Annotated in this window: 152 protein-coding genes, 1 tRNA gene and 1 pseudogene (1 of these 154 running past the window's edge); 84 read left to right on the forward strand and 70 right to left on the reverse strand. The window is 51.8% G+C overall.

The features are described 5' to 3' along the window. Positions 1 to 1,300, reverse strand: the 5' portion of a protein-coding gene (gene porW, locus EFA69_RS04170) for a type IX secretion system periplasmic lipoprotein PorW/SprE (protein WP_123131822.1). It extends 1,259 nt beyond the left edge of the window; 1,300 of the gene's 2,559 nt are visible here — the first part of the coding sequence; it begins with the start codon at positions 1,298 to 1,300; its stop codon lies beyond the left edge, outside the window. A 336-nt stretch (positions 1,301 to 1,636) separates the two neighbouring features. On the opposite strand from porW, the gene EFA69_RS04175 reads away from it, so the two are divergent. From EFA69_RS04175 to EFA69_RS04225, 11 genes are all read left to right on the forward strand, one after another. Continuing rightward, positions 1,637 to 1,873 carry an AtpZ/AtpI family protein gene (locus tag EFA69_RS04175; protein ID WP_123131823.1) on the forward strand — a complete coding sequence of 79 codons (237 nt, stop codon included), beginning with the start codon at positions 1,637 to 1,639 and terminating at the stop codon, positions 1,871 to 1,873. Positions 1,874 to 1,896: 23 nt separating this feature from the next. After that, positions 1,897 to 2,262: a hypothetical protein gene (locus EFA69_RS20400; protein WP_123131824.1), complete on the forward strand. Its 366-nt coding sequence runs from the start codon at positions 1,897 to 1,899 to the stop codon at positions 2,260 to 2,262. 43 nt (positions 2,263 to 2,305) lie between these two features. Continuing rightward, complete coding sequence (gene atpB, locus EFA69_RS04185; RefSeq protein WP_123131825.1) at positions 2,306 to 3,352, forward strand: F0F1 ATP synthase subunit A; 1,047 nt, start codon at positions 2,306 to 2,308, stop codon at positions 3,350 to 3,352. 35 nt (positions 3,353 to 3,387) lie between these two features. Further along, positions 3,388 to 3,642 (forward strand): ATP synthase F0 subunit C, encoded by a 255-nt coding sequence (atpE, locus tag EFA69_RS04190; RefSeq protein ID WP_123131826.1) that lies wholly within the window; start codon positions 3,388 to 3,390, stop codon positions 3,640 to 3,642. A gap of 118 nt (positions 3,643 to 3,760) precedes the next feature. Further along, on the forward strand, positions 3,761 to 4,255 hold the full coding sequence (locus EFA69_RS04195) for a F0F1 ATP synthase subunit B (protein WP_123131827.1): 495 nt from the start codon (positions 3,761 to 3,763) through the stop codon (positions 4,253 to 4,255). A 70-nt stretch (positions 4,256 to 4,325) separates the two neighbouring features. Beyond that, positions 4,326 to 4,883, forward strand: a complete 558-nt coding sequence (gene atpH / locus EFA69_RS04200) for an ATP synthase F1 subunit delta (RefSeq protein WP_123131828.1) — start codon at positions 4,326 to 4,328, stop codon at positions 4,881 to 4,883. Positions 4,884 to 4,885: 2 nt separating this feature from the next. Next, entirely contained in the window at positions 4,886 to 6,466 is a 1,581-nt protein-coding gene (gene atpA / locus EFA69_RS04205; protein WP_123131829.1) for a F0F1 ATP synthase subunit alpha, read from the forward strand. 70 nt (positions 6,467 to 6,536) lie between these two features. Further along, entirely contained in the window at positions 6,537 to 7,427 is an 891-nt protein-coding gene (gene atpG / locus EFA69_RS04210; RefSeq protein ID WP_123131830.1) for an ATP synthase F1 subunit gamma, read from the forward strand. A gap of 228 nt (positions 7,428 to 7,655) precedes the next feature. Beyond that, positions 7,656 to 9,296: an alkaline phosphatase PafA gene (pafA, locus tag EFA69_RS04215; RefSeq protein WP_123131831.1), complete on the forward strand. Its 1,641-nt coding sequence runs from the start codon at positions 7,656 to 7,658 to the stop codon at positions 9,294 to 9,296. Between the two features lie 35 nt (positions 9,297 to 9,331). Then, positions 9,332 to 9,895: an inorganic diphosphatase gene (locus tag EFA69_RS04220; protein WP_123131832.1), complete on the forward strand. Its 564-nt coding sequence runs from the start codon at positions 9,332 to 9,334 to the stop codon at positions 9,893 to 9,895. 179 nt (positions 9,896 to 10,074) lie between these two features. Continuing rightward, positions 10,075 to 10,923, forward strand: coding sequence for a UbiA family prenyltransferase (locus tag EFA69_RS04225; RefSeq protein ID WP_123131833.1), 849 nt, complete (start codon positions 10,075 to 10,077; stop codon positions 10,921 to 10,923). 84 nt (positions 10,924 to 11,007) lie between these two features. Here EFA69_RS04225 and EFA69_RS04230 read toward each other — a convergent pair whose 3' ends face one another. Next, positions 11,008 to 12,516: an NAD(P)H-hydrate dehydratase gene (locus EFA69_RS04230; protein WP_123131834.1), complete on the reverse strand. Its 1,509-nt coding sequence runs from the start codon at positions 12,514 to 12,516 to the stop codon at positions 11,008 to 11,010. Positions 12,517 to 12,582: 66 nt separating this feature from the next. Next, positions 12,583 to 13,359 carry a phosphatase PAP2 family protein gene (locus EFA69_RS04235; RefSeq protein WP_123131835.1) on the reverse strand — a complete coding sequence of 259 codons (777 nt, stop codon included), beginning with the start codon at positions 13,357 to 13,359 and terminating at the stop codon, positions 12,583 to 12,585. A 377-nt stretch (positions 13,360 to 13,736) separates the two neighbouring features. Between EFA69_RS04235 and EFA69_RS04245 the strand changes: the two genes are divergently transcribed. Both EFA69_RS04245 and sdaAA read left to right on the forward strand, forming a co-directional pair. Then, on the forward strand, positions 13,737 to 15,155 hold the full coding sequence (locus tag EFA69_RS04245; RefSeq protein ID WP_123131837.1) for a thioredoxin-like domain-containing protein: 1,419 nt from the start codon (positions 13,737 to 13,739) through the stop codon (positions 15,153 to 15,155). 287 nt (positions 15,156 to 15,442) lie between these two features. Then, the gene (sdaAA, locus tag EFA69_RS04250) at positions 15,443 to 16,348 is read left to right on the forward strand and encodes an L-serine ammonia-lyase, iron-sulfur-dependent, subunit alpha (protein WP_123131838.1); all 906 of its coding nucleotides are present in this window, start codon (positions 15,443 to 15,445) and stop codon (positions 16,346 to 16,348) included. A 197-nt stretch (positions 16,349 to 16,545) separates the two neighbouring features. Here the strand turns inward: sdaAA and EFA69_RS04255 are convergent, their stop codons facing one another. After that, positions 16,546 to 17,079 carry a hypothetical protein gene (locus EFA69_RS04255; RefSeq protein WP_123131839.1) on the reverse strand — a complete coding sequence of 178 codons (534 nt, stop codon included), beginning with the start codon at positions 17,077 to 17,079 and terminating at the stop codon, positions 16,546 to 16,548. Between the two features lie 90 nt (positions 17,080 to 17,169). Beyond that, positions 17,170 to 18,366 (reverse strand): cation:proton antiporter domain-containing protein, encoded by a 1,197-nt coding sequence (locus EFA69_RS04260; RefSeq protein ID WP_123131840.1) that lies wholly within the window; start codon positions 18,364 to 18,366, stop codon positions 17,170 to 17,172. Between the two features lie 271 nt (positions 18,367 to 18,637). Between EFA69_RS04260 and EFA69_RS04265 the strand changes: the two genes are divergently transcribed. After that, on the forward strand, positions 18,638 to 19,378 hold the full coding sequence (locus EFA69_RS04265; RefSeq protein ID WP_123131841.1) for a hypothetical protein: 741 nt from the start codon (positions 18,638 to 18,640) through the stop codon (positions 19,376 to 19,378). A 74-nt stretch (positions 19,379 to 19,452) separates the two neighbouring features. Here EFA69_RS04265 and EFA69_RS04270 read toward each other — a convergent pair whose 3' ends face one another. Both EFA69_RS04270 and EFA69_RS04275 read right to left on the reverse strand, forming a co-directional pair. Then, positions 19,453 to 20,205: a glycerophosphodiester phosphodiesterase gene (locus EFA69_RS04270; RefSeq protein WP_183906691.1), complete on the reverse strand. Its 753-nt coding sequence runs from the start codon at positions 20,203 to 20,205 to the stop codon at positions 19,453 to 19,455. A gap of 224 nt (positions 20,206 to 20,429) precedes the next feature. Next, positions 20,430 to 20,894, reverse strand: coding sequence for an Lrp/AsnC ligand binding domain-containing protein (locus tag EFA69_RS04275; RefSeq protein WP_123131843.1), 465 nt, complete (start codon positions 20,892 to 20,894; stop codon positions 20,430 to 20,432). Positions 20,895 to 21,473: 579 nt separating this feature from the next. On the opposite strand from EFA69_RS04275, the gene serA reads away from it, so the two are divergent. From serA to EFA69_RS04290, 3 genes are all read left to right on the forward strand, one after another. Then, positions 21,474 to 23,366 (forward strand): phosphoglycerate dehydrogenase, encoded by a 1,893-nt coding sequence (gene serA, locus EFA69_RS04280; protein WP_123131844.1) that lies wholly within the window; start codon positions 21,474 to 21,476, stop codon positions 23,364 to 23,366. A gap of 128 nt (positions 23,367 to 23,494) precedes the next feature. Beyond that, on the forward strand, positions 23,495 to 24,571 hold the full coding sequence (locus EFA69_RS04285; RefSeq protein WP_123131845.1) for an aminotransferase class V-fold PLP-dependent enzyme: 1,077 nt from the start codon (positions 23,495 to 23,497) through the stop codon (positions 24,569 to 24,571). 124 nt (positions 24,572 to 24,695) lie between these two features. Further along, entirely contained in the window at positions 24,696 to 24,911 is a 216-nt protein-coding gene (locus EFA69_RS04290) for a hypothetical protein (RefSeq protein WP_148041256.1), read from the forward strand. A 112-nt stretch (positions 24,912 to 25,023) separates the two neighbouring features. Here the strand turns inward: EFA69_RS04290 and EFA69_RS04295 are convergent, their stop codons facing one another. The 5 genes and pseudogenes from EFA69_RS04295 to EFA69_RS04315 form a co-directional block, all read right to left on the reverse strand. Further along, positions 25,024 to 26,406, reverse strand: coding sequence for a LutB/LldF family L-lactate oxidation iron-sulfur protein (locus EFA69_RS04295; protein WP_123131847.1), 1,383 nt, complete (start codon positions 26,404 to 26,406; stop codon positions 25,024 to 25,026). 255 nt (positions 26,407 to 26,661) lie between these two features. Continuing rightward, a pseudogene (locus tag EFA69_RS04300) lies at positions 26,662 to 27,741 on the reverse strand (thioredoxin family protein); the annotation flags it as partial. Positions 27,742 to 28,130: 389 nt separating this feature from the next. Beyond that, the gene (locus EFA69_RS04305; protein WP_123131849.1) at positions 28,131 to 29,786 is read right to left on the reverse strand and encodes a M28 family peptidase; all 1,656 of its coding nucleotides are present in this window, start codon (positions 29,784 to 29,786) and stop codon (positions 28,131 to 28,133) included. Positions 29,787 to 29,905: 119 nt separating this feature from the next. Next, positions 29,906 to 30,397 carry a 2-C-methyl-D-erythritol 2,4-cyclodiphosphate synthase gene (gene ispF, locus EFA69_RS04310; RefSeq protein ID WP_123131850.1) on the reverse strand — a complete coding sequence of 164 codons (492 nt, stop codon included), beginning with the start codon at positions 30,395 to 30,397 and terminating at the stop codon, positions 29,906 to 29,908. A 49-nt stretch (positions 30,398 to 30,446) separates the two neighbouring features. After that, complete coding sequence (locus EFA69_RS04315) at positions 30,447 to 31,730, reverse strand: M16 family metallopeptidase (protein WP_123131851.1); 1,284 nt, start codon at positions 31,728 to 31,730, stop codon at positions 30,447 to 30,449. A gap of 208 nt (positions 31,731 to 31,938) precedes the next feature. Between EFA69_RS04315 and EFA69_RS04320 the strand changes: the two genes are divergently transcribed. The 4 genes from EFA69_RS04320 to ytxJ all read left to right on the forward strand — a co-directional run bounded on the left by EFA69_RS04320 (position 31,939) and on the right by ytxJ (position 35,013). Then, positions 31,939 to 33,918 (forward strand): alpha-ketoacid dehydrogenase subunit alpha/beta, encoded by a 1,980-nt coding sequence (locus EFA69_RS04320; protein WP_123131852.1) that lies wholly within the window; start codon positions 31,939 to 31,941, stop codon positions 33,916 to 33,918. A gap of 102 nt (positions 33,919 to 34,020) precedes the next feature. Continuing rightward, positions 34,021 to 34,311 carry a hypothetical protein gene (locus tag EFA69_RS04325; RefSeq protein ID WP_123131853.1) on the forward strand — a complete coding sequence of 97 codons (291 nt, stop codon included), beginning with the start codon at positions 34,021 to 34,023 and terminating at the stop codon, positions 34,309 to 34,311. Then, a complete protein-coding gene (locus EFA69_RS04330) occupies positions 34,308 to 34,643 on the forward strand; it encodes a hypothetical protein (RefSeq protein ID WP_123131854.1) in 336 nt (111 codons plus the stop codon). The genes EFA69_RS04325 and EFA69_RS04330 overlap by 4 nt, the downstream gene beginning before the upstream one ends. A 31-nt stretch (positions 34,644 to 34,674) precedes the next feature. Beyond that, positions 34,675 to 35,013, forward strand: a complete 339-nt coding sequence (ytxJ, locus tag EFA69_RS04335; RefSeq protein WP_123131855.1) for a bacillithiol system redox-active protein YtxJ — start codon at positions 34,675 to 34,677, stop codon at positions 35,011 to 35,013. 107 nt (positions 35,014 to 35,120) lie between these two features. On the opposite strand, the gene EFA69_RS04340 is transcribed toward ytxJ, so the two are convergent. Beyond that, positions 35,121 to 35,528 carry an OsmC family protein gene (locus EFA69_RS04340; RefSeq protein WP_123131856.1) on the reverse strand — a complete coding sequence of 136 codons (408 nt, stop codon included), beginning with the start codon at positions 35,526 to 35,528 and terminating at the stop codon, positions 35,121 to 35,123. 71 nt (positions 35,529 to 35,599) lie between these two features. Between EFA69_RS04340 and EFA69_RS04345 the strand changes: the two genes are divergently transcribed. The 5 genes from EFA69_RS04345 to EFA69_RS20650 all read left to right on the forward strand — a co-directional run bounded on the left by EFA69_RS04345 (position 35,600) and on the right by EFA69_RS20650 (position 42,939). After that, the gene (locus EFA69_RS04345) at positions 35,600 to 36,367 is read left to right on the forward strand and encodes a hypothetical protein (RefSeq protein ID WP_245964492.1); all 768 of its coding nucleotides are present in this window, start codon (positions 35,600 to 35,602) and stop codon (positions 36,365 to 36,367) included. Positions 36,368 to 36,436: 69 nt separating this feature from the next. Further along, the gene (gene lipA, locus EFA69_RS04350; RefSeq protein WP_123131991.1) at positions 36,437 to 37,321 is read left to right on the forward strand and encodes a lipoyl synthase; all 885 of its coding nucleotides are present in this window, start codon (positions 36,437 to 36,439) and stop codon (positions 37,319 to 37,321) included. A 447-nt stretch (positions 37,322 to 37,768) separates the two neighbouring features. Further along, entirely contained in the window at positions 37,769 to 39,952 is a 2,184-nt protein-coding gene (locus EFA69_RS04355) for an ice-binding family protein (RefSeq protein WP_123131857.1), read from the forward strand. Between the two features lie 32 nt (positions 39,953 to 39,984). After that, a complete protein-coding gene (locus tag EFA69_RS04360; protein ID WP_123131858.1) occupies positions 39,985 to 40,938 on the forward strand; it encodes a PorP/SprF family type IX secretion system membrane protein in 954 nt (317 codons plus the stop codon). A gap of 18 nt (positions 40,939 to 40,956) precedes the next feature. Continuing rightward, positions 40,957 to 42,939, forward strand: coding sequence for an OmpA family protein (locus EFA69_RS20650; protein ID WP_123131859.1), 1,983 nt, complete (start codon positions 40,957 to 40,959; stop codon positions 42,937 to 42,939). Between the two features lie 378 nt (positions 42,940 to 43,317). Here EFA69_RS20650 and EFA69_RS04370 read toward each other — a convergent pair whose 3' ends face one another. Then, positions 43,318 to 43,941 carry a DUF4136 domain-containing protein gene (locus tag EFA69_RS04370; protein ID WP_123131860.1) on the reverse strand — a complete coding sequence of 208 codons (624 nt, stop codon included), beginning with the start codon at positions 43,939 to 43,941 and terminating at the stop codon, positions 43,318 to 43,320. A gap of 292 nt (positions 43,942 to 44,233) precedes the next feature. Continuing rightward, positions 44,234 to 47,149: an aminomethyl-transferring glycine dehydrogenase gene (gene gcvP, locus EFA69_RS04375; protein ID WP_123131861.1), complete on the reverse strand. Its 2,916-nt coding sequence runs from the start codon at positions 47,147 to 47,149 to the stop codon at positions 44,234 to 44,236. Between the two features lie 201 nt (positions 47,150 to 47,350). Here gcvP and EFA69_RS04380 point away from each other — a divergent pair, with 201 nt between their 5' ends. Then, positions 47,351 to 48,580, forward strand: coding sequence for an NAD(P)-dependent oxidoreductase (locus EFA69_RS04380; protein WP_123131862.1), 1,230 nt, complete (start codon positions 47,351 to 47,353; stop codon positions 48,578 to 48,580). An 18-nt stretch (positions 48,581 to 48,598) separates the two neighbouring features. On the opposite strand, the gene EFA69_RS04385 is transcribed toward EFA69_RS04380, so the two are convergent. Further along, positions 48,599 to 48,931, reverse strand: coding sequence for a hypothetical protein (locus tag EFA69_RS04385; protein WP_123131863.1), 333 nt, complete (start codon positions 48,929 to 48,931; stop codon positions 48,599 to 48,601). Positions 48,932 to 49,241: 310 nt separating this feature from the next. Continuing rightward, on the reverse strand, positions 49,242 to 49,463 hold the full coding sequence (locus EFA69_RS04390; protein ID WP_123131864.1) for a hypothetical protein: 222 nt from the start codon (positions 49,461 to 49,463) through the stop codon (positions 49,242 to 49,244). Positions 49,464 to 49,988: 525 nt separating this feature from the next. On the opposite strand from EFA69_RS04390, the gene EFA69_RS04395 reads away from it, so the two are divergent. Continuing rightward, positions 49,989 to 50,861: a manganese catalase family protein gene (locus EFA69_RS04395; RefSeq protein WP_123131865.1), complete on the forward strand. Its 873-nt coding sequence runs from the start codon at positions 49,989 to 49,991 to the stop codon at positions 50,859 to 50,861. A 49-nt stretch (positions 50,862 to 50,910) separates the two neighbouring features. Here EFA69_RS04395 and EFA69_RS04400 read toward each other — a convergent pair whose 3' ends face one another. The 3 genes from EFA69_RS04400 to EFA69_RS04415 form a co-directional block, all read right to left on the reverse strand. Beyond that, positions 50,911 to 51,297, reverse strand: a complete 387-nt coding sequence (locus tag EFA69_RS04400; RefSeq protein WP_123131866.1) for a DUF6960 family protein — start codon at positions 51,295 to 51,297, stop codon at positions 50,911 to 50,913. Between the two features lie 38 nt (positions 51,298 to 51,335). After that, positions 51,336 to 52,484: a ribonuclease D gene (locus EFA69_RS04405; RefSeq protein WP_123131867.1), complete on the reverse strand. Its 1,149-nt coding sequence runs from the start codon at positions 52,482 to 52,484 to the stop codon at positions 51,336 to 51,338. Between the two features lie 219 nt (positions 52,485 to 52,703). Continuing rightward, positions 52,704 to 53,414 (reverse strand): SIMPL domain-containing protein, encoded by a 711-nt coding sequence (locus EFA69_RS04415; protein ID WP_123131869.1) that lies wholly within the window; start codon positions 53,412 to 53,414, stop codon positions 52,704 to 52,706. Between the two features lie 157 nt (positions 53,415 to 53,571). Between EFA69_RS04415 and EFA69_RS04420 the strand changes: the two genes are divergently transcribed. The 3 genes from EFA69_RS04420 to EFA69_RS04430 all read left to right on the forward strand — a co-directional run bounded on the left by EFA69_RS04420 (position 53,572) and on the right by EFA69_RS04430 (position 55,757). Then, the gene (locus EFA69_RS04420; protein WP_123131870.1) at positions 53,572 to 54,582 is read left to right on the forward strand and encodes a hypothetical protein; all 1,011 of its coding nucleotides are present in this window, start codon (positions 53,572 to 53,574) and stop codon (positions 54,580 to 54,582) included. A 300-nt stretch (positions 54,583 to 54,882) separates the two neighbouring features. Continuing rightward, positions 54,883 to 55,074: a hypothetical protein gene (locus EFA69_RS04425; protein ID WP_123131871.1), complete on the forward strand. Its 192-nt coding sequence runs from the start codon at positions 54,883 to 54,885 to the stop codon at positions 55,072 to 55,074. Between the two features lie 26 nt (positions 55,075 to 55,100). Beyond that, complete coding sequence (locus tag EFA69_RS04430; protein ID WP_123131872.1) at positions 55,101 to 55,757, forward strand: PRC-barrel domain-containing protein; 657 nt, start codon at positions 55,101 to 55,103, stop codon at positions 55,755 to 55,757. Positions 55,758 to 55,877: 120 nt separating this feature from the next. Here the strand turns inward: EFA69_RS04430 and EFA69_RS04435 are convergent, their stop codons facing one another. Then, positions 55,878 to 56,975 carry an MBL fold metallo-hydrolase gene (locus tag EFA69_RS04435; protein WP_245964493.1) on the reverse strand — a complete coding sequence of 366 codons (1,098 nt, stop codon included), beginning with the start codon at positions 56,973 to 56,975 and terminating at the stop codon, positions 55,878 to 55,880. Positions 56,976 to 56,993: 18 nt separating this feature from the next. Continuing rightward, positions 56,994 to 57,239: a hypothetical protein gene (locus tag EFA69_RS04440; protein WP_148041257.1), complete on the reverse strand. Its 246-nt coding sequence runs from the start codon at positions 57,237 to 57,239 to the stop codon at positions 56,994 to 56,996. Between the two features lie 257 nt (positions 57,240 to 57,496). On the opposite strand from EFA69_RS04440, the gene EFA69_RS04445 reads away from it, so the two are divergent. Then, positions 57,497 to 57,757 (forward strand): hypothetical protein, encoded by a 261-nt coding sequence (locus EFA69_RS04445; RefSeq protein WP_123131874.1) that lies wholly within the window; start codon positions 57,497 to 57,499, stop codon positions 57,755 to 57,757. Positions 57,758 to 57,845: 88 nt separating this feature from the next. Here EFA69_RS04445 and EFA69_RS04450 read toward each other — a convergent pair whose 3' ends face one another. Beyond that, a complete protein-coding gene (locus tag EFA69_RS04450; protein ID WP_183906692.1) occupies positions 57,846 to 61,400 on the reverse strand; it encodes a BamA/TamA family outer membrane protein in 3,555 nt (1,184 codons plus the stop codon). Between the two features lie 267 nt (positions 61,401 to 61,667). Here EFA69_RS04450 and EFA69_RS04455 point away from each other — a divergent pair, with 267 nt between their 5' ends. Then, on the forward strand, positions 61,668 to 62,225 hold the full coding sequence (locus EFA69_RS04455; RefSeq protein ID WP_148041258.1) for a hypothetical protein: 558 nt from the start codon (positions 61,668 to 61,670) through the stop codon (positions 62,223 to 62,225). Positions 62,226 to 62,411: 186 nt separating this feature from the next. Here the strand turns inward: EFA69_RS04455 and EFA69_RS04460 are convergent, their stop codons facing one another. The 3 genes from EFA69_RS04460 to EFA69_RS04470 all read right to left on the reverse strand — a co-directional run bounded on the left by EFA69_RS04460 (position 62,412) and on the right by EFA69_RS04470 (position 63,793). Further along, positions 62,412 to 62,891: a very short patch repair endonuclease gene (locus tag EFA69_RS04460; protein WP_123131993.1), complete on the reverse strand. Its 480-nt coding sequence runs from the start codon at positions 62,889 to 62,891 to the stop codon at positions 62,412 to 62,414. Between the two features lie 233 nt (positions 62,892 to 63,124). Then, a complete protein-coding gene (locus tag EFA69_RS04465; protein WP_123131877.1) occupies positions 63,125 to 63,394 on the reverse strand; it encodes a hypothetical protein in 270 nt (89 codons plus the stop codon). Positions 63,395 to 63,520: 126 nt separating this feature from the next. Then, the gene (locus EFA69_RS04470; protein WP_148041259.1) at positions 63,521 to 63,793 is read right to left on the reverse strand and encodes a hypothetical protein; all 273 of its coding nucleotides are present in this window, start codon (positions 63,791 to 63,793) and stop codon (positions 63,521 to 63,523) included. Positions 63,794 to 63,986: 193 nt separating this feature from the next. Here EFA69_RS04470 and EFA69_RS04475 point away from each other — a divergent pair, with 193 nt between their 5' ends. The 4 genes from EFA69_RS04475 (at position 63,987) to lpdA (ending at position 72,454) form a co-directional block, all read left to right on the forward strand. Next, positions 63,987 to 65,603, forward strand: a complete 1,617-nt coding sequence (locus EFA69_RS04475) for a hypothetical protein (RefSeq protein ID WP_148041260.1) — start codon at positions 63,987 to 63,989, stop codon at positions 65,601 to 65,603. A gap of 680 nt (positions 65,604 to 66,283) precedes the next feature. Further along, positions 66,284 to 69,043, forward strand: coding sequence for a 2-oxoglutarate dehydrogenase E1 component (locus tag EFA69_RS04480; protein ID WP_123131880.1), 2,760 nt, complete (start codon positions 66,284 to 66,286; stop codon positions 69,041 to 69,043). 86 nt (positions 69,044 to 69,129) lie between these two features. After that, positions 69,130 to 70,758, forward strand: coding sequence for a 2-oxoglutarate dehydrogenase complex dihydrolipoyllysine-residue succinyltransferase (gene odhB, locus EFA69_RS04485; protein WP_123131881.1), 1,629 nt, complete (start codon positions 69,130 to 69,132; stop codon positions 70,756 to 70,758). A 292-nt stretch (positions 70,759 to 71,050) separates the two neighbouring features. Then, positions 71,051 to 72,454, forward strand: a complete 1,404-nt coding sequence (gene lpdA, locus EFA69_RS04490; RefSeq protein ID WP_123131882.1) for a dihydrolipoyl dehydrogenase — start codon at positions 71,051 to 71,053, stop codon at positions 72,452 to 72,454. A 104-nt stretch (positions 72,455 to 72,558) separates the two neighbouring features. Here lpdA and EFA69_RS04495 read toward each other — a convergent pair whose 3' ends face one another. Both EFA69_RS04495 and EFA69_RS04500 read right to left on the reverse strand, forming a co-directional pair. Beyond that, positions 72,559 to 74,058: an OmpP1/FadL family transporter gene (locus EFA69_RS04495; protein ID WP_148041261.1), complete on the reverse strand. Its 1,500-nt coding sequence runs from the start codon at positions 74,056 to 74,058 to the stop codon at positions 72,559 to 72,561. Positions 74,059 to 74,079: 21 nt separating this feature from the next. Then, positions 74,080 to 75,177 (reverse strand): hypothetical protein, encoded by a 1,098-nt coding sequence (locus tag EFA69_RS04500; protein WP_148041262.1) that lies wholly within the window; start codon positions 75,175 to 75,177, stop codon positions 74,080 to 74,082. A 205-nt stretch (positions 75,178 to 75,382) separates the two neighbouring features. Here EFA69_RS04500 and proS point away from each other — a divergent pair, with 205 nt between their 5' ends. The 3 genes from proS (at position 75,383) to EFA69_RS04515 (ending at position 79,064) form a co-directional block, all read left to right on the forward strand. Beyond that, positions 75,383 to 76,861 (forward strand): proline--tRNA ligase, encoded by a 1,479-nt coding sequence (gene proS, locus EFA69_RS04505; protein WP_123131885.1) that lies wholly within the window; start codon positions 75,383 to 75,385, stop codon positions 76,859 to 76,861. A gap of 412 nt (positions 76,862 to 77,273) precedes the next feature. Further along, on the forward strand, positions 77,274 to 77,855 hold the full coding sequence (locus EFA69_RS04510; protein ID WP_123131886.1) for an LOG family protein: 582 nt from the start codon (positions 77,274 to 77,276) through the stop codon (positions 77,853 to 77,855). Positions 77,856 to 78,017: 162 nt separating this feature from the next. Continuing rightward, a complete protein-coding gene (locus tag EFA69_RS04515; RefSeq protein ID WP_123131887.1) occupies positions 78,018 to 79,064 on the forward strand; it encodes a S41 family peptidase in 1,047 nt (348 codons plus the stop codon). Between the two features lie 99 nt (positions 79,065 to 79,163). On the opposite strand, the gene hemH is transcribed toward EFA69_RS04515, so the two are convergent. Beyond that, positions 79,164 to 80,192 carry a ferrochelatase gene (hemH, locus tag EFA69_RS04520; RefSeq protein ID WP_123131888.1) on the reverse strand — a complete coding sequence of 343 codons (1,029 nt, stop codon included), beginning with the start codon at positions 80,190 to 80,192 and terminating at the stop codon, positions 79,164 to 79,166. Between the two features lie 415 nt (positions 80,193 to 80,607). Between hemH and era the strand changes: the two genes are divergently transcribed. From era to EFA69_RS04540, 5 genes are all read left to right on the forward strand, one after another. Further along, complete coding sequence (gene era, locus EFA69_RS04525; protein WP_123131889.1) at positions 80,608 to 81,498, forward strand: GTPase Era; 891 nt, start codon at positions 80,608 to 80,610, stop codon at positions 81,496 to 81,498. 178 nt (positions 81,499 to 81,676) lie between these two features. Beyond that, the gene (der, locus tag EFA69_RS04530) at positions 81,677 to 82,990 is read left to right on the forward strand and encodes a ribosome biogenesis GTPase Der (RefSeq protein WP_123131890.1); all 1,314 of its coding nucleotides are present in this window, start codon (positions 81,677 to 81,679) and stop codon (positions 82,988 to 82,990) included. 103 nt (positions 82,991 to 83,093) lie between these two features. Further along, entirely contained in the window at positions 83,094 to 83,255 is a 162-nt protein-coding gene (locus EFA69_RS20225; RefSeq protein WP_221175667.1) for a hypothetical protein, read from the forward strand. A gap of 229 nt (positions 83,256 to 83,484) precedes the next feature. Next, positions 83,485 to 83,688 carry a hypothetical protein gene (locus EFA69_RS04535; RefSeq protein ID WP_123131891.1) on the forward strand — a complete coding sequence of 68 codons (204 nt, stop codon included), beginning with the start codon at positions 83,485 to 83,487 and terminating at the stop codon, positions 83,686 to 83,688. A gap of 61 nt (positions 83,689 to 83,749) precedes the next feature. Continuing rightward, complete coding sequence (locus EFA69_RS04540) at positions 83,750 to 83,950, forward strand: YtxH domain-containing protein (RefSeq protein ID WP_123131892.1); 201 nt, start codon at positions 83,750 to 83,752, stop codon at positions 83,948 to 83,950. A gap of 139 nt (positions 83,951 to 84,089) precedes the next feature. Here EFA69_RS04540 and EFA69_RS04545 read toward each other — a convergent pair whose 3' ends face one another. From EFA69_RS04545 to EFA69_RS04565, 5 genes are all read right to left on the reverse strand, one after another. Next, positions 84,090 to 84,659, reverse strand: coding sequence for a hypothetical protein (locus EFA69_RS04545; protein ID WP_123131893.1), 570 nt, complete (start codon positions 84,657 to 84,659; stop codon positions 84,090 to 84,092). Positions 84,660 to 84,812: 153 nt separating this feature from the next. Further along, positions 84,813 to 85,619, reverse strand: coding sequence for an N-acetylmuramic acid 6-phosphate etherase (gene murQ, locus EFA69_RS04550; RefSeq protein WP_123131894.1), 807 nt, complete (start codon positions 85,617 to 85,619; stop codon positions 84,813 to 84,815). Further along, positions 85,616 to 86,467 (reverse strand): N-acetylglucosamine kinase, encoded by an 852-nt coding sequence (locus EFA69_RS04555; RefSeq protein WP_123131895.1) that lies wholly within the window; start codon positions 86,465 to 86,467, stop codon positions 85,616 to 85,618. The genes murQ and EFA69_RS04555 overlap by 4 nt, the downstream gene beginning before the upstream one ends. A 53-nt stretch (positions 86,468 to 86,520) precedes the next feature. Next, entirely contained in the window at positions 86,521 to 86,751 is a 231-nt protein-coding gene (locus EFA69_RS04560) for a cytochrome b5 domain-containing protein (protein WP_123131896.1), read from the reverse strand. Positions 86,752 to 86,894: 143 nt separating this feature from the next. Then, a complete protein-coding gene (locus EFA69_RS04565; protein WP_123131897.1) occupies positions 86,895 to 88,043 on the reverse strand; it encodes a formimidoylglutamase in 1,149 nt (382 codons plus the stop codon). Between the two features lie 154 nt (positions 88,044 to 88,197). Between EFA69_RS04565 and EFA69_RS04570 the strand changes: the two genes are divergently transcribed. The 9 genes from EFA69_RS04570 to EFA69_RS04615 all read left to right on the forward strand — a co-directional run bounded on the left by EFA69_RS04570 (position 88,198) and on the right by EFA69_RS04615 (position 102,195). Next, complete coding sequence (locus EFA69_RS04570; protein ID WP_123131898.1) at positions 88,198 to 89,964, forward strand: AMP-dependent synthetase/ligase; 1,767 nt, start codon at positions 88,198 to 88,200, stop codon at positions 89,962 to 89,964. Between the two features lie 460 nt (positions 89,965 to 90,424). Continuing rightward, on the forward strand, positions 90,425 to 90,859 hold the full coding sequence (locus tag EFA69_RS04575; RefSeq protein ID WP_123131899.1) for a MarR family winged helix-turn-helix transcriptional regulator: 435 nt from the start codon (positions 90,425 to 90,427) through the stop codon (positions 90,857 to 90,859). A gap of 116 nt (positions 90,860 to 90,975) precedes the next feature. After that, positions 90,976 to 93,378 (forward strand): 3-hydroxyacyl-CoA dehydrogenase/enoyl-CoA hydratase family protein, encoded by a 2,403-nt coding sequence (locus tag EFA69_RS04580; protein ID WP_123131900.1) that lies wholly within the window; start codon positions 90,976 to 90,978, stop codon positions 93,376 to 93,378. A 121-nt stretch (positions 93,379 to 93,499) separates the two neighbouring features. Continuing rightward, entirely contained in the window at positions 93,500 to 94,678 is a 1,179-nt protein-coding gene (locus tag EFA69_RS04590) for an acetyl-CoA C-acyltransferase (protein WP_123131901.1), read from the forward strand. 50 nt (positions 94,679 to 94,728) lie between these two features. Then, complete coding sequence (locus EFA69_RS04595; protein WP_123131902.1) at positions 94,729 to 95,091, forward strand: four helix bundle protein; 363 nt, start codon at positions 94,729 to 94,731, stop codon at positions 95,089 to 95,091. Between the two features lie 55 nt (positions 95,092 to 95,146). Then, positions 95,147 to 96,943 carry an acyl-CoA dehydrogenase family protein gene (locus tag EFA69_RS04600; RefSeq protein ID WP_123131903.1) on the forward strand — a complete coding sequence of 599 codons (1,797 nt, stop codon included), beginning with the start codon at positions 95,147 to 95,149 and terminating at the stop codon, positions 96,941 to 96,943. 259 nt (positions 96,944 to 97,202) lie between these two features. Next, the gene (locus tag EFA69_RS04605) at positions 97,203 to 100,292 is read left to right on the forward strand and encodes a SusC/RagA family TonB-linked outer membrane protein (RefSeq protein WP_123131904.1); all 3,090 of its coding nucleotides are present in this window, start codon (positions 97,203 to 97,205) and stop codon (positions 100,290 to 100,292) included. Between the two features lie 4 nt (positions 100,293 to 100,296). Beyond that, the gene (locus EFA69_RS04610) at positions 100,297 to 101,724 is read left to right on the forward strand and encodes a SusD/RagB family nutrient-binding outer membrane lipoprotein (RefSeq protein ID WP_183906694.1); all 1,428 of its coding nucleotides are present in this window, start codon (positions 100,297 to 100,299) and stop codon (positions 101,722 to 101,724) included. Positions 101,725 to 101,739: 15 nt separating this feature from the next. After that, positions 101,740 to 102,195 carry a hypothetical protein gene (locus EFA69_RS04615; RefSeq protein ID WP_148041263.1) on the forward strand — a complete coding sequence of 152 codons (456 nt, stop codon included), beginning with the start codon at positions 101,740 to 101,742 and terminating at the stop codon, positions 102,193 to 102,195. Between the two features lie 98 nt (positions 102,196 to 102,293). On the opposite strand, the gene EFA69_RS04620 is transcribed toward EFA69_RS04615, so the two are convergent. Then, positions 102,294 to 102,890: an LURP-one-related/scramblase family protein gene (locus EFA69_RS04620; protein ID WP_123131907.1), complete on the reverse strand. Its 597-nt coding sequence runs from the start codon at positions 102,888 to 102,890 to the stop codon at positions 102,294 to 102,296. Between the two features lie 175 nt (positions 102,891 to 103,065). Then, a complete protein-coding gene (locus EFA69_RS04625; RefSeq protein WP_148041264.1) occupies positions 103,066 to 104,460 on the reverse strand; it encodes a hypothetical protein in 1,395 nt (464 codons plus the stop codon). A gap of 499 nt (positions 104,461 to 104,959) precedes the next feature. Between EFA69_RS04625 and EFA69_RS04630 the strand changes: the two genes are divergently transcribed. After that, complete coding sequence (locus EFA69_RS04630) at positions 104,960 to 105,190, forward strand: hypothetical protein (RefSeq protein WP_123131909.1); 231 nt, start codon at positions 104,960 to 104,962, stop codon at positions 105,188 to 105,190. A gap of 36 nt (positions 105,191 to 105,226) precedes the next feature. Here the strand turns inward: EFA69_RS04630 and recG are convergent, their stop codons facing one another. From recG to mutY, 8 genes are all read right to left on the reverse strand, one after another. Further along, positions 105,227 to 107,323 (reverse strand): ATP-dependent DNA helicase RecG, encoded by a 2,097-nt coding sequence (gene recG, locus EFA69_RS04635; RefSeq protein ID WP_123131910.1) that lies wholly within the window; start codon positions 107,321 to 107,323, stop codon positions 105,227 to 105,229. Positions 107,324 to 107,513: 190 nt separating this feature from the next. Then, on the reverse strand, positions 107,514 to 107,921 hold the full coding sequence (gene uraH, locus EFA69_RS04640) for a hydroxyisourate hydrolase (RefSeq protein WP_123131911.1): 408 nt from the start codon (positions 107,919 to 107,921) through the stop codon (positions 107,514 to 107,516). Between the two features lie 65 nt (positions 107,922 to 107,986). Next, positions 107,987 to 108,556 carry a Crp/Fnr family transcriptional regulator gene (locus EFA69_RS04645; protein ID WP_123131912.1) on the reverse strand — a complete coding sequence of 190 codons (570 nt, stop codon included), beginning with the start codon at positions 108,554 to 108,556 and terminating at the stop codon, positions 107,987 to 107,989. Positions 108,557 to 108,670: 114 nt separating this feature from the next. Then, entirely contained in the window at positions 108,671 to 109,990 is a 1,320-nt protein-coding gene (locus EFA69_RS04650; RefSeq protein WP_123131913.1) for a metallophosphoesterase, read from the reverse strand. 132 nt (positions 109,991 to 110,122) lie between these two features. Next, positions 110,123 to 110,722, reverse strand: a complete 600-nt coding sequence (gene gldD, locus EFA69_RS04655; protein WP_123131914.1) for a gliding motility lipoprotein GldD — start codon at positions 110,720 to 110,722, stop codon at positions 110,123 to 110,125. After that, a complete protein-coding gene (locus tag EFA69_RS04660) occupies positions 110,709 to 111,824 on the reverse strand; it encodes a transporter associated domain-containing protein (RefSeq protein ID WP_123131915.1) in 1,116 nt (371 codons plus the stop codon). Before EFA69_RS04660 ends, gldD begins: the two co-directional genes overlap by 14 nt. Positions 111,825 to 112,093: 269 nt before the next feature. Further along, complete coding sequence (locus tag EFA69_RS04665; RefSeq protein WP_123131916.1) at positions 112,094 to 112,573, reverse strand: single-stranded DNA-binding protein; 480 nt, start codon at positions 112,571 to 112,573, stop codon at positions 112,094 to 112,096. Positions 112,574 to 112,619: 46 nt separating this feature from the next. Then, complete coding sequence (gene mutY / locus EFA69_RS04670) at positions 112,620 to 113,696, reverse strand: A/G-specific adenine glycosylase (RefSeq protein ID WP_123131917.1); 1,077 nt, start codon at positions 113,694 to 113,696, stop codon at positions 112,620 to 112,622. Between the two features lie 190 nt (positions 113,697 to 113,886). Here mutY and EFA69_RS04675 point away from each other — a divergent pair, with 190 nt between their 5' ends. The 3 genes from EFA69_RS04675 (at position 113,887) to EFA69_RS04685 (ending at position 116,969) form a co-directional block, all read left to right on the forward strand. Further along, positions 113,887 to 114,192, forward strand: a complete 306-nt coding sequence (locus EFA69_RS04675; protein ID WP_048922421.1) for an HU family DNA-binding protein — start codon at positions 113,887 to 113,889, stop codon at positions 114,190 to 114,192. A 61-nt stretch (positions 114,193 to 114,253) separates the two neighbouring features. Beyond that, positions 114,254 to 115,147: a tetratricopeptide repeat protein gene (locus tag EFA69_RS04680; protein WP_123131918.1), complete on the forward strand. Its 894-nt coding sequence runs from the start codon at positions 114,254 to 114,256 to the stop codon at positions 115,145 to 115,147. 217 nt (positions 115,148 to 115,364) lie between these two features. Beyond that, positions 115,365 to 116,969 carry an Rne/Rng family ribonuclease gene (locus EFA69_RS04685; RefSeq protein WP_123131919.1) on the forward strand — a complete coding sequence of 535 codons (1,605 nt, stop codon included), beginning with the start codon at positions 115,365 to 115,367 and terminating at the stop codon, positions 116,967 to 116,969. 115 nt (positions 116,970 to 117,084) lie between these two features. Here the strand turns inward: EFA69_RS04685 and EFA69_RS04690 are convergent, their stop codons facing one another. Then, a complete protein-coding gene (locus EFA69_RS04690; RefSeq protein WP_123131920.1) occupies positions 117,085 to 117,798 on the reverse strand; it encodes a porin family protein in 714 nt (237 codons plus the stop codon). 58 nt (positions 117,799 to 117,856) lie between these two features. Here EFA69_RS04690 and gldB point away from each other — a divergent pair, with 58 nt between their 5' ends. Both gldB and EFA69_RS04700 read left to right on the forward strand, forming a co-directional pair. Further along, complete coding sequence (gldB, locus tag EFA69_RS04695; RefSeq protein ID WP_245964494.1) at positions 117,857 to 118,852, forward strand: gliding motility lipoprotein GldB; 996 nt, start codon at positions 117,857 to 117,859, stop codon at positions 118,850 to 118,852. Between the two features lie 156 nt (positions 118,853 to 119,008). Continuing rightward, a complete protein-coding gene (locus EFA69_RS04700; RefSeq protein ID WP_123131921.1) occupies positions 119,009 to 120,214 on the forward strand; it encodes a glycosyltransferase family 4 protein in 1,206 nt (401 codons plus the stop codon). Positions 120,215 to 120,343: 129 nt separating this feature from the next. Here the strand turns inward: EFA69_RS04700 and EFA69_RS04705 are convergent, their stop codons facing one another. The 6 genes from EFA69_RS04705 to EFA69_RS04730 all read right to left on the reverse strand — a co-directional run bounded on the left by EFA69_RS04705 (position 120,344) and on the right by EFA69_RS04730 (position 124,585). Next, positions 120,344 to 121,009, reverse strand: a complete 666-nt coding sequence (locus EFA69_RS04705; RefSeq protein WP_123131922.1) for a porin family protein — start codon at positions 121,007 to 121,009, stop codon at positions 120,344 to 120,346. Positions 121,010 to 121,214: 205 nt separating this feature from the next. Continuing rightward, positions 121,215 to 121,892, reverse strand: a complete 678-nt coding sequence (gene nth, locus EFA69_RS04710) for an endonuclease III (protein ID WP_123131923.1) — start codon at positions 121,890 to 121,892, stop codon at positions 121,215 to 121,217. A gap of 18 nt (positions 121,893 to 121,910) precedes the next feature. Further along, the gene (locus EFA69_RS04715) at positions 121,911 to 122,141 is read right to left on the reverse strand and encodes a hypothetical protein (protein WP_123131924.1); all 231 of its coding nucleotides are present in this window, start codon (positions 122,139 to 122,141) and stop codon (positions 121,911 to 121,913) included. After that, positions 122,116 to 122,715, reverse strand: a complete 600-nt coding sequence (locus EFA69_RS04720; protein WP_123131925.1) for an RNA polymerase sigma factor — start codon at positions 122,713 to 122,715, stop codon at positions 122,116 to 122,118. Before EFA69_RS04720 ends, EFA69_RS04715 begins: the two co-directional genes overlap by 26 nt. A 326-nt stretch (positions 122,716 to 123,041) precedes the next feature. Beyond that, the gene (locus EFA69_RS04725) at positions 123,042 to 123,929 is read right to left on the reverse strand and encodes a YitT family protein (RefSeq protein WP_245964495.1); all 888 of its coding nucleotides are present in this window, start codon (positions 123,927 to 123,929) and stop codon (positions 123,042 to 123,044) included. Between the two features lie 23 nt (positions 123,930 to 123,952). Continuing rightward, on the reverse strand, positions 123,953 to 124,585 hold the full coding sequence (locus tag EFA69_RS04730) for a DUF6799 domain-containing protein (RefSeq protein ID WP_123131926.1): 633 nt from the start codon (positions 124,583 to 124,585) through the stop codon (positions 123,953 to 123,955). Positions 124,586 to 124,758: 173 nt separating this feature from the next. Here EFA69_RS04730 and EFA69_RS04735 point away from each other — a divergent pair, with 173 nt between their 5' ends. Then, positions 124,759 to 125,151 (forward strand): YidH family protein, encoded by a 393-nt coding sequence (locus EFA69_RS04735; RefSeq protein WP_221175668.1) that lies wholly within the window; start codon positions 124,759 to 124,761, stop codon positions 125,149 to 125,151. A 257-nt stretch (positions 125,152 to 125,408) separates the two neighbouring features. Here the strand turns inward: EFA69_RS04735 and EFA69_RS04740 are convergent, their stop codons facing one another. Both EFA69_RS04740 and EFA69_RS04745 read right to left on the reverse strand, forming a co-directional pair. Beyond that, a complete protein-coding gene (locus EFA69_RS04740) occupies positions 125,409 to 125,804 on the reverse strand; it encodes a group III truncated hemoglobin (protein ID WP_123131927.1) in 396 nt (131 codons plus the stop codon). 186 nt (positions 125,805 to 125,990) lie between these two features. Continuing rightward, positions 125,991 to 126,425 (reverse strand): hypothetical protein, encoded by a 435-nt coding sequence (locus EFA69_RS04745; protein WP_123131928.1) that lies wholly within the window; start codon positions 126,423 to 126,425, stop codon positions 125,991 to 125,993. Between the two features lie 186 nt (positions 126,426 to 126,611). Between EFA69_RS04745 and EFA69_RS04750 the strand changes: the two genes are divergently transcribed. Further along, on the forward strand, positions 126,612 to 127,871 hold the full coding sequence (locus EFA69_RS04750; RefSeq protein WP_245964496.1) for an MFS transporter: 1,260 nt from the start codon (positions 126,612 to 126,614) through the stop codon (positions 127,869 to 127,871). A gap of 515 nt (positions 127,872 to 128,386) precedes the next feature. On the opposite strand, the gene EFA69_RS04755 is transcribed toward EFA69_RS04750, so the two are convergent. The 4 genes from EFA69_RS04755 to EFA69_RS04770 form a co-directional block, all read right to left on the reverse strand. Next, complete coding sequence (locus tag EFA69_RS04755) at positions 128,387 to 129,550, reverse strand: efflux RND transporter periplasmic adaptor subunit (protein WP_123131929.1); 1,164 nt, start codon at positions 129,548 to 129,550, stop codon at positions 128,387 to 128,389. Between the two features lies 1 nt (position 129,551). Next, positions 129,552 to 133,922 (reverse strand): CusA/CzcA family heavy metal efflux RND transporter, encoded by a 4,371-nt coding sequence (locus tag EFA69_RS04760; protein WP_123131930.1) that lies wholly within the window; start codon positions 133,920 to 133,922, stop codon positions 129,552 to 129,554. Positions 133,923 to 134,352: 430 nt separating this feature from the next. Next, positions 134,353 to 134,736, reverse strand: a complete 384-nt coding sequence (locus EFA69_RS04765) for a hypothetical protein (RefSeq protein WP_123131931.1) — start codon at positions 134,734 to 134,736, stop codon at positions 134,353 to 134,355. Between the two features lie 652 nt (positions 134,737 to 135,388). Beyond that, on the reverse strand, positions 135,389 to 135,526 hold the full coding sequence (locus EFA69_RS04770) for a 30S ribosomal protein THX (RefSeq protein ID WP_123131998.1): 138 nt from the start codon (positions 135,524 to 135,526) through the stop codon (positions 135,389 to 135,391). A 277-nt stretch (positions 135,527 to 135,803) separates the two neighbouring features. On the opposite strand from EFA69_RS04770, the gene uvrA reads away from it, so the two are divergent. Then, positions 135,804 to 138,623, forward strand: a complete 2,820-nt coding sequence (uvrA, locus tag EFA69_RS04775) for an excinuclease ABC subunit UvrA (protein ID WP_123131932.1) — start codon at positions 135,804 to 135,806, stop codon at positions 138,621 to 138,623. A 339-nt stretch (positions 138,624 to 138,962) separates the two neighbouring features. On the opposite strand, the gene EFA69_RS04780 is transcribed toward uvrA, so the two are convergent. Beyond that, positions 138,963 to 139,154, reverse strand: a complete 192-nt coding sequence (locus EFA69_RS04780; RefSeq protein ID WP_148041265.1) for a hypothetical protein — start codon at positions 139,152 to 139,154, stop codon at positions 138,963 to 138,965. A 45-nt stretch (positions 139,155 to 139,199) separates the two neighbouring features. On the opposite strand from EFA69_RS04780, the gene EFA69_RS04785 reads away from it, so the two are divergent. From EFA69_RS04785 to EFA69_RS04815, 7 genes are all read left to right on the forward strand, one after another. Then, entirely contained in the window at positions 139,200 to 139,865 is a 666-nt protein-coding gene (locus tag EFA69_RS04785; RefSeq protein ID WP_123131934.1) for a carotenoid biosynthesis protein, read from the forward strand. Next, a complete protein-coding gene (locus tag EFA69_RS04790; RefSeq protein WP_123131935.1) occupies positions 139,855 to 141,006 on the forward strand; it encodes a lycopene cyclase family protein in 1,152 nt (383 codons plus the stop codon). Before EFA69_RS04785 ends, EFA69_RS04790 begins: the two co-directional genes overlap by 11 nt. A 150-nt stretch (positions 141,007 to 141,156) precedes the next feature. Next, the gene (gene tpiA / locus EFA69_RS04795; RefSeq protein ID WP_123131936.1) at positions 141,157 to 141,921 is read left to right on the forward strand and encodes a triose-phosphate isomerase; all 765 of its coding nucleotides are present in this window, start codon (positions 141,157 to 141,159) and stop codon (positions 141,919 to 141,921) included. A gap of 103 nt (positions 141,922 to 142,024) precedes the next feature. After that, positions 142,025 to 143,020, forward strand: a complete 996-nt coding sequence (gene prmA / locus EFA69_RS04800; protein WP_317125617.1) for a 50S ribosomal protein L11 methyltransferase — start codon at positions 142,025 to 142,027, stop codon at positions 143,018 to 143,020. 58 nt (positions 143,021 to 143,078) lie between these two features. Beyond that, entirely contained in the window at positions 143,079 to 148,043 is a 4,965-nt protein-coding gene (locus EFA69_RS04805) for a hypothetical protein (RefSeq protein WP_148041266.1), read from the forward strand. Positions 148,044 to 148,256: 213 nt separating this feature from the next. Beyond that, a complete protein-coding gene (plsY, locus tag EFA69_RS04810) occupies positions 148,257 to 148,898 on the forward strand; it encodes a glycerol-3-phosphate 1-O-acyltransferase PlsY (RefSeq protein ID WP_123131939.1) in 642 nt (213 codons plus the stop codon). Between the two features lie 154 nt (positions 148,899 to 149,052). Beyond that, positions 149,053 to 150,423 carry a dipeptidase gene (locus tag EFA69_RS04815; protein WP_123131940.1) on the forward strand — a complete coding sequence of 457 codons (1,371 nt, stop codon included), beginning with the start codon at positions 149,053 to 149,055 and terminating at the stop codon, positions 150,421 to 150,423. Positions 150,424 to 150,521: 98 nt separating this feature from the next. Here EFA69_RS04815 and EFA69_RS04820 read toward each other — a convergent pair whose 3' ends face one another. The 8 genes from EFA69_RS04820 to EFA69_RS04855 all read right to left on the reverse strand — a co-directional run bounded on the left by EFA69_RS04820 (position 150,522) and on the right by EFA69_RS04855 (position 159,812). Continuing rightward, positions 150,522 to 151,172, reverse strand: coding sequence for a porin family protein (locus tag EFA69_RS04820; RefSeq protein WP_123131941.1), 651 nt, complete (start codon positions 151,170 to 151,172; stop codon positions 150,522 to 150,524). Between the two features lie 197 nt (positions 151,173 to 151,369). Then, complete coding sequence (locus tag EFA69_RS04825; RefSeq protein ID WP_123131942.1) at positions 151,370 to 152,032, reverse strand: porin family protein; 663 nt, start codon at positions 152,030 to 152,032, stop codon at positions 151,370 to 151,372. 421 nt (positions 152,033 to 152,453) lie between these two features. Further along, complete coding sequence (locus EFA69_RS04830; protein WP_123131943.1) at positions 152,454 to 153,992, reverse strand: YifB family Mg chelatase-like AAA ATPase; 1,539 nt, start codon at positions 153,990 to 153,992, stop codon at positions 152,454 to 152,456. A 153-nt stretch (positions 153,993 to 154,145) separates the two neighbouring features. After that, entirely contained in the window at positions 154,146 to 154,805 is a 660-nt protein-coding gene (locus EFA69_RS04835) for a hypothetical protein (protein WP_148041267.1), read from the reverse strand. Positions 154,806 to 154,870: 65 nt separating this feature from the next. Then, positions 154,871 to 155,455: a D-sedoheptulose 7-phosphate isomerase gene (lpcA, locus tag EFA69_RS04840; protein ID WP_123131945.1), complete on the reverse strand. Its 585-nt coding sequence runs from the start codon at positions 155,453 to 155,455 to the stop codon at positions 154,871 to 154,873. A 3-nt stretch (positions 155,456 to 155,458) separates the two neighbouring features. Continuing rightward, the gene (locus tag EFA69_RS04845) at positions 155,459 to 155,953 is read right to left on the reverse strand and encodes a hypothetical protein (protein ID WP_123131946.1); all 495 of its coding nucleotides are present in this window, start codon (positions 155,951 to 155,953) and stop codon (positions 155,459 to 155,461) included. Between the two features lie 159 nt (positions 155,954 to 156,112). Then, positions 156,113 to 157,942: an ABC transporter ATP-binding protein gene (locus EFA69_RS04850; RefSeq protein WP_123131947.1), complete on the reverse strand. Its 1,830-nt coding sequence runs from the start codon at positions 157,940 to 157,942 to the stop codon at positions 156,113 to 156,115. 169 nt (positions 157,943 to 158,111) lie between these two features. Further along, positions 158,112 to 159,812 (reverse strand): hypothetical protein, encoded by a 1,701-nt coding sequence (locus tag EFA69_RS04855; protein WP_123131948.1) that lies wholly within the window; start codon positions 159,810 to 159,812, stop codon positions 158,112 to 158,114. Positions 159,813 to 160,034: 222 nt separating this feature from the next. On the opposite strand from EFA69_RS04855, the gene EFA69_RS04860 reads away from it, so the two are divergent. The 3 genes from EFA69_RS04860 to EFA69_RS04870 all read left to right on the forward strand — a co-directional run bounded on the left by EFA69_RS04860 (position 160,035) and on the right by EFA69_RS04870 (position 162,230). Further along, entirely contained in the window at positions 160,035 to 160,997 is a 963-nt protein-coding gene (locus EFA69_RS04860) for a GNAT family N-acetyltransferase (protein ID WP_123131949.1), read from the forward strand. Continuing rightward, on the forward strand, positions 160,952 to 161,605 hold the full coding sequence (upp, locus tag EFA69_RS04865) for a uracil phosphoribosyltransferase (protein ID WP_123131950.1): 654 nt from the start codon (positions 160,952 to 160,954) through the stop codon (positions 161,603 to 161,605). Before EFA69_RS04860 ends, upp begins: the two co-directional genes overlap by 46 nt. 271 nt (positions 161,606 to 161,876) lie before the next feature. Beyond that, positions 161,877 to 162,230, forward strand: a complete 354-nt coding sequence (locus tag EFA69_RS04870) for a hypothetical protein (RefSeq protein WP_245964497.1) — start codon at positions 161,877 to 161,879, stop codon at positions 162,228 to 162,230. Positions 162,231 to 162,344: 114 nt separating this feature from the next. Here the strand turns inward: EFA69_RS04870 and EFA69_RS04875 are convergent, their stop codons facing one another. Then, positions 162,345 to 163,805, reverse strand: coding sequence for a DEAD/DEAH box helicase (locus EFA69_RS04875; protein WP_123131951.1), 1,461 nt, complete (start codon positions 163,803 to 163,805; stop codon positions 162,345 to 162,347). Between the two features lie 531 nt (positions 163,806 to 164,336). Here EFA69_RS04875 and EFA69_RS04885 point away from each other — a divergent pair. The 4 genes from EFA69_RS04885 (at position 164,337) to EFA69_RS04900 (ending at position 167,665) form a co-directional block, all read left to right on the forward strand. After that, complete coding sequence (locus EFA69_RS04885) at positions 164,337 to 165,674, forward strand: dihydroorotase (RefSeq protein ID WP_123132000.1); 1,338 nt, start codon at positions 164,337 to 164,339, stop codon at positions 165,672 to 165,674. A 45-nt stretch (positions 165,675 to 165,719) separates the two neighbouring features. Further along, on the forward strand, positions 165,720 to 166,334 hold the full coding sequence (locus EFA69_RS04890) for a hypothetical protein (protein ID WP_123131953.1): 615 nt from the start codon (positions 165,720 to 165,722) through the stop codon (positions 166,332 to 166,334). Between the two features lie 133 nt (positions 166,335 to 166,467). After that, positions 166,468 to 166,544 (forward strand) — tRNA-His (locus EFA69_RS04895). Positions 166,545 to 166,741: 197 nt separating this feature from the next. Then, positions 166,742 to 167,665: a PfkB family carbohydrate kinase gene (locus EFA69_RS04900; protein WP_123131954.1), complete on the forward strand. Its 924-nt coding sequence runs from the start codon at positions 166,742 to 166,744 to the stop codon at positions 167,663 to 167,665. Positions 167,666 to 167,756: 91 nt separating this feature from the next. Here EFA69_RS04900 and EFA69_RS04905 read toward each other — a convergent pair whose 3' ends face one another. Beyond that, complete coding sequence (locus EFA69_RS04905; RefSeq protein ID WP_123131955.1) at positions 167,757 to 168,134, reverse strand: STAS/SEC14 domain-containing protein; 378 nt, start codon at positions 168,132 to 168,134, stop codon at positions 167,757 to 167,759. Positions 168,135 to 168,289: 155 nt separating this feature from the next. Here EFA69_RS04905 and EFA69_RS04910 point away from each other — a divergent pair, with 155 nt between their 5' ends. Beyond that, the gene (locus tag EFA69_RS04910; RefSeq protein WP_123131956.1) at positions 168,290 to 168,604 is read left to right on the forward strand and encodes a hypothetical protein; all 315 of its coding nucleotides are present in this window, start codon (positions 168,290 to 168,292) and stop codon (positions 168,602 to 168,604) included. Between the two features lie 66 nt (positions 168,605 to 168,670). After that, entirely contained in the window at positions 168,671 to 168,949 is a 279-nt protein-coding gene (locus tag EFA69_RS04915; protein ID WP_123131957.1) for a hypothetical protein, read from the forward strand. Positions 168,950 to 169,109: 160 nt separating this feature from the next. On the opposite strand, the gene EFA69_RS04920 is transcribed toward EFA69_RS04915, so the two are convergent. Both EFA69_RS04920 and EFA69_RS04925 read right to left on the reverse strand, forming a co-directional pair. Next, complete coding sequence (locus EFA69_RS04920; RefSeq protein WP_245964498.1) at positions 169,110 to 169,928, reverse strand: serine hydrolase; 819 nt, start codon at positions 169,926 to 169,928, stop codon at positions 169,110 to 169,112. Between the two features lie 192 nt (positions 169,929 to 170,120). After that, positions 170,121 to 171,845 carry a M61 family metallopeptidase gene (locus EFA69_RS04925; RefSeq protein WP_123131959.1) on the reverse strand — a complete coding sequence of 575 codons (1,725 nt, stop codon included), beginning with the start codon at positions 171,843 to 171,845 and terminating at the stop codon, positions 170,121 to 170,123. A gap of 244 nt (positions 171,846 to 172,089) precedes the next feature. Between EFA69_RS04925 and rpmH the strand changes: the two genes are divergently transcribed. From rpmH to EFA69_RS04950, 5 genes are all read left to right on the forward strand, one after another. Further along, on the forward strand, positions 172,090 to 172,248 hold the full coding sequence (gene rpmH, locus EFA69_RS04930) for a 50S ribosomal protein L34 (protein ID WP_074988011.1): 159 nt from the start codon (positions 172,090 to 172,092) through the stop codon (positions 172,246 to 172,248). Positions 172,249 to 172,283: 35 nt separating this feature from the next. Continuing rightward, positions 172,284 to 172,691 carry a ribonuclease P protein component gene (gene rnpA / locus EFA69_RS04935; RefSeq protein ID WP_123131960.1) on the forward strand — a complete coding sequence of 136 codons (408 nt, stop codon included), beginning with the start codon at positions 172,284 to 172,286 and terminating at the stop codon, positions 172,689 to 172,691. A 36-nt stretch (positions 172,692 to 172,727) separates the two neighbouring features. Next, a complete protein-coding gene (locus tag EFA69_RS04940; protein ID WP_123131961.1) occupies positions 172,728 to 174,386 on the forward strand; it encodes a S41 family peptidase in 1,659 nt (552 codons plus the stop codon). 221 nt (positions 174,387 to 174,607) lie between these two features. Then, the gene (gene tsaB, locus EFA69_RS04945) at positions 174,608 to 175,297 is read left to right on the forward strand and encodes a tRNA (adenosine(37)-N6)-threonylcarbamoyltransferase complex dimerization subunit type 1 TsaB (RefSeq protein ID WP_123131962.1); all 690 of its coding nucleotides are present in this window, start codon (positions 174,608 to 174,610) and stop codon (positions 175,295 to 175,297) included. Between the two features lie 7 nt (positions 175,298 to 175,304). Then, complete coding sequence (locus EFA69_RS04950) at positions 175,305 to 175,829, forward strand: DUF2480 family protein (RefSeq protein WP_123131963.1); 525 nt, start codon at positions 175,305 to 175,307, stop codon at positions 175,827 to 175,829. The last annotated feature ends 102 nt before the right edge of the window (positions 175,830 to 175,931 follow it).

Genomic DNA, 175,931 nt, shown 5'->3' on the forward strand with positions numbered 1-175,931 from the left:
GCAAAGTTCCGGTACGGGTAGGGACAGGGCTTTTTGCCGCATTGGCCGCTGCGAGTGCCGCAGCTTCCGCTTGTTCATTTTCCCGAGTAATTTGCTCGGCTACGCGTTGAGCCCGTTCAGCCGTGCTTAGTTGCCCCAAAGCCTGTAAGCTGTCTTCAGACCGAATGATCTCCAACTGCTGCGTGAAAGCTGTCAGAACGGTTCGCCTATCGGCCAGTTCCTCGTAGCCTAACGTGGTGGGCGGCAAGAATTGCAGGGTGCTGTCATAGTAGGCCTGTGCCAGACCATACTGTTGCAGGTTCTCATAGTAAATCTGCCCCGTTAGCAGATAAGAATAGGCCCGTTGCGCACGGTTGGTGGTAGAGGCCGCGGTAGATTGCCTGAGCAGTTTCAGGGCCTCTGGGTAAGCCTTCTGCCTCAGTTCCAGTTTGGCCAGGTCGTAATAGATTTTGTCCAGGTACTCGGTGTTCTTTTCGTCGCGGGCCATCTTCTGGAGAAAGTTTTCCACCTTTTCTTTGTCGGTGGCGTCCTTCAGTTCCGTTACCTGCGCCATGTTCAGGTTTGAGTAGAAGCCTAATTCGTAGGGCGGACGTTTTTTCAGCACTTTCGCAAACTGCTCATAGGCTTTGGCATCTTGATTAGTGGCCTGGTAAAGCTGCCCCAGAATAAACCGCAGACGGGCTTCCTGATCACGTTTGCGAGCAAAGGGAATAGCTTTCTCCAGATTCTCCATCATGAGGGGCAGGTTGTTCTGGATGCTGGCCAGCTGAGCGCGCGTCAAGAGCAGTTCCCGGCCGTTGGCCTCGTTCATGCGCTCTTTCCTGAACTGCTCAGAGAGGGAGATGACATTGTCGTAGTCTTTCTGCCGAAGCGAGAGCCGCATCATCCAGATCATGGCCTCATGGCGGGCATGGCGGTCTGTGCTGGTGGTCTGCACGAAGCGGAAGGTTTTAAACGCTTCGGCGTCCTCGCCCTGGTAATAGCGCGCTTTGCCAATGAGCACGTAGCAGTCATCAATCCATTTAGACTTTGGGTGCCGCACAATAGGGAAAGAAGCTCTTTTGATAATTTCCTCCAGGTCTGGGGCCAGGGTTTTCAGGACGGTAGTGTCTGCGGCCGGCAAAACCTCCAAGATGCGGTTATAGTCATTGGTCTGGGCTGCCTCCAAGCGAGCTTCCACCTCCTGCATTTTTTTATAGGCCAGAAAGTACCCATTGAACCGCGCGTTGAGGTTGCGGTATGCCTTGCCCAGGGGTTTGTCTGAAGAACAGCCCGCCACCGTGGCCAGGAGAAATAGCAAAAGAAAAAGACGTATTGGCTTCAACGTAAAGTCAAATGATGAGTAAGGTATAAAGCAATTAGCCGTTTAGCGGCCGATTTTCAAAAAGTAGCCCCTAAACGCACCCTTTTGCGTATAGGGCAAGGAGCGCAGAAGCTAAGCAAATTTACGCTTTTTATATTCATGCTCCGCACTGCGGCAAAAGGCTGATAAACAGGTAAACGAACTAAATTAGAATTTGTGCGCACCTAATCCGTTTAGAGCCTCTTTTTCTGAAAACAACGTAAAAACAGAGAAAATCTTTCTGCGGAAGCTGAGCCTATGATTAGTACCTTTGTAACCGCAGAGTAAACGCCTATGGAACCTGACAAACCATCTACGCCACCTGAAAAGGAGAATGAGATAAAGCCCTATCTCAAGTATTCCGGTTTGGCGTTCCAGATGATTGCCGTGATGGCGGTGGCGGCAATAGGCGGGCGCAAATTGGATGCGTATTTCCAGAACAGCACCCCGTGGTGGACCTTGAGTCTGCTCATCATAGCCGTGTTTGCCACCATGTACTCTGTGATTGTGTCACTAACGCGTAAGAATTAAGGCTTGTGAGTTTTATTAGAGGCATGGTCCTCATTACTGGTTTGCTGGTGTTTCTGGTGTCTGGCGTTGTTTTGCTCACCGGAGATAAGTTGATACATTCCTATATCTGGTACATGCTGGGATTCTTCGTCTTTATGACCGGTTTTGCCCACTATGTGTCGCATTTAGGTGTAAAGCAGGATGTAGAGAATTTACATGTCTATTTTTATGCCTCTATGGGCGTGCGCATGGTCTTCTCTATAATAGCAATTTTTGTATACAGGTATTTTCATGAGGAACAGGTGATGCAATTCGTATTCAACTTTTTCGCACTTTATTTTATCTATACCGGATTTGAAATCTACTCTTTGTTGAGTAACTTGCGCCGAAATTCAAAAAAGCAAATCTGAGGAAGCACGTTACGTTTACTCTGTTTCTTTTAAATCACTCTGAATGAAAAAGATACTCGTTTTCCTTCTTTCTGTACTTACTTTTTCAGCCCAGGCGGCAGAATCTGCCGAGGGTGGTGAATTTAGTCCGGGAGAGATGATTACCCATCACATTGGGGATGATTATGTGTGGGAGTTTGCCCACGGTGTGGTGTTGCCTCTGCCAGTTATATTATATGGAGAAAATGGGTTGGATATTTTCTCTTCCTCTAATTTCTATGATGAGCATGGTGGGCTTCGTCCTTACAAAGGCTATGTAGCAGAGCATGGGCATATCTACTATGCCAATGAAGAAGGCGAGCCGCGGATGGTGCAAGGCGAGGACGGTGAACTGAAGGCGGTAGGTCCTATGGATTTCTCCATTACCAAGAACGTGGCTTCTATGTTCCTGAGCGTGATCTTGTTGTTTGCGGTATTCTTAACCATAGCGGGCCGTTACAAGAAGACAAGGGGTCGGGCTCCTTACGGTGTTCAGTCGTTCTTTGAGCCGATTATTATTTTTATTAGAGACGAGATTGGAAAGGCGAACATTGGGCCTAAGTATGAACGTTACATGCCGTATTTACTAACCATCTTCTTCTTTATCTGGTTTAACAACCTGCTGGGCTTGATGCCTGGCGGTGCTAACCTCACCGGTAACATTGCCGTGACCCTGGTGCTTGCCCTGCTTACCTTGTTGATCACTGTATTCAGCGGAAACAAAAGCTACTGGGGGCACATCTTTGCCACGCCAGGGGTGCCAAGATGGTTGGCTCCTATTATGATCCCGGTGGAATTGATTGGTATTCTTACCAAGCCTTTCTCCTTGATGGTGCGTCTTTTTGCAAACATCACCGCCGGGCATATTATTATCCTGAGCTTGTTTAGCTTGATCTTTATCTTCAAAAGCGTTGCCATTGGGCCGGTGAGTGTGGCGTTTGCTACGTTCATGAACTTCTTGGAGCTGTTTGTGGCGCTATTGCAGGCTTACATCTTTACACTGTTGTCTGCCATGTATTTTGGCGGTGCTGTAGAAGAGCATGAGCACCATGATGAGGCGCATGCCCATTAATTAAGGAACTTTTTTAACTATATATATCTACTACTATGTTAGCATTATTGCTTGAATTAACATTAGGCACAGGTTACGCAATCTTCGGTGCTGGTATCGGTGCAGGCTTAGTTGCTCTTGGTGCTGGTTTGGGTATCGGTAGAATCGGTGGCTCTGCCATGGAATCTATCGCCAGACAACCAGAGGCTGGTGGCCGTATCCAGACTGCCATGATCATTGCTTCGGCTCTGATTGAAGGTGTTGCCCTGTTCGGGGTGGTTGTTTGCCTTCTGATTTCATTCATTCGTTAAGAATGTCTGTTACATCTCCCGTCCAGACGATTGGTCTGGACGGTGAGATGTAATGCGTAGTAAGTAGAACGTATAAGTTACGGAAGGTAATCCCTTCATACATTAACCTGATAATACAATGGAATTAGTAACCCCAGCCTTAGGATTACTTTTCTGGCAAGTAGTCACCTTCCTTGTGGTGCTTTTCTTGTTATCTAAATTTGCTTGGAAGCCTATCATGGGTGCTTTGCGTGAGCGCGAAGAGTCTATTGACTCTGCTTTGACCATGGCTGAGAAAGCAAAATTAGAGATGCAGTCTCTGAAAGCAGACAATGAGCGTTTGTTGAATGAGGCCCGTGCAGAGCGTGAGCGTATTCTCAAAGAAGCGACAGATGCCGCTAACCACTTAGTGGAAAGCGCCCGTGCCAAAGCTTCTGAAGAAGGTGCCCGTATGGTTGAGCAAGCGCGTCTTTCAATTGAAAACGAGAAGAAAGCAGCGCTTACAGAAGTGAAGAACTTAGCCGCTACGTTGTCTATTGACATTGCTGAAAAGCTGATTAGACGTGAGTTGCAGGATGAGCAAGCGCAACGTGCTTTGGTACAGAGCTATCTGCAAGACGCACAGCTTAGCTAAAACCGGAACCGGCGAGATACTTCCCGCCCATAAAAGGAAGTGAATCGTTTAAACCACGCAAGAGAAAGAAATGTCAGAAGAAAGAGTTGCCTCCAGATACGCGAAGTCTCTGCTTGAACTTTCCCAGGAGAAAGGCTCATTAGAGAAGGTGTATGAAGATATGCGCCTCTTCTCTAAAACCTTAGAGGATAGCCGTGACTTACGCCTGGTGTTGCGCAACCCGATTATTAAACATGATAAAAAGCTTGCCATCCTTACTGCTCTCTTTGGCGGTAAAATGAGCGAGCTAACTAATGCCTTCTTCAAGATTGTTACCCAGAAGAACCGTGAGGAGATTCTGGAGTCTGTGGCAACGGAGTTCGTGAAACAGTACAACCAACTGAAAGGCATTCAAAAAGCAACGGTGACTACTGCCGTTCCGCTCACCCCAGAACTACGGGCTACTTTCCAGCAAATGGTAATAGACCGTACCGGCAAAACGGTTGAGTTGAAAGAAGTAGTAGACCCAGCCGTAATAGGCGGGTATGTATTGCGCATAGGTGACCAGCAGATAGACAATACTGTGAGAACCAACGTGCAGAAACTGAAAAATAAGTTTAAAGAGAATCCATACATTACTAAACTATAATCATGGCAGAAGTTAGACCTGATGAAGTATCAGCGATTTTAAGAGAACAGCTGTCAAACTTCAGAACAGAAGCTGAACTGGAAGAAGTTGGTACGGTTCTGCAAGTAGGTGACGGTGTTGCTCGTATCTACGGCTTATCTAAGGCACAGTCTGGTGAGTTGTTAGAATTCGAAAATGGTCTGCAAGCCCTTGTCCTCAACCTTGAGGAAGACAATGTGGGTGCGGTATTGTTGGGTGAATGGAGCAATATCAAAGAAGGCGATACAGTTAAGAAAACAAATAAAATCGCCTCCGTTCGCGTAGGTGATGGCATGGTAGGCCGTGTGGTGAACACACTTGGTCAGCCAATCGACGGCAAAGGCCCATTAGTGGGTGAGCTGTACGAAATGCCAATTGAAAGAAAAGCACCAGGCGTTATTTTCCGTCAGCCGGTAAATGAGCCTATGCAAACAGGTATCAAGGCGATTGACTCCATGATTCCGATTGGCCGTGGCCAGCGTGAGTTGATCATCGGTGACCGCCAGACCGGTAAAACCGCTGTCGCCATTGATACCATCATCAACCAAGGTGAGTTCTTTGATCGTGGCGAGCCTGTTTTCTGTATCTACGTAGCCATTGGCCAGAAAGCCTCTACGGTAGCACAGATTGTGAACGCTCTGGAAGCCGGTGGCGCAATGCGTTATACTGTGGTAGTAGCCGCTCCGGCTGCTGACCCAGCTCCTATGCAGTTCTACGCTCCGTTTACTGGTGCCGCTATTGGTGAGTTCTTCCGTGATACCGGACGTCCAGCCCTGGTAGTGTATGATGACTTGTCTAAACAAGCTGTGGCATACCGTGAAGTGTCTCTGTTGCTTCGTCGTCCTCCAGGACGTGAGGCTTATCCAGGTGACGTATTCTACCTGCACTCCCGCTTATTAGAGCGTGCCGCCAAAATTAACGCTTCTGATGAGATCGCTCGTAACATGAACGACTTGCCAGATTCTATCAAGCATCTGGTGAAAGGCGGTGGGTCTTTGACTGCTCTTCCAATCATTGAGACGCAGGCTGGTGACGTTTCTGCCTATATCCCTACCAACGTGATTTCTATCACAGATGGTCAGATCTTCTTGGAAACCAACCTCTTCAACTCTGGTATCCGTCCGGCTATCAACGTAGGTATTTCGGTATCTCGCGTGGGTGGTTCTGCTCAGATCAAGTCAATGAAGAAAGTAGCCGGTACCTTGAAACTGGATCAGGCGCAGTTCCGTGAATTGGAAGCCTTCGCTAAATTCGGTTCTGACCTGGATGCCGCTACCAAATTGACCATTGAGCGTGGCCGCAGAAACCTGGAAGTATTAAAGCAGCCACAGTTCTCTCCGGTTGCCGTAGAAGACCAGGTAGCTATGATCTACTGCTGTACCAATGGTCTGATTGACGATGTTCCGGTAAACCAAGTTCGTCAGTTTGAGAAAGATTTCACCATGACCCTGAATGCCCAGCACCGTCCGGTATTGGATGCCTTGAGAGCTGGTAAAATTGATGATACTGTGACCGACACGTTGAAGCAAGTTGCTCGCGAGCTCACAGCTAGATATCGTAAATAATCATTAACAGAAGAAAAGTAGGGGCCTGTACCCTACTTTTCTTTCTCTGTTCATATTTGACTAACTATTAATGGCTAGTTTAAAAGAAGTACGCAACCGGATCGTTTCTGTAGGATCTACGCAACAGATCACCAAAGCCATGAAGATGGTGGCGGCGGCAAAACTGCGTAGAGCTCAGGATAATATCCTGCGCATGCGTCCGTATGCCCAGCGCCTGAACAGTATTTTAACTAATCTATCCAGCGTAAGCGGAGAGGCCGGTTCCAATGTATATGCACAGAAACGTGATGTACAGCGGGTGCTGATTATTGCCGTAACCTCAGACCGTGGTTTGTGTGGCGCCTTTAACAGTAACGTGATGAAGGCAGTTAACAACCTAATCAATGAGCGCTACGCCGCCCAGGGAGCCGCCGGGAACGTAGAGATCATGGCTATCGGGAAGAAAGGGCACGAGTATTTCAACAAGCGCAGTTTCCCAATGGCCGGTGACTATACGTCTGTTTTCGGGAATCTCTCCTTTGAAACCGTACGCATAGCCGCTGAGCAAGCCATGGAAGGTTTCCGCACGGGGTTATACGATCAGGTAGATATTATCTACAATGAGTTCAAGAACGTAGCCACCCAGATCATTCGGACGGAGCAGTTCCTGCCCATTCAGGAGAACCCACAGGAAGAGGCAGCAGCTAACGTAGCCTTAGACTATATCTTTGAACCTTCCAAAGAAGAGATCATAGAGCAGTTAATTCCTAAGTCTCTGAAGATTCAGGTTTACAAAGCCGTTCTGGAGTCTAACGCTTCTGAACATGGTGCGCGTATGACCGCCATGGACAAAGCCACAGATAATGCCGGTGAACTGCTGAAACAGTTGAAGCTGACGTATAACCGAACCAGGCAGGCCGCTATCACCACTGAGATCTTAGAGATTGTGGGTGGTGCTGAGGCGCTTGCAGCCGGAAGATAATAAGAAGACATACCTCTTTGAGCAGCGCCCATTGCAAAATGGGCGCTTTGCTTTTATAGGTGTTAGGTTATCTTATGATTAATTTTGGTTCGAAAACACATCAAACCAGAAGACTTAGCTCACTGTCTGATATATTTACGTTTTGGGGCTCTTTTTGGAAAAACAGGCTCTAAACGCAAATACCGGAAACCAAAACCAATGACAAACAAAAACACCCGATTTTGGGTAATGTGCCTGGCGCTTCTTTTTGCCTGCTGCCCAGCCTTTGCCCAAAAAAAGAAGTCGAAGAAAGGAATGCCAGACGTTCCTAAGTTGGTGATCGGGATTGTGGTAGATCAAATGCGCTATGACTACCTGTACCGTTACTGGGACAAATACTCCAACAATGGTTTCAAACGATTGATAGGAGAAGGCTTCAACTTCAGGAACAACCATTACAACTATGTTCCTACCTACACGGCACCCGGTCACGCGTCTATCTATACCGGGACTACCCCATCGGTGCACGGCATAGTAGGAAACGACTGGTACAACCGCAGCATCGGCCGGAACGTGTATTGCGCCGAGGATACCTCAGTGAAGACCGTAGGAAGTACCAGCAAGGCGGGAGAGATGTCACCGGCAAATTTGCTGGCCACTACCATCACAGATGAACTGAAACTGGCCACCAATCAAAGAAGCAAAGTCATAGGCTTAAGCTTGAAAGACAGAGGAGCCATCTTGCCCGCCGGGCATGTGGCCAATGCCGCTTATTGGTTTGATGGGAGCAATGGCAACATGATCAGCAGCACCTATTATATGCAGGAACTTCCGGCATGGGTACAAGCCTTCAATAATCGCAGGCTGGCAGATCAATACCTGAGCCAGCAATGGAACACGCTGCTGCCTATAGTGCAATACACAGAAAGTACTCAGGATGACCAGCCTTTTGAAGGTACTTTCTCAGGCGAGGCCAAACCCGTTTTCCCGCACAACATTCCGGCGTACCGGGGAAAGACATTTGATCTGCTGCGTTCTATCCCGGCGGGGAACACGTACACCAAAGAATTCGCGATTGAAGCAATAAAAGCGGAGAACCTGGGCAAAGGAGCCGTCACAGATTTTCTGGCCATCAGTTTCTCCACCCCAGACTATATTGGGCACCAATACGGCCCAGATGCCATTGAAGTAGAAGATAATTACCTGCGCCTGGACCAGGAAATGGCAGATTTGCTTAAGTTTATTGACGGTTACTTGGGGAAAGAGAATGTGCTCATTTTCCTTACCGCCGACCACGGCGGTGCGCATAACCCAACTTACTTGCAGCAACTGCGTATTCCGGCTGGTACTATCAACAACAGTGTCATCACAGATTCGCTGAAGAAGCACCTGAACCAAAGGTTTGGGAAAGCGGAATGGGTGATCAAATCCACGAACCAGCAGGTTTACCTGAACCATGGAGTAATAGAAAGTAAAAAGGCGAACCTGGTGGAAGTTCAGGAAGAATGCGCCCGTTTCCTCCAGCGGTTCCCGGGGGTATACAGAACCATGACCACCGATGCCCTTCTCCGGACACATTGGGAAAAAGGGATGGGTATGTTCATGGAAAAAGGATACATGTCGCTCCGCTCCGGTGATGTACTGGTGGCGCTGCAACCGGGTTGGTATGACAACTACGGCCGCGCCGAGGTGAAAGGAACCAGCCACGGCAGCTCCTGGAGCTATGACACCCACGTGCCGCTGCTGTGGTACGGGTGGCAGATACCGGCCGGAGAGTCATCAGTGAGAACAGAAATTGTAGACATAGCCCCCAGCCTGGCCACTTGGCTGCGCATTCAGGAGCCAAATGGCACCACGGGGCGCTCTTTAGCGGAGCATGTGCAGAAATAATACCCATTTGAGAAGATAGAATAGAAATAAGTAAGATGTTAGAAACTACCAAAAACGCAAGTAACCCTTGGCATGATGTGCATTATGGCGAGGGTGCCCCCCAGATTGTAACGGGCATCATTGAGATTCCTAAGGGTTCCAAGGCGAAATATGAATTAGATAAAGACAGCGGTCTTCTTAAACTGGATCGGGTTTTATTTTCGGCAGTACATTACCCGGCTAACTACGGCTTCATTCCGCAGACTTACTGCGATGACAAAGATCCTCTGGACATATTGGTGCTTTGCTCTATTGATGTGGCCCCTATGTGCCTTATTGATGCCAAAGTAATTGGCGTAATGCAGATGATTGACAACAATGAGGAAGATGACAAAATCATTGCCGTAGCCGCCAATGATATGTCTGTAAAGCACATCAATGACATTTCTGAGTTGCCTCCGCACACGTTGTTGGAGATCCAACGCTTCTTTGAAGACTACAAGAAACTGGAGAACAAAGAAGTGATTGTGGAGAACTTCCTGGGCCGTGAAGACGCTTACAGAATCATTGAGCAGAGCATTGAGCTATACAATACCACTTTCAAAGGAACCAACAGCTAAAAGAGAGCAACACCTTTAGTTGAAAAGCGCTGTTTTCCGTAGAGGAAAAACAGCGCTTTTTTTTGATCACTCCGCGTGCGAATTACTTCTATACATATACAAAAAAGTGTTGCAGCTCTGTGGCGGCAAACGTACTTTGCCGCAGAAATGGCATTAGAGGCCGTTTACGTAGAAGAACCATGAAGTTCCCCCTGAGAATCCTGAATTTTATTCTGTACAGCAACATCTTCATCTCCATCTGTGCAGCGGTGCTGGTGTGGGAAACGTATATGTTGAGCGGGATTCCCATATCCTTACGCCTTGGGGGCATCGTGTTCTTCGCTACACTATTTGTGTACAACGCAGACAGCCTGCTGCCCTACAAGTTCAACCAGGAAGTAGCCGTTTCGCCGCGCACCCAATGGATCAGGAATAACAGGCTGGAGCTGATTTTCATTGCCATAGGCAGCGCCATGTGCGTCATCTACCTGTACTGGACTGCCCTGTTTGACCTAAGCTTCTGGTTTCTGCTGCATCTGATAGTAGTGGCCGGCTTGTATTCCATTGCCGTGGTGCCTGAGGGCGACCGGTACATTCCCCTGCGGGACATTCCCTTCCTGAAAGTATTCCTGATTGCCTATGTGTGGTCTGCCGTAACGGTGCAGCTCCCGCTCATGGAAGTAGACCGTGATCTGTTTTCCGGCAACAATCTGATTCTGTTCGTGCGTCGCTTTCTGTTTATCTTCTCCCTCACACTGGTGTTTGATATAAGGGATGTGCACAAAGACAAACTGACCAATACCGTTACCTTCCCTACCAAGTGGGGAGTAAAGAACACTAAATGGCTGGCGCTGTTTACCCTCGTCCTGTTTGCCATTCTGTTGCCCTCCGGAACCGCGCCGCACATGCGGCTGGCTTTAGGCTTGGCCGGAGTGGGGGCCGCCACGGTAGTCTGGTACGCCCATGAATACCGCTCCCAATACTACTTCCTCATCTTAGCCGATGGCATGATGCTGATGCAGTTTCTCTTGGTTTGGCTGCTTAAATAAGCTAATCAACTCTTTCTAGGGAGGTGCGTTTAGGGGCTGTTTTTTCAAAAAGAGCCCCTAAACGCACTTGTACTGCAAAGGGAATTATTCTGACGCTTTTCTGAAAGCCGCTCCCAGATACTTGTAAAGATCAGAGGCGATGAGGGAGATTTGCCCCTCTGCCTGTGCCGCCAGGTTACCGGCTAAACCGTGCAGGTAAACACCCAACTGACAAGCCTCCAAAGCACTATACCCCTGTGCCCGTAGCCCCGTGAGAATGCCAGTCAGTACATCGCCGGTACCGCCGGTGGCCATGCCGGGGTTACCGGTGGTATTGAAGTAAAACTCGCCGGCTGGAGTACCAATACAGGTGTGCGCCCCTTTTAAGACCACGTAGCACTGGTACTGGGCGCAGAACTCCTTCAGGAGTTGCAGGCGGTGGAAATCATCTGTGGCGGGGCCGGTAAGGCGCTCAAATTCTTTGGGGTGCGGCGTGAGAATACTGTGGGGGGGCAGGTGTTGGCGCAGCAATCGGTCGGTGGCCACCAGGTTCAGGGCATCGGCGTCCAGCACCAACGGAGGAGTTACTTGCTGAAATAGCCTTTCCAGCGCCAGCTGTGACGCTTCGGCCTGGCCCAGACCAGGGCCTATGCCTACACACTGGTATTTGGTCAGATCCTCCGGGAAACGGGTGAGGTGGTGCGCGTGGTCATCGGTGAGTACCATGGCCTCTGGCAGGGCGGTCTGCAGAATAGTGTACCCTATGTGGGGCACCTGCACAGTCAATAAACCCAAACCCGCCCGCAAGGCCGCGTGTCCAGACATGGTAATGGCGCCCATTTTCCCGTAGCTTCCGCCTACCAGTAACGCGTGGCCAAAGGTGCCTTTGTGGGAGAACTTCTGCCGGGGGCGCAGCAGGGATTTGATGTGTTGAGGCACTAACAGGTGGTACGGCGAGTCTGTCTGTTCCAGAAACGTTGGATGCAGGCCAATGGGCAGCACGTGCCACTCGCCCGCGTACGCACCTGAAGCCGGGAGCAGAAACGCCATCTTGGGGCGCTCAAACGTAAGGGTGACGGCTGCCTGCACCACCGCACTCTGGGCCGGCGTGGGCGCATCTGCGAACAAGCCCGAGGGAATGTCTATGGAAATAACGGGGGCCGGCTGCCGGTTCAGGAAAGCAACCGCTTGGGCGTAGATACCTTCCAGCGGTCTGGAGAGGCCAGAGCCAAACAAACTGTCTAAGGCAATGCTTCCTTTCGGCAAAGCCGCGGGCAGGTCTTCTTCCGTCTGCACCCGCACTACCGGAATGGCCTGGGGCAACCGCTCCAGGTTCTGCGTGAAATCAGAAGATTTGTTTTGGGAGGCTTCTAGCAGATACACCCACACGTCGTAACCGTCTTGGTGCAGCAGGCGGGCCGCCGCCAGACCGTCGCCACCGTTATTGCCGGGGCCGCAGAAAATATGGAAAGGAATCTGGGCTGTGTATTTCTGCTTCAGCCAGTGCACCAGCGCCCCAGCCGCCCGCTCCATGAGGTCCAGTGAGGTGATAGGCTCGTGGGCAATGGTATAGGCATCGGCGGACCGGGTTTGGCTGGCGCTAAGAATCTTCATGTGCGTTTAGGGGCTGTTTTTCTGAAATTAAGCGTAAACTACCGCTATGCAATCCCTCACCAGGTGTTAGAATTGCAGCGCCATGCCCATGCCCAACTGCCCATTGGGGAGCACGGTAGGCGCAATGCTGGCATTGAGGCCTTTGTTGCGCATGATGCGGTCATGCACAAAGTAGACGGTGTTCACAGAGAGCAGGCCAAGACCCGCGCCAGCCAGCACATCAGACATCCAGTGTTCATTGTTGAGGACCCGCATCACGCCCGTGGCCGAGGCGATGGTGTAGCTGCCCACGCTGATCCATTTGCTTTTGCCCCGGAACTCTTTGTCTACAATGGCGGCAATGGTGAAGGCGTAAGACGTGTGCCCCGAAGGGAATGCCCGGGGTTTGCCGTTGGGGCGCTCTACCCCCGTCAGGATTTTGGTGGGATACGTAAGGGCGGTGGTCACCAACCCAGAAACCAGCAACAGGCCCGTCTGCCTTTTTATGTCATGCTTGTTCTGCGAGGAGAACAGGTTAAACCCATACAAGCCCGCAATGGGCACAAAGAACAGATAATCATCCACCACCGTGCTGAAGTTGGGAAAAGCCCTGCGGGCGTCTCGGCTGGCGTCATAGCTGCTGTAAAAGCCGTTGCCTCTAATGGTGTAAATACCAGCCGCCACCAGTACTGCAGACGGTAGCACCGCCCGTTTGAGGTAGTGTTTGGTCTTGGGCTTCTCCTCCGCGGGAATTACCTGTACGGCCTGGGCAACGGTGGTGTCAACCACTGGGGTTTGGGCAACCACGCCTACAGACAGCGAGAGCCACAGGAAAGACGTGGTCAGAATGGTCTTGATAGTCAAAGTGCGTAGAGGTTTATGTGATAGACAATCATTTAAAGGTGGTACACAAATTGGTGGCTGTGGGCGTTTAGAGGCTCTTTTTGGAAAAACAGGCGCTAAACGCCCACAGGCCGCGGCAGAACCTAAAACTGCCAATTGGGGAATTGTACGCGCAGAAGTTTCCCAAGTTGGCGTGGGAAGTTACAACGTAAAGTAATACGCCAATCTTCCCCTTGGTCATCTGGCCGCAGGTGCCACGGCCGTTTAGGGGCTGTTTTTCCAAAAATAGCCCCTAAACAGCCCGCAGATAAATTCTTTCTCTCAAAAGAAACTGTAACTTTTTACGGCCAAATAAGTTTTTGCAGGGTTATATACCTTTACGTAAGCTTCTAACCGCCATGCTCACCGGCCGCGTCAATGCCCCTGAAATAAACACCCGCCACGGTTGGCTCAACACCGACCGCGGGTACACCCTCAAAGACTTCCGGGGGAAGATTGTGCTGCTCGATTTCTGGACCTTCGGGTGTATCAACTGCCAGCACATTCTGCCAGACCTGAAGCGGCTGGAGCAGGAGTATGCCCAGGAACTGGTGGTCATTGGCGTACACTCCGCCAAATTCACCGCCGAAAAACAGCAGAACGCCATCCGGCAGGCCATCCTCAAGTTCGGGATTGATCACCCGGTGGTCAATGATGCTGATTTTGAGGTCTGGAAACAGTACGCCGTCAATGCCTGGCCCACCGTGGTGCTCATAGACCCAGACGGCAAAGTGATTGGGCAGAAACCCGGCGAAGGCATCTATGATATCATCAAGCCGCACCTGGATGAACTGATCCAGACCTTCGGGGATAAACTGAACCGAGGTTCTTTCCCGTTCAAGCGGGAGCTGCCCGCCAGCGCCACCACGCTCAGTTTTCCCTCCAAACTGATCTCGGCCCCAGACGGGCACCTTTTCCTCTCTGACAGCGGCCACAACCGAATTTTAAAGATAGACACCACCGGCCAGGTGCTGGACGTGATAGGCAGCGGGCAGCAAGGCTTCACAGACGGTCCCGCAACGGAGGCAACTTTCCATGAGCCGCACGGGCTGGCGCTGCACGGTTCCGCTCTGTACGTAGCCGATGCCAAGAACAACGCCCTCCGGAAGGTGGATCTGGATACCAAGCAGGTAAGCACCGTGGCCGGAACCGGAGAGCTGAGCTACTATTTCTTCCATGAGGAGATAGGCGTGCCGGTGAACCCCAACAGCCCCTGGGACCTGGCCCTGGACGGAAACCAGCTCTACATTGCCAGCGCCGGAAACCACCAGATCCTGCGCATGGATTTGCAGACCCAGCGCGTGTACCGCTTTGCCGGCACCGGCCGCGAAGCCCTCGCCGACGGCTCCCTCGCTGAAGCCGCCTTTAACCAGCCCAGCGGCCTTGCCCTGGTAGACCGCACGCTGTACGTGGCAGACCCCGAAGCCAGTGCCATCAGGGCCGTTGACTTAGACAAAGCCTCTGTCACTACTCTCATTGGGCAGGGCCTCTTTGAGTTCGGTGATGAAGACGGTGATTTTGAGGAAGCATATCTGCAACACTGCATGGGCATCGCCGCCCACGGCGGAAACCTCTATATAGCCGACACCTACAACGGCAAGATAAAGGTCATGGACCTGGCCAGGGAACGGGTTAAGACGCTTGTGGCCGGGCTGGAAGAACCCAACGGACTGCTGTTCCACCAGGGGCTCCTCTGGCTTACCAACACCAACGCCCATGAACTCTGGAAAGTAAACCTGGAGACCGGCGAACGGGAGATTGTGCCGGTGCGTCTGTAGAACGTTTCCCTGGCACTGCCACTGCGTTCTTTAAGGTAAACGTAATTTCCTCTATAGCAATCACAAGGTGTACAGGTGCGTTTAGGGGCTGTTTTTCCTGAATTGAGGTCAAAAAAGGCATGAGAACTAATGTTAGCTTTTTTCGCTTCTCTATAGGAGGAAGATACCACTAATGATGTTTCTTTCCTGTATTTTTAAAGGCTATAGAATTAGCTTTGGCACGTAATAGAATGAGTACAGCGTTGCAGAAGAAGTGCGCGTTTTGTAGACCTAGAGGAAGATAAGAGATGGCTTTATTATTCAATGATTTCGCAAGCTGGGAGCGGCATTGCAGGGCCACGGGTGAATCGTTGTACCAGGCGGTACTGCAATATGAGATAGAACAGAAAGGCCGCACGGAGGAAGAAATCTGGAACGGTCTGCAACGGGCCTATGAGGTCATGCGCGATGCCGTGAAAACTGGCCTCACCCAAGACATGACCTCGCGCTCTGGCATGGTGAACAACGGGGCCAAGAAAGTAGCGGCGGCGCCGGTAACGGTGTTGTCGGCGGAGTTTCAGCAGTTGGTGAGTCGTGCGTTGGGGGCCAAAGAGGTGAATTCCTGCATGGGCCGCGTAGTGGCTGCACCTACCGCGGGAGCTTCCGGTATCTTGCCCGGCATCCTGACCACTATCCAGGACCTGCACCACTTAGATGACCGTAAAATCCATGAGGGTTTGCTGGTGGCCGCCGGTATTGCGCTCATCATTGAGACCAACGCATCTTTGGCGGGGGCCGTGGGCGGTTGCCAGGCCGAAACCGGCAGTGCCGCCGCCATGGGAGCCGGCGCTATTGTCTATTGCCTGGGCGGAACCGTGGAGCAGACTTTTGCGGCGGTGGCCATTACCATCCAGTGCATGCTGGGCCTCATCTGTGATCCCGTGGCCGGTCTGGTGGAAGTGCCGTGTATTGTGCGCAATGCCAGTGCGGCGGCCATCGCGTTTTCCAGCGCCCAGATTGCCATTGCCGGGGTTAACCCTGTGATTCCGGTAGACCAATGCGTGATGGCGCTGGGCGAGGTGGGCCAGAGCATGGAAACCAAGTACAAAGAAACCGCTCTGGGCGGATTGGCCAACACTCCCAAAGGGCGCGAGATAGAAAACCTGGTGCTGGTGCAGGACGTGGAGATTCTACCAGACGAGGACCCACAGTAGCTAAGGGCTGAAATCAAAGAAAGCCGTTTAGAGCCTGTTTTTCGAAAAACGGCCTCTAAACGGCTTTTTGTCTGTGGGGCTATTTCTCCTTGGCACCAACCTCCAATTTTCTGCGTGCGTGCGTGGCGCCTAGGGACTTCCTGAAAGATTATAAGAAGATCAGGCACATGGCCCGGAGAAGACTTTTATTTCTGGTTCTACTTCTTCACCGTCACAATATTCAGGAACTGCTCGTTTTCATCCCACCCTAACCGGATGGGGTGGGTGCTGTCCAGTTTGATGACTTCTACCTTGGCTATATAATTGACATCGGCTAAAAAACGTTTTTCGTTGACGAGGTTCTTGTTCACCAGCACGCGCAACTTCCGTTGTTGGGCCGGCACCTTGAACCGGTCCAGTACATCATTCAGCTTCAGGAGAGGCCGCTTGTGCGTTAGTTCAATCACTGCTACCCCATTCTTGGCTTTGGGCCCCATGCCAGCCAGCATGGTAGAATCTTTATACACCTGTAGCACCTTAATTTCTTTCGTGTCTACCAGCAAAGAAGCATAGTCGGTTTCCTGGTTGCCCAGCAGCAGGAGCGGCTCCTGAGAGGGAATAGTGCCTAAGACATATCTGGTGATGGGTCTCCGGTCATCCAACACGGGTAGATAATCACTGGGTGCATATTGGCACCAGCCACTGGCAGCGTAGAAGATGCCCAGTCCCGTAATCAAGAGCACTTTTTTCATAAGAATAAAGTTATGCAATATTGAATGTATCTGATAACGGGTTTAACTGTTTTATAGTCTTAGAGTTATTAATATCCTGTAGTTGCGGCATCAGTAGTTGGGGATGTCTTTTACGTCATTGCGGGTGAGCAGCAGGCCCAGCATCATGAGCAGGCTGGAGAGCAGCACCACAAAGAAGAGCACACTTTCATTCATGCCCACAATGTCATACCGCGCCGGAATGCTGTAAAAGAGCAGAATGGTAATGAGGCCGCGCGGGGCAATGAACAGCTCCGGAATAAGAGGGACGCGCGCCACGTACTGCAGGTACAGGTAACGCACCAGCAGAATAATGCTGAAGATGGTGAAGCCCAACACCCAGACATCCAGCTGGTAAAGCTCCTGCAGGTTAATAGAAAACCCGAACAGCAGGAAGAAGAACGTCCTGATCACGAAGGCACTTTCGCCGTTAATCTGCTTCAGCTGCACAATCTCAGACTGTAAAGAGGTTAAGCTGATGAACTTGCCCAGCCGGTCTTTGATAAACAGCGCCGCATTGTTGAGCATGAGCCCGAAACAGAGCACCATGAGCAGCGAAGACAGGTGCAGTTTCTTGCCCACCGCGTACAGCAGAATGAGAATGGCAATAATGAGGAAGAACTTGATGTGGCTCCTGATCTTGTCCACGAAGAACAGCAGAATAAGGCAGCAGACAATGGAGATGAGGAAAATGCTGACCAGATCAACCGCCAGCGTCACAAAGGAGCCAATGCCCACCGTCTCATTCTGCACCGCAAAGTTGAAAGCGATAATGCCAATAATATCTGAGAAGGTAGCCTCGTAGACAATAAACTCCTTCTTCTCCGGCGTGAGGTTAGACACACTGGGAATGGCAATGGCGCTACTGATTACGGCCAACGGAATGGCGTTCACAAGGGCCACATTGTACGGCACATGTAGCCAGAAATTCACGAACCAGCCAATAAGACCGGCGGTAATGAGCAGCGTTAGCGTGGCCGTGAGCAAAGTCTTCCTGATAAGGGGCAGCTTTTCGCGTTTCAGTTCCAGGTCCAGCGTACCCTCCAGTACAATCAGGATCAACCCAATAATCCCGAACAGTTCCAGAATATTGCGCAGGCCGGGCAAGGTTACGTTGAAGTACTTGGCTAGTAGTTGCAGCAGGATTCCGGTGGTAAGCAGCAAGATCACTGAGGGAATCTTTGACCGTTTGGCCACTACATCAAACAGGTATGAAAGGATGATGAGGCTGCTGAGGATAATGAGAAAGGTATAGGCATCTAAGATCATGGGTCAGAAATAAAGACAGGAATTGATACGGGAACAAGTCCCGCAAGACTAAAAAAGCGGGTATCGCCCCTTCTGTTTTAAACAAAAGAACAAGACCAACTAGGGGTACATCTGGTTTCTGCGGTCTTACTCCATATCTAATATAGGATAAGTTCAGAAACCAGCCAAAGGTTTTGCCGGAGGTACCCAAAAGTTACGGCAACCGCTTTGGCTGTTCCTGCCCGATAGTACGTCTAAATCTACAGTCCTGCGCTGCTTATTTCTATTGTCTATGTTCCGTTTTCAGACATTCTTTTCCTGCGCCGCCGCCTTGCTAGTAGGAGTAACGGCTTGTTCTGTGCCAGATATGAACGTGAGCGAAGGCCTGCGCCAGGAGACTACGGCTATGCCCGTGGTTGGCCGCTCGGCCTTCAGGCTCTCTCTGGGCAGTGAGAAAGGCTTCGGGTTTGGGGCCTACCGGCTGCATGACATCAAAAGAGGCTGGACCCGCCGCACAGGCACTAGCCCAGAGAGCCTCCTGCAGGTGTCTGAGGCGTACCAGAAGTACAGCTTCGGGCTTACAGACACGGTGCGGCAGAAAACAGTGTTGGTGCAGGCTGCCGCCATGCTGAATTCCGTTGCCGCTGAGGCGGGCGGCTGGTCTGTGAATCTTGACAAGCAGCGTGAATTCCTGAAAGTGGCGTTCCAGACCCCTGAAAGCGGAACCTGGGAATTGTCGTTGGCAGATCCCGGAAACTATACGGAACGGGTGAACTTCAGGGGGGAACTGAGCAACGGAACACACGAGATAGAGGTGCAGCCGCTGTATAAATGGGAGGGAAAGGCGCTGCCGTCTGGCACGGCGCTAGGGTATGAGTTCTCCCAAAACGGCTATGTGCTGGCTTCTGTGCAAACCGTCAACAACGGCAAAGTCTGGCTGAAAAATACCCTTAGCCCAGATTTGCAGTTGGTCTTGGCCAGTGCCTGCGGTTCTTTGCTGCTTTACAACCAACTAGCGGCGGAAGGTCAATAAACGCTTGCGGAATGGAGGTGGGTTAATGAATTGCGTTTAGGGGCTCTTTTTCCCAAAAGAGCCCCTAAACGCAATTACTCCGCTCTGGTAACTAGCTCAGGGTGGTTGGTCATGACGCCGTCTGCCCCTAATTCAAAGAGTTTTTTGATGTTCTTGGGCGAGTCTTCGGTCCAGATAAAGGTTTTGAAACCTTGGTTGTGCAATGACTTGATCAGCGCCTTAGAGGCGAAGTACCGATGGATGTTGATAGCGGTGGCCTCTGAGTAGCGCTCAAAATTCCCGAACTTAAGCTCATGGTCAATGTAAATGGGCAGCAACGGTATTTTGCCCACCATGAGCTTGTGCGTGGAAATCACGAAGTCTGTCTGCCAGATACGCTCCAGAATGGGGTCATGGAAAGACTGAAGCACGCACCATTCCTCGGCGCGGTGTTCCCTGATGAGCCGGAGCGTGTTCTCCTCCAGACCCTGGTAATAATTGTCTTCGCCTTTCTTTAGCTCAATGAGGAGTTTCTTTTTGCCTTTCACGGCGCGCAGCACCTGCGCTAAGGTAGGAATGCGCTCGCCGGCAAAGGAAGAATCATGTTTTGCGCCTGCGTCCAGCTTTTTCAGTTCGGCCAGCGTAAGATCGGCCACGCGGCCGGTGCCGTTGGTGGTGCGGTCCACGGTGGGGTCATGGATGACCACTACCTGTCCGTCTTTACTCTGGTGAACGTCTACCTCTATGTAATCGGCGGTGGTTTCCAGGGCTTTTTTTACGGCAGCCAACGTGTTTTCTGGAGCTAACCCAGAGGCGCCGCGGTGGGCCACCAGACTTACCTTGCGCAACTGTTTTTTGAGGACAATTGCCTGCTCAGAGGAGCCGGAACTGCCGCACGCGGAAACAAAGAAAAATAAGAGGCTAAGCAGAAGTGCCTGCCTTGCCCACTTCAGAACCCAATTGAGATCAGATCTTTTGCGCATAAATCTGCTGGCCTTTCAAGAGACTTCAGCATTGAAAGATACTACAGTTTTCTGTTCTGCCCAATAAGTCATGCCAGCGGTTGCGGTTCTCACAGAATATCTACCTGGCGGGTAATGCTTTCTTCCAGTGAAATGAACGTTTCTGTGCGTTCCACACCTTCAATAGGCTGAATTTTCTCGTTCAGGACTTCGCGCAGGTGCAGGGTGTCGCGGCAGATGATCTTGGCAAACATGCTCCACTGGCCGGTGGTGTAGTGCATCTCCACAATCTCTGGTACCTGCCGCATCTGGGCCACGGCTGTCTGGTAGGCGGAGCCTTTCTCCAGGTAAATGCCAATGAAGGCGCAGATGTCATATCCTACGGCGTTGGGGTTAATGAACAGGTGCGATCCTTTGATCACGCCCAGATCCTCCAACTTTTTCATGCGCACGTGTACGGTGCCCCCAGAAACTTGTAACTCCTTCGCAATGTCTGTGTAGGCTCTGGTGGCATCTACCATAAGCATGGAAAGAATTCTTCTGTCAAGATTATCAATTTCTGAAACTTGGGCCATTTTATAGGTCGGTTTTTGTCAATTCTACAACGAAAATTATCTCTTTTTAGAGATGTGCTAAGTTACGAAAAAATATATTATTAAATTATTATTTTATATGTAGATTTAATGGCTTAATGATAAGTATTATATAAAAATATTAACATATTTGTAAACGATTTCAATGCCAACCGATTTCATAGCGGCACAGGAGCTAATTTACTGGCCGTAACGCTCAGTTGCAACAGCTTCTGGCCCAGGCTGCGTGAAAGCGCCTTCGCCCATTGGTATGGCTTGCAGGTTCTGCTAAAGTTGTTTTACATAGATTTCAGAAGTAAGATAGTGCATTTTTTACGGGTGAGTATTCCATTAAGTTCGTACGGCTGCCTCTTGGGCAGGGAAGAAGTAGTCTGCACGTGTCTTGCCCCACTTTTTAGTCCAAGCCGTTTAGGGGCGCTTTTTTCAAAAATAGCCCCTAAACGTTTTTCATTTAAACATATCCTCCCCAATATTGGGACGCCGTTCCTGGTGGGGCGGTTCAACGGAAATTCAGAAGCCTGGCAGAGGCAGTTTGCCAGGCATAGTTAAACCCTTCTTCCAATGAGTACGCACAAGCATTTCATCATTGACTTTGACAGTACCTTTACCAAGGTAGAAGCCTTGGACGAACTTTGCGCCATTTGCATTCCAGACCCGGCCCGCCGGCAGAAAGTGCTCGCAGAGATTCAGCGCATCACAGATCTTGGCATGGAGGGCGAAATTCCGTTGGTAGATTCCCTTGACCAGCGACTGGCCCTGCTGCACGCCAACCGTGACCACATTACTACGCTCATAGAGCACCTGCGCGGACAGATTTCAGAGTCTTTTAAGCATAACAAAGCTTTCTTTGAGGCTTTCAAAGACGACATCTACATTATCTCCAATGGCTTTAAGGAGTTCATTGTGCCCATTGTGCGGGAGTTGGGCGTAAAGCCGGAGAATGTCTTCGCCAATAGCTTTGTGTATGATGAAGCCGGTAATATCATTGGATTTGACCGCGCCAATGTGCTCACCCAGAATCAGGGCAAAGCCAAACAGATCAAATCTCTGAATCTGCCCGGCGAGGTCTACGTCATTGGTGACGGCTACACCGACTATGAAATCAAAGAAGCCGGCATCGCCGATAAGTTCTATGCCTTTACTGAGAATGTTAGCCGCGACAGCGTAGTGGGCAAGGCAGACCACGTAACGCCTAGCTTAGATGAATTCCTGTACGTGAACAAACTGCCCAGCGCACTGTCTTATCCTAAGAACCGAATCAAGGTACTGGTGCTGGAGGGAATCCATGAGCAGGCCATCAATCTGTTTAAGCAGGAAGGGTATCAGGTAGAGGTAGTGGCCGGTGCCCTGGAAGAGGAGGAACTGTGTGAGCGCCTGCATGACGTGTCTATTCTCTGCATCAGGTCTAAGACTCAGGTAACGGCAAAGGCGCTGGAGCATGCGCCCCGGCTTATGGCGGTGGGCGCCTTCTGTATTGGCACCAATCAGATAGACCTGCAGACCTGTACTGAGCGCGGTATCATTGTGTTCAACGCCCCTTACAGCAATACCCGCAGCGTGGTGGAAATGGCCATTGGCGAAATCATCATGCTTTCGCGCGGATTGGTGGAGAAAAGCAACCGCCTGCACCAAGGCGAGTGGGACAAGTCAGCGAAGGGTTCCAATGAAATCCGAGGCAAAAAACTGGGGATCATTGGCTACGGCAACATCGGGTCGCAGCTCTCTGTCCTGGCCGAGGGATTAGGCATGGAGGTATACTTCTATGATGTGGTAGACAAACTGGCTCTGGGAAATGCCAAAGTCTGCCATTCTTTGAATGAATTGCTGGCTCTTGCAGATATTGTGACGCTTCACGTAGACGGCCGCGCGGATAACAAGAACTTGATTGGTGCGCAGGAATTTGAGCTGATGAAGCCTGGGGTGGTATTCCTGAATCTCTCCCGAGGTCATATTGTAGACATTGAGGCGCTGGCCCAGAACATTAAGAGCGGCAAAATAAGAGGGTGCGCGGTAGATGTGTTCCCGTATGAGCCCAAAAACAACCAGGAGCAGTTTGAATCAGCGCTGCGCGGGTTGCCTAATACTTTGTTGAGTCCGCACGTGGGGGGTAGCACCGAGGAGGCGCAGGAAAACATTGCCCAGTACGTGCCGTCCAAGATGATAGACTATATCAACACCGGGGGCTCTTACAACAGCGTGAATTTCCCTAACCTGCAGCTGCCGGCTTTGCGCAATGCACACCGCCTTATCCACATTCACCGCAACGTGCCGGGCATTCTGGCTAAAATCAATAATGCTTTAGCGGAGAACCAGATCAACATTCTGGGGCAGTACCTGAAGACCAACGAGCACATTGGGTACGTGATCACAGACGTAGACACCAAATATGACCGCTCTGTGATCAAACACCTGAAGCAGATCCCGGATACCATCAAATCCCGGACATTGTACTAGTATCATGTAGCACGTATCAAGTACTATCATGCTGAGAACCTGTTTTGGGCCCGTTTTTATGAAAATAGGCTTAAAACAGGTTCTTTTCTTCACTTCATCCCTAACTCAATCATCTACTCATTATAAAAATGGCTCCTGTTTACTTTACTCCCGGCCCGGCACAACTTTACCCCACCGTAGCGGGGCATTTACAGAATGCGTTAGACAAACAAGTATTTTCCCAGTCGCACCGGAGTCAGGCCTTCAAAGATCTGTACCGGCGCGCCGATGAGGGGCTGCGGGCGTTGTTCGGCTTGCCGCAAGACTATGCCATTTACTTCACGGGTTCTGCCACCGAGATCTGGGAGCGAAGCCTGCAAAGCCTGACGGCGCAGCACACGTACCACTTGGTGAACGGTTCTTTCTCCAAAAAATACCTGGACCACGCCAAATGGCTGGGCCGGGACGCTCAGGCACTCCAGGTTCCCTTCGGGCAGGGGTTTAGTCTGGATACCGTTAAAGTGCCGGCAGAGGTTGAACTACTGGCCATTACCCAGAATGAAACCAGTTCCGGGGTATGCATGCCCGTCGCCGATATCCATGCTCTGCGGGAAAAATATGTAGCACCGCTCATCTCTGTAGACATGGTGTCTGGGGCGCCGTATGCGGCCCTTGATTTCTCGCAAGTAGACATGGCGTTCTTCTCGGTGCAGAAAGGCTTTGGTTTGCCCGCCGGCCTGGGGGTGTGGCTGGTGAATGAGCGCTGCCGTGCAAAAGCCGCTACTTTGGAGGGTAAGCAGTATACCGGCGGGCATTACAGCATTGCCTCTTTGCAAGACCAGTACCAGCAGTTCCAGACGCCGTGCACCCCCAATGTGCTGGATATTTACCTGCTCACGCACGTGGTGGAAGATATGCTGCAGAAAGGGGTTGCCCAAATACGGAAAGAGACAGAGACCAAGGCGGCTAAGGTGTATTCTTTTCTGGAAGAAAGCGCACTGTTTGCGCCGTTTGTACAGGAAAAAGCCCACCGTTCCCCTACGGTTATAGTAGCTGATGTGCTGGAAAAACCAGCGGTGGAGGTGATTTCAATGCTAAAAGCGAAGGGCTTGGTAGTGGGCTCTGGTTACGGGGCATTCAAAGAAAAACAAATCAGGATCGCCAATTTTCCGGCGGTTTCTGAGCAGCAGATAGATGTTTTGGTGGAGGCTTTAAGGCTTTTATAAGGCCATTTAAAGCTATAATTACATGGTTTTGTAAGTTTGGTCAAAAATAAGTTTGAATAATTAAACTTTTGCTCGTATAATTGTGTACTTGTAGTATATTATATAACTTATTTAATTTGCCTCCATGAAAAAATATCTACTTACCTTAGTGCTTGTTGCATTTGCCATCTCATTCTCCCCGTTTGCAACTGCCGCCGAGACAGCCCTTGTGAAGGAAGAACTTCCTTTCTTCAAGAAAAAGAAAAAAGGTGTTAGCTCCCGCTATAAGCATATTAAGCGGAATAAGAAGAGCTATGCTAAAAGACATAAGAGCAACAACAAGAAGAAGTCATTCTTCTAGGATTTGCTAGAAGTAACCGTTGCCCTTATTAAACCAAACCAAGACAAACAAACTTAAGCTTTGCCTTCCAGGCAAACAAAAAGGCCTTCTGCATGCAGAAGGCCTTTTTGTTTTATCCATTCTTCCGTTGTTTTCTCCACATTTCATTGAAAGACTGCGGGGCGGCTTGCAAAGGCTCACGGCGTACGCTCCAGGTTTCCTTCTGCACATAGCGGAGCACAAAGTTTTTGACAGAGGCCGGTGCCAGGTTCAGCAACTTCCGGTTCTGCATGCCTTTGTTCCAGAATTTGAAGGCCATTTTCTCGTTCTTGTCTACTATGCCTGACTCTACGCTTTGTTTGCGGTTGAGCAAAAGCAGGTTGTGCAGATTAATCTTAACTGGGCAAACGCTGGTGCAGGCGCCGCACAGCGAGCTGGCGTAGCTCAGGTGTTTGTTTTCCTCAAAGCCAGCCAGGTGGGGCGTAATCACAGAGCCAATGGGGCCGCTGTAAGTAGTCTCATAGGTGTGGCCGCCAATATTTTTATACACCGGGCACACGTTGAGGCAGGCGCCGCATCTAATGCAGTTCAAGGCTTCGCGCTGCTCTGGTTGGGCCAGCAGGTTGGTGCGGCCATTGTCCAGTAGCACCACGTACATTTCCTCGGGGCCGTCTTTCTCGGTGGGCTGGCGTGGTCCGGTTAAGATGGTGTTGTAGATGGTCACGTTCTGGCCGGTACCGCTGGTGCTGAGCAAAGGCCAGAACAGGTCCAGGTCCAGCATAGACGGAATCAGTTTCTCAATGCCCACAATGGCGATGTGCGTCTTAGGGAAGGTGGTAGACAGCCGGGCGTTGCCTTCGTTCTCAGTGACGGCTATTCCGCCAATATCGGCGACCAGGAAGTTGGCGCCGCTGATGCCTACCTCGGCCTGGGTGTACTTTTCTCTGAGCAGTTTGCGGGCGGTAAGGACCAGTTGTTGGGCGTCATCGGTGAGCGGAATGCCCAGTTTCTGGTGGAACAGCTCTGAAATGTCTTTCTTAGACATGTGCATGGCCGGAGTGACAATATGGTAAGGGCGCTGACCGGCTAGCTGCACAATGTATTCGCCCAGATCGGTTTCTACCGTCTCAATTCCGTTTTTCTCCAGGAAATCATTCAGATGGATTTCCTCGGTGCTCATAGACTTGGACTTCACCACTGATTTGGCCCGCTTGCGCTTCATGATGGCCCCAATCTCCCGCAGGGCTTCCTCGGCGTTCTGCGCCCAGATAACTTTGCCGCCGCGCTTGGTGAAGTTGTTCTCAAACTCCACCAGATACTTGTCCAGGTTGTTGATGACCTGCGTCTTGAGGAAAGAGGCGCGTTCCCGGGCTAGTTCATGGTGCTCGTAGGCCGCCATGCCATTCTGTACCGCCGCATTGTATTTGCCAATGTTGAACCTGATTTTCTTGCGGTGCTCCAGGTCAAAGGCTTTATTTTCTGCGTCCAGCAGAAACTGTTTCAGTTTAGTGCTCAAGTGTGTTCTCCTGTATAGGTGAGAAAGCTCTATTTGATCAATCTACAGATAAATAGAGTTTCCGCAAAATTAACGAACCTTTGGTGCAAATAGGCATGGTGCATGCAAACGCAGGCCAAGATTAAAGCTTGGCCTGCACGCTTTTCCTCTTTGAACAGGCTCTTTTATGCACTTCTAACGGAAAACAGGCCGGCACTGTGCGTTTAGAGGGTCTTTTTCTGAAAACAGGGCCAAAACAGCTTTGCGTAAAAGTGGTTATTTCTGGGCTTCCAGCCTAGTGAGAAGGTTTTTGGCCTCGCTAGAGTCTTTGTTCTGCTGTGCCGCCACGGTAACGGCTTCTTTGGCTGTTTGCAGGGCTAGGGCCTTGTTGCCGGTCTTTTGCAGGAGTTGCGCATACAGATATAGGTTCCCGTAGTTTCTATGTAAGGTAATCACCTGCTGTATGATCTGCGTGCCAAGGGTGAGGGCTTCTTTGTCCTCGGCAAAGGCATTCAGGTACGCGGCGCTTTCATACAAGGTGCGCCAGTCATTCCCCGCCAGGGCTTGGCTGTACTGTAAAGTCGCTTTTGCGTAAGGAAGCCAGTCTTGGCGCCCGGCATAAAAGTAAATAGTAGCCAGCGCCGATAGTCTGCTGGTGTCTTTGAAATGGGCCGCAATGGCTTGCTTTACCTCCTTTAGGAGAAGTACGTCATTTTCTGCCCCGGCGCGTTGGGCGGTGTTCGTGATGATCCGATTCGCTTTATGTGCCACTTCTTCTTCCTTGAACAAAGGGGAGAACTGGCGCTGGTGCTGAAGAAAATACTTGGTGGATGGGGAGTGGAAACCCAGGTATTTGGAGAAGAGGTAGCGTACGTTTTCTTCAGAGGTTAACTGTTGCGGGGTTTGGGTGGCCAGGTACTCAGAGACTACGGTTTCCTCTGGACTATTGGCTTGGCGAACCTGACCTAAGGCATTGCTGTAGTGGAAGAGCAAGGAAGGAGATCGGTCGCCGTTATCATATTTCCTTTTGAGCGAAAACAGCGCCTTGTTAGGATTGAAGGCGTTCTTGCCGTCTAAGATAAACTCTTCGGCGGATTTGCCGCCGCCGCTTTGGTGCAGCGGTTTTGCGTCTTTGTCAAAGTATAGATAGGTAGGGAAACCGGTAATGGCGTACTTCTTCGCCAGGGCCTCGCCTTCGGCATCATCTTCTATGTTGATCTTGTAGTTTACAAACGTAGCGTTGTAGAAGCGGGCCACTTCCTCCGTAGGAAAAACATCTTTTTCCATTTTCTTGCAAAACTGGCAACCTGGCGCTGACACATAGAGGAAAACGGCTTTCCGCTCTTGCTTGGCCTTGGCAAGTACCTTCTCCTATGAGGAGGAAGCAAGAAAGGCAATGCCTGCCTTCTGCTGCGCTTTCACCTGAAACAGACCACAGATGAGCAGAAGAAATACTATGCTAATTCCTGAATAGATTCTTTTATAAAATTTAAACATGCTTTAAGCTATAGATTGCCACTGCTCTATAGTAAGCTGCAATGGCGGTGGTTATTGTTTACTGTCTTTTTGGTTAAGATACAGAAAATCTTCTAAATCAGGATTGTGCGGGAGAAAAAGCCTAAACTAAACAAAAAAGGAGAGGCTACGGCCTCTCCTTTTTTGTTTAGTAGTCCTGAGTCTAGAGTCCTGAGTCAAGAGTTGTTTTTAACTCAGCACTCAGAACTCAGGACTGAAATAAGCGGAGCTTATTTCTTATTGCTGTCTACCTTGATGCGCTCTGTGCGGTTGGCTAGTTCCCAGGCGGTGTAGAACACCAGGCGGGTAACTTTCTCAGCAGACGGGAAGTTTATTTTCTCCACGTCATCGGTAGGTTGGTGGTAGTCTTCGTGCACGCCGTTGAAGTAGAACGCGATTGGAATGTTGTGCTTCGCGAAGTTGTAGTGGTCTGAACGGTAGTAGAAACGGTTAGGGTCGTTGGGGTCGTTGAAGGTGTAGTCCAGATCCAGGTTGGTGTAGGTCTTGTTCGCGGTCTCAGAGATGGCGTGCAGCTCAGAAGAAAGCTTGTCAGAACCAATCACGTAGATGTAATCAGGCTTGCCTTCGTGCTCCTTGTCATGACGCCCGATCATGTCAATGTTCAGGTCAGCCACGGTGTTCTCCAGCGGGAAAATAGGATGATCTGTGTAGTATTCAGAGCCTAACAGGCCTTTTTCCTCGCCGGTTACGGTCAGGAACAGGATGCTGCGGCGCGGGCCGTGTCCATTTTTCTTGGCTTGGGCAAAGGCCTGGGCCAGCTCCAATACGGCTACCGTGCCGGAACCATCGTCATTGGCGCCATTGTACACCACGCCGTTCTGGATGCCTTCGTGGTCATAGTGCGCACTGATCACAATCAGTTGGTCTTTCAGGTCAGTGCCCTCAATGTAGCCCATCACGTTCTCAGTGGGCAGCGGCTGCTTGTTGCGCGCGGCCTTGATTTTAACGTTGGTAGCCGCTTTGTAAGGCGATGCCACCGCTTTGCCCGCTTTGGCTACAGACGCACCATAAGCAGCAAACTGCTCGGGCTTGGTGTTCAACAGCGCTGCCGCCATGGACGGCGACACGTAAATGTTAGCTGCTCTGGGCTGGGCGGCAGTGGTGCCAAACCCAATAGAAGGACGGCTTAACATGCCGGCGTAGCGGGCAGTCATTTTCTGGAACTCGGCATCAGAGGTACCCATCACCACTAACACGCTTTTGGCGCCTTTTTTAGTAGCGGCGGCGGCTTTGGTGCGGGCATCCTGTGACCAGGTGCTCATTTTGTCTGTGCCGCTGATGAGGTACTTGCCATCGGCTTTCTTAGGTTCCCCGGCCAATACTACCACGGCTTTGCCGGTTACGTCCAGGTTGGTGTAGTCTGAGTAAGCGGGATCGTCAATGCCGTAGCCGGCAAATACCACCTGGGTGGTTTCCTCATTCTGGTACGGCGAGGCACCCAGCACGAAAAAGTCTTTGCCCATGGTGAATTTCTTGGAACCCACGGTCACGTAGCCTTCGCCCCAGCTGCTTTTCTCCAGGTCAAATGTCTGGTAGTAAGGGTTGGAGCCGGTTTTCACCGGGCCGGGAACGCCATTGGCTTTGAAGTGATTGGCAATGTATTCGGCGGCCATTTTCTGGCCGCGTGCGCCGGTCTCACGTCCTTCCAAGGAATCTGAGGCCAGAACGCGCAGGTATTTCTCCAGATCTGCGGCGGTAATGGTGTTGGCGTATTGGGTGGGGTTGCCGGCGTTTGCCCCGGCAGTGGCGGGAGTGCCGCTACCCGTGGAAGCTCCGCCCGCGTTGGAGGCCGAAGGCGTTTGGGACGTTGAGCAAGCCGACAGGAAAGCGGCGGCCAAGCCCAGCGTGTAAAGGTGCTTTTTCATGAAAATGGTTTGTTGTTCAGTATGAGACGTTAATGCTAGCTAATTTTGGCCTAACTAACAAATGATAGCTGTTTTTGCCCTCTTTTTGGAAAAAGAGCCGCTAAACGCAAAAGCTTAGCTTAAGCGGTTGGCCGGTAGATGAGCACGGTGGCAAATGCCGCCACGCCCTCCTTCTTGCCCACAAAACCCAGGTGCTCCGTGGTGGTGGCTTTGATGGAGATTTCTTCCTCAGAGATGCCCATTACTTCGGCCAGGCAGGTTTTCATGGCCGGGATGTGCGGGTTTACTTTGGGTTCCTGCAGGCAGATGGTGCTGTCAATATTGCCCACTTTGTAGCCTTTGCCGCGCAGGAGTTCTAGGACCGCGCGCAGCAGGATCTTGCTGTCTATACCCTTGTACTTAGGGTCTTTGTCTGAGAAATGGAACCCGATGTCGCGCAGGTTGGCCGCGCCCAGCAGGGCGTCACAGATCACGTGGATGAGCACGTCTGCGTCTGAGTGGCCCAATGCACCGTGGGTATGGGGAATTTTGATGCCGCCCAGCCAGAAATCCAATCCTTCCTGCAACTGGTGCACGTCATAGCCGAAGCCGGTTCTTATGTGTAAACTCATAGGTGAGGGTGTGTTTAGGGGCCAATTTCGGAAAAACGGCCCCTAAACGCTATTCTTCTTCTAAAACTTCTTCCAGTTCCTCCTGCGCCTCGTTGCCGGGGGCTGCCTTGTAGAACAGCGTGGAGCAATTGTCTGGCCGAAGGATCTCCTGGGCTTGGCGGTAAATGTCTTCTGAGGTGACGGCCTGTACCAGCGCCCCTTCTTCGTTCACGTGGTTGGGGTTGCCCATCAGTTTCCCGAAGGCCAGGTTCATGGCCCGGTTCAGGAGTTCTATCTCTGAGAAGACAATGGAGGTCTCGGCCTGGTTTTTCACTTTCTGGAGTTCTTCCTCACTGATGTGCTCCGCGCGGATTTTCTCCACAATGGCCTCCACGGCGGCGTTGGCCACCTGTATGTCTACGCCGGTGTTCAGCTTGCCCTGGATGACCAGCAGGCCCGGTTCCATGGAGCCGGTCGCAAACGCCGAGATGGAGTTGAACAGCTTCTGCTCTTTCACCAGCTCATGGTGCAGTCTGGAGGAATCGCCGCGGCCCAGCACATCGGCCAGTAAATCCCCGGCGTAATACTCTGGGCTGGTGCGGCCGGGCATGTGGTAAGCTTTGTACAACGCAGACAGGGGCACCGGTGCTTCCACCTCCTGAAAACGCGCCTGGGTCTGGCGGGGCTCCGCGGGCAGATTGCGCTCATATTTCACCCCGCCGGGGATGGGCCCGAACCATTTCTGGGTAAGTTCCTGGGCGCGCTCAAAAGTGATATTGCCGGCGATGACCAGAATGGCGTTGGCCGGGGAGTAGTGTTTCTTGAAGAAAGCCCGCACATCATCCATCACTGCGTTTTCAATGTGACTTACTTCTTTGCCAATGGTAGCCCATTTGTAGGGGTGTACATGGTAGGCCAGCGGCCGGAGCTTGAGCCAGACATCGCCGTAGGGCTGGTTCAGGTAATTCTGCTTGAACTCCTCTACCACCACTTTGCGCTGTACCTCCAGCCCGTTTTCACTGAACGCCAGATCCAGCATGCGGTCAGACTCCAGCCAAAATCCCGTTTCAATGTTCTGGGCGGGCACCGTGAGGTAGTAGTTGGTGAGGTCAGGTGAGGTGAAAGCGTTATTCTCGCCACCGGCCTGCTGCAGGGGCGCGTCATAGTTGGGGATGTTCACGGAGCCGCTGAACATGAGGTGTTCAAACAGGTGGGCAAACCCGGTATGTTGTTCGTCTTCATCGCGTGAGCCAACGTTGTAGAGCACGTTCAGGACCGCCAGGGGCGTAGTAGGGTCTTCGTGCACCAGGCAGCGCAGGCCGTTCTCCAGCGTGAATTCTTTGTAGTGGATCATAGGTAACAATAAGTGAGACTGCTCTTTGTAGAGCGTGGTATTCTAACGCGGCCGGGCAAGCGGTGTTACAGTCTGCCGGTGGCGTTTCCGTTTAGGGGCTCTTTTTTAGAAAACAGCCCCTAAACGGCAAAAGTAAAAATAAGTAGCCTAGTATTTCACCCCTTCATTGATTGCTGTAAATTTACGATTCGCAGAAACCGCGAATGCCATGAAATTCAACCGAAAAGACTATACAGACGACGATCTGCTGCATTTGTACCGGGGTATCTTAAAACCTCGCATGATTGAAGAGAAAATGCTGATTCTGCTGCGGCAGGGCAAGGTGAGCAAGTGGTTCTCCGGCATTGGGCAGGAGGCAATCTCGGTGGGCTCTACCCTGGCGCTGGACGAAGATGAATACATTCTGCCGCTGCACCGCAACCTGGGGGTGTTCACGTGCCGGAATGTGCCATTGGACCGCCTGTTTGCTCAGTTCCAGGGCAAGAGAACCGGTTTCACCAAAGGGCGTGACAGGTCTTTCCACTTCGGGAGCAACGAGCACCACATTGTGGGCATGATCTCGCACCTGGGCCCGCAGCTGGCCGTAGCCGATGGCATTGCCCTGGCGGAGTTGCTGGACAATCGTGAGAAAGTGGCCCTGGTCTACAGCGGCGACGGCGGCGCCAGCGAAGGTGATTTCCATGAGGCCCTGAACGTGGCCGCCGTGTGGAGCCTGCCGGTCATTTTCATGATTGAGAACAACGGCTACGGCTTATCTACGCCCAGCAATGAGCAGTTCAAGTGCCAGTACTTCATTGACAAAGGCCCGGCCTACGGCATAGATGCCCTGCAGATAGACGGGAACAATGTGCTGGAGGTGTATGACACCGTTCGGCAGGCGGCCTACAGCATCAGGAAGAACCCACGCCCCATGCTCATAGAAGCCATGACCTTTAGAATGCGCGGGCACGAAGAGGCTTCCGGTACCAAATACGTGCCACAGGAGCTGTTTGAGCGCTGGAGCAAGAAAGACCCGGTAGAGAACTTTGAGAAATACCTGCTGGATGAGAAAGTGCTCACGCCTAAATCACTCGCGGCCATCAGGGAAGAGATAAGGGAAGAGATTGAGCGCGGGCTGGAGACCGCCCACGCCACGCCCATGCCTACCCCAGACCCCAAGGAAGAGCTCGCAGATATGTACCAGCCGTTCATCCAGACGGTGATTAAGCCCCGCGACAGCGCCCGCTCAGAGCGCCGCTTTGTAGACGCAGTGTCAGACGCCTTGCGCCAAAGCCTGGAGCGCTACCCAGAGCTGGTGATTATGGGGCAAGACATCGCCGAATACGGTGGGGTATTTAAGGTAACCGAAGGGTTTGTGGAGAAGTTCGGGAAGGAGCGCATCCGCAACACGCCCCTGTGCGAGTCTGCCATCCTGGGCGTGGGGCTGGGGATGTCTATTCGGAAGAAGAAGTCTGTGGTGGAAATGCAGTTCGCCGATTTTGTGAGTGCCGGTTTTAGCCAGATTGTGAATAACCTGGCCAAGAGCCACTACCGCTGGGGCCAGAACGCCGATGTGGTGGTGCGTATGCCCACAGGTGCGGGCGCGGCGGCCGGTCCGTTCCACTCCCAGAGCAACGAAGCCTGGTTTTTCCATACGCCCGGCCTCAAAATTGTGTATCCGTCTACCCCCTATGATGCCAAGGGTTTGCTCAACGCCGCCATTGAAGACCCTAACCCGGTCATGTACTTTGAACACAAGCTGTTGTACCGGTCGCTCACAGAAGCCATCCCAGATGATTACTACACTATTGAGATAGGCCGGGCCCGGCTGGTGCAGGAAGGCACAGACTTCTCCATCGTGACCTACGGGATGGGCGTGCACTGGGCGAAACAGCTCCTGAACACCATGCCAGACGTAAGCGCCGATATTCTAGACCTACGTTCGCTCTTACCTTGGGATAAAGAAGCCGTAGGGCAGACGGTGGCCAAAACCGGCCGCGTGATTGTGCTGCACGAAGACACCCTTACCGGTGGTATAGGTGCCGAAATTGCCGCCTGGATCTCAGAGAACTGCTTTACCCAGCTAGATGGGCCGGTGGTGCGGGTAGGAAGCCTGGACACAGCCGTGCCTTTCGCGCCGCCGCTGGAGCAGGAGTTCTTGCCCGTGAAACGGTTGCGGGAAAAGGTGGAGGCTTTGCTAAATTTCTAAAACACTCTACTTTCTGTTTAGGGGCCGTTTTTCTAAAAACGGCCCCTAAACAGAAAGTAGGCAGCCCTGTTGGCTGAAATACGTATACCTTAACAGATGAGGATGATGAAGTTACAGTTCTTGGTTCCCATGGCCCTGGCCACTGGAATACTAGTAGGTGGTTGCAGCGCCAACAGGATTGCCTGCCCAGATGTTACAGGTAAAAAGAAAATCCCTTTGGTAAGTCTGTTCAAGAAAAACGAGCCCACCCCAGAAGATCAGGCCAATGAAGGCCGCGATATTGGCGGCCGGAACATGGAGTATGACAAAAATGGCTTATTGACCAAGAAGAAGGTGAAAGTTCCTGCCCCAAAACGGAAAAGGAGCCTTTTGGAGAAAGTGGGGCTAAAATGAAACAGACATTACGCTTTCTTCCCATGCTGGTAGGTTTGGCATTGGTTTTATTGACGGTAGAACCAGTTGCTGCCCAAACGGAATTTGTATCCCGTAAACAGCACAAGCGGGAAGTACGGAACAGCATCAAGGCCGCCAAAAAGGTGGAGACGGATTTTAATGAATCGCACCTTAACATAAGTGCGTACAATCTACGGGATGGCGAAAGCGGCCGTAAGCTGAAAAAGCAGAAAAAGAAAAACGCGATGCCCATCAGTGAAGATGGAACGGCCGTAACCAAACCTAAGCTTTTCCCTAAAAGGAACGTGCAAGCCAAGGCTAAAAAGAAATAAAGAGTTCAGAAACAATTATCCAGCAGAAACTATGCAGTGGCACCCTATAACGAACGCAGAGCAGATAGAGCAGATTAAAGAAGAGTCTAAAGAACGGCCGGTGGTCATCTTCAAGCATAGCACCCAGTGCTCCATTAGCGCCACCGCCAAGAGCCGGCTGGAGCGCCAGTGGGATGATGCAGGGCTGAATGCGGTAAAACCTTATTATCTGGACCTGTTAAGCTACCGCCCGGTCTCCAATGAAATTGCCCAATCCTTTAATGTGCGGCATGAGTCGCCTCAGTTATTGCTCATCAAAGACGGGCAATGCCAGTACCATGGCTCTCACTTAGGCATCAATCTACAGGAAGTGAAGAAAATCGCTTCTTAAGAGACAAGATATAAAAAATCCCGCTGTAGGTACTTTGTCTTAAAATAGAGTACCTATAGCGGGATTTTTTATATCTAAACAATTATTTATTACGTTATATATCAGCACTAAACGTAATAAAAAGACACCGCTTGGGTAATGTCTGGATGAAGACTAAGGGCAACAGGGCAAGTGCGGGCCGCGTTTTCAAGCATGGCTTTTTCCTTGTCTGTGAAAATTCTGGCCGGCATCATGATCTCTAGCCCTATTTCAGAGATGCGGCGTGGTTCAGCGGCCATTTTTTTGGTGATGGACATGCTCATTCCGGTTAAGTCTATGGCGTTGCGCTCCGCCACAATGCCCATGATGGTCATCATGCAACTGCCCAGGGCACTGCAAACTAAGTCTGTGGGAGAGTATGCCTCACCACGGCCATTATTGTCTACTGGGGCGTCTGTCACGATGGTATTGCCCGAGGCCAAGTGCGTTCCCGAGGTGCGTAACTGGCCAGAATATGTTAGTGTCATTGAACTCATTGCCTTATAATTAAGATTTGCAGGTGCCTGTAAAGTTATTTACTTTTAAACAAAACTTAGCCTTTTGCTCTGTGCGCAAATTTCTATCTGTACTTGTTTGTATTTACGGACTATCAGTTGGTCTAGCTTCTGCCCAATCTGCTGAAGAAGAGGAAAGCTATTCCCGTGAATTTACCTATGGGCTCAATTTTAACTCCAATGGTGGGTTATTAGGCGGTGCCATGATCAAACAGGTGTACCACATGGGAGGTAAATGGTACCAATTCTGGGCGTTGGAAGGCGTAGAAGTAAAGCATCCAAAGGAAAGCCGTGTTCAGAATTATAATACAGGGGCTTCTTATATAAATGGAAAGAGTAATTATCTGTTTGTGCTCCGGCCACAGTACGGGCGTGAATATACTTTTTTTCGGAAAGCTGCTGAGTCTGGGGTACAGGTAAACGGATTAGTGGCAGCTGGTCCCTCTATTGGAATTATGGCTCCGTACTTTATTGAATATGACAGAAGCAACTACATTGAGCAGCAAGGTGCCTTGTATTTAGTTGGGCCACTCATCATTAATACAGAGCAGTATGATCCTAATGTACATACAAATAATTTTTTCATTGTAGGTGCACCAGGTGTGTTCAAAGGCTTGAGCGAACCAAGCTTTAGAGTAGGGGCTAACTTGAAAGCGGGTTTAAGCTTTGAGTATGGCCGCTATATGGAGAGCGTGACGGGTATAGAGGTAGGGATGTTGGTAGAAGCCTTTGCCGGCGACATGACGCTAATGCCCAATGCTTCCAACCGTAATGCCTTCTTTTCGGTTTACCTGACTTTATATTACGGTCGCCGCCGTTGAACGATCCTGTCCCTTTGGCTGTTTTTTGCCTATCCGCTCCTCACTTAGTACCTTTGTACCATGGATCAATTGATTGCGTTGCCGGTTATTCAACCAGCTGAAGCTCAAACTAAAACCCGTAAGCCAGACTGGCTGCGTGTGAAATTGCCAGTAGGCAAGGAATACGCTAAAGTCAGACAACTGGTAGATACTTATAAATTACATACCATCTGCGAAAGCGGGAATTGCCCTAACATGGGGGAGTGCTGGGGTGCCGGTACTGCTACTTTCATGATTCTGGGCAATGTATGTACCCGTTCCTGTTCTTTCTGTGCCGTGGCTACCGGTCGGCCTAATGAGTATGATCTGGATGAACCCCGCCGCGTAGCGGAAGCCATACAGCTCATGGGCGTGAAACATGCGGTAATTACTTCGGTAAACCGTGATGAGTTGAAAGACAGAGGCGCCAGCATTTGGCACGAGACTATTGTTCAGATCAAAAAGCTTTCTCCTCAGACTACCATTGAAACCCTCATTCCAGATGTGAAAGCAAACTGGGAGGCATTAGAAGTGATGATCTCTGCCGGGCAGGAAGTAGTTTCCCATAACGTGGAAACAGTGAAGAGCCTTTACCGGCAGGTGCGGCCACAGGCCAAGTATGACCGCAGTCTGGAGCAAATCAGACGCATCAAAGAGTATGGTAAGCGCACCAAAACGGGAATCATGCTGGGTTTGGGCGAAACAAAAGATGAGGTCTACGAAGCCATGGATAACTTAGCCGCCAATGGTTTAGATATCCTTACCTTGGGTCAATACCTGCAACCTACCAAAATGCACCTGGAAGTGGCGGAGTTTATTCATCCAGATTTGTTCGCCCACTATAGAGAAGAAGGGTTGCGCCGCGGATTGAAGTATGTAGAATCTGGGCCATTGGTGAGATCTTCCTACCACGCAGAACGCCACGTACACGTATAGGTTTAACCAAAAATACTACTGCTTTAAAACACGAAGCCCCGCCAAATTATTGGCGGGGCTTCGTGTTTTAAAGCAGTAGTATTTTTCTGGGGAAATGAAAAGAATGCGGAAGAGTTGATGCAGATAGGAATTAGATGAAGGGTAAATTAGCCAGAGGTAGCTTGATAAAGTATATAATACAATGGGCTGGGTGTTTCTTGTTGAATGGAAATCAATAGCTTAAGTATTTATACCATAGCTTAGGGTTTATACTTATGCCATGTTTGCTGGCTCAAGTTGCACAATTGATATTGGCTCTTTCTGTAAAATAAGAGAAGAGTAAGCAAACGCTCTTAATTGCATCTTTTTAACATAGCTGAACTTTTGTGGAAAAGAGAAGTACATGCAGGAGTTCTATCTATATATATGAATATCCAATAGTCCCAACATTACTTCCCTTTCTACTTCATGAATAAAATTTTACAACTATTGACAGCGCTTCTTGCTGTTACATTCTCTTCCTATGCCCAAAGTCAAACACCTCCTTCCTTAGGGGCGGCCCGTGAGTTTGCTGTATTGGGTACCAATGCTGTAACCAGTATTGGCAGTAGCGTTTTATACGGAGATTTAGGCACCTCTCCCGGTACTCTCATCACAGGTTTCCCTACCGGTAAAGTAGTGGGGAAAGTGGAAAGTGGCACCACAGTGGCAGCCAATGCCAAAACTGACATAGTGCGGGTGTACAATGAACTAGGGCAATTCTCTGCTACCCAGAATCTGACAGGTAAAACGTTAGGAGCAGGTTTCTCCTCCAGCAACGCGGCCGTAAGAGGTACCACTTTGAACCGAGGCGTCTATAAGTTTGACGGTGATGCCCGTATAAGTGGACGATTGAAGTTTGACGGACAGAATAATCCCAATTCTGTATTTGTGGTTCAGGTTAACGGCAATTTGATCATAGAAGAAGGGTCTGTTATCAATGTATTTAACGCCAGCGCCAATAATGTCTTCTTTCAGGTTACCGGTAATATTCAGATTGGTGCCGGAGGAATGACGGGTACTCCCTCTAACCTGAGCGGTAACTTTCTGGTACGGAACAATGCGGTATTAAGCTTAGGCACCAGTTTGGTAGGCCGTATTCTTTCCACAACCGGTGACGTAACCCTCAGCAATAATAATATTTCTTTGCCTGAGCCTATCACTTCCGGGAGCGGTAATGATGATGGAGATGTGGAGGAGAACGCAACCCTAGAGATTTCAAAAACGGCAAATAGTTCTACCGTCACTTTAGGAGATAATGTGGTATACACCATTAGAGTAACCAATAGAGGGCCAGAAGATGCCAGCAGTGTAACGGTAGAAGACAAGTTGCCGGCCGGCTTAACGTTGGTGCCACCGGCAGAGGCTGACAGAGGCACATATAACGCCACCACTGGCATCTGGACCATTGGGGCCTTGCCAGCCAACCAGACCGCCACTCTACGCATTACAGCTAAAACCACTGCCCTTGGGGAAATAACCAACGTGGCTGTCATTGGTGGGGGAGGTAGCTCCAGTGACGTAACCATTTGTGTGCGTCCCGCCAGACCAAATGTGGTAGGAGTAGGGGAAGTGTGCGCTAATGGTTCTGCTAGCTACACCGTGAGCAATGTGTCTACCGGAGTAACACGTCTAGCCATTGAGGTGCCTGCTAACAGCGGGCTGAGCGTAGAGTCGCAAACGCTGTCGGGCTTTACCGTCAAAGCGGGCGCTACAACTGCCCCAGGGACTTATACTATTACCGTAATTGCCGTTGTGCCGGGCAATTGCCAGAACAGTCGGGCTTTCCCGGTTGAACTGGTAGTGGGAGCCACGCCTACAGTACCGGTTATTGCAGCGCCACAAGTTAGTGCATTGTGTTCGGGTACTACATACCAGTACCGTGTGGAGCAGCCAGTTGCGGGGATTACCTACACCTGGAGTGTTACCGGAACGGGCTGGGAAGTGATAGGTGCGGCCACCGGTACCCAAGTACAGGTGAAAGCCGGTACCGGAACAGGTAAAGTAACAGTGGTAGCCACTAACGCCTGTGGAACCGCCACCGCTTCTACGCAGGAGGTAACACCGGGTGCTGCACCTGCTATGCCGGTTGTCATAGACAACAGCGGGCCATGTACTGGCTTAACTTATTCAATCTCTAATCCAACTGCTGGTTTGGTGTACACTTGGACCGCGCCCGCAGGCTTCACCTTTGCAGACAACAGTACAACCGCCACCGGTACTAGCGTGACCCTGAAATCTAGCAACGCAAACGCGACAGGAACTCTAACGGTAACAGCTGGCAATACAGTTGGCGCCGCTTGCCCAAGCAGTGCCGCCTCTGTAGAAGTAAACGCTTCGGCGGCGGGTAGTGAGATAGTAATCCCTACCGTGTTCAGCCCTAACGGCGACAATATCAATGACACTTGGGTAATCAAAAACCTCCTCAACTTCCCAGACAATGACCTGGCGCTCTACAACCGTTGGGGCAACGAGATCTACAAAACCAAAGGCTATAAGAACGACTGGCGCGCTACAGGCCTGGAAGAAGGTACCTATGTGTATGTGCTGCGCGTGAGAGGCTGCGATGGCAAAGAGCAGGTGTTCAGAGGAATGGTACAGGTAGTTCGCTAAGGCAGGTTTTAATACCCTAATCTCAAGTAGAAATGAAAAGAATTTTAATCATACTCACGGCGGTGCTGTTCACGGGCAGCGCCTGGGCACAGCATAGAGCCCAATTCTCCCAATATATCTTTAACCAGCTAGTGATTAACCCCGCCTATGCGGGCAGCAAAGAAACACTTACCCTCAATGCGTTCCACCGCACTCAATGGGCAGGGTTAGACGGTGCGCCTAATACCCAAACCTTCAGCATAGACGGGTTAACCAGAAACAAACGGCTAGGGTTAGGCTTCCATGCCTCCCGCGATGAAATCTTTGCTCAGAACCGCAAGAACATTGAGGTAGACGCCGCCGTGAAACTGCCGGTGAGTGAGACCGGAGTTTTGTCCTTGGGTTTGGCGGCAGGTGTATCCCATTTTGCGGTAGACGGTAAGAAGTTGATCACCGGTAATGATATGGAAGACCCCGCCGTGGTAGCGGCCCAGAAAGAAACCACCTGGAGCCCCAGTCTCAAAGCGGGTATTTTCTTCCATACAGAGCGTTTCTACGCCGGTGTTTCGGTTACAGATCTGATTGGTATTGACAAAGACATCAATTATGATCCGGAGCGGCACTACTTCCTGAACGTGGGATATGTGGCAGACATCAGCCATAACATAAAGGTGAAGCCCAGCATCATGCTCAAAGAGAATTTTGACGGCCCTACCAACGTAGATTTCAATGTTTTCTTCCTGTTTGGTGAGCGCATTTGGTTAGGGGGCAGCTACCGCACCGCCATGAACATCTTCAAGAATGATTTCGAAGGCAAGGGATTAAGCTCCAAAGATGCACTGGTGGCCATGGCCGAGCTGTATGTGACCAAGCGGCTGCGGGTGGGCTATGCCCATGATTTCACCTTGCATGGCAACCTGAATGATTTGAGTACCCATGAAATATCTGTTGGCTACAGCTTCCTTAAAAAGGAACAGACCAAAATGGTAACCCCCCGGTATTTCTAATTTTAACCAGACGCTTTTATGTTGAAAATATACAGATCAGTTTTACTTTCTCTTCTTGCTGGCGGGTTGGCTTTCACGGGCTGCCAGACCACGCACAAAGCAGATCGGCTTTACGAGAATTATGATTACGCACTGGCCATTGAGGAATACCAGGAGGTGTTCGCAAAGAAGGAACCTGGCTTGGAAGGGGCTCAACGGTTGGCAGATGCCTACCGCCTGACGGGACGTACCGCGGAGGCGGAGCAATGGTACGCCAAAGTGGTGGCCATGCCCGAGGCCGATCCCATCAACACGTACTATTATGCGGAGGCGCTCCGGAGCAACGGCAAGTATTTTGAGGCCAAAACTCAGTACCAGAACTATGCCATGAAGGTTCCCGCCGAGGCCGCCAAAGCCAATGCCAAAGCCCAGGCTTCTGACGCCGCCCTCAAACTGTTGGAAGAGCCGCCTACGGCTATTGTGGTCAATGAGGTACAGATCAACTCAGGTAACGCAGACTTTAGCCCTACCGTGTATGACAACGGCATCCTGTTTACCTCAGACCGGGGCGGCAGTACGAACGGAAAAGATTCTGAGGCAGGCACCTACGGTTGGACCGGCCGGCCATACCTGCAGATCTTCTATGCCCAGCGCAACCAGGACAGTACCTGGCAAATGCCTACCCTGGCCAGCGCTACCCTCAACTCCGCGTACCATGACGGACCGGCGGTGCTGGATTCAGCCAACACCACGTTGTTTTTCACCCGCACCAAAATGGTGAAGAAAAAGCAGGAGAACGTGAACACAGACCCTACCAGCTGGGTGCAGAAACCGCTTTCCAACAACTACGTCAACCGACTGGAAATTTTCACCGCCCGCCGCGAGGGTTCTACCTGGGCAGACGTGAAGCCTTTCGCTCATAATAAAGTGGAGGAATACAGCGTGGGGCATCCGGCGCTGTCACCAGACGGACAGGTGTTGTATTTTGTGTCTGATAAACCCGGCGGCCTGGGCGAGACGGATATCTATTATTCAGAACTTCAGCCAGACGGTTCCTGGGGGCAACCCGTTAATGCGGGAAGCACCATCAATACCGCGGGAAAAGAGATGTTCCCGGCGTTTGACCAGGCCGGTAACCTTTACTTCTCCTCAGACACCCATCCGGGGTTTGGTGGTTTAGATGTGTTCAAGGCCAAAGGAAACCGAGCCAATTGGAGCAGACCCGAAAACCTTCGGGCACCCGTGAACTCACCCAAAGACGATTTCGGGATGGTGTTCATGCGGGGAGCAGCCAACGCGCAGGTGGGGTACCTGTCTTCTAACCGCGACAGCAACAACGGCACAGATGACATCTACTCCTTCAAACTGTTGAGCAACGCCATCCTGCACGTGACCACGTTGGAGCGGGTGCAGGTAAAGGGTAAACGCAGCATTAACCAACCGTTAGCCGATGTCCGGCTGAAGCTCACGCCTCAGAACACCCAGGATTCTACCGTCGCTTTCTCTGACCGCAACGGCGAATACAAATTTGGGGTGATGAAAGGCAACAGCTATGACCTGATTGGGGAGAAGTTCGGGTACCTGACTCAGTCTGCCCTGGTGGCCATAGACACCGTGAAACTAGCCGACACTACCCGTGTAACGCTCATCTTTGACAAGAGCCAGAAAGAGCAGAGCATAGCGCTGGAGAACATCTACTATGACCTTGACAAATGGAACATCAGGCCAGATGCCGCTACTGAGTTAGACAAGCTGGTGAGAACCCTCAAAGACAACCCCAGCATCAAGATTGAGCTGAGCGCCCACACAGACAGCCGCGAAGGCCACGGCTACAATCAGGTACTTTCTGAGCGCAGAGCCCAGTCTGCGGTAGAGTATTTGGTAAGCAAAGGAATTGCGCGTAACCGACTCACCTGGCGCGGCTACGGGGAGACCATGCTGAAGAACCGCTGCGCCGATGGCGTAGAATGCACCGAAGACGAACACCAATTAAATAGAAGAACAGAATTCAAGATTAAATAAATTTCCATGAAGGGGGAGAGAGCCACTGCTGAAGTGGCTCTCTTTGTTTTAGGGCAGTTTTAGGAAAAAGAGCCCCTAAACGCACTGCATGTGTCCAAAGTCAAACACCTGATTAAAAGCGAAAGAAGCTCAACATATCTGTTTCCTCTGCTTTAGCTGTCACCTATAGCCAACAACAGAAAAGAGCTTAATCAAACAATGACTCTTAATTGAAAATGCGTTTAGCGGCTCTTTTTCCAAAAACGGCCGCTAAACGCATTTCTTATAAAAGAGTAAGTTTGGGAGCAAGCTCTCACCGTAAGCTAACCATGAGATGATAGCCATAAAAAAAGCCTTTTGCGTAAGCAAAAGGCTTTAGATGATTAGGGTTTCCTGAGATTACCGGCGGGCAGTAGCTCTTTCCTCCGCCTGAGGCGGGAATTTAGCTAGTATGCTGGAAACAATGGCCTGTACTTTTTCATCGGTCAGGGAGCGTTCAGTGGCGGCGGTGGCATTGGTTCCGCGCCAGATCAACTCATTAGACTTCGCATCTACCACATCCAGAAGAAGAGTGCCTTCCTGGTAATCTTGCACCGTGCTGGCGTTGTAGAGGCGGTTGTACGTGTAGGCATAGCGGTAGCCGTACCAATAACCATACCCAATAGACGGTATGCTCATAAAATTGGGGTGCAGGCGCTGCTGGTTATCTATGGTGAAATCATAGGCCAGTAACATGTCTGGTTTCTCAGACGCGGCGGCTTTGGTGAAGCCCCGGCGCTGCATCTCGGCTTCCACCGCGTTCTTCACCCGTTTGTCTAAAAAGGTGGTGTATCTGCGGTTGGTAGAGTCTTTGGCTATCGGCTGGTCCTGGTACCAGCGCCAGGTTTTGTAAGCCTGAAAATTAGTGGATTTGTCAAAGTCTGTGACTACGTTGTAAGTGGTTGCGCAACCGGTAAAACCTATCACCAACAGCCCCATCATTACCCCCGTCACCAACTTCGCTATTCTGCTGAAGGATTTCATGGATTTTTACAGTTTTAGTAAATAAATATTCATCAAAGAACAATCGCCCGTGTTAAGGCTTACAGCTTCTATACGAAAGAAATGAGAGGCAGGCTTGATACGCAGGAGATGTTCTTTGGGAAGTTATTGTGCAAAAACTATGCCCATTTGATAGGTGAAGCACCCCTTCTGGAAGAATATGTTCAGAAAAGTGAAGTGCGTTTAGCGGCTGTTTTTTCAAAATAGGAGCTAAAACAAAAACCGCCTGCGGAAGCTCCACAGGCGGTTTTTGATAGCAAAGCAAGGTTTGGCCTTAAACGGCTTTCATCTCCTCGCCCTGTTCATTATAGGCTTCAATAGGGGCGCAGCTGCACACCAGATTGCGGTCACCGTAGGCACTGTCAATACGGCTAACGGTTGGCCAGAATTTGGCAGTGCGGGTGTTGGCGGTTGGGTACACGGCTCTCTCGCGGGTGTACGGGAAAGTCCAGTTTTCCATCAGAGCCACATGGGCTGGGTGCGGGGCGTTCTTGAGTAGGTTGTTTTTCTGATCTGCCTTGCCTTCCTCAACCTCCCGGATTTCCTCCCGAATAGAGATCATGGCATTACAGAAGCGGTCCAGCTCTTCTTTGCTCTCGCTCTCAGTGGGCTCTACCATCAAGGTACCTGCTACCGGGAAAGACACAGTTGGCGCGTGGAAACCGTAATCCATCAAACGCTTGGCAATGTCTTCTACCTCTACACCTGCTTTCTTGAAGGAACGGCAATCCAGGATCATCTCATGGGCGCAGCGTCCTTTAGAGCCTACGTACAGCACAGGGTAATGCTCTTCCAGGCGGGCTTTGATGTAGTTGGCGTTCAGGATGGCCATTTTAGTGGCTTCGGTCAAACCTTCGCCGCCCATCATGGCAATGTACGCATAGGAGATAGGCAGAATGCTGGCGCTGCCCCAAGGAGCCGCAGATACCGCGTTAATGGCTTCTGGGCGCTCCAGGTCTACTACCGCGTGACCGGGGAGGTAAGGCGCCAGATCAGCTACTACGCCAATAGGCCCAACGCCTGGTCCACCACCACCGTGCGGAATACAGAAGGTTTTGTGCAGGTTCAAGTGGCACACATCGGCGCCAATATTGGCCGGCGAGGTCAAGCCTACCTGAGCGTTCATGTTGGCACCGTCCATGTACACACGGCCGCCGTTTTCATGGATGATCTGGCAGATCTCAATAATGCTTTCTTCATACACGCCGTGGGTAGACGGGTACGTCACCATTAAGCAGGATAGTTCGTTTTTGTACTGTTCAGCTTTAGCGCGAAGATCAGCTACGTCAATATTGCCGCGCTCATCGCATTTCACAATCACTACCTTCATGCCAGCCATTACCGCAGAGGCAGGGTTGGTGCCGTGCGCCGAGGACGGAATCAAAGAGATGTTACGGTGATGGTCGCCGCGGGCTTCATGGTAGGCTCTGATCACCATTAAACCGGCGTACTCACCTTGCGCTCCAGAGTTAGGCTGCAAAGAAACAGCGGCAAAACCAGTCACTTCACATAACCAGGCCTCCAGATCATTGAAGATTTGGGCATAGCCTTTGGCTTGGTCTGCCGGCGCGAATGGGTGGAGTGAACCAATCTCTGGCCAGGTCACCGGAATCATCTCGGCGGTGGCGTTCAGTTTCATGGTGCAGGAACCCAACGGAATCATGCCATGCGTCAATGAAAAGTCCTTGTTCTCCAGGTACTTCATGTAACGAAGGATTTCGCTTTCTGAGTGGTACTTGTTAAAGACTTCGTGTTGCAGGTACGGTGAGGTGCGGATCAATGCTTCTGGCCACGTGATCTCCGTCTCGGCCGGAATCTCTTCCAGGTCCAGCGTGGCTTCCGCTTTGCCGGCTACTTTGGCAAAAACTGCTAAAATGGCTTTCACATCGTCCAGGTCAGTGTTCTGGTTCAGGGAAATGCCAATGTTGTTGTCCCCGAAGTAGCGGAAGTTGATCTGCGCCGCCTCAGCCTCCTGACGGATGGCTTGCTGCAGTTCAGCACTCTCTACCCGCAGTTGCAGGGTGTCAAAATAGTTTTCGTTCAGTTGCTCAAAACCTAAGCGCTCCAGACCTTTGGCCAGAATCTGCGTGAGGCTATGGATGTTGAGGCCAATGTATTTCAGGCGGCGTGGTCCGTGGTAAACGGCGTACATACCGGCCATAACCGCTAACAATACCTGTGCAGTACAGATATTGGACGTAGCTTTCTCGCGGCGGATGTGCTGCTCACGTGTTTGCAGAGCCATGCGGTAAGCTTTCTGCCCAAACGCATCCTGCGAAAGACCAATGATACGGCCCGGAATAGAACGCTTGTACTCATCTTTGGTGGCGAAGTAACCGGCGTGCGGTCCGCCATAACCCATGGGTACGCCAAAACGCTGCGAAGAACCTACCACTACGTCGGCACCCATTTCACCAGGTGATTTCAATAAGGTTAAGCTCAGCAAATCAGCGGCCACGGCTACCGGAATATCTTGCCCATGTGCCTGGGAGATGAAGTCAGTGTAGTCAAACACTTCTCCGTCGGCGGCAGGGTATTGTACCAGGGCACCAAACAGGGTGTCATCCTGCAGATTGGCCTCGCGGTGATCGCCAATAACTAATTCAATGCCCAGTGGCGTGGCACGGGAAAGTAACACATCAATGGTTTGCGGCAATACCTGCTCAGATACAAAGTAGCGGCTGGCATTTTTACGGGCTCCTTTGCGCAGGGAGTACTGGAGGTTCATGGCCTCGGCGGCGGCGGTGGCCTCGTCCAGCAAAGAGGCATTGGCGATGGCCATGCCAGTGAGATCAATGATGAGGGTCTGGTAGTTGATGAGGGCTTCCAGACGTCCTTGGGCAATCTCAGCCTGGTAAGGGGTATAGGCCGTGTACCAACCTGGGTTCTCCAGAATATTGCGCTGGATCACCGGCGGCAGAATGGTGTCATGGTATCCTAAACCAATGTAAGATTTGTATAATTTGTTCTGCTTGGCAATCTGGGAGAACTTCCGCAGGAAATCGCGCTCAGTAAGCGAGGCAGGCAAATTCAAAGGCTTCTTTAAGCGAATGGCTGGGGGAACAGTCTCGTCTATGAGTTGATCTAGCGAGGCGGCTCCAATTGTCTGCAGCATTTCCTGCATCTGTTCTTTTACGGGGCCGTTGTGGCGCTCCTTGAAGATATCGGCAGGCTTGGTTTTAAAGATCATTTATCGCTGGAATTTAGGTAGATAAGTTTCTTTTGTCCTGTAACAAACGTTTGGTGCAAATGATTTAACAAAAGTAAAGGTTAATATTAACTAATGACAGAGAGCGTCAATAAATTGCGAAAAAGGCATACGTCCTATTCAGTTTTGCTTTACTTTAGGAAAAACAGCCTCTAAACGGAATTAAGCCCCAGACTTACCTCTATGAAAAAGCTAAAAATTGGTGTGCTGCGCGAAGGAAAGGTGCCGGTAGATAAGCGCGTGCCGCTTACCCCCAAAAAATGCCAGGAAGTGCTACAGGTGTACCCAGAAATAGAGCTAGTGGTGCAGCCCAGCCCCATCAGGTGTTTCTCAGACGCAGAATACCAGGAGTTGGGCATTCCTTTAGCAGAAGACTTGAGTGACTGTGATGTGCTGTTTGGGGTGAAGGAGGTGCCCATAGACCAGCTAATTCCCAAGAAGACGTACTTTTTCTTTTCGCATACGGTGAAGAAGCAGCCTCATAACCAGAAGTTGCTGCAAGCCATCTTGGAGAAGAAAATTACCATGGTTGACTATGAGACCATCACCAATGCCCAAGGTGAGCGGGAGGTGGCTTTCGGGCGGTGGGCCGGGATTGTGGGGGCGTACAACGGGCTGCTCACCTATGGCCGTAAGTGGAACCTTTACCACCTCAAGCCAGCCCACCAGTGCCAGGACATGGAAGACATGCTGGAGGAGTTCTTTAAGGTGAAGACGTTGCCAAACATCAAAATTGCCGTAACCGGCGGCGGAAGGGTAACCCAGGGGGCATTGGAAGTTCTTGCCAGAATGGGCCTGAAGCAGGTGAGTGTGTTTGACTACTTATATAAAGAGTTTGCGGAGCCGGTGTTTACCCAGTTGCGCTCTTCCCATTACCATGTGCGGCCAGATGTAGAAGTGTGGGACTCCCATGACTTCTACCAGAACCCGCACCTGTATAAATCTACCTTCCATAAATTCTCCAAAGTAACTGATCTGCTCATGGCCTGCGCCTACTGGAACCCGTCTGCGCCGGTCTTGTTCACGCAAGAAGACATGCAGCGGCCAGATTTTAAGATCAACACCATTGCCGATATCACCTGTGATGTAAATGGATCAATACCGTGTACCAAGCGGGTGACCTCCATCGCAGAGCCCTCCTTTGATTATAATCCTTGGACGGGAGAACTGGAGGAAGCATATTCTTCAGAGGAAAACATCACGGTAATGGCCGTTGATAACCTGCCCTGCGAATTGCCCAGAAATGCATCACGGGATTTTGGCCGACAGATCATTGATAAGGTTCTGCCTCACCTCTTCAACAATGACCAAGAAGGCATTTTGGGAAATGCCACTATTGCCAAAGATGGAAAGCTGTGTGAGCGGTACAGGTATTTGGAAGACTACGCTTATCCTGCCAAAAGCATGGCGTAGGTAAAGCCTAGTTGTTTGTTAAATGAAAGGAAGGTCCTTGCTCTCAAAGGAGAAGGCTGCGTCAGAGTTTTTATCCAAAGGCTTGGAAACCCATTCAAGGGCAGAGTCTACATCTTCAAAGTATTGTAACTCAAACGGGAAAGATGCGTGAAGGGTATAGACTAAATGGTTGAAATTCAATTGGCTGGCGCCTAACGTAGATTCCAAGATTGCCACTTTGGCCATAGATGAATGTATGAGAATGGGCAAAATCTCATCTATGAGCCAGTCTTGGTCGTGCGGATGCAGGCTTCTCAGCTTGCTTACATTGTAAATGCCCGCTTTAAAGTGCTCATTTTTAACAATCTCCAATGCAGATAAAACCGTTTGCCTAAAAACTGAGCTGGGTACATATCCTTCACATATGATATGCACTACATGCAGGTCCGCATCTACATATACACTAGTATACGGTAAGGTTTGACAAGCTAATTTCACGAGGCAAGGTTTGTCTATGGTTGAGGAGCGGGGGGCTACAAATATAATTCTATTTGTTTAATTATATCATTATCTCAAAAAAAAATAGAATAATTTTAAAGATCTGTTTGCTGATTAAAAAAGCCTGCCTGTAAAGCTTTTGCTTTACAGGCAGGCTTCAATACAAGTATTTCTAAAGAACCTTTTATTGGTTTTCTACTTTATCTGCCACTCCATCCTTGACTGGCTCATCTTCTACTGTGATAGTATCTGTAGGGGCAAGGGCTGAGTCAGCAGTTGTTTCTATCTCCTCTGCGGCAGATTCTGCTGCGTTTTCTACATTCTGGGCTGTTTTTGACTCACAGGAAGCAAATCCGAAGGCTACAGCTAAGACAATAGCGGCTAATATTTTAGGTGCTTTTTTCATAGTAGTGGTGTTTTTGGTTCACAGACAAGGATATACGGTAAATACAGATATTAGATTAAGGACTTGCCATACGCTCAGAGCATATTTGCCAACACAAGGAGACTGTCCTCTGGTTTGGCAAATATAGAATTGTAACTATTTGGATGATGCGCGCTTAGCTCTGATTCAGATAGTCTAATTTTTACGCCAAATTTTATGGGATATGCCCCTAATGAAGCAGGCGTAATTAATGCGGGATTGTAAGGTCACAGTACGTCTGCTACTGCATTTTTCCTTCCTCATTAGTCTTAAAACAGAGTTAGAGCTGACGTGATATAAATACTGATTTTTAGATTAATTCTACAGCCTGAAAATGTGTAATTAGAAATTACTTCATTGTAAATGGTTAATAATGAGTAGTATATATTTAGTAGTATGTTTATATATTATTGAATAAAAATAATTTTTTTATCAATAGATAATCGTCCGGAAAACATTTTTCATCGTTTAGAAAGTGAAATTATTGTTTCATTCAAACAAAATAATATGTTTTACCACGATCGTAGATTACAGTATAAGGTAAGGGTAGATAAACCCAATCCAGCGTTTGCTAAAATGCTGCAACAAGCCATTGGCGGAGTGGAGGGAGAAATCAGGGTATGTTTGCAGTACCTGTTCCAGGCATGGGGAAACAGAGGCCCAGTAAAATATAAAAACATGCTTCTGGAAACCGGTACCGAAGAAATTGGCCATATTGAAATGCTGGCCACCGCGGTAGCCCTTAACCTGGAAGGTGCCACCAATTCCTTAAAAGATGAAATTGTTGGCAAAAACCCTTTGGTGGGCGCCATTATGGGTGGTATGGACCCGCGTCACTTCCTCTCTACTGGTTTGGCAGCCATGCCTTCAGACAGTAATGGTGTGCCGTTCAATGGATCTTGGGTAATAGCCACGGGTAACATTGCCGCAGACATGATGGCAAACGTGCATGCAGAGGCCAGTGGCCGTGTGTTGGCTACCCGCCTGTGGGAAGCCACCGATGACCCTGGTATGAAAGACATGCTGGCCTTCCTGATAGCCCGTGATGCCATGCACCAAAACCAATGGCTAGCCGTGATTGAGGAGCTAGGAGGCCTTAAGCAGCAACTTCCAATTCCAAACAGCTTCCCGCAGAGCGAAGAAGTACAGGGCTTCAACTACTCGTTTGTTACCACTAACATTTACAAAGACCAGGAGTCATACGGCCGCTGGGCAGAAGGACCTTCCATTGACGGGAAAGGTACTTTCCAGATGGTGCCAGGTGAGCCAATGGGCGACATTCCTATTTTGCCGCCACCTGCTCCTGAAGGACATGCCCAAGTTGAGCAAATGACCGGCGCAGCGGGCGGATTGATGGATAAAATCAAAGATGCCTTATAAGAGAAGCAATAAAGAAAAAGCCTTCCTTCAGAAATGAAGGAAGGCTTTTTTATGCGGCTTGTAATTGCGCTAGCCGGTACACCCCATCCAGCTTTTGTTTCCCTACCCTAAGACCGAAGAGCGGGGCGTCTTCAGATACATTCCAGAAGATATCGGTAATCTCGGCAACGGGGCCGGAGGGTTGGTTAGCCGGTTTTACCCATTCGCCAAAAGTGAAGGGCAGCCAGGAGATGGCGGTGAACAGGTCTGGGCGCACTTTAAACTCTTCATCGGCGTAGCGCAGGAGCAGCCAGCCGTTGATCTCACTTACTTTCTCAAACACTTTATTATGGGGTTCCAGTTGTTCGAACTCCCGTCGGTTAGCCGGATGGATATGCGCGTAGCCATACCCCGGAAACCACGAGTACAACCCGAACTCAAGACTTTTCTTAGGCATTTTAAATGTGATTTCTGTTTCTGTGTGACAGCATAACCTTACAGGGTTACCTGTAGTTCCTGGGCGGTGGCCAGTACAATCTCCCGGGCATATTTCTTGGAGATAACCACCTCGCCAGTTTGGCTGTAGTGAGTAATAATGCTTTGGTCCAGCAGCATGGGAGTGGCATAAGCGCCATAGCGTTCTATCAACTCTCTTTGCACAATACAGAGCTGTTCCCGCCGGGCTTCGGTCTCCGGGGTTTTCAGCCGGGGTGGAAACGGGTTGGGCGGCAGCCGGTTTGGGATCTGGCGCTTCTTCGCTTCTTTCAGCGAGCCATTGACAATACGCTCTAGCTGCTCTGCATAACGATCTTGCTGTAGCCGCCCGTTAATGCCTTTGGTGTGGTGCAGCCACTCATTAACGCTTTGCTCCGGGTCATTGAGAAGTTGCATCAAAGCATTGGTATTGATCACCTGCCCGGCCGGTATGTTCCATTTCTGCGCCAGTTGGTCTCTAAAGTCATAGACGGGCTTTAGCACGAACTGCTGCAGAAAAGTAAGCCGCTGCGGAAACTTGATCTTTAAATGTGGGTCTTCCTGCTCTGTATAGGTAATGGCCTCCAGCAACTGGTCTTCTTCCTGCAGCCAGTGCAGGCGGCCCAGTTCCTGTATCTTAGAAACCATGGTGTTCTTAAGCTCGTGCAGGTACAGAACATCTTGGGCAGCATACTCCAGTTGCCGCCTAGACAGGGGGCGCTGGTTCCAGTTGCTCATCTGCTGAGACTTGTCCAGGCGCAGGCCCAGTTCTTCTTCCAGCAAAGTGCCCAGGGCGGCTTTGGCGTAGTTGAGAATCTTAGCGGCTACGGCCGTGTCTACCAGAGACCTTACCTGGCACCCCAACATGCTGAGCAGCATCAGGTCATTGTTAGCATGGTGGAAGATCTTGGTGATGCCAGGATTTTCCAGCACATCCCACAGGGGTTGCAGGTCGTCTATGGGAAAAGGGTCTATGATAAAGCAGGTGTGTCCGTCTGAGATCTGGATGAGGCACAGCGTAAACCCATAGGTATAATGGTGCTGGTCAAATTCCAAGTCCAAAGCTAATTCGGGCTGCTGGCTTAAATGGGAAACAGCTTGTTGCAGCGCCTCACTGGTCTCCACCACGTGCACAGGTCTTCCCTCCAGAGTAAATGCAGGTTCCTTCATAATCTTCCAAAGATACCAAAAAACAGAATAGTTGCTTGACGGCTAACTACTGTTCGGCGTTGCCGTTTAGGGGCTATTTTCTGAAAAACAGGCGCTAAACGGAAGAATTTGCTGCAAACAGGCAAAAAGGCACCAAAAGAAAACTCCGCGGGGAAGAGAAGCCAGTTTAACTTCTCTTCCCCGCGGAGTTCCTGCATCTATAAAAAATAAGGTTATGGTTTACTCCAGAATAAAGCTTACCTCAACGGTAGAGGTGATCAGCAGCTCGCCTAGCGCCAAGGTGTTTCCTCCGCCGTCCATGGCTGCTTCTTGCCGAACCATCATGCTCTTGTACATAATGGGCCCCGGGGCGTTGCTGCCACCTTCATTGATCTGGTAAGGTCTGCCCACTTTAGCGCCTAATTCAGAGGCAAGGGAAACGGCCTTTTGGCGGGCTTCCTGCACTGCTTTTTTGCGGGCTTCTTCCTGGTGCTTCTTAAGTTGAGTGCTCTGGTAGCTGATGCCGTCTACCCGGTTGGCCCCGGCATTGTAAAGCCCAGACATGAGCTCGTCATATTTGTTCAGCTTGGTAAGAGTCACTGAGATAGAGCGGGTAGCCATGTAAGATTGAGGCGTGGTCTGGCCATACTCCCCAGAGTAAATGGGCTGAATAGAAAGATAGGCCGTCTGCACGTGCTTGTCTTCCACCCCGTTTTTCTTCAGGTAGCTGATGAGGGCGGTAGTGCGCTTATCAGCCTCGCGCCGGGCTTCCTCCAAGGTCTTCGCTCTGATCTCAACCCCCGTCTGGAACGTGATCTGGTCTGGTGTTGCCCGTACCTCACCCACACCGGAGGTAGTAACCAAAGGGGGCAAGGCGTTCTGCTGGGCCTGGGCAGAAGAAACAAAGAAAGACAGTAAAAAGGCAGAGGCGAAAGCGAGTGCGGTTTTCATAGCGGTTATTGATTTGTGTTTCTGCTGCCGTTGCAAGTTCCATGCCGGGTTTTGCCACGCGCTGGTTTAACGGGTGCCACCAAAGCAAAGGTAGGCCCTAAGCCACGTAAATGTGTACCTTTGCCGCGTAATTTTAGCTTCGGTTTCCCGTATTCTTATGCAGCAGCACCTAACCATTTTTGATCCGTTTGATGAGATGCGCTTTGGCCACCATATCTGTTTCTCCTGTGGCACCACCATTACCCAGGATCAGCAGACGCCGGTTTTCCCGGCTTGGCTTATGGAAAAATACGGCTTTGGGCAGGAACTTCTGCGCATGCTGGACCAGAGCATTATCGCTTACCAGGACCTGAAAATCCCGTGCTGCCACCAATGCCAGACCCAGGTGCTGGATCCGCTGGAGGAAAAAGTGCGGCAGGCGCTTAGCCAAGGAGTGACAGGACTCAGGGGGCTGGAAGAAAAAGTGCTTTTTCAGTGGCTGGGGAAAATGTTCTACGGAACTCTGGTAACCGAGCTCATCAAAGAACAGAACCCTTTGGTGCGGCCAGAATATGCGGTGAGCGAGCAGCCCAAGATGTTGCTCAAGTTTCAGTCCTTCTTTAGAGTGCTGCAGTCCATACGAGTGCCCATAGAGTTCTCAGATTTCCTGCCTTGCTCGCTCTTCATCATAGACGTAGACGCTTCCGCGGAGCCTCTGAGGTTTGAGTTCAGGGATGAGTTGTCTACCATGATGTTCAGCGTAAGGATAGACAATGCGCTTGTTGTGTGCTGCCTGCTGGACAACGGCATGATCAAACAGTCATTGCGGCGCGTTTGGGACATCATAGAGCCCCGGCAGTTGCAGCCTATCCAGGCTGCCGAGTTCAGTGCCCGTGTCTTCTACGCCGCTTATCTGCTCAACGTAGTGCCAGATTACCTGCTTAGGCCGGTAAAGCCCCAGGACGATCACTTGGTCATGGATACGCTCATTGATGATGTCACCAACGTGATCTTCAATCCCTGGCAGCACACGTCTTATGCCAAGTTGCTGGCCACCGTTTGGGCCAAATGGGGCATTACGCAGGAAGACATTCTGCGCGATCCGGCAGAGCCCCTCAGCATGCTCTTCAGCCCCGAGGGTGAGTTCATAGAGTTTCCTAAGATTCCGGGGGAGCAGGCGGGGAATTAACATCCGTATTACATAGTACAGGTACCAGCGCCGTTTAGGGGCCGTTTTTCCAAAAACAGCCCCTAAACGGCGCTGCTGCGTTAGAAGCGCCTGTGCAGGCGGCAACGGGAACCATGGCGGCTTGCCAACTTCGGCTTAAATTATTGCTCCTGTATTCACCTGTCGCAGCCAAGGGTAGCGGTCTTGGGGCGGTGCGGTTTGTGCGTACTGGCAGAGGAACCCGCTGGGTATAAACCTCTGTAGAAAAGCTTCGTACGCAAGTAAGTGGCGCTGCCGCATTGACCTAACCTAACTAAAACTATGGCCGAAATCAATATTGAACCAAAAAAGCGCTCTGGCTGGAGCTGGATAATAGTGCTGCTCATCCTGCTGCTGGTGGGCTGGATTCTGTACAAATATGTCTTTGAATCTAAAGGCGGAAACCCAGCCACCACGGGCGCACCCACCAACGGAATGGTAATACCAATTGCCCCCGTGTTCCTGTCCCATTAATCAGTCTCCCTTAACGCAAAACCAACATGACCTATAAATCAAACGATGGGCTGCCCCGGCTTGCCCCTTTGCATGACCTGAAAGATTTTAAAGTAGCCGACCGAAACCTGGATGTGAGAGGTTGGGAAGTGATCGGCTCAGACGGGAAACGCTTGGGTAAAGTAGATGACCTCATTGTGGACCGCGAACTGATGAAGGTGCGCTACCTGGACGTAGACGTAGATAAAAACCATATTTTGCCAGACACCGATGCCCGCCATATTCTGGTGCCCATTGGTGCCGCGCAGCTAGATGATGACGGTGACCAGGTGTTTGTGACCATGGACCAAGCTTCCCTGTCCCGTTTCCCGTTCTACAGAGGCGGGGCCGTAGACGCAGACTATGAGTATCGGGTGATGCACGCCGTTACCAGCCCCGGGCAAGCGTATACGCAGCAATCTGCGGCGGCCACCACTTCGCCCAACGCTGACTTCTACAGCCGCGAGCAGTTTGATGAGAACCGCTTCTACAGCAACCGGCAGCAGCGTCAGCAGACGCAGGACAACTATCAGTCACCAATCATGGGCAATAGTCCCATCCAGGAAGATATTGCCACTATTGAGCGTCTTCGGCAGATGCTGGAGCAGGGTACCATCACCCATGATGAGTTCACCGCCTTAAAGCGGAAGGCAATTGGCCTATAAACGCTGCGTTTAGGAGCTCTTTTTCCAAAAACGGGCCCTAAACGCAACACCAATGCCCATAAAAAGGGAGAGGGCGCACAGATCATCTGCGCGCCCTCTCCCTTTTTGCTTTATGCCAGCCTACGGATAATTGTTGGTAACAGTAAGGGCTGGGTTGAGGGAGTCTGAAGAATAGTCTTTCTCTGGCTCAGAGGGTGTGTGGTGTGAAGTATTACCAGCCGCATAACCTGGCCACGTTCTCTTAACGCGGGAATACGTTCTGCTTTTGCGCCGTTTGGTCAAAGCATAGGTAGCCAAACCAGCCAGCGCAACCAAACCCGCGGTGGCCAACACTTTAGGTACGGTATTGTTTACCGCGGGGGGCAATTGTACCACTCCGTGCCGGTCTGTGATGGCGGGTTCCGGGACATACCTGCCTTTGCTGGGAATGGCCAATTGGTCAAACAGCCGCGCCAGGTCAGACAGGCCTTGCGTGAGTTCTGAGCCTTGCATGGGCAGCCCGTGGCCACTGGCGGCAATGGCAGGATGCAGCTCCGCCAGCTTGCGCACCGATGCCCGGGCCGCTTCCCAGTCTGGGGTGAAATACGCGGGCGGGCCGCAGATCTCCTGCTTCTGAGTGAGTACCGCCAAGGCGGATTCTGGTTTGCGGGTCACAAAGGCATCGCCTACCAGCAACACCCGGTCATGCTCCCGGAAGAACGAAACGTGCCCCGGCGAGTGGCCCGGCGTTTCCAGCCATTTCCACTCCGGCAGAAACGGCACAGAACCGTCTGAGGGCAGCAGCTCCAGCCTCCCTTTAAAGGTGATAGGCTTCTTTGGGTACATGAACGAAAGGTAAGCCATACCGCCGCCGCCCACGCTGGAGTCTGGCGGCGGATAGCTGGAAAGTCCGGTCAGGTAAGGCAACTCCAGCGGGTGGGCGTACACCGGCACCTGCCAGATGTCGGCTAGGGTTTGCAGGGCGCCTACGTGGTCAAAGTGGCCGTGGGTGAGCAAGATGGCTTTGGGCGGATTGCCTTTGCCAAACTTGTCCTCGGCGGCTTTTCTGATTCTATCGGCGGAGCCGTACAGGCCTGCATCTATGAGCACCCAGGATTTGTCTGGATTCTCTACGTAATACAGGTTCACGAAAACAATTTCCATGCCCATGACACCTGGTGCCACCTTAAAGCAGGAGTGCTGCTTTTGCCGCAGGAGGTTGCTTAACTGATCTTGCATAGTCTCTAGCAGTCTGGATTAACTATCCATACGGCCAAACACGCTCATCTCATCGCCGGAGTCGTGGCGGGAGTTTTTCTCTCCGTCAGCGGTGCTGCCACCCTGGCCTCCCTGGCTGTTGCCCGGTTGCTGGCCGCCTTGCTGGAAGCTCGCTTTGTCATTGGTACCGGCACCGGGCTCTTCTGGTGTTTGCTTCAGGTCACCGGCCGTTTCTTTTCCCTGGGGCAGTTTTTCTTTCTCGTTATACTTATTGTCGTTTTCCATGGTGTAGTATGGTTTATAGTTCAAAAAGAAATAAATGCCAGCTAAACCGGCTTGTGTTTGTACGAACAGAAGGGAAAGAGGGTGTCTCTGAGAATGGAAATTATACGGAGCAGTTGGAATTTTAGAAAATGCTGCGTATACTAGTCATGCTAATACCCGGCAAAGCGTGTGAAGGAAACAGAGGGGTTGGTCACCAGCGAAGAAAGAAGACACACGCGCCGCCGGAATTTTTCTCACCTGTTTATAGTTAACAAGACATGGTAAATCTGATCTATCCACCTAGCTATATGGCGGTATATGCCAAGTGTATTGACGCCACTTTGCCCAGCTTTGATCCTGAGGAATGGATTGAAGAAGGACACGTGTATATTGTAAAACACTTTACGGAGCCTCTCAACCAAGAGGAAGGAATGGCAGTGACCATCATTGATGAGGCAGGGGAAGAGATTCACCCATCGCCTTCGCACTGGAGCTTTTCCTCTAACCGGTTTGAACTGTTCTCTATTTTCCTGAACTAAGCGTTTTAAGGCTTTTTTGAGAAAAAGAGCCCCTAAACAGAAAGGGCTGGCCATATGGCCAGCCCTTTCTGTTTTTAAGAGGTGTTGGTTAGAACTGGAACCCGGCTCTAATCAAGAGCAGGCTTTCTTCCTGTGAGGCCGCGTAGCCCACAGAGATCACCACCTGGTTCAGCGGCGACAGCCATACCCCGCCACCGTAGCCGGTGTGCCATTTGTTGGAGTCTTCATTGTCCATCCAGACACGGCCTACGTCATGGAACCCGAACACGCCCAATGAGGCTGGGAACAGGTACGTAGTGAAGCTGAACAGACGCAAGCGGGCCTCGGTGTTGTTGTAGAGGCTGGTCTGCCCACTGAACCGGTTGCGGCGGTAACCGCGCAGGGTGGTGGGGCCGTCCAGTGTCTGGGCCTGGAAGAACTCAAAACCGTCGCCAAAGGTGTGGCCGCCGCCAAAGCGGGTAGCCAGGGTCAGTTTCAGCGGTATCCGGAGGGTTTTGTACACCGCGAACTGCGTATGCACCCGGGCCACGTCTGAGGATTGCTGGTTTGTTCCTTTCAACAAGTCTGCGGCAACTTGCCAATAAACCCCTTTGGCCGGTAAGGCCGGTAAATCTCTGGAGTCTAACACATACTCAATGCGGGCACCGGCATAGGAAGTGGGCTCAAAATAATCTGCGGCCCGTTCTGTGTTGGCCAGCTGGCGTTCCAGAAACCTTTCGGGCGTGCGTTCTACGTTCACCGTCTGGAAGACCGGACCCACAAAGAGCGTTTCATAGTCGCTGAGCTTGCGGCCCACCAGCAGGTTGGCGTAAAGCTGCGATGACCGGTACCGGTAATTTTCTATGTCAATGTCTGGGTTGTAGGCTGTCTCATTGCCCAGCCCGAAGAAGTTCTGCTCAAAGCCGGGGCTCTTGAAATTCACGTTCAGTTTCAGGTCCAGCCCCATTCTAAGCTGCGGGAAGTGCGCCGCGTAGTCCACCAGAAAAGACTGAGTGTTGAAGGCGTAAGAACCCACCAGACGCTGCATCATGCCGTACGGCTCTTTCTGGAAGCCCTGCGTCTTGAGCAGTACTCCGGCACCCAGCAAGACACCGTCATCGCGGTTGAACTCAATAGAGGCCAGCGGCCCCAGGTAATTGTATCGGAAGCTTTGCCGGTTGTATTCCACTGGTCCGCGGCGCGAAAGATTTCGGGCTTCAGGGCCTAATTGGAATTGGGTGCCTTTGGGATCATCATAGACATACGTGAGGCGGCGGAGGCCAACCACGCTGGAACTGTCCGTGATTCTGTCTTCGCCCTGACCGCCAATGATGCGCAAGCGTATGCCGTCTGCGGCCTGGCCCTGTACGCTGAATTCATCGGCACCGCCCAAACCGTACAACCTAATCTCACGGGTCTCATTTGGGAGGAAACGGCGTCTGTACAGCTGGTTTTCTGGCGAGGCATCTGCGCCTTTTTTGTAAATGGTAACCAACGTAGCCCCACCGGGTTCACGCTGCACCTCAAACCGTTCTTCCTGGTCTGTACCAACCACGTCTACCTTCTGGGCCAGAAACTCATAGTATTCCTCGGCATCACGTTTGATGTAGGCCCGGCGGGCTTTCAAGGTGTTGGCCAAACGCTCCCCGGAAATCTGGTAGATCTCCGGTGGCAATTGCCGAACGGCTTCTTCAATGGCTTCATCGGTTAGGCCGGCCCGCACAGAGTCTGCCATGGCAATCCAGTCTTCGCGCTCCAATTCCGTGAGGAAAGAGCGGTCAAAGTAGCGGTTGTTGAAGTTGAAGCCTTTGATGTCACGGAGGCTTTCATCAAAGCCCTGCACCTTGGGCAGAATCCAGCGGCGGCTGGCAATATTAGGAATCACCCCCTGGTTCACGAAGAACGCCTGGTCACGGTCGCGGGGCACGGGTTTGTAGATTTTACCCTTGCCTTCTTTCTTGAACTCGGCCCAGCGCCATTGGTCATCGTGGCGGTCCCAGTCGGCAATGAAGAAGTCCAGGAGGCGGGCCCGCAGCACGCTCCGTTGGTCTACTTCATCGTTCTGGTCTTCCAGCGTGTTTTCCAGCACTTTGTCGGTGCCCACCAGGTTCTTGGAATTCCCGAAGCTGGCAATGTCTGACATGTCTTCATCGGGTCGTTCCTCAAACAAGCCAATGGTATTGGCGAAGCCTTTCAGATATTTCCCAAACCTGGGGTCTTCCGGAATTACAAAGTACTTAGGGTTGGTATGGTATACGCCCACGGCATCGGCTAATCTGGGGACTACCAGGGAACCGTACGGGTGGGAGGCCGAGATCTGGTCTTTCACCACGTCGGCGGCCAGGGTATGGCGCAGGATGCGGGGGAGCGCCGCATCTGGGTACTTCTCCACAGACCGCAAGGCATACTGCCGGCCGGTGCTGTCTTCCAGGCGCAGAGAAACCGTCTGGAACCCGCCGCCACGCTGTACTACTTTAAGCCCGCCCTGCTGCGCGCCAATATCAAAGACCGGTAAAGAAACCGGGGTTTCCCACTCTGGGCGGTAGTTGCGGCCCAGCAGCCATTCCCTGAAGCCGCTGCCCTTGTATACCTGGCTGGCGGGCAACGCCGATTTTTGGCCTGCAAACGAAAGGTTCATCTTTTTGATGCTGGCCTCCATCTGCTTGGTGGTGGGCTTGCGCGAAAGTAGCGCTCTGTGGGCTACTTGTCCCTGGCGGCTCTGCGCGTCTGGCGCCGTCCAGATTTCTAGCCAGGTTTCGCCGTTGGCGAAGTACAGTAGCTTGGCAAACCCGGCGGTGGCTTGGGAAAACACAGGAGCGGCGCCCTTGGAGTTTTTTAATTTGTTTAAACCAAAACCGGTGCTCACGTAGTGGATGCTGTCCTGCGTACGGTGCGAGAGGGCGGCAGAGTTTCCTTCGGCGTGCACCAGGCCTTTGTGCTGGGCATACATCTGGGAAAGCTGACGCACCATGATCCGATGTTCCAGACTGCTCATTTCCGGCGACACGCTCATGGCCACCAGCAGGTTTTTGTCTTCGTTGCTGCGCAGCACATCATCTAAGGCCGCCAGCGTAGCGGTTCCGCCGGTGGTAGGGCAGCCGCGCTGTTCCTCTTCCTCGTCCATGCGGCGGTTAGGCATGAGCCACTGGGTGTCCATGATGAGCAGGTGCACATCGTCGGTGAGGGCTATCTCAGAGGGGCCGGGGCAGTGGTTTTCCGGCAGGAACAGTTTCTCGTTCTGCAGGTACTGGGCTATGTAGCGCTCCTGGTTTCTAACTTCCTGCACCAGACTTCCTTTGGCGTCATGCTCGCCGGGCAAAATAATGATCTTGCCGCTGTAGCCCTGCAAATGACCCAGTTGTCGCTGTAGTTGGCTTTCCAGCTCTTTGCGGTTGGCGGCAGAAACGCCGGGCAGCCTGGCCGGCTGGAACGGATTGCCCATAAACACCACCGCGCTCTTGTCTCCGGCAGCTCTCAGTTGTTCCTGCAGCAGAGGTAAAGGTGCGGCCGTGCTTTCTCCCGGCGACCACCTGCCCGCCAGTACTACGGTATAGGAAGGCGCACCAGACGGTAGGGAAGGCAGTTGTGCCCAGGCTGGGACCGCGCAGCATGCCCAGACGCAGACTTGCAATAGGATTACCCTTAAGGGTAAAGTTTTTTTCATGTTCATTTTTAATAAGGTACTGGCAGCCTCTGCCTGTTTAGGGGCTCTTTTTTGAGAAACAGGCCCAAAACAGAATGAGGTTAACGTGGAAAAGCTGACCTTGTAAGGTTCGTTTGCGGCTGTTTACGCAGTTTGGGTAGCATAAGGTTAATTGTATCTTCGGGTTTTCTGCGCGGCGGCTGCGCTTGTTGGGGCACCGGAGAAAAATAGGCCTGAAATGGAATAGATAGTACCTGCCTTTTGTTCTGCCAACAGAGAACCTTTCTTATGCCCGCACTAGAAAAAGAACTACGGAAAGCAATCCTGAGCCTTCCTGCCGCCCGAAAAGATAAATTGCTGCTCCAGTTGCTCACGCCCAACCAACTCCTGCAGGAGCAGCTGGCCTTTGAGTTATTGGAAGGCCCCGAGGGGTTAGAAACTCGGCGCGAGGCGCTGCAACACCAGATCACTACGGTGGCCCAGGGCTTTTATTATAATGCTTCAGAGCTGCTCATAGGGCTGCGGCAAGTATGCCCGGTCATCAGCAACCACGTTAAAGTAACCCATGATGCTTATGGCGAAGTGTCACTGCTGCTGCTGCTCCTGAACCAGGTATTGTCTCACCAGAAAGAGCTACTGCATACCCTAACCGGCGCCAATGAAGCGCTGGGACTTTTCCTGGCCAAACGCACCGAAGAAGCGCTCCAGAAACTGGATAGGTTACATGAAGACCTGCACGTGGAGTTTGCTCAACAAATGAGCAATTTGCTGCCCAAACTCCACGCTTCCGCCGCCGGCTATTCTGCCAGAAAACTCGGCTTGCCGCTGAATTGGCAAGAGGAGTAAGGGAATAACCGAAATGCCCGGTAAGTCTGGGAAGAGATAGATGTATACGAAGTGAAGGTGGTTCTTAACAAAAGAAGCCAAAGATGGGAACACCAGTGTTTCTTGCCTTGGCGTTTAGGGGCCCTTTTTAGAAAAACAGCCCCTAAACGCTAATGCATTCTTAATCCGAAGGATGAAAACCAGGAATTACGCCGCCTCCAGCCAATAGCTTTCCGGTACCCCCGCATGCAGCGCCTTGATGGTGAAGAGGCAGCCTTCCAGATCTTGCTGCAACTGGCACGCCCAGATGACCAGTACCTGCCAACCGGCGGCTTTCAGCTTCTCGCGGTTTTGTCTGTCCCGTTCCTGGTTGCGGGTAAATTTCTCAGCCCAGAAGGGCAGGTTGGTTTTAGGCATGGCCGGCAGGCAGTGAGGGCAGCGGTGCCAGAAACAGCCGTGCAGGAAAATGGCCAGTTTACGGCCGGGGTAGCAGACATCGGGCTTGCCCGGGAGGTTCTTCCAATGGATCCGGTAGCCGCGCAGCCCGTTCTGCCAGAGGGCCCGACGCAGCCTAAGCTCAGGTTGGGTGTTCTTGCTTTTGTTGCCACGCATATAGCGGCTAACGCGCTCCTGGGCCGTGAGCGGCGTGTTCCCCAAAACAGAATACCTTTTCTTCTTCTTTGCCATAGGGAAGCTGTGCAAAGAAAACACAAATCTGCCGGGGAGAGTGCCTTGGCGGGTAGTTTTCTATAGGAAGGAATGTAAGGAGAATATGAAGTTACTTTTTGCGTCAGCGCGAACGCGTTTAGGGGCCGTTTTTCTGAAAATAGCCCCAAAGTAGATGAGCCTAATAGGGTAAAAGCAAACGGCCCCGCCTATCTGCACAGGCGGGGCCGTTTGCCCTAGAGGGTGATAAAGGACTATTCCTTCACTTCCTGAGCCTCTGAGAACTGGTGGTTGCTGCCGTAAGACACCAGCACAATAGCGCCAATGGCAACGGCCGCCACAGACAGCACCAACTGTACCGGGGTCATTTTCTCGCGCACTTTCAGGAGCATTCTGCCTGCGTCTGAGAGTAAATCTGGCAGCACGTCATGGTTGCCTTGGTATACATGTACAATGGACTCAACGGTTCTGGCGAAGTCTTTTGGCTGTACAAGCTGAGTAGAGGTATTGGGTGTCTGTTCCATAGTGGTTGTGTCTCTTGAGAGGTTGAAGTCTTACAAATAAAAAAATCCCGGCCTGGCCAGCTAAGGCACAAGACCGGGATTTCTATACGCAAACACAGCCGCTTAGGTCGTGCTTTTTAAGACAAGTTATGCCACCTGCCCGCCGGCGCCGCGCACCGCTTCGTTTATTTTCTGGATAATCTTATCTGGGCTGAACATCATACTAGCCGGAAAGCTTACCTGTACGTTATTGATTTGCAGGGTCTGCGAAGCTTCTTCGTAGGCATAATCAGCCGTAACGCCTTGTTTGGAAACGCGTCCGCTGTTGCCAGCCAGCTCAATACCGGCTGCGCCTAATTTATCGCGCAATTGGTTGTACAGATCTGGAGTAATGCCGGTGTAGGTAGCACTGTTTGCCATAAGTGTAGAATTAAGGTTGGGTAGTTGGTTTATAACGCAGGGACCAACCGCAAGGTTAGCCACGGTGCGCCTTGGCTTAAAGGTATAGGTTTTCTGCCGGTTTTCCTTGCAAACCACTACCACCGCCGCCCGGTTCTGCCAGAACCTTTGCCCCTGTTTTGAGGTAAAGCTGTACTCTAGTTAACACGCTTCCATGAAAAAAAGGATTTTACGGACACTGGTAGGGGTGTTGATCCTGTACGGATTGGTGACTTTCTTTTTTGCTGATCAGGCTACTGAACAAACAGATGCCCCCGCCGTCTTCTTTGGGGAAAACAACGCCACGCAGATACTGCAAGACAGCGTGCTGGTTAGCGCTGGTGCGCATTACCAATTAAGTAAAGTAGGCATGTTCTTTCTGGGGAAGCATTACCGCCCGGTGTGGGCCGTACCGGTGAAAGCCAAAGTTTTCCACATGGATGAAGCCGAGGGAGGACTGGCCATTGAGAAACTGGGCGGCGGTATGCAAACCACCAGCCTCACCCTTACAGATTCCTCGGGCCGGCGTTTCGCCCTGCGCTCTTTAGACAAAGATCCGGTGAGTGTGTTGTCTCCTTTCTGGCGCAAAACCTTGGTTGGGTCCTTTGTGCGGGACCAGGTTTCGGCCACCAACCCATACGCAGCTTTGGTGGTAGCGCCGCTGGCCCAGGCCGTGGGCGTGTTCCACCCATCGCCCAGGCTGGTGTACGTGCGGCCCTCAGACAAGAGTTTTAAGCAGTACGCCTACCTCTTCGGGAGCAAGTTGTTTCTGATGGAAGAGAAATTCACCTCCAAAGCCTCCCTGACCAAAGAATTCGGCGCAGCCACAGATTTAGTCAGCTCAGAGGAAATGTTGGCGCGCCGTTTCCGGTCCAGCCAGCACCGCATAGACCAGTGGGCCTTTGCCCGCGCCCGCCTCCTGGACATGCTCCTGAGCGATTGGGACCGGCATGAGGGCCAATGGGACTGGGCGGTGTACGTGCAAGGAAAAGAAACCTGGTACAAACCGGTGCCCAAAGACCGTGACCAGGCCCTCTGCCTCTATGACGATGGCGTGATTCCCTGGCTGGCTACCCGTAAATTTGCCGCCCGTAAGTTTGAGTCTTTTCATGCGTCTTTCCATGATGTGTATGGGCTAACCATTAATGCCGCCTTTCTGGATGCCCGTGCCCTGTCTGAGGTTACCTTAACAGATTTCAAGAGAATTGCCCGGGAGATGCAAACAGCCCTGTCTGATTCTGTCTTGAGCGCGGCTGTGAAACAACTGCCATCCCCGGTGTACCAGCTGGTGGGCGAAGAGACATTTGCCAAACTGAAAAGCAGGAGAAAACTACTGGTGCAGGTAGCCGAAGAATATTACTCCATACTGGCAAAGGAAGTAATGGTACCCGGTTCAGATGCCGCAGACCGCTTTGTGGTGCAGCGTCTCTCGCAGGGCAGAACTGTGGTAGAAGTGTTCAGAATGGGCGAGGGGAATGTGAACAAGTCAAAAGTCTACAGCCGAACCTTCTTTGCAAGCGAAACCGAGAAGATCCATCTATACGGGCTAGGCGGGAACGACATCTTTGATGTGAAAGGCACCGCCGCCAAAGGCAGTTATGTGCACCTCTATGGAGGCGAAGGCACCGATGAAGTAACTGATGTTTCCAGCTTAGAGGGTTGGCGAAAAAAGTCGGTGGTGTTAGATGACGCTGCCGGAGTAAAGGTGAAAACAGGACCTATCACGGAGGTGAAACTTTCAGACTCACGGAAAGATGTGCCCTCATTTGTGCGGGTAAGGGTGCGGGAGTAACGAGATTTGCGTTTAGAGGCTATTTTTCTAAAAACGGCCCCTAAACGCAAATCCTATAATCTATGCGTAGGAGTTGAGTTTAAAGGCGACCTTACTTGCTTAGAGCCCAAGGGTATTGCCAATTCTGTTTGGCACTTCATTCAATTTTTTGTTGAACAAAATCTTCCAGATACACACCTAATTGATCCACGAGGTAGATCTGCACAGAGGACTATATGTCCTGTGCAGCTACTACTGCGTCGGCCTTCCGCAGTTTCTTAATGAGATTATACACTTCGCCTATCTTGCCGGGAATAGTGTTGCTCCGGTTGGAAAGTGTCCAGTCTATGTATTTTATAGGTACCCTGGCTTTATTTGCATAGCTGGTGCACGTAGCTCAGCTACTTGAAATTTATAAAAAGGAGTTTTGTTCGCCATATTCATTACATGAAAAGCGGAAAATACAGGACAAATTCCAGAGTTTTCAGAAAGGTTTGGTGCTTATCTATTTCTCCATAATTTAGCCAAAGTCTACAGTTTTCACGTACGTGTATGTTGAGTTTATTTTTAGCGCCTCTTCGGCAATACTGACAAATGCAAAACGTTAAAAGATAGATATATTTGCGTATGCGAATTTGTGATTACGTCAAACTAAAAACATTTTCTATTTTGCCGCGATTTAAGTAAGTACTCTCAATTTTATGGATAAATACTCATATATCGCCAACGCGCATGGTGCGTACATTGATGAGCTGTACAAGCAGTATCAGCAAGATCCGGCTTCCGTAGAGTTCGGTTGGCAAAAATTCTTTGAAGGGTTCGATTTCTCCCAGAGCTACCCAAGCGAGAACGGTGAGGCCGCTACAGCCGCCAAGCCTGCTACGGGTTCCTCTACTGGCGCTACTGCCGGGGAGGTGGAAAAAGAGATTCAGGTAAGAAATCTGATCTATGCCTACCGTTCCCGCGGGCACTTACGCTCCAATACCAACCCGGTGCGTCCACGTAAAGACCGTAAAGCCTTATTAGATCTATCTGACTTTGGACTTTCTGAGGCTGATCTGGATACCAAATTCCAGAGCGGTGCTGAACTTGGCTTAGGAACCGCTACCCTCCGTGATATTCTGGCCACCCTGAAGAAAGTGTACGAAAGAACCATCGGGTTTGAGTACATGTACATCCGTGACCCTGAGGTGCTGGAGTGGTTCAAGCAGAAGGCTGAGAAAGAGTCTCTAAACTTTAACCCTTCTATTGACTATAAAAAACGCATCCTGTCTAAATTAAATGAGGCAGTGGTGTTTGAGAACTTCCTGCACACCAAATTCTTAGGTCAGAAGCGCTTCTCCCTGGAAGGTGGTGAAACCACCATTCCGGCCCTGGATGCCATCATTGACAAAGGCTCTGAATTAGGCGTTGAGGAAGTGGTGATTGGTATGGCGCACCGTGGCCGCCTGAACGTGCTGGCCAACATCATGGGCAAAACCTATGAGCAGATTTTCTCTGAGTTTGAGGGAACGGCCGTGCCAGACTTAACCATGGGCGACGGAGACGTGAAATACCACATGGGCTTCTCCAGTGAGGTGCACACGCCGTCTGGCCATAAAGTTAATCTGAAATTAGCGCCTAACCCGTCACACTTAGAGGCGGTGAACCCAGTGGTAGAAGGCTTTGTGCGGGCCAAACTAGACTCTATGTATGGCCGCGATACAAATAAAATCCTCCCCATCCTGATTCACGGTGATGCCGCCGTAGCCGGTCAGGGCATTGGGTATGAGGTAACGCAGATGGTGAAACTGGAAGGTTACAGCACCGGCGGTACCATCCACTTCGTAATCAACAACCAGGTTGGTTTCACCACCGACTTTGAAGACGCCCGTTCGTCTATCTACAGCACAGACTTGGCCAAGATTATTGATGCGCCGGTGCTACACGTGAACGGAGATGATCCAGAAGCAGTGGTGTTTGCCGTGCGTCTGGCCACTGAATACCGTCAGCGGTTCCATAATGACATCTTCATTGATATGGTGTGCTACCGCCGCCATGGGCACAATGAGGCAGATGAGCCTAAGTTCACGCAGCCGCAGCTGTACAACCTTATCTCTAAGCATTCTAACCCGCGTGAGATCTACAACAAGTCTCTGGTAAGCCGTGGAGAACTAGATGCGAAGGTAGCTGAAGAAATGGACCAGCACTTCCGCCAGATGCTGCAAGACCGTCTGGATATGGTAAAGCAGAAGCCGTTGCCCTATAACTACCAAGTGCTGGAGAAAGAGTGGCAGGAACTGCGCCGTTCTACGCCAGAAGATTTCCACCAGAGCCCAAATACTGGTATTCCAGTAGAGGCAATTGAGAAAGTAGGAAAGGCGTTAACTACGCTACCGGAAAACTTCAAGCCCCTCAAGCAGATTGAGAAACTTATGAAAGAACGCCAAGATATGTTCTTTGAGAGCCGCACGCTCAACTGGGCTTCAGCAGAATTGCTGGCATACGGTTCTATTCTGTTAGAGAACAAGATTGTGCGCATGAGCGGACAAGACGTGCGCCGGGGTACGTTCTCGCACCGCCACGCCGTATTGCGTGATGCCAATACCAATGCCGCGTACACCAACCTGAACCATATTCAGGAAAACCAGCAGCAGTTACAGATTTACAACTCGCTGCTGTCTGAGTATGGCGTGTTAGGCTTTGAGTTTGGGTACGCCATGGCCAATCCTAATGCCCTGGTGATTTGGGAAGCCCAGTTTGGTGACTTCGCCAACGGTTCTCAGGTCATGATTGACCAGTTCATCTCTTCTACTGAGTCTAAGTGGCAGCGCATGAACGGTGTGGTTATGTTATTGCCGCACGGTTATGAAGGCCAGGGACCAGAGCACTCCAATGCTCGTCCTGAGCGTTTCCTGCAGTTGGCCGCTGAGTACAACATGTATGTGACCCAGTGTACTACCCCGGCTAACTTCTTCCACATGCTGCGCCGCCAATTGGCTACTCCGTACCGCAAGCCGTGCATCCACATGTCGCCTAAGTCCATGCTGCGTCACCAGAATGTGATGTCGCCTATTGAAGACTTCGTGAATGGTGCCTTCCAGGAAGTGATTGGAGATACCTACGCCGATGCCAAAGCCGTGACCAAAGTGTTGCTATGTACCGGTAAAGTGTACTATGACCTGTTGGAAGAGCAGCAAAAGACTAACCGTACAGATGTGGCCATTATCCGTCTGGAGCAGCTGCATCCGTTCCCAGAAGTTCAGTTGGTACGCGAGCTGGAGAAATACCCTAATGCGCAAATCATCTGGGTGCAGGAAGAACCTTATAACATGGGTGCCTGGACTTACATCCTGAGCGTGATGCGCAAGAACATTGACGATGTGGTGTCTCGTAAGCCAAGTTCTTCGCCGGCTACCGGTTACAACAAAATCCACCAGAAAGAGCAACGCGCGGTGGTAGAGAAAGCATTTAGCATTTAAGTAGATACATTTCCGTTTAGCGCCTCTTTTTTGAAAAAGAGGCGCTAAACGGATTTTCAACAACATTCTTAATCTAACTAGAGATTATGGCATTAGAAGTAAAAGTGCCGGTGGTTGGGGAATCCATTACGGAGGTCACCATCGCCAAATGGCTAAAACAAGATGGCGACCAAGTGGCCATGGACGAGGTAATCTGCGAACTGGAGTCTGATAAGGCTACCTTTGAGTTGCCCGCCGAAGCAGCTGGTATATTGAGAATCAAAGCTCAGGAAGGCGATACCATTCCAATTGGCGAGATCATCTGCGTGATTGAAGGTTCTGGCCAAGGAACTTCTGCCCCTCAGCCAACTACATCGGCTTCTCAAGATACCATCACAGAAGACAAATCTGTGACTGATCCACAAAGCACCGTTGCTGCTGAAAACACGCCAAGCCATGGCACCCAGAACCAGTCTACCACGGGTGGCGCGGGCCAGATCATTGAGGTGAAAATCCCAACCGTGGGCGAGTCTATCACCGAGGTGACCATCTCTAAATGGTTGAAAGCTGACGGCGACCAGGTAGCCATGGATGAAGTACTTTGCGAGCTGGAATCTGACAAAGCTACCTTTGAACTTCCTGCTGAAGCGGCGGGTGTGCTGCGCATTGTAGCTCAGGAAGGTGACACCGTAGAGATTGGCGCCACCATATGCCGCATTGAGGCCGGTGCCGGTTCAGGTGTTTCTACTGCTCCTGCGCCACAGACGGCTCCTGCTGCCCAACCAGCACAGGCCGCTTCAGCGCAAGGCGGCGGTGCATCTACCTACGCCAGTGGTACTCCTTCGCCGGCGGCGGGTAAAATTCTTTCTGAAAAAGGGATATCCGCTTCTGATGTAACGGGTTCTGGACGTGACGGACGTATCACTAAAGAAGACGCACAGAACGCACAGGCTCGTCCGGCGGCTCCTGCAGCCCAGCCGGCTGCTGCACCAGCGGCCAAAGAATCTGCGGCATCAGCGCCAGCCGCGGCGGGCTCAAGAAACTCACGCCGTGAGAAAATGAGCAGCCTGCGTAAAACCGTAGCTCGCCGTCTGGTGGCGGTGAAAAATGAAACGGCTATGTTAACCACCTTCAACGAGGTAGACATGAAGCCGATCATGGACATCAGAGCCAAATACAAAGACAAGTTCAAGGAGAAGCACGAAGTAGGCTTAGGCTTTATGTCGTTCTTCGTGAAGGCTTGTACCGTAGCTCTGCAAGAGTGGCCAGCGGTGAATGCCCAAATTGATGGTGGTGAGATCGTGTACAATGACTTCTGCGATGTGTCTATTGCCGTTTCTGCGCCTAAAGGCTTGGTGGTGCCAGTGATCCGCAACGCCGAAGGCCTGAGCCTAGATGGTATTGAGAAAGAAGTGGTAAGATTGGCCAAGCGTGCCCGTGAGAATAAACTGGGCATTGACGAGATGACCGGCGGTACGTTCACCATCACCAACGGTGGCGTGTTCGGGTCTATGATGTCTACGCCTATCATCAACGCGCCGCAGAGTGCTATCTTGGGCATGCACAACATTGTGAACCGTCCGGTAGCTGTAGGCAACGAGGTGGTCATCAGACCTATGATGTACCTGGCCCTGTCTTACGACCACCGCATCATTGACGGCCGCGAGTCGGTGAGCTTCCTGGTGCGCGTGAAAGAGTTGCTGGAAGACCCAATGAGACTTCTTTTAGGAGTATAATAATTTGACTGCGTGAAGGAGGGGTAAGCTATCAGTTTGCTCCTCCTTTATGTTATGAGCGGGTGGTGGTGGTGAGGCAGCGCTGCTTTGCTTGAAAACCTACCCCTCCCAGGAGGGGAGTATCAGATAAAGTAGAGAATTTGCTCCTTTATTGAGCAACAGACGCTTCCTTTTCAGGAGGACGGTGCATGTTTCAAAAGCCCCTCCTAGGAGGGGTAGGGGTGGGTTCAACTCCTGCTGTGAAATACTTTTAGTGAACGGGGAAGTCTTTCCTCCATAAAAATAAAATATTATGAAATACGATGTAACGGTTATTGGTTCCGGTCCTGGGGGCTACGTGGCGGCTATTCGCTGTGCGCAACTGGGCCTGAAAACAGCCATCATTGAGAAATATTCCGTTTTGGGCGGGACCTGCTTGAACGTGGGGTGTATTCCGTCAAAGGCTTTGTTAGATTCATCTGAGCATTTCCACAATGCCGCGCACACATTTAAGGAGCACGGCATTGAGCTGGAAAACCTGAAGGTGAACCTGGAACAGATGATTACCCGCAAGAGTGGCGTGATTAAATCTAATAATGATGGGATTGCCTACCTCATGAAGAAGAACAAGGTAGATGTGTACAACGGCTTGGGCTCTTTCGTGAACAAGAACACCATCAAAATCACGGGCCAGGACGGTGCCGAGCAGCAGATTGAAACGGACAAAACCATTATTGCCACCGGTTCTAAGCCGGTGAACCTGCCTTTCCTGCCCGTTGATAAAAACCGCATCATCACTTCTACCGAGGCTTTGACGCTGAAAGAGGTTCCCAAGCACCTGATTGTAATAGGTGGTGGCGTGATTGGTCTGGAATTGGGTTCTGTATACGCCCGCTTAGGCGCAAAAGTGTCTGTAGTAGAATATACAGATGCCATCATCCCTACCATGGACCGGGCTTTGGGCAAAGAGTTACAGCGAGTGTTGAAGAAAACCCTCGGCTTTGAGTTCTTCTTCGGGCACAAGGTAACGGGCGCGCAGGTGGAAGGCGACGTGGTGAAAGTAACCGCTGAGTCTCCTAAAGGCCAGGAGGTAACCTTTGAAGGCGATTACTGCCTGGTATCTGTTGGGCGTAAACCTTACACAGAAGGTTTGGGCTTAGAGAACGCCGGTGTGCAATTGGGCGAGCGCGGTATGATTGCCGTAGATGATCACCTGCAAACTAATGTTCCCGGCATTTATGCCATTGGGGATGTAGTACGCGGGGCTATGTTGGCGCACAAAGCCGAAGAAGAAGGCGTATTGGTAGCTGAGCAGATAGTAGGCCAGAAACCACACATCAACTACAACCTGATCCCAGGCGTGGTGTACACCTGGCCAGAAGTAGCCGGTGTTGGTTTCACGGAGGAGCAGTTGAAAGCCCAAGGCGTAGCCTACAAAACCGGCTCTTTCCCGTTCAAAGCATCTGGCCGCGCCAAGGCCTCTATGGATACCGACGGTTTCGTGAAAGTGCTGGCCGATGCCAAAACAGACGAGATCCTGGGGGTACACATGATCGGGCCCCGTGCCGCAGACATGATTGCCGAAGCCGTGGTGGCCATGGAGTTCCGGGCTTCGGCCGAGGACATCGCCCGTATGAGCCACGCGCACCCCACCTACACAGAAGCCATGAAAGAAGCCTGCTTGGCTGCTACTGAGAACAGAGCCATTCACATCTAAGCGATTGTTCTTCTATAAAAGAGAAGGCCTCTCCTAAGAATTAGGAGAGGCCTTCTCTTTTGCGTTTAGGGGCTCTTTTTTCAGAAACAGCCCCTAAACAGGAATTAGAAGTTCCAGCCTACTGTGGCTACAAAGTTGGTGTTCTCATGCTTATTCTTCACTGAAGGAGCTGAGATCTGATAGAACTCAGAAGCAGGATTGTCAAACTCAAGGTTGGTATAAGGTGAGTACACGCTGTTGTATTTGCTGTATACTAAAGCGGCATCAATAAAGAAGTTGCTCTGTCTTATGCCTAACCCTCCGGTTAAGAAAGTCTTCGCCTGGTCTACATCGCTGTTTTTGAATGGATCACCATGTTGGGCAAATCCAGCTCTTACTCTAAAGATATCCAATCTGGCTTCGGCACCTACTCTAAAATTCAGCGCTTTGTCATACACATTCCTGATGGTCTGGTTTTCGCTATTGAAAGAATCGTCTGCGTTAAGCCGCGCATTGCTGTAGTCTACATACTCCACATCAGCGGTAATGAAGCCATTCTTCCCTATGAAAACGGCCGCACCGCCGCTGGCTCTGAAGGGGGTGGTGAGATTATACTCATATTCCCCAGGGTCTGCTGCGAAAAATTGATTCACAGATGCCCCCTCTTCTGGAGCCTGATTGAAATTAACGGCTAAGTTAGTGTCAAATCTATCCGTTAGGTTGTACCAGGTTGGGGTTTGCACGGAAAAGCCCAAGCGTAGTGCATCACTGGGTTTGTAAATAGCCCCAACCCGCAGACTTATCCCCGTTCCCTCTGTTCTCAGCTCATCGCGTAGGGTCAGTGAATTGATGTCAGTGGCTGGTGCCTCTTCCAAGTAGGTTCTGGTTTGCTTGAAGCGCACATTGGTCAAGCCAATGGAAGCGCCCAAGAACAGCTTATCTCTGAAGCTGGCTCCGTAGGCAAAGTCCCATTGGTTTTGGGAACCGCTGCTCTGTATATTCTCCTCAAAGATATTAGACGCTACCAGGTTAGGGGAGATGTAGTAGCCATCATCTTCCGGACTGATAAGGTACGTTTTGTACGCAAGCTCTTGGAGTGTATTGTAGGTGAGCTCACCGTTTACATGAGGATCACCGTTGGCCAACTGGGCGGCGTATTCGCCAAACTTCAAATTCTCTAATTGGCCTGTGGCGCGGTAAAAGCTGCGCTGGTTGAAGTTGTTTTGCCTAGTGTAGCCAATCCCGAAGGTGCTGGAGCGCCAATCGCCCTCCTCATCATCTGCCTTACGGGTAGTAAACACCGCTGAAAATCCCGGTATGTTCAAGTTGTTGCGGCTGTTCATGGCCTCTGAACCATACACGGTGCTGTTCACCTCGTTGGCATTGAACCCGGCGGAAACCGTGATCTCAGAGCGTCTGAACAAGCCTAAACCGGCGGGGTTAGAGGAAAAGCTGCCGGCGTCGCCTCCAAGGGCTACGTTTGCGCCGCCAAGGCCCATGGTGCGGGCGGTGCCGCCAAAATCGGTGCGGGAGTAACGGAGGGCATCTACCTCATTCTGGGCAAAGCCCTTCCCGGCACTGCCTAGCAATGCTAGACAGGCCAAAAGAAAGCTATATCGTTTCATGTAGTTTTTAAAAGAAGAATGTTAATTTCTGCCTCTGCGGCCGCCACCAGAACTGCTTCCGCCGCCGCTAGAAGAGCCAGAAGAAGACGAACGGGACGGTTCATAAGACCTGCTAGGCTCATAAGAACGGCTGGGTTCATAGGAGCGGGTGCGGGTTTCTGTTGGTCTGGGCTGACTGTACTCTACAGTGCGCTGGCGTCTGGTTGGCTGAACCCCTTCTGAGCTGCTGCTGGCACTGGTCCGGACTCTTCTGCCAGTGTTAACAGTACCTGACTCTTGTGTCTGGCTTTGTGAAGGTGTCACAATCTGTCTGCGGCGTGGTTGCGGCTGAACAGTTCCATCTGGCGTGGTTTGCGTAGTGGCCGCAGTTCTGGAAGAGCGGCTGGTTCTGCCTGCGGGCTGCGCCACGGCATCACTTGTTCTGGAGCCGGCTACGTTGCCGCGCCCGCCGCGGGAAATATTAGGGTTGCCGGTGCCCACATTAGAGCTTCTGTCTGTACGGCGGCCATATGCCACGCGGTTGGCAATGACACGCCCTCCGCCATAATACCCGCCGTCATAATAGCCATAGCCGTAGCGGTAAGGGTTGTAACCATACCCATAGCCACCATAGCCCCACGGGTTGTAGTAACGGCCAAGGCCAATGCCTATCCCAATAGAAACTCCGGTACGAGGCCAGAACGGATCATACATGGCCATGCTTGGCCCAAAGAACGGGTCATACCATGGGTCCATCCAAGGGTCCATCATGATCGCTCGGGAGTAGTAGCGGCCTGGATAGTAAAACGGAGAAGCATAGGCGTAGAATGGGTTCCCAAAGGGAGCGTCATAATATGAGTACTGGTAAGGGGTGTTGTTTCGGCGGGAGCTTTTAGCGTACGACTCCGGGTCACTCACCCGTTCGGTGATGTCGCCCTGGGAGCCGTCCTGGTCGGTCTCAGAGGCAAATGCCTCCTCCACCGTCATGTCCTGAGCGGGCTCTACGTACGTCACCTTGTCTGTAGAGGAGAAATACACATCATCTACCTCGCTGCTCTGGAGGTTAGAAGAAGTGCTACACCCTGCCGCCAGAAACCCCAGCAACGGAAGTATAAGCAGTTTATTTGTATAGGAATTCATAAGAGTAAAGATGTTGGTTAAGGATGCTAGATCTATTCACGAAACCAAGTCACACGAGTATCCGGTTCGCCAACGTTTCTATTCAGATATATTAACGTATTTTTGACCCGAAAAGGTATAAATTCGCTTCAGTTGGTATGAGCAAATTTTATGCCGCCTTATTCACGTTTCGCTATATATTTCTTCTTTATCAAAGATACACAAAATGAGTAAAGGGTTGCCTAAACGCAGTGAGGATTATTCTCTCTGGTATAATGAGTTAGTAAAGCGGGCCGGACTGGCCGAAAACTCAGCGGTGCGCGGCTGTATGGTCATTAAACCGTACGGGTACGCCATCTGGGAAAAAATGCAGCGCGTGCTGGATGACATGTTCAAAGCCACCGGGCACTCCAACGCCTATTTCCCGCTGTTCGTGCCCAAAAGTTTGTTTGAGGCCGAAGAACAGAATGCCGAAGGCTTCGCCAAGGAATGTGCCGTAGTCACCCACTACCGCCTGCAAACCGACCCGGACAAGCCCGGCAAGCTGCGTGTAGACCCCAATGCCAAACTAGAGGAAGAGCTCATTGTGCGCCCTACCTCAGAAGCCATCATCTGGAACACCTACAAAGGCTGGATCCAGAGTTACCGCGACCTGCCCTTGCTCATTAACCAGTGGGCCAACGTGGTGCGCTGGGAAATGCGGACCCGTCTGTTCCTGCGTACCGCCGAGTTCCTGTGGCAGGAAGGCCACACCGCCCACGCCACCGAGAAAGAAGCCATTGCCGAGACTGAGCAAATGCTACATGTGTATGCAGATTTCGCGGAGGGTTACCTGGCCCTGCCGGTGATTAGAGGCAAGAAAACTCCCAATGAGCGCTTTGCAGGGGCATTGGATACTTACTGCATTGAAGGGCTCATGCAAGACGGGAAAGCCTTGCAGGCCGGTACGTCACACTTCTTGGGCCAGAACTTCGCGCAGGCGTTTGACGTGAAATTCGCCACCAAAGAAGGCGGGCTGGAACACGTGTGGGGAACCTCATGGGGCGTGAGCACCCGTCTGATGGGCGCCTTGGTCATGGCGCACTCAGATGATGAAGGCTTGGTACTGCCGCCAAAACTGGCGCCTATCCAGGTAGTGATTGTGCCTATCTACAAAGGCGAGGAGCAACTGGCGCAAATCTCTGAGAAAGTGCTGGGCCTGAAAAAGCAGCTGGAAGCCAAAGGCATCTCCGTGAAGTTTGACGACCGCGACACCGAGCGCCCCGGGTTCAAGTTTGCTGAGTGGGAGCTGAAAGGCGTTCCGGTGCGCATCGCCATTGGCGGCAGAGATTTAGAGAACGGCACCGCCGAAGTAGCCCGCCGCGACACCAAAGAGAAATCTTCGCAGCAGTTTGATGAGCTGGTGAACATCATTCCGGCTTTGCTGGAGGAGATCCAGGCCAACATCTTCCAGAAAGCCCTGGACTTCCGCGAAGCGAACACCACCAAGGTAGACTCTTACGAGGAGTTCAAGCGCGTGCTGGACGAGAAACCCGGTTTTGTGCTGGCTCACTGGGACGGCACCCCGGAGACCGAAGAGCGTATCAAAGAAGAGACCAAAGCCACCATCCGTTGCATTGCCCTGGATTCGCCGGAGGAAGACGGCGTGGACATGGTCACCGGGCAGCCCTCTAAGCGCCGCGTGTACTTCGCCAGAGCGTACTAAAATTTAAGATCTGGAAGTGGGGCAATGATTTCTCCGTTTCCTGAAGTATAAAAACGGGAGCCGCGCAAGTGGCTCCCGTTTTCTGTTTAGGGGCTCTTTTTCTGAAATCAGGCCAAAAACGTAGCGTCGTTACACCCTAACGTCGTGTCTCTGTGAAACGGTAATGTTTCCCTGGGTAAAGCCTGAAACATTGCTGTAGCTTTCGTTTCAGGGAGATGAATTGGTCAGGTAAGGACTTATGGCGCTTCGTGGAAACACATCGTTACGGTGTAACGACGCTGCAAACCCGGTAATGGGAGGAAGGAAGAAGTGTGTTTAGGGGCTCTTTTTTCAAAAACAGGCCCTAAACGGAGAGAGGAGAAGACAGCCACTTTCGTACTTTTGCTTCTCCACCAATCATGCTCATAAGCTTATGAAAAGCATCGCCATTTTCTGCGGGGCCAGCAGCGGCCACAATCCGGTGTACCGTGAAGCGGCTCAGGCCTTGGGTACGCTCTTCGCACAGAAAGGAATCAGGCAGGTGTACGGCGGCGGAAAAGTGGGCCTCATGGGTACCATTGCCGATGCCGTGCTCGCCCACGGCGGGCAGGTGGTAGGCGTGATTCCGCAGAGCCTGGTAGACATGGAAGTGGCGCACCAGGGGCTTACGCAACTGCACGTGGTGCAGACCATGCACGAGCGCAAAGCCCTCATGGCCGCCGAGTCTGACGCGTTTGTGGCCCTGCCCGGCGGCTTCGGGACGTTTGACGAGTTCTGCGAGATTGTGACCTGGAACCAGTTGCGCATCATCCAAAAACCGGCCGCCCTGTTCAATGTGAACGGCTACTTCAATCCGTTCCTGCAGATGCTGGACCAGGCGGTCACGGAAGGTTTTCTGAAAGCCGAGCACAAAAGCAACCTGATCATCTCTGACCAAAGCCAGGACCTGCTCACCCAGCTCCTGCACCATGCCCCCGTCATCACCCAGAAGTGGGTAGACTTCAACCGCATTTAGTACACGGGAAAACAGATAAATGCCAAAGGCTACGTTTAGGGCCTGTTTTCAGAAAAAGAGGCTCTAAACGGCTGCGTGTGCTTTACCAAAGTTAATCTCCAGAGACAGGCAACGAGGAATAGCAGATCTGCATCTATCTAATAGATAAACCCCGGCAGAACCATGAAGCAGAAGTACCTACTCCTCGTTTTCTTTCTATTGTTGATGGGCAAAAGCGCCGTGGCGCAGAACAACGCCTACGGCATCACAGACAGCGTCAAAGCATACCTAGACAAAGGCCTCACGGTGCTGCAAACCCATTCCCTGAACCGCGATGTCGTGAATTGGGAGGAGCTTCGGGCGGCGGTGTACCAGAAAGCGCGGGGTGCCAAGGCGTATGAAGACGTGCTGCCCGTTTACCCTTTCCTCTTTGAGCAGCTCAAGGATCACCACGGCTGGTTTACGTACAAAGGCAAGAACTATTCCTGGCAAAGGAACCCCGCCCAGCCCCGCAATGCGGCGGTAGTGGCCGAGCTGAAAAAGAAGCCCAAGGTGGAAGTGAACGTGCTGAAGAACGGCATCGGGTACATCTTGCTCCCGGGCAACAGTGACTTCGGGATGACGAATGTGAACCGTGACGCGCAAGCCATTCGGGATTCCATCAGCAAAATCCATCCGGGTAAAATCAAAGGCTGGATCATAGACCTGCGGCTGAACACCGGCGGCAACATGTATCCCATGTTTGGGGGCTTGGCCCAGCTCATAGGTGACGGAAAAGTAGGCGGCTTTGTGACGAAAAACCAGAAACCCGAGGAGGAGTGGAGCATCAGGGGCGGTAACTTCTACGTGAACACAGCCCAGGTTACCAACGTGCCCCAAGTGCCGCAGGTAGCCGGAGACGCGCCCATGGCCGTGCTGTTGAGTAACATGACCGCCAGCGCCGGCGAGGCCGTGGCCATCAGCCTCAAAGGGCGGCCATCCACCCGGTTCTTCGGGGAAACCACCCACGGGCTCACCACCGCCAACGAAGGTTTCCAGATAGACAAAAACTCCGGCCTTACCCTCGCCGTCCTGTACGAAGCCGACCGCAACGGGATGATCTACCAAAAAAACATAAAGCCAGACGAAGAAATCCTGAACGGCGATGATTTCACTAACTGGAAGAAAGACCAGAAGATCACGGCTGCCATGAAGTGGCTTAAAAAAGAAATCAAGGCTCAAAAGAGATAACGTCAGCTACTGCCATAAAGAGAGAAGCCCAGGCAACTGCCTGGGCTTCTCTCTTAAATCTAAATCATGCTACGCGATAAGTGCTACTTGATACCGAACCTACGCTTCCTGCACCATCTGGGCTACCGCCTTGATCCAGCTAGGGTGCGTGTTCAGGCTTTCCACCAGTTGCCAGTGTTCGCCCCCGGCAGCTTCAAACTCCTCTTTGAATTCCTTGCCTACTTCAATGGTGGTTTCCAGGCAGTCGGCGACAAACGCGGGGCTGAAAGCCAGCACGTTCTTCACGCCGGCGGCAGCCAAGTCTTTCAGGATGAAATCGGTGTAGGGCGTGAGCCAAGGGTCTTTGCCCAGCCGTGACTGGAACGAAACTGTGTACTTGCCTTCGGGGATGTTGAGGGCTTTGGCCAACTGGCGCGAGGTCTCAAAACACTGGGCGCGGTAGCAGTAGCGGTTGCGGCTGTGGTAGGTGTTGCAGCAGACGCCCAACTGGCAATAGCCTTTGGTGCTGGCTTTCAGAACCTGCCGCTCCGGGATGCCGTGGTAGCTGAACACAAAATGGTCATAGTCGCGCTGGGCCATGTGCTGGCTCGCAATCTCGGCAAAGGTGCCAATAAAACCCGGGTGGTTGCAGAACGTGCTGATGAACCTGATGTCTGGGATCACCTCCCACTTGCTCACCAGTTCCATCACTTTCTCTTGCACAGAACCCGTGCTGGCCGAGGCGTACTGCGGGAACAGCGGCAGCACCACAATGCGGTCCACCACTTTGTCCTGCAGCTCTTTCAAGGCACTTTCAATGCTGGGGCTCTGGTACCGCATGCCAAACGCCACGTGGTAGTCTTTGCCCAGCTGCTCCTGCACCAGACGCTGCAGATCCAGGCCATGGAACAAGAGCGGCGAGCCGCGTTCGGTCCACAGCTGCGCGTAGATCTTCGCAGATTTAGGGGCCCTGAAAGGCGCAATCACGCCGTTCACCAGCATGTATCTGGAAGGCGCGGCAATGTCCAGCACCCGTTTGTCCAATAAGAATTCGCGCAGGTATTTGCGCACGTGCGGTACGCTGGGAGAGTCCGGCGTGCCGAGGTTGACTAGTAATACTCCTGTTTTGCCAGTGGCTCCACTTTTCATACGCTTTCAATTGAGGGGCAAAGATACGGATTTGGGGGCCAGTTGGCACCGGCCAGACAGGTGATCTATATCATTTTCCGATAGATATTGCCAATGGGTGATAGAGACGGTCCCTCCCGTTTCAGGTTCATTTGCCGGGAAACCCGCCAAACTCCATAAGCGCTAATGGCGGCTAAATGTTTTGAAGTTTTTGTACGCGTAAATAATAGATGCGTTTTCAGGCGCCGCCTTCTGCCGTCTTTGCTGAGGAGGTGTTGGTCTCTGGGTATGCCGGTGGCAGAGCCGCTGCGGGTATGTGTTGTCGTGAATAATTGATACTCAAGAAGTAGCAAGCCGCAGGATACTTGTTGTATGATACTTAATACGATTTAAAAAAGCGTTACCTTTGCAAATTGTTTTAAAAGGAGGTAAAAAAATGGCAGAGCAGCCGCATAAAGCAGGGTTTGTAAGCATCATAGGGAAACCCAACGTGGGCAAGAGCACCCTGATGAACGTGATGGTAGGCGAGAAGCTGTCCATTATCACGTCCAAAGCCCAAACCACCCGCCACCGCATCATGGGCATCCTCAACGGCGATGATTTCCAGGTGGTGTACTCAGACACGCCCGGCATCATTCAGCCGCAGTACGAGCTGCATGAGTCTATGATGCGCTTTGTGCATTCTTCTCTGGAAGACGCCGATGTGATTCTCTTCGTCACGGATATTTACGAGAAGCATGACGAGAGCGAAGTGGTGGCCCGCCTGCGCAACGCCAAATCTCCCATTCTGCTGCTCATCAACAAAATAGACCAGGCCACCCAGGAAGACGTGGAGGCGAAGATTGCCTACTGGAAAGAACAGCTGCCGGCACAGGAGTATATGGCTATCTCGGCGCTGCACAACCAGGGCGTTCCTGGCGTGTTCCAGAAAATCCTGGACCTGCTGCCCCAGCACCCCCCCTATTACCCCAAAGATGAACTAACCGATAAGCCCGAGCGTTTCTTTGCCGCCGAGATGATCAGGGAGAAAATCTTCCTCAACTACAAGAAAGAAATCCCTTACAGCTGCGAAGTGGTGATTGAGGAATTCAAGGAAGACGACACCATCATCAGAATGCGCGCCGAGATCAGCGTGGAGCGCAAAAGCCAGAAAGGCATTGTGATTGGCGATAAAGGCGCCGCGCTCAAAAAAGTAGGCACCCAGGCCCGCATAGACATGGAAGAGTTCTTCCAGAAGAAAGTGTTCCTGGATTTGTACGTACGCGTGAACGAGAACTGGCGCACAGACAAACGCCTGCTGGACCGGTTCGGGTATAACAGCATATAAGAGTATCAAGACACACGTATCACGTATCAAGATTTCTAGGTTAAGGTCGTGCTACGTGATACGCGCTACGTGATACCAAAGAGTCCCTAGCGGCGCCACGGAGGCGATACCGCAGGTTTAACCCGCGTTTTGGGAGTGATTCTTAAAAAGGAGCCCCTAAACGCACATTCCAAGTAATATGGCACAGAATACGATCGCCATTGTAGGACGCCCCAATGTGGGCAAATCAACCCTGTTCAACCGCCTGGTGGGCGAGCGCAAAGCCATCATGGACAACGTGAGCGGCGTGACCCGTGACCGCCACTACGGCCACGGCGAGTGGACAGGCAAATACTTCACCGTGATTGACACCGGCGGCTACGTACACGGGTCAGACGATATTTTTGAGGAGGAAATTAGAAAGCAGGTAGAACTTGCCATTAAAGAGGCTAATGTCATCCTGTTCATGGTAGACGTGGAGGCTGGTCTCACCGGCCTGGACGAAGAGTTTGCCAACGTACTGCGCCGCACAGACAAGCCGGTCTATATTGTGGCCAATAAAGCAGACACGCACGCCCGCGGTCACCTTTCAGGGGAGTTTTACGCGCTGGGTTTTGAGAACGAGATCTTTCCGGTTTCCAGCCAGAACGGCTCCGGTACCGGTGACTTGCTGGATGCCGTGGTGGCCCATTTCCCAGAAGAAGGAATTGAAAACCCAGAGGCCGGTATTCCGCGCATTGCCGTGGTGGGCAGACCCAACGTAGGGAAATCATCGTTCGTGAACCTGCTCTTGGGCGAGGACCGCAACATTGTAACCGATATTGCCGGCACCACCCGTGACTCCATCCACTCGCACTACAACGCCTACGGCAAAGAGTTCATCATTGTAGACACCGCCGGGCTCCGGAGGAAAAGCAAAGTGCATGAGGACATTGAGTTCTACTCAGTGCTGCGCTCCATCAGGGCACTGGAGGAGAGCGACGTGGTGATTGTCATGCTGGATGCCACCCGCGGCCTTGAGGCCCAGGACATGAACATCATTGGTCTGGCAGACAAGAACCGCAAAGGTCTGGTGATTCTGGTGAACAAGTGGGACCTGGTGGAGAAAGAAACCAACACCATGCGTGATATGGAGCAGGCTATCTATGACCGTATTGCGCCCATTGCGTACCCGCCCATTGTATTCATTTCGGTGCTGAACAAGCAACGGGTGCACAAAGCCATTGAGAAGGCCATTGAGGTACATGAGAACCGGTCCATGAAAATACCAACCTCCAAGCTGAATGACGCCATGCTCAAAGAGATTGAGCGCTACCCGCCGCCATCTATCAAAGGGAAATTCGTGAAGATTAAATACGTGACGCAGCTGCCCACGCACACGCCCACGTTCGCATTTTTCTGTAACTTGCCGCAATACATCAAAGAATCGTACACCCGCTACCTGGAGAACCGCTTGCGCGAGAATTTTGGTTTTGAGGGTGTGCCCATTAACTTAGTGTTCAGAAAGAAATAGGCCTTGGGGCCTTGCTCTTTCTTCGCGCTATCTTTTTCTACAAAACCCTAATTTATTTACGTTTATGCGGACTGTCTTATCGTTAGTAGCATTGGCAGGTGTAATGACATTCTCTGCGTGTGAAACCAAGCAAGCCCAGGAAACCACTACTATTCCAACAGTGGAAGAGGCGACCAATGCAACAGATGTGGCAGAAACCACGGCATCTCCTATAGACACTATAGGCATGCCTTCTGACTCACTGGGAACAGACTCTATTCAGTAGGGCGCAACACGCACTGCTTCCATAGAAGGGGCGCAGGTTTCTTCCGGTTCAGGCCGGAAGAGGCCTGCGCCTTGTGCGTTTTAAAGATAGTAATTGCATTGTAGGTATATCTGCAAAGAAAAATATATCCATTCACCCATACACTCGTACACTACAGTAAGTCAGCTTCTTCGCCGGTGCCTCCGGCGGGCGGCGGGCTTGAAATTCCCCGTCCTTACAAAATAAGACTATGAAAAAGACATTGTTTCTGTTGGCGCTTCTGTCTGGTGTTGCTGGGTTCTCTGCCTGTGACTCCAAGACCGAAAACCGAATGGAAGACCAAGCGGAGAAAGTAGAACTACACGCAGAAATGGCTGGTGATACTACCTTGGCCAAACAGGCCAGAGAAGTGAAAGACAGCATTGATGCCGTAGATCCTAAAGATCCCGAATAAATATTGGCGATTTTGGCCCTCCTGGAGCCAATTCCTAACCAGACACGTACAAAATAAAACTATGAAAAAGACACTCTATGCAATGGCCCTGGCCACAGGAATGATGACGTTCGCTTCCTGCAACAACGCTACGGAAGAGCGTGCCGAAGACCGTTCTGAACAAGTGGAAGACGCTGCCGAAGACGCCGGCGATGAAATTGAGGAAGGCGCTGAAAAAACCGGTGACGCCGTGGAAGACGCCGCCGATGACGTGAAAGACTAGACTTTTACGCACCTATTAAAAAGAGAGGGCGCCCCGTAAGGCACCCTCTCTTTTTATGCCTAATATTTTAAAAAGCCTTTGCAAAACGATGTTGCGTTTAGGGGCTGTTTTTCCAAAAACAGCCCCTAAACGTAAAAGGCTAAGCTCCCAGCCTGCGCTGGATGAGGCTGTTCACAACATGGAACAATTGCGGCGGTGTAATGGTACGCCACGGAATTTTATCCAGTTCACCACCAAAGTTGATATAGTAGTCCAGGTGGAACTGTTGCATCTCCTGCACCACAAACTCCTGGAACCCGAGGGCAGCGATCCAGCCGTCTTCCACCTCCTCAAACCATTCCTCATAATAAGCGTCATCTGAGCCGTGGAAGTTGAACACGTTCTCCCCAATCAGAATGAAATGGTTGATGCCTTCGCCAATCATAAGGTCTATGATGTTGCGCTTCAGGGTCATGATGTCATTGTTGAGGGTGTCGTTCCACTCCCCAATGAACTCAATCACAGCATAGCCCTCGTTGTAGTCTACGTAGAGGATCTTCAGGAAGAGGGTCTCTGAGTCAATGTTGTCCCACTGCGGGTGTATGTAATAGCCGTAAATGGTGTCTGTGTACTGAGACTCATTGTTCTCTGCCCCATACAGCGGCGAGCGCTCGTCTTCAGAGGCAGTATAGGCTTCTATCCAATTGTAAAAGGGTTCAATGGTATGCATGGTGGTATGAAATAGCTGCAAAGTTGCATAACGGAGAATCACTGCCCAAGGATGGGGAAGGGCATAAAAAAAAGATCCGCCCCAGCCGGGCGGATCTTCTGGGTACGTTTAGCGCCTGTTTTTGGAAAAGAGCCGCTAAACACAAAAAGTACCTTAGTGCTCGTTCTGGGCCGTGATGGCGGCGCGCACGCTGCCGTGCAGATCTAGTAATTCTTTGGCTTTCTCTTCAGAGATGTTGAGCTCTTCCATGATCATGCGGGTGCCACGGTCTACCAGTTTATGGTTGGTGAGCTGCATGTCTACCATCTTGTTGCCCTTCACGCGGCCCAATCTAATCATGGTGGAGGTGGTGAGCATGTTGAGGGCTAGTTTCTGACCGGTGCCGGCTTTCATGCGGGTGCTGCCGGTCACAAACTCTGGGCCGGTCACTACTTCCACTGGGAATTTAGCCACGGCGGCCACTTTGCTGTTGGCGTTGCAGACAATGCAGCCGGTGGTGATGCCGCGCTCATTGCAGGCCTGCAAACCGCCAATCACGTAAGGTGTGCGGCCAGAGGCGGCAATGCCTACCACTACATCTTTCTCGTTCACCCCAAAGGCGTCTAAGTCAATGATGGCCTGCTGGTCATCGTCCTCAGCGAACTCCACGGCTTTCCGAATGGCGGTGTCGCCGCCCGCCATGATGCCAATGACCATGTCAAACGGTACGCCGTAAGTAGGCGGGCACTCAGACGCGTCTACCACGCCCAGACGGCCGCTGGTGCCGGCGCCAATGTAGAACAGGCGGCCGCCTTCTTTCATTTTGGCTACGGTGGCCTCTACCAGCTTCTCTAACTGCGGAATGGCTTTTTCCACGGCCAGGGGTACTGTTTTATCTTCTTTGTTGATGTTGGTGAGGAGTTCTTGCACGCTCATCTGTTCCAGATGGTCGTAGTGCGAGGAGGTTTCAGTGGTACTCATACGGTCATTTTCTGTTGGTGGTACAGGGCTAGCCCTGCAATAGGATTTTCTAGGATGTGGCCAACGGTGATGTGGTGCTCCTTGGCTACTGTACGCAGAATGTCGTCAAAATAGTAGGCGATGGAACCTACAAAATGGGTTTTCTTCTGCTGGTACGCGGGGTATTTGGTCACGTTCACCTTGAAGAAATCGGCGAAGCACTGGCTAATCAGCTGGTAGATGAACGGGTGCTGGCGGTGATCTGAGAGAAACCGGGCGTAGGCGGCCATGTACCGGTTAGGGTACGGTTTGCGGTACACGTGGTCTACAATCTCGTCTCGGTTGGTGTGGTAGCGGTCCATGAAGGCCTGGTGCAGGTCTGCGGGAAGTTCCTGGTTCAGGAAGGCCTGCACCAGGCGTTTGCCCATGTACCCGCCGCTGCCTTCGTCGCCCAGGATAAAGCCCAAGTTGGGGTGGTTCTGCACAATCTTCTCCCCGTCATAGAGGCAGGAGTTGGAACCGGTGCCCAAGATGCAGGCAATGCCCTCCTCGTGGCCGCAGAGGGCGCGGGCGACGGCTTCCAGGTCATGGTGCACCTGTACGTCTGCGTGGGGGAAAAGCTCCGCCAGGGCGGCCGCCACTATGGCTTGTTTGTCTTTGGCGCTGCAGCCTGCCCCGTAAAAGTACACCTCCTGGGGAGCCTCGCCGGAGAGTTGGGGAACTAAGCTTTCCCGCAGCATTTGGGCTATCTCTGGGGTGTCTTGGTAATAGGGGTTGATCCCAACGGTATGGGCCTGGCCTACAATGCCCCCGGCGTCCAGAAGGCGCCAGGCGGTTTTGGTAGAGCCGCTGTCAGCAATTAAAATCATAAGCGAAACAAACAAGTAAGGGCCAAATCTCTGAAAAACTGCCCAAACAAGAGCTATTTTTTTAAAATTCCTACCACAGAGAATTTGTCGAAGACATAGGCGGTGTGGGGGGCGTCTTGCAGTTCATGGGTGAGGTCCTGGCCCGCCCAGTGCTCATAATGCTGTCCTCGCCGCCATAGCCTGGACTTGGTTACGTCATAGATTTCGCCTTTGTAGGCTACCCAGATTTCGTCGCGGTCTTGTCCGTTCCGGAGGGCCAGCTGGGCGCGGGTGTATTCTTGCATGGCAACAGGTGGTTTCTATGGGTTGGCTGCGGAAAGGTATAGGAGAGGATAGAAGCGGCAGGCTTTTTTGTTTTATCTGTAGCGTTTGCGTTTAGGGGCTGTTTTTGGAAAAAGAGCCCCTAAACGCAAAAGGCTTTTATCCTTTACATCTTGGTTTGCATCAGAATCCAGCGGTTGGGCACTTCGCCGTCTACGGCGGTAAGGTAGTCCTGGTAGCTGCAGGGAACTATGAGGGGCGCGCGTTCGCCGGTAAGGTCGTCTACCTGCATCCACCACTTCTCTGTGTGCCGGTTCTTGAAGAAGTACATCTTGCTGGGGTTGTCATGGAAGCCCACCGAGAACTTGATGAACTGGTTGCTCCCGAAGTCGAGGTTACCCTGGCGTTGGTAGAACCCTTCAATGCTGTACCACACCATGGTGGCCAGGGTGGTGGCGGTGAGGTGGCGGTAATCCAGCTCGGGGCGGTAACCGTAGAAACCCAGGGAGCTGAGTTGGTCGTTCTGCCCGGCGTACCAGCACAGCTGGCAGGCCTCCTCGCCGGTGAGCCCAAACGGATTCGCCTCTTGCTGACCGGGCGCGTCCTGGTGGCGGATGGCCGAAACGTCAAAGCTCATCAGATCGGCTTGCCGAAGCACAGGTTCCATTTCCTGCATCTGCTGGCGTACCTGCCCCACCCTGAACAGCTCAAAGTGAAGTTTCTCCAGCGTGGCCAGTGTAGTAGCGTCTGCCAGGTAGGTCTGGTAACCAAGTTGGCTGAACCCAAACAGGTAATTAGGGTCGTGCAGCAAGATGCGGTGCAGGTGGTGCTGGTCTGGGGCAGTGTTTCCGGCCTCCTCCATGTCCAGTTTGCTGTCTATCATGGCCAGGTGCACCGTTTTGGCCAGATGCTCGTACCCCAAAAACTGACCGTACGTAAGATCATGGGAACCACCCAGCAGAATAGGGAATTTGCCGGCGTCTACCAGAATCTCTATCACCTCTTTGAGCCGCAGGTAGGTATCTTCCAGCTGTATGCCGGGCAAAAGGTTGCCTAAATCCATGATCAGCCAGGCGCCGGAGCCTTTCATGAGCCGGTACAGTTGCTGCCGTATAAGGTTAGGGCCTTGGTAAGTGTGCTCCGTGGCGGCGGCGGTGCCGCGGTACTCCGGCAAGCCGATGAGCACCACTTGGGCAGAGCGCCAGTCTGGGAAAGAATGGACGAAAGGTGCCAGGTAGCCCCCTACAGATTTTGGGTTCTCGGGGTACCCGAAAGGATCTTCCGGAAGGGGCTCAAAAAAGATGGAAAGGTTCATGCAAACGTCAGGCAAAAATCAAATTTAGGTAATTCTGCACCATTGCCGAGAAGCATTTTTGACATTTTGGTGAAGCGGGCGTAAAGTCGTTTTGTTTTTTTAAATGGATTTTTGCGTTAACTTAACCCAACGAACGACCTACAAAGACTAATATATGAAAGTAACCCGTGTTTTTGATTTGCTAGCCAATCAGTTACAGCAGTTTCCACAGCCAGACTGCCTGGGTGCAAAGATCAACGGAGAATGGGTGAAATACAGCACTCAGCAAGTGGTGGAGACGGTGAACACTCTAAGCCTGGCGCTGCTTCGGTCTGGGATCCAGAAAGACGACAAAGTTGCCCTGATCTCCATGAACCGCCCGGAGTGGGTATTCGCGGATTACGGTATTCAACAGACCGGGGCGGTGAGTGTGCCCATGTACCCCACCATTACGGTAGAAGATTACCGCTACATCCTCAAAGACTCAGAGACCAAACTCATTCTGGTTTCTACCCAGGACCTCTACAACAAAGTAAAGGAAGCCGCCGAAGGGTTACCCGGTATTCAGGATATTTACACCTTTGACCACGTGCCCGGCGCCAAGCACTGGAGCGAGCTCCTCAAGCTGGGCGAAGGCCAGGACCCGGCCACGCTGGAACCGTACAAAGCCGCTGTGCAGCCGTCAGACCTGCTATCCATCATCTATACCTCCGGCACCACGGGCGCACCCAAAGGCGTGATGTTGAGCCACAATAACCTGGTGAGCAATTTTACCTCGGCCATGCCGTACGTGCCGGTGAACCAAAGCCACCGCGCCCTCAGTTTCTTGCCGCTGTGCCACATCTATGAGCGCATGGTGTCCTGTATCTACATGTCAGTAGGGGTGTCTATCTATTACGCCGAAAGCATTGACAAAGTAGCCGACAACCTGAAGGAAGTGGCGCCGCACATCTTCGTGACCGTGCCGCGCCTGCTGGAGAAGGTGTATGATAAAATTGTAGCCAAAGGCGGCGAGCTCACGGGCGTGAAAAAAGCACTGTTCTTCTGGGCCTTGGGCTTGGGGCAGAAATACGACACCCGCACTTCGCCGGGCTTCTTCTATGACGTGCAGCTCAAACTGGCCCGCAAACTTATTTTCTCCAAGTGGCAGGAAGCGCTGGGCGGAAATGTAAAAGTGATTGTGTCTGGGGGCGCAGCCCTGCAGCCGCGTCTGGCCCGGGTGTTCTGGGCCGCCGACATCAGGGTGATGGAAGGCTACGGCTTAACTGAGACCTCGCCGGTGATTGCCGTGAACCGCTACGAGCCCGAGAACAACGTGATTGGCACCGTGGGCCCGGCCATTGACCGCGTGGAAATCAAGATTGCCGAGGACGGCGAAATCCTGACCCGTTCTGAAAGCGTGATGGTAGGCTATTACAAGCGTCCTGACCTCACCGCCGAAGTTATTGACCAGGAGGGTTGGTTCCATACCGGCGACATTGGCGAACTGGTGGAAGGCAAGTACCTCAAGATCACAGACCGCAAGAAGGAGATGTTCAAAACCAGCGGTGGCAAGTACATCGCGCCGCAGCTCATTGAGAACAAACTCAAAGAATCACTGGTGATTGAGCAGGTGATGGTGGTGGGTGAGGGCGAGAAGTTCCCATCGGCGCTGATTGTGCCCGCGTTTGAGGGGCTTCAGGAATGGTGCAAGATCCACAGCATCCCGTACACCACCAATGAGGAGATGATCAGGAAGCCCGAGGTGCTGGACAAGTTCCAGAAAGAGGTAGACAAGCTCAATGAGCACCTGGCGCAGTATGAGAAGATCAAGAAGTTTGTGCTGCTGCCCAAGGCTTGGAGCGTGGAAAGCGGCGAGATGACTCCTAAGCTCAGCATAAAGCGCAAGATCATCACCAACAACAACCGCGCTCTCATAGACAGTCTGTACCGCACTGCCTAAGGCCATGAAACAGAAGAAGAGACGCAGTTTTGTGTCTCTTCTTCTGTTTCATGGCCTTGCGTTTAGGGGCTCTTTTTCCAAAAACAGGCCCTAAACGCATAGGGGTACATGGAGGCAAAGAGCGGCTTTCTCAGGATTCCTCCACCTCAAAGTAGTCTAGAACCATCTTCCTGCTTCCCTAGGCAGACAATGCCCTGGCTTAGCCGCTTAGCTGTGCCTCCAACCCTATAATCCTGATTTAGCAGCTGATAGGTGAAACCGAATGCCTCTTCTGCTCGGATAACTAACTCTATTAGAAGATCAGGAGACCTTCGGTTTCATGCCCTGGTGGGGAAAGCTGGCCTTGACAGACAGCCCCTATGGCGAAAATCTGGAGGGCGAAGAGAAAATTTTTAAAAAATAAGTTTTGGATAGTATGCAAGCATAACATATTTTTTTAAATTTGGTATGATACAACATTATGAAAGCAGACGAGACCGTAGACTATAATATAAAGGTATGTTGGCATGCCATTGCACGCATGTACAATGCCCAGGCGGTGAAGAATGACATCACCACCTCTATTGGGTTTGTGCTGCTCAACATTGACCCAGAGAAAGGCACGCCAGCCACCAAGATCGCGCCCCTGCTGGGGCTGGAGGCCCGCAGCCTCACCCGCATTCTCAAGAGCATGGAGGAGAAAGGCCTCATCTACAAAGAAGCCGATGTGCAGGACAAACGCTCCGTCCGGATCCTGCTTACGCAGCTGGGGCTGGAGAAACGGGAGGTGAGCCGGGTAACGGTGCGGCAGTTCAACCAGAAGGTGCGGGAAGTGATCCCAGAGAGCCAACTACAGGTGTTCTTCCAGGTCATTGGGCAGATCAACGAGCTCATAGAGGCTAAACAGGTGTTCTAGTCCCTTGGCAGACGGGAGCTGTTTTGGGCCTGATTCTGGAAAAACGGCCGCTAAACGGAAAAGTAAGTAATAGTGCGCTTTGCTTCGCACATGGTGATATATTAAAAAGAGTGACTATGAAGAGAATCATTAAGAAAGTGGCGGTGCTGGGTTCGGGCATTATGGGCTCGCGCATTGCCTGCCACTTCGCAAACATTGGCGTGCAGGTGCTCCTGCTGGACATGGTGCCCCGTGAGCTCCTGCCCGAGGAGGAAGCCAAAGGCCTCACGCTGGAGAACAAGCTGGTGCGCAACCGCATTGTGAACACCGCCCTGCAAACCGCCATTACCTCCAACCCGGCGCCTCTCTACGAGAAAACTAAAGCCAGCCTCATCAAGACCGGTAACTTTGACGATAACCTCCCGGAGATCGCCACCTGTGACTGGACCATTGAAGTAGTTGTGGAGAACCTAAAAATAAAGCAGTCTATCTTTGAGCGGGTAGAGCAGTTCCGCAAGCCGGGCACACTCATCACCTCCAACACCTCCGGTATTCCTATCCATCTGATGGCCGAGGGACGTTCTGAGGATTTCCAGAAACACTTCTGCGGCACGCACTTCTTCAACCCGCCGCGCTACCTCAAATTGCTGGAGATTATTCCCACGCCGCACACAGACCCAGAAATCACGCAATTCCTGTTGCAGTACGGTGACCTGTATCTGGGCAAAACCACCGTGCTGGCCAAAGACACGCCTGCATTCATCGCTAACCGCGTGGGTATCTACGGTATCATGCAGGTGCTGCACGTGATGGAGAAACTAGGCCTGAATGTAGACGAGGTAGACCGCTTAACCGGTCCGGTGGTAGGCCGTCCTAAATCAGCCACGTTTAGGACTTCTGATGTGGTGGGTCTGGACACGCTGGCCAAAGTAGCGCAAGGCTTGTACCAAACCGGCGAGAACGATGAGGCTCGTGACCTGTTCCAACTGCCTGGCTATATTCAGCAGATGCTGGAGAAAAACTGGCTAGGCGATAAAAGCAGACAAGGCTTCTACAAGAAAACCAAAAATGCCCAGGGAGCCACCGAGATTCTCACCCTGGACCTGAAAACCATGGAATACGGGCCTAAGCAGAAGGTCAAATTCCAGAGCATGGACATGCTCAAGCCTATTGAAGACCTGCGCAAGCGCCTCAAAGCCTTCAGCCAGGTGCAAGACAAGGCCGGTGATTTCTTCAGAGAAACTTCTTTTGGCCTGTTCCAATACGTGACCAACCGCATTCCGGAGATTTCTGATGAGCTCTACCGCATTGATGATGCCATGCGCGCGGGCTTCGGGTGGGAGCTGGGGCCGTTTGAAACCTGGGATGCCGTGGGCGTGCGCGAGACCGTGAGCGCCATGGAAGCCGCCGGTTACAAGCCTGCCCAGTGGGTGTACCAGATGCTGGAGGCCGGGCATGAGCATTTCTACCGCAGCCACAATGGCCAGCGCCAATACTATGACATTCCGACCCAGGAGTACAAGCAGATTCCGGGTACGGAGAAATTCGTGCTGCTGGATGTGCTGCGCGGGACCAATGTAGTCTGGAAAAACGCCGGTTGCTCTATTATTGACTTAGGCGACGGGATCCTGAACGTGGAGTTCCACTCCAAGATGAACTCCATTGGCAGCGAGATCATCCAGGGACTGAACAAAGGCATTGATCTGGCGGAGCAGAACTTCAGAGGCGTGGTAGTAGGCAACGAGGCTGCTAACTTCTCGGCGGGAGCCAACCTGGGCCTCGTGTTCATGTACGCCTTGGACCAGGAGTATGACGAGCTCAACCTCATGATCAAGCAGTTCCAGAACACCATGATGCGCATGCGCTACTCGGCTATTCCGGTGGTGGCCGCGCCGCACGGGCTAACCTTGGGTGGTGGCTGTGAGCTTTGCTTACACGCTGACCGCGTACAGGCGGCCGCTGAATCGTACATCGGGTTGGTGGAGTTTGGCGTGGGCTTAATCCCGGGCGGCGGTGGTACCAAGGAAATGACCCTGAGAACCTCGGCGGCCTACGAAGAAGGCGATACTGAATTTAATGCCCTGCGCAACGTGTTCATGACCATCGGCATGGCCAAAGTCTCAACCTCGGCCCAGGAGGCCTTTGACTTGGGCTTTATGCGTCGCGGCGATGGCATCACGCTCAACGCCAACCGCCAGATTGCCGAAGCCAAAGCCGAAGCTATCTTGTTGGCCGAAGCCGGTTATACCAAGCCTACGCCTAGAACCAACATCAAGGTGCAGGGCCGCGCCGGTTTGGGTATGTTTATCACGGGTGCCCACGCCATGCAGGCCGGAGGCTACATCTCTGACCATGACCGCAAAATCTCTGAGAAGTTGGCCTACGTGATGTGCGGTGGTGATTTGTCTATGCCGTCTGAGGTGTCTGAGCAATACCTGCTGGACCTGGAGCGCGAAGCCTTCCTGAGTCTCTGCGGCGAGCGCAAGACCCTGGAGCGCATCAAGAGCATCCTGACCACCGGTAAACCTCTGCGGAATTAGGAAAAAAGAGAATTGTTGAAGGGAGATGCGCCAGTGCGTTTAGGGCCTGTTTTTCAAAAAATAGCCCCTAAACAGAAAGGTGCCTCAACCATTACCCCAGAAACATCAAACAGAAAAGAAAATGCAAACTGCCTATATAGTTGCCGGATTTAGAACAGCCGTGGGGAAAGCTCCCCGCGGTGTATTCCGGTTCACCCGGCCAGATGATTTGGCCGCCGATGTGATCAAACACCTGCTGGCTTCGGTGCCGCAACTGGACCCCGCGCGTGTAGACGACCTGTTGGTGGGGAACGCGGTGCCTGAGGCCGAGCAAGGCCTGCAGATGGGCCGCATGATTTCGCTGTTGTCGTTGCCCATCAACGTGCCCGGCGCTATCATGAACCGCTACTGCGGCTCCGGGATTGAGACCATCGCTACGGCGTCTTTCAAAATCCAGGCCGGCATGGCCGACTGTATTATCGCCGGAGGCGCCGAGTCTATGAGCCTGGTGCCGGTGGTGGGTTGGAAAACGGTGCCTAACTACAAGATCGCCAAAGAGCACCCAGAGTACTACCTGAGCATGGGTTTGACTGCGGAGGCCGTAGCCAATGATTTCAAGATCAGCCGCGAAGACCAGGACGCCTTTGCCTATGCCTCGCACCAGAAAGCGATCAGGGCCATTCAGGAAGGCCGTTTCAAAGACCAAATTGTGCCTATCACGGTAGAGGAAACTTTCCTGGACGAGAACGGCAAAAAGAAAACCCGCTCTTACGTGGTAGACACCGATGAAGGTCCGCGCGCCGATACTTCCATGGAGAAATTGGCCAAGCTTCGTCCGGTATTCTCTGCCACCGGCAGCGTAACCGCCGGTAATTCCTCACAGACATCAGACGGGGCCGCCTTTGTGCTGGTGATGAGTGAGCGCATGGTGAAAGAACTCAACATTGAGCCTATCGCCCGCCTGGTGTCTTACGCCGCCGAGGGGGTTGACCCGCGCATTATGGGCATGGGCCCAGTAAAAGCCATTCCGCGCGCCCTTAAGAATGCGGGCATGAACCTGCAGGACATTGACATCATTGAGATGAACGAAGCATTCGCGTCTCAGTCGGTGGCTGTGATGCGGGAATTGGGCATTGACCCAGACAAATTGAACCCGAACGGCGGTGCCATTGCCTTGGGGCATCCGCTAGGCTGTACGGGTGCTAAACTGAGCGTGCAGCTCTTCAGTGACCTGCGCCGCCAGAACAAGAAATACGGCATGGTAACGGCCTGCGTAGGCGGTGGCCAGGGTGTGGCCGGTATTTATGAGCTGTTACGCTAGGCGTTTTTGCGCCAGACACAAGATGTAGGACATAAGACGCAAGACTCTTCATGCACAATTTTAAAGAACTTAAGATTTGGCAAGAAGCAATGAAATTGGCCAAGCAGGTGTATGAACTGTCGGCCACGTTTCCGGCTAATGAAAGATATAGTCTTACATCACAAATTAACCGTTCTGCTGTTTCTGTTCCGTCTAACATCTCAGAAGGAGCAGGAAGAGGCAGCAACAAAGAGTTTATTCAGTTCCTGAATATAGCAAGAGGCTCAGCCTATGAAGTAGAAACACAATTGCTTTTGGCCCAAAGTTTTGGGTTTGTAAGCGAAACAGATTTACAACCGTTGCTCCAGCAAGTAAGCATGGTACAACGCATGATCAATAGGTTTAAAGACAAATTACTCAATGATTCAAAATAAAGTCTTGAGTCTTATGTCCTGTATCTTATGTCTAAACGGATAAAGTAGTAATACAATGGCAAATACAGAATCAGCATCTAGAACACTAAAAGGCGGTGAGTTTATCATCAAAGAAACGAACGCCGCAGATGTCTTCACCCCAGAAGATTTTTCTGAGGAGCAACGCATGATGGCCGAGACGGCCCAGCAATTTGTACAAACAGAAGTGTACCCGGTGGTAGAGCGGCTGGATAACCATGAGGAGGGCCTTATGGAAAGCCTCATGAAGAAAGCCGGTGACTTAGGTTTGTTCGGGGTGGCTATTCCGGAGGAATACGGCGGGCTGAGCATGGACTTCAACTCGTCTTTGCTCGTGACCGAATCGGTGGGATCTGGGCACTCGTTCCCGGTGGCGTTTGCGGCCCACACGGGTATTGGAACACTGCCTATCCTGTACTTTGGTACGGAGGAGCAGAAGGCCAAGTACATCCCTAAACTAGCCTCCGGCGAATGGTCAGCGTCTTATTGTTTGACTGAACCCGGTTCTGGGTCTGATGCGTTGGCGGCCAAAACCAAAGCGGTTCTGGACGAAGCCGGTGAAAACTACATCCTGAACGGTCAGAAGATGTGGATCACCAACGCGGGCTTTGCCGATGTGTTTATTGTGTTCGCGCAGGTAGACGGCGACAAATTCACGGGTTTCATTGTGGAGAAAGGCTATGAAGGCCTGAGTCTGGGCAACGAAGAGCACAAGATGGGAATCAAAGGTTCTTCCACCCGCCAGGTGTTCCTCACCGACTGCAAAGTGCCCAAAGAGAACGTGCTGGGCCAGATTGGCAAAGGTCACTTGATCGCGTTCAACATCCTGAACATTGGCCGTATCAAATTAGCGGCCGCCTGTTTGGGTGCATGTAAATCTGTGGCAGACCTGTCAGTGAAATATGCCAACGAGCGCATCCAGTTCAAGATCCCGATCTCCAAGTTTGGCGCCATCCGTCATAAATTGGCGGAGCAAGCTATCCGGATCTTCGCGGTGGAATCTGCGCTGTACCGTGCCGGCAATGACATCCACCTGAAAGAGCAGGAGTTGTTGGCCGCTGGCAAGAGCTATAATGAAGCGGTGTTGGAAGCCGCCCGCGAATTTGCCGTAGAGGCCGCCATCCTGAAAGTAGATGGTTCTGAGGTGTTGGACTACGTGGTAGACGAAGGCGTGCAAATCTACGGGGGCTACGGCTTCTCGGCAGATTATCCCATGGACCGCGCGTACCGCGATGCTCGTATCAACCGCATCTTTGAAGGTACCAATGAGATCAACCGCATGCTCATTGTGGACATGGTCCTGAAGAAAGCCATGAAAGGTGAGCTGGATCTGATGGGCCCTGCCGCCGCTGTGCAGCAGGAACTGATGGCCATTCCAGATTTTGGGGATGAAGATACCAGCCTATTTGCCTACGAGAAGAAGGCCGTTGAGAAATTCAAGAAAGCCGTGTTGCTCACCGCTGGTACCGCCGTGCAGAAATTCATGATGACCCTTGACAAAGAGCAGGAAGTCTTGATGTACATCGCAGATATGGCTATCCAAACCTACATTGCCGAGTCTACCTTGCTGCGCGTGGAGAAACTGGTAACCCGCAACGGAGAAGAAGCCCACGCCCGTCAATTAGACATGGCCCGCGTAGTCATCAACGACGCCGCTGACCGCATCAATAAAGCCGGAAAAGAAGCCATTGCGGCTATGTCTGAGCCTGGTGACGAGCAGAAACTGTTGCTCATTGGTCTGAAACGCTTCACCAAACTGGAGCCATTCAACACCAAAGAAGCTCGCAGACGCATCGCCGCCGAGATGATCAAAGCAAACGAGTTCGTATACTAAGTTTTGCGTTTAGAGCCCGTTTTTCCTAAAACAGGCTAAAACAAGAGCGGCCCGCTGGTACAGCGGGCCGCTCTTGTTTTAGCCTGTTTATTAATTAGGTATTTACAGAACCAGATGAATTTGCAAAAGGAGGAATAAATTTAATAAATAAAAAAATGCAACAAGAAAATTAAGATAATGCTGAAATACTCTTCTTCGTAGCTGCTTTGGTTATATTATTTGTAATTACTTTTGCCGAAGATTAACACATACAAAAACTATGATGAAATATTTATTCGTTTTGTGCATGCTCATAGGGGGCTTTCACTCCTATGCTCAAAGCAGGATCACAGGGCGGGTTACTTCCGGAAATTCCAAGGAAGGACTCGCGGGAGTGACCGTGCTGGAAAAGGGTAACCCTACTAATGGGGTATCTACAGGAGTAGATGGTGATTTTACTATTTCTGTAGCCGGGCCTAACTCGGTACTGGTTTTCTCTTTTATAGGGTACATAACCAGAGAAGTGACGGTAGGCAATCAACAGAATATCAACGTAGGGCTAAATGAAGATGCCCGCGCACTAGAGGAAGTAGTGGTTACAGCCTTCGGGGTGGAGCAGGAGCGAAAGTCCTTGAGCTATGCCGTACAGCAGGTAGACAGTAAACTGATTCAGGAGACCAACCAACCCAATGCATTGAACGCACTCCGTGGCAGAGTTGCGGGTGTTAGCATCCAAAGTGCCGGTGGTGCTCCCGGAGCTGGTGCCACCATTGTAATACGTGGTATCAACTCGCTTAACCCTAGTGCCAACAACCAGCCGCTCTTTGTGGTAGATGGAATTCCAATCAGTAACGAAACAAACTTAACCGGCGGACGCGGTGGCGATACCTTCTCAAACACCAACCGTTTCGCAGACATCAACCCAGATGACATTGCCTCTATCTCAGTACTGAAAGGCCCGGCCGCTTCGGCACTCTATGGCTTAAGAGCTTCCAACGGTGCGGTGATCATCACCACCAAATCTGGGCAGGCGGGTAAGACAACGTTTAACTTCCGTACTTCGGCAAGTATTGATGAGGTGTATCGTACGCCACCCATGCAAGATAGATATGGCAGGGGTTCAAACGGCGTTTACATTCCCACCGAATACCGCGCTGATGGCCCACCTATTCCGGCTGGGGAGCCCGTATATGATCAATGGGATCAGGTGTTCAACACTGGGCACCAGTTCCAGAACAATTTCTCCTTTTCTGGAGGAACTGAGCAGGCAACATTCTATGGCTCAGTTGGTCGTTTAGACCAAACTGGGGTCGTGCCTAATTCTGAATTTGACCGTACCACCGTTAAAATCGTGGGTTCTCTTAAAACGTCTGAACGGTTAAAAATAGATGGATCTGCTAATTTCATCAACTCAAATGGGACAAATCCGCGCAGTGGGACAGGTGGTTCTGGAGTTATATCTTACGCTTCGCGTTATGCCCCAGATGTAAACATGCTGAATTATCTAAACCCAGATGGAACTCAGATACGCTATGCTACGCAGCTAGATAACCCCTTATTCTTTGCTGAAAACGCTTATCAAGATGAATCCTTAAACCGCATCATCGGGAATATGGGGCTCAACTACAAACTCTCGGATTGGCTTTCTGTAGACTATAGAGCAGGTATAGATTACTACAGCAACCAGCGCCGTATTGTTACCCGCCCTACCGTTTTGATAGCTGCAACCAGCCGGGGGAGTATCTCTGAGCAGACGCTTACTTACCAAGAGATCAACAGCAACTTGTTGATTACTGGAGAGCGGCAGCTTAATGAGAATTTCGGTCTTACAGTTTCTTTGGGTAACCAAGTAACTATGATCAACAGCACAGATGTAACAGGGTCTGGCACCAACTTCATTTTACCTGATTTCAACAGTGTGAATAACTTGGGGCAATACACAGTCCGGTCGTTCCCTACGGAGCGCAACATCATTGGTGCCTTTGGAGACGCTAAACTGAACTACAAAGAGACAGTGTTTTTAAACGTAACAGGCCGGAATGACTGGTCCTCTACGTTGCCAGTGAAGAACAGATCCTTCTTCTATCCATCCGTTAGCTTGGCATATATCTTCAGTGAGACATTGGGCCTTTCTCAGAACCGCTTCTTTAACTATGGAAAAGTCCGTGCTTCTTATGCAGAGGTAGGGAAAGATGCCGCACCTTATTTATTAGGGAATTACTATAGTACACAAGCTCCATTCCTGGGTGTGGCTGGTATTAGAAGAAGTGAAACTATTGGCTCTGAGAGCCTGCGTCCTGAGCGTACCAAAGGGTATGAATTTGGGGTAGAGTTAGCTTTCTTGGGGAATAGACTGAAAGTGGATGCTAACTACGCTATCCAGAATTCAGTAGATCAAATTGTACCCATTCCAACTAGTAGAGCAACCGGTTTTACCACCTATGTAACCAATGCCGGAGAAATCCAGAACCGGGTACTTGAGCTGGTATTGGATGCCTCTTTGGTTAAAACAAATGATTTTAGCTGGAACAGTATCTTTAACTTCACTCGTCTGCGTGGTGAGGTGTTGAGTATGCCAGAGGGAGTAGATGTGATCACTTTCCAACCGGAGTCTCCGTGGGTAAAACAGCGTATTCAAACCGGCGGACGCCCCGGTGACTGGTACGGTTGGGCACTAAGTAGAGTGGAAGATCCAGGGAATACGGCTAATGGTCGTCTGGTTATTGTGAACGGTTACCCAGACGTGAACAACAATTGGAGAGGTGCCGCATTGGCAGAAGATTCTTACATTGGTAACGCTTTTCCAGATTTTGAAGGAGGCTGGAACAACAGCTTTAACTACAAGAATTTCTCTTTCAGCTTCTTGTTTAACTTCCGCAAGGGAGGTTACGCTTTTGATATTAACCGCCGTATGCGCTATGGTTCTGCAGGAGGGGAAGCGCCTACCGGAGCAGAAACTGAACTTCGGAACCGCTTGGTTGTTTTTGATGGGGTAGTCAATACAGGTACTGTAGAGTCTCCGGTATGGGTTGAGAATACTACACCAGTAGTGCTTGATGTTCAGAACTTTTACAGCCAATCGTTCAGATATAGATTAGCAAAGGAGTTTAACGGCTTTCAGGAAGCTAGTGTCCTGCGCCTGCAGAACGTGAACATTAGCTATTCTTTACCTAAAACATGGTTAGCTAAAACCCCTTTCTCTAACGTGACGGCTTCTGTTACAGGTAATAACCTCTGGATGACTTCGCCTTTTGTAGGGTTTGACCCAGAGCAGAGTGCCTATGGACCAGGTAGCAACGTTTTTGGTTATGTAGGTACCAATATACCAGCTACTAGAAGTGTTTATTTTGGTCTGAATGTTACTTTTTAATCTCATGAAAAAGATATTATATAGTACCGCTATCACCTTCTCAGCTCTTTTTATGGGGAGCTGTGGAGATCTATTAGATGTAAACAATGACCCATCTAGGGTAGGAGGAGACGCCGCCACGCTGTCTACTTTACTGCCTTCCGCAGAGCGGTTTACTTCCACTACACAGTATGGTTCCGCTCAGTATGGGGCACAATACCCGCAGTATCTAGCAGGGCAGACCATTGGTCAGTTTTCGCCTTATGGCTTTGACCAGTTATGGCAACCTTTTTATACAGACGCTTTTCCTTCGCTACAGGACATCATCAATAGAGCTGAAGAGGCCGGGGCATACAATTACTCAGGTATTGCCAAAACATTACTGGCCCTGAATCTGATGACTGTAGCTGACATTTACGGTGATGCGCCTTACTCACAGGCTAACCAGGGAACAGCTAACCTGTACCCCTGCTATGATAAGATGGAAGACCTGTACCGGGTGCATATCATTAACCTGTTAGATGAGGCTCTGGCAGACTTGGCGAAGCCTTTGCCTACAGTGCCTAGCTTACGGGCTGTGCAGAATGATTTGATCTATGGTGGTGATCTTGCGAAATGGACCAAAGCTGCCAAGGCCATCAGAGCCAGGTACTTCCTGCACCTGAGTGAGAAAGATCCTGCTGCTCTGGCTACTGCTGCCCAAGAGGCCGCAGCCTCTTTTGGTTCTTTCTCTGAAGACCTCCAGTTGGTGTACGAACAGCAGAACCCTAATCCATGGTTTGGGTTCTTAGGTAATGCCACCAACAAACCTATGCAGCCAAGTTCTTACATAGTAGACCTGATGAGTGGCCGCGGGGGAAGATTTCAGGGGGTATCTGATCCGCGGCTTCCTGTATACATGACCCGTACTTCCGCTACCCAAACAGATGTAGGGCTAACTCCTGGGAGAATCGTAGGGGACCAAACAAACGTAAATGTAAACATGACCCCTACATCTTGGCATACGCGTGCAGTGGCTCCTATTCAGTTCATTACTTATGCTGAGATGCAGTTTATCATTGCTGAGGCTCTGTTCAATACCAACCGCGCCGAATCCCATGCCGCTTACCGCAGAGGCATTGAGGCAAGCATGACCAAAGTAGGCGTCCCGGTTGCTGAGATCTCTGCTTATATGAATAATCCAGCAGTGGCGCTTACTCCGGCTACGTTAACCCTGCAGGACATCATGCTGCAAAAGTATCTTGCCCTGTTCCTGCAGATTGAAACCTGGACTGATATGCGCCGCTACCAGTATGACCAGAATGTTTACCCACGATTAGAAAAGCCGGTTATCAACCAGTTGCCAGGGAACCCTTGGGTGCAACGCTCTAACTTGGCAGATGAGGAGCCAGGCGTGAATACCTGCTTACCTACAGGTGTTACCCAGACCAGTGTCCTTTGGTTGTTTCAATAATTCAGACGTATCATCATGAAGAAGATAATAAACCTTTTCCTATTGCCTTTACTGGCAATCGCTTTCACATTCAGTTCCTGTGATGAAGACCCCACGGATGATCTAAAGGAGATCATCAAAGAGGATTTAGGCTATGTGCCTAAAATTGCCACGTTCCGATTGGTAACCCCAGCGGCCACGGCGGTACAGCCCGGAACCGATCTTTCCATGGATTTGCGGTTTTGGTCTGAGGGACAGATTAAGGATGTGCAGTTTTACATGGTTATGGGCACGCAAGAGACCAAGATAGGGGAGAGTCCCTACAAACCTGCCTACAGCAAAGTGACCCGTACTGATTCGTTGCTTTTCAACTACAAGGTTCCGGCCAACATCGCGCGTGGAAGTGCTTTCACTATTCAGGCGAGGGTAGCCAACCAAGGGCTTGAGCAATATCCGGCCAAGGCGAGCCTCAGTTTTACGGTTCCGCAGTAGTTCGAAAGTAGACAATGTTTAGAGCCCGTTTTTTCTAAAACAAGTCCAAAACAGAAAGCCCCGCACATAGCGGGGCTTTCTGTTTTTATGGGAGAAGGTTAGCCTCTGCGCCTTTCCAGCAGAATCATCATCATCAGACTCAAAACAATGCGTTCCTGCTCTCCGGCTTCAAAATCACTTTCCTGAGTTACGGTAAACTTTCTCCCAAAAAATGACTTCTGCTTTTGCAGCGTGGCAATATGGGTGCCGTCTGGACGGGTAACATGGTAACTGGGGTTGAAGAAGTATCCGGTTAGAATTCCTATGAGAGGAATCTCGCCCAACAGCGCGTCGGCAACTTTTACCCAGGCGTTTCCTTCCCGGATAGTAAAATCTTGTTGTTGGTTTTGGTCATAAACCTCATAATGCGCTTTCCAAAGAGAAGCCCAGCCTTTTCGGGCCACCCGCCCAATTTCAAGGCCAGTATTGTCTCTGAAGATATAGGCGGCAGAAAAGTCTATCCACTGGTTGGCTTTGATCGTGTAAAGTAGTTCAGACTGTGATTCACTACTGTAAACGTCTACCTCCTCTACAAATTTGAAGAGTTTTTGCCTAACATAACATACCGTAAAGCCATTGGCGTCTTTTACAGTAAAATCATTGGCGAGGGTGGTAACCTTGAATTGGAAATCTAAGGGGAAGTCAAGCGCTTGCATCTAGTATAGGTTTTTCAATATGTTTAAATGAATAAAATGTTCTGTGTAAGTAAGCTATTAGTGAAATTCGTTAGCCAGATATGGCAAAAAGGTTCCTAAAGGTTGATGTGTTCAATAAGCAGCCCATGATTGCGTTTAGGGGCTGTTTTTTTCAAAAACAGCCCCTAAACGCAATTTAGTTCTTGAAGGTAATCCGGCTCAACCGTAGCCCTGCCGATGCCTTGGATGGTCTGTTCACAGCGGTGATGGTACGCTCGTCCAGCCAAGTGGTGAAGTCTTTTACAAAGGCTACCTGTTTGTCATTGGCCACGTTCAAGCCCACGGCTTTAGGGGCTTCTGAGGCACCCGTAAGCAAGTGGATGGAGCGGGTGTAGAGATCAGTTTTGCCTTTGAGGGTTTCCAGGGTGAGCAATTGCAGGCGGTTGCCTACTAAGTGAGCACTGTAGGAAATCCCGGCGAATCCTTCTGAGGCAGGCGCCAACTGGTTTTTGAGGATCACTGAGTTCCAGGTGGGGTGCAGATACTCATCATAGGCAAACAGCAGAAGTTCCTTGGCATGGTAGTCGCTGTTCTCGCCGCCGTCTGTGTATTTCTTTTCAGTAATGACCAAGGTTTGCCCTTCATTGCTGATCAGGATGTCTGAGAGATAAATGTCCTCCAGGCGTTTGGCGTTAGTGGATTTAGTTACTTGCGCCATGAAATCGGGCGTGAACCTGAATTCATCCGCAAACCGCATTTTGCCGGCGGCATAATCAAACCGAACCATTTTAAGGCTGTAGTAGTCACCGGTCTTCTCCTCGGCCACCAGCACGGCCGCGTACAGGCTGCTGTCTTGGTGCAGTTTGAAATGCGTGTCCATCACGTACACTTTGGTGCTGTCAAACACGCCGCCCAGCATCACTTCCATCACCTTGATTTCATTGTCGCGGTTATTGTAGCGGCGCACGCTCAGGCGCATGGAGTTGCTGGTGAGAACGCTCACGAATTGGTTGCCGTGGTTGTCAATCTGTACCTGGGCGCTCACCTGGGGGCCAGCCCCGGCAAGATCATAGGATCTGTCTTTGATTTTAGCCAAGGAAGCATCATACACAGCGGCTCTGATAGACCGCAGTTCCTCATTTTGGGTGATGGAGTGATAGGTTACCAGCTTAGAACCATCTGCCGAGGTGGCTACCGCAAGTCGTCTGCTGCGGCTGGGAGCCTCCAGTAGTTTGGTTTGCTTCAGCTCTTTCCCCGTACTAACGTCAAACAACCGGCCGTAGAGGGCCTGGCTTCCCTGGTCTGCCTGTACTCTGTGGGTAATGAGCAAAGCGGTCTCCTTGTTCTGGGAGAATGCCTCTACAGTTTCCTGCCCAAACAACTTCACCGGGGTAGACCACGCCGCTTTCAGATCGGCTCCATAGCGTTCAACGGCATAGGTGTTGTCTGACTTTCTGCTCAGGATAACGAAATCTGTGGGGCTGACGGTGAACGCCTTCTTAGGAATACGCTGGTTGTACTGGTCGCCAGAAGATTCAGGAACATAGGTAAACGCGGCAGACTTGATCCGTTGCGCCTGAGTGGGGTTCATTTGCAGAAGCAAACCTGCCAGCAGGAGATAAAAAAAGAATGGGGAATTGAAACGCATAAAACCTGTCAAATTATTTCTGCAAATATACCGGTTAACAGCCAGTAGAGCCACATTTTATATTTTTCTGGGTAGCAGAGGAAAAGTGCAATGCAGATGTAATTAGCTAGTGATAAAAGAATTGTGAAATTAATTACTTAACTTTGCGACCGATTTTGAAATAGCCAAAATTGAATATATCCTTTACCTATTTAACATTGGAATATGTGATTACTCGCTTTTGCTGTGTGGAAAACTATTTCTTGACAGAAGGCTAACCCAGGGCCTATATGCCCGTACATTCTTAGGCTTATCGGAATAGTGATAAGACTCTGAAAGGAGAACGCCAAGTAAAGCAGTTTATGATTATTTAACAGAAACATAGTTTCTCGTTAATCATAAAGAAGAGTTAAAGTCCGTATTTTGTTTTATAACTTAATGAAACACAATTAATTAGTAGCTTATGAAATTTATTTTTAAGATGTTTGTTTTGGTGGGAATGATCTTGGTAGGAAAGTTTATGAAAGACGAACCAAGCAATGAAGTAGGGAAGAAAGGAGAGATTAAAACAAGCGAGACCTATTCTCTAAACGCTCAAGAAGCTACTCCGGTAACAAAACAGACAAATAACAGTACAACACCAACCACTAAAAAAGAAGATTCGGAAAAAACTTTTACATACGCCTTCAATTAATCCTCCCTCTTTTTAAGCAAAGACTCAGACTCAGGTCTAGCTGATCCGGCTCCAGTTCACGGTGTTATGGCTCAGCGACCGGATGTGCCGCAACAAGTTGGTATGCTCCGGAAGACTTAAGTCCGGGTCTTTTTCTATGATCTCAAGTGCCGCCGCCCGGCTCTCCTTCAGGATCTTGGCATCCTTGGCCAGATCAGCAATTAAAAGATCCAGTACGCCGCTTTGTTGGGTGCCCATTAAATCGCCAGGTCCGCGCAGCTTCAGGTCAATGTCAGCGATCTCAAAGCCGTTGTTGGTGCGTACCATGGTTTCAATGCGCGTTTTCCCCTCTTTGCTGAGTTTATACCCCGTCATTAAGACACAGTAGCTCTGGTCTGCGCCCCGGCCCACACGGCCCCGCAACTGGTGCAGCTGCGCCAACCCAAACCGCTCAGCATTCTCAATCACCATTACGCTGGCATTGGGCACATTCACACCCACCTCAATCACGGTAGTGGCTACCATAATATGGGTTTCATGCTTCAGGAAGCGCTGCATCTCAAAGTCTTTGTCCTGCGGCTTCATTTTGCCGTGTACCATGCTCACGCGGTACTCTGGGAAAGCGCGGGTCACGCTCTCGTAGCCGTCCATCAGGTCTTTGTACTCCAAGCCCTCAGATTCCTCAATAAGCGGATACACAATATACGCCTGCCTACCCAGTTTAAGTTGCTCCTTGATAAACCCGAACACCCGCAGGCGGTTGGCGTCATAGCGGTGCACCGTGATAATTTCTTTTCGGCCGGCGGGTAGCTCGTCAATTACTGAGACTTCCAGGTCGCCATACAACGTCATGGCCAGTGTGCGGGGGATAGGCGTGGCCGTCATGACCAGCACATGCGGAATGATGCGTGGGTTCTTCTGCCAGAGTTTAGAGCGCTGGGCCACACCAAAACGGTGCTGCTCGTCTACTATACACAAACCCAGGTTCTGGAACTGTACTTCGTCTTCTAAAAGCGCGTGCGTGCCTACAATCATCTGCATCTCGCCGCTGCGCAGCTGCTCGTGCAGCACCCGGCGCTCAGCTTTCTTGGTGGAACCGGTGAGTTTACCCAGTACAATGCCCAATTTATCGGCGTACTGTTTCAGGCCCTGATAATGTTGGTCGGCGAGGATTTCTGTGGGGGCCATGATGCAGGCTTGGGCGCCGTTGTCGGTGGCCAGGAGCATGGTCACGAAGGCTACAATGGTTTTGCCGCTGCCCACATCGCCCTGTAGCAAACGGTTCATCTGCTTGCCGCTCGTCACATCCTGGTAGATTTCGCGCACCACGCGCTTTTGGGCATTGGTGAGGTCAAAGGGCAGGTGGTTTTTATAGAACTCAGTGAGCGTGGGGGTCTTGCTGAAAATCTGACCGGCCAGTTCGGCTTTGCGTTTGGTGGCGGTGCGCAACAGCTTGAGCTGGGTGTAGAACAGTTCCTCAAACTTCAGCCGGAAGCGGGCAGCCGCCAGTGTGTCCCAGTTCTTGGGGAAGTGGATCTGCAGCATGGCCTCCCGTTTGGACACCATGCGGTACCGGTCCACCAACTCGGGCGTGAGGGTTTCAGAGAGGTGCGTGGGGGCCTGTTTGAGGAGCTCATACAGCATACGGCCAATGGTCTTGCTCTCTACGCGGTGGTTCTTGAGCTTCTCTGTGGTGTGGTAAACTGGCTGCAAAAACGTTTGTTCCTGCTTTATCTCTGAGGTTTCCTCCAGCTCAGGGTGCGCCATGTTGAACTTGCCGTTAAACAGGCTGGGCTTCCCGAAGGCGATGTACTCATGGTTCACCTTCAGCTGGGTGGTCATGAACTTCACGCCTTTGAACCAGACCAGTTCCATCTCGCCGGAGGCATCCCGAATAATGGCCGAGAGGCGCTGTTTCCGGCCTTCGCCCAAGAGATTCTTCTCCAGGATGCGGCCTTTGATCTGCACGTACTGCATGTCCTCGGTGAGTTCCGCAACCTGGTGGAACTGAGTGCGGTCCATGTACCGGAAGGGGTAGTGTTGGATGAGATCGCCGTAGGTGAAGATGCCCAGCTCAGTCTGCAGCAGGGTAGCCCGCTGCGGCCCAACGCCCTTGAGAAACTCTATTTTGGTATGGAAAAAGCCTGATGACACGTGGTGGAAGAAGCTTCGTGTTTAGCGGCTGTTTTTCCAGAATCTGCCCGAAAACAGCCGCGAAGCCGCCCTGTAAAATTACGCAAAAGATGGCAGGCCAACCAATTCCTGGTGGTATTCTGTTTTGGGCCTTTTTTCAGAAAAAGAGCCGCTAAACGCCTTTGGCTGGTACCAGTAATGGGTTTGTGCCTCAGTTACCCCGGTAGGTGCTGTATCCGTAGGGCGAGAGCGTGATGGGCACGTGGTAATGGTCCTTGTCCCTGATCTGGAAAACCACCTCAACAAACGGGTAGAAGCTCTCTTGCCGCTGCGCCTTAAAATAAGCGTCTACCAGAAACGTGAGCCTATAGATGCCTTTGCCCGCCTGCGGATACGGCAGGAAATCTTTGATGCGGCCGTTCTCATCGGTCACTTTGGTGTCTACCAAAGACCAGGTTTTGCGCTGCTCGTCCTGCTTTTCCAGCTTTACGGTAACGCCGGGGGCGGGTTTGCCGGTGGAAATGTCCAGAATGTGACTGGATAACTGGTGGGTTTGCGTTTGGCCATGCGCCATTGCACAGCATACGCTTAATAAGAGACTCAGGAATATCTTTTTCATGGGTTTGTTCTTTCTGCAAAATTACCGGAGGCCACCGCCAAAAGCATTGACCTGGGGCAACGTTTTCAGAGTTTAGCTTTTAAACGGCTGAGCGTGGAGGGGGAGAGGCCCAGGTAGGAGGCCGCCATCTTGTTGGAAACCCGCCGCAGGAAATCTGGTTGGTGCTGAATCACCCAGCGTATCTTCTCCAGCGCGTCAAACCCCTGAAAACCATAGATTCTTTTCTGGGCGGTGATAAAACCCAGTTCCAGTATCTGCCGGTAAATGAGCCCGAACTGCGGAATGGTGTCTACCAGTGTATAGAAGTCGGCTCTGGAAATTTGCAGAAGTTCTGATGCCTCAATGGTTTGCAGGTACTCAAAGGCGGGGCTGTGCTCAATGAAGCTTGGCAGCGCCGTCCCGAAGCCTCCTTCAAACGCGAAAAACCGGGAAGTTTCCAGCCCGTCTTTGTTGATGGTGTAGAGCCGCAGACAGCCTTTGTTCACAAAGTAGTAGTGCTGGCAAGTCTCTCCGTAGTGCAGCAGAATCTGGTTCCGTCTGGTTTTGCGTAGGGTGAAATGCGAGCAGATGAACTCTATGGAATCCTCAGTCAGTTGGGTTCTGTTTTTCAGGAAGGTCTTGAGCAGGGTGTGCATGGCGTTGGCAGGCCACGCTTCGGGCGGAGCCTACTCCCATAACCTTTCTGGGCCTAAGTTGTTTTTGGCCTGATTTTGAAAAAAGAGCCGCTAAACAGGAAAAGGAAAAGGTATTTACAGAAGCACGGGCTCTCCCAGATCATCGGTCTTGAATTCTTGCCGTTGGCGCACCAGAAGACCTTTGGTACGGCCTGTTTTCTTCCCGGTGCCGTGTTTCACATCAATCTTAATGACTTTGTCTTCATAGTCCAGCGTAACGTCTTCTACCACAGAATGCCCTATCACTATTTTGGAGGCTCCGTAGAAAGCCAGCGTCTGTTCCAGTTCCTGTTGGGTGGTTTTGTGCAGGTTGGCGTTCAGGGGATCATTGAACAGGAAAACTGTTTTATAGAGCAGGCCCAGGGAGAGGCTCCGGTCCCAATATGGGCTGTCATAGGAACCAAGTACCAGTTTTTCTTTAGGGCTGCCGGTTCCTTTCTGGTAAGGAGTGCCGTAGTGGTTTCTGGCTATCTGGTTCAGGTCAGCGAGCTGTAGCCGGGCCTGTATGTGTTTGGGCGTAAGGCCCGCGTGCACAAAGAGGTAAGGCCCTATTCGTTCTGCAATGTTCTTGGCTCTCAGCCACTGGCCCAGTTCTGAGGCAGGCGAGTATAAAAATTGGGCCGCGGAATCCCAGCGGGATGCTCCGCTGATCTGTTTGGCTACCTCGTGGTACTTATAATCGGCGTAGGAGTGGTCGCCGTAGAGTTTCATGATCTCATGGTTGCCCAGGATATAGTGCACCTTGCCCCCGTGCTGGGCGGCTTCGGCCTCCAGGTGGTAGATAAGCCAAAGTACCTGGGTTTCGTTGCTCCCACGGTCTACCATGTCTCCGTTCAGGACCAGGTGGCCCCGGCCGAAGGTCCAGTTGTAGTGCTGGTCCATGACTCCGTTACTGATCAGGAAGCTATAGAAGGCATCAAAGTTTCCCTCAATGTCTGAGATAGCCAGTAGGCGGTCCGGCAAAGGATAGGTGTCTGGTCCCGGGAGGTAAGGCTTTTTGATGAATACCTGAAACGAGTCTCTGTCTGGGTTAGCTGCCCGCACCGTAACCGGTTGGTTGGGATTGAATGCCGCTTTCTTCAGTTCATTCTGAGGAGAGACGTAAAATTGCTGTTCCCCGAAAATATAAGGGCCGTCTACGCCGTCTAGCTGGGTAGGCACCACTTTGTTCCTGGCAAATCCGAATTCCTCGCCATTGAACAAGGCATCTACCCCAGACCAGTGGAAGCGGTAAACGCCGCTCTTCTCGTCCATGAAACTCTGCCCCAAAAACAAAGTGGTAAGTACACCATAGGCCACTACAGCCAAAGCACCCCATTTCACGGTTTTCTTCAGGAGTTGCGCAAATCTTTTGGGTTGCTTGAGAGCTGCTTTCTTAGGGTTCTGGACTAACATGTGGTGCTAGAGCGTGAGAATAGAACCCCAAGATGGATAAAAAACTTAAAAGCAGGAAAACACTAGTGGCGGAAAAGATTATACTGTTCCCGTTTTTGGCCTGATTTCAGAAAAAGAGCCTCTAAACGCAATTTACTTTACCTGCTCCGTCCAGTGTAACGTGTTGAGTAAATGCACCACGTCTTTTTTCAGGTACTCAATTACCGGCGCCAGGGAGTCATTGGCGGTGGCGGTTCTGAAATATAGCGCCCCCCGGAAGAAGTGTTTGGTGCTGTCTGTGAGGTAAAACTGGAACTGGCTGGGCACCTCGCCCTCCAGCTCAAACACGCTGGCGGTAATGCCGGTTGGCGTCTTGATCTGGCTTTCCTCAATGGCGTAGGCCTTGATCTGGTGCCGGCCGGTGAGCTTGCGGGCATCCTCCACCAGCTCATTGAATTTCTTAGGGTCCTGGTTGAAGTTCTTGTACGTAAGCTGAATATTGGCTTTGAACCGAGGGTAGTAAATGTCTATCCAGTGGGGCTCCGCAATGCGGGAAGAATCTTTCAGGATTTTGGCGTAGACAGAATGCTCAAAAGTATACGGGTGCAACTCCTGCAAAGGCTGGTATTGGGCTACCGGTAAGTCAATACGGTTATAGCCTTTGGGCTTGGGCGTATATTCTTCGGCGCAGCCAGTTAAGGTGAAGATGCCGCACAGGGCGGTGAGCAAATACAACAGGTTATTCTTTTTCATTCTGCGGATGGGGTACAATCTCCTGCACCCGTATTTTTTTAATCTTTTTACTGTCTGCCGCCTCTATGCGGAAAAGGTAGGGCCCCAGCTGCGTTTCTTCGCCGGTGTGCGGAATGCGGGAGAAGAGGCGCAACATAAGCCCCGCCACCGACTCCACTTCGGCGCGGATGGGGGCCAGCAAATCTGCGGGAGGGTCTACTATTTTACAGAAGTCATGCAATGAGGTGCGTCCCTCAAACAGGAAGGTATGTTCATCTATCTGGGTGTAGTAGTGGTCTTCCTCCTCGTCCAGTTCATCATGGATCTCTCCCACAATCTCTTCAATCACGTCTTCCAGCGTGAGCAGGCCGGTAGTGTCACCGTACTCGTTCACTACAATGGCCATGTGCACGCGCCGCTCCTGAAACTCACGCAGCAACTCGTCAATTTTCTGGGTTTCGGGTACAAAGTAAGGAGTTCTGATAAGGTTTTGCCACACAAAATCTGCCGGGGCGTTCAAGTAAGGGAGCAAGTCTTTCACGTACAGGATACCGTCAATCTTATCTAAGCCATGGGTGTACACCGGAATACGGGAGTAGCCCCATTGGTGCACCTGTTTAAGCAGCGCCGGGAAAGGGGTGCGTCTGTGGAAGGCGATCACATCTACCCTGGAGCGCATGATCTGCTTTACCGTGATGGAGCTGAAGTTCACGATGGCCTTGAGCAAGCCTTTTTCCTGCGGAGAAGCGGGCGCCGCCGGTGCCTGGTCTAGGGAGAGGGCAAGGTCTTGGGTGGGAGAAGGTGCCCCAAAGGCTACGCGGGTCCGCCCCACTAAAGCTTGCAAGGGCAATATGGCCGCCGCGAACGGAGCGCCCAAGAGATATACACTTTTCAAAACAGGAACTAGCACCGGGGTAGTGGAATTTAGTTGCAAGCGTTGCCCCCAGCCTGCTAACAGCAACCGCAGGGCTGCCAATGCTAAGGCAATGAGTAACACGCTGCCGCCTGCTGCCAGCCACGGGCGTTCCAGGACAGGAGGAAACAGGGTAGAGAGCAGCCAATAGCTGCAAACCCCCAGGAGCACATGTAGGGTAGAGGTTAGAAATACGCCTGCCAGAAGCATTCTCTCAGGGTTGCTGTGCAGAGGAGAGAAGGCGATTTCTTGATCTTGGTCTAGGTGATGGCTAGTCGTGTGATGGAACTGTTGAAATGCTGCCAAGGCGGCTGTAGTCGCCAGCAAGCCACAGAAGAGCAGCCCGAAGAGAGCAGACGGAAGAACCCAATCTGCGGTAGAAAGAATGGAAGAGGAGTTGTATAAAAGAGAGCCCCAACTGGAGGGCTCCCCTAATGCCGGTAAACTTTCCAAAATGCGAAGTTTGGTTCAACAATAGATTAGAAGGGCAGATCATCTGGCTCTTCTTCAAAGGTGGCAGGTCTGGAACCTCCACTTTTGTTCTGGCTGGTGCCATTGCTACTACCCGTATTGGCAGAAGAAGGTTCATTGCCGTAGTTGCCGCTGCCCTGCGCGCTTCCGCCTTCAGACCGACCACCCAACATGGTCATGTTATCTGCCACAATCTCCGTGCTGTAGCGCTGGATGCCGTCTTTGTCTTGGTAGCTGTTCGTCCGGATGCGGCCTTCAATGTAGACAGACTGGCCTTTCTTTACGTATTTCTCCGCTACCTCTGCCAGGCCGCGCCATACCACAATGTTGTGCCACTCAGTACGTTCCTGCCGGTCTCCGTTTTTGTCTTTGAACGTTTCAGAAGTAGCCAGTGGGAAGCGGGCTACTGCCACACCGCCTTCTAAATGACGTACTTCCGGGTCTTTGCCCAGGTTGCCAATTAGAATAACTTTATTGATGCTTGCCATAGATTGAAATCAGGGGGTTCAAAGATAGATTTAGCTTATAAATTTACTAAAAAAAGTGCTCATTTAAAAACGAGTGAATCAAAATAGGCTTGGGCAATGCTTCTATTTCCTCAACTGAATATAGCCGTAACCCAATAGATTCTTCTTTTTCTTCCCTTAAACGAAAAGGAAGCGAAATCAGATAAAATTGGGCAGAAATTCTCTGATGGCTCAGGATATGTTTGTATACCTTGCCCGTGGAACTGAATGGAATAGGCGGGATGCCTAACGTTTCTGCTGCCTCAAGTTGCAAAGCTTCTGGGCTGGGGTGCAGGGTATCGGTCTCCAGCGAGAAGAAATCGTAGAGACTTTGCCAGATGTCGTTGCCGGGGCGCTTTCTCAGGTAAATTTTGCCTTGGTGCTGCAACACTAAATACTGAAAGAAGCGCTGTCGGCTGCTTTTGGCTTTCTCCTTAACAGGCAACACGTTCACCAACCCGTTCTGGAACGCAAAGCACGTGCGCTGCAAAGGGCAGAACAGGCAGTCTGGTGCTACAGGAGTACATTGGATAGCCCCAAACTCCATAATAGCCTGGTTGTAGGTGTCTGGTTCGGTTGCCGGAATCAATGTATTCGCCAGTTCTTCAAATACCTTCTTGCTGGCAGGGGCGGCAATGTTCTCGTGTTTGCCAAATACGCGCGCCAGCACCCGGTACACGTTGCCATCCAGCACTGCCACCGGCTCTTTGTAGGCAAAAGAGGCAATAGCGGCCGCGGTGTAGCTGCCAATTCCCTTTAATAGCAAGAGTTCACGGTAGGTGCTAGGGAACTCCCCATTGAATTGTTCTACTACCTGTTTGGCTGTGAAATGGAGGTTGCGGGCGCGGGAGTAATAGCCTAATCCTTGCCAGAGACGCAATACCTCGTCTTCGGGTGCGTTTGCTAAATCAAACACGGTGGGGTACTGCTCCAGAAACCGGAGGTAGTAGGGAAGTCCCTGCCGCACACGGGTTTGCTGTAGAATTATCTCTGAAAGCCAGATGGCGTAGGGGTCTGTGGTGTCGCGCCAGGGCAGCGGCCGGCGGTGGCGCCCATACCAGTCAATAAGAATATTTGAAAAAGAAGAAGGAGTTTCAGATGCCATGTAAGGGCTTTAACATATTGGTTAGCTGCGTTTACGCGGGCTGTAACCTAACAGATTTTTAAACAAATAGTTTTACTTTCCGAAAAGGCCGGTTACCTTTGTGCCCCGATTTCGGGTTGTCGTAGAGCCTACGGCAAACGTTTGTACAAACATATTCATCTTCACCCAATTACTTAAATCGTTTAAACAAGTGACTAAAGCAGAAGTTATATCAGAGATTGCAGATAAGACAGGGATTGAAAAGTCTGATGTTGCGGCTACCGTTGAAGCATTCTTCAAAGTGGTAAAAGACTCAATGGCCGATGGTAATAACATTTATGTGCGTGGCTTTGGGAGCTTTGTAAATAAGAAACGTGCAAAGAAAGTTGCCCGTAACATCTCTAAGAACACTTCCATCATCATTGATGAGCACTTCATCCCTTCTTTCAAGCCTTCTAAAACGTTTGTAGCCAAAATCAAAAACAGCAAGAAAATCAAAGAAGCAGTCGTTTCTTAGTTTTTTTGTACTTTTGTGGCCTTAAATCTTTGTACCATACTCATTTTCGGAAATATATACTATGTCTAAAGGTAGGATAGCCCTCATTCTTTCTGCCGTAGTGCTGGCTGTACTCATGGCCTTATTGCCGAAGGTGATTATCAACAAAGACAGCAAAGGCGAGTTTGCGGCCAACGGAACCGCCAGCAGTGCTGCACCAGACCATGACCCTAACCATGAGGGGCATGAAGACCATGCAACAGAAACTCCGGCCCCTGCGGCCGGAGCGGGAGAGGCCCACATGACCGCCACTCCGGCTCAGTTGAAGGAGATTGCAGAGCTGCGGGCTAAGTTTAACCGTGAAGCCAGCGGACAGGCTAAAAGCAAAGTGGCCGAGGAACTGGCTCAGAAATACACCGCCATTGCCAAACATGACAGTGCGGGGTATTTCTACGAGCAGGTGGCGGCGGTACGGCCCGGCGAGAAAACCTTCCAGAGAGCGGCAGATCAGTATTTTGAGGCATTTACTTTTGCCGCAACGCAGGAGCGGTCTCAGCTGCTAGGAAAGAAGGCCCAGAACCTGTATGCGCAGGTTCTGAAAAACAATCCGGCCAATCTGGATGCCAAGACAAACCTGGCTATGACGTATATTGCCAGCGAAACGCCAATGCAGGGGATTACCCTGTTGCGGGAAGTGATCTCGGCAGATCCTAAAAACCAGAAAGCCTTGTTCAACCTGGGTGTTTTGTCTATGCAGTCTAACCAGTATGACAAGGCGGTGGGCAGGTTCCAGGAACTGTTGGCTGTTAACCCCAGCCATATAGATGGCACTTTTTACTTGGGGGTATCGTTAGCAGAAACAGGTAAGAAACAAGAGGCGCAGAAAGCTTTTCTGCGGGTAAAAGAACTAAGCAAAGACCCAGAGGTACTTGCCTCAGTAGACAGTTATCTGCAGAAAATCAACAGCGCCAAGTAAGAGAGAGTTAAAATATTTTTCACACATAAAACATCAAGACTATGCCTTGCGGTAAAAAAAGAAAGAGACATAAGATTGCTACGCACAAAAGAAAGAAGCGTCTGCGTAAGAATAGACATAAGAAAAAATAAGGTAACCCCTTAATTTCTTTAAGCCCACATTGCCGCAGAGGTGATGATGGGCTTTGGTATATTCTTTCATCTAAGCTAGTAAGACATTGAGTAACGAATTAATTATTAATTCTACTCAAGATGGAGAACGAATAGCCCTTCTTCAGGATAAGCGATTAGTAGAGTATCACTTTGATAGAAATGATACCAACTACAGCGTTGGAGATATTTTTCTGGGAACCGTTAAAAAAGTAATGCCGGGCTTGAACGCTGCGTTCATAGACATTGGCTATACCAAAGACGCTTTCCTGCACTACCATGACTTGGGAGAGAACATCAAGACTCTGAACAAGTACGTGAAAACGGTGCAGACCCAGAAGAACACTTCTGCCAAGCTTAACCAGATCAAGTTTGAACCCGAAATAGACAAACTGGGCAAAATGGCCGATGTCCTCAAAAAAGGACAGCAGGTCTTGGTTCAGATTGTAAAAGAGCCAATCTCCACAAAAGGGCCCCGGCTTTCTTGTGAGATTTCCCTGGCAGGCCGTTACCTGGTGCTCGTGCCGTTTTCTAACACCGTGAGTGTGTCTAAGAAAATAGTGAGCAAAGAGGAGCGTACGCGTCTAAAACGCCTCATCACCTCCATTAAGCCGGAGAACTTTGGGGTAATCATTCGTACCGTGGCAGAAGGCCGCGAAGTGGCGGAACTAGACAAAGACCTCCGCACCATGTTGACCACCTGGGAAGAAGGCATAGCTGCGTTACGCACCGCTAAGGAGCGCGACAAAGTGATCGGGGAGCTAGGCCGCTCCTCCTCCATGTTGAGAGACATTTTGAATGAAAGTTTTGACAGCATTGTGGTAGACGATGAAAAGCTGCACAATGAGATAAAAACTTACATTGAAACCATAGCCCCAGACAAGCTGAAGATTCTGAAGCATTACACGGGCAAGGTAAAGACCTTTGAACACTTTAACATTGAAAAGCAGCTGAAATCCCTGTTCGGGAAGACAGTGAGCATCCCGGGCGGCGGATATCTGGTGATTGAACACACAGAGGCCCTGCACGTGGTAGATGTGAACAGCGGGAACAAATCCAACTCTGAGACAGACCAGGAAGCCACCGCTCTTAATGTGAATCTTACCGCGGCAAAAGAGGTAGCGCGTCAGTTGCGCCTCCGGGACCTGGGCGGAATCATTGTAGTGGATTTCATTGACATGAAATCGGCCGAGAACCGGCAGAAAGTACAGGATGTGGTGAAGGAAGAGATGAAGAAAGACCGTTCCAAATACACGGTACTGCCCATTTCCAAGTTCGGCCTCATGCAGATTACCCGCCAGCGCGTACGGCCTGAGCAAAATATTGTCACCGGCGAGGTATGCCCTACCTGTCAAGGCAGCGGCAAGATATCCGCCAGTATTCTGGTAACCGATGAGATAGATCAGACCATTGAAGACCTGCTCACCCGCCAGAATCAGAAAAACATTACCCTGTACGTGCATCCGTTCTTACACGCGTACTACACCAAAGGCTTCATTTCCAAACAGCGGAAGTGGTTCCTGAAACACTTTAAGTGGGTGAACGTGGTGAAAGATACGGCCTTAGCCCTCACTGATTTCAAGGTGATGGATGAACATGGCGACGAAATCGAGCTTAAATCAGCTTACTCAGAAGTAAACAGCCTCCAAGATCGTGCTGTAGAGACAGAATAGAACTTCTATTCCTGACACATAAAAAAGCCCCGGTGCACGCACCGGGGCTTTCTATTTACTTATCTGTTTGACGTTTAGGGGCTGTTTTTTGAAAAACAGCCCCTAAACGCAAAGGCTAAAACTTAAGCCCGAAGTCAAGGGCGATGGTATTGTTCTTGAATTCAATCTTCTTGTCTCCCAGAATGCCGGAATAGTGGCCGTTGTCTACGTCTGTGAGGCCACGGTGGTAGGTAAGGCCGCCCATGAACTTGGTGCTTTGCCCTAACGGCCACTCAATACCGGCGCTCAAGATGGCCCCAATCTCAAAGGTGTTGAACCGCTTGTTGTAGCGGTCGCCGGTGTTGTTGTCTATTTTCTTGTCATTTACTTTGCTGGCCAGCAGCGTGTTCAAAGACAGACCGCCCTGGAAATATAACCTGGTGCCCGCAGAAAGCTCATTGGTGAAAAGCTTCAGCGTAAGCGGTATTTCCAGGTACTGCAAATTGATGTCATCTTTTCCTTTAATGGGCGCCGGAATGGCAGGGTCGTTTGGGTCTGCCGCAACATAGGGATTGTAATCATAAGAGATCTTGCCACCTTTGGAGTTGTAGATAAGGCCAGAGCTGAACGCATAATTCGCCCCGAAGAAATAGTCGCCAATGATGCCAATGCCTATCCCGGCGCCGGCGCCCTCGCTTTTGAAGTTATACTGGTCTTTGGCGAAGGTGCGGCTGAAGTTCACAGACGGCGACACTTTCACCCCTATCTCTATCTGGGCAGCGGCCTGTTGCGCATAAGAAAGGAGAGCGGCCAGAACCAAAACCAACGGAGTTAAGCGGATCATTTTCATAAGTAAGTGGTATTGCGTATTGTTAAGTAAATTTGCCTAAAGTTAAAGGAAGAAAAAAATGCGAGGCTATCTATTGCTGCTGTTGGCGGTATTGCTGTTTACCGGCTGCTCCAAAAAACAAACGTGCGAAATCCCAAGTGAAGTATCCAAAATTCCGGTGGAGATAAAAGTTGACCGTTTGGAAGAGCGCTTCTTCAAGATAAAAACTGTGCCAGAGATGCAGGCGTTCCTGGCGCAGGAGCCTCTGTTGCGCGACCGTTTCCTGCTGCGTGACCACTACCCGTCTGAGGAGGTGATGGCACAGAACCTGCTGCGCCTGGCAGCAGATACCAGCATCCACAAACTGGTGCGCCAAAGCGATGAAACCTTCAAAGACATGGCGCCTGTAGAGCAGGAACTGGAGAACGCCTTTAAGTACGTGAAGTATTATTACCCTAATTTCTATGTGCCCAAGGTGCAGTCGTTCATCTCGGGGCTTAGCCGTGACCTGCTGGTGAGCGACAGTTTGGTGGTGCTGGGGCTGGATTACTTCATCGGGAAAAACGCTGCCTTTCGGCCGCAGGCTCCGGAGTACATTCTCAGGCGCTACGAGAAACAGAACCTAGCCCCTTCGGTGATGCTACTGGTGTCTAACAAATTCAACAAGACAGATTTCGTGAACAAAGACATGCTGGACGAGATGATTGACTACGGCAAGTCGTACTACTTTGCCCAGCAGGTCATGCCCTGCACCCCAGACTCGCTCATTATTTGGTACTCAGGCCAGGAATTGGCCGACGTGAAATACAACGAAGGCAAGATCTGGGCGCACCTGGTGGAGAAAGGGCTCCTGTATGAGACCAGCCAATTCATTACCCGCAAGTACGTGGGGGAACGCCCCAACGTGCCGGAGATCAGCGCTCGTTGCCCCGGCCGTATTGCCACGTGGGTAGGCTGGCAGATTGTGCGCAGCTACATGGAGAACAACCCCAACGTGACGCTGCAACAACTCATGGAAGAGAAAGACGCCCGCAAAATTCTGGATCGGTCTAAATACAAACCCCAGAAGAATTAACTTCTTTGCGTTTAGGGGCCGATTTTCCAGAAACAGCCCCTAAACGCAAGCCAAGACTTGGGCGGCTCCTTTGGTTGCCCCAGCCTTTGCTGTTTCTGTTTTGGGCCCGATTTCATAAAAAGAGCCGCTAAACGCACTCCTTCTGCTTTTGCTCCTATGCACATTGCCCTGTTTCACCAGTACCACCATAACCCAGACTGCCCCGCCACGTGCCGGCACTATACGTTTATGGGGGAACTGGCGAAACGGCACCAGATTACCCTCCTTACCTCCAACGCCTGGGAAAGCAAACGAATCACACATCTGTACGATTGGGTGCCCTCGGGTGTGGATTTGATCTCCATCAATGCGCCTTATTCCAATAAAATGGGCGTGGTGCAGCGTTTGCAGGCGTTCGGGGCCTTTGCTGCGCAGTCGTTGCTGAGAGGCCTGCGCATGCCCAAGCCCGATGTGATCTGGGGTGTTTCTACGCCGCTCACTACGGCCTGGGCGGCGGGCAAAGTGGCCAGCTTCAGGAAGGTGCCTTGGGTGTTTGAAGTGCAGGACCTGTGGCCTTCGTTCCCCATCCAGATGGGAGCGGTGCCCTCCAAGCTGGCCCAGCGGCAGTTGTACAAGCTGGAAGGTTCACTGTACAGGCAGGCGGCGCACATCATTCCGCTTTCAACAGACATGGAACGGTATATACTGGATAAAGGAGTTCCTGCCAGTAAAATCACTACTCTGGTAAACGGCACCGAAATTCCGCTTGCCGCTCCGGTTGCGGAGCAGGAGGCGCTGCGGGAGAAACTAGGGCTGCAAGGCAAACAGGTGGTGCTGTACGCGGGTACCTACGGCAGGGCCAATGATATTCCTATGCTGGTAAAAGCGGCGGCATTGCTGCAAGATCAATCCCAGATCTGCTTTGTGTTTACCGGGCAGGGGTATGATGCCCCTTTGCTGGAGGAAGCCGCCCAGCGGCAAAAGAACATCAGATTGCTTCCGCCGCTGCCCCGCCATGAAATCTTCCATTTGTTCGCTTTAGCGGCGGTCTCGGTGGTGTCTTTTATTGACCTGCCGGTACTGCAAGCCAACTCGCCAGGTAAATTATTTGACAGTTTAGCGGTGGGTACTCCGGTGGTGGTCACCAATCCGGGTTGGACGAAAAATTTGGTTGAAGCGCAGGGCTGTGGGTGGTACGTTCCGGCCGGAGAGGCAGAAATATTGGCTTCTTCCTTGAAACTACGGCTCAGGCAAGAACAAGAAATGGACGTAATGCGGCAGAATGCCCAACGCGTGGCACGGGAACAATTTGACCGTCTGCAGATGGTGACCGCTCTAGAAAAGATATTTGAACAGGTGATTAGGGAGAGAATTTTATCCTGATGACAGAGTCTGGCCGCTTTCAAGACGTGCTCCTATAATGCCCAAATAGATGCGCTTGCCATCAAATAGACCAACTATCAGATAGAGCAATAGAGCTGCACCTAACAGCTGGCCCAGATAAGCAGGGTTTTATTCAGCGGTGGTTTTCTCTTTTCTTTTGAGCGGAAGGAAATAGCTTGCCGTTACAGCCAAGCTTTGGTTTCTAGAGGCGGCATTAGTTTGTTCGCTCTTGAAGGCGTTGGTTAGGTTTTGGGTGAACCTAGCTTCCACCTGGAAATTACCCAATGGGGTATTTTTCAGCATGCCCAAGCCAACACTCAAGCCAACCATAACAGGATATTCAATCTTCTCACGGTAGTAGCCAAGGTCCTTATCCTCCAGATCGGGCTGGGCGGTTTTCTTCTCAGACAGCAGATAAGAAACGTTAGGTCCTAGGTTGATCAGGAATTTTGTCTTGTCACTTCCAAAAGCAGCTTGGGTCATAAAGGGCAGCTCCAGGTAATTCAACGTTCTGGTGTAGGAGGAGGTGTCTGCGCTCAGTTCTTCAGTCCAGCCTCTCTGCACTAAGTTCAGCTCCATCTGAAATCCCAGTTTGGGATGGGCGAAATGCTTTAGCGCTATCCCGCCGGTGTAGCCCACCATCATCTTCTGCTCAATGGTAGGCTCAAAACTGAACGTAGAGAAATTAGCGCCGGCTCTTACGCCTATAGATGTTTCTGCCGTGAAGGTTTCCTGCGCTTTCACTGTGCCCGCAAAGGTGATGATCAACAGTAAGAGCGTAATTAATTTCTTCATGCTTGGGGTAAGTAAAAGCTTTGTATAAGATATTGGTATAAAAAAGAACTAGATACTTATAAGTTGCTTCAATTCCTAGGCATAGCTGTTTTAGTGCAGGCAAAGCCGAATGGATCAGGTATCGATGTCTAGCAGTTTGCATGGCCCATCTATCAAACGCTCAAACTCAACTCAAGCTGTAGTCTTAGAGGCCGAATGTGATGTGTTATCCCAGTTTGTTCTGCGGATCATCTGGTTTATTAGGCCAGTTCTTCTGATAGTAAGCGCAGAAGTGGGTGAGGGGGCAGCGTTCGCATTGCGGGGTGCGGGCCAGGCAGATGTAACGGCCGTGCAGAATAAGCCAGTGGTGCGCTTTGGGCACCAGGTCTACCGGAATGTGTTTAAGCAGTTCTTTCTCCACCTCCAGCGGCGTTTTGGCCTTGGCGCTTACCAACCCCAACCGCTTAGAAACCCTGAACACGTGCGTGTCTACGGCCATGGCCGGCATGTTGAAGATCACTGAGGCAATCACATTAGAGGTTTTGCGGCCTACGCCGGGCAGCAGTTGCAGGTCTTCTATGGAGGACGGCACTTCGCCACTGAAGCGCTCTGTGAGCATTTTGCCTAAGCCGGCCAAATGCTTGGCTTTGTTGTTAGGGTAAGAAATGCTTTTGATGTAAGGGAAAATATCTTCGGCGGTAGCCGTGGCCAGTACTTCAGGCGTTGGGAATGCTTCAAACAGAGCGGGCGTGACCAGGTTCACCCGCTTGTCTGTACACTGGGCGCTCAGCACCACCGCCACCAGCAGTTCATACGGGTTACGGTAATCCAGCTCCGTCTCGGCCTCCGGAAAGTTCTGGGTGAAGTACGAAATTAAGTGACGGTAACGCTCTGGTTTGCGCATAAAAAAAGTTTGCATCCTTTACGGATGCAAACTTACGGTTTTGGAGTAACTAATGATAGCGTTGGTGACCCGGTCACTTGGTTGGGTGAGCGCTTTCTCCAAGCTGAGCTGGGTGAGGAGCAAATCGGCACAGCATTCGGCCAGCTCCTGGTCTACCATCAAGGCTTCTTCCAGGGCCAGGCGCCGCTTTTTGGGCAGTTCGTTGTAAAGGTACTGTACTAGATCATGTTGCGTAAAGGTTTTGATCATAGGCTGCTTTATCATTGGACATTTTTTTCCGCAGGTTAATTAATGCGTATCTCATTCTGCCCAAAGCCGTGTTAATGCTAACTCCGGTAGCCTCTGCTATCTCCTGAAAACTCATGTCAGCGTAGTGGCGCATGATGAGCACCTCTTTCTGCGCGGCCGGCAACTGTTGAATCAGTTCCCGCAGACGGGCATGGGTTTCCTCTTTGATCCTCACAGATTCCACTGATTCCTCAGAGAAGCTCAAGGTGTTAAACACATTGCTGCCGTCTTCCAAAGTAATCATGGGGCTTCGTTTCTCCCTTCGGAAGTAGTCAATAGCCAGGTTATGGGCGATACGGCAGATCCAGGATGAAAATTTTCCTTCTTCGTTGTAACGACCGCTCTTCATGGTATGGATAGCTTTCACAAACGTTTCCTGCAACAGGTCTTCGGCCGTGTAAGTATCTTTTACTATAAGCAGAATAGTGGTGTATACCTTGCTTTTGTGGCGGGTCACCAATTCCTCAAACGCACTCTCGTTACCAGCGATATACGACGTCACTAACGCCGAATCATTTAGCTGTACTGTATTCATCTAAATCTACAATTAAAGTAACGTAGAGGTTTATGCCATATTGTGAGGTTTGGTTAAATAGATAGGTTTTGAGCGTTTATCAAATATAGAGAATAAGACATCCAAATGCAACGGGTTAAAATAAACTCAAAAACTTTTTTTCAGTTTTTGCTCATTTCCAGAAAAACGGCCCCTAAACGCTAAAAAAAGGCAAACCCCACATAAAAGCAAAAATTGGACCAACTCTAATAGTGCTTAGGGTTTTGCCTTGGGGAGAGGAGGGGAATTTTTGCTGAAGATGTAAGCAAATTTACTGGAGTCTGAGGGGAAAGCCTCATGAATAGGCGTTAGTGTGACAAAGGACGTTTCTTGATCATGCCGCCGGAGGTGTCATTGATGCTGTGCATGATGAGGAACGCCGATGGATCTAGTTCTGAGATAAGCGTTTTGAGCCGCTGCACCTCCAAGCGGGTGACTACGCAGTAGAGGATGTCTACCTCATCGCCGGAGAAGCCCCGCTGGCCTTTGTAGATGGTGACCGCCCGGCCCAGTTGGTTCAAGATCGCTTCCCTGATGGTGGCGCTGTGAATGGAAACAATGGTGACGCCCGTATATTCCTCAATGCCATGGATAAGAAAGTCCACAGTTTTAGAGGCGGTGAGGTAGGTGAGCACGGAGTACATGGCAGGCTCTAGGCCCAGGACAAATGCCGCTCCCAGAAAGAGGATCAGGTTGATGATCAGGATCACATCGCCAATGGTGAGGCTGGTGCGTTTGCTCACTAGCAGGGCCAGAATCTCTGTGCCGTCCAGCACGCTGCCGCCTCTAATGGAAAGCCCAATGCCCGCACCCAGGAAGAACCCGCCGAAGACTGCCGTGAGCAGCTTGTCATCGGTGAGAATGGGTACTTCCAGCGTGAGTAAGACAACGGCCAGGCCTGTGACGGCCAGAAAACTCTTAAAGGCGAAGGAATGGCCCACTAATTTATAGCCGGCAATGAAAAACGGCGTGTTAATGAGCAGAATGAGGAACGGGAGCGGTATACCAGCGCTCTTGGACATGAGCATAGACAGGCCCGTCACGCCGCCATCAATAAAATGGTTGGGAATAAGAAAGCCTTTCAGGCCAAGTCCGGCGGAACAGATCCCGAAGCCAATAAGTAATACATCGCGGAGTCTGCCCCAGGGGCGCTTGATCTTGATAGGGGCAGAAATGCTTGGGAATGGTGGTTTCAAAAGGACACAGACTTAGAAGGTGCTTATTGAGAGGCGCCGGGAAGTGCCTGTAACTGCTGGTTTATGATGGAGAGCTGCTTGTCTAACCCACTGTGATGGGCTTCAATGCTGCGGCGTTCGGCAGGGGTGAGGTTGGCTTCCAGCAGAGCCGTGCGTTGCTCCATCAGTTTAACTAACTGCTCCAGCAGCTTAATCTTCCTGTCCTGCGCTAGGCTGTAGGTGTACGTCTGTTTCTGGTTGCCCGCAGAGACTATCTGGCCGTCTATTACGTTTATGCGCGTTTCAGTGTCGCCTACTACCTGCTTCTCATGGTCAACAATGGTAGTGTGGGTGAAAATATCATCGGCGGCCAAGACAATTTGCCCCTGCGGGCTCACGGCGTTCTTCTGCTTAAGGGTGTATGTCTTGCCATTCGCCAGGCGTACCTGCCCGTTGGGTGATACCACCGTGCCGTTGCTGTATTGCACGGGTTCCCGTAGCTCAGACACATTGCCTCCTTTATGATGCACCAATTTGCCTTCCCGCCAGAAAATAGTGTTGTCTTTGAGGTTGGCTGTGTGGCGTACAGAATCCTGGGTTTGCTGGGCCAGAACGTGGTCTGGGAGCAGCGTGGCGGCGAAGAGAAGAATACAGGTATAAAGCAGGGTTCTTTTCATAGTCATACTTCTATTAGATGCTCTATATACGGTAATCTCTATTTAAAGGGCTATGTTAAAGCTCCTCACCCTGTATCTGGAGAAACGAACGATTTGAAAGATATAAGCAGGTTCTTTGAATAATTTAATTTATGGCTAATCCTTGGGTTGATGAGGTCCGTATAAACCAGTGTATGGGATATGAATTTTACATGAACCCTGAGCTGAGGGAAGAGGTGAGGAAAGACCTGAAAGTGCAGGAGAAAGCCAATGCAGAAATTAAAGATGCCCTGGCTTTTGAACGTACTTCCTTTGCGAACGAGAGAACGTTTCTGGCTTATCTGCGAACGTCTCTGTCGCTGATTATTGCGGGAGTTTCCCTGCATCAGTTCTTTAATACTACGGCTTCTATGTGGTTGGCCGCTATTCTAATCCCGTTAGGCCTCGGGATTGGCATTGTAGGTTATCGGAAGTTCGCGAAGAAACGGATGCTGATTCAGGTGAAACGTGAGGCTTACGTGCCTGCGAAGCAGATGCTGGCGCTGCTCAAAGCCGAAAAGGCAAACCAGATGAAGGTAAGCCACTGATAAAGGCATGAACGGCGGTAGTTTAAATTGTAATATTCTGAAATAAGGAAGCGTGGCGGGTGACGAGAAGGTGTTGTTGGAGTGCAAAACCGCCCGCTTCTTTTTTCTTTCTCTTTGAGAGTGGTGCCCCGGCTTCGCAAGCCAGGTGAACCGCCTGGCAATATATCCAACAAAAAAAGCAGCAGCAGGTCTTGGGATCATCTGCTGCTTTTTTACCGTTTAGGGGCTCTTTTTAGAAAAAGAGCCCCTAAACGCACTTATGGTTTCACCACGGGAACTGCCCATAAACCCATTTTCATCTGGAATATGTTGGCAATGCTGGTTGCTTTCTGCTTAGCTTGTTCGGCCATGGGCCCGGCAAATAAATCCTCTACCGTCTGAATAAACAGGGCAATCCAGCGGGTGAAATGGGTGCGTTCTATGGGCAGGGCAAGGTGTTTGGGGAACGGCTGGCCTTTATACGCCATGGACCCAAACAGCACTGAGCTCCAGAAGGCATACATGTTGGGCAAGTGGTGCTCCCAGTCAACGTGCGCAACCTCATTGAAAATAGGTCTTAAAAGATCGTCTTGGTTTACGTGCCCGTAGAACGTGTCTACCAGTGTGCGGATATCTTCTTCCGTGGCGATGTCTGTTCTTCTCTCCTGCTCCATAGTATATCTAAAATCCTTCCTGCTCCTTTTTTCTTTAACACTGCAAGGTTAACCACGGGTGCCCCATAAAGAAATGATATTGGTCAGTTTTGCCTTGTTTTCAGAAAAATAGCCTCTAAACGCAAGAAGGCTTGGCAGAACTACGCTGCCAAGCCTTCTTTGAGGTATCTCTTTCTGAGGAAAATGTTATTGGGCGACTTCCTTTAGCTGGCATGTCTTGAGCCAATGCAGAGCGTCAATTTCAGACGTGAACACTTCAAAATCGGCTCCCTGGCCATACCAAGGCTGGAGCCGCATCTCCTCAATTACTTTTGTGGTTTGTAGGTCTTCGGTGTGGGCAGGGGTAACCAGGTAGGCCACATGGGTGATGTGGGGTAACTGACCGTGCAACGCACTGTAAAATGACTCCATGACCCACTGTGCGTCTTCCCCCGAGAGTGGACCCCGGCTCCGGACGTCAAACAACCAGTAGCGAGCGCTTGTCTCCCGGGCCAGTTCCAACACCTGTTGGTATACTTCCCTCGTAGTGAGTGCATATACCGGTTGGGGCCAACGCAAAAACAGCACATCCAGGTCTGGACGGTATGTGAGCGCAATGGCATCTAAAAATAAAGGAGACATAAATAAGCTATTTTACGAGGTAAACTTACAAAATTCTGGGAAGGCAAGCGAAAGCTGCCGTAAATACTTTATGAGGCAGTATCTATATAGGTAACAACTATATAGATACTATTCGTTCGCTGCTTCTTTAGAATAACTCATTATCCTAGAAGAATACAATAACTTTACGGTCTTTAAGCATCACTTGTGGCAACAACACCCCCAATTCCGGAAGAACGGCATGACCCTTACGCTGTTCTCCGTATTCCTGAGTTCCGGCTTTATATCTCGGCCCGTTTCTGTATCACTTTGGCCATGCAAATCCAGGCGGTGGTGGTGGGGTGGCAGATCTATGACCTCACCAAAGATCCGCTGGCGCTGGGCTTGATTGGGTTGGTGGAGGCTATTCCGTCTATCACGGTGGCGCTCTATGCTGGCCACGTGGCCGATATTGTTCCGCGTAAGCGCATCATCATGACGGTGCTGAGCGTGCTGCTTTTCTGCTCTCTGTCGCTGTTGTTCTATACCTTAGATGTGGGGCAGGTGCTGCACCAGTTCGGCACCACGCCCATTTACTCTGTGATTTTCCTGAGCGGTCTGGCGCGTGGGTTCATGGGGCCGGCCACGTTTTCGTTCATGCCGCAGCTCTTGCCAGACAAAAAGTTCTACGCCAACGCCATCACCTGGAGCAGTTCCACGTGGCAGGCGGCCTCGGTGGCGGGCCCGGCCATTGGCGGATTGGTGTACGCCTTCGGTGGGGTTTCAGCGGCGTTCAGCGTTGATGCCGCGCTGGTGTTGCTGGCGTTGGTGCTCTACGGTTTTATAGCGGGTAGGCCGCTGCCGCTGAGCAATGGCCCTAAACTCAACATCAAAGAAAGTTTGCAGACGGGGCTCAAGTTCGTGTTCGGGAACCAGATTATTTTGAGTGCGCTGGCCCTGGATATGTTTGCCGTGCTCTTCGGCGGAGCCGTGGCCTTGCTGCCCATTTTTGCGTCAGATATTCTCCAAATAGGGCCGCAGGGCTTGGGCTTACTGCGGTCGGCCCCAGCCATTGGCTCGGTGACTATGGCGGTGTTTATGGCCTACCGGCCGATTACCTTTAACGCTGGGAAGAAGATGCTGTGGGCTGTAGCGGGGTTTGGGGCCTGTATCATTGGGTTCGGGCTGTCGCAGCTTTTCTGGCTGTCGTTTGCCCTGCTGCTCCTGAGCGGCGTGCTGGACAGCGTATCGGTGATCATCCGCTCTACGTTGATCCATACGCTTACGCCAGAATACATGAAAGGCCGCGTCTCCAGCGTGAACAACATCTTTGTGGGCTCCAGCAACGAGATCGGTTCCTTTGAATCTGGTCTGGCCGCCAAACTGCTGGGCGTGGTGCCCTCAGTGGTGTTCGGCGGCACGATGACCATCCTCATCGTTTCCTTCACCGCCTGGAAAGCCGATAAGCTCCGGAAGTTGAGTTTGTAGCGGTAGTGAAAGCAAAACCCTCTGCGTTTAGAGGCTGTTTTCTGAAAAACAGCCTCTAAACGCAGAGGGTTTTATGGGTAGAGTTCTGTGCGGTTGTTAGGACAAAAGGCAGCTGGCGCAGACGCTCGTAGGAGCTACGCACACTACGAGGTCTTTTGAGTGGGTGGTATTGCCGCTAGAGAAGTAGTTGAACCCACCCCTACCCCTCCCAGGAGGGGAGTCTTGTTGCATAGAAACGGAATTTCATGCTAGTAGAAGCCTTTTCCCTTGACATGGATAGAACATGAAAGCTACACCCGTGACTATGGCGGTGATCACACTCTAGCTATTACTCCCCTTTGAAAGGGGATATTGACATGGGAGAACACGCATCGCAGAGGAATGGGCGAACAGCAAATTCTCCACGCATTCCAGATATTCCCCTCCTCGGAGGGGTAGGGGTGGGTTCATCCGTTTAGCGCCTCTTTATTCCCAAAACTAGCCAAAACTGACTCAAGACTCAGAACTACCTAAGATTACTCTTCCTCCTCCTTGTTCTCCTGCATGGCCAGCAGGTTATGCGCACCTTTCACGGCAATACGCCTGGAGTTCTGCAGTTCTGCGGGGAGTTGCACTTCCACGTAGCCATTTCCTTTCAGCCCGGTCTGCACTGCTACCCGTCTAAAAGCACGGTTGCCAGAGCTTGCATAGATGTACGAAACCCCTTGAAACTGCACCACGGCGCTTTCGGGCAGGGCGGTGACGGAGCGCTCTTTGGTGGGTACGGTGGCGGTGACGTACATGCCGGGGAGCAGCTTGTGCTCGTCTGCGTGGGCTAAGTGTGCGTGCACGGGTACCGTTTTGTCGCCTTCCACGCTGTGGCCTACCAAGATGATTTCCGCGGAGCGAGGAGTGGCGTCATTGGGCAGGGTGTAGGTGAGGCGCTGGCCAGGGCTCAAGTAAGGCACGTCTTTCTCGAAGGCGTTGAGCTTGAGGTGCAGGTCATCGGTGTTCACCAGTTCAAACAGCACATCAGTAGAACTCACCATCTTGCCCACGTTCACCAGGGTGTTCTTCACAAAGCCGTTGATGGGCGAGACGATGTTGATGGTGCGGCTGATTTTCCCGTTTTGCAGGCGTGCCGGGTTGATGTTAATCATGAGCAGTTTCTCTCGCAACGCGGCCAGGCTGTTCTGCAGCACTTCGCGCTCAGTCTTCACCTGCTGCAGGTTTTTGAGGGCACTCACCTTCTCCTGCGTGAGCTCTTGCTGACGCGCATACTCCAGATTGGCCAGTTGCAGGCGGGCGCGGGTGTCTAAGTAATCCTGTTGCAGTTGCACGTAATCTTGGTGCTGGAGGGTGGCCAGGACCTGACCTTTGTTGATGTGCTGGCCGGGCAGCAGGTTCATGGTTTTCACGAAGCCGCCGTAGGGCACTGACACACTCACCAAACTGGTGGGCGGCACGTCAATCTCCCCGGAGAGCTGCAAGGTGTTGCCCAGTTTCTGCTGCGATGGCGCACCCAACTCAATTCTTGTGTTCTGCATCTGCTGCTCGGTGAGCGTAATTACTTCCGGGTTTTCTGGGGCAGCAGCGGCGGATTGGGCGGCAGGGGTTTCCATTTCGGGGCTGTTTTTCTCAGAACACGCCGAAACCAGCAAAAGTCCGACGAAAGCGTAAGATAAAATATTGGTTCTCATATTAGTTGCCTCTTAGGTATTGGAGTTGAAAGACGTTTAATTGATAATCCAGCAGAAGCTGGAGGTAATTCTGCTGGGTGCGCAGCTGCTGGTCGGCGGCCTGGAGGTAGCTCAGGTAGCTGGCCTCGCCGCTGCGGTAAGCTTTGTCGGCTTGGGTGAGGGCCAGGCGAGCGTTCACCAGCACCTGATCCCGGTAAAACTGCACGCTCTGGCGCAGCCGCTGGTGGGTTTCCTGCGCCGCCTGCCACTCGCTCTGCAAGAGGTGCTGCTGGTTTTGGAGCAAGGCCTCCGCGGCTTGCTTGCCCAAAGCGGCAGCTTTCACCCGCGCCCGTTGTGCCCCTTGCCACAGCGGCACCGCCACCCCCGCTTCCACCCCCTGAAACCGACGGCTTCTGTCAGCGGCTGTTTCTACGCGCCCGTTGATGTCATAAGTACCAATCAAGGACTGGTTGAAATACCCCAGCGTAAGATCAGGCGCTAATCTGCTTTTCTCCACCTGCCGCTCGCGGTCAGCTACGGCAATCTGCTGTTGGTGCACTTGCAGGAGCGGGTGGTGCTGGGTTTCGGCTACGCCGAAGGAAGTGCTGTCCAGTTGCAGCGGCTGCGGCTTGATGTGCAAGGGTTGCGGGGCCTGCACCAAAGCATTCAACTGCGCCTGCGCCACGGCTAAAGCGCTCTGGTTCTGCCGGAGGCGGTCGGTGAGTTCCAGGCGTTGGGTAGTGGCGGTGGTTTTCTCCAGCAGCCCCGTCTCTCCGGTCCTGAACCTGACCTCGGCGGCCCGCTCTAATACCTGAAAGATGCTATCTTGCCGCTGTAGCAGTTGGTGGGCCTGATGCAGAAATGCCAACCGGGCATAGGCTTGCTTTACCTGATACAGCAGGTCGTGCTGCTCCAGATTCAGTTGTTGCTGGCTCAGGTTCTTCTGTTCCTGCAACAGCTTGCCCTGCGCTTTCCACACCGTAGGGAACGGAATAGTCTGGCTCACGCCAATGCGGTCATCGGTGATGGGGCTGTTGATTTCGCCCTGGCTATAGGAAAGCTCGGTCTTGGGAATGTCCACGGCGGTTTTCTGCAACGCACCCCGCATCTCTACTTCCAGCACCGTGCTTTTGAGCTGCTGGTTGTGCTGCTTCGCTAGCTCCAGCACCTGGGCCAGCGACAGCGTTTGCGGCGGAGTGGTTTGGGCTTGCGTGTTCAAAGGCAACGCCAGACCGAACGGCAGGAGCCACAGCGCCGCCGATTTCTTCAGCCCGCCAAAGCCCCGCTCCGAGAAATAGTAGATGATGGGCAGCACCACCAGCGTGAGCAGCGTAGCCGAGAGCAGTCCGCCAATCACCACGGTAGCCAAAGGTTTCTGCACTTCGGCGCCCGCCGAGGAGGACAAGGCCATGGGCAGGAAACCGAGCGAGGCCACGGTGGCCGTCATGATGATGGGCCGCAGACGGGCAGCCGTTCCTTCGCGTATGATTTGTTCCAGGTTGGTCATGCCGCTGGCTTTTAGTTGGTTGAAATACCCGATCATCACAATGCCGTTGAGCACCGCCACGCCAAACAGCGCAATGAAGCCCACACCCGCCGAGATGCTGAACGGCATGTCTCGCAGGAGCAGGGCAAACACGCCACCAATGGCCGACAGCGGAATGGCCGTGAAGATGAGGATAGACTGTTTAATGGATTTGAAGGCAAAAAACAGCAGCACGAAGATGAGCGCCAACGCCAGCGGGACCGCCACCGAGAGCCGTTCTTTGGCTTCAATCAGGTTCTGGAATTCGCCGCCGTAGGTGATGGTGTAGCCGGGCGGCAACTGAATCTGCGCCTCAATTTTCTGCTGAATCTCGGTGACAATGCTCTGCACATCGCGGTTGCGCACGTTAAAACCAATGGTGATGCGGCGGCGGGTGCCGTCGCGCTGAATCTGGTTGGGGCCTTCCTTCATCTCCACCTGGGCAATGTGCTCCAGCGGAATCTGCAGGCCGTTTTCATTGCTCACGTACAGGCGCTGCACATCCGTAATGTCCTGTCGGTTCTGCTGGTTCAGGCGCACCACCAGGTCAAAGCGTTTCTCGCCTTCATACACCTGGCCCGCAATTTCACCGGCAAAGGCGGCGGTGACGGTGCGGTTCACGTCTGCAATGGTGAGGCCATAGCGGGCAATCTGCTCGCGATCATATTGTACCACCACCTGCGGCAGTCCACTCATTTCCTCAATGTACAGGTCCTGCGCGCCTTCAATGGGTTGCACCAGTTTGCCAATTTTCTGCGCGTACAGGGCCAGCTGGTCCATGTCTTCGCCGTAGATTTTGAGCACCACGTCTTGCCGCGCGCCCGTCATGAGCTCATTGAACCGCATCTGAATGGGCTGCTGCACGCCGAAGGTGGCCTGGGGAAGATTCTGGTGCAGGACGTCAGACATTTTGTTGGCCAGCTCCACCCGGGAACTGGCGCTGGTCCATTGGTCGCGTTCTTTCAGGACCACAATCATGTCGCCTAGTTCCACGGGGTTGGGTTCGGTGGGCACTTCGGCAGAGCCGATTTTGGTGACTACTTTCTCTACCTCAGGGAAGGTCTGCTTGAGTACCTTGGAGGCTTTCTGCACCACTTCAATAGTCTCGTTAAGGGAGCTGCCGGTGAGCACGCGGGTTTCAATGGCAAAATCGCCTTCGTCCAGTGACGGAATAAACTCGCCGCCCATCTGCGTGAACAGCACCAATGACAGCGCGAACAACCCCAATGCAATGCCCAATACCAATGTTTTGGCGCGCAACGCGAAGTTGAGGAGCGGTTGGTACGCGCGGTTGATGGCCTGCATGATTCGGTCTGAAATGTTCTCTTTGTGCTGGGTTTTGCGGCTCAAGACCAGCGAGGCCATCATGGGCACGTAGGTGAGCGACAGCAGGAACGCCCCCAGAATGGCGAAGGAAACGGTCTGCGCCATGGGCTTGAACATCTTGCCCTCAATGCCCACCAGCGCCAGAATAGGCAGGTACACAATTAAAATGATAATTTGCCCGAACGACGCAAAGCCCATCATCTTGCTGGCCGAGCCCTGCACCTCATCGTCCATCTGCTTGCGCGAGAGCCTGAACACGCCCTGCTGCGCGTACTCGCTGGTATGGATGCTGTGAATGACCGCCTCCACAATAATCACAGCCCCGTCCACAATCAGCCCGAAGTCCAGTGCGCCCAGGCTCATGAGGTTCCCAGACACGCCAAACACGTTCATGAGCGAGATGGCAAACAGCATGGCCAGCGGAATCACGGAGGCCACCAACAAGCCTGCCCGCCAGTTGCCCAAGAGCAGCACCAGCACGAACACCACAATCAGCGCGCCCTCGGCGAGGTTGGTTTCTACGGTGTTGATGGCGCGGTTCACCAGCTTGGTGCGGTCCAGGAATGGCTCCAGCACCACGCCCTTCGGTAGGGTTTTCCTGATTTCAGCCACCTTGTCCTTCACCCGCTGAATCACCTGGGACGAGTTTTCGCCTTTGAGCATCATCACAATGCCGCCCGCTACTTCGCCCTGCTCGTTCACCATGGCGCCGTACCGAATGGCCGAACCTTCCCGCACCTCGGCCACGTCTCTTATTAGGACTGGCGCACCGCCTGCGGTGTTGGTGACCACAATGCGGCCAATGTCCTCGGGACTTTTCACCAGCCCTTCGGTGCGGATGAAGTAGGCGTTGGGGTCTTTTTCAATGTAAGCGCCGCCCGCGTTGGCGTTGTTTTTCTCCAGCGCGTTGAAAATATGGGTGATGGTGAGGTTGAAACTGCGGAGCTTCTCGGGGTTGATGGCTACCTCATACTGCTTCAGCTTGCCCCCGAAACTACTGACCTCGGCCACGCCGGGCGTTCCCAACAGTTGCCGACGCACAATCCAGTCCTGAATGGTGCGCAGTTCGGTGGCGTTGTACTTGCTTTCATATCCGGCCGCCGGCCGAAGCTCATATTGGTAAATCTCGCCCAAACCGCTGGAAATAGGCGCCAACGTGGGCGAACCCATGCCTTCGGGAATCTGTTCCTCGGCTTCTTTCAGTTTCTCGGTGATCTGCTGGCGGGCCCAGTAAATGTCGCGGTCCTCGTCAAAGACCACCGTCACCAACGACAGCCCGAAACGGGAGAACGACCTGATCTCGGTCACGCCCGGCACGCTGGCCACCGACTGCTCCACGGGGAACGAGATGAGCCGCTCCACCTCCTGCGCCCCCAACGACGGCGACACCGTGATGACCTGCACCTGGTTGTTGGTGATGTCGGGCACGGCATCAATGGGCAGGCGCTGCACGTTGTACACGCCCCACGCCACCAGCGCCACCGTGAGCAAGCCTATCACCAGCTTGTTCTTGATGGAAAACTCTATAATCTTCTGTAACATGTTCTTGATTTGGAATGACGCCGTTTCTGGCCTGTTTTCTCAAAAACAAGCCAAAAGCAGCAAAGCCGGAGAACGCCTGAACGGTAGCCGTCCCGACGGTTCTGGGAAAATGAGGTTGATTGGGCTATTGGCAGAGACGCTCACAGGTCTGGGTTAGTCCTGAGTGCTGAGTCTAGAGTTCTGAGTTTGGAGTGTGTTTCGGGGCAGTTTTTCAGAAAATAGGCCAAAAACAACTTTACACTTCTCGTTCAGGACTGAATGCACCAGATCTTTCTTTGTCATCCTGGAAGGAACTTGGTTGCGAACGGTAGTGACGTTTCTTGAACGCTATACTAGTTTGCTCACAAGGTTCTTTCAGAATGACAGAAGAGAGAAGCCTGGGCTTTTGAAAGTAGCCAGACTGCTGTTGCTGCCAATAAAAGGGGAGTTGTTACGCTACCTGCGGAGGTTGCCAAATGCTACCGGCAAAGGCGTCTGCCACTCTGGGTTGAGGGTGGGAAAGGTAATGCTGTGGCTCCTGGGTTTCCTGTAACTGGAAAGAAGGCTGCAGCAAAGGCACGGCTACAAAGTAATCATACGCCGAGTTGCCCATCTGCTTGAGCGGGAGCCGGTCGTGGTTTTCTGAGCGGGTGTTTTCGGAGCCCTGGTAGTGCATGTGCAGGAACTCCGTGAAGCTTAACTGTCCGTTCAGGGCCACGTGCGTCTGGTAGTGCTGCAGCAAATCAGAGATTTTGGAAAGCTCATGCAGGTCTGAGTTGGGCAGCAGGGAGCCCAGGAAAAGATACACCGCAAAGAAGATAACCCTGATTTTCAAAGCAACTGCGTAGGTTCTGGGGGCAAAGATAACGGGAATGGTAGAAAGATGGAAATCAAAGATAAAGAGAGGGGGCGTGGGTACAGACGCTCGCAGGTCCTCCGGACGCTACGAGGCCTTGGGAGAATCGCTGATTGCTCATTGAAAAAAAACAAGCACTGGCGCGAGTCTTTGACTCGTGACATGTAGTGGTGCGAGTCTCCAGACTCGCCGGGAGCCATGGGAAGATCTGCCATGCGTAGACCCACCCCTACCCCTCCCGGGAGGGGAATGATCTGGAAGGCGCGGATCAGCAGGTGTCAACATCCCCTTCGCCCCCTTCAAAGGGGGAGTATCAGCTAGGGTGTGGTCAAAGCCATCGTCACGGGTGTCGCTTTCGTGCTCTACCATTCCATGGGAAAGGCTTCTACTGATATGCGATTCAGCTCCTATGCAACAAGACTCCCCTCCTGGGAGGGGTAGGGGTGGGTTCAATCGGCTGGCCGCCGCATTATCGTCCGCTCCCAAGACCTCGTAGCGTGCGCAGCACCTGCGAGCGTCTGCGCCAGTTGCGTTTCGGGGCTGTTTTTCTAAAAACAGGTCAAAAACAGGAATCCCCGCCAGAACCAAATCTGGCGGGGATTCCTGTTTTCGGCGCAAGCCGAATAAAATGTTACGCGCTGGCAGCGGCTTTGCTGGGGGCTAGCTTCGCCAACTTGGTCGCTTTGTTCTGGGCTTTCTTGGGACGGCTGTTCCCGAATGATCCCTTGCTGATTTTTCCTCTTTTGCTTTTAGCATCTCCTTTTCCCATAGTGGTACTGATTAATTGGTAAGTGAAACAATCAAATGACAAGTAATCTTTTCCGAGACGGAAGGGAAGAAAGTTACAAACTCAGCCAAATACCCGCAAATTTCTTCCGCCGTTTTTGGCCTGTTTTTGGGAAAACAGGCCAAAAACGCAATTGACGGTCAGGCTTCTAAATGCGGCGGCGTATGCCTACCTTTGCGGTTTAGCCTTCCGCCGTTTTGTGGCCGCGCAACAGAATTATTCTTGAGCGGTTTATGTTCTAGAGAGGCTACATTTCTATATGACAGAAGACATCATTCCGCAAGATACCCAAATAGACGCGCTGGACGCCCGCGAGCACATCATCATCAAACGGGCCCGCGTCCATAATTTAAAGAACCTGAGCGTGGCCCTGCCGCGCAATCAGTTCATTGTGGTCACCGGCCTTTCCGGCTCCGGCAAATCGTCGCTGGCCTTTGACACTTTGTATGCCGAGGGGCAGCGCATGTACGTGGAGAGCCTGAGCTCCTACGCCCGTCAGTTCCTGGGCCGCATGGACAAGCCCGATGTGGATTACATACGCGGCATCAGCCCGGCCATTGCCATTGAGCAGAAGGTGAGCATCCGGAACAACCGTTCCACCGTGGGTACCAGCACCGAGATTTACGACTACCTCAAGCTGCTGTACGCGCGCATTGGTAAGACCATTTCGCCGGTCTCCGGTAAAGAGGTGAAGAAAGATACCGTCACCAGCGTGGTAGATTACCTCATGGCGCTGGAAGACGGAACCCGCGTCATGATTATGGCGCCGCTGCAGCAAAACAAAGACCGCAAACTGAGCAAAGAGCTGGATTTGCTGTTGCAGAAAGGCTATTCCCGCGTGATTCTGAACGGTGAGCCCTTCTTTATTGAGGAACTCATTGCAGAAGGAAAACCTGAGCCCAAGGGCGAGGTCTTTATTCTCATTGACCGCGCCGTCATCAGGCATGACGAGGAAGCCGAAACCCTGCAGATGCGCCTCGCTGACTCGGTGCAGACCGCGTTCTACGAGGGCCACGACGAATGCCACGTGCAGCTGGGCGACGAGAAACGCGTGTTCTCCAACCGCTTCGAGCTGGACGGAATGGTGTTTGAGGAGCCCAGCGTCAACTTCTTCAGCTTCAACAACCCGTACGGTGCCTGCCAGACCTGCGAAGGCTGGGGCAGCGTGCTGGGCATTGACCCAGACCTGGTGATTCCAGACAAAAGCCTGACCGTGTTTGAGGGAGCCATCGCGCCGTGGCGCACCGAGAAGCAGAACGAATGGCTGCAACCGCTCATCAAAAACGGCATTCGGTTCGATTTTCCAATTCACCGTCCGTTCAACGAACTCACTGAGGAACAGCAGGAATTGCTCTGGACCGGGAACAAATACTTCGGGGGGCTGAATGACTTTTTCAAGCACGTACAGGCGCAGACGCACAAGATTCAGTACCGCGTGTTGCTTTCCCGCTACCGCGGCCGCACCGCCTGCCCAGACTGCAAAGGCTCACGCTTACGCAAAGACGCCAGCTACGTGAAGGTGGACGGCAAAAGCATCACGGATCTGGTGCTCATGCCTGTGACCAAAACGCTGGAGTTCTTCCAGAACCTGCATCTGAGCGAGCATGACCTAGCCGTGGCCGACCGCCTCATCACCGAAGTCACCAACCGCTTGAGTTACCTCGTGCGTGTAGGCTTGGGCTACTTGACCTTGAACCGTTTGTCCAACACCCTTTCCGGCGGCGAAAGCCAACGCATCAATCTGGCTACATCCTTGGGTAGTGCCCTGGTGGGTTCTATGTATATCTTAGATGAGCCCAGCATTGGGCTTCACCCCAAAGACGCTGACCAACTCATTGGTGTATTGCGCTCTTTGCAGCAAATGGGTAACACTGTGATTGTGGTGGAGCACGAGGAAGGCATGATGGAAGTGGCAGACCAGGTGCTGGACATCGGTCCAGAAGCCGGTTCAGGCGGCGGAAATCTCATGTTCCAGGGTTCGTTCCAGGACCTTTTGAAAAGTGATACCTACACCGGCCGGTATTTGAGTGGCCGCATGGAAGTGCCGGTTCCCACGCAGCGTCGCCCTTGGCGGAATTGCGTGGAAGTGCATGGTGCCCGCGAGAACAACCTCAAGAACGTGAGCGTGAAAGTGCCCCTGAACGTGATGACGGTGGTGACGGGCGTGAGCGGCTCTGGCAAATCTACCTTGATTAAGAAGATTCTGGCGCCGTCGCTCATCAAAGCCCTCGGCGGCCACGCCGATGCCACGGGTAAATTTGACAAACTCTCCGGTGACATCAACAAAGTGGCGCACGTGGAGTTCGTGGACCAAAACCCCATCGGCAAATCGTCGCGCTCCAACCCGGTGACCTACGTGAAAGCCTATGACGCCATCCGGACTATGTACGCCGACCAGCCCTTGGCGAAGGCGCGCGGGTTCAAGCCATCGCACTTCTCGTTCAACATTGAAGGCGGCCGTTGCGAGGTGTGCCAGGGCGAAGGCCAGGTGAAGATTGAGATGCAGTTTATGGCCGATATCTACCTAACCTGCGAGGCCTGCGGCGGGCAGAAGTTCAAGCAAGACATTCTGGACATTCAGTACCACGAGAAAAACATCTCCGAGGTGCTGGACATGACGATTGACGACAGCCTGATTTTCTTCAAAGACCAGCCCAAGATTCTGGAGAAACTGAAGCCGCTGCAAGACGTGGGCCTCGGTTATATTAGATTAGGGCAAAGCAGCAATACTTTATCTGGGGGTGAAGCGCAGCGCGTGAAACTGGCCTCGTTCCTGACCAAAGGCGCCACGCCACACAACGGCAATATCCTGTTCATCTTCGATGAGCCCAGTACCGGCCTGCACTTCCATGACATCAGCAAGTTATTAACTGCCCTGAATGCCCTGGTAGAAAACGGCAACACCGTGCTGGTCATCGAACACAACATGGACATCATCAAGTGCGCCGACTGGATCATTGACCTCGGCCCCGAAGGCGGTACTAACGGCGGCCACCTGCTGTTTGAAGGTACGCCGGAAGACTTGGTGAAACAGGCAGAAACGAACCACACTGCCAAGTATTTAAAACCGAAGCTGTAGGTCTATTTTTGGCCTGTTTTCAGAAAAAGAGCCGCTAAACGGAAAGTGTAAGAAATCCCTGTGCGATGAGAGAAGCCGCGCAGGGATTTTTGTTTCAGAACACTCGCAAAGCGGAGGAAACCCACCCCTACCCCTCCGAGGAGGGGAGCATCAGGAATGCGTAATCTTATAACCTCAAAAAGTTGATTATCACCATCTCAACGTCATCTATCTAAAGCTGCTTCTCGGAGCAACTCCCCTCCTTGGAGGGGTAGGGGTGGGTTTTCTCCTTTTGTCATCCTGAAAGGATCTTGTGGGCAATCTAAATAAGCCCTTACCAAACGTAAAGCCTTTTGCGGCTTAGATGCTTTCAGCAGAAGTAGGAGAAAAAATTTTCTCAGGAGCAGCAGAAGGCACATTGCCGTTTAGCGGCTCTTTTTCTAAAATCAGGCCAAAAACGGAGGACACAAAAAGCCATAGACTTTCCTGAGCCTTTATTTCGCTGGCAGGAGGGGTGGTTGCCGTGAACAAATCTTTCTGCTGCCGGTTCACTATATTGCCGCCTTTCGCGTACGCCAAGGGAAATCAATTTTGGGAATGAAAGACCTTTCTGTGCCTTTGCCTGTCAATAAGCTGTATGTCTCTATCATCATCCTCTGTCTGTTCCATGGCTGCGGACTCATTGGGTTCTACACGCCGTACCGGGATTGGTTTCTGAGTAACACGCCGCTCAACCTGATTCTGGCCACGGCGCTGCTGTTCTGGAACCACCAGGGGCTCACCCTGAAGATGGTAGCCGGCACCATAGGCGTATTTCTGGTAGGCTTCACCGCCGAGGTCATTGGGGTAGCCACGGGCGATGTGTTTGGGGAGTACTATTACGGCGATGCCTTCGGGCCGAAGTTCCTGGAGGTGCCCTGGCTCATTGGCATGAATTGGGCGGCCCTGTGTTTTGCAGCGGCTACGGTAGTCAATACCTGGCAGAAACCGTTCATACTAAAAGCAGCGGTGGCGGCGGCCATGCCCGTGAGCATTGATTTTTTGATTGAGCAGGTCTGCGAGAAGTTCGATTTCTGGTATTGGCAGGGCCACGTGGCGCCGGTGCAGAATTACATCAGTTGGTACGTGTTCAGTTTTCTGTTCGTGCTGGTGCTCATGCCGCTGCTCAGAAATTCCCAGAACAGACTGGCGCCGTACTTCCTGCTGGTGCAGTTCTTCTTCTTCCTGTTCCTCAACCTTGTAGAGTTTTTCTATGTCCGCTAACCCGCGCCCCTACGACTACATTATTGCCGGAGCCGGGGCGGCGGGCCTGAGTCTGCTGTGCTATCTGCTGGAACAGGAGCCCCTGCGGCATAAGCGTATTCTGCTGCTGGACCGCGACGCCAAGCAAACCAATGACCGCACCTGGTGCTTCTGGCAAACCGGGGAAAGTCCGTTTGAGAGCTGCCTCAAAAGTAAGTGGTCGGCGTTGTATTTTCATTCGCCCACGTTCTCTAAGTTGCTGGATATTCATCCGTACCAGTACAAAATGCTGGACAGCCTCTCGTTTTATGAATATTGCTTCGGGCTGATGAAGAAGTTCCCTAATGTGGAGTTCCGGCAGGAAGACATTATAAGAATAGAGCCTAACGGAACGGTGCATTGCGAGCGCGGCGTGTACCAGGCGCCGTACGTGTTCAACAGTGCGTTCTTCAAAATCAAGCAGCTGCCCAAAAAGCATTACATGGTGCAGCATTTCAAAGGCATTTTCATCAAAACCGCACAACCGGTCTTCAACCCGAAGGAGCCTACTTTGATGGATTTCCGGGTGGAGCAGCATCAAGATTGCCGGTTTATGTACGTGTTGCCCATTAATGCGCACGAGGCGCTGGTGGAGTACACCGGTTTCTCTGAGGCCGAGCTTCCCCAGGAAGCCTATGACCAGGAACTGAAAGCCTACCTCAGAGATTTCCTTCAGCTCACGGACTATGAGATCACGCACGAGGAATTCGGGATGATTCCCATGACCGATGCCCCGTTCCCCAGGCAGCAAAGTGCGCAGGTCATCAACATCGGTACGGCGGGTGGGGCCACCAAAGCCTCTACAGGCTACACGTTCAGCTTTATTCAGCGGCAGTGCTCAGCCATCGCCCGTAATCTAGCCCAGGGGAAAGCGCCGTTGGCGGGTACAGGGAGCGGGTTCAACAAGTTTGGGTTGTATGACAGCATTTTCCTGCGGGTGCTGCTGGAGAAGAAACAGGAGCCACGGCAGGTGTTCCATGACCTGTTCAGCAAACTGCCCGCCCCGCTCATCCTCAAATTCCTGAACGAAGAGACCTCTTTTCTTGAAGACTTCCGGATCATGAATGCCGTGGAGAAACGCATTTTTGTGCCCGCCGCCCTCAAAGAAAGCCTGCACCTGTAAGCACAAATGCCACCTCCGGCGCGTAGATCAGCCACAAATCCTTATCTTAGCGGCCACAGGGTACGCTGTTTTTGCCCTGATTTCAGAAAAGTAACCCCTAAACGCGCAGGCCTGAAAAGCTTCGCATTTCTTTATTATCTATTCAAGGCTATGAGAAAGAACATTGTTGCCGGTAACTGGAAAATGAACAAAACCTACCAGGACGCGCAGGCGCTGGTGAGCGAGATTGACAACATGGTGAAGGACGAGGTCACTTCTGATAACGTAGAGGTGATTGTCACGCCCCCGTTCCCCTTCCTGAGCACGGTCAGCAAATTAATCCAGGGCAACCCGCGCATGCATTTGGCGGCCCAAGACGTGAGTGCCCATGAGAGCGGCGCCTATACCGGCGAAGTGTCGGCGGCCATGCTCAAGTCAGTAGGCGTGGAGTACGTGCTGGTGGGGCATTCAGAGCGTCGTCAGTACCACCACGAAGATTCAGATCTGCTGTTCAAGAAAATGAAAGCGGCCCTGAAGGAAGGCATCAAACCTATTTTCTGCTGCGGGGAGCCCCTGGAAGTGCGGGAGTCTGAGCAGCATTTTGAGTACGTGGGCCAGCAGCTGAGAGACACCGTGGCGCATTTGAGTAACGAGGAGTTTGACCAGATTGTGATTGCCTACGAGCCTATCTGGGCCATTGGCACCGGCCGCACCGCCAGCAGCCAGCAAGCCCAGGAAATGCACGAATACATCAGAGAAGAGCTTTCCCGCCTGTTTGACGCCGAAGCTGCTTTCAATAAAACCATTCTGTACGGCGGCAGCGCCAACCCCGGCAACGCCAAAGAACTGTTCGCGCAGCCAGACGTGGACGGCGGTCTGATTGGCGGGGCTTCGCTGAAATCAAGAGACTTTACAGACATCATCAAATCCTTCTAGTTTCTTCCTGCTTTAGCTCCGGTGAGGAGCCGCATAGAGCACAGAAAGAAGCTCCCGCGTTTAGGGCCTGTTTTTCCAAAAACAGGCCCTAAACGCGTTTATAGTGATCCTGTCCTGGAGAATAGATAAACCTGACTCAGAAGAGAAACCTCTAAAGTTTAAATCATTTTCTAGAAATAAGTCTAATACGCAAGATATTACGCTTATTTTCGTTAAATTTTTAACCGCATCTGCTGCTTTTGCAGAAATATTAGAATCAACAAATATGAGTTTTATTGAAGTAACGGTTACCGCCTCAGAAGAATATGCAGAGATCCTGATCGCAGAGCTGGGAGAGCTGGGGTTTGACACGTTTCAGGATACCGAAAACGGGTTTCAGGCTTACATAGAGGAAGACCGGTTTGAGGAGGAGGCCTTGCAGGAAGTACTGGAGCGCTACCGTTTTGCGGGGGAGTTCCCGTACCAGACCAAGAGCATCGCCAAGCAGAACTGGAACGAAGAATGGGAGAAGAATTTTGAGCCGCTCCTTATCTCAGATAAAGTTTCTGTGCGCGCAGATTTCCATGAAAAGCCTGAGGGTGTGGCTTATGACATCGTGATCACGCCTAAAATGTCGTTCGGGACGGGGCACCATGAGACTACCACGCTCATGATTGAAAACCAATTGACCCTGGATCACGTTGGAAAGCGCATTTTGGATATGGGGTGCGGAACCGGCATTCTGGCCATCATGGCCGAGCAACTGGGCGCCCGCCAGGTTTTGGCCGTTGACATTGAAGACTGGACCGTGGAGAATGCTCGCGAAAACGCTGAACGCAATAACTGCGCTACTCTGGAAGTGCGCCTGGGCGACGCCAGCGTGTTGACCGGTGAGGCTCCCTTTGAGTTGATTCTAGCCAACATCAACCGCAATGTGCTGCTGGAAGACATGCCGGTGTACAGTCAATTGCTGTTACCCAACGGGCCACTGGTGCTTAGCGGATTTTACACCCAAGACCTTCCGCTGTTGCAGGAAAGAGCGGCAGAACTAGGCTTGGCGTTTGAATCTTCCAGAACTAAAAACAATTGGGTTTCGGCCATATTTAGAAAAAACAGCTAACCACTAGCACGCTTACCTTCTTCTTATGAAGCACTTTTTTCTCTTTTTACTTTTTCTTTTGAGCAGCTTGCTCGGGTACAGCCAGGTCTACAAACTGTCAGCAGATGACCAGGGGCAGTTCCTGTTGGATGTGCGCGCCATGATGGCCGGTACTAAAAACGAAGCCGCGGTGCTGGTTGCCTCCAACATGGAGAGCGCCTGGAGCAGTGGCAAGCTCAGCGAGAAGCAGAAGGCCAAGGTTATGGACCTGTCTCAGCAAATGCTGAAGAAAAAACTCAAAGCCCGTCCGCATTTTGAGAATTTCTGGGGTACAGTGGCCAATAGCGTAAACCTGCACCAGTACACTGGCGCCAATCTGGATCAACTGCTGACCGTGGTAGAGCAAACGCTGCAAAAGCAGGATGTAAAAGTGTATGAGCGCTTTTTGGGAAATACCCAGCAGTTTTTGCTTTCCAAGAACCTGTATAAGGGACCAAACAACCAGTTGCAGGCGGTAGGCGGCACTTTCGCGTTTGAATACAAGGAAGGAACGCCAGAACCGGCGGCCAATGCGGCTTGGGGCAACGAGCCCGCTCCCGCCAAAACTCCGGCTAAAACGGCAACTGCTGCTCCCAAGCCCGCTGCTCCGGCTCCTAAAAAAGAAGTAAAGCAAGAAGAGGAAGATCCTTGGGCTGCCTGGGAAACACCCAAGAAAGTGAAAAAGCCTGCCCCGGCTAAAACGGCTAAAACCGGAACTAAGGCTGGCGCAGCTACCAAAAAAGAGACATCCGCTCCGGCCAAACCGGAACCCGAGTCAGTGGAGGAGGAGCAGTACTTTGCCGCCCCCCTGCCCGTACTGGCCGGTCCAGTGATTGTGCTGGAGAAAGTAGACCTGTTGTTCACTTCCGCATTTGATTCCGTTACCATCAAGGAGGCGAAAGGGGAGGTATCGCTCACCAATGGGAAGTACGTGGGGCAGGGCGGAAAATTGGTTTGGAACCGCATGGGCGGAGACGCCACCGCAGAGTTCAAAGGTCTTACGTTTGACGTAGATAAACCCACCTTCAAAGTGGAAGACGTGACCCTGACTTACCCGGCCGTGCTGGAAAACAGTATTAGAGGGAATTTAGAGTACAAGCTTACTAGACCTAAAGCCAACGGAGATAACGGCTTTCCCAGATTTATCTCGCATACTAACAACGCCAAAATCAAGTACTTTGGGTCAGATATCAAGTATATAGGCGGTTTCTCGCTGGCGGGCGGTACTCTTATGAGTGCAGCGTTGAATGGAAGCCCTTCCACCATTTGGGTAACCGAGGGCGGTGAACGGAAATTTAGAGCCACCTCCCGTAACTACACCATCAGTGACAGTGTCTTAACGGCACCGGTGGCCGGCATTGCCATCTTCCAGGGGCAGGATTCCATCACCCATCCTGGCGTGAAATTCAAGTACAACAAAAATGAGAAGCGCTTGGTGTTGGTGAACCCAGACGGGCTGTACAAACAAACACCGTACTACCATTCTTACCACCAGATGGAGCTTACCACAGACATGGCCGTGTGGGATTTGCAAAAGCCAGCCATTGATTTCGCCATTCTAACCGCCAAGAACCAGGTGCCGGTGCAGGTGAACTCAAAGGAGTATTTCACAGAAACCAGGTTTCAGCAGATCAAGACCATCTCCAACTTCCATCCGCTGTTTGCCACCGTGGGGTACGGGTTGAAGAGAGGCACACAGAATTTCTACCTTTCGGAAATGTCTGAGGACATCAAGATAAAGCCAGAGGTGCTGCACAATGCTTTGACTACGCTAGCCCAGGGCAATTATCTGGATTACGAGCCTACTACGGGAGCCGTGCACCTACGGGAGAAAGCCTACCATTACGCAGATGCCGCCCGTGACAAGAAAGACTATGATTACATTCACCTGAATGCGCTTTCGCCGGCCGGACAAAATGCTACCTTAGACCTGACCACCGGTGATCTGATTCTGCGCGGAGTAAAAAGCTTTGCCTTCCATACAGACTCTTCCGTGATCGCAGAACCAGACAGCCAGATGGTACGCATCCAGAAGAACCGTAACATCTTGTTCAACGGAAAAGTGAAGTCGTCTAACTTCACCTTTAAAGGGCAGGAGTTCCTGTTTGACTACGACGGCTTCTTCATTGACCTGGCTAAGATTGACTCCACGCTCCTCACCACCAAAACCAAAGACAAAGACGGCAAAGAGAAAGACATGCCGTTTACGTTGGTAAACCGGGGCGGCCAGGGCAAAGCCAAATTGTACCTGAACCGGCCCGACAATAAATCTGGCCGCAAGAAGTATCCCGGTTATCCTTCTTTGGATGCTATTTCCGGGGCTACCGTATATTTCAACAAGCCTGAGATCTTAGGTGGGGTATATGATACCAGCGTGTACTTCAGCATTCCGCCTTTCAAGATTGACAGCCTGGCCAGTACCAAAGGCAACGTGATCGGGTTTAAGGGGACTTTCAACTCCGGGGGCATTTTTCCACCGTTTGAGACAAGGTTAGCCATTCAGCCAGACGGAGCGTTGGGCTTTGAATATGCGGTGCCTAAGAACGGGTTTGCCGTGTACGGCGGAAAAGGACGCTTCACAGATACCCTCACCCTGAACACCAAAGGCCTCAGAGGAAAAGGGACCCTCAGCTACCAGACGGCTTCTATGTACTCACCGGGTTTCGTGTTTTTTGTAGACTCGGCCACCACAGAAGTAGGGAAGAAGGGAAGTTTCAAAGCCGGAACGGTGGCGCAAGGGTCTTATCCCAGCGGATCGTTCAAATCCTTCACCATGAATTGGCAGCCCTACAAAGACACCCTTGAGATTGAAACGGTAGGGCGTGAGCTCATGAGCATCTTCAACGACCGGTTTACCTACAAAGGCATGCTGGGCTTCACGCCGTCTTCCTTATATGGCAGTGGGGTGGCAGAGAATAGTGAGGTAGCACTCAAATCCCCGTCGTTTGTGTTCAAGAAGGGACTCATCCATGGGAACAACGCCTCTATGGAAGTCGCCTCCGCTGATAAAAAACGGCCAGCCCTCTCCACTTATGATATCTTCCTGGATTTCTACATGGATGAAGGCTACGCCAAATACGCCTCAGAAAAGAAAGGAGCTGCCGCCACTACCTTCCCGCTGGCGCAATATAAATCCTCCCTGTCGGCGGGTAAGTGGGACTTCAAGGCGAAGAAGCTGACCCTTTCCAGTGGCAACGAAGACGGTACAGAGGCCTACTTCTACTCCATGAAATCAGGTGATGACTCACTGGCCTTTAAGGCGAAGGGGGCTACGTATGATTTTAAAACCCATACGCTGGTTGCGTCTGGCGTGCCGTACATACCTGTGGGCGACAGCTATATTTTACCGGACAGCAACAAAGTACAGTTGCTGAAAGATGCAGAGCTGAGAACCTTCCAGAACGCTAGCCTGGCCATGGACTCAGTGCAGAAGTATCACCAGATGGTTAAAGGCGAGGTGCACATAGACAACCGCTTCGGTATCACCGGGAACGCCATCTACACCTTCGCTAATGCCACCGGAGATGCCTACAAGATCAAGTTCGACAAGTTTGCCTGGCAGAAAGCGGAGGCTGGTCGTAAAGAAGAGCGTCAAGGAACGGGGCCCGCTTCTTTCTTCCTGGCAGAGGGAGCCGTGAAAGAAACCGATACCCTGTTCATCATTCCTAAGGTGCGGTACCACGGCAATGTGGCGCTGGTGTCTAACAAGAAGACGTTCAACTTTGACGGCTACGCCAAATTGCTCTTCAGCGGCAGTGAAAGCGCCGATTGGTTCCCGTACAAGCGCGATGGCGTAGATCCTGAGAATGTGCGTCTGGAAATCAACAACCCAACGCTGGCAGACGGCACTCCGCTTAAAACCGGTTTGTACATCAACGCCACCTCGGGCAAGATTTACCCCACGTTTGTGTCTAAAAAACAGTTTGAAGACGATCTGGATGTGTTTGAGGCCAATGGTCTGCTTTCCTTCAACAAAGAAGAAAAGAAATACAAACTGGGCAGCGAAGCCCGGGCCTACGGCAAGTCTTATGAGGGAAATGTGCTCCAGTACAACGATGAGACCAAAGAAGCCAAGTACGAAGGCCAATTTAACCTGCTTAAGTCTGTGAAGGGCTTCAATATGCAAACCGTGGGAAGCGGGGTGGGCCGTACAGACAGCAGCCGGTATGAACTGAACACTTTCATGGCCTTTGACTTTGATGCGCCGTCGCAGGCCATTGAGCGCATGGGGCAGCACGTAGCCAAAAACGTAGCCGGCCTGCCGGAAGGAATCAACCTGAGCGACTCTACCCTCAAGTACAAACTGGCCCCTTTCATTGGCGACAAAGGCGTGGAAGACTTTACCGCCGCCACGGCCGCTGGGTACGTGCCTTTCTCCAAAATCTCGCCTAAGCTAATCCACACGCTGGTGCTCAACCAGGTGCAGCTCAAGTGGTCGCCTAAGGAGAATGCCTGGTACAGCGTGGGGCCGGTAAGTATTGCCGGCATAGACAAGACTGATGTAAACGCTAAAATCACGGGTCACATAGAAATTAAGCGCGGTGCTTCTAGTGATGTGCTCTCTATGTACCTGGAAGTAAACCCGTACGTGTGGTACTACTTCAATTTCTATGAAGGCGGGTTGGGCGTTGCTTCTTCAGATCCGCAGTTCAACGGGGCAGTGGCTTCTAAATCAAAAGGTAGGGGCGCGGGCGAGTACAGCTTCTATCCTATTGAAGACATAGACAAGATGGAGTTCGTGAACTACTTCCGGAAGACTTACCTGGGCAAAGAACCCATCAAAGCGGCGGCGCAGCCGGTGTACAACACCTTTGACACCGCCCCAGAGGAAGAAGACACCGGCAAGAAGAGCAAGAAGAAGAAAAAAGAAGAAACAGTAGATGCCGTTCCGTCTGGGTTTGAAACTCCTGTGAACAACGAAGAGGAATCTGGCGGTAAAAAGAAAAAAGAAAAGAAAAAGAAAGGCGAAACCACAGAACCAGACATTGTGCCGGTAGGCAACTAGGCTGCTGTTCTGCGAGTTGACCGTTTTTCCTGCACCTCCCGTTTAGGGGCCGTTTTTTCAAAAACAGCCCTTAAACGGGAGGTGTCTTTTTTGTAGCCGATGGCTGAATTGGGCTTTGGCAGGGGCTTTTCCTATATTTGAAGAAATATATTTATAAAGGTTTTTGTGCTGTTTCCGTAAGAGGGAGAATACCAAAAACATTACCGCAAGCGCATGGAAGTGGTCATTATTGGTGGAATCATTTTGTTGGCCTATCTCATTGGGTCTGTGCCTACCGCTGTGTGGGTAGGTAAGAAATACTATGGCATTGATGTACGCCAGCACGGCAGCGGCAATGCCGGGGCTACCAACACCTTTAGGGTGCTGGGCAAAAAGGCCGGCTCCATTGTGATGGCCGTAGATATTTTCAAGGGCTGGGCGGCTACCTCGTTGGCGGTGCTGCTCCTGCATTGGGGCGTCATTGCACCAGACCAGCTCATCATGTACAAACTCATTCTGGGGGTGATGGCCGTAGTAGGGCATATCTTTCCGGTGTACGTGGGGTTTAAAGGCGGCAAAGGGGTGGCTACGCTCATGGGCATGGTGTTGGCCGTGCATTTGCAGGTGGCTTTGCTTTGCCTGGGCGTGTTTCTGGTGGTGCTGCTGCTAACCAAATATGTCTCGTTGAGTTCTATGCTGGCGGCCATCGCGTTCCCGTTGTTCCTGCTGCTGCCCGTGTTCAGGCCAGAGCCCCTGCTGTTGGGGTTTGGCGTGCTCATTGCCGTAATGGTGGTGCTCACGCACAAGAAGAACATTAACCGCCTGCTGCAGGGCGTGGAAAGCAAAGCCAACATCAATCCCTTCAAGAGTAAATAAAGCATTTGCGTTTAGGGGCTCTTTTTCCAAAAACAGGCGCTAAACGCCATTTGTACATGAGCCCCCTGTGCCCGCAAATTTGATCCCGAAGCGCCGTTCCCGTAAGAGAATGGCGCTTTTTGTTTAACTTCACCCGCACCATCAATCGGAAATTATGAAAGCCTATATTGAAGAGAACAAAGACCGGTTCCTGCAGGAGTTGCTGGAATTGCTACGCATTCCTTCCGTGAGCGCAGACCCTTCCTTCAAAGGAGACGTGATGCGGGCGGCAGAATACCTGAAGGAAAAACTGGCCGAGGCTGGCGCCGATAATGCCCAGCTGTTCCAGACCGCCGGGAATCCTATTGTGTACGCCGAGAAAGTGATAGATCCTACCCTGCCCACGGTGCTGGTCTATGGCCACTATGACGTGCAGCCCGCCGACCCTTATGAGCTCTGGAACTCGCCTCCGTTTGAGCCCGTGATCAAGGACGAAAAAATCTACGCCCGCGGTGCCTGCGATGACAAAGGCCAGACCTATATGCACGTAAAAGCCTTTGAGACCATGATGCAGCAGCAGAACCTGCCCTGCAACGTGAAGTTCATGATTGAGGGCGAAGAAGAAGTGGGCTCTGTGAACCTGGCCACCTTCGTGAAAGAAAACAAAGAAAAACTGGCCGCCGACATCATTGTGATCTCAGATACCGGTATGCTGGCCAATGACGTGCCTTCCGTGACTACCGGTCTGCGCGGCCTCAGCTACCATGAGGTGGAAGTGACCGGCCCTAACCGCGACCTGCACTCGGGGTTGTACGGTGGGGCGGTGGCAAACCCTATCAACGTGCTGTGCAAGATGATCGCGTCATTGCATGACGAAAATAACCACATCACCATTCCCGGTTTCTATGACAACGTGGAGGAACTGAGCCAGGAAGAACGCGCCGAGATGGCTCGTGCGCCCTTCAGCCTGGAGGCCTACAAACAAGCCCTTGATCTTTCTGATGTCTACGGCGAGGCCGGTTACAGCACCATGGAGCGCAATTCCATTAGACCTACCCTGGATGTGAACGGCATCTGGGGCGGCTATACCGGAGAGGGAGCCAAAACCGTGATCGCTTCCAAGGCGTTTGCCAAAATCTCCATGCGTTTGGTGCCGCACCAGAGCTCAGAGGAAATCAGCGCGCTGTTCCAGAGGCATTTTGAGTCTATCGCGCCAGCGGGCGTGAAAGTGACCGTGAAACCGCACCACGGCGGCGAGCCGGTGGTGACGCCTACCAATTCGGCGGGCTACCAGGCAGCGGCCCGGGCCATGGAAGACACCTTTGGCAAAAAGCCGGTGCCGGTGCGCAGCGGGGGCAGTATTCCTATTGTGGCCATGTTCAAGTCTGAGCTGGGCATAGACACGGTACTCATGGGCTTCGGGTTGGATTCTGACGCCATCCATTCGCCTAACGAGCATTTTGGGGTATTCAACTTCATGAAAGGCATTGAGACCATTCCGTTGTTCTACCAGCATTTTGCCGCTTTGCATACCCAGCAAGCCTAAAGGCGTTTAGCGGCTCTTTTTCCTAAAACTGGCCTAAAACAGCAAAGCCCGCTACGGTAGCGGGCTTTGCTGTTTATAAAGTTACGTCACGTGCTGAACTATCTGCTGAGCGGGAAACCCAAAGACAGTTGGAATACAGAGTGGCGGGCATCTTTGAAATCGCCGCGGGCGGGAGAGTCATCGCTGAGGTCTGTGAACGCGCCGTTGTAGCGCAAGCCCAAACTGATACCGCTTTGGGTGGCAAAACCCAGTCCGGCGGCGTAACCCACCTCAAAATCTGAGTAGCCAGATTTGCTTTTCTCTTCTGTGCCGCGGTCTTCCAGTTTGTTGTTTACGTAATATTTGGTCTTGTCATTGACGTTGAGCAGGTAAGACACCTGCGGACCCGCTTCAAAGAACAGGCTTCCGGCCTTGATCCGGGCCAGCACCGGCACATCAATGTAGTTGAAGTTGGCGGTGCCTTCATACCGTTCCGTCACGCCCAGCAGATTAGTTTTCTCCACGTCATCATACTTATACCCTTTGTTGGAGTAAAGAATCTCCGGCTGAATAGAGAAGAAATCACCCACAATGGGCGCATTGAAATACACCCCGGCGTTAAAACCGATTTTGTTGTTGAACCTGGATTCGTCTTTCAGGTCACCCGAAAGGTTTGAGTAATTCAGGCCGCCTTTAATCCCGAAGGTAGTCTGGGCCTGTGCGGCATAGGAAGCCACTACTGCCACAAGTAAAACGAAGATCTTTTTCATGTTTTTAGGTTTAAGAGTTTAGTTCCATTTTATGTCAGGAATTAATCAAACACTGTGCCTAAACTGAAAAGAACCTCTGCCGGGACTTGTAAAGAGGATTTGTGGAATGGTAATGTGTTGTGAATGAGGAATAAAAAACCGGCCGAACCTTTGAAAAAGATTCAGCCGGTGAAGAAATGGGTTCGTTTCCCAGAGGATTATCTGCTCGGGATCAAGAAGCCCAGGGTAAGCTGGAAAGCGGAGTGACGCGCGTTGGTCAGTTCATCGTTATCATCTTTGGCAAGGCTGTTGATGCTGCCGTTGTAACGTAAGTTCAGGCTGAGCCCGTTCTGTGTCTGGTAGCCTAAGCCGGCAATATAGCCAATCTCAAACTCAGAGAGATCGTCTTTTTCTATCTTTCTCTCAGTGGTGGATCTGTTGTCTCCCAAGAAGGTTTCGCTTTTATCTTTGATCCCTAAAAGATAAGAGGCCTGCGGACCCGCTTCAAAAAATAAACCACCTGCGTTGACTCTTAACGCGATAGGCAAATCAAGGTAATTGAAGTTTACATTGCCTTCGCTTCTGTAGTTGATCGCATTTGCGCCAGATCCTATGGTGTACTGCTCATCTTTGTACTGATAGCCGCGCTGAGAGTAGAGAAGTTCCGGCTGTATGGAGAGGAACCCGTCGCTGGTTAGGTTGAAGTTGGCGGTTAAACCACCCACAAACCCAAATTTGTTTTCATAGATGTCTTCATTGTCCAGATCACCGGAAATGTTGGAATAGTTGGCCCCGGCTTTGATACCGATACGTGGACCATTTTGGGCTTGTGCAACGCCAAACGTAAGCGCAGCTGCTACAAATAATACAAGCTTTTTCATAGTTTTACTTAAATGGAAAATGAGAAAGTTGTGAGACGATCTCGGGTAAAAACACTCTTTATACGCCGTAAAATAAAAATGTTGGGTTTGGCCTCATAAAGTTTTTGTTACTGCTGCATGAACCGGTGGCTTGAAAAAAGATAATTAACGCAATAGCTGCTGATGGTCACAGAGTTGTTTGGACTGTGCTTTCTGCCTTAGGAGTACACGCTTGCTTATACATAACGCAGTCAATGATGCTGCGTTAGTTGATTTCTTAATCATTTACCGGCTTCATAAAGCCTTGTATAATCTCTAGACACGGTTCCTGCTGTTTACCCCTATGGGCAAGCGCAAATAAAAAACCGTGTTGCCTCCCTCAAGCAGCGGGAAGCAACACGGTTTTGGTCTGATTTGGGAAAAACGGCCCCTAAACGGAAAATTAGCCGGCCCAGCCTTCGCGGTCCAGGCTGCGGTACTGGATGGCCTCCGCCAGATGCTCAATCTTGATTTCCTCAGAACCGGCTAAATCGGCGATGGTGCGGCTTACCTTCAAGATGCGGTCATACGCTCGCGCCGATAGCCCCAGTTTCTCCATGGCCGCTTTCAGGAGCAGGCGGCCCGCCTCATTGATCCGGCAGAGGTCTTTCACCATCTGGGGCGGCATCATGGCATTGGAGTGGATGTCTGGGAACTCTTTAAACCGATCTGCCTGCCACTGGCGCGCGCGCTCTACCCGTTCCCTAATATTGGCGCTGGTTTCGGTTTTGCGGGTCTCGGTCATCTGGTCAAAGGAAACCGGCGTCACTTCCACGTGCAGGTCTATGCGGTCCAGTAATGGTCCGCTCACTTTGTTTAGGTAACGCTGCACCACGCCGGGGCCACAGACGCAGTCCTTGTTAGGATCGTTGTAAAATCCACAGGGGCAGGGGTTCATGCTGGCCACCAGCATAAAGTTGGCCGGGAAATCTATGGTAAGACGCGCGCGGGAAATAGTGACCCGCCGTTCCTCCAGGGGCTGGCGCATCACCTCCAACACGGTGCGTTTGAATTCGGGCAGCTCATCCAGGAACAGCACGCCGTTGTGCGACAGGGAAATTTCCCCGGGCTGCGGATTGCCCCCACCGCCCACCAGCGCCACGTCTGAAATAGTGTGGTGCGGTGCCCTGAACGGCCGTTGCGCCATAAGCGAACTCTGTACGCCCAATTTGCCCGCCACCGAGTGGATTTTGGTGGTTTCCAGCGCCTCATGCAACGTGAGCGGCGGCAGAATGGAGGGCAGGCGTTTGGCCAACATGGTCTTACCGGCGCCGGGCGGTCCTATCATAATCACGTTATGCCCACCGGCGGCGGCAATCTCCAGGGCCCGCTTAATGTTCTCCTGGCCCTGTACATCGGCAAAGTCGGCGGTGTATTGGTGAACCGAGGTTTGGAAGATGTCGCGGGTGTCTATTTTAAGCGGCGGAATGGCTAGAGCACCGCTCAGAAAATCAATGGCTTCTTTGAGGTTAGAAACACCAATCACGTCAAGATTATTCACAATGGCGGCTTCCTGTGCGTTCTGCCGGGGCAGGATAATTCCTTTGAAGCCTTCTTTGCGGGCCTGTATGGCAATGGGCAGCACGCCTTTGATGGGCCGGAGTTCGCCGTCCAGCGCCAGTTCGCCCATGATGAGGTAACGGTCCAGTTGGTCGGTGAGGAGTTGGTCTGAGGCGGCCAGAATCCCGATGGCAATGGGCAGATCATACGCTGAGCCCTCTTTCCGGACATCGGCGGGCGCCATGTTAATGACCACTTTCTGGCGCGGCATGCGGTAGCCGTGGTGTTTCAAGGCGCTCTCAATGCGCTGCTCACTTTCTTTGATGGCGTTGTCTGGCAAGCCCACCAAATAGTACTTAGTGCCGGGGGTAACGTTTACTTCAATGGTGATGGTAAAGGCATTCACGCCCTGTACCGCGCTCCCATAGGTTTTTACAAGCATAGAAGAAGCTGATGCAATATTGGATTTTTCTTGAGAGCCCCAACAGCGGACACCGCAAAAAGATTCCGTGCTCGGTAGTGGTACTCTATGGTAACGGAGGCGATTTGCGTTTAGCGGCTCTTTTTGGAAAAACAGCCGCTAAACGCACTTGAATTACTGAGGCGTAAGCCGCTGCAGGTTGGGGTAAATGGGCAGATAAGTGTCCGCAATGCTCTGTCCTTTGGGGTGGATGGCAATGCCCACACAGGTGCTGTCTGGTCCGCTAATCTCAAAGGAAATACCTTCTGCCGGAGAATCATAAAGATAAATCTGAGGGGCATTGCCGGGCTTATAGGAAGCCACTGCCTGCACCCCCGGGAAACTCTTCCTGATCTCTGCCAAAGTACTGCCCACCCGTACCTGTTTTTCAGCAACCATAAAACTCGGGGAGGTAATGCGTACCTGTTGCACCCGCACCACTTCCTCAGCGGTACCCGTGTTTTCCCGCACCGTGTACACGTCTACCCGGTGGCGCTCTTGGCCGGTGCCTTTGCTGTACCAGGTGGAGATGGATTTGCCCATGGCGGCGTCACTTTCATCGGGGTCGCCCAGGGCGGCGTGTACTTTTTCCGGAGAATCTCCCAAGTTCACCTGACCAATGTGCTGACCTGGCTCAATCTGGAAAGCGGTGTCTACGGGGGAAGAGTTGGCTACCGCAGAAGTGTCCTGGGTATTTCCTGTTCCCGGAGACGCGGCAGTTTCTGGTTTCTGGGCAGCATCCTGGCAGGAGGCCAGGCTTAGGCCAGCTAGCAAAAGGAATAGCAGAGGGCGCATAGACATGGAGTTTTAGAGGTAGGTGTACTTCCCGCCCCAACTTTGGGTTTCAGGGGCGGCGTAGTTTAAGCCATCTGTTTCTCCAGCAGCAGAATCAGGATATGGATCACCTTGATGTGGATTTCCTGAATTCTATCGGCGTAGCCGAAGTGCGGAACCCTGATTTCCACGTCGCTGAGGGAAGCCAACTGGCCGCCGTCTTTGCCGGTAAGGGTCACCACGTGTACGCCTTGTTCTTTGGCCACCTGAGCGGCTTTGAGCACGTTGCCCGAGTTGCCGCTGGTGCTGATGCCTAACAGAACATCGCCGGGTTTGGCCAGGGCCTGCACGTAGCGCGAGAAGATGTGCTCATAGCCGTAGTCATTGGAGACGCAGCTCATGTGGCTGGGGTCTGAGATGGAGATAGCGGCCATGGGGGCGCGGTCATCGCGGTAGCGGCCGGTGAGTTCCTCGGCGAAGTGCATGGCGTCACACATAGAGCCGCCGTTGCCGCACGAAAGGATTTTGCCCCCGTTTTTCAGGCTGGTGGTCATGAGCTGCGCCGCGGCCTCAATGGCGGCAACGGTGGTGGGCTGGGCCAGAAAATTATGGAGTACCTGTTGGGCTTCTTGCAGTTCCTGCAGAATAAGGGCAGAAGGCGACGGATTCATGCGTTAAAAACTAGGCCGGTGGTCTGCCGGCGGCAGGTTGGGATTTTCTTCTGGGTTAAGCGTGGGCGGCATGGGGGCGGGCGTAATGATCAATTCAGCTTCTTCCTCCGCAGGGTTTACCCCAGGTCTGGTGGGCGGGGTAGTAACTACGGGTTTGGCCGGAGCAGGCTGCGGAGTGAGCGGGGCTGCGGTGGCTCTTAGCTGTTGGTCATAGTGTTTCGCCTTCAGTTCTGTGTGTTTTACTTTTAAATCACTGAGCTGTTGGCGCTCCCGGCCAAGGCTTCGCTTAAGGGAGGCAATATACGCGTTTTCCAGCAAGAGTTCTGCCAGTAAGAGCACGGCTCCTATCCAAAGCAGCCGGTTGTAGAACTGGGCAGCATGGGCTAAGTCAAACAAAGCCACAAACTTAGGCACGCTCAAGATGCGCAGCAGAAACAGGAAGGCAATGAGCAGATAAATCATGACCAAAATATTGACGGCTTTCTTTAAAGTTTCCATAGGCGTAGCGGTAGAACTGGTGGCTGTTCTTTTTTTGTACGCAGGCCTGCCGTAAAAAGCTGTGTCTGGTAATGGCAGTAAAGCAGAAAAGCCGTTTAGGGGCTGTTTTTGGAAAAACGGGCCCTAAACGGCTTTTCTGCTTTTGGCGAAAATTACTCGCTACGCGTGCTGCATCTGCGTGAGTTTGAAGTACAGCCCGCCCTGCTGCACCAACTGGGCGTGGTTGCCGCGCTCTACAATTCTTCCGGCCTGCAAGACAATGATCTCATCTGCGTGCTGAATGGTGCTGAGGCGGTGGGCAATCACCAGGGAGGTACGGTTTTTCATGAGGTTAGTGAGCGCTTCCTGCACCAGCTTCTCAGATTCGGTGTCCAGGGCCGAGGTGGCTTCGTCCATGATTAAGATGGGCGGGTTCTTGAGAATGGCGCGGGCAATGCTCAGGCGCTGGCGCTGACCTCCGGAGAGTTTGCTACCCCGGTCCCCAATCACGGTCTGGTACCCGTCTGGACTCTGCATGATGAACTCGTGCGCATTCGCGATTTTGGCGGCGGCCATCACCTCGGCCTCCGTGGCATCGGTTTTATTGAAGGCGATGTTGTTGAAGATGGTGTCATTGAACAGAATGGATTCCTGGGTCACAATGCCCATCTGCTCCCTGATGGAGTGCAGGGAACAGTCGCGCAGGTCCTGGCCATCAATGGAGATAGTGCCTTCGGAGGGGTCATAGAAACGGGGCAGTAAGTCTGCCAGCGTGGATTTCCCGCCGCCCGATGGGCCTACCAGCGCAATGGTCTTGCCTTTGGGAATACGCAGGTTGATATCCTGTAGAATAGGCTCAGCCCCGTACCGGAAGCCCACGTTCTTGAATTCAATTTCCTGCGTGAAAGAAGGCAGCACTTTGGCATCTGCCTTGTCTCTAATCTGCGGTTGGGTGTCAATGAGGGCCAGCACCCGTTCCCCAGACACCAAGCCGCGCTGAATGTTGCTGAACGCGTTGGAGATGGCTTTTACCGGAACCAGTACCTGGGAGAAAAGCGCCAGATAGGCAATCAAATCCTCGCCGCCCAGGTCAGATTCGCCGCGCAGCACCAGAGAACCGCCGTAGAACAGGATTCCCGCCACCGCCGAAACCCCCATAAACTCAGAGAACGGCGAGGCCAGGCTGCGTTTGTTGTTCATAGACGTGATGATGCGGGCGTAGAGGCTGTTGCTATGCTCAAATTTATTCAGCACGTACGGCTGCGCGTTAAAGCCTTTGACCACCCGCAGTCCACTCAAGGTTTCGTCAATAATGCCCAGAATAGAACCCAGCGCATCCTGGCCCTGGGTAGACTGGCGCTTCAGTTTCTTGGAGATGCTGGAAATGATAAGACCCGAGACCGGCAGCACCAGCAAGCTGAAAAACGTGAGCTGCGGCGATATATAAAACAGCACCACAAAATAGCCAATGAGCAGGAACGGCTCCCGGAACAGCACGTTCAGCGTGCTCACCACCGAGTTTTCCACTTCCTGCACGTCATTGGTGAGGGTAGACATGATATGGCCTTTGCGCTGGTTAGAGAAAAAGCCCAGCTGTAGCTGCGTGAGGCGTTCAAATACTTGCATTCTCAGGTTTTTCACCACCCGGGCCCGCACCACGCCCTCAATTCGGAGACCGATGTACCGGAACACGTTGGCAAGCAACACAGAGCACACCAGCATAAGACAGATGAAGCGCAGCGCACCTATGCTGCCCTCGGCCTGCACAATCTGGCCCACGTGGTAGTAGAAAAACTGGGTAGCCCAGGAAAGGTTCAGCTGGAACTCCGGGGCCGTGGTAGGAATATTCTCCATGCTCTGCGCCTGCCCAAACAACACCTTGAGCAAAGGAGCCAGCAACCCGAAGTTCAGCACCCCGAAAACCGTGGCCAGCAGCGTGGCAATGGCATACCACGGAACGTACTGGCTGAACGGCTGCGCAAATTTTAAAATGCGGAAATAAGTCTTCATTGCCGCAAAGGTACGGCTTTGCTTTCTAAATCAGTACACAAAGGAGTTTTGCCGTTTTGGGCTTAATTTCTGAAAAACAGCCCCTAAACAGCAAGGCTTCCCGCTGCGGTAGAAGGAAGCCTTGCTGTGTGAGAAAATAAATTAGCGCAAGCTGACGCTCGGGCAAGGGCTAGAACTCATGGGTCCGTTGCGGGATGTTCCAGCGGAAAGAGACGGCGGTGAAGGAAGAGCGCTGGTCAAAGCGGCTGTCATCGGCGGCGGCGCGGCGCACCACCTGGGTCACGTCCAGAAACATGTTGTACATCAGCTGGAAAGACGCGGTGGCCTCGCCGTACACCTGGTCTGTGGTAATGCCTTGCCCAATGGTCTGGCCGTAGTTGCCGTCACGCACGGTTGCGGGCTGTTCAGGGTCGCCGGAGCGGGTGGTGTAGGGTTTGAGCACGTTGCCGCCGTAGTTGCTGGCCGGGTTACCCGGTTCAGGGTCTTGGCCGTAGCGCGAGACAATGGCTTTGCCCGTGAGCGTGAGCTTGGGCAGGGGCTGGTACCGCACAATGGCCACCGCCTCCGCAAAGTTCGCGCCCAGGGGGTGAGCCAGCGGCTGCAGGTAGTGTTGGTAGTTTTTGGCCGGGTCTTCGTGCTGGTAGGTATAGGGGCGGGCCAGGTTGATCTCGCCCTGCAGATCCAGGTTGGAAACGCCAAACGCATCTATGTATTTGGCGCCGCCCTGTAGCCCGAATTTGTTGCCCCACCAGCCGTTGCCCGCCCGTAGTTCACTGATCAGGAATTCGTCCAGCACTACCTGCCCATAGAGCTGCACCCGCTTGCGGATGTCCCATTTGAAATCGGCGCCCAGCAGGGCATTGTCTTCAGAGCCCAGGCCCTGTTCAATGCTGCGGTAGAAAATGATGGGGTTGAGGTACTGGAGCTCGAACCGACCGTGGTCGCGCCCGAAGATCACTGATTCAAACACCCCCACGTTCAGGTTAGGCAAGAGGTTGATGCTGAGGTGGTGCAGCGTCATGTATTTCTTGTCATAGAGTTGATCTGCGCGCTGAAAGCTTTGGGTGAGTTCGGCGTAGAGGTTGGTGTACTGCAGTTTCCAGACCTGGGTCTGCAACTTCAGGAAGAAGTACGGCGCCGAGTAATCTGACAGAATCATGGACCTAAAGCCGTTGCCAATGAAGTTACGGTCATGCCCCAGCATCACGCTGATGTGTTTGGTGGCGGCGTAATTCACGTATCCGCGGGCCGAGAAGAAGTCATAGCCCTCAGAACTGAAATCTTTCCAGTAGGCTTCGTGCGGCACAATGTTGTCGCGTTCAATGCGGTGGTTCACGTAGCCCGGCAGCTTGGCCTGGTTATCGGCGAGGAAGGTGTAGAAGCCCAGTTTGCCGTCAATGGTTCCTTCTACCTGCACCCCGCGGGAGTTGATGTAGCGCAGGCCATCGGTTTCATTGTCTTTTCCGGCCTGCAAGCCCAGCACCGGGTTTACCCGCAGCGTGAACTCGGGGCTTTCATAGTGGTAGAGATCGGTTTTGTTCGTGTAGAAATGCCGCAGCACGGGGCGCGGGTTCTCATTGTCGCGGGAGAAGCGGGTGTGGTTCCAGTTGTCGTTGAGCAGGTAATTCACGTTGTACTCATCTGGGCGTGTGCCCGAGACGGCATCCTGACGGGCTGCCTCGCCCAGTTCCGCTACTTTGGCCCGGCCGTAGGGTTTGAAGGACGTGTGCAGATTTTCTGTGGGGTATTTGATGTGGTAACGGTCTATGAGGCGGTACACATCCTGGTTAAGAGGCACGGTGGCATCCTGGGCCATGACAGGCCCTGCCAGAAACAGGAGGCCCATCAGCAGACGGTAGTTGTTTTTCATAAAGAGAAAAGTAGGCGCTAAAGATAGCGGAAATTTGTCCGTGTACTCCTGGCGGGGGCAACAGGTTGCCCGGAAAGAGCTGCGTGGCACTGTGGCAGGAGAAATATTTCTGAACCTTGCGTTTAGGGGCTGTTTTTGGAAAAACAGCCCCTAAACGCAAAAGGCACCTTATAACAAAGATACCCTGACCAAACTCCCTGAAAATAGTATCTTGCCTGCCAGATGATTCAGTTGCTGCGCCACCATGAAATTGACCCGCTACGCTGGGAGGCCTGCCTGCAGAAGGCCCATGAGCCGCTGGTGTATGTGCATGCCTGGTATCTGGAAACTGTCTGCGCCGGGAACTGGGAGGCGCTGGTGGAGAAACAGGACGAGGAGTACGTTTCTGTGTTCCCGCTGCCGGTGCGCACGCTGCTGGGGCAGAAGAAAGTGTACCAGCCGTTGTTCGCGCAGCAGCTGGGTTTGGTAGTGACCCCGGCCAGCCAGCACCGTACGGTAGAAGAATATTTGGCGCTGTTGCCGCCGCTGTTCAGTCAGGTGCAGTACCAGTTGCCGTGGCCTAACTTCGTTCCGGCTGCGTTGCCCCAAAGCTGGCAGGGACGCCTTCGGCCTAATTATGAACTCCCTTTATTCAGTACGTATGCAGCGCTTCGGCAGCAATACTCTACCAACCTGCGCCGGAACCTCCAGAAAGCGCAGAAGGCACAATTGGTCATAGAGCCCGCTGCTTCCATTTCTGCCCTGCTTGCCTTGTTCCGGCAGACCAAAGGGCTGGAGTTACCCGATCTGAAACCGCGGCATTACGCAATATTGGAAAAGCTTTACCGGCGGGCTAAAGAGGAAAAAGTTGGCGAAATATGGGAAGTGCGGGTGCAGCAAGAGGTGGTAGCGGCGGCTTTTGTGCTGCGTACGGCGCACCGCGTTACTTTTTTATTTGGGGCCAGTTCTGCCCTGGGCCGGCAGGTAGGCGCCATGGCGTTTCTGTTAGACAGCCTCGTGCAGCAGGAAGCCATGACCGGCAAGACCTTTGATTTTGAAGGGAGCGAAGTGTCCGGGGTGGCCAAATTTTACGCCGGTTTTGGAGCGCTGCCCGTCTCCTATGTATCTTTAGGGGTTAAATCTAAACCTTCTGCGTTGCAATGGATCCCAAACGTCTTCATATCATTAGCCAAACGCCTTCGTTAGCCAATCATTTCATCTCTGAGCTGCGCGATGTAACCGTACAGAAAGACAGCCTGCGGTTCCGGCGTAACCTGGAGCGGCTGGGCGAGGTGATGGCCCTCAAGATCTCTGAAACGCTGGCGTATCAGGAGCAGACCATTCAGACGCCTTTAACGGAGACCCGGCAAACCTTGCTGGTGGAGTTCCCGGTGCTGGCTACGGTGCTTCGGGCAGGTTTGCCGTTCCATCAGGGCTTCCTCAATTACTTTGACCAGTCTACCTGTGCCTTTGTGGGAGCCTACAGGGCAGAAGGCGACCGTCAGTTGTCTGTGCACCTGGATTACATGGCCACGCCCCATCTGGAAGACAAAATCCTGATTCTGGTAGACCCCATGCTGGCCACCGGTAAATCTCTGGTGCTTACTTACCAAGACATGCTGCGCTACGGTACTCCTAAGAGAATCATCATTGCTGCCATCATTGCCAGTCCAGAGGGAGTGGCCCACGTGCAGGAGAGCATCCCGGAGGCCGATTTATGGCTAGGTGCACTGGATGAGTGCCTGAACGAGCTCGCGTATATTGTGCCCGGATTAGGCGATGCCGGTGATTTGGCTTTCGGGGCTAAAAAATAAAAAAAATACAAAAAGTAGTTTCTATTGAACTAATAGAGCTGCGTTGGTGTGCGTTAACTACTATAAGTATATATTTGATAGAGTGGGCCTTGTTTCTCTGTAAGGGAGAAGGATACCTTCTGAGTTAGTTGATGTAGTTCTTTTTCTTCTCTGGTTAAGCAGTATGTTACCCGCGGTTATTAAATATATTTCTGTTTATCTTCTGAGTGCTGTCAAGTTCTTTGGCGGACCCCTGGCGGGAGTGAGTATGGGGCTTTCTTTCGGGGCAACCATGGCCCTGACCGTAGCCGGAATGATGACCAGCGTTTTTCTGTTTTCCTTGATTGGCACGGCGGTGCATAACCGCTATGTGGAGCGGCAACGGGCCAAAAACAAACCCATGTTCAGCAAAAAGAACCGCCGCATTGTCTCGGTCTGGAAGCGGTTTGGCATGTCTGGCATTGCGTTTCTCACGCCCATTCTGCTGAGCCCGGTGGTGGGTACGGTACTGGCCACTGTCTTGGGAGTGTCTAAAAGCCGCATCATGCTGCACATGCTCTGGAGCGCCGTTTTCTGGGGCTTCGCTCTTACTTTCACATTGTTTAAACTAAGCCATCTGCCTTTCCTGCATTTTCTGGTGCGGTAACGGTGGTTTGCTTTCTATGCTAAAACAGAAGAGCCGCAGGCGTAAACCTGCGGCTCTTCTGTTTTAGGCCTGTTTTAGAAAAAGGAGCCGCTAAACGGCTCTCTTTCAAAGCGGTTAGCGCTTGCCGCGTTTGCTTTTGCTGGCCCCGCCAGACTTGGTTTTCTTCCAGCCGGCTTTCTTGGCATCTCTAACTTTAGCGCCCTTTCCAATATTTTCGCGCTTGGGGTGGGCCTTTTTCTCGTGGAACGCACCTTTGAACTCGGGGTTCTCGCGGCGTTTCTGGTTATCCAACTCCCGTGCTATCTCCTGTTGCTCGTCAAAAGGCGTGTTATAGACCTGAACCTCCTCTGGCAACAGCTCCTGCGGAATCTGCATTTTGATGAGCTTCTCAATGCGGTGGATGTGGTACAGCTCGGCCTCATTGGCGAAGGTGATGGCGGCACCTGTTTTCTCGGCCCGGCCGGTGCGGCCAATGCGGTGCACGTAATCTTCGTAGATGATGGGTACGTCAAAGTTGATGACGTGGCTTACGTCTGTGATGTCAATGCCGCGGGCGGCCACGTCTGTAGCCACTAAATAGCGTACTTCGCCGTCTCTGAACGCCTCTACCGCGTTAATGCGGGTGTTCTGGCCTTTGTTGCCGTGCACCACGCGTACGCCGCCCTCGCCTTTGCGGTCCAGGAAGGAGCTCACGTTGTCGGCGTTGGTTTTGCTGCGGGTAAAGATCATGACGCGGTTAAACGTCTCCTTGTCTTTGAAGAGGTACTCCAGCAGGGCAATCTTGGTCCGGAGGTTGGGTACCTGGTACAGCACCTGGCTCACCGTCTCCACGGGCGTGGCCTGTGGGGTAACCTCCACCACCATAGGAAACTCCAGAAATTCCTCAGACAAGATGTGCACCCGTTCGTGCATGGTAGCCGAGAACAGGAGGTTCTGCCGCTTGCGCGGAATAATCTCCAGAATCTGGCGGATCTGGGGCATAAAGCCCATGTCCATCATCTTGTCGGCCTCGTCCAGCACTAGCGTCTTCAGCTCTTTCAGGATAACTTCGCCTTTGCGGTAAATGTCCATGAGGCGGCCGGGGGTGGCTACCAGAATGTCAATGCCAGCCTGAATACGCTCAATCTGCGATTTTGGGCCTACGCCGCCGTAGATGCCTACGGTGCGCAGATCAAGGTAAGCGCTGAACTTCTGGATGTTCTCCTCTATCTGCAACACCAGCTCGCGGGTGGGGGCCAGAATGAGCGCGCGCGGATGTTTGCCCTGCGCGTATTTCACCTTCATGAGCAGCGGCAGCACATAGGCGGCGGTTTTGCCAGTGCCGGTCTGCGCGATGCCCATCACATCATGCCCCGCCAAGGCCAGCGGGATGGTCTGCTGCTGCACGGGCGTGGGTTTCTCGTAGCCCAGTTCAGAGATGGCGTTCAGGAGCTGTTTGTTCAGCTTGAAGTCCTCGAAGGTGAGCTGCGCATCAGTCTCTTCCTCGCTGTCCTCGGTGGCAGCGCCCTCCGTTGGGGCTGCGGGTATGGTTTCGTCCTGCTCCGGTGTCAGGTTTTCGTTCTCTTCTTCTATCATTGGTGCAAAGGTACGGGTTCTAAGTTAGAATACGTTTAGGGGCTGGTTTTGGGAAAACAGGCTTAAAACGTAAACGGGGGAAAGACCCTCGTAGGAGCTGCGCACACTACGAGGTCTTTGAAGCAAGCGTCTGCTGCGTGGTGTGTGGCTAACCTGTGAGGTTTTCAGAACCGAACAAGTTTGAAGCTGCCTGGCGCGAGACTGCAGTCTCGTGGCTTAGGATGAAGCGAGTCTCCAGACTCGCCGGGGACCACCAGCCGGAACACGGGAGTCTGGAGACTCCGTTCATCCATGGGCACGAGTCTGAAGACTCGCGCCAGCGTGGGTTTAAGGCCTCTTTTTCCAAACTAACCCCAAAACGCGTTCCCGACTCAGAACTCAAAACTCAAAACTCAGAACTGAGGACTATTTTTTGACCTCGTAGTGTCCGCAGGTCCTACGAGTGTCTCTGTCGACATCTGTTTTGGGCCTGTTTTCAGAAAAACGGCCCCTAAACGTATGTTTTCACGGGAGCCCGTTTATCTTAGCAGCATGAACAGCATCCTCATCAAAAACGCCCAACTGGTAAACGAGGGCCAAATCCAGACGGCCGATGTACTGGTGAAAGACGGTTTTATCCACGCCATAGGGCAGCACCTGAACGCCATAGCAGATACCACCATAGATGCCAAGGGCCAGTACCTGCTGCCCGGGGTCATTGACGACCAGGTGCATTTCCGGGACCCCGGCCTCACCCACAAAGCTGATTTATACTCTGAACCCCGGGCGGCGGTGGCCGGAGGCGTGACCACGTTCATGGAGATGCCCAACACGGTGCCCAACGCCACTACGCAGGAGCTGCTGCAGGAGAAATATGACACGGCGGCGCAGAAGTCTTTGGCCAACTACTCGTTCTTCATGGGCGGCACCAATGACAACCTGGAGGAAATCCTGAAGACCGACCCACGTACCGTCTGCGGCATTAAGCTGTTCATGGGGTCCAGCACCGGCAACATGCTGGTAGACAACGTTCACACGCTGGAGGAAATCTTCAAGCAGAGCCCCATGCTTATTGCCACGCACTGCGAGGACGAGGCCACCATCCGAGCCAACATGCAGCAGGCCACTGAGCAGTACGGCGATGCTATTCCCATGGGCATGCACCCTGAGATCAGGAGCGTGGAGGCCTGCTATAAATCCAGCAGCATGGCGGTGGAACTGGCGCAAAAGCACAACACGCGCCTGCATATCCTGCACATTTCCACCCTGGAGGAGTTGGCGCTGTTCAGAAATGACATTCCGCTGGAGCAGAAGCGCATCACCGCCGAGGTCTGCGTGCACCACCTCTGGTTTGACGCGGCGCAGTACGAAACCTTGGGCGCGCAGATCAAATGCAATCCTGCTATCAAAGAAGCCCGTCACAAGCAGGCGCTTTTCCAGGGTTTGCTGGACAACCGCCTGGACATCATCGCCACTGACCACGCGCCGCACACCTGGGAAGAAAAACAGTCTGACACCTACAAAGGCGCACCGTCTGGTTTACCGCTGGTGCAGCACTCCCTGCAGGTAATGCTGGCCTTCTATAAACAGGGCAAGATTTCTCTGGAGCGAGTGGTGGAGAAAATGTGCCACGCCCCCGCCATCTGTTTCCAGGTGGAGAAACGCGGCTTTATTAGGGAAGGCTACTGGGCCGATTTAGTATTGGTTGACCTGGAGCAGAATTTAACCGTCACCAAAGAGAACGTGCTGTACAAGTGCGGCTGGTCTCCGCTGGAAGGTGAAACCCTACCCGGAGTAGTAACGCACACCATTGTGTCTGGGCATCTGGCTTATCAGAACGGTGCTTTTGATGAGAGCAAGAAGGGGGAGCGGGTGTTGTTTAGCCGGTAATTGGCAGTAAAAAGCTAAGGAAAGAATGCTTTAGTAGGGGAGTCCATGAGAGTTTTGATACTTGTCTTTTTGCTCATTAATACTGGCGCTGTTGCCCAATCAAAGCAAGACAGCCTACTTATTGTGGATGGATCAGCCATAATTCAAGAAATGAAGCTGATGTGGAATTATGATCAGGCGGTACGGGAGTATATCCACTATCAAACCTTTGACAAACATAAGACTGATAGCATAGAAGCGCTTCCTGCTCCTGTAAAAGAACGTATTCTGGATTCCTTGAAGTTGACGAAGAGTTATTCTAATAAGGTGTGGGATAACTATATTATACCTTTTGATCATTTGCATACTAAAAGAATGATAGAAATCATCAAGAAGTATGGGTTCCCATCAAATAGTAGAATTGAAAAGCTGTTAAACTATAAGATGGAGTTCCATACCTACATGATTCTCCTACATTCACCTAAAGAATACGCGCAAGAATTGATTGCGCTGGTAACAACTGAACACAAGAATGGTAACTTTCCCAATAAATGTCTTTACGGACATTTGCTGTGGCATTTGAACGGTAGGAGCAATATGAAATATTTCTTGGAGAATGGTTATGTGTTTGAAAAGCAGCCTGATGGTCAAACAACATTAGTTCCCAAGAACTGTGAATAGCATAGCGTTAACTTCATGCTTTGTAATTAGCTAAGTCGTTCAGAGCGTCGTCACTTGAAAAAATTTAGAGAAATTAGCTTTTAAAACTTGCGTTGAATATCCAAAGCCGCTACTTTTGCTATCCAATTACACGGTGGCCGTAGTTCAGCTGGTTAGAGCACCAGATTGTGATTCTGGAAGTCGTGGGTTCGAACCCCATCGGCCACCCCAAAAAGCTCCTGATTCGTCAGGGGCTTTTTTCGTTTTGGGCGAAAATGTAGCAGGTCGCAAGTATCGCGGATCAAGATAAATTCCTGAGAAATGATACTTCTGCAGAATTGATACATTTGCTTCTCAAGAGGTCACTAAAATTATCGTGCTACGCGATACGTGTTACTTGATACGTCTCGCGCATAACTGTAAAACACATGAGTCTATTAGTAATCGGGTCAGTGGCGTTTGATGCGCTGGAAACTCCGTTCGGGAAACGGGACAAGATCATCGGCGGCGCCGGAACCTTCATCGCCTTGTCGGCGGCCAACTTTGTGCAGCCGGTGAACCTGGTGAGCGTGGTGGGCGGCGATTTCCTCAAATCAGACATTGAAATGATGCAGAGCAAAGGCATCAACGTAGATGGTCTGCAGATCAAGGAAAACGAGAAGTCGTTCTTCTGGTCGGGACGTTATTTCAATGACATGAACAGCCGCGAGACGCTGGTGACGGAGTTGAACGTGCTGGGCGATTTTGACCCGATCATTCCGGAGAGCTACCAAGACTGCCAGTACCTGATGCTGGGCAACCTGGCCCCGCAGGTGCAGCGGCAGGTGATAGAGCGCCTCACCAACCGCCCCAAACTGATTGTGATGGACACCATGAACTTCTGGATGGACATTGCCCTGGAGGAACTGGTGCAGACTATTGGCATGGTAGACGTGCTCAGCATCAACGACGAGGAAGCCCGCCAACTGAGCGGCGAGTACTCTTTGGTGAAGGCGGCCAAGAAGATCATGGCCATGGGGCCTAAATACCTCATCATTAAGAAAGGGGAGCACGGCGCGCTGTTGTTCCACGGAGAACAGGTGTTCTTTGCCCCGGCCTTGCCGCTAGAGGAAGTGTTTGACCCAACCGGCGCCGGCGACACATTTGCCGGGGGCTTTATTGGGTACCTGGCCTCTACGGATGATATCAGTTTTGAAAACATGAAGCGGGCGGTGATCCACGGCTCGGCCATGGCGTCTTTCTGCGTGGAGCAGTTTGGCACGGAGCGTTTGGTAGATCTGCAGCCAGACGAAGTGGTGAGCCGGGTGCTGGAGTTTGTGAAACTGGTAAATTTCCAGCCGCAGAACGCCTAAGCTGGTTTTGGGCAGTTTTGAGAAAAACGGCCGCTAAACGCCATAAAAAAGCGGGGGCTCTTGATTGTTCAAGAGCCCCCGCTTTTTTGTTTTATGAGACGGACTGCAGCCAGTTCCTGGCCTCTTCCAGACTACCGAAATACTGGATCTCAATTTGCCCGCTTTGCCTGATCTGCTTGTTAGTGGCTTCTACGCTCATCTTCCCGAAGATGTCTTCAGGAATGAGGAAAGCCATGTGCCGCACGCCCGTATCAAGCGCCTTCGGGAACCACTCGCCATCAATCCACTTCTGGCTTTGCTGCTGAATCACTCTGGTTTGGCTGGTATCTACCAGAATTTTGGTAAAACCAGACTGCTGAGCCAAAGACAGGCTCTCCAGAGCAATTGCCTTAAACTCCTTGTGCTTTAAAAAACCGCTGAAGGTGGTTAAGACTGCTTGTAAGGAGGTATCTAGTTGGTTTGCAATCATATAAAAACAGAAGAGACAAAGATACGGCCAAAATTAATCAGCAATTCTACTTTATTTCTTTACCTTAGGTTAGGCGAAGTTAAGCCATACCCATCAGACACGCCTCTATTCTTCCCGGCTTTTGCCTAGCTTGGCTATTGAGAGTAATAACGTATATGCAGAAAAAAGAGGAAACCGCTTTGGCTATTTTTGTAGGGGCCTTGGTGTTCTTAGCGTTGGAGGTAGCGGTCTATTACGGGTTAGCCACTTGGCTGGTGCCCACAGACCCTGAGGTGGAGGAGCAAGGTGGTTCCATTGTGCGCAACTGGAACAAGGTCATGTACTTCATCTTAATTTACATGGGCGTGTTGGTGGGGGCGCTGCTGTTTGCCAGTTCCCAGGTGCCTAAAACCTACCGCAGGCATGTGCTTTTCTGGTTCTACCTGTCTTTGCCCACCCTGCTGGTGCTCCTGGTGCTCGCTTTTAGCTGACCAGACCGTATACTTTTGCCCAAGCTGCTCGTATAGAAGGTATGATTTAACCAAAAGGAGGATATTATGAGCAGCAATAAGAAAAATCACAGCGGAGAAAAGGACAATACGAAGGGCGGTTTTATTGATAATACGGACCAAAACCACCTCACCCAGAACGACCCGCCCCAAACCCCGGAAAGTAGCTACATGAGCTCCAAGAGCGGTGGCACCACCATCCAGGATGAGCGCAGCGTGTCCAGAACCGGTAATAACAACCGCGAAGGCGTGAACCGTGCCTACGGAGATGGCGGTGACCGTCCTCGTAGTAACCCAAGCGACAACCAAGTGGATAGAGGTAAATAAGAATTACCGCAGATATAAAAAAGGGAGGCCGTTCTTTAAAAGAGCAGCCTCCCTTTTTTATGTCTGCCTCTCAAGTAAGGCATGGTAGAGTTAAATTTCCCGCGCTCAGAACTCAGGACACAGAACTCAGGACACAGAACTCAGAACACAGAACTCAGAACTATCTTGCCGCGTGCCGGTAAATCATCTGGGAGACGTTGGCCATGGCGGCGGTAGCGGCAGAATCATTGTCCCAGTCTTTGGAGAGCAGCACCAGCACATATTTTCTGCCGTCAGGCAGGAAGACAATGCCGGAGTCATGGCGCACTTTGGTGATCCAACCGGTTTTATGGGCCACTTTCACTTCCTTGGGCAGCTTGGCCGGAATCACATCCTTGAATTTCTGGTCCAGCAGAATCCTAATCATTTCCTGGGAGGCGGCCGGGCTCACCGTTTTGCCTCGGGCCATCTGCTGGAAGAGTACCATTAGGTCATACGCGGTAGTAGTGTTGTTGAGGCCTTGCTGGTACGCTTTCCCGTCTTCCACCCCGCGCAACACCTGCATGTTCTTGGCCCCCAGCTCCCGCATGGTTTGCGTCACCTTGCGGGCATCAAGCTGCTCTATCACTAAGTTAGTGGCCAGGTTGCTGCTCTGGATAATCATTTTGTACAGCAGCTCAGAGAGCGGACGTTTCTGCCCCAGAACCTTGTAGAGTTCCTGTTCGCTGTCGTCCTGGGGGCCAATGCTGAACGGGCTGCCGTCTACAATGCTCTTGAACTCGTTTTTCACCAGCAGCGAGTCTGAAAGGGAAAATCTGCCTTGGTGGGCCTGGCGGTAGGCTTCTATGAGTACGGGCGTTTTCATGGTGCTGGCCGCGTGGAAGCTTTCGTGCTCGTTTAAGAGCAGTTCCTCGTCGGTTTGCAGGTCTTTGAAGGCTACGGCAAAGGTGCCCTTCTGTTGGCGTAGTTCTTGGAGAACTTCCTCCCGGAGCGATGTCATGTTCTTCTGAGGTTTAGTGGCGGTGCAGCCTAGCAATATAAAAGCCAGGGCGAGGGCGGAAACGTAAGGGCGCATGATTTTCTGGTTTAGTCGTCAAGATAGCGAGGCGCTATGAAATAAACAGAAAAAGGAAAGCTTTGCGTTTAGGGGCTGTTTTTGGAAAAACGGCCCCTAAACGCAAAAGAAGGTTTCTTAGAACTTCTGGTTGAGCCAATGTTTGAAATTAGTTTGCTGCTCCGGCGTAGCCGAAGGCAATTTGCTCACCCGGTACTGCGGCAGGTGCAACTGGCCGTCTGGCGCAAGCGTCACCGTCTGTAGTTGCCTCTGCCGGAAAAGCGTGACTTCCACTTCGGCTTTGCCCGTGAGCAGGTGGGGGAGATTACCGTTCTCCAGTTTTCTGCCGTTGAGGGCAATGAGTTCATCATCAACGGAGAGAACCTGCGCGGCGGGAGAGCCAGGAGCCACGTACGCAATAGTGGTGGCCGCCGGGGTCGCCGCATTCAGCCGGAAACCGTACAAGCTCTCATACACCTGCCCCGATGGCAGTTTCTCCAGTTGACAGCCCACGTACTCCAGTGCCGGGGTGAGCCACTGCTCAAAAGGAATAGTCCCAAAGATCATTTCCTGGAAATAGTGCTCTAAAGAAATGCCCGCTACCTGCTCGGCCAGCCGTTGGTAATCTTCCTCAGAGTAACCTATTCCTTTCTGCCCAAATTCCTGCCACATGCGCCGCATCACCTCATCTAGCGAGCGGGTGTTTTGGGTGGCGCGTCTGATTTCCAGGTCCAGCACCAGCGCGGCAATGCAGCCTTTGTGGTAAATGCTCACTTTGCGGTCTGGGATGCCGGGTTTGTAGCCGTCTAACCAAGTGTCAAAAGAGGAATCTGCGACGGAGAGGTGCTGCTCGCCTTGGTCAACGGTGTGGCGTTTGAGCACCGTGTCCAGCTCCTGAAAGTATTGCTCTGCCGTGAACACGCCGCTGCGGGCCAGCAGGTAATCACCGTAATAGGTGGTCACGCCTTCGGCCACGTAGCCGGTCCTGAAGTAATTCTCCCGCGTGAAATCATACGGCAGCATTTCCTTCGGCCTTATTTGCTTGATGTTCCACGTGTGAAACAGTTCATGGCAACTCACGCCCAGCAGTTCCTTGTACAGCCCCGGTGCCATGAGCTGTTCCGCCGGACCCAGCGTGATCACCGTGGAGTTCAAATGCTCTACCCCGTGGTAATGCGGGTAAGGCAGCAGGATGTTCAGGAAATGATAGTCTGCAACCGGGAAGGTCTCAAACAGCGCCAGTTGCTCCCGGGTGAAAGCCCTGAAATGCGGAATAATCTGCTCCCAGTCAGGCGTGCAATCGCCCTGGAACCACACGTGGAACGGGATACCCTGCTCTTCATACACCTGGTGCTGCAAGGTGGCGCTGGCCATGAAGGGAGAGTCTACCAGAAGATCAAAGTCTTCGGCCTGAAGGATGTGCGGTTCCGGTTGGGGCAGTCCGCAGGCAATCTGCCAGTGGGCGGGAAGGTCTACGGATAACGTGCAGAGTTCCTGTTCCTGGCCCACTACCGTAAGCAGGCAGTTCACCGGGTTCACGTACAGGAAATCAGGCGCCAGCCAGGAACCGCCCGCATCCATCTGCCGGGCGTAGAAGTTGTAGCGCACCTCAAGGGTTTGCTGGCCGTTGGTTTCCACGCGCCAGCGGTCTTTGGTTTCTTTGTGGCAGGGCAGGGTAGAGCCGTCTGGCGCGGCTACGGTAATTTCCTGCAGCTTCTGCGCGAAGTGCTGGAGCTCATAGCGGCCGGGGCGCCAGGCCGGCAACTGGAGGCTGATCTCCGCGGCGGCGATTTGCGTGAACGTGGCTTTTATCTGCAGGTAGCCAGACAGTGGGTTCTGGAAGGAAATATGATAGTGCGGCACAGTTTTCTGAGGCTAAAAAAGAAATGGAAACTTAAATTTACGTGAGTTGTTGCAAGGTTATCTGTTTTTGCCCTTATTTCCGAAAAACGGCCCCTAAACGCGTTTCTGGGGCGCTTGCCGCGTAGTGCAGCTTTTAGCGAGGCGGGATAACGTGCAAATACTCAAATTAAAATGTGGGAAGTGGCTTGGTTTATCAAAATCCATTTTATAATTTTGCAGGCCTTAATAAAATGTTTAGTGTAAGATGAAAAGAACATTCCAACCTTCGCAACGCAAAAGAAGAAATAAGCACGGTTTCCGCTCAAGAATGGAGACTGCCAACGGACGTAGAGTATTAGCTAGCAGAAGAGCTAAAGGCCGTAAGAGACTGACCGTTTCTGACGAAAGAAGACATAAAGCCTAATTTTTCTGAGTAGCTCGCTGCAAGGCGCCTTGCGAATGGGTACCTTCACTGAACATTCTGCAGAAGAGCAACCGCTTTCTTATAGATTTCCGAAAGAAGAACGTTTACGGAGCAAAAAGCTAATTGACCGGCTTTTCCGTGAAGGTTCTTCTTTTAACTTGTATCCGCTTAGGTTTGTGGTGTTGCAGGTGCCGGAGCCGTCTGAGCCCCCGGTTCAGATTCTGGTCTCCGTTTCTAAGCGCCACTTCAAAAAAGCCGTAGACCGCAACCGCCTCAAGCGGCAGATGCGCGAAGCCTACCGCTTGCACAAACACGTTCTGGATCAGGCTTCTACCGCCGGCGGAACGCGCTATATTGCCATTCTCTACATAGGAAAAGAAAAAAATCCTTTCAAAGTTATCTGCAAAAAACTAAATTCAGGATTAGAGCGTTTGCTTAGCTAAAGTATTCCCTTTTTCCGTTTTTTCACCTCTGCAGATATGTTGAAGAAGACTTTTGCCGGCCTCCTGGTGGCGGGCACTGCGTGGGGCCTGTTCTCTTTCACAGACGGCTCTGAGCGCTATTTCGATATCGCCAAAAACCTAGACATTTTTGCCACGCTCTTCAAGGAGGTGAACACCTACTATGTAGACGACGTGGCTCCCTCCAAACTGGTGCGCACCGGCATTGACGCCATGCTCAAGTCGCTGGACCCGTACACCAACTATATTCCCGAAGACGATATTGAGGATTTCCGCACCATGACCACCGGGCAGTACGGCGGCATTGGGGCTTTGGTGGGCAAGCGGGACGGCCGCACCATCATCTCTTTGCCCCATGAAGGCTCCCCGGCCCAAAAAGCGGGTCTCATCATTGGCGATGAAATCCTGAAGATTGACGGCGTAGATCTTTCGGCCAAAGCAGACGGAGACGTAAGCCGGTTGCTCAAAGGCCAGGCGGGCACGGTGGTGAAGCTGGAGATTAAACGTTTTGGGGTAGACAAACCCATGGTAGTGGAGGTAGTGCGCGCCAACATCCAAATCAACAATGTGCCTTATTATGGAATGGTCACTCCGGAGATTGGTTACTTGCAGCTGTCTGGTTTCACGGTAGATGCCGGCCAGGAAGTGCGCAGGGCGGTAGCCAGCTTGAAGGAACAAGGAGCTAAGAAAGTGATTCTTGACCTGCGCGATAACCCCGGTGGATTGTTGAACGAGGCGGTGAATATCTCCAACCTGTTTCTGCCCCGCGGGAAAGACATTGTCAGTACCAAGAGCAAAGTAGCCGACTGGAACAAAATGTACAAAGCCCTGGATGAGCCGCTGGATGTGCAAATGCCCTTAGTAGTCCTTACCAGTACGAACAGTGCCTCTGCCGCCGAGATTGTTTCAGGTGCCCTGCAAGATTATGACCGCGCTGTGCTGGTGGGGGAGAGAACCTTCGGGAAGGGATTGGTGCAGATGACGCGCCCGCTTTCCTATAACTCCCAGCTGAAAGTGACTACGGCTAAATACTACATCCCTAGCGGAAGATGCATCCAGGCTATTGATTATGCCCACAGAGACGCAGACGGTTCTTTGCACAAAACACCAGACTCGTTGCGGGTAGCTTTCAAAACCGCCAACGGGCGCGTGGTGTATGATGGCGGAGGAATCAGTCCAGACCTGGAGGTGAAAGAGCAGCCGGTGCCAGACATCATCCGGAAACTCCTTTCCAAAAACTACATCTTTGATTATGCCACCAGGTTTAGAGCAGCCAATGCCTCCATTCCGCCGGCCAAAGAGTTCCGCCTTTCTGATGCGGAATACCAGAAGTTTGTCTCTTACCTGAACGGGAAAGATATTTCTTATTCCACAGATGTGGAGAAGGCTTTAGATAACATGATCGCGAAAGCCAAGGAAGACAAGCACTATGAAGAGGTGAAGACCGATATAGAGCAGATTAGAAAAAAAGTGGCCACAAACAAAAGCAACGACCTGATCAGGTTTAAAGCCGAGATAAGCGAGCTGCTGGAGCAGGAGATTGTTTCCCGGTATTATCTTCAGAAGGGTTTGGTGGAGGCCACCTTCAATGATGACAAAAATATCATGGCGGCTGTAGAGGTCCTGAACAACCCAACCCGCTATAAGACCTTACTGACCACCAGTGTCAAAAGATAGTTGTCACACTATATATAATAGAGCAGGGTTGTTTTTGATTTGGCGCAGTTCCTGGTTTGGGGCTGTTTTAGGAAAAACGGTCGCTAAACAGTCAACGCTTTCAACTGATAAGTTGCCAATCTTGGTAAAGATATAGAGTATAGCAGGGGCAACCGGTAACGGTTGCCCTTTTGTTTTAGAATAGCGTAGCTTTGCAGTAGAACGTTTGGCTTATCCCATACATGGCATACATACTATCTTTAGAGACTTCGTCTACCGTTTGTTCCGTGGCTTTGCACCTGGATCAGCAGTTGCTTTCTTATGCAGAACTGCAGATGGAGAAATCGCACTCCTCTCACATTACCGTTATGGTGGAGCAGGTGGTGGGGCATGCGGGGGTGGGGTTGGAGCAGGTAGATGCCATTGCGGTTTCCGGCGGTCCGGGTTCTTACACCGGTCTGCGCATAGGGTCGGGCACGGCTAAAGGGCTTTGCTATGCTTTAGACAAACCTTTGATCTCGGTAGATACGTTGTGGGCCATGGCGCATGCGGTTATAGAAAGTGTCCCTGCGCCGGAGCAGTACTTGTACTGTCCTATGATAGACGCCCGGCGTGCAGAAGTATACACCTGCCTGGTAGATCATGCTTTGGAGGTGCATCTGCCTGTAGAGCCTATGGTACTGGACAGCGCCAGTTTTGCCTCAGAATTGGAAAAATGGCCTCTAATCTTCTTCGGGAGCGGAGCGGCCAAAGCCAAAGAACTCCTGGCCCCGCACCCGAACGCTTTTTACCTTGACAATGTTAAACCTACAGCCAAGGCGATTGGGACATTGGCATACGCAAAGTTGCAGGCGAAGCAGTTTGAGGACGTGGCGTATTTTGAGCCTTTTTATTTGAAAGAAGTCTATATCACTAAACCCTCAGGGAAATAAAGGAAATATGGAAGAGTTTGTAAACCGAGTGGCCAATAGCGGCCTGATCACGCTAAATCTGGAGGAGTATCTGCACCCAGGTGAACGGGTGGTGTATGATATAAAAGACAACCTGTTTCACGGTCTCATGTTGCGTGAGAAAGATTTCAGAGCTTTTGTGAAAGAGCATGATTGGTCGCAGTACGCAGGAAAGAACGTAGCCATCATTTGTTCAACCGATGCCATAGTTCCTACATGGGCCTATATGCTGTTGGCGACAAAGCTACAGCCCTACGTGAACCGCTATGTGTTCGGAGACCTTGATTCACTGGAACAGGCGTTATTACATGATGCCATTGCTACAATAAATCCCGCAGATTATCAAGATGCCAAAGTGGTGATCAAAGGGTGTGGCCAAATACCCGTGCCTACTTTTGCTTATGTAGAAATCATGCAGAAGCTGTTGCCAGTGGTAAGTAGCGTAATGTATGGTGAGCCCTGCTCCACAGTGCCAATCTATAAAAAGCCGAAGGATAAAGTAGCTACTACCTAATCCTATTACTGGAGCACATAGAGGCGGGTGGGGTTTAGGGGCCGTTTTCGGAAAAGCGGCCGCTAAACGCCACCCGCCTCCCTTTTATGGGTCGGGAGGCCC

Origin of the sequence: Rufibacter immobilis, from assembly GCF_003721565.1 — a bacterium.
GTDB classification, from domain to species: Bacteria; Bacteroidota; Bacteroidia; order Cytophagales; family Hymenobacteraceae; genus Nibribacter; species Nibribacter immobilis.

Bases quoted from the DNA above. Each gene is read 5' to 3' on its own strand.
- EFA69_RS04175 (WP_123131823.1), top strand. From the start codon at position 1,637: ATGGAACCTGACAAACCATCTACGCCACCTGAAAAGGAGAATGAGATA.
- EFA69_RS20400 (WP_123131824.1), top strand. From the start codon at position 1,897: ATGGTCCTCATTACTGGTTTGCTGGTGTTTCTGGTGTCTGGCGTTGTT.
- atpB (WP_123131825.1), top strand. From the start codon at position 2,306: ATGAAAAAGATACTCGTTTTCCTTCTTTCTGTACTTACTTTTTCAGCC.
- atpE (WP_123131826.1), top strand. From the start codon at position 3,388: ATGTTAGCATTATTGCTTGAATTAACATTAGGCACAGGTTACGCAATC.
- EFA69_RS04195 (WP_123131827.1), top strand. From the start codon at position 3,761: ATGGAATTAGTAACCCCAGCCTTAGGATTACTTTTCTGGCAAGTAGTC.
- atpH (WP_123131828.1), top strand. From the start codon at position 4,326: ATGTCAGAAGAAAGAGTTGCCTCCAGATACGCGAAGTCTCTGCTTGAA.
- atpA (WP_123131829.1), top strand. From the start codon at position 4,886: ATGGCAGAAGTTAGACCTGATGAAGTATCAGCGATTTTAAGAGAACAG.
- atpG (WP_123131830.1), top strand. From the start codon at position 6,537: ATGGCTAGTTTAAAAGAAGTACGCAACCGGATCGTTTCTGTAGGATCT.
- pafA (WP_123131831.1), top strand. From the start codon at position 7,656: ATGTGCCTGGCGCTTCTTTTTGCCTGCTGCCCAGCCTTTGCCCAAAAA.
- EFA69_RS04220 (WP_123131832.1), top strand. From the start codon at position 9,332: ATGTTAGAAACTACCAAAAACGCAAGTAACCCTTGGCATGATGTGCAT.
- EFA69_RS04225 (WP_123131833.1), top strand. From the start codon at position 10,075: ATGAAGTTCCCCCTGAGAATCCTGAATTTTATTCTGTACAGCAACATC.
- EFA69_RS04230 (WP_123131834.1), bottom strand. From the start codon at position 12,516: ATGAAGATTCTTAGCGCCAGCCAAACCCGGTCCGCCGATGCCTATACC.
- EFA69_RS04245 (WP_123131837.1), top strand. From the start codon at position 13,737: ATGCTCACCGGCCGCGTCAATGCCCCTGAAATAAACACCCGCCACGGT.
- sdaAA (WP_123131838.1), top strand. From the start codon at position 15,443: ATGGCTTTATTATTCAATGATTTCGCAAGCTGGGAGCGGCATTGCAGG.
- EFA69_RS04255 (WP_123131839.1), bottom strand. From the start codon at position 17,079: ATGAAAAAAGTGCTCTTGATTACGGGACTGGGCATCTTCTACGCTGCC.
- EFA69_RS04260 (WP_123131840.1), bottom strand. From the start codon at position 18,366: ATGATCTTAGATGCCTATACCTTTCTCATTATCCTCAGCAGCCTCATC.
- EFA69_RS04265 (WP_123131841.1), top strand. From the start codon at position 18,638: ATGTTCCGTTTTCAGACATTCTTTTCCTGCGCCGCCGCCTTGCTAGTA.
- EFA69_RS04275 (WP_123131843.1), bottom strand. From the start codon at position 20,894: ATGGCCCAAGTTTCAGAAATTGATAATCTTGACAGAAGAATTCTTTCC.
- serA (WP_123131844.1), top strand. From the start codon at position 21,474: ATGAGTACGCACAAGCATTTCATCATTGACTTTGACAGTACCTTTACC.
- EFA69_RS04285 (WP_123131845.1), top strand. From the start codon at position 23,495: ATGGCTCCTGTTTACTTTACTCCCGGCCCGGCACAACTTTACCCCACC.
- EFA69_RS04290 (WP_148041256.1), top strand. From the start codon at position 24,696: ATGAAAAAATATCTACTTACCTTAGTGCTTGTTGCATTTGCCATCTCA.
- EFA69_RS04305 (WP_123131849.1), bottom strand. From the start codon at position 29,786: ATGAAAAAGCACCTTTACACGCTGGGCTTGGCCGCCGCTTTCCTGTCG.
- ispF (WP_123131850.1), bottom strand. From the start codon at position 30,397: ATGAGTTTACACATAAGAACCGGCTTCGGCTATGACGTGCACCAGTTG.
- EFA69_RS04315 (WP_123131851.1), bottom strand. From the start codon at position 31,730: ATGATCCACTACAAAGAATTCACGCTGGAGAACGGCCTGCGCTGCCTG.
- EFA69_RS04320 (WP_123131852.1), top strand. From the start codon at position 31,939: ATGAAATTCAACCGAAAAGACTATACAGACGACGATCTGCTGCATTTG.
- EFA69_RS04325 (WP_123131853.1), top strand. From the start codon at position 34,021: ATGATGAAGTTACAGTTCTTGGTTCCCATGGCCCTGGCCACTGGAATA.
- EFA69_RS04330 (WP_123131854.1), top strand. From the start codon at position 34,308: ATGAAACAGACATTACGCTTTCTTCCCATGCTGGTAGGTTTGGCATTG.
- ytxJ (WP_123131855.1), top strand. From the start codon at position 34,675: ATGCAGTGGCACCCTATAACGAACGCAGAGCAGATAGAGCAGATTAAA.
- EFA69_RS04340 (WP_123131856.1), bottom strand. From the start codon at position 35,528: ATGAGTTCAATGACACTAACATATTCTGGCCAGTTACGCACCTCGGGA.
- EFA69_RS04355 (WP_123131857.1), top strand. From the start codon at position 37,769: ATGAATAAAATTTTACAACTATTGACAGCGCTTCTTGCTGTTACATTC.
- EFA69_RS04360 (WP_123131858.1), top strand. From the start codon at position 39,985: ATGAAAAGAATTTTAATCATACTCACGGCGGTGCTGTTCACGGGCAGC.
- EFA69_RS20650 (WP_123131859.1), top strand. From the start codon at position 40,957: ATGTTGAAAATATACAGATCAGTTTTACTTTCTCTTCTTGCTGGCGGG.
- EFA69_RS04370 (WP_123131860.1), bottom strand. From the start codon at position 43,941: ATGAAATCCTTCAGCAGAATAGCGAAGTTGGTGACGGGGGTAATGATG.
- gcvP (WP_123131861.1), bottom strand. From the start codon at position 47,149: ATGATCTTTAAAACCAAGCCTGCCGATATCTTCAAGGAGCGCCACAAC.
- EFA69_RS04380 (WP_123131862.1), top strand. From the start codon at position 47,351: ATGAAAAAGCTAAAAATTGGTGTGCTGCGCGAAGGAAAGGTGCCGGTA.
- EFA69_RS04390 (WP_123131864.1), bottom strand. From the start codon at position 49,463: ATGAAAAAAGCACCTAAAATATTAGCCGCTATTGTCTTAGCTGTAGCC.
- EFA69_RS04395 (WP_123131865.1), top strand. From the start codon at position 49,989: ATGTTTTACCACGATCGTAGATTACAGTATAAGGTAAGGGTAGATAAA.
- EFA69_RS04400 (WP_123131866.1), bottom strand. From the start codon at position 51,297: ATGCCTAAGAAAAGTCTTGAGTTCGGGTTGTACTCGTGGTTTCCGGGG.
- EFA69_RS04405 (WP_123131867.1), bottom strand. From the start codon at position 52,484: ATGAAGGAACCTGCATTTACTCTGGAGGGAAGACCTGTGCACGTGGTG.
- EFA69_RS04415 (WP_123131869.1), bottom strand. From the start codon at position 53,414: ATGAAAACCGCACTCGCTTTCGCCTCTGCCTTTTTACTGTCTTTCTTT.
- EFA69_RS04420 (WP_123131870.1), top strand. From the start codon at position 53,572: ATGCAGCAGCACCTAACCATTTTTGATCCGTTTGATGAGATGCGCTTT.
- EFA69_RS04425 (WP_123131871.1), top strand. From the start codon at position 54,883: ATGGCCGAAATCAATATTGAACCAAAAAAGCGCTCTGGCTGGAGCTGG.
- EFA69_RS04430 (WP_123131872.1), top strand. From the start codon at position 55,101: ATGACCTATAAATCAAACGATGGGCTGCCCCGGCTTGCCCCTTTGCAT.
- EFA69_RS04435 (WP_245964493.1), bottom strand. From the start codon at position 56,975: ATGCAAGATCAGTTAAGCAACCTCCTGCGGCAAAAGCAGCACTCCTGC.
- EFA69_RS04440 (WP_148041257.1), bottom strand. From the start codon at position 57,239: ATGGAAAACGACAATAAGTATAACGAGAAAGAAAAACTGCCCCAGGGA.
- EFA69_RS04445 (WP_123131874.1), top strand. From the start codon at position 57,497: ATGGTAAATCTGATCTATCCACCTAGCTATATGGCGGTATATGCCAAG.
- EFA69_RS04450 (WP_183906692.1), bottom strand. From the start codon at position 61,400: ATGAAAAAAACTTTACCCTTAAGGGTAATCCTATTGCAAGTCTGCGTC.
- EFA69_RS04455 (WP_148041258.1), top strand. From the start codon at position 61,668: ATGCCCGCACTAGAAAAAGAACTACGGAAAGCAATCCTGAGCCTTCCT.
- EFA69_RS04460 (WP_123131993.1), bottom strand. From the start codon at position 62,891: ATGGCAAAGAAGAAGAAAAGGTATTCTGTTTTGGGGAACACGCCGCTC.
- EFA69_RS04465 (WP_123131877.1), bottom strand. From the start codon at position 63,394: ATGGAACAGACACCCAATACCTCTACTCAGCTTGTACAGCCAAAAGAC.
- EFA69_RS04470 (WP_148041259.1), bottom strand. From the start codon at position 63,793: ATGGCAAACAGTGCTACCTACACCGGCATTACTCCAGATCTGTACAAC.
- EFA69_RS04475 (WP_148041260.1), top strand. From the start codon at position 63,987: ATGAAAAAAAGGATTTTACGGACACTGGTAGGGGTGTTGATCCTGTAC.
- EFA69_RS04480 (WP_123131880.1), top strand. From the start codon at position 66,284: ATGGATAAATACTCATATATCGCCAACGCGCATGGTGCGTACATTGAT.
- odhB (WP_123131881.1), top strand. From the start codon at position 69,130: ATGGCATTAGAAGTAAAAGTGCCGGTGGTTGGGGAATCCATTACGGAG.
- lpdA (WP_123131882.1), top strand. From the start codon at position 71,051: ATGAAATACGATGTAACGGTTATTGGTTCCGGTCCTGGGGGCTACGTG.
- EFA69_RS04495 (WP_148041261.1), bottom strand. From the start codon at position 74,058: ATGAAACGATATAGCTTTCTTTTGGCCTGTCTAGCATTGCTAGGCAGT.
- EFA69_RS04500 (WP_148041262.1), bottom strand. From the start codon at position 75,177: ATGAATTCCTATACAAATAAACTGCTTATACTTCCGTTGCTGGGGTTT.
- proS (WP_123131885.1), top strand. From the start codon at position 75,383: ATGAGTAAAGGGTTGCCTAAACGCAGTGAGGATTATTCTCTCTGGTAT.
- EFA69_RS04510 (WP_123131886.1), top strand. From the start codon at position 77,274: ATGAAAAGCATCGCCATTTTCTGCGGGGCCAGCAGCGGCCACAATCCG.
- EFA69_RS04515 (WP_123131887.1), top strand. From the start codon at position 78,018: ATGAAGCAGAAGTACCTACTCCTCGTTTTCTTTCTATTGTTGATGGGC.
- hemH (WP_123131888.1), bottom strand. From the start codon at position 80,192: ATGAAAAGTGGAGCCACTGGCAAAACAGGAGTATTACTAGTCAACCTC.
- era (WP_123131889.1), top strand. From the start codon at position 80,608: ATGGCAGAGCAGCCGCATAAAGCAGGGTTTGTAAGCATCATAGGGAAA.
- der (WP_123131890.1), top strand. From the start codon at position 81,677: ATGGCACAGAATACGATCGCCATTGTAGGACGCCCCAATGTGGGCAAA.
- EFA69_RS20225 (WP_221175667.1), top strand. From the start codon at position 83,094: ATGACATTCTCTGCGTGTGAAACCAAGCAAGCCCAGGAAACCACTACT.
- EFA69_RS04535 (WP_123131891.1), top strand. From the start codon at position 83,485: ATGAAAAAGACATTGTTTCTGTTGGCGCTTCTGTCTGGTGTTGCTGGG.
- EFA69_RS04540 (WP_123131892.1), top strand. From the start codon at position 83,750: ATGAAAAAGACACTCTATGCAATGGCCCTGGCCACAGGAATGATGACG.
- EFA69_RS04545 (WP_123131893.1), bottom strand. From the start codon at position 84,659: ATGCATACCATTGAACCCTTTTACAATTGGATAGAAGCCTATACTGCC.
- murQ (WP_123131894.1), bottom strand. From the start codon at position 85,619: ATGAGTACCACTGAAACCTCCTCGCACTACGACCATCTGGAACAGATG.
- EFA69_RS04555 (WP_123131895.1), bottom strand. From the start codon at position 86,467: ATGATTTTAATTGCTGACAGCGGCTCTACCAAAACCGCCTGGCGCCTT.
- EFA69_RS04560 (WP_123131896.1), bottom strand. From the start codon at position 86,751: ATGCAAGAATACACCCGCGCCCAGCTGGCCCTCCGGAACGGACAAGAC.
- EFA69_RS04565 (WP_123131897.1), bottom strand. From the start codon at position 88,043: ATGAACCTTTCCATCTTTTTTGAGCCCCTTCCGGAAGATCCTTTCGGG.
- EFA69_RS04570 (WP_123131898.1), top strand. From the start codon at position 88,198: ATGAAAGTAACCCGTGTTTTTGATTTGCTAGCCAATCAGTTACAGCAG.
- EFA69_RS04575 (WP_123131899.1), top strand. From the start codon at position 90,425: ATGAAAGCAGACGAGACCGTAGACTATAATATAAAGGTATGTTGGCAT.
- EFA69_RS04580 (WP_123131900.1), top strand. From the start codon at position 90,976: ATGAAGAGAATCATTAAGAAAGTGGCGGTGCTGGGTTCGGGCATTATG.
- EFA69_RS04590 (WP_123131901.1), top strand. From the start codon at position 93,500: ATGCAAACTGCCTATATAGTTGCCGGATTTAGAACAGCCGTGGGGAAA.
- EFA69_RS04595 (WP_123131902.1), top strand. From the start codon at position 94,729: ATGCACAATTTTAAAGAACTTAAGATTTGGCAAGAAGCAATGAAATTG.
- EFA69_RS04600 (WP_123131903.1), top strand. From the start codon at position 95,147: ATGGCAAATACAGAATCAGCATCTAGAACACTAAAAGGCGGTGAGTTT.
- EFA69_RS04605 (WP_123131904.1), top strand. From the start codon at position 97,203: ATGATGAAATATTTATTCGTTTTGTGCATGCTCATAGGGGGCTTTCAC.
- EFA69_RS04610 (WP_183906694.1), top strand. From the start codon at position 100,297: ATGAAAAAGATATTATATAGTACCGCTATCACCTTCTCAGCTCTTTTT.
- EFA69_RS04615 (WP_148041263.1), top strand. From the start codon at position 101,740: ATGAAGAAGATAATAAACCTTTTCCTATTGCCTTTACTGGCAATCGCT.
- EFA69_RS04620 (WP_123131907.1), bottom strand. From the start codon at position 102,890: ATGCAAGCGCTTGACTTCCCCTTAGATTTCCAATTCAAGGTTACCACC.
- EFA69_RS04625 (WP_148041264.1), bottom strand. From the start codon at position 104,460: ATGAACCCCACTCAGGCGCAACGGATCAAGTCTGCCGCGTTTACCTAT.
- EFA69_RS04630 (WP_123131909.1), top strand. From the start codon at position 104,960: ATGAAATTTATTTTTAAGATGTTTGTTTTGGTGGGAATGATCTTGGTA.
- uraH (WP_123131911.1), bottom strand. From the start codon at position 107,921: ATGAAAAAGATATTCCTGAGTCTCTTATTAAGCGTATGCTGTGCAATG.
- EFA69_RS04645 (WP_123131912.1), bottom strand. From the start codon at position 108,556: ATGCACACCCTGCTCAAGACCTTCCTGAAAAACAGAACCCAACTGACT.
- EFA69_RS04650 (WP_123131913.1), bottom strand. From the start codon at position 109,990: ATGTTAGTCCAGAACCCTAAGAAAGCAGCTCTCAAGCAACCCAAAAGA.
- gldD (WP_123131914.1), bottom strand. From the start codon at position 110,722: ATGAAAAAGAATAACCTGTTGTATTTGCTCACCGCCCTGTGCGGCATC.
- EFA69_RS04660 (WP_123131915.1), bottom strand. From the start codon at position 111,824: ATGCTTCTGGCAGGCGTATTTCTAACCTCTACCCTACATGTGCTCCTG.
- EFA69_RS04665 (WP_123131916.1), bottom strand. From the start codon at position 112,573: ATGGCAAGCATCAATAAAGTTATTCTAATTGGCAACCTGGGCAAAGAC.
- mutY (WP_123131917.1), bottom strand. From the start codon at position 113,696: ATGGCATCTGAAACTCCTTCTTCTTTTTCAAATATTCTTATTGACTGG.
- EFA69_RS04680 (WP_123131918.1), top strand. From the start codon at position 114,254: ATGTCTAAAGGTAGGATAGCCCTCATTCTTTCTGCCGTAGTGCTGGCT.
- EFA69_RS04690 (WP_123131920.1), bottom strand. From the start codon at position 117,798: ATGAAAATGATCCGCTTAACTCCGTTGGTTTTGGTTCTGGCCGCTCTC.
- gldB (WP_245964494.1), top strand. From the start codon at position 117,857: ATGCGAGGCTATCTATTGCTGCTGTTGGCGGTATTGCTGTTTACCGGC.
- EFA69_RS04700 (WP_123131921.1), top strand. From the start codon at position 119,009: ATGCACATTGCCCTGTTTCACCAGTACCACCATAACCCAGACTGCCCC.
- EFA69_RS04705 (WP_123131922.1), bottom strand. From the start codon at position 121,009: ATGAAGAAATTAATTACGCTCTTACTGTTGATCATCACCTTTGCGGGC.
- nth (WP_123131923.1), bottom strand. From the start codon at position 121,892: ATGCGCAAACCAGAGCGTTACCGTCACTTAATTTCGTACTTCACCCAG.
- EFA69_RS04715 (WP_123131924.1), bottom strand. From the start codon at position 122,141: ATGATCAAAACCTTTACGCAACATGATCTAGTACAGTACCTTTACAAC.
- EFA69_RS04720 (WP_123131925.1), bottom strand. From the start codon at position 122,715: ATGAATACAGTACAGCTAAATGATTCGGCGTTAGTGACGTCGTATATC.
- EFA69_RS04730 (WP_123131926.1), bottom strand. From the start codon at position 124,585: ATGAAAAGAACCCTGCTTTATACCTGTATTCTTCTCTTCGCCGCCACG.
- EFA69_RS04735 (WP_221175668.1), top strand. From the start codon at position 124,759: ATGGGATATGAATTTTACATGAACCCTGAGCTGAGGGAAGAGGTGAGG.
- EFA69_RS04740 (WP_123131927.1), bottom strand. From the start codon at position 125,804: ATGGAGCAGGAGAGAAGAACAGACATCGCCACGGAAGAAGATATCCGC.
- EFA69_RS04745 (WP_123131928.1), bottom strand. From the start codon at position 126,425: ATGTCTCCTTTATTTTTAGATGCCATTGCGCTCACATACCGTCCAGAC.
- EFA69_RS04755 (WP_123131929.1), bottom strand. From the start codon at position 129,550: ATGAGAACCAATATTTTATCTTACGCTTTCGTCGGACTTTTGCTGGTT.
- EFA69_RS04760 (WP_123131930.1), bottom strand. From the start codon at position 133,922: ATGTTACAGAAGATTATAGAGTTTTCCATCAAGAACAAGCTGGTGATA.
- EFA69_RS04770 (WP_123131998.1), bottom strand. From the start codon at position 135,526: ATGGGAAAAGGAGATGCTAAAAGCAAAAGAGGAAAAATCAGCAAGGGA.
- uvrA (WP_123131932.1), top strand. From the start codon at position 135,804: ATGACAGAAGACATCATTCCGCAAGATACCCAAATAGACGCGCTGGAC.
- EFA69_RS04785 (WP_123131934.1), top strand. From the start codon at position 139,200: ATGAAAGACCTTTCTGTGCCTTTGCCTGTCAATAAGCTGTATGTCTCT.
- EFA69_RS04790 (WP_123131935.1), top strand. From the start codon at position 139,855: ATGTCCGCTAACCCGCGCCCCTACGACTACATTATTGCCGGAGCCGGG.
- tpiA (WP_123131936.1), top strand. From the start codon at position 141,157: ATGAGAAAGAACATTGTTGCCGGTAACTGGAAAATGAACAAAACCTAC.
- plsY (WP_123131939.1), top strand. From the start codon at position 148,257: ATGGAAGTGGTCATTATTGGTGGAATCATTTTGTTGGCCTATCTCATT.
- EFA69_RS04815 (WP_123131940.1), top strand. From the start codon at position 149,053: ATGAAAGCCTATATTGAAGAGAACAAAGACCGGTTCCTGCAGGAGTTG.
- EFA69_RS04820 (WP_123131941.1), bottom strand. From the start codon at position 151,172: ATGAAAAAGATCTTCGTTTTACTTGTGGCAGTAGTGGCTTCCTATGCC.
- EFA69_RS04825 (WP_123131942.1), bottom strand. From the start codon at position 152,032: ATGAAAAAGCTTGTATTATTTGTAGCAGCTGCGCTTACGTTTGGCGTT.
- EFA69_RS04830 (WP_123131943.1), bottom strand. From the start codon at position 153,992: ATGCTTGTAAAAACCTATGGGAGCGCGGTACAGGGCGTGAATGCCTTT.
- EFA69_RS04835 (WP_148041267.1), bottom strand. From the start codon at position 154,805: ATGCGCCCTCTGCTATTCCTTTTGCTAGCTGGCCTAAGCCTGGCCTCC.
- lpcA (WP_123131945.1), bottom strand. From the start codon at position 155,455: ATGAATCCGTCGCCTTCTGCCCTTATTCTGCAGGAACTGCAAGAAGCC.
- EFA69_RS04845 (WP_123131946.1), bottom strand. From the start codon at position 155,953: ATGGAAACTTTAAAGAAAGCCGTCAATATTTTGGTCATGATTTATCTG.
- EFA69_RS04850 (WP_123131947.1), bottom strand. From the start codon at position 157,942: ATGAAGACTTATTTCCGCATTTTAAAATTTGCGCAGCCGTTCAGCCAG.
- EFA69_RS04855 (WP_123131948.1), bottom strand. From the start codon at position 159,812: ATGAAAAACAACTACCGTCTGCTGATGGGCCTCCTGTTTCTGGCAGGG.
- EFA69_RS04860 (WP_123131949.1), top strand. From the start codon at position 160,035: ATGATTCAGTTGCTGCGCCACCATGAAATTGACCCGCTACGCTGGGAG.
- upp (WP_123131950.1), top strand. From the start codon at position 160,952: ATGGATCCCAAACGTCTTCATATCATTAGCCAAACGCCTTCGTTAGCC.
- EFA69_RS04870 (WP_245964497.1), top strand. From the start codon at position 161,877: ATGGCCCTGACCGTAGCCGGAATGATGACCAGCGTTTTTCTGTTTTCC.
- EFA69_RS04875 (WP_123131951.1), bottom strand. From the start codon at position 163,805: ATGATAGAAGAAGAGAACGAAAACCTGACACCGGAGCAGGACGAAACC.
- EFA69_RS04885 (WP_123132000.1), top strand. From the start codon at position 164,337: ATGAACAGCATCCTCATCAAAAACGCCCAACTGGTAAACGAGGGCCAA.
- EFA69_RS04890 (WP_123131953.1), top strand. From the start codon at position 165,720: ATGAGAGTTTTGATACTTGTCTTTTTGCTCATTAATACTGGCGCTGTT.
- EFA69_RS04900 (WP_123131954.1), top strand. From the start codon at position 166,742: ATGAGTCTATTAGTAATCGGGTCAGTGGCGTTTGATGCGCTGGAAACT.
- EFA69_RS04905 (WP_123131955.1), bottom strand. From the start codon at position 168,134: ATGATTGCAAACCAACTAGATACCTCCTTACAAGCAGTCTTAACCACC.
- EFA69_RS04910 (WP_123131956.1), top strand. From the start codon at position 168,290: ATGCAGAAAAAAGAGGAAACCGCTTTGGCTATTTTTGTAGGGGCCTTG.
- EFA69_RS04915 (WP_123131957.1), top strand. From the start codon at position 168,671: ATGAGCAGCAATAAGAAAAATCACAGCGGAGAAAAGGACAATACGAAG.
- EFA69_RS04920 (WP_245964498.1), bottom strand. From the start codon at position 169,928: ATGACATCGCTCCGGGAGGAAGTTCTCCAAGAACTACGCCAACAGAAG.
- rpmH (WP_074988011.1), top strand. From the start codon at position 172,090: ATGAAAAGAACATTCCAACCTTCGCAACGCAAAAGAAGAAATAAGCAC.
- rnpA (WP_123131960.1), top strand. From the start codon at position 172,284: ATGGGTACCTTCACTGAACATTCTGCAGAAGAGCAACCGCTTTCTTAT.
- EFA69_RS04940 (WP_123131961.1), top strand. From the start codon at position 172,728: ATGTTGAAGAAGACTTTTGCCGGCCTCCTGGTGGCGGGCACTGCGTGG.
- tsaB (WP_123131962.1), top strand. From the start codon at position 174,608: ATGGCATACATACTATCTTTAGAGACTTCGTCTACCGTTTGTTCCGTG.
- EFA69_RS04950 (WP_123131963.1), top strand. From the start codon at position 175,305: ATGGAAGAGTTTGTAAACCGAGTGGCCAATAGCGGCCTGATCACGCTA.